The organism is Streptomyces sp. NBC_01471, from assembly GCF_041438865.1.
In the GTDB taxonomy this organism is placed as follows: domain Bacteria; phylum Actinomycetota; class Actinomycetes; order Streptomycetales; family Streptomycetaceae; genus Streptomyces.
In genome coordinates this window covers 226,353-457,038 of sequence record NZ_CP109450.1, presented here as the reverse complement: position 1 = coordinate 457,038, position 230,686 = coordinate 226,353, and the positions used below count along the sequence as shown (strand labels likewise).

The 230,686-nt window shown below is 70.0% G+C and carries 170 protein-coding genes, 3 pseudogenes and 1 riboswitch (2 of these 174 only partly in view); of the genes and pseudogenes, 103 read left to right on the top strand and 70 right to left on the bottom strand.

The features are described from left to right. Positions 1-666 carry the 3' portion of a Dyp-type peroxidase gene (locus OG285_RS01940; RefSeq protein ID WP_371789958.1) on the top strand. 318 nt of this gene lie to the left of the window's left edge, so only the last 666 of its 984 coding nucleotides appear in the window; its start codon lies off the left edge, out of view; it ends in the stop codon at positions 664-666. A 5-nt stretch (positions 667-671) separates the two neighbouring features. Beyond that, positions 672-1,487, top strand: a complete 816-nt coding sequence (locus OG285_RS01935; RefSeq protein ID WP_371789957.1) for a family 1 encapsulin nanocompartment shell protein — start codon at positions 672-674, stop codon at positions 1,485-1,487. 108 nt (positions 1,488-1,595) lie between these two features. Here OG285_RS01935 and OG285_RS01930 read toward each other — a convergent pair whose 3' ends face one another. From OG285_RS01930 to OG285_RS01920, 3 genes are all read right to left on the bottom strand, one after another. Then, entirely contained in the window at positions 1,596-1,757 is a 162-nt protein-coding gene (locus OG285_RS01930) for a hypothetical protein (protein ID WP_356835255.1), read from the bottom strand. A gap of 55 nt (positions 1,758-1,812) precedes the next feature. Then, on the bottom strand, positions 1,813-4,347 hold the full coding sequence (locus OG285_RS01925) for an ATP-dependent Clp protease ATP-binding subunit (RefSeq protein WP_371789956.1): 2,535 nt from the start codon (positions 4,345-4,347) through the stop codon (positions 1,813-1,815). Between the two features lie 203 nt (positions 4,348-4,550). Further along, the gene (locus OG285_RS01920; protein ID WP_371789955.1) at positions 4,551-6,749 is read right to left on the bottom strand and encodes a trehalase family glycosidase; all 2,199 of its coding nucleotides are present in this window, start codon (positions 6,747-6,749) and stop codon (positions 4,551-4,553) included. Between the two features lie 157 nt (positions 6,750-6,906). Here OG285_RS01920 and OG285_RS01915 point away from each other — a divergent pair, with 157 nt between their 5' ends. Next, on the top strand, positions 6,907-7,833 hold the full coding sequence (locus OG285_RS01915) for a phosphotransferase (protein WP_371789954.1): 927 nt from the start codon (positions 6,907-6,909) through the stop codon (positions 7,831-7,833). Positions 7,834-8,060: 227 nt separating this feature from the next. Continuing rightward, positions 8,061-9,437 (top strand): S53 family peptidase, encoded by a 1,377-nt coding sequence (locus tag OG285_RS01910; protein ID WP_356835263.1) that lies wholly within the window; start codon positions 8,061-8,063, stop codon positions 9,435-9,437. Between the two features lie 245 nt (positions 9,438-9,682). On the opposite strand, the gene OG285_RS01905 is transcribed toward OG285_RS01910, so the two are convergent. The 3 genes from OG285_RS01905 to OG285_RS01895 form a co-directional block, all read right to left on the bottom strand. Then, positions 9,683-9,913 carry a hypothetical protein gene (locus OG285_RS01905; RefSeq protein ID WP_356835265.1) on the bottom strand — a complete coding sequence of 77 codons (231 nt, stop codon included), beginning with the start codon at positions 9,911-9,913 and terminating at the stop codon, positions 9,683-9,685. 138 nt (positions 9,914-10,051) lie between these two features. After that, the gene (locus OG285_RS01900) at positions 10,052-10,942 is read right to left on the bottom strand and encodes a carbon-nitrogen hydrolase family protein (protein ID WP_371789953.1); all 891 of its coding nucleotides are present in this window, start codon (positions 10,940-10,942) and stop codon (positions 10,052-10,054) included. Between the two features lie 7 nt (positions 10,943-10,949). Next, on the bottom strand, positions 10,950-12,482 hold the full coding sequence (locus OG285_RS01895; RefSeq protein WP_371789952.1) for an APC family permease: 1,533 nt from the start codon (positions 12,480-12,482) through the stop codon (positions 10,950-10,952). A 130-nt stretch (positions 12,483-12,612) separates the two neighbouring features. Here OG285_RS01895 and OG285_RS01890 point away from each other — a divergent pair, with 130 nt between their 5' ends. Further along, positions 12,613-13,242: a TetR/AcrR family transcriptional regulator gene (locus OG285_RS01890; RefSeq protein WP_371789951.1), complete on the top strand. Its 630-nt coding sequence runs from the start codon at positions 12,613-12,615 to the stop codon at positions 13,240-13,242. Between the two features lie 152 nt (positions 13,243-13,394). Here the strand turns inward: OG285_RS01890 and OG285_RS01885 are convergent, their stop codons facing one another. Next, complete coding sequence (locus OG285_RS01885; RefSeq protein ID WP_371789950.1) at positions 13,395-14,384, bottom strand: MBL fold metallo-hydrolase; 990 nt, start codon at positions 14,382-14,384, stop codon at positions 13,395-13,397. Between the two features lie 217 nt (positions 14,385-14,601). Between OG285_RS01885 and OG285_RS01880 the strand changes: the two genes are divergently transcribed. The 4 genes from OG285_RS01880 (at position 14,602) to OG285_RS01865 (ending at position 17,856) form a co-directional block, all read left to right on the top strand. Next, positions 14,602-15,327: a pyridoxal 5'-phosphate synthase gene (locus OG285_RS01880; protein WP_371789949.1), complete on the top strand. Its 726-nt coding sequence runs from the start codon at positions 14,602-14,604 to the stop codon at positions 15,325-15,327. 239 nt (positions 15,328-15,566) lie between these two features. Continuing rightward, entirely contained in the window at positions 15,567-16,238 is a 672-nt protein-coding gene (locus tag OG285_RS01875) for an ABC transporter permease (RefSeq protein ID WP_371789948.1), read from the top strand. Beyond that, positions 16,235-16,909, top strand: coding sequence for an ABC transporter permease (locus OG285_RS01870; RefSeq protein WP_371789947.1), 675 nt, complete (start codon positions 16,235-16,237; stop codon positions 16,907-16,909). The genes OG285_RS01875 and OG285_RS01870 overlap by 4 nt, the downstream gene beginning before the upstream one ends. Next, positions 16,906-17,856, top strand: coding sequence for an ABC transporter substrate-binding protein (locus tag OG285_RS01865; protein WP_371793429.1), 951 nt, complete (start codon positions 16,906-16,908; stop codon positions 17,854-17,856). The genes OG285_RS01870 and OG285_RS01865 overlap by 4 nt, the downstream gene beginning before the upstream one ends. Positions 17,857-17,889: 33 nt before the next feature. Here the strand turns inward: OG285_RS01865 and OG285_RS01860 are convergent, their stop codons facing one another. Next, complete coding sequence (locus OG285_RS01860) at positions 17,890-19,047, bottom strand: betaine/proline/choline family ABC transporter ATP-binding protein (RefSeq protein ID WP_356835279.1); 1,158 nt, start codon at positions 19,045-19,047, stop codon at positions 17,890-17,892. Positions 19,048-19,371: 324 nt separating this feature from the next. On the opposite strand from OG285_RS01860, the gene OG285_RS01855 reads away from it, so the two are divergent. The 8 genes and pseudogenes from OG285_RS01855 to OG285_RS01820 all read left to right on the top strand — a co-directional run bounded on the left by OG285_RS01855 (position 19,372) and on the right by OG285_RS01820 (position 28,196). Continuing rightward, positions 19,372-20,910, top strand: a complete 1,539-nt coding sequence (locus OG285_RS01855) for a sugar ABC transporter ATP-binding protein (protein WP_371789946.1) — start codon at positions 19,372-19,374, stop codon at positions 20,908-20,910. Then, positions 20,907-21,932, top strand: coding sequence for an ABC transporter permease (locus OG285_RS01850; RefSeq protein ID WP_356835283.1), 1,026 nt, complete (start codon positions 20,907-20,909; stop codon positions 21,930-21,932). The genes OG285_RS01855 and OG285_RS01850 overlap by 4 nt, the downstream gene beginning before the upstream one ends. Continuing rightward, positions 21,929-22,942 (top strand): ABC transporter permease, encoded by a 1,014-nt coding sequence (locus OG285_RS01845; protein ID WP_371789945.1) that lies wholly within the window; start codon positions 21,929-21,931, stop codon positions 22,940-22,942. The genes OG285_RS01850 and OG285_RS01845 overlap by 4 nt, the downstream gene beginning before the upstream one ends. Beyond that, positions 22,939-24,063 (top strand): rhamnose ABC transporter substrate-binding protein, encoded by a 1,125-nt coding sequence (rhaS, locus tag OG285_RS01840; protein ID WP_371789944.1) that lies wholly within the window; start codon positions 22,939-22,941, stop codon positions 24,061-24,063. The genes OG285_RS01845 and rhaS overlap by 4 nt, the downstream gene beginning before the upstream one ends. A gap of 67 nt (positions 24,064-24,130) precedes the next feature. Further along, on the top strand, positions 24,131-25,555 hold the full coding sequence (locus OG285_RS01835; protein WP_371789943.1) for an arabinose isomerase: 1,425 nt from the start codon (positions 24,131-24,133) through the stop codon (positions 25,553-25,555). A 78-nt stretch (positions 25,556-25,633) separates the two neighbouring features. Then, positions 25,634-26,932 carry an alpha/beta fold hydrolase gene (locus OG285_RS01830; RefSeq protein ID WP_371789942.1) on the top strand — a complete coding sequence of 433 codons (1,299 nt, stop codon included), beginning with the start codon at positions 25,634-25,636 and terminating at the stop codon, positions 26,930-26,932. A gap of 136 nt (positions 26,933-27,068) precedes the next feature. Then, positions 27,069-27,279: pseudogene (locus tag OG285_RS01825) on the top strand (PIG-L family deacetylase); the annotation flags it as partial. Between the two features lie 83 nt (positions 27,280-27,362). Then, entirely contained in the window at positions 27,363-28,196 is an 834-nt protein-coding gene (locus OG285_RS01820) for an enoyl-CoA hydratase/isomerase family protein (RefSeq protein WP_371789941.1), read from the top strand. Positions 28,197-28,285: 89 nt separating this feature from the next. On the opposite strand, the gene OG285_RS01815 is transcribed toward OG285_RS01820, so the two are convergent. Beyond that, a complete protein-coding gene (locus OG285_RS01815) occupies positions 28,286-29,173 on the bottom strand; it encodes an SDR family oxidoreductase (protein WP_371789940.1) in 888 nt (295 codons plus the stop codon). A gap of 142 nt (positions 29,174-29,315) precedes the next feature. Here OG285_RS01815 and OG285_RS01810 point away from each other — a divergent pair, with 142 nt between their 5' ends. The 4 genes from OG285_RS01810 (at position 29,316) to OG285_RS01795 (ending at position 32,908) form a co-directional block, all read left to right on the top strand. After that, positions 29,316-30,284 (top strand): NADPH:quinone oxidoreductase family protein, encoded by a 969-nt coding sequence (locus OG285_RS01810; RefSeq protein ID WP_356835297.1) that lies wholly within the window; start codon positions 29,316-29,318, stop codon positions 30,282-30,284. Continuing rightward, positions 30,281-31,498 (top strand): acyl-CoA dehydrogenase family protein, encoded by a 1,218-nt coding sequence (locus OG285_RS01805; protein ID WP_371789939.1) that lies wholly within the window; start codon positions 30,281-30,283, stop codon positions 31,496-31,498. The genes OG285_RS01810 and OG285_RS01805 overlap by 4 nt, the downstream gene beginning before the upstream one ends. Further along, positions 31,495-32,586, top strand: a complete 1,092-nt coding sequence (locus OG285_RS01800; RefSeq protein ID WP_371789938.1) for an acyl-CoA dehydrogenase family protein — start codon at positions 31,495-31,497, stop codon at positions 32,584-32,586. Before OG285_RS01805 ends, OG285_RS01800 begins: the two co-directional genes overlap by 4 nt. 127 nt (positions 32,587-32,713) lie before the next feature. Further along, complete coding sequence (locus tag OG285_RS01795; RefSeq protein ID WP_356835303.1) at positions 32,714-32,908, top strand: hypothetical protein; 195 nt, start codon at positions 32,714-32,716, stop codon at positions 32,906-32,908. 137 nt (positions 32,909-33,045) lie between these two features. On the opposite strand, the gene OG285_RS01790 is transcribed toward OG285_RS01795, so the two are convergent. The 3 genes from OG285_RS01790 to OG285_RS01780 all read right to left on the bottom strand — a co-directional run bounded on the left by OG285_RS01790 (position 33,046) and on the right by OG285_RS01780 (position 36,103). Then, positions 33,046-33,396 (bottom strand): DUF779 domain-containing protein, encoded by a 351-nt coding sequence (locus OG285_RS01790; RefSeq protein ID WP_356835305.1) that lies wholly within the window; start codon positions 33,394-33,396, stop codon positions 33,046-33,048. A 205-nt stretch (positions 33,397-33,601) separates the two neighbouring features. Beyond that, positions 33,602-34,903 carry an MFS transporter gene (locus tag OG285_RS01785; protein ID WP_371789937.1) on the bottom strand — a complete coding sequence of 434 codons (1,302 nt, stop codon included), beginning with the start codon at positions 34,901-34,903 and terminating at the stop codon, positions 33,602-33,604. Positions 34,904-35,173: 270 nt separating this feature from the next. Then, entirely contained in the window at positions 35,174-36,103 is a 930-nt protein-coding gene (locus OG285_RS01780) for a LysR substrate-binding domain-containing protein (protein ID WP_356835309.1), read from the bottom strand. 171 nt (positions 36,104-36,274) lie between these two features. Between OG285_RS01780 and OG285_RS01775 the strand changes: the two genes are divergently transcribed. Then, the gene (locus OG285_RS01775) at positions 36,275-37,393 is read left to right on the top strand and encodes a YeiH family protein (RefSeq protein ID WP_371789936.1); all 1,119 of its coding nucleotides are present in this window, start codon (positions 36,275-36,277) and stop codon (positions 37,391-37,393) included. A gap of 90 nt (positions 37,394-37,483) precedes the next feature. Here OG285_RS01775 and OG285_RS01770 read toward each other — a convergent pair whose 3' ends face one another. Genes OG285_RS01770 through OG285_RS01755 form a run of 4 tightly spaced genes read right to left on the bottom strand, consistent with a single transcriptional unit; the run spans position 37,484 to position 41,641 of the window. Further along, entirely contained in the window at positions 37,484-38,959 is a 1,476-nt protein-coding gene (locus tag OG285_RS01770) for a sialate:H+ symport family MFS transporter (RefSeq protein WP_356835314.1), read from the bottom strand. Positions 38,960-39,018: 59 nt separating this feature from the next. Next, a complete protein-coding gene (locus OG285_RS01765; RefSeq protein WP_371789935.1) occupies positions 39,019-39,729 on the bottom strand; it encodes a putative N-acetylmannosamine-6-phosphate 2-epimerase in 711 nt (236 codons plus the stop codon). Beyond that, on the bottom strand, positions 39,726-40,685 hold the full coding sequence (locus OG285_RS01760) for an ROK family protein (RefSeq protein WP_371789934.1): 960 nt from the start codon (positions 40,683-40,685) through the stop codon (positions 39,726-39,728). Before OG285_RS01760 ends, OG285_RS01765 begins: the two co-directional genes overlap by 4 nt. Further along, the gene (locus OG285_RS01755) at positions 40,682-41,641 is read right to left on the bottom strand and encodes a dihydrodipicolinate synthase family protein (RefSeq protein WP_371789933.1); all 960 of its coding nucleotides are present in this window, start codon (positions 41,639-41,641) and stop codon (positions 40,682-40,684) included. The genes OG285_RS01760 and OG285_RS01755 overlap by 4 nt, the downstream gene beginning before the upstream one ends. A 168-nt stretch (positions 41,642-41,809) precedes the next feature. On the opposite strand from OG285_RS01755, the gene OG285_RS01750 reads away from it, so the two are divergent. Both OG285_RS01750 and OG285_RS01745 read left to right on the top strand, forming a co-directional pair. Beyond that, entirely contained in the window at positions 41,810-42,505 is a 696-nt protein-coding gene (locus tag OG285_RS01750) for a FadR/GntR family transcriptional regulator (protein WP_356835322.1), read from the top strand. Positions 42,506-42,655: 150 nt separating this feature from the next. Next, positions 42,656-43,192, top strand: a complete 537-nt coding sequence (locus OG285_RS01745) for a type 1 glutamine amidotransferase domain-containing protein (protein ID WP_356835324.1) — start codon at positions 42,656-42,658, stop codon at positions 43,190-43,192. Between the two features lie 102 nt (positions 43,193-43,294). On the opposite strand, the gene OG285_RS01740 is transcribed toward OG285_RS01745, so the two are convergent. Continuing rightward, positions 43,295-43,480 carry a hypothetical protein gene (locus OG285_RS01740; RefSeq protein ID WP_356835326.1) on the bottom strand — a complete coding sequence of 62 codons (186 nt, stop codon included), beginning with the start codon at positions 43,478-43,480 and terminating at the stop codon, positions 43,295-43,297. A gap of 256 nt (positions 43,481-43,736) precedes the next feature. Between OG285_RS01740 and OG285_RS01735 the strand changes: the two genes are divergently transcribed. From OG285_RS01735 to OG285_RS01720, 4 genes are all read left to right on the top strand, one after another. After that, positions 43,737-44,531, top strand: coding sequence for an SAM-dependent methyltransferase (locus tag OG285_RS01735; RefSeq protein WP_371789932.1), 795 nt, complete (start codon positions 43,737-43,739; stop codon positions 44,529-44,531). A gap of 101 nt (positions 44,532-44,632) precedes the next feature. Then, entirely contained in the window at positions 44,633-45,391 is a 759-nt protein-coding gene (locus OG285_RS01730) for a transcriptional regulator (protein ID WP_371789931.1), read from the top strand. After that, on the top strand, positions 45,388-46,356 hold the full coding sequence (locus OG285_RS01725; RefSeq protein WP_371789930.1) for a pyridoxal-phosphate dependent enzyme: 969 nt from the start codon (positions 45,388-45,390) through the stop codon (positions 46,354-46,356). Before OG285_RS01730 ends, OG285_RS01725 begins: the two co-directional genes overlap by 4 nt. 261 nt (positions 46,357-46,617) lie before the next feature. After that, on the top strand, positions 46,618-48,066 hold the full coding sequence (locus OG285_RS01720) for a sugar porter family MFS transporter (protein WP_356835334.1): 1,449 nt from the start codon (positions 46,618-46,620) through the stop codon (positions 48,064-48,066). A 92-nt stretch (positions 48,067-48,158) separates the two neighbouring features. Here OG285_RS01720 and OG285_RS01715 read toward each other — a convergent pair whose 3' ends face one another. Next, entirely contained in the window at positions 48,159-49,073 is a 915-nt protein-coding gene (locus OG285_RS01715; RefSeq protein WP_371789929.1) for a serine hydrolase, read from the bottom strand. Continuing rightward, complete coding sequence (locus OG285_RS01710; protein ID WP_371789928.1) at positions 49,070-49,945, bottom strand: LysR family transcriptional regulator; 876 nt, start codon at positions 49,943-49,945, stop codon at positions 49,070-49,072. Before OG285_RS01710 ends, OG285_RS01715 begins: the two co-directional genes overlap by 4 nt. 167 nt (positions 49,946-50,112) lie before the next feature. On the opposite strand from OG285_RS01710, the gene bla reads away from it, so the two are divergent. Beyond that, positions 50,113-51,069, top strand: coding sequence for a class A beta-lactamase (gene bla, locus OG285_RS01705; RefSeq protein WP_371789927.1), 957 nt, complete (start codon positions 50,113-50,115; stop codon positions 51,067-51,069). Between the two features lie 76 nt (positions 51,070-51,145). Here bla and OG285_RS01700 read toward each other — a convergent pair whose 3' ends face one another. Then, entirely contained in the window at positions 51,146-51,766 is a 621-nt protein-coding gene (locus tag OG285_RS01700) for an L-threonylcarbamoyladenylate synthase (protein WP_371789926.1), read from the bottom strand. A gap of 99 nt (positions 51,767-51,865) precedes the next feature. On the opposite strand from OG285_RS01700, the gene OG285_RS01695 reads away from it, so the two are divergent. Further along, complete coding sequence (locus OG285_RS01695; protein ID WP_356835344.1) at positions 51,866-52,219, top strand: PadR family transcriptional regulator; 354 nt, start codon at positions 51,866-51,868, stop codon at positions 52,217-52,219. Next, on the top strand, positions 52,216-53,229 hold the full coding sequence (locus OG285_RS01690; RefSeq protein WP_356835346.1) for a permease prefix domain 1-containing protein: 1,014 nt from the start codon (positions 52,216-52,218) through the stop codon (positions 53,227-53,229). Before OG285_RS01695 ends, OG285_RS01690 begins: the two co-directional genes overlap by 4 nt. A 17-nt stretch (positions 53,230-53,246) precedes the next feature. Here the strand turns inward: OG285_RS01690 and OG285_RS01685 are convergent, their stop codons facing one another. Further along, on the bottom strand, positions 53,247-54,272 hold the full coding sequence (locus OG285_RS01685; protein ID WP_371789925.1) for a hypothetical protein: 1,026 nt from the start codon (positions 54,270-54,272) through the stop codon (positions 53,247-53,249). Between the two features lie 719 nt (positions 54,273-54,991). On the opposite strand from OG285_RS01685, the gene OG285_RS01680 reads away from it, so the two are divergent. The 3 genes from OG285_RS01680 (at position 54,992) to OG285_RS01670 (ending at position 59,022) form a co-directional block, all read left to right on the top strand. Next, positions 54,992-55,432: a hypothetical protein gene (locus OG285_RS01680; RefSeq protein ID WP_371789924.1), complete on the top strand. Its 441-nt coding sequence runs from the start codon at positions 54,992-54,994 to the stop codon at positions 55,430-55,432. Between the two features lie 105 nt (positions 55,433-55,537). After that, positions 55,538-56,221, top strand: a complete 684-nt coding sequence (locus OG285_RS01675) for a class F sortase (RefSeq protein ID WP_371789923.1) — start codon at positions 55,538-55,540, stop codon at positions 56,219-56,221. Positions 56,222-56,337: 116 nt separating this feature from the next. Continuing rightward, complete coding sequence (locus OG285_RS01670; RefSeq protein ID WP_371789922.1) at positions 56,338-59,022, top strand: discoidin domain-containing protein; 2,685 nt, start codon at positions 56,338-56,340, stop codon at positions 59,020-59,022. Between the two features lie 26 nt (positions 59,023-59,048). Here OG285_RS01670 and OG285_RS01665 read toward each other — a convergent pair whose 3' ends face one another. The 3 genes from OG285_RS01665 to OG285_RS01655 form a co-directional block, all read right to left on the bottom strand. Next, complete coding sequence (locus OG285_RS01665) at positions 59,049-60,443, bottom strand: 8-oxoguanine deaminase (protein WP_371789921.1); 1,395 nt, start codon at positions 60,441-60,443, stop codon at positions 59,049-59,051. Positions 60,444-60,487: 44 nt separating this feature from the next. Continuing rightward, positions 60,488-61,813 (bottom strand): nucleobase:cation symporter-2 family protein, encoded by a 1,326-nt coding sequence (locus OG285_RS01660; protein WP_371789920.1) that lies wholly within the window; start codon positions 61,811-61,813, stop codon positions 60,488-60,490. A 169-nt stretch (positions 61,814-61,982) separates the two neighbouring features. Beyond that, entirely contained in the window at positions 61,983-63,128 is a 1,146-nt protein-coding gene (locus OG285_RS01655; RefSeq protein ID WP_371789919.1) for an isopenicillin N synthase family dioxygenase, read from the bottom strand. 176 nt (positions 63,129-63,304) lie between these two features. Between OG285_RS01655 and OG285_RS01650 the strand changes: the two genes are divergently transcribed. Continuing rightward, positions 63,305-63,712, top strand: coding sequence for a cytochrome c biogenesis protein CcdA (locus OG285_RS01650; RefSeq protein ID WP_371789918.1), 408 nt, complete (start codon positions 63,305-63,307; stop codon positions 63,710-63,712). Between the two features lie 14 nt (positions 63,713-63,726). On the opposite strand, the gene OG285_RS01645 is transcribed toward OG285_RS01650, so the two are convergent. Beyond that, positions 63,727-64,338: a TetR/AcrR family transcriptional regulator gene (locus OG285_RS01645; protein WP_371789917.1), complete on the bottom strand. Its 612-nt coding sequence runs from the start codon at positions 64,336-64,338 to the stop codon at positions 63,727-63,729. A 113-nt stretch (positions 64,339-64,451) separates the two neighbouring features. Between OG285_RS01645 and OG285_RS01640 the strand changes: the two genes are divergently transcribed. Further along, a complete protein-coding gene (locus OG285_RS01640) occupies positions 64,452-65,480 on the top strand; it encodes an aldo/keto reductase (protein ID WP_356835364.1) in 1,029 nt (342 codons plus the stop codon). Positions 65,481-65,568: 88 nt separating this feature from the next. On the opposite strand, the gene metE is transcribed toward OG285_RS01640, so the two are convergent. Beyond that, complete coding sequence (gene metE / locus OG285_RS01635) at positions 65,569-67,893, bottom strand: 5-methyltetrahydropteroyltriglutamate--homocysteine S-methyltransferase (RefSeq protein ID WP_371789916.1); 2,325 nt, start codon at positions 67,891-67,893, stop codon at positions 65,569-65,571. A 160-nt stretch (positions 67,894-68,053) separates the two neighbouring features. Continuing rightward, positions 68,054-68,278, bottom strand: a riboswitch (cobalamin riboswitch). A 344-nt stretch (positions 68,279-68,622) separates the two neighbouring features. Here metE and OG285_RS01630 point away from each other — a divergent pair. Next, positions 68,623-69,150: a hypothetical protein gene (locus OG285_RS01630; protein WP_356835368.1), complete on the top strand. Its 528-nt coding sequence runs from the start codon at positions 68,623-68,625 to the stop codon at positions 69,148-69,150. A 52-nt stretch (positions 69,151-69,202) separates the two neighbouring features. Here the strand turns inward: OG285_RS01630 and OG285_RS01625 are convergent, their stop codons facing one another. The 6 genes from OG285_RS01625 to OG285_RS01600 all read right to left on the bottom strand — a co-directional run bounded on the left by OG285_RS01625 (position 69,203) and on the right by OG285_RS01600 (position 94,281). Continuing rightward, positions 69,203-70,036 carry an SAM-dependent methyltransferase gene (locus OG285_RS01625; protein ID WP_356835370.1) on the bottom strand — a complete coding sequence of 278 codons (834 nt, stop codon included), beginning with the start codon at positions 70,034-70,036 and terminating at the stop codon, positions 69,203-69,205. A gap of 269 nt (positions 70,037-70,305) precedes the next feature. Then, positions 70,306-70,737 (bottom strand): TIGR03668 family PPOX class F420-dependent oxidoreductase, encoded by a 432-nt coding sequence (locus OG285_RS01620; RefSeq protein ID WP_371789915.1) that lies wholly within the window; start codon positions 70,735-70,737, stop codon positions 70,306-70,308. After that, positions 70,737-71,561: an LLM class F420-dependent oxidoreductase gene (locus OG285_RS01615; protein ID WP_356835374.1), complete on the bottom strand. Its 825-nt coding sequence runs from the start codon at positions 71,559-71,561 to the stop codon at positions 70,737-70,739. Before OG285_RS01615 ends, OG285_RS01620 begins: the two co-directional genes overlap by 1 nt. Before the next feature lie 271 nt (positions 71,562-71,832). After that, a complete protein-coding gene (locus tag OG285_RS01610) occupies positions 71,833-79,416 on the bottom strand; it encodes an amino acid adenylation domain-containing protein (protein WP_371789914.1) in 7,584 nt (2,527 codons plus the stop codon). Beyond that, complete coding sequence (locus OG285_RS01605) at positions 79,413-93,791, bottom strand: amino acid adenylation domain-containing protein (protein ID WP_371789913.1); 14,379 nt, start codon at positions 93,789-93,791, stop codon at positions 79,413-79,415. Before OG285_RS01605 ends, OG285_RS01610 begins: the two co-directional genes overlap by 4 nt. A 271-nt stretch (positions 93,792-94,062) precedes the next feature. After that, the gene (locus OG285_RS01600; RefSeq protein ID WP_356836585.1) at positions 94,063-94,281 is read right to left on the bottom strand and encodes an MbtH family protein; all 219 of its coding nucleotides are present in this window, start codon (positions 94,279-94,281) and stop codon (positions 94,063-94,065) included. 638 nt (positions 94,282-94,919) lie between these two features. Here OG285_RS01600 and OG285_RS01595 point away from each other — a divergent pair. Beyond that, complete coding sequence (locus tag OG285_RS01595) at positions 94,920-95,843, top strand: LLM class F420-dependent oxidoreductase (protein WP_371789912.1); 924 nt, start codon at positions 94,920-94,922, stop codon at positions 95,841-95,843. Between the two features lie 130 nt (positions 95,844-95,973). Here OG285_RS01595 and OG285_RS01590 read toward each other — a convergent pair whose 3' ends face one another. Together OG285_RS01590 and OG285_RS01585 are read right to left on the bottom strand one after the other, a co-directional pair. Beyond that, positions 95,974-96,174 (bottom strand): hypothetical protein, encoded by a 201-nt coding sequence (locus OG285_RS01590; RefSeq protein ID WP_356836581.1) that lies wholly within the window; start codon positions 96,172-96,174, stop codon positions 95,974-95,976. A gap of 275 nt (positions 96,175-96,449) precedes the next feature. Beyond that, positions 96,450-97,313 (bottom strand): isocitrate lyase/PEP mutase family protein, encoded by an 864-nt coding sequence (locus OG285_RS01585; protein WP_356836579.1) that lies wholly within the window; start codon positions 97,311-97,313, stop codon positions 96,450-96,452. A 710-nt stretch (positions 97,314-98,023) separates the two neighbouring features. Between OG285_RS01585 and OG285_RS01580 the strand changes: the two genes are divergently transcribed. Together OG285_RS01580 and OG285_RS01575 are read left to right on the top strand one after the other, a co-directional pair. Next, the gene (locus OG285_RS01580) at positions 98,024-99,490 is read left to right on the top strand and encodes a phenylacetate--CoA ligase family protein (RefSeq protein WP_371789911.1); all 1,467 of its coding nucleotides are present in this window, start codon (positions 98,024-98,026) and stop codon (positions 99,488-99,490) included. After that, positions 99,487-100,524, top strand: a complete 1,038-nt coding sequence (locus tag OG285_RS01575) for a hypothetical protein (RefSeq protein WP_371789910.1) — start codon at positions 99,487-99,489, stop codon at positions 100,522-100,524. Before OG285_RS01580 ends, OG285_RS01575 begins: the two co-directional genes overlap by 4 nt. Before the next feature lie 176 nt (positions 100,525-100,700). Here the strand turns inward: OG285_RS01575 and OG285_RS01570 are convergent, their stop codons facing one another. Next, positions 100,701-101,234, bottom strand: a complete 534-nt coding sequence (locus OG285_RS01570; RefSeq protein ID WP_371789909.1) for an EF-hand domain-containing protein — start codon at positions 101,232-101,234, stop codon at positions 100,701-100,703. Positions 101,235-101,662: 428 nt separating this feature from the next. Continuing rightward, a complete protein-coding gene (locus OG285_RS01565) occupies positions 101,663-102,091 on the bottom strand; it encodes a subtilase-type protease inhibitor (RefSeq protein ID WP_371789908.1) in 429 nt (142 codons plus the stop codon). Positions 102,092-102,683: 592 nt separating this feature from the next. On the opposite strand from OG285_RS01565, the gene OG285_RS01560 reads away from it, so the two are divergent. Further along, positions 102,684-104,177: a family 43 glycosylhydrolase gene (locus tag OG285_RS01560; RefSeq protein ID WP_371789907.1), complete on the top strand. Its 1,494-nt coding sequence runs from the start codon at positions 102,684-102,686 to the stop codon at positions 104,175-104,177. A 161-nt stretch (positions 104,178-104,338) separates the two neighbouring features. Here OG285_RS01560 and OG285_RS01555 read toward each other — a convergent pair whose 3' ends face one another. Beyond that, positions 104,339-105,850, bottom strand: a complete 1,512-nt coding sequence (locus OG285_RS01555; RefSeq protein ID WP_371789906.1) for an arabinofuranosidase catalytic domain-containing protein — start codon at positions 105,848-105,850, stop codon at positions 104,339-104,341. A gap of 405 nt (positions 105,851-106,255) precedes the next feature. On the opposite strand from OG285_RS01555, the gene OG285_RS01550 reads away from it, so the two are divergent. From OG285_RS01550 to OG285_RS01480, 15 genes are all read left to right on the top strand, one after another. Then, complete coding sequence (locus OG285_RS01550) at positions 106,256-106,609, top strand: hypothetical protein (RefSeq protein ID WP_356836565.1); 354 nt, start codon at positions 106,256-106,258, stop codon at positions 106,607-106,609. Positions 106,610-106,787: 178 nt separating this feature from the next. After that, entirely contained in the window at positions 106,788-107,210 is a 423-nt protein-coding gene (locus OG285_RS01545; RefSeq protein ID WP_356836563.1) for a DUF6003 family protein, read from the top strand. Between the two features lie 269 nt (positions 107,211-107,479). Then, positions 107,480-107,635, top strand: coding sequence for a DUF6131 family protein (locus tag OG285_RS01540; RefSeq protein ID WP_356836589.1), 156 nt, complete (start codon positions 107,480-107,482; stop codon positions 107,633-107,635). A gap of 267 nt (positions 107,636-107,902) precedes the next feature. Then, positions 107,903-108,898, top strand: a complete 996-nt coding sequence (locus tag OG285_RS01535; RefSeq protein ID WP_371789905.1) for an Lrp/AsnC family transcriptional regulator — start codon at positions 107,903-107,905, stop codon at positions 108,896-108,898. 112 nt (positions 108,899-109,010) lie between these two features. Then, positions 109,011-110,459, top strand: coding sequence for an amidase (locus OG285_RS01530; protein WP_371789904.1), 1,449 nt, complete (start codon positions 109,011-109,013; stop codon positions 110,457-110,459). 25 nt (positions 110,460-110,484) lie between these two features. Then, entirely contained in the window at positions 110,485-110,712 is a 228-nt protein-coding gene (locus OG285_RS01525) for a hypothetical protein (protein ID WP_356836557.1), read from the top strand. Beyond that, positions 110,709-112,157, top strand: a complete 1,449-nt coding sequence (locus OG285_RS01520; protein WP_371789903.1) for a sodium:solute symporter — start codon at positions 110,709-110,711, stop codon at positions 112,155-112,157. Before OG285_RS01525 ends, OG285_RS01520 begins: the two co-directional genes overlap by 4 nt. Positions 112,158-112,262: 105 nt before the next feature. Further along, positions 112,263-113,705 (top strand): acyl-CoA synthetase, encoded by a 1,443-nt coding sequence (locus OG285_RS01515; protein ID WP_371789902.1) that lies wholly within the window; start codon positions 112,263-112,265, stop codon positions 113,703-113,705. Then, on the top strand, positions 113,698-115,053 hold the full coding sequence (locus OG285_RS01510; RefSeq protein WP_371789901.1) for a carboxyl transferase domain-containing protein: 1,356 nt from the start codon (positions 113,698-113,700) through the stop codon (positions 115,051-115,053). The genes OG285_RS01515 and OG285_RS01510 overlap by 8 nt, the downstream gene beginning before the upstream one ends. 141 nt (positions 115,054-115,194) lie before the next feature. Then, entirely contained in the window at positions 115,195-116,415 is a 1,221-nt protein-coding gene (locus OG285_RS01505) for an MFS transporter (protein ID WP_371789900.1), read from the top strand. A 143-nt stretch (positions 116,416-116,558) separates the two neighbouring features. Next, positions 116,559-117,392, top strand: coding sequence for an aldo/keto reductase (locus OG285_RS01500; protein ID WP_371789899.1), 834 nt, complete (start codon positions 116,559-116,561; stop codon positions 117,390-117,392). 158 nt (positions 117,393-117,550) lie between these two features. After that, entirely contained in the window at positions 117,551-118,702 is a 1,152-nt protein-coding gene (locus tag OG285_RS01495) for a hypothetical protein (protein WP_356836545.1), read from the top strand. Between the two features lie 258 nt (positions 118,703-118,960). Next, complete coding sequence (gene asnB / locus OG285_RS01490) at positions 118,961-120,790, top strand: asparagine synthase (glutamine-hydrolyzing) (protein WP_356836543.1); 1,830 nt, start codon at positions 118,961-118,963, stop codon at positions 120,788-120,790. Positions 120,791-121,055: 265 nt separating this feature from the next. Beyond that, positions 121,056-121,988 (top strand): chitinase, encoded by a 933-nt coding sequence (locus OG285_RS01485; RefSeq protein WP_371789898.1) that lies wholly within the window; start codon positions 121,056-121,058, stop codon positions 121,986-121,988. A gap of 233 nt (positions 121,989-122,221) precedes the next feature. Next, positions 122,222-123,040, top strand: a complete 819-nt coding sequence (locus OG285_RS01480) for a DUF4389 domain-containing protein (RefSeq protein ID WP_371789897.1) — start codon at positions 122,222-122,224, stop codon at positions 123,038-123,040. 4 nt (positions 123,041-123,044) lie between these two features. Here OG285_RS01480 and OG285_RS01475 read toward each other — a convergent pair whose 3' ends face one another. Both OG285_RS01475 and OG285_RS01470 read right to left on the bottom strand, forming a co-directional pair. Next, positions 123,045-123,803 carry a hypothetical protein gene (locus tag OG285_RS01475; protein WP_356836537.1) on the bottom strand — a complete coding sequence of 253 codons (759 nt, stop codon included), beginning with the start codon at positions 123,801-123,803 and terminating at the stop codon, positions 123,045-123,047. Beyond that, positions 123,800-124,708, bottom strand: coding sequence for a hypothetical protein (locus OG285_RS01470; RefSeq protein WP_371789896.1), 909 nt, complete (start codon positions 124,706-124,708; stop codon positions 123,800-123,802). The genes OG285_RS01475 and OG285_RS01470 overlap by 4 nt, the downstream gene beginning before the upstream one ends. A gap of 179 nt (positions 124,709-124,887) precedes the next feature. Between OG285_RS01470 and OG285_RS01465 the strand changes: the two genes are divergently transcribed. Then, a complete protein-coding gene (locus tag OG285_RS01465) occupies positions 124,888-126,873 on the top strand; it encodes a glycoside hydrolase (protein ID WP_371789895.1) in 1,986 nt (661 codons plus the stop codon). Between the two features lie 114 nt (positions 126,874-126,987). On the opposite strand, the gene OG285_RS01460 is transcribed toward OG285_RS01465, so the two are convergent. After that, a complete protein-coding gene (locus OG285_RS01460; protein WP_356836531.1) occupies positions 126,988-127,584 on the bottom strand; it encodes a TetR family transcriptional regulator in 597 nt (198 codons plus the stop codon). Between the two features lie 189 nt (positions 127,585-127,773). Here OG285_RS01460 and OG285_RS01455 point away from each other — a divergent pair, with 189 nt between their 5' ends. Both OG285_RS01455 and OG285_RS01450 read left to right on the top strand, forming a co-directional pair. Next, positions 127,774-128,685 (top strand): diiron oxygenase, encoded by a 912-nt coding sequence (locus OG285_RS01455; RefSeq protein WP_371789894.1) that lies wholly within the window; start codon positions 127,774-127,776, stop codon positions 128,683-128,685. Between the two features lie 58 nt (positions 128,686-128,743). After that, entirely contained in the window at positions 128,744-130,411 is a 1,668-nt protein-coding gene (locus tag OG285_RS01450) for an FAD-dependent oxidoreductase (RefSeq protein ID WP_371789893.1), read from the top strand. A gap of 83 nt (positions 130,412-130,494) precedes the next feature. Here OG285_RS01450 and OG285_RS01445 read toward each other — a convergent pair whose 3' ends face one another. Continuing rightward, complete coding sequence (locus OG285_RS01445) at positions 130,495-130,875, bottom strand: zinc ribbon domain-containing protein (RefSeq protein WP_356836525.1); 381 nt, start codon at positions 130,873-130,875, stop codon at positions 130,495-130,497. A 122-nt stretch (positions 130,876-130,997) separates the two neighbouring features. Continuing rightward, positions 130,998-131,738: a TetR family transcriptional regulator gene (locus OG285_RS01440; RefSeq protein ID WP_356836523.1), complete on the bottom strand. Its 741-nt coding sequence runs from the start codon at positions 131,736-131,738 to the stop codon at positions 130,998-131,000. Between the two features lie 114 nt (positions 131,739-131,852). On the opposite strand from OG285_RS01440, the gene OG285_RS01435 reads away from it, so the two are divergent. After that, positions 131,853-132,638 carry an electron transfer flavoprotein subunit beta gene (locus tag OG285_RS01435; RefSeq protein WP_371789892.1) on the top strand — a complete coding sequence of 262 codons (786 nt, stop codon included), beginning with the start codon at positions 131,853-131,855 and terminating at the stop codon, positions 132,636-132,638. A 61-nt stretch (positions 132,639-132,699) separates the two neighbouring features. Then, positions 132,700-133,662, top strand: coding sequence for an electron transfer flavoprotein subunit alpha/FixB family protein (locus OG285_RS01430; protein WP_371789891.1), 963 nt, complete (start codon positions 132,700-132,702; stop codon positions 133,660-133,662). A gap of 161 nt (positions 133,663-133,823) precedes the next feature. On the opposite strand, the gene OG285_RS01425 is transcribed toward OG285_RS01430, so the two are convergent. Next, the gene (locus OG285_RS01425) at positions 133,824-135,335 is read right to left on the bottom strand and encodes a UbiD family decarboxylase (RefSeq protein ID WP_371789890.1); all 1,512 of its coding nucleotides are present in this window, start codon (positions 135,333-135,335) and stop codon (positions 133,824-133,826) included. Positions 135,336-135,418: 83 nt separating this feature from the next. Beyond that, positions 135,419-136,027, bottom strand: coding sequence for a non-oxidative hydroxyarylic acid decarboxylases subunit B (locus OG285_RS01420; RefSeq protein ID WP_356836459.1), 609 nt, complete (start codon positions 136,025-136,027; stop codon positions 135,419-135,421). 109 nt (positions 136,028-136,136) lie between these two features. Between OG285_RS01420 and OG285_RS01415 the strand changes: the two genes are divergently transcribed. The 6 genes from OG285_RS01415 to OG285_RS01390 all read left to right on the top strand — a co-directional run bounded on the left by OG285_RS01415 (position 136,137) and on the right by OG285_RS01390 (position 140,830). Next, positions 136,137-136,613, top strand: coding sequence for a MarR family winged helix-turn-helix transcriptional regulator (locus OG285_RS01415; protein WP_356836457.1), 477 nt, complete (start codon positions 136,137-136,139; stop codon positions 136,611-136,613). Positions 136,614-136,839: 226 nt separating this feature from the next. Beyond that, entirely contained in the window at positions 136,840-137,118 is a 279-nt protein-coding gene (locus tag OG285_RS01410; protein WP_371789889.1) for a hypothetical protein, read from the top strand. Between the two features lie 286 nt (positions 137,119-137,404). Continuing rightward, positions 137,405-137,845 (top strand): MarR family winged helix-turn-helix transcriptional regulator, encoded by a 441-nt coding sequence (locus OG285_RS01405; protein WP_356836453.1) that lies wholly within the window; start codon positions 137,405-137,407, stop codon positions 137,843-137,845. A 29-nt stretch (positions 137,846-137,874) separates the two neighbouring features. Continuing rightward, the gene (locus OG285_RS01400; RefSeq protein ID WP_371789888.1) at positions 137,875-139,635 is read left to right on the top strand and encodes an MFS transporter; all 1,761 of its coding nucleotides are present in this window, start codon (positions 137,875-137,877) and stop codon (positions 139,633-139,635) included. 59 nt (positions 139,636-139,694) lie between these two features. After that, positions 139,695-140,261, top strand: coding sequence for a cysteine hydrolase family protein (locus OG285_RS01395; protein WP_371789887.1), 567 nt, complete (start codon positions 139,695-139,697; stop codon positions 140,259-140,261). Further along, complete coding sequence (locus OG285_RS01390; RefSeq protein WP_371789886.1) at positions 140,258-140,830, top strand: YbhB/YbcL family Raf kinase inhibitor-like protein; 573 nt, start codon at positions 140,258-140,260, stop codon at positions 140,828-140,830. Before OG285_RS01395 ends, OG285_RS01390 begins: the two co-directional genes overlap by 4 nt. A gap of 150 nt (positions 140,831-140,980) precedes the next feature. Here the strand turns inward: OG285_RS01390 and OG285_RS01385 are convergent, their stop codons facing one another. Then, on the bottom strand, positions 140,981-143,377 hold the full coding sequence (locus OG285_RS01385; protein ID WP_371789885.1) for a SpoIIE family protein phosphatase: 2,397 nt from the start codon (positions 143,375-143,377) through the stop codon (positions 140,981-140,983). 185 nt (positions 143,378-143,562) lie between these two features. Next, complete coding sequence (locus tag OG285_RS01380; RefSeq protein ID WP_371789884.1) at positions 143,563-144,783, bottom strand: erythromycin esterase family protein; 1,221 nt, start codon at positions 144,781-144,783, stop codon at positions 143,563-143,565. 58 nt (positions 144,784-144,841) lie between these two features. On the opposite strand from OG285_RS01380, the gene OG285_RS01375 reads away from it, so the two are divergent. Beyond that, entirely contained in the window at positions 144,842-145,573 is a 732-nt protein-coding gene (locus tag OG285_RS01375) for a TioE family transcriptional regulator (RefSeq protein WP_371789883.1), read from the top strand. 145 nt (positions 145,574-145,718) lie between these two features. Here OG285_RS01375 and OG285_RS01370 read toward each other — a convergent pair whose 3' ends face one another. From OG285_RS01370 to OG285_RS01360, 3 genes and pseudogenes are all read right to left on the bottom strand, one after another. Further along, the gene (locus OG285_RS01370) at positions 145,719-146,129 is read right to left on the bottom strand and encodes an LGFP repeat-containing protein (RefSeq protein ID WP_371793428.1); all 411 of its coding nucleotides are present in this window, start codon (positions 146,127-146,129) and stop codon (positions 145,719-145,721) included. A 443-nt stretch (positions 146,130-146,572) separates the two neighbouring features. Then, positions 146,573-147,106, bottom strand: a pseudogene (locus tag OG285_RS01365) (alpha/beta fold hydrolase); the annotation flags it as partial. Between the two features lie 69 nt (positions 147,107-147,175). Next, positions 147,176-147,733, bottom strand: a complete 558-nt coding sequence (locus tag OG285_RS01360) for a GNAT family N-acetyltransferase (RefSeq protein WP_371789882.1) — start codon at positions 147,731-147,733, stop codon at positions 147,176-147,178. 387 nt (positions 147,734-148,120) lie between these two features. On the opposite strand from OG285_RS01360, the gene OG285_RS01355 reads away from it, so the two are divergent. Further along, complete coding sequence (locus OG285_RS01355; protein ID WP_356836434.1) at positions 148,121-148,477, top strand: DoxX family protein; 357 nt, start codon at positions 148,121-148,123, stop codon at positions 148,475-148,477. Between the two features lie 2 nt (positions 148,478-148,479). Further along, positions 148,480-148,792: pseudogene (locus tag OG285_RS01350) on the top strand (hypothetical protein); the annotation flags it as partial. A gap of 62 nt (positions 148,793-148,854) precedes the next feature. On the opposite strand, the gene OG285_RS01345 reads toward OG285_RS01350, so the two are convergent. Further along, a complete protein-coding gene (locus OG285_RS01345) occupies positions 148,855-149,553 on the bottom strand; it encodes a hypothetical protein (RefSeq protein WP_371789881.1) in 699 nt (232 codons plus the stop codon). A 117-nt stretch (positions 149,554-149,670) separates the two neighbouring features. Between OG285_RS01345 and OG285_RS01340 the strand changes: the two genes are divergently transcribed. Beyond that, a complete protein-coding gene (locus OG285_RS01340; RefSeq protein ID WP_356836430.1) occupies positions 149,671-150,318 on the top strand; it encodes a TetR/AcrR family transcriptional regulator in 648 nt (215 codons plus the stop codon). Between the two features lie 105 nt (positions 150,319-150,423). Here the strand turns inward: OG285_RS01340 and OG285_RS01335 are convergent, their stop codons facing one another. After that, positions 150,424-152,721, bottom strand: a complete 2,298-nt coding sequence (locus OG285_RS01335; protein WP_371789880.1) for a LuxR C-terminal-related transcriptional regulator — start codon at positions 152,719-152,721, stop codon at positions 150,424-150,426. Between the two features lie 855 nt (positions 152,722-153,576). Here OG285_RS01335 and OG285_RS01330 point away from each other — a divergent pair. From OG285_RS01330 to OG285_RS01265, 14 genes are all read left to right on the top strand, one after another. Continuing rightward, positions 153,577-153,783 carry an MbtH family protein gene (locus tag OG285_RS01330; RefSeq protein ID WP_371789879.1) on the top strand — a complete coding sequence of 69 codons (207 nt, stop codon included), beginning with the start codon at positions 153,577-153,579 and terminating at the stop codon, positions 153,781-153,783. 336 nt (positions 153,784-154,119) lie between these two features. Then, complete coding sequence (locus OG285_RS01325; RefSeq protein ID WP_371789878.1) at positions 154,120-156,552, top strand: LuxR C-terminal-related transcriptional regulator; 2,433 nt, start codon at positions 154,120-154,122, stop codon at positions 156,550-156,552. Between the two features lie 143 nt (positions 156,553-156,695). Continuing rightward, complete coding sequence (gene dpgA, locus OG285_RS01320; RefSeq protein WP_371789877.1) at positions 156,696-157,835, top strand: 3,5-dihydroxyphenylacetyl-CoA synthase DpgA; 1,140 nt, start codon at positions 156,696-156,698, stop codon at positions 157,833-157,835. Between the two features lie 52 nt (positions 157,836-157,887). Then, a complete protein-coding gene (gene dpgB / locus OG285_RS01315) occupies positions 157,888-158,574 on the top strand; it encodes an enoyl-CoA-hydratase DpgB (protein ID WP_371789876.1) in 687 nt (228 codons plus the stop codon). Beyond that, the gene (gene dpgC / locus OG285_RS01310) at positions 158,571-159,893 is read left to right on the top strand and encodes a (3,5-dihydroxyphenyl)acetyl-CoA 1,2-dioxygenase DpgC (protein ID WP_371789875.1); all 1,323 of its coding nucleotides are present in this window, start codon (positions 158,571-158,573) and stop codon (positions 159,891-159,893) included. Before dpgB ends, dpgC begins: the two co-directional genes overlap by 4 nt. A gap of 360 nt (positions 159,894-160,253) precedes the next feature. Next, on the top strand, positions 160,254-161,501 hold the full coding sequence (locus tag OG285_RS01305) for an enoyl-CoA hydratase/isomerase family protein (RefSeq protein ID WP_356836416.1): 1,248 nt from the start codon (positions 160,254-160,256) through the stop codon (positions 161,499-161,501). A gap of 229 nt (positions 161,502-161,730) precedes the next feature. After that, positions 161,731-162,903 (top strand): pyruvate dehydrogenase (acetyl-transferring) E1 component subunit alpha, encoded by a 1,173-nt coding sequence (gene pdhA, locus OG285_RS01300; RefSeq protein WP_371789874.1) that lies wholly within the window; start codon positions 161,731-161,733, stop codon positions 162,901-162,903. Positions 162,904-162,950: 47 nt separating this feature from the next. Continuing rightward, positions 162,951-163,925, top strand: coding sequence for an alpha-ketoacid dehydrogenase subunit beta (locus tag OG285_RS01295; protein ID WP_356836467.1), 975 nt, complete (start codon positions 162,951-162,953; stop codon positions 163,923-163,925). Further along, positions 163,925-165,367, top strand: a complete 1,443-nt coding sequence (locus OG285_RS01290; protein ID WP_371789873.1) for a dihydrolipoamide acetyltransferase family protein — start codon at positions 163,925-163,927, stop codon at positions 165,365-165,367. Before OG285_RS01295 ends, OG285_RS01290 begins: the two co-directional genes overlap by 1 nt. A 100-nt stretch (positions 165,368-165,467) precedes the next feature. Beyond that, complete coding sequence (locus OG285_RS01285) at positions 165,468-166,835, top strand: PLP-dependent aminotransferase family protein (RefSeq protein ID WP_371789872.1); 1,368 nt, start codon at positions 165,468-165,470, stop codon at positions 166,833-166,835. Positions 166,836-166,975: 140 nt separating this feature from the next. Next, positions 166,976-167,233 (top strand): hypothetical protein, encoded by a 258-nt coding sequence (locus OG285_RS01280; RefSeq protein ID WP_356836412.1) that lies wholly within the window; start codon positions 166,976-166,978, stop codon positions 167,231-167,233. Between the two features lie 80 nt (positions 167,234-167,313). Continuing rightward, entirely contained in the window at positions 167,314-168,690 is a 1,377-nt protein-coding gene (locus OG285_RS01275; RefSeq protein WP_371789871.1) for a class I adenylate-forming enzyme family protein, read from the top strand. An 81-nt stretch (positions 168,691-168,771) separates the two neighbouring features. Continuing rightward, entirely contained in the window at positions 168,772-169,011 is a 240-nt protein-coding gene (locus OG285_RS01270; RefSeq protein ID WP_356836408.1) for an acyl carrier protein, read from the top strand. Next, a complete protein-coding gene (locus tag OG285_RS01265) occupies positions 169,011-170,246 on the top strand; it encodes a beta-ketoacyl synthase (protein ID WP_371789870.1) in 1,236 nt (411 codons plus the stop codon). The genes OG285_RS01270 and OG285_RS01265 overlap by 1 nt, the downstream gene beginning before the upstream one ends. 102 nt (positions 170,247-170,348) lie before the next feature. On the opposite strand, the gene OG285_RS01260 is transcribed toward OG285_RS01265, so the two are convergent. Next, on the bottom strand, positions 170,349-171,566 hold the full coding sequence (locus tag OG285_RS01260) for an aminotransferase class V-fold PLP-dependent enzyme (protein WP_371789869.1): 1,218 nt from the start codon (positions 171,564-171,566) through the stop codon (positions 170,349-170,351). Between the two features lie 410 nt (positions 171,567-171,976). On the opposite strand from OG285_RS01260, the gene OG285_RS01255 reads away from it, so the two are divergent. Both OG285_RS01255 and OG285_RS01250 read left to right on the top strand, forming a co-directional pair. Further along, the gene (locus OG285_RS01255; RefSeq protein WP_371789868.1) at positions 171,977-182,791 is read left to right on the top strand and encodes an amino acid adenylation domain-containing protein; all 10,815 of its coding nucleotides are present in this window, start codon (positions 171,977-171,979) and stop codon (positions 182,789-182,791) included. A gap of 29 nt (positions 182,792-182,820) precedes the next feature. Next, positions 182,821-184,164, top strand: coding sequence for a cysteate synthase (locus OG285_RS01250; protein ID WP_371789867.1), 1,344 nt, complete (start codon positions 182,821-182,823; stop codon positions 184,162-184,164). 91 nt (positions 184,165-184,255) lie between these two features. On the opposite strand, the gene OG285_RS01245 is transcribed toward OG285_RS01250, so the two are convergent. Continuing rightward, a complete protein-coding gene (locus OG285_RS01245; RefSeq protein WP_356835393.1) occupies positions 184,256-184,597 on the bottom strand; it encodes a hypothetical protein in 342 nt (113 codons plus the stop codon). 503 nt (positions 184,598-185,100) lie between these two features. Between OG285_RS01245 and OG285_RS01240 the strand changes: the two genes are divergently transcribed. From OG285_RS01240 to OG285_RS01230, 3 genes are all read left to right on the top strand, one after another. Next, positions 185,101-185,901, top strand: coding sequence for a calcium-binding protein (locus OG285_RS01240; protein WP_371789866.1), 801 nt, complete (start codon positions 185,101-185,103; stop codon positions 185,899-185,901). Between the two features lie 291 nt (positions 185,902-186,192). Next, positions 186,193-186,822 carry a hypothetical protein gene (locus OG285_RS01235; protein ID WP_356835397.1) on the top strand — a complete coding sequence of 210 codons (630 nt, stop codon included), beginning with the start codon at positions 186,193-186,195 and terminating at the stop codon, positions 186,820-186,822. 61 nt (positions 186,823-186,883) lie between these two features. Further along, positions 186,884-187,519 carry a class F sortase gene (locus OG285_RS01230; protein WP_371789865.1) on the top strand — a complete coding sequence of 212 codons (636 nt, stop codon included), beginning with the start codon at positions 186,884-186,886 and terminating at the stop codon, positions 187,517-187,519. A gap of 704 nt (positions 187,520-188,223) precedes the next feature. Here the strand turns inward: OG285_RS01230 and OG285_RS01225 are convergent. Then, the gene (locus tag OG285_RS01225) at positions 188,224-190,413 is read right to left on the bottom strand and encodes an NEW3 domain-containing protein (protein WP_371789864.1); all 2,190 of its coding nucleotides are present in this window, start codon (positions 190,411-190,413) and stop codon (positions 188,224-188,226) included. 138 nt (positions 190,414-190,551) lie between these two features. Continuing rightward, positions 190,552-191,121, bottom strand: a complete 570-nt coding sequence (locus OG285_RS01220) for a hypothetical protein (RefSeq protein WP_371789863.1) — start codon at positions 191,119-191,121, stop codon at positions 190,552-190,554. Between the two features lie 536 nt (positions 191,122-191,657). Between OG285_RS01220 and OG285_RS01215 the strand changes: the two genes are divergently transcribed. Beyond that, positions 191,658-191,861 (top strand): hypothetical protein, encoded by a 204-nt coding sequence (locus OG285_RS01215; RefSeq protein ID WP_371789862.1) that lies wholly within the window; start codon positions 191,658-191,660, stop codon positions 191,859-191,861. 198 nt (positions 191,862-192,059) lie between these two features. Here the strand turns inward: OG285_RS01215 and OG285_RS01210 are convergent, their stop codons facing one another. Then, entirely contained in the window at positions 192,060-192,680 is a 621-nt protein-coding gene (locus OG285_RS01210; RefSeq protein WP_371789861.1) for a helix-turn-helix transcriptional regulator, read from the bottom strand. 892 nt (positions 192,681-193,572) lie between these two features. Then, positions 193,573-194,406, bottom strand: a complete 834-nt coding sequence (locus OG285_RS01205; RefSeq protein WP_371789860.1) for a DeoR/GlpR family DNA-binding transcription regulator — start codon at positions 194,404-194,406, stop codon at positions 193,573-193,575. Between the two features lie 792 nt (positions 194,407-195,198). Between OG285_RS01205 and OG285_RS01200 the strand changes: the two genes are divergently transcribed. Continuing rightward, positions 195,199-196,191 carry an aldo/keto reductase gene (locus OG285_RS01200; protein WP_371789859.1) on the top strand — a complete coding sequence of 331 codons (993 nt, stop codon included), beginning with the start codon at positions 195,199-195,201 and terminating at the stop codon, positions 196,189-196,191. A gap of 141 nt (positions 196,192-196,332) precedes the next feature. Here the strand turns inward: OG285_RS01200 and OG285_RS01195 are convergent, their stop codons facing one another. Next, the gene (locus tag OG285_RS01195) at positions 196,333-197,220 is read right to left on the bottom strand and encodes a spherulation-specific family 4 protein (RefSeq protein WP_371789858.1); all 888 of its coding nucleotides are present in this window, start codon (positions 197,218-197,220) and stop codon (positions 196,333-196,335) included. 364 nt (positions 197,221-197,584) lie between these two features. On the opposite strand from OG285_RS01195, the gene OG285_RS01190 reads away from it, so the two are divergent. After that, positions 197,585-198,337, top strand: coding sequence for a hypothetical protein (locus OG285_RS01190; RefSeq protein ID WP_356835414.1), 753 nt, complete (start codon positions 197,585-197,587; stop codon positions 198,335-198,337). Positions 198,338-198,429: 92 nt separating this feature from the next. Here the strand turns inward: OG285_RS01190 and OG285_RS01185 are convergent, their stop codons facing one another. The 5 genes from OG285_RS01185 to OG285_RS01165 form a co-directional block, all read right to left on the bottom strand. After that, complete coding sequence (locus tag OG285_RS01185; protein ID WP_371789857.1) at positions 198,430-199,269, bottom strand: carbohydrate ABC transporter permease; 840 nt, start codon at positions 199,267-199,269, stop codon at positions 198,430-198,432. Further along, positions 199,266-200,609, bottom strand: a complete 1,344-nt coding sequence (locus OG285_RS01180; protein WP_371793427.1) for an ABC transporter permease subunit — start codon at positions 200,607-200,609, stop codon at positions 199,266-199,268. Before OG285_RS01180 ends, OG285_RS01185 begins: the two co-directional genes overlap by 4 nt. A gap of 20 nt (positions 200,610-200,629) precedes the next feature. Continuing rightward, positions 200,630-201,946, bottom strand: a complete 1,317-nt coding sequence (locus tag OG285_RS01175) for an ABC transporter substrate-binding protein (RefSeq protein WP_371793426.1) — start codon at positions 201,944-201,946, stop codon at positions 200,630-200,632. Between the two features lie 87 nt (positions 201,947-202,033). Then, positions 202,034-203,671, bottom strand: a complete 1,638-nt coding sequence (locus OG285_RS01170; protein WP_371789856.1) for a glycoside hydrolase family 13 protein — start codon at positions 203,669-203,671, stop codon at positions 202,034-202,036. Between the two features lie 181 nt (positions 203,672-203,852). Beyond that, entirely contained in the window at positions 203,853-205,124 is a 1,272-nt protein-coding gene (locus tag OG285_RS01165; RefSeq protein WP_371789855.1) for an ABC transporter substrate-binding protein, read from the bottom strand. A 213-nt stretch (positions 205,125-205,337) separates the two neighbouring features. Here OG285_RS01165 and OG285_RS01160 point away from each other — a divergent pair, with 213 nt between their 5' ends. The 4 genes from OG285_RS01160 (at position 205,338) to OG285_RS01145 (ending at position 210,621) form a co-directional block, all read left to right on the top strand. Continuing rightward, positions 205,338-205,853 (top strand): PadR family transcriptional regulator, encoded by a 516-nt coding sequence (locus tag OG285_RS01160; protein WP_356835424.1) that lies wholly within the window; start codon positions 205,338-205,340, stop codon positions 205,851-205,853. Next, positions 205,850-206,599, top strand: coding sequence for an ABC transporter ATP-binding protein (locus OG285_RS01155; protein ID WP_371789854.1), 750 nt, complete (start codon positions 205,850-205,852; stop codon positions 206,597-206,599). Before OG285_RS01160 ends, OG285_RS01155 begins: the two co-directional genes overlap by 4 nt. A 71-nt stretch (positions 206,600-206,670) precedes the next feature. Next, positions 206,671-208,962 (top strand): ABC transporter permease, encoded by a 2,292-nt coding sequence (locus OG285_RS01150; protein ID WP_371789853.1) that lies wholly within the window; start codon positions 206,671-206,673, stop codon positions 208,960-208,962. 288 nt (positions 208,963-209,250) lie between these two features. Continuing rightward, the gene (locus OG285_RS01145; protein WP_371789852.1) at positions 209,251-210,621 is read left to right on the top strand and encodes a ricin-type beta-trefoil lectin domain protein; all 1,371 of its coding nucleotides are present in this window, start codon (positions 209,251-209,253) and stop codon (positions 210,619-210,621) included. A gap of 61 nt (positions 210,622-210,682) precedes the next feature. Here the strand turns inward: OG285_RS01145 and OG285_RS01140 are convergent, their stop codons facing one another. Then, on the bottom strand, positions 210,683-213,523 hold the full coding sequence (locus OG285_RS01140; protein ID WP_371789851.1) for an AAA family ATPase: 2,841 nt from the start codon (positions 213,521-213,523) through the stop codon (positions 210,683-210,685). 783 nt (positions 213,524-214,306) lie between these two features. Between OG285_RS01140 and OG285_RS01135 the strand changes: the two genes are divergently transcribed. The 3 genes from OG285_RS01135 to OG285_RS01125 all read left to right on the top strand — a co-directional run bounded on the left by OG285_RS01135 (position 214,307) and on the right by OG285_RS01125 (position 218,705). Beyond that, positions 214,307-214,936 (top strand): response regulator transcription factor, encoded by a 630-nt coding sequence (locus tag OG285_RS01135; RefSeq protein WP_371789850.1) that lies wholly within the window; start codon positions 214,307-214,309, stop codon positions 214,934-214,936. A gap of 196 nt (positions 214,937-215,132) precedes the next feature. Next, positions 215,133-217,871 carry an AAA family ATPase gene (locus OG285_RS01130; protein ID WP_371789849.1) on the top strand — a complete coding sequence of 913 codons (2,739 nt, stop codon included), beginning with the start codon at positions 215,133-215,135 and terminating at the stop codon, positions 217,869-217,871. 252 nt (positions 217,872-218,123) lie between these two features. Next, positions 218,124-218,705 (top strand): ATP-binding protein, encoded by a 582-nt coding sequence (locus OG285_RS01125; protein ID WP_371789848.1) that lies wholly within the window; start codon positions 218,124-218,126, stop codon positions 218,703-218,705. Here the strand turns inward: OG285_RS01125 and OG285_RS01120 are convergent. Both OG285_RS01120 and OG285_RS01115 read right to left on the bottom strand, forming a co-directional pair. After that, positions 218,611-219,033 carry an MHYT domain-containing protein gene (locus tag OG285_RS01120; RefSeq protein ID WP_371789847.1) on the bottom strand — a complete coding sequence of 141 codons (423 nt, stop codon included), beginning with the start codon at positions 219,031-219,033 and terminating at the stop codon, positions 218,611-218,613. The genes OG285_RS01125 and OG285_RS01120 overlap by 95 nt on opposite strands. A 22-nt stretch (positions 219,034-219,055) precedes the next feature. After that, positions 219,056-219,892, bottom strand: coding sequence for a hypothetical protein (locus OG285_RS01115; RefSeq protein WP_356835438.1), 837 nt, complete (start codon positions 219,890-219,892; stop codon positions 219,056-219,058). A 976-nt stretch (positions 219,893-220,868) separates the two neighbouring features. On the opposite strand from OG285_RS01115, the gene OG285_RS01110 reads away from it, so the two are divergent. After that, positions 220,869-221,717 (top strand): endo alpha-1,4 polygalactosaminidase, encoded by an 849-nt coding sequence (locus OG285_RS01110; protein ID WP_371789846.1) that lies wholly within the window; start codon positions 220,869-220,871, stop codon positions 221,715-221,717. A gap of 604 nt (positions 221,718-222,321) precedes the next feature. Here the strand turns inward: OG285_RS01110 and OG285_RS01105 are convergent. The 4 genes from OG285_RS01105 to OG285_RS01090 all read right to left on the bottom strand — a co-directional run bounded on the left by OG285_RS01105 (position 222,322) and on the right by OG285_RS01090 (position 228,403). Then, positions 222,322-223,335: an SDR family oxidoreductase gene (locus OG285_RS01105; RefSeq protein ID WP_371789845.1), complete on the bottom strand. Its 1,014-nt coding sequence runs from the start codon at positions 223,333-223,335 to the stop codon at positions 222,322-222,324. Between the two features lie 66 nt (positions 223,336-223,401). Next, on the bottom strand, positions 223,402-224,472 hold the full coding sequence (locus tag OG285_RS01100; RefSeq protein WP_371789844.1) for a Gfo/Idh/MocA family protein: 1,071 nt from the start codon (positions 224,470-224,472) through the stop codon (positions 223,402-223,404). Between the two features lie 482 nt (positions 224,473-224,954). Then, entirely contained in the window at positions 224,955-226,838 is a 1,884-nt protein-coding gene (locus tag OG285_RS01095; protein WP_371789843.1) for a LamG-like jellyroll fold domain-containing protein, read from the bottom strand. A gap of 479 nt (positions 226,839-227,317) precedes the next feature. Then, positions 227,318-228,403, bottom strand: coding sequence for an S-(hydroxymethyl)mycothiol dehydrogenase (locus OG285_RS01090; protein WP_356835448.1), 1,086 nt, complete (start codon positions 228,401-228,403; stop codon positions 227,318-227,320). An 892-nt stretch (positions 228,404-229,295) separates the two neighbouring features. On the opposite strand from OG285_RS01090, the gene solA reads away from it, so the two are divergent. After that, on the top strand, positions 229,296-230,477 hold the full coding sequence (gene solA / locus OG285_RS01085; RefSeq protein WP_371789842.1) for an N-methyl-L-tryptophan oxidase: 1,182 nt from the start codon (positions 229,296-229,298) through the stop codon (positions 230,475-230,477). Between the two features lie 121 nt (positions 230,478-230,598). Further along, positions 230,599-230,686: the beginning of a hypothetical protein gene (locus OG285_RS01080; protein WP_356835452.1), read on the top strand. 137 nt of this gene lie beyond the right edge of the window; 88 of the gene's 225 nt are visible here — the first part of the coding sequence; its start codon is at positions 230,599-230,601; its stop codon lies beyond the right edge, outside the window.

Genomic DNA, 230,686 nt, shown 5'->3' with positions numbered 1-230,686 from the left:
CTCTGCTTTGAGCTGGCCCGCCTGATCGGGGAACGCCTCCGGGGAGCGGTCACCGTGGTGGACGAGGTGCATGGCTTCAAGTCCTTCGACGAGCGTGACCTCCTCGGCTTCGTGGACGGCAGCGAGAATCCGGAAGGCAGGCTCGCCGCCGATTCGGTGTTCACCGGCGACGAGGACCCCGAATTCACGGGCGGCAGTTATGTCATCGTGCAGAAGTACGTGCACGATCTCGCGGCATGGGACGCGCTGCCCACGCACGAGCAGGAATTGGTCATCGGCCGCACGAAGCTGAACAACGTCGAACTGCCCGACGACGTCAAGCCTGCGGATTCCCACGTCGCCCTCAACACGGTCACCGACGCGGACGGAAACGAGCAGAAGATCGTGCGGGACAACATGCCGTTCGGTCGTATCGGGCAAAGGGAGTTCGGTACCTATTTCATCGGCTATGCCCGCACTCCCGAGGTTACGGAGCAGATGCTGCGCAATATGTTCCTCGGAGACCGGCCCAGCGTTCATGACCGGATCCTCGACTTCTCCACCGCGGTCACCGGCTGTCTCTTCCATGTGCCCACCGCCGACTTCCTCGACGATCCGCCGGACCCACCCGCGGGCGCCACGACGACCGAAGGTTCTCTCGGTATCGGCAGCCTCAAAGGAGTCTGATCCTCATGTCCGTGCCCACCGGTATGAACAACCTCCACCGCGAACTCGCCCCGATCACCTCCCAGGCATGGGCGCAGATCGAGGACGAGGCCCGCCGCACGTTTCAGCGCAACGTCGGGGGCCGCCGCGTCGTGGACGTGACCGGCCCCGACGATCCGGCGCTGGCCGGTGTCGGCACCGGCCATCTCACCGCCATCGAGGCCCCGGCCACGGGTGTCACCGCGCGACTGCGTCAGGTGCAGCCCCTGGTCGAGCTCCGCGTCCCCTTCAAGGTCACCCGCGAAGCGGTGGACGACGTCGAGCGCGGCGCGCAGGACTCCGACTGGCAGCCCGTCAAGGACGGGGCACGCGCCATGGCGTTCGCCGAGGACCGGGCCGTCTTCGAGGGATACGCGGCAGCGGGCATCAGCGGGCTCCGTGAGCGCACCTCCAACCCGGTGCACAGCCTGCCGGCCGAGGTGAGGGAGTACCCGGACACCGTCAGCCGGGCTCTGACGACGCTGCGCCTCGCCGGCGTCGCGGGCCCGTATTCACTGCTTCTGGGAGCCGACGCGTACACGGAGGTCAGCGAGACGTCCGATCACGGGTACCCCGTCGCCGCGCACCTCGGCCGGCTCCTGGACGCTCCGCCCATCTGGGCACCCGCGCTCAACGGCGCCTTTCTTGTCTCCACCCGGGGCGGCGACTTCGAGCTGCGTCTCAGCGAGGATCTCTCGATCGGCTACACCGCGCACGACACGAACGAGATCGAGCTGTACTTCCGCCAGACGCTGACCTTCCTGGTCTACACCGATGAAGCCGTGGTGGCGCTCACCTCCTGATCGAACCGGTCTGCACCCTCCCTCGGGTGTGACCGCCGACCGAGGCCCGGCACGACGGAACGCGCCGCGTACGCAAGCTCGTACGCGGCGCGTTCCTTCGTCGTTCTGCTACTCGTCTGCGGCGTCCGGGGCCGGGGGCAGACCCACGTCGTCGCGGTCCTCCTCGACGCGCTGTTCGAGTTCCTTCTCGTCCGGGCGCCGTGGCAGGCCGCGTCCGTGCCCGGTCTCCGGGTCGCCTTCGACTTCGTGGTTCGACTTGTGGTGTGCCATCACTCTCTCCTTGCATGGAGGTGCGGTGCGGGCTGGTCGAACGCGCCGCCCCCTGTCAGGGTGCGTCGGCTGCCACCGCCGACGGGCGGCCGGGGGCAGTGTCCTGGTCGGCTTCGCCGCTGATGGTGCAGTGAAGCGAGTCGTCCTTCACGTCGGCGGTGATCGTGTCGCCGGGCTCGGCCTCGCCGCTCAGCAGCAGGGTGGCTATGCGGTTGTCGAGTTCGGTCTGGATCGTGCGGCGCAGCGGACGGGCGCCGAACTCCGGCTGGTGACCGTGAGCGACCAGCAGTTTCTTGGCCGCTTCGGTGACCTCCAGGGTCATGCCCTGGGCGTGGACGCGGTGCTTGCTGCGGTCGAGGAGGTGATCGACGATCTCCGACAGGTCCTTCTCGGTGAGGCTGTGGAAGATGATGATGTCGTCGATGCGGTTGAGGAACTCGGGCAGGAAGCGTGCCCGCAGTTCGTCCATCAGCTCATCCTTGAGCTCGGACATCTCGCCCTTGTGGGCGAGGATGCGATGGGCGCCGATGTTGGACGTCATGATGACCACGCAGTTGCTGAAGTTCACCGTGCGGCCCTGGGCGTCGGTGAGGCGTCCGTCGTCGAGGATCTGCAGCAGGGCGTTGAAGACGTCCGGATGGGCCTTCTCCACCTCGTCGAACAGCAGCACGCTGTACGGATGGCGGCGGACCTTCTCGGTGAGCTGACCGGCCTCCTCGTAGCCGACGTAACCGGGAGGAGCACCGACGAGCCGGGCGACGGTGTGCTTCTCCTGGAACTCGCTCATGTCGAACCGGATCATGCGGTCCTCCTCGCCGAACAGCAACTCGGCGAGTGTCTTGGCGAGTTCGGTCTTGCCCACTCCGGTGGGCCCGAGGAAGAGGAACGAGCCGACGGGGCGGTTCGGGTCCCCCATGCCCGCGCGGTTGCGGCGTACGGCTTCGGAGACCGCGGTGACCGCCTCGTTCTGGCCGACGATCCTGGCGTGCATCTCCTCCTCCAGCCTCAGGAGCTTCTCCCTCTCGCTGGAGGTGAGCTGGGAGACCGGGATCCCGGTACGGCGGGAGACGACGTCCGCGATGTCTGCCGCGGTGACGGAGACGACGCCCTCGCGCCGTTCCTCGATGCCCGCGAGCTCACCCTCCACCTCGGCGATCTGGCCCTTCAGCTCCGATGCCCTGTCGAACTGCTCGGCGTCGACGGCCTGGTCCTTCTCACGGCGCAGCTTCGCGAGACGGTCCTCGCGGCTGACGACCTCGGTGGAACGGCCGGAACTGCGCAGCCGTACCCGGGCACCGGCCTGGTCCATCAGGTCGATGGCCTTGTCGGGCAGGAACCGGTCGCTGATGTAGCGGTCGGACAGTTCCGCGGCCGCGGTGAGGGCGCCGTCGGCGAAACGCACCTGGTGGTGGGCCTCGTAGGAGTCGCGCAGTCCCTCCAGGATCTGGACCGTCTCCTCGACGGACGGCTCTGGGATCAGCACGGGCTGGAAGCGGCGCTCCAGGGCGGCGTCCTTCTCGATGTGCTTGCGGTACTCGTCGATCGTGGTCGCCCCCACCACGTGCAGCTCGCCGCGTGCGAGGGCGGGCTTGAGCATGTTGCCCGCGTCCATGGAACCCTCGCCCGTTCCGCCCGCGCCGACGACCGTGTGCAGTTCGTCGATGAACAGGATGATGTCGCCGCTCGCCTGCTGGACGTCCTCGATGACCTTCTTCAGTCGCTCCTCGAACTGCCCCCGGTACTGCGCCCCGGCCACCATCCCGGACAGGTCCAGCGAGACGACCCGCTTGTCCTTGAGGGTGTCGGGCACCTCGCCCCCGACGATGCGCTGCGCCAGCCCCTCCACGATGGCGGTCTTGCCGACACCGGGCTCGCCGATGAGTACCGGGTTGTTCTTGGAACGCCGCGAGAGGATCTCGACGGTCTGCTCGATCTCCTCGGCCCGGCCCACCACGGGGTCGAGCTTGCCCGCCTTCGCTTCCTCGGTCAGGTCCCTGCCGTACTCGTCCAGGGTCGTGGACGGCCCCTTCGGGGTGGGTGGCGCACCGTCCGCGCGCGCCGCCCGGTCCGTGAGGCCGCGCAGCCTCTCGGCGTCGGGGCCGTCCGCCTGCAGGAACCGCCCGGCACCGGAGTCGGAGTCGCCGAGGAGCGCGCCGAGGATGTGCTCGGGGCCGATGTACGACACACCGGCCGCCTGCGAATCGGCGTACGCGGCGGCGAGGGTGCGCTTGGCCGCCGGGGTGAGTCCGGGCTCCGAGGAAGGCTCGCCCGCCTCCCGGGGAAGCACCTCGGCGATCCGGGAGGCGAGCGCGCCGGGGTCCACACCGGCCTGGGAGAGCAGTCCACGTGAGGAGTCGACCTGTGTGGCCGCCCACAGCAGATGCTCGGTATCGAGGTCGGACGTTCCGTCCTCCGCCGCCTTGCGCGCGGCCAGGTCGAGAAGTTCGTGCGACGACTCGGTCAGGAGCCGTCCGATCGGCACCCGCTGCACTGCCGGGGGTGACGACGCCGGCGACATACCGAAGAACCGGTTCAGCAGATCGCTGAACGGATCAGATGGACCGAGGGGTGAACCGAACGCCATCGACATCACAGCTCCAGATGGGTGGGGAACACTCCCCACTCAAACCCTGTGCCAGTCGCCCCGCAAGCGGGGGAGGAGGTACGCGGGGACAGGGCGCCTGGGGCCCCGGCAGTCACCTCCCCCCGTCGCGACCGCCGGCCCGTGACGGGGCCCGGCGGTGCGCCACCGGGCAGCCGGGACCTCTCCGACCGGCCCCGGCCCCGGCTCCCTCACCCGTCGCGGAGCATCTCCAGAACGACCGCCGCGGACCAGGAGAAGTTCGCGGAATTCTCACCCTCACCGGTCAGCGGCTGGTAGTTCTCGTGGATGGGTCCGTCACCGAGCAGGCCCTCCGCGTGCTGGAGCAGCTTCTCGCCGATGGCCCGGGCATCCCGGTCGTAGCCGTAGTCGGACAGGCCGCGGAGGGCGAAATACGCCTGGTCCAGCCAGACGAGACCGCGCCAGTAGCCGGTCGGGTCGAACTTGGAACTGTTGCGTGCGAGCGTGGGGAGGGGCATCGGGGTGGCGAACTGCGCGGGGTCGGTGAGCGCGGCACGGACCCCGGCGGCCTGCCGTGCGGATGCGACGCCGGCCCACAGCGGGACGGCTCCTTCGATGCCCTTGCCGGCCGCCGTGCGCGGGCCGCTGCCGTCCGGTCCGCAGTCGTAGAAGAATCCGGTGGCCGGGTCGTAGGTACGGGTCCTGATCCGGTCCCGCAGGACGTCTGCCCCGTGGTTCAGGTCCTTCGCCTCCTTCTGCCAGCCGAGCTCGGTGGCCATCCGGGCGAGGAAGCGTTTCTCCGCGTACAGGAAGCAATTGAGATCGACCGACTGCTGGGCGAGTGAGTAGCCGACGGTGCGCCCCGTCCGGTCGGTGTTGGTCCGCACCTGCGTGTCGTCGAACCTGGGAGCGTTGTCCATCCCGCTCTCCCAGGCGGCGGCCAGCCTCCGCTGCTCGGTGCTGTTGTTGGCCGGGTCCACCGTGGCGCCGTACTCGGCCAGGCCGTCCCGATCGTGGTCCCTGTCGCGGTACCACCACGCGTGGTACGCCCTGAGCTTCGGATACATCCGGCGCAGGAACGCCCGGCCTCCGCCGCGCTCATACACCTGCCACACCGCCCACGCGGCCAGTGGCGGCTTGGAGTTGCGTTCGTTCCAGTTCAGGCCCCCGTGACGCACGTCGTTGTAGAACAGCGCGTCCGGCACCATCCCCGCGTCCTGCGGGCGGTCCGGGGAGTCCGGCCGGATCTGGTAGTCGAACATCGACTCAATGGTCGAGACGGCCAGTTGAGGATCGAAGACCGCCGTCGCGACGGCTTCCTTCCACGAGTCCCAGGCCCAGAAGCCCCCGGCGAACGACGTGTTGGTGACGGAGGGGGTGATCCCGTCCTTACGCAGCGCACCGGCCGGGCTGCGCCAGTTGGTCACCAGTGTCTGTACCGCCTTCGCCGCGGTCCGGCGGCGCCCGGGGGCCACTCCGTCGAGTGCGCGGGTCAGGTAGAGCTGCCAGCGCCGGTCCGCACGGTCCGCGACGCGATCCGGGTGCGCCAGGGCCTCGCGCACGGCCGGGCGGTTGGTGCGGCGTTCCGTGTCGGTGAACGTGTACGACTCGGTCCAGGCGAACGCGGCGGTCGCACCCGGCGCCAGCCGCGTCGGACGGTGCGCGGTGGTGCGGTACTCATCGCCGTGCACGGTCGTGCGTACGGATCCGGCGTGCGCCACTTCGAACCGGGTCTGCGCGGTGGTCAGGAAGTCCTTGAACGAGCGGACCTCGGCGAACCGGACCGCGACGCCGTCATCGGTCGCGTGCAGCCGCGGTGCGCTGCGCACCGGCTCGCTGGTGTGGCGCAGCAGAGCTCCCGTCCAGTGGGGACGCAGCTCGCGGTCCCTGGTTCCCCGGTTCTGGACCGTCGCCCGGATCAGGGCGGTGCGGTGGCCGGCGTACCGCAGTTCCATGGTCACCCGCAGCTCGTCCATGGCGTACGACTGCGTCAGGACGCCCGGCCGGGCCTCCAGGCGGGGCGACCGGTCCGCCGACAGGTCGACCGCCCGCCCCGACCGCTCGTCGACGAGTCCGAACCGGCTGAACGCCCGGCTCAGGTACCAGGGGTACTCCTCGGCTATGTACAGGGGCCCGCTGAAACCTCCGAAGTACGCGTGGTCCGCCGCTGAGGGCAGCCCGTAGGCGTGCCAGGCCCCGAGATCGGCGAAGACGTTGAGCGGATTGTCTCCCGGGGGCTGGGCCGCTCCGGGAAGGCCGTGCAGGTCGAGCACGTCGGAGAGTCCGGTCCGGAACGAGTCCCCGGGGACGTGGTGTGGTGGCGCCTGTGGCGCGGCCTCCTGGGCATGAGCGGGAGCCGCCGGGAGCAGGGCGGCCCCCACCGGTACGAGCGACGAAGCGGCGAACTGCCTCCGCGAAAGATGATTCATCGAGAGCCTCGGAACATGAGGGGTGTCGGAATCCGGCCACGCTAACAGTTTGTTGACAGCACGATCAGGGGGCTGGCCTGCTCGGATTCCGTGAGCCCTTCCCGTCTCGGCCGACCCCGCAGTAAGATCATCATCACCGTCCATGCCAGGAGTGCCGATGCCCGAGCTGCGGCATGCCCACGATGCCGCCCGCGCGATCGTCGTGGCGGCCCTGGGGCGCGACCCCGGCCCCATGAACGCCGTCGAGAGCAGCTCTCACCACGTGTTCGTCGGCCCGGACATCGTCGTGAAGATCATCGATGCCGTCGGCCACACACGACTGAACCGGGAGATCGCACTCGCGCCGCACCTGCCCACCGGCCTCGCCGCACCGCTGCTCGACAGTGGACTCCACCGGCTGGGGACGGGTGACGTTCGCTATGCCTGCTACGCCCGCGTACCAGGGGCCACCCCCGGTGTGGGCATGCCCGGTGTGGACGGTGAGACCGCACGCCTGCTGGCCGAGAACGCGGTCCAGCGGCTCGACGGACTGCACGGCTGGGTGCCCACCGGTGAGGCCGAACAGACGCTTCGAGAACCGCTCGACCACGGCGGGTTCGTCAGCCGCGCCGCTTTCCGTGCCGGGGTCGAGGACCTCGCCGCCCTGGACCGGCACCGGGCCGTCCCCCGGCGTCTGCTCGACGGGCTGACGGCGATCGCGGAGCGCGCGCCGCTGCGGGCGCGGACCGTCGTCCCGGTGCACGCGGACTGCCACTGGGACAACTGGCTCGCCCGCGACCGGGGCGTGACGGCCCTGCTGGACTTCGAATGGGCCCGCTTCGGCGAACCGGCCGACGACTGGTTCTTCCTGGCCCGGTTCAGCGGCCCCCACATGGAGACCGTTCTCGACGTCATCGCACGTGCCACGGGGACCTCGCCGGAAACGCTCCGTGCGGAGTGCGAGATTCGCGAAGCCGCCCACCTCACGTCCGATCTCCGGCTGGCCTTCGAACACCCCGACGCCCATGGCTGGATGGCCGCCGACAGGCTCCGTGACCTGGAGGAGCTCGTCGTCGGGCGCTACTGGTGGCGTGGTGCCCGGTGATGCCTGTTGCGGCAGGCGGTGCGGTCCGCCCGCGCCCGTGACTGATCCGGCAGGAACCCGGTCTCCGGTTCGGGAGGTTGACCATGAATCCGCCATGGATGCGCCAAGGATTCACCCTTAGGCAAAGCGTTCGATATTAATGAATCAATGCTCTTGTTCTGAGCATGCCTCGCGGATGTGATCACGGAAGCCGCTTCGTACGGCTCCGCTCCGTACAAGGAGAATCCATGCGCACAGCCCGTACCCGGCTCCGTACCGGGGCCGCAGCGGCGGGGGTCACCACCCTCGTTGCCGCCGCGGTGATAGCCGCCCCCCTGAGCGGCAGCGCCACCGCCGCATCCGCCCACGCCGCACCGCAGACCAAGGCGGTTCCCGCCGTCGCAGGTCATCAGCTGGTCAGCGGCGTGAGCAGCCCCCTGCCCACCGAGCAGTGCCAGGCGAAGTGGAAGATCGCCTGCTACACGCCGATCCAGTACCGCCAGGCGTACCACCTCAACCCGCTGTACAAGTCCGGCGTCACCGGCAAGGGCCGCACCATCGTCATCGTGGACTCGTTCGGCTCGCCGACGGTCCAGCACGATCTGGACGTCTATAGCAAGCAGTTCGGGATGAAGAGCGCCCAGGTGCAGGTCAAGAAGTGGGGCCACGTCCCCGAGTTCGACCCGAAGAACTCCGACATGACCGGCTGGGCCGGCGAGACGACGCTCGACGTGGAGATGGCTCACGCCGTCGCCCCCGACGCCAGGATCGTGCTGGTCGAGACGGCGGTCGCCGAGACCGAGGGCGTCACCGGGCTGCCGGAGATGATGTCCGCCGAGAAGTCCCTCATCGACCACGGGGTGGGTGATGTCATCACGCAGAGCTTCGGCGCCACGGAGAACACGTTCCCCGGCTTCGACAAGGGTGACTTCTCCAGCATCGGCAAGCTGCGCTACGCGTTCAAGGACGCCGCCGAGCACGGGGTGACCGTCCTCGCCTCGTCGGGTGACGGGGGAGCCACCGACAGCACCGCGGACGGCAAGGGCTACTACAAGAAGCGGGTCAACTCCTGGCCCTCGTCGGACCCGTTGGTGACCTCGATCGGCGGCACCCAGCTGCACCTGGACGCCAAGGGTGACCGCACCGCGCCGGAGAGCGTGTACAACGACAACGGCGCAGGGGGCGGGGGCCAGTCGCACGTGTTCGGCCGCCCCGCGTTCCAGAACGGCGAGAAGGCCGCCGTCGGCACTCGTCGCGGGACCCCGGACGTCTCCATGGCTGCCGCGGTCAACGGCGGTGCCTGGGTGTACTCCAGCTACGACCCGACCGCCGTCGGCTGGGACGTCTCCGGTGGTACGAGCGAGGCCAGCCCCCTGTTCTCCGGCGTCGTCGCCCTGGCCGACCAGGCCGCCGGGCACCGGGTCGGGAACATCAACGACGCGCTGTACACCCTGTCCCACCACACGTCGTCCGGCATCGTCGATGTCAACGACGGCACGAACAACAGCTACCAGGGGGTGACCGGGTACACCGCCGCCGACGGCTATGACATGGCCACCGGCGTCGGCACCGTGGACGCGTCCCGGTTCGTGCCGGCCCTCGCCCGTGCGAGCCACCGCGGCTGACCGCCGCTGACCGCCGTACCGGGCCGACGGTCAGCGGCGGATCCCTCCCGGACGCCGGACCGGCTCGGCGGCCACGGCCACGCACTCGGTGCGGCGCCTGCGCGACGAGGCAGGCGGCCGGGCCTGGGATCCGTCGGAATTCGACGGATCCCAGGCCCGGCCGGGCTATCGCCGCAGGAGGGGGCGGCCGCGAGTCGTGAGGGCCGTGCCGAACAGGGCGGCGCATCCCGCACGGCGGGGGGACCTCACTCCACCGCGGACGCCAGGGCCAGGACCGGCGCCGCCTGGTCCGTGAGCTGGTGGAGCTGGTTCAGCTCGTTCAGGTGGTTCAGGCCGGCCAGCTGGTCCTTCACCTTGGGAAGCCGGGCGGCGTACTCCGCAGGAATTCCGGTCGTGGCGATGGCATCGAGCTCGCCGACAGGATTCACCTTCGGGGCGACCCGGCCGGCGGCGTCTGCGGCGTGTGCCGAGGACATGGCAAGGCACGGGAGTGCGGCAGCCAGGGCGAGACATGTGGCAATGCGTCGTGTTGGGTTCATACCTGTGCAAACGCGCCGAAGTGTCGACGGACACGGAAAATCCCCGCTCCGGCGCAGTGGACCGGCAGCCGCCGGTCAGTCGCCGGTGCCGTCCACTCCGTTCTTCAGCCATTCCGGGCTGCGGAAGGCGCCGCCGTACGCGGGGAGTTCCACGGTGTGTCCGTAGCCGGCGAGCTGGCTCCAGGGCCGGTTGATCCCGGAGGAGCCGTAGCGGCGGACCCGGGTGACGGTGTCCAGGTCCAGGACGTCGACGAGGATCTCCTCGCCTGTTCCTGCCTGCTGGCGGACGATGCCCTCCGGGTCGACGATGGCGCTGGTGCCGACTCCGGCCGGGTCGGAGGCGTTGACGTTGACGACGTAGAGCTGGTTGGTCCACGCGTTGGCACGGGCACAGACCAGTTCCATCTCGCGGTCCCGGGTGGTGGTCAGGGTGGGCTGGATGACGACCTCCGCGCCCAGCCAGGCGAGCTGACGCATGGTCTCCGGGAAGGAACCGTCGTAGCAGATGGCCAGCCCCACCCGGCCGGCGCCGGGGATGTCGAAGACCGTGAACTCCGTTCCGGGGGCTGTCTTCTCGTAGGGCTGCCAGGGGAACACCTTGCGGTAGCGGGCGGTGATCTCGCCTTCGGGGGAGACGGCCAGGGCGGTGTTGTGGATACGGCCGTCGGTGGCGCGTTCGAAGACGGTCCCCGGGACCAGCCACAGACCCGTCTCGATCGCGAGGGCACAGATCCGGTCGGTGAGCGGGCCGGGCACGGTGACGGCGGCCCGGTCCATCCAGTCCGCGGGGGCGGGGCTCAGCAGCGGGCCTTCGGCGGCGAGGAACAGTTCGGGGACCGTGACGAGCTGCACGTGCGGGAACAGCTCGCGGGTGGTGCGGACCTGCGCGGCGAACCGCTGCCAGCTGGCTTCGAGGTCGTGCGGTACGGGGGCGGTCTGCAGGGCGGCGACGGTGAGTGTGCGCATGGGCGTATCAGTCCTCGGTGACAGTGATGCGGGTGACGGCCGTGCGGCCTTCGCGGAAGAAACGGGGGAAGCGGGCGCGGGCGATCAGTACGGCTGCGACGCCCAGCGCCAGGGAGCCGAAGCCGAGCAGGAACACCCCGCCGACGCCGTGGAAGGAAGTACTGCCGTAGGCCGGGGCGTACATGTCGTATGCGCTGCGGGCGAAGGCCGCCAGCATCAGCACGGCGCCCAGCAGGGGCAGGACGCCCTTCATCAGCAGGTCGCGGGGGGAGTCGCGCAGCTGCGAGCGGAAGTGCCAGACGCAGGCCAGCGCGGTGGTGCCGTAGTAGCAGGCGATGAGCAGTCCGATGGACAGGATGGCGTCGCCCAGGAACCGCGGTGACAGGAGCTGGAGCAGGACGAGCAGCGCTGCGGTGGCGACTCCGAAGAAGACGGTTCCGAACGCCGGCGTGCGGTGGTGGGGGTGGATCCGCCGGAACGCCGCGGGCAGCGCGCCGTGGGCCGCCATGGACAAGGTGGTACGGGAGCTGCTGATGAGAGTGGTGAGCAGCGCGGAGACGGCCGAGACGCAGACAGCCAGTTGGACGGCCTTCGCCAGGACGCTGCCCAGGACGGGCGGAGCCAGGGTGGCCAGCACATCGGTGGCCGTGGCGGCGTTGCCCAGTCCGATCCCGGTGCTGCCGGTGCCGGCGAAACTGATCGCGGCGAAGGCCGTGAACAGATAGGTGCCCAGCAGGGTGAAGGTGGAGATGAGTACGGCTCGTCCCGGGACACGGTCGCTGTCCGTCTCCTCGTTCACGGTGATCAGCGAGTCCCACCCCCAGTAGATGAACAGGCACAGCAGCACTGCCTGGGCGCAGGACCCGGGGTCGCCGAAGGCGAACGGGTTGAGCCAGGACAGCGACGGGCGGACCGAGTGCCGCTGGACCAGGGCGGCGGCTCCGAAGCCGAACAGCGCGGTCAGCTGCAGCCCCAGCAGTACGTACTGGACCGAGGCCGCGATCCTCAGACCCCGGCGGGCGACGGCGGTGAGGGCCGCCAGCAGCAGAACGGCCGTCACGGTCACGGCGAGCGGGCGCTGCTCCCACGTGTGCAGGCCGAGTACTTGGAGCAGGTAGACGGCCCCGACCTGGGAGAGCGCCGTCATCGCGATCAGGGTGGCGATCTGCACCACCCAGCCGCCGACGAGCCACCCGGCCAGCGGGCCGAACGCGCGAGTGGTCCACACGAAGGTGGTTCCGCAGTCCGGCAGTTGCCGGTTGAACTCGCGGAAGGCGAAGGCGGTGAGCAGGATCGGCACGAAGCCGAGCAGCAGCGCGGCCGGAGCGAGATGGCCGGCCACGAGCGTGACCAGTCCGAGAGTGACGGCGATGCTGTAAGCGGGGGCCACTGAGGACAGCCCCAGTGCGACGGCCCCGAGCAGGCTGACCGAGCCGCGGTGCAGCCCCTTGGCGGTGGCGGCCGGGCTGGGGACGCCGGTGCGGGGCGGGGCCGGGGGAGTACCGGCCATGGCGCCGGCATCGGTCGGTTGCTTCGTCACGGCGTGGACTCCTGAGATGGACGGCTCCTGTTAAATTTGAATTTAAGAGAGGGCTGGTCCGAGCCGTCAAGAGGCGCACCTCGGTTTGTTAAACTCAGATATAACAAAACCGAGTGGAAGAGGCTGTGCGGTGGCGGCGAAGAAGGGCGGCGGGAAGGAAGCGCGCCGGGCGGAGCTGGGCGCGGCCGTGCAGCGTGCGCTCCTGGCGCGCGGTCTGGAGGGCCTGAGGTTGCGTGACATCGCGGACGAGGCGGGTGTCACGCCTGCCGCCGTGCTCTACTACGGCGATCTGGACTCCCTGGTCCACGAGGCCTATCAGCGGGCCATCGAGCGCTACAGCCAGGAGCGGGAGGAGGCCGCGGACCGGTTCGCCGACGCCCGCGACAAGCTCCGCTCGTGCATCGACCACGGTGTGGCCACCGGGCCCGACGACGCGCTGACCCGGCTGATGTTCGAGTACTGGCCACGTTGCCTCAGGGACGCCAGGGCCGCCGCTCTCGACAGCGCGCTGACTGAACGTCAGATCGCGGTCTACGCCAGCGTATTGGTGCTGGGTCAGGCCCAGGGTCACTTCACCCTGGAGGATCCGCCGCGTCTCCTCGCCGCCAACTTCGTCGCCATGGAGGACGGCTACCAGATGGAGGTGCTCGCCGGCCGCCGGACCCGCACCGAAGTCATCGGGGCGCTACGGGGATACGCCCGCGCCGTCACCGGCCATCGGCCGGCCGACCACCCCGACCTGCCCGGTACGCAGGGGTGAGGCGGGGCGCCGCCCACTGACGGCCCGCGCCGTCGGCGGGCGGCGCCCCGCCCCCGTGCTCCCATCGGTGCCGGCTCTTCGTGTCATGGCGCCGCGGCTCACGCGTTGCTCCGGGGCCCTCGGCAGGTCGAAGAGGCGTCTGCCGTGCTGATTCAGGGGGCAGTTGCCGCTGTTGCCTCGGCTGTCGTCGGAGCGGTGCCGGAGCGGCTCCAGGCGATCCGCGCCGCGGATCCCACCAGGCCCACGAGGTCGGGATCGGAGGTGTCGCCGTTGAGGTGGCGCCACTCGCCGGCGAGGGTGATGGCCATCCGTTCGGCGAGGCCCAGCCCCGGATAGCGGTCCTCGTCGATCAGGATCTCCGCCGCCTCGACGGGGGTCCTGCCCTGGCCGTGCATCAAGAGGGCCTGTCCGGCGAGGTCTTCGAGGTACTCGATGTAGGCGATGAGTCCGCCGGGGTTCAGGACGGGGCCGTGGCCGGGGACGATCCACTCGGGTTTCAGATCCAGGATCCTTCGGCAGGCGGCTGCCGTGTTCTCCAGTGGTCCGGCCCAGTGGCACGGGTGGTCGCCGGCGAAGACGACATCGCCGGCGAAGACGACTCTCTGCTGGGGAAGGTGGACCACCAGGTCGCCCACGGTGTGGGCGGGGCCCACCTCGTGCAGTTCGACGGGCGTGTCACCGACGCGCAGGTCCAGCCGGCCGTCGAACGTCCTGGTCGGAGCCTGGACTGTGATGCCGCTGAAGTCGAACCGTCCGAAGTGCTGCCGGAAGTACCAGCCCAGGGGGTGGTCGGGGTCGGTGTTCTCGATCAGGGCCCGCAACTGCTCGGGGGTGGGCTCGAAGCATTGGTGTTCGAGGGTGCGGCGGGTGGCGATGAACTCGGCGCCGACGACCCGCTGGTTGCCCCAGGTGTGGTCACCGTTGCCATGGGTCGAGACAACCGTGCGGATCCGGGCTCCGCTGCCGGCGGCGCTGCGGGCCGCCGAGAGGAACTCGTCGGTCAGGTCCAGGGAGTACGGGGTGTCGACCAGCAGGGCGTCCCCGCCCGACGAGATCAGGCCACAGTTGGCCAGGCCCCAGGTCCGGTGGCCTTCCGGTGCCCACAGGTGAACGCCGGGAGCCAACTGGCTAAGAGAAGTCATGGTCGTACATTCTGGCCCACCGGGCGGTACGAGCGGAAACCGGCCTCCCCACAGCCGTGGGGATCCGGTGGGGCGCTGCGGCTTCCGCCCGGGCACCACCGGACTCGAACGGGACGAAGGGCCGCCGACGGGGACGTGTGGAGCCTCTCCACGGAGGTATGTTCAATGACGGAACTAACCGCACCGGACACCCGGCACACCGACGGATGGAGTGACAGTGGGTCAGCACCTCGCGGATACGGCGGCGGACGGCGGCGGCACGGTCGTACCCGGTGCGGGAGGGCTGCCCGCGGGCGGTCTGCGCGAGCTGCTCCGGGGCCTCGACGTCCTCTCGGGCGAGCTGCCCGTGTTCGACCCGGGCGCCGCCCCGCCGGACCCCGCCGCGCTCTTCACCGAATGGCTTCTGGGGGCTGTGGCGGCGGGGGTGCCCGAACCGCACGCGATGACGCTCTCCACCGTGGACCGTCAGGGCAATCCCTCCGCACGCGTGCTGATCCTCAAGGGCCTGGACGCGAACGGCTGGAAGTTCGCTGTGCACGACGAGAGCCCGAAGGGCCGGGAGCTGGCCGCCCGCCGGAGCGCCGCGCTCACCTTCTACTGGCCCCTCCAGGCGCGGCAGGTGCGGGTACGGGGGCCGGTGGCCGGTGAGTCCGCCGAGCAGAGCGCTGCGGACTTCCTGGCCCGCTCACCGGCGGCCCGCGCCGAAGCGCTGCTCGGCAGGCAGAGCAGCCCGCTCCAGGACCTGGCGGAACGGGACGAGGCGACCCGGAAGTCCCTGGAACAGGTCGATCGTGAACCGGGCCTCGTTCCGCCGGAGTGGACGCTCTACGCGCTGCGTCCCGAGAGCGTCGAGTTCTGGCAGGGGGACGGCGACCGCCGGCACACCCGGCTCAGCTACCACCGTGACGGCGAAGGATGGGACAGGCGCCTGCTGTGGCCATGACCGTCGCCGGGAGCGGCCTTCGCCGTACTGCCGGTCCTGCGTGCCGGGAGCCGCGCGGACCCCGGGTTCCCTGACCCGGTCTTCACCGGCGAGTTCGCCCCGGTGGCCGCGCCCGAACGGCCCAGGACTCCGGACTGCCCGCGGCCGCCCTGCCCCGGAGCCCCGGCCGGCCCTCGCCCGCACACCCGAACGGGCCATCACGACGGGCACCACCCCCGGCGGCCGACTGCAATGGACGGATGACCGCGCCTCCGCACGACTGCCTCGCGCGCAACGAGTGGATCTGCGGTGCCTATCTGTCGACCCGCAGATCCATCCTCTGGGACGCGGTCCTCCAGCACCTCCAGCTGACGGCGGTCTCCGTGCTGGTCGGGCTGGTGCTCGCCGTTCCCCTCGCGGTGGCGGCCCGCCGCTGGCGGTGGGCCGCCGGTCCGGTGCTCGGGGTCACCACCGTGCTCTACACGATCCCGTCCCTCGCGATGTTCTCGCTGCTCCTGCCGGTGTACGGCCTCTCCGCCTCGCTCGTGATCGCCGGTCTCGTCCTCTACTCGCTCACCCTGCTGGTGCGGAACATCCTCGCCGGGCTGCGCGCCGTTCCCGAGGAGACCCGGCAGGCCGCCCGGGGGATGGGATACGGGCCGATCCGGCTGCTCCTCGCCGTCGAGCTCCCCCTCTCGCTCCCGGCCGCGATGGCGGGACTGCGTATCGCGACCGTCTCGGCGGTCTCGCTCGTCACGGTGGGCGCCATCGTCGGATACGGCGGCCTCGGCAACCTCATCTACAGCGGAATGAACAGCTTCTTCAAGGCCCAGGTACTGACCGCCTCCGTGCTCTGTGTACTCATCGCCGTCGCCGCCGATCTCGTACTCCTCGGTGTGCAGAGGCTGCTCACGCCGTGGACCCGCGTATGAACACCCTCTCCTCCGCCTGGTCCTGGCTCACCAGCTCCGCCAACTGGTCCGGCGACGGCGGAATCACCCACCGGCTCACCCAGCACCTCTACCTCACCGTCGTCTGTCTCGCGCTGAGCTGCCTGATCGCCCTGCCGGTCGCCGTGGTGCTCGGTCACATCGGCAAAGGCGGCGCGCTCGCCGTCAACATCTCCAACGTCGGGCGTGCCGTCCCCACCTTCGCCGTGCTCGTCCTGCTCCTGCTCACCCCGCTCGGCAGGCACGGCGACTGGCCGACCGTCATCGCGCTGGTGCTCTTCGCCGTACCGCCGCTGCTCACCAACGCCTATGTCGGGATGCGCGAAGTCGACCAGGACGTCGTCAGGGCGGCCCGGGGGATGGGGATGACAGGACGACAACTGCTGTTCCACGTGGAACTGCCGCTTGCGTCGCCCCTGATCCTCACCGGGATGCGGATCGCCGCCGTGCAGCTCGTCGCCACGGCCACCCTCGCGGCGCTCGCCGGCGGCGGCGGTCTCGGACGGATCATCACCGCCGGCTTCAATCTGGCCTCCACGCCGCAGGTCGTCGCGGGTGCGCTGCTGGTGGCAGTGTTCGCGCTGCTGGTGGAGACCCTGTTCGTGATCGGCCAGCGGCTGGCGCCCGCGTGGGCGAGAGGCAGTACGGAGTGAGGGCGCGCAAGGCCGTGCCCCGGCTGGTGCCCGGCGTGCTCCTGCTGACCGTCGCGGCCTGTAGCACCGGACCCACCCTGGAGAACCGCGGAACGGTCACGGCGCCGCCCGGCGACAGCAAGCAGTTGACCATCGGCACCGCGGGCTTCACCGAGAGCGATCTGCTCGCCCAGATGTACGCGCTGCTGCTCCACCGGGCCGGATACCGCACGGACATCCTGTCCGTGACCAACAGGGAACTCTACGAACCGGCCCTGGAGAGCGGGCAGATCGACGTCGTACCGGAGTACGCCGCCACCTTCGCCGACTGGCTGAACACCAAGGTGAAGGGCTCGGGAGCGCCGCCCGCCGGATCGCCCGATCTCAGGGCCACCATGAAGGCCCTGCGCGCCCTGGCGGCCCCGCGCGGCCTCACGGTCCTGGATCCGGGCCGGGCGGTCGACCAGAACGCCTACGCGGTCACCGCGCCCTACGCCGCCCGCCACCGTCTGAGGACCCTCAGCGATCTGGGGGAGTCCAAGCTCCCGGTGAGGCTCGCCGCCGGTGACGAATGCGTCCAGCGTCCCTACTGCGAGCCCGGGCTCAAGAAGACCTACGGGATCCGCATCACCGGGATCGACCCCAAGGGCGTCGGTACCACCCCGGCCAAACAGGCCGTGCAGAACGGTCAGGACCAGATGGTGCTGACCACGACCACGGACGCCACCCTCGGTGCCTTCGGACTCGTCATCCTCCGGGACGACAAGCACCTGCAGAACGCCGACTACATCGTGCCCGTCGTCAACCGGTCCCGCGCCGGGAGCCGCGGGGTCGCCGGCGCGCTCGACCGGCTCAACTCCGTGCTGACCACCAAGGACCTGGCATCGCTCAACCAGCAGGTGGACAGCTGGCGGCGGCTGCCCCAGGACGTCGCCAAGAACTACCTGCGGGCGAAACACCTGCTCTGAACGGCCTTTCCCCGCAGGGAGGTTCCCGCCCGCTCACGCGTCCGAGACGGACTTGAACTCCACCTCGTCCCGCGTGACGCCGTGCGCGTCCGCGTCCACCGAGCGCCGCAGCGCCTCGTGCAGTTTGGCCGGAGTCAGCACGCCGAGGAAGCGGTCGCCGTCCAGCACCGCCACCCACCCCGCGTCGTGCTGCAGCATCTCGCTGAACGCCTGCTTCAGTGGCGCCCCCACCGGTACCCAGGCCTCCATCCGGCGGGCCAGCGGGCCCACGGCGCCACCCGCCCCCGGGAGGGAGTCGGCGGCCACCCAGCCGTGCAGTCCGCCGTCCTGCCGAAGGACCACGGCCCACCGTGCCCCTTCGGTGCGCAGGCGCCCGGCGACCGTCCCGGCCGTTTCGTCGATGCGGGCCACGGGCGGCTGTTCCAGGTCGTCCGTCTCGATCCGGGTGACGGAGAGCCGCTTCAGCCCGCGGTCGGCACCCACGAACTCGGCCACGTAGGGAGTCGCCGGAGTACCGAGCACCGCTCCCGGGGTGTCGAACTGCTCGATGCGCCCCTCCCCGTACACGGCGATCCGGTCGCTCATCCGCACGGCCTCCTCGATGTCGTGGGTCACCATCAGCACCGTTTTGCGCACCGTCGCCTGGAGCTTGAGGAACTCGTTCTGCAGCCGCTCGCGCACCACGGGATCGACCGCGCCGAAGGGTTCGTCCATCAGCAGGACGGGCGGATCGGCGGCGAGGGCCCTGGCCACCCCGACCCGCTGCCGCTGGCCCCCGGACAGCTGCGACGGGTAGCGGGACCCGTAGGTACCGGGGTCCAGTCCGACCAGGTCGAGGAGTTCGGCGGCGCGCTCCCTGGCCCTGGCCTTCTTCCAGCCGACCAGGGCGGGCACGGTGGCGGTGTTGTCGAGGACCGTCCGGTGCGGGAAGAGGCCGACCTGCTGGATGACGTAGCCGATGCCGCGCCGCAGCCGGACCGGATCGATGCCGGAGATGTCCTCGCCGTTCACCAGGATCCGGCCGGAGGTCGGTTCGATGAGCCGGTTGACCATCATCATCGTGGTCGTCTTGCCGCACCCCGACGGGCCGACGAGGGTCACCAGTTCGCCCTCCGCGACCTCGAACGACAGATCGTTCACGGCCGCCGTGCCGTCCGGGTAGACCTTGCCGACCCGCTCGAACTCGATCATGGATCAACGCTAACCGCCGCGGCCGTACCGCGCTCACCAGCGGCACCTGCGGGGGACCGGGCCGCGGTGCGCGGTGCCCGCCACCGGACCGGGCCTGTCCGGTTGATGGTCCTGTCGGCCGACCGTATGAATCGTTTCAGTATCCCGAGGGGATGGCTGTTTGTCCAGAGCGGATTCCATGGGCACCCCGACGTGCCGGACGCGGCGAAATTTTCTGTTGCACGCCCATTGACGTGGGGCGAACGGCGCCCCTAGCTTCCGTGCAATCGAGTTGAAACCTTTCATGTGTTCGAGACGCATGCCCTCAGCAACCGAGGAGCTTCCATGACCCAGTCCGACCCGGGCGCGGGCCCTGCTCCCGTGCTCGCGCTGGAGGACGTCTCCAAGTCCTTCGGCGCGGTTCGGGCCCTCCAGGACGTCTCCCTGCATCTGTTCGCCGGTGAGGCCCACGCCCTCGCGGGTGAGAACGGGGCGGGCAAATCAACCCTCATCAAGATCCTCGCCGGTGTGTACAGAACCGGCTCCGGCCGGATCCTGCTGGACGGCGAACCCGTCGAGTTCCACGGACCGGCCGACGCCCGCGACGCCGGTGTCGCCGTCATCTACCAGGAGCCGACGCTCTTCCCCGATCTGTCCATCGCCGAGAACATCTTCATGGGCCGTCAGCCGCGCCGGGCGCTGCGCCGTATCGACCGCAGGGCCGTGCACGAGGCGACCGCCGCACTGATGCGCAGGCTCGGTGTGGCACTCGACCCCGCGCGGCCCGCGCGCGGGCTGTCCATCGCGGACCAGCAGATCGTCGAGATCGCCAAGGCGCTCTCCTTCGACGCCCGCGTCCTGATCATGGACGAGCCGACCGCCGCCCTCACCGGGAGCGAGGCCGCCCGGCTCTTCGCGGTGGTGGAGACACTGCGCGGTGAAGGCGCCGCCGTCCTCTTCATCTCGCACCGGCTTGAGGAGATGTTCCGGCTCTGCCGGCGCGTCACCACGCTGCGCGACGGACGGCTGGTCGCCACCGAGCTCCTCGAAGGACTGACCGAGGACGACCTCGTACGCCGGATGGTGGGCCGCGACCTCGGCGAGCTCTACCCCAAGCAGCCGGCCGCGCTCGGCGAGACCGCCCTGTCCGTCAGCAGACTGACCCGCGAAGGCGTCTTCCGTGACATCAGCTTCGACGTGCGCCGCGGCGAGATCGTCGCGCTCGCCGGGCTCGTCGGCGCCGGGCGCAGCGAGGTCGTCCAGGCGGTCTTCGGGGTCGACCGGGCGGACGCGGGCGAGGTGACCGTGAACGGACGGAAGCTGCAACCCGGTTCACCCACCGCCGCGATGGACGCCGGGATCGCCCTGGTCCCCGAGGACCGGCGCCAGCGCGGTCTCGTCATGGAGATGTCGATCGAGCGCAACATCGGCCTCACCGGACTCGGCAGCCTCGGCCGCGCGGGGCTGGTCCGCCGGACGCTGGAGACCGCGCGGGCCGCGGACTGGGCGGTGCGGCTCCAGCTCAAGTACTGCAGGCTCGGCGACAGCGTCGGAGTGCTCTCCGGGGGCAACCAGCAGAAGGTCGTGCTCGCCAAGTGGCTGGCCACCGAGCCCAAGGTGCTCATCATCGACGAACCCACCCGCGGTATCGACGTGGGCACGAAGGCCGAGGTTCACCGGCTGCTCTCCGGGCTCGCCGCCGAAGGGCTCGCCGTCCTGATGGTCTCATCCGATCTGCCGGAGGTCCTGGGCATGGCGGACCGGGTGCTGGTCATGCGCGAAGGGCGGCTGGTGGCCGAAATACCCCGCACGGCCGCCACCGAGGAGTCGGTGATGGCCGCTGCGGCGGGACGCGGCGGCACCGAGGAGGACGCGGCGGCATGACCACCACCCTCGACAAGCCCCTGCCCGCACCGGACTCCGCGCGCTCGCTGCTCGACACCGTCTTCCGGGCCCGCGAACTGAGCATCGGCGGCGCGCTGGTGCTCCTCATCCTCTGCACCTGGCTCGCCAACCCCGGCTTCCTCGACGACCAGGGCATCAAGGACCTGCTGCTCAACTCCTCGATCCTGGTCCTCCTCGCCGTCGGCCAGTCCGTCGTCGTCATCACCCGCAACATCGACCTCTCGGTCGGCTCGGTCACCGGTCTGACGGCCTTCGCCTGCGGCCACTTCGCCTCCGGCACCGACCACAGCGCCATCACCGTGGTCCTGCTGGGACTCGGGCTCGGTGTCGTCTGCGGCCTCGTCAGCGGAGCGCTCGTCAGCTTCGGACGGGTGCCCGCGCTGGTCGTCACGCTCGGCATGCTGTACGTCGTCCAGGGCGTCGACCACGCCTGGGCGCACGGTGAGCAGATCAACGCCGTCAACGTCCCCGACGGCGTGCTCTCGCTCGGTACCGGCAGCGTGCTCGGCATCCCCTATCTGCCCCTGATCTCCGCCGCGGTCCTCGCCGGGACCGCGTACTACCTGCGGACCTACCGCAGCGGGCGCGAGCTGTACGCCATCGGCTCCAGCCCCGAGGCCGCCCGCCTCGCGGGCATCCCGGTCCGCCGCAGGATCCTCGGCGCGTACGCCTTCTCCGGCGCGGTCGCCGGATTCGCCGGAGCTCTCTGGCTCGCCCGTTTCGGCACCGTCGTCGCGGACGCGGCCAACGGCTGGGAGCTCACCGTGGTCAGCGCCGTCGTCGTCGGCGGGGTCGCGATCACCGGCGGCACCGGCGCCGTATGGGGAGCGGCGCTCGGCGCGCTGCTGCTCACCACCATCGGCAGCGCCCTGGTCGTGCTGAAGGTGGACTCCTTCTGGCAGCAGGCCATCACCGGCGTGCTGCTGCTGGCGGCCATCACCACCGACCGCATCGTGCAGGTGCGCACCACGAGCGCCCTGCGGAAGAGGAGCAGGCGATGACGACCCTCACCAAATACGTGCGCTGGGACACCGTCGTCACCGTCCTCCTGGTCGCCGTCTTCCTGGCGGGCGCGGGCACCACCGACGGCTTCGCCGACACCTCCAACCTCTCCGCCGCGCTCGACGACACCGCGGAGATCGCGCTCATCGCCCTGCCGATGACGCTGCTGGTCGTCGCCGGGCAGGTCGACCTCTCGGTGGCGTCGATGCTCGGGCTCTCCAGCGCACTGGCCGGGGCCCTGTGGGACGCGGGCTGGACCTTCGAACTGATCGTGCCCGTCTGCCTGCTGGTCGGTGCGGCGGGCGGCGTGCTGAACGGCTGGCTGGTCACCCGCATCGGACTTCCCTCGCTGGCGGTGACCATCGGAACGCTCACCCTCTACCGGGGCCTCGCGTCGGTGGTCCTGGGGGACAAGGCCGTCGCCGACTTCCCGGACGCGTACGCGAAGTGGGCGGCGTACACCAGGACGGTGCCCGGCACGTTCGTGCCGTACCCCGTCGCCCTGTTCATCGTGCTGGCCGTGATCACCGCCGTGGTGCTGCACTGCACCGGGTTCGGGCGCTCGCTCTTCGCCATCGGCGCCCAGGAGGACGCGGCGTACTTCGCGGGCATCCGGGTCAGGCGCATCAAGATCGCACTGTTCGCGGTGTCCGGGCTCGTCGCCTCCTTCGCCGGGATCGTCTACACGCTGCGCTACGGCAGCGCCCGTGCCGACAACGGCATCGGCCTCGAACTCACCGTCATCGCCTCGGTCCTGCTCGGCGGAGTCGACTTCGACGGCGGAAAGGGAACGCTCGGCGGCGCGGTCGCCGGGGTCCTGCTGATCGGACTGCTCGGCAATCTGCTCACCCTCAACGATGTGTCCAACGAGGTCCAGGTGATCGTCACCGGCCTGCTGCTCATCGCGTCCGTCCTCACTCCGCGCGTCATCACCGCGGTCTCCGAACGGCGCAGCATCCCCGACCAACTCCCCGACCAGACACCATTCGAGAGGCCCTCCACATCATGAACCTCCGCAACCGGAACCTCCGTGCCACGCGTCCGCGCACCCGCGCGCTCGCCGTCACAGCCGTGGTCTGCTCCCTCGCTCTCGCGGGCTGCTCGGGAACCACCAAGGACTCGGTGAAGAACGACGACAAGCCGGCCGAGAGCGGCCAGAAGGCCAACCCGGACGCCCCGCTCAAGAAGGGGCTCAAGCTGGCCTTCCTCCCGAAGCAGATCAACAACCCGTACGAGCAGATCGTCGACAACGCGGGAATCGCCGCCGCCAAGGAGTTCGCCGCCGGCGGCAAGGAGGTCGGTCCGTCCGACGCCAAGGCGTCCTCCCAGGTCTCGTACATCAACACCCTCACCCAGCAGCGGCAGAACGCCATCCTCATCGCGGCCAACGACCCCAACGCGGTGTGCGGCCCGCTCAAGCAGGCGATGAAGCAGAACATCAAGGTCGTCGCGTACGACTCGGACACCGCCAAGGACTGCCGGCAGATCTTCATCAACCAGGCGAGCTCCGAACAGATCGGCCGTACCCAGATCCAGCACATCGCCGAGCAGCTGCACCACAAGGGCCAGATCGCGATCCTCTCGGCCACCCAGAACGCGACGAACCAGAACACCTGGATCTCGTACATGAAGGACGAGCTGAAGAAACCGGCGTACAAGAACATGAAGCTGGTGAAGGTCGCCTACGGGGACGACGACGACCAGAAGTCCTTCCAGGAGACGCAGGGACTGCTCAAGGCCTACCCGAAGCTGAAGGGCATCATCTCGCCCACGACGGTCGGCATCGCCGCGGCCGCCCGGTACATCAGCGCCTCCTCGTACAAGGGCAAGGTCGTCGTGAACGGTCTGGGCACCCCCAACCAGATGCGCAAGTACGTCAAGGACGAGACCGTCGCGCAGTTCGCGCTCTGGGACCCCAAGAAGCTCGGCAAGCTCGCGTCGTACGCGGCGGCGGCGCTCGCCTCCGGGCAGATCACCGGGGCCGAGGGCGAGAAGTTCAAGGCCGGAGACCTGGGCGACTACACCGTCGGCAAGGACGGCGAGGTCATCCTCGGACCGCCCACCGTCTTCGACAAGGCCAACATCGACCGGTTCAACTTCCGATCCCGCCGGGCCTGCCGGGCCTTCTGAACCCTGAGGCACAGCACCCCGCACCCAGCGATCACACCGCACGGACCGGACGGGAGCACTGGACCGCATGACCGCACGGACACCCGCCGTCGCCCGCAGGCCCAAGGTCGGACTCGTAGCGGGCGGGCTCGGCGCGTACTGGCCGCAGTTCCCGGAACTGCTCCCGCAGTTGCGCCGCTCCGCCGCCAGGGTGGCGGAGCGGTTGCGCGGACTCGGCGCGGAGGTGGTGGATGCCGGATTCGTCTCCGACGCGCAGGAGGGCGCCGAAGCGGCGGAGCGGCTGCGCGCCGCGGGATGCGACCTCATCGTCTGCTTCCTCGCGACGTATCTGACCGCCACCATGCTGGTCCCGGTGGCCCAGCGCAGCGGCGCTCCCGTCCTGCTCGTCAACCTCCAGCCCACCGAGGCGATGGACCACGGCTCCTTCGGCACCGGGGACTGGCTGGCGTACTGCGGCGCCTGTCCGCTGCCGGAGATGGCCGGCACCTTCGAGCGGGTGGGGGTGGAGTTCCGCTCGGTCTCCGGACACCTGGAGGACGAGCGGGCCTGGGAGCGGATCGGCCGCTGGGTCCGCGCGGCCGGTGTGCGGGCCGTGCTGCGGCAGGGCCGGCACGGACTGCTGGGGCACCTCTATCCGGGGATGTACGACGTGTCCACCGACCTCACCATGGTCCCGGGCACTCTCGGCGGACATGTCGAGGTGCTGGAGATCGACGACCTGCGGGTCCGGGTCGAGCAGGCGGACGACGACGCGACCGGGTCGAGGCTCGCGGAGACCCGGCGGCTCTTCGAGATCGACGGCTCCGTCGCACCCGGCGATCTGGCCTGGGCGGCCAGGGTGTCCGCCGGTCTCGACCGGCTCGTCGCCGACTTCGACCTCGACTCGCTCGCGTACTACCACCGCGGACTCGACGGCGACATCCACGAACGGCTGGGCGCCGGGCTCACCCTGGGCGCCTCACTGCTGACCGCACGCGGGATCCCGGTCTGCGGCGAGTACGAACTGCGCACCTCGCTGGCCATGCTGATCGCCGGCCGGCTCGGCGCCGGCGGCTCCTTCACCGAACTCCAGGCGCTCGATTTCCGCGCGGGGATCGTCGAGATGGGCCACGACGGCCCCGGTCATCTCGCCATCAGCGACGGACGCCCGCTGCTGCGCGGTCTCGGGGTGTTTCACGGCAAGCGCGGCTGGGGGGTCTCCGTCGAGTTCGACGTGCGGCACGGCCCGGTCACCCTGGTCGGGCTCGGGCAGACCCGCGACGGCCGCTACCGGATCGTCGCCGCCGAGGGCGAGGTCGTCGGCGGCCCGCGGCTGAAGATCGGCAACACCACGTCCCGGGTCGACTTCGGGGTGGACCCGGGGGAGTGGACCGACGCCTGGAGCGCGAGCGGTGTCGGACACCACTGGGCGCTCGCCACTGGGCGGCTGCTGCCCGACCTGCGGGCGCTGGCCGGTCTGGGCGGTCCGGAACTGGTGGAGGTCACCGTCTGATCCGGTCCGCCGGGCATGGCGTATCGCGGACCGGGATGGTGGATCATGAGGGTGCCGCACGTCCGACCAGGAGTACCGATGACCCGTTACCACCAGCCCGGCCTCGTCCTCACCGACCACCGGTTCCAGGTTCCCCTCGACCATGCGCAGCCGGACGGGGAACAGATCGAGCTGTACGCCCGCGAGGTCGTCGCATCCGACAAGGCGGACGCCGGCCTCCCGTGGTTGCTGTACCTCCAGGGCGGCCCCGGATTCGGTGCGAACCGGTTCCACGGGAAGCAGGCCTGGCTCGGCCGCGCCGTACAGGAGTTCCGGGTGCTACTGCTCGACCAGCGCGGCACCGGATCCTCCACGCCCGTCAACCGCCAGACCCTCCCCCTGCGCGGCGGCCCCGCCGAGCAGGCCCGCTATCTCGGGCACTTCCGCTCCGACTCGATCGTCCGGGACTGCGAGCGCATCCGCCCGCGGCTCACCGGCGGTGCGCCGTGGACCGTACTCGGCCAGAGCTTCGGCGGGTTCTGCGCCGTCCGCTACCTCTCAGCGGCGCCCGAGGGTCTCGCCGCCGCACTGATCACCGGCGGTCTTCCCACACTCGACGGGCACGCGGACGACGTCTACCGGGCCGCCTACCCCCGCATCGCCCGCAAGACGGCCGCGCACTACGCCCGCTACCCGCAGGATGTCGCGGGTGCCCGCCGCATCGCCGCCCATCTGCGCGCCAACCGCCCGGTGCTGAACAGCGGTTACACCCTTACCGTCGAAGCCTTCCAGTCCCTGGGCATCGCACTGGGCGGCGGGGAGGGCAGCCACGCCCTGCACTACCTCATCGAGGACGCCTTCGTCGAGACCGCGCAGGGCCCGCAGCTCTCCGACGCCTTCCAGGAGAGGGTGCACGCCGCGCTCTCCTTCGCCGCGCACCCGCTGTACGCGCTGGTGCACGAGTCGGCCTACGGGCAGGACAGCGGCCCCACCGCCTGGTCGGCCGAGCGGGTGCGCACCGAATTCCCGGCCTTCGACGCGGACGTGGCCCTCGCGGGCGACGTCCCGCTGCCCTTCACCGGCGAGTCCGTGCACCCCTGGCACTTCGAGGTGGATCCGGCCCTGCGCCCGCTGCGCGAGACCGCCGACCTGCTCGCCGCTCGTGCGGACTGGCCCCGGCTCTACGACCGGGACCGGCTCGCGGCGAACGAGGTGCCGGTCGCCGCCGCCGTCTACCACGACGACATGTACGTCGACACGGAACAGGCGCTGCGCACCGCCCGGTCCATCCGGGGGCTGCGCACCTGGGTCACCGACGAGTTCGAGCACGACGGGCTCAGGGCCGGCGGGCCGCGGGTGCTCGACCGGCTGCTCGCCCTCGTCCGGGGCGAGATCTGAGCGTTGCCACCGGCGACCGGTGGGCGATCATACGGTGAGGACTGAGCAGTTGGAACCCGTGCCAACGCCGGTGCCGCCGCCGTCGCGGGGTGGACGGTCGAGGGGCGGGACATCCTTCCGTCTCATCGCCACGCGCGGCGAGGCGGGAAACCGCTGGATCTTCCCCGAGCGGGCCACGCGGGGGCTCCAGCCGTGGAACGGCGTGCGCCGGGTGGCGGTCGCCGGACCGGTCTCACTCACGCACGCGGTGGACGTACGGTCGTACCTTCCTGACCGCAAACACCAAGGCGGCGAGCGCGCGGTTCGGCGGCAGGCCGGCGGTCCCCTTCGAGGTCTTCCGGCGCTGAACTGCACCCCCTAGTCTGATGGGCCGTCAGTTATGGCGTCCCGGGCCGGGCGGGGGACCGGGGCAGCGGCCCAGGGGGTGCGGATGATTGACACGCTGAGCACGGACGTCCCGGACGGCGAGGAGCGCATCACTCTGCGGGTCGAGGACGGGGTGGCGGTCCTCACGCTCTGCTGCCCCGAGCGGCTCAACGGCTGGAGCTGGGAGTCGAGCCGCCAGCTGGGTCTGCTGGCCGACCGTATCCGCTTCGACCCGGCGGTCCGGGTCGTGCTGCTGCGTGCGGACGGGCGCGCGTTCTGCGCGGGCATCGACGTCACGGCCCCCGGTGGCGCGATCACCGGACGGTCCCCGGCCGAGCGCACCCAGCGCTACTACGAGGGCATCCGCTGGGTGCACGAGCGTTTCGCGGTCTTCGCGGGACTCCCGCAGCCGGTGGTGGCCGCCGTGCAGGGCTACTGCCTCGGGTTCGGCTTCGAGCTGGCCCTGTTGGCGGACATCCGGGTCGCGGCCGACGACGCGGTGTTCGCGCTCCCCGAAGCGCAGCTCGGCGTCGCCGTCGACGCGGGCGGAGACCTGCGGATCGCCAGGGAGGCCGGGGCGGGCTGGGCCAAGTTCCTGGCGCTGACCGGGCGCCGTATCGACGTCCGCACCGCGGAACGCCTCGGGCTCGTCCAGCTGGTCGTGGAACGCGCGCGGCTGGACACCGCCGCACGGGAGGTCGCGGCCGGGATCGCGGCCAACGCACCGCTCGCGGTCCGCGCCGTGAAGCGCGACATCGACGCCTTCGCAGACGCGGGTCTGGCCGCCGCTCTGGACCGTACGGCCATGGCTGCCGCCCTCACGCTGACATCCGAGGACGTCCGGGAGGGGTACGCGGCCGGAGCGGCCCGCCGGGAGCCGGGGTTCGAGGGCCGTTAGGGCCCAGGCCCGGTGCCGCCATCAGGCCCGGACCGCAGGGCTCGCCCGAATCGGGGGACCGGGCCGTCAGGGCGTACCCGCCCGGTGCTTCACGGCGTGAACGGTCCCCGCCCGAGTTGTTCGCGCACAGTCACCACCGGAGCGCCGACCAGCCCGCGCCGCTGCCAGTTCGCGCCGTCCACCACCAGGGTGTGCCCGGAGATGAAGCGTGCGTACGGTGAGGCCAGGAAGGTCGCGGCCCAGCCCAGCTCGTGCGGCTCGCCGACCCGCAGGGCCGGCTGCCGTACGCCCTTGTCGTCGGCGCCGTCCAGATGGCCGCGGATCGCTCCGGGCAGATCCGCGTGCGGGAAGAGCCCCGGCACCAGGCCGTTGACCTGGATGCCGTACGGCCCCCACTCCACCGCCAGGGTCTCGACCAGGTTCTTCACCCCCGCCTTGGCGGCGGCGGAGTGCGCGAATCCGGGTCCGCCGGTCCAGGCGTAGGAAGCACCCACATTGATCACCGATCCGCCGGTTCGCGCCGCCAGGTGCCTGCGGCCGAACTCGCGCGTCATGAACCAGGTGCCGGTGAGCGTGGTGTCGAGCACCGCGCGCCAGGCGTTCGGCGACATGTCCTCGGCGGGGACGGGGAAGTTGGCCGCTGCGCTGTTCACCAGCACTGTGGGCAGTCCGACAGCCGATTCGGCCGCGTCGAACGCCCCGGCCACCCGCTCCGGCTCCCGGATGTCGCACACGGCGCTCACCACGCGCCCGCCCAGCGCTCCCAGTTCCTCGCGCGCCCGTTCCAGCCGCTCCGCGTCGCGTCCGACGACGACCAGCGCGGCGCCGAGCCGCGCGAACTCGGCGGCCATCGCCTTCCCGAGCCCCGAGCCGCCGCCCGTCACCATCACTACGCTCCCCTCGTAGGTGCCCGGTGGCAGTGCGCTTACGCCGGGCGGGGGAGGGGCGGGCAGTCCCGGGCAGCCGTAGTCCGTCATGGGGCATCGATACCGCCTGCGCCCTGAAACCTCCAGAGCCCCGGCGGTGCGGAACCGGTCGGCGGGGACGGTTCACAGCGGAGCAAGCGACCGCTTAGTATGCGCTGAGCGCAGTACAGCCTACGGTGTGTGGAGGCCTCTGATGCAGGCATGGCAAGTGCACGAGAACGGCGAGCCCGGCGCGGTCATGCGCCTCGACGAGGTGGCGGAGCCGCAGGCCGGCCCGGGTCAGCTCAAGCTGAAGGTCCTGGCCGCCAACATCAACTTCCCCGACGCGCTGCTCTGCCGGGGCCAGTACCAGGTGCGCCCGCCGCTGCCGTTCACGCCGGGCGTGGAGGTCTGCGGCGAGACCGCCGACGGCCGCAGGGTGATCGCCAACCCGGCGCTGCCGCACGGCGGTTTCGCCGAGTACGTCGTCGTCGACGAGGCCGCTGTGCTCCCGGCACCTCCCGCGCTGGACGACGCGGAGGCCGCCGCGCTGCACATCGGCTATCAGACGGGCTGGTTCGGCCTGCACCGCCGCGCACACCTCCGGAGCGGCGAGACGCTCCTGGTGCACGCGGCGGCGGGCGGTGTCGGCAGCGCCGCAGTCCAGCTGGGCAAGGCCGCCGGTGCCAGGGTCATCGGTGTGGCCGGCGGCCCGGAGAAGGCCCGCATCGCCGCGGAGCTGGGGTGCGACCTGGTCATCGACCGGCGCACCGACGACATCATCGCCCAGGTCAAGGAGTTCACCGGGGGCCGCGGCGCTGACGTGGTCTACGACCCGGTCGGCGGCGACGCGTACGCCAAGTCGGTCAAGTGCGTGGCTTTCGAGGGCCGGATCGTGGTCGTCGGGTTCGCCAGCGGCGTCATCCCGACCGCCGCGCTCAACCACGCGCTGGTGAAGAACTACACGATCATGGGCCTGCACTGGGGCCTGTACGCGCAGAAGGACCCCGCGTCCATCGGCCGCTGCCACGCCGAGCTGACCGCGCTCGCCGCCGAGGGGACCGTCAAGCCGCTGGTCTCCGAGCGGGTCGCGCTCAAGGACGCGGCAGCAGCGGTCCAGCGGGTCGCCGACGGCATCACCACAGGACGTGTCGTGATCGTCCCGGAAGGGGCGGCCCGATGACGGAGAACAGCCCGCTGCCCGACACCGCCGCACAGCCGGACGCCGACGCACTGCGGCTGCGTACCCGCGAACTGCTCGCGGCGCACCCTCCGGCGTCCACCGGCCGCACCGACTTCCTGCGCGCCCGGTTCGACGCCGGGCTCGCCTGGGTGCACTACCCGCAGGGGCTGGGCGGTCTCGGCGTGCCGCGCGCGCTCCAGTCCGTCGTGGACGCCGAGCTGGAGGCCGCGGAGGCACCCGACAACGACCCGCGCCGGATCGGCATCGGCCTCGGCATGGCCGCGCCGACGATCCTGCGCTACGGCACGGACGAGCAGAAGCGCCGCTTCCTGCGCCCCCTCTGGGTCGGCGACGAGGTGTGGTGCCAGCTCTTCAGCGAGCCGGGCGCCGGGTCCGACCTCGCGGCCCTGGCGACCCGCGCCGTGCGCGACGGTGACCACTGGACCGTCACCGGACAGAAGGTCTGGACCTCCAGCGCCCATCTCGCGCGCTGGGCCATCCTCATCGCCCGCACCGACCCCGACGTGCCCAAGCACCGGGGAATCACGTACTTCATCTGCGACATGACCGACCCGGGCGTCGAGGTGCGGCCGCTGCGCCAGATCACCGGCGAGGCCGAGTTCAACGAGGTGTTCCTGACGGAGGTACGGATCCCCGACGCCCACCGGCTCGGTCCGGTGGGCGACGGCTGGAAGGTCGCCCAGACCACCCTGATGAACGAGCGGGTCTCCATCGGCGGCTCCCGTGTCCCGCGCGAGGGCGGCATGATCGGCCCCGTCGTCACGACCTGGCGCGAGCGGCCCGAACTGCGCACGCACGATCTCCACCAACGTCTCCTCGGACTCTGGGTGGAGGCCGAGGTCGCCCGCCTCACCGGTGAACGGCTGCGCCAGCAGCTCGTCGCGGGCCAGCCCGGCCCCGAGGGCTCCGGCATGAAGCTCACCTTCGCCCGTCTCAACCAGGAGATCAGCGGCCTCGAAGTCGAACTCCTCGGCGGGGAAGGGCTGCTGTACGGCGACTGGACCATGCGCCGCCCCGAAATGGTCGACTTCACCGGACGCGACGCCGGCTACCGCTATCTGCGCTCCAAGGGCAATTCCATCGAGGGCGGCACCAGCGAGGTGCTGCTCAACATCGTCGCCGAGCGCGTGCTCGGGCTGCCTTCCGAGCCGCGCAACGACAAGGACGCCGCCTGGAAGGACCTGGCCCGATGACCGACCTCCTGTACTCCGAGACCGAGGACGACCTGCGCTCCGCCGTCCGCTCGCTGCTCGCCGACCACTGCGGCGCACCGGAGCTGCTGGCCGCCGTGGAGTCCGGCGCCCCCGGCGAACTGCGGCTGTGGACCGGCCTGGCCGCGGAGATGGGGCTGGCCGGACTGCTCGTACCGGAGAAGCTCGGCGGTCAGGGCGCCACGCACCGGGAGGCCGCGGTGGTCCTTGAGGAGCTGGGGCGCAGCGTCGCGCCGGTGCCTTATCTGACCAGTTCGGTCGTGGCGACCGAGGTGCTCACCGCGCTCGGGGCCCGCAACGCCGCGGCCACCGAACTGCTGGCCACGCTCGCCTCCGGGGAGTGCGTCGCGGTGCTCGCCGTGCCGCTGAGCACCGCGCCCGGCTCCGTGGTCCCGTTGCCCGGCCTGACCGGCTCGGTGAGCGGGGTCGCCGACGCGGCAGCGGCGCAGGTGCTGCTCGTCCCGACGGCCGACGGTCTGTACGCGGTCGGGGCGCGTGACCCGGGCGTCACCGTCACGCCACTGGTCCCGCTCGACCTCACCCGCCCGCTCGCCACCGTCACTCTCGACGGGGCGCAGGGCAACCTCCTGGCGGGCGCGGAGGATTCACGGGCCGCGCTGGACCGGGGGCTGGTCGCCGGGGCCGGACTGCTCGCGTCGGAGCAGCTGGGGCTCGCCGAGTGGTGTCTGGAGGAAACCGTCCGGTACACGCGCGAGCGCCACCAGTTCAACCGGCCCGTCGGTGGGTTCCAAGCGCTCAAGCACCGGATGGCGCAGCTCTGGCTGGAGATCGTCTCGGCTCGCGCCGCCTCCCGTAACGCGGCTGACGCGCTCGCCACCGGCAGCCCTGAGAAGGCTCTCGCGGTCTCGGTCGCGCAGGCGTACTGCAGCCGCGTCGCGGTGCACGCCGCCGAGGAGTGCGTCCAACTGCACGGCGGTATCGGCATGACGTGGGAGCATCCCGCGCATCTCTACCTCAAGCGCGCCAAGTCCGATGCGGTGGCGCTCGGTTCGGCGGGGGCGCACCGCGAGGCGCTGGCGGAGCTGGTCGACCTGCCGGGGCCGCGGTAGCCGGAGCCCGACCATTACAGCGAGTCAACACCCGTACGGCGTACAGGTCTTACGCCCGAAACAGGGGTCCCCTCCGCCACACTTACGGCCGAATGCCGCATACCCGGTGTGGCGGAGGAGGACGACCATGGCCATCTCGATCTCACTTGTGCTGCTGCTCGTGGTCCTCGCGGGGATCTTCCTCCGTGGCGGCGGACTCAAGCTCTCCCATGCGATCGTCTGCGCTCTTCTCGGCTTCACGCTGGCCAGCACCAGCCTCGCCCCGACCATCCAGCAAGGGGTCACGGGCACCGCGGACATGGTCGCCAACATCAAGCCCTGAGGCTCCCGGACGCCTGGGTCCGGACAGGGCCAAGCCGGCGAGTGCGGTGACCGCGGCGGCCCGGCGGACGCCGGCAGCCGGACGGCACACTTCCCGGGAGCTGAGCCGGTCGCGGGCGCGCGTGCGGCCCCCGCCGGTCAGATCAGCCGGGACCGGATGAGGAACCTGACCCCTTCCGGGGCTTCCAGCGAGAAGCCGCTGCCCCGGCCCTCCACGACGTCGAGGATGAGCCGGGTGTGGGCCCACACCTCCTGCTGACTCGCCGAGATCCAGAACGGGACGGGCTCGGCCACGCCGTCCACCACGAGCGACTCCAGGAGGATGTCCGAGCCTCCGGTACGGAACTCCCCGGCCGGATAGCACATGGGGGCGCTGCCGTCGCAGCAGCCGCCCGACTGATGGAACATCAGCGGGCCGTGGATACCGCGCAGTCTGCGCATCAGATCGGCGGCGGCGGAGGTGAACTCCACCCGCGGGGCGTCGGACATCGCACTCTCCCGGTTGTCGCTCGACCGGCAATGGGCCGCCCGGCCCGCGCCCGAGTGGGCCGGGCTCCGCCCAGTCAACCTCCGGCAACGTTGCGAGGAGGTTGCACGAGGACGATCGGGAGCCGAATCGGTGTGTTCCCCGTACCGCTGAACCGCTCCCGGATCGGCTCCGCGGTCACGCGGGTACGCGGGTACGCGCGAGCGGTCAGCGCCCTGGGCGGGCCGGCGGCGAGGCAGCCGGCGGGCCGGTGCGGTGCGGTACGGGGAGAGCCGGCGCCGCGGGCGGGTACCGTCCGCTCGTCGCGGTCGCCGCCGCTACGAGGGCTGCCGTCGCCGTCGCCGCGCAGCTGACGACGGACGGCGCACCCGGACCGTAGGCGTCCGCCAGGCGGCCAGCGACCATCACGCCCACGGACTGCGCCACCAGAACACTGCTCACCAGCAGGGCCATGGCCTCGCCGATCCGTTCGCGGGCGACGATCCGCTCGGTGAGACCGAACACGGTGATGATGTGCGGGGCGATGGCCGCGCCCACCAGCGGCACCGCGAGGGCGAGGGAGCCGATGGAGTCCGCCGGCAGCAGCGGCAGCGAGGTCGCGAGCATGGCCGCGGTCGCCAGGCGAAGGCGCAGGGGCAGCCCGATCCGGGCGGGCAGGGCGGCGGTCGCGACCCCCGCCAGGGCGCTGACCCCACCCAACAGGGCGTAGAGCAGCCCCGCCGCACCCGGGCTGCCGAGGTGAGTGGCCGTTGCCGACACTCCGGCCTGCACCGAGCCGAAGAGCAGGCCCTGCATGGACATGCTGCACATCAGGAGGGCCAGCGCGGGCGACATCAGCGGGGCGTGCCCCCGGCCGCCGGCGGGCGGGCCACTGCCCGCCGGAGCCGAGGGGTGGACGGCGAAGAGGGTGCCGCAGACCCCGACGAGCACCGCGGCCAGCACCAGGGCGGGCGCCGGTGCCACAAGGGCGGCCAGGACGCCCGTCACCGCGGGTCCGAGAGTGAAGGAGACCTCGTCGGCGGTGCCGTCGAAGGACAGCGCCGAACCGATGAGCCGCTCCTCTCCGGGCTTCCCCCTCACCATCGACAGCCAGCGGCCGCGTGCCAGCGGCCCGACCTGTGGGACGGTCAGCCCCACCACCGCGGCGAAGGCGATCTGAAGCACCACCGGCCGGCCGGTGACAGCCGCCGTCACGAGGGCCAGGATGGCCGTCGCGTTGACCAGCGATGCGGCCAGGATGACGGTCCGCTGGCCCCGGCGGTCGGCGAGCCGCCCGACGACCGGCCCGCCGGCTGCCTCACCCAGTGCCAGCGCCCCGCTCACCAGCGAGGCGTCCCCGATGCTGCCGGTCTCCGTGCCGACCAGCAGGAGAGTGCCGATCGGGCACATCGCGGCGGGCATTCTGCCGAGGAACGCCACGGCCGGCAGCCAGGGGCCGATCACCGACAGCAGCTCGCGGAACCGGGCGACGACCGGCACCGCCGCCGTCTCTCCTCCTGGCCCGCTCACGATAGGTTCGCAGCCGAACAGGGGTCTGCCCGCCACCACTTCGCTGACCGGCCCATCGTCCCGTTCGTCGGCGGCACTCCGATGTTCCCCTTCCGGACAGCTGTGCCGTGGACGCTACGGACCGTGGAGGCACCTCCGCTACCGGCGGCAGCGACAACGGGATCACCTCGACGAGGGCTGCTTCATGGAGAATCCTCCAAGGGCGCCCTGGCGGTGAGGGGAAGACCGCCCCGACCGCCACTTCAGCTGAGCCGCAGCCCACCGCCCGCGCTACCGGTGCTTGGCCACCCGGAGCAGGTGGAGCGCCGGCTCAGGCAGTTCGCGGCCCTTGGGCCAGACCGCGTGCAGGACCCGGTGCAGCCGGACGGACGGATCGACCTCGACCTCGACCAGCCGCCCCGACGCCACGTCCTCGCGCACGGCCAGGGCGGAGAGTGCCGCCGGGGCCAGCCCGCGGGCTGCCGCACTGCGCAGCGGGGCGGTGGAGCCGAGTTCCAGGACCGGGACGGCGATTCCGTCGTACGGGCGCAGCGCCCGCTCCAGCGTCTCCCGGGTGCCGGAGCCCGCCTCCCGCAGCAGCAGCGGGGTGTCGGCCAGTTCGCGCCCGGTGAGGGCGCTGCGCCGGTGCGTCCAGGGGTGACCGGGCGCCACCACGACGGCGAGCCGGTCGCGTCCCACCGCTGAGCGGTGCAGATCGTCGGGGACCCGGGGCCCCTCGACGAAACCCAGGTCGCAGCTCCCGCGGCGCAGTGCCTCGACCACTCCCCAGCTGTTGGTCACCGTCAGCCCCACGTGGGCGTCCGGTGCGCTGTCCCGCAGGGTGACGAGCCAGCCCGGCATCAGCTCCTCCGCGATGGTGAGGCTGGCCGCGACATGCAGCCGGCTGTCCTGTCGCGACCGCAGCGCCGCGGCCCCCTCGACCAGCGCCGAGGCCTGTTCGAGCACCGCGCGGGCCCAGTCGGTCACCACCGCCCCGGCCGGGGTGAGCCGGGACCCCGCGGTGGAGCGGTCGAGGAGATGGAGCCCGAGGTGGCGCTCCAGTGTGCGCATCCGCGCACTGGCCGACGGCTGGCTGATGAGCATCCGGGCCGCGGCCCTGCCCAGGCTTCCGGTCTCCGCCACGGTGACCAGCAGTTGCAGCGACTGCAGATCGGGCAGGGGCCGCTGCCCGCTGTCCCGGGTCTCGCCGCGTTCACTCACCGGTGCTCCCTCATACGGCGCTCGTCCGTACGGAACATGTGATCCGGCGCGCTCGTTCCGCGCCCCTCGTCCGGGTCGGACGTCATAGGAAAACCTTCATAGGGGAACCCTATGGCCTGGTGCCGGATTCGCGTCTACCGGGCCGCGGGGATCCGTCACACGCTGGTGATCATGACACTGAGTACGGAGCGCACCCACTCACCGCCCCCCGGTCGGCAGTCGGCGAAGCCGTCACCGGGCGCCGGCGCGTCCGTACCGGGACCGGTGCGCCGCAACGCCCCCGGCCTCGCGCTCGCCGTCGTCGGACTCGGCCTCGCCGAGGGCGTGCACGCCCTGCTGCCCGCCGTGCCGATGCTGACGGCCGCCGTCGTGCTCGGAGTCGTGGCGGCACACGTACCCGGGGTGCATCCGTTCGTACGGGGCCGGGGCCGTGCCGGGCTCTCGACGGCCGGCAAGCGGCTGATGCGGGGCGGCATCGTGCTGCTCGGGCTCAAGCTCAGCATCGGCGACGTCCTCGGCCTCGGCTGGGCGACGGTGACGATGGTGCTCGGTGTGGTGCTCGCGACCTTCGCCGGAACCTGGTGGCTCGGCCGGAAGCTGGGCCTGCCCGGCGACCAGCCGCTGCTGATCGCCACCGGGTACTCCATCTGCGGTGCCTCGGCGATCGGCGCCGTCAGCGGAGCGCTCGGCAAGGACGAGGACGACGAGAAGCTGGCGGCCGACGTGGCGACCTCGGTCGCCCTGGTCACCCTGTGCGGGACCCTCGCCATCGCGGTCCTTCCGCTGCTGCACCATCCGCTCGGCCTGGACGACGTCCAGTTCGGCCGCTGGGTGGGCGCCGGCGTCCACGATGTCGGCCAGGTCGTGGCCACCGCGCAGACCTCGGGCCCGACCGCGCTCGGCGAGGCCGTGATGGTCAAGCTGATCCGGGTGGCGATGCTCGCACCGCTGGTCGCCGGGGTCGCGGTGGCCCACCGGCGGCGCCGCGCCCACGAGGCGGCCGGCGGCGAGCAGGCGGTGGGCACCCGCCGCCCGGCGGTGGTGCCGCTCTTCGTGATCGGTTTCCTGGCGATGACGGCCCTGCGCAGCACGGGCCTGCTGCCCACCGGACTGCTCGACGCCGCCGACACCGCGCAGCAGCTCCTGCTGGCCATGGCGCTCTTCGGCCTCGGCAGCGCCGTCCATCTGCCGTCGCTCGCCCGCTCCGGAGCCAGGACGGCACTGCTCGGCCTCGCCTCCTGGGGGGTGGTCGCGTCGGTGAGCTACGCGGGCGTCCTGCTCACCACCTGAGTCCGCGCACCCGGGCCGCCGCCCCGGAACAGCACTCCGGCGGGCAGCCATCGATGGCCGCCCGCCGGAGTGCTGTTCCGGGTACGGAGGTCAGGTCCGGGCCCGCTCCTGCTCGGGCAGCGGGGAGGACGGCGCACCGGGCAGCTCCGCGGCCAGGTGGTCGTGGATGCCGTCCGGGTCGGTCAGCCGGTTGAGCCGGGCCGGCACATCGAAGCCGACCAGCAGGACGACCAGGACCGTGCCCGCGAAGGTCAGCACGGCGAGGGCCCGGCCCAGCGACATGCCTGACGCCAGATGCGCGCCCAGGACCGGGGCCACCGCGCCGCCCAGCGCTCCGACGTTGTAGGTGAAACCGAGCGCGGCGGCACGGCTCTCGGTCGGGAAGTGGCCGCCGATGTAGCGCGGCAGCAGCCCGGAGATGCCGAAACTGAGGGCCTGCAGCACGAACAGCAGACCACCGAGCAGCAGCATGTTGTCGCGAACGGCGAACACCGGGAACACGAAGACCATCGACGCCAGCAGGGTGAACGCGTAGGCCTTCCTCGTACCGATCCAGTCGCCGACGAATCCGGCCAGCCAGCAGCCGGCCATCGTGCCGAACCCGGCGAAGAAAAGGGCGTCACTGACCTGGTCCGGCGAGTAGCCCAGTTCGGTCTTGAGGTACGTCGGCAGCAGCGCCTGGATGGGCCAGGTGTACAGGAAGGCGAAGAAGACGGTCACGATCATCGACACGTACAGCAGCCAGCTGCGCCGCCCGCCCAGCTGTACCGCGAGGACGAGGAGGCTGATGCCCGCCAGGACCGAGAGGACGGGGACGAGTCCCGCACCGGTCGGGGTGAAGACGGCGAACAGGGCGACGGTCGCGACGACCACCAGCCCCGTATTGACCGCGGCCCGGGCCGGAGTGGAGAAGAGCGGACGGAACGGATTCGGTCTGGCGGTCTTCGCCTTGACCGACTCGCTCCACTCGGGGGCCTCGGGCAGGGCTCGCCGCAGCCACAGGGCGACCACGATCGGCACCAGGCCGATGTAGAACATCCAGCGCCAGCCGAGGGCCGGGACGATCCACTTGTACGCCTGGGCCGCCAGCACCGAACCCACGGAGAAGCCGGAGATCAGGAAGCCGCTCGCCCGGTTGCGCAGCCGCGCGGGCCAGCTCTCCATGGCGTACGTGGCGCTCGCGCTGTACTCGCCGGCCATGCCCATGCCGATCGCCAGGCGCGCGACGAACAGGCTGGTGTAGTCCCACGACAGACCGCAGGCGAAGGTGCCGAGCGAGTAGAGCAGGATGCTCACGATCATCGACAGTTTGCGCCCGTACCGGTCGCCCAGGGCGCCGAGTACGGCCCCGCCGAGCCAGCGGGTGATGAACGCGGCGGACACCAGGCTGGCGGCCTGCACCGTGCTCAGGTGGAAGTCGTCACTGATCTCGGTGAGGACCAGGGTGATCACGACGAAGTCGAAGCCGTCCAGGACATAGCCGATCCAGGCGGCGAAGAACGACTTCCACTGGGTGCGGGATACCTCGCGGTACCAGGGGAGCGGAACTTGAGTGGTGTGGTGCACGGTGCCTCCAGAATGCCGGACGGACTCGGCGTTGGGGCCGTCCGGCAGGCGCTGATGCGCTATCGCTGGGCCAGTTCCGAGACGAACGTGGCGGTCAGGGCGGTGGGAGCGGTGATGGCGGTGCCGACGACGACGCTGTGGGCGCCGTGCGCGAGGGCGGCCGCGGCCTCGTGCGGATTGCGGATACGGCCTTCGGCGACGACCGGGACGTCCACCGCGCCGGCGAGGGCGGCGACCAGGGCGAGGTCGGGCCCCTCCTGCCGCGGTGAGCCGGGAACATACCCGGAGAGGGTGGTCGACACCAGGTCCGCGCCCTCGGCCGCCGCGGCGACGCCCTCGTCGAGGGTCGAGACATCGGCCATCACCAGGGCGCCCGCCGCGTGGACGGCCCCGGCGAGAGCGGCGAAGGTGCTGCCGTCGGGGCGGGGCCGTGCGGTCGCGTCGGCGGCGACCACATCGGCTCCCGCCTCCACGAGCGCCAGGGCGTGCCGGACGGTCGGCGTGATGTACACACCGGTGTCGCCGTCCTTCCACAGACCGATCAGGGGGAGGTCCACGGATTCCCGGATCGCCGCCACCACTGCGGGCTCGTTGGCACGTACGGCTGCCGCGCCGCCCGCCGCGGCGGCCCGGGCCAGCCGGACCAGGGTGCCGGTCTCCCGCATCGGGTCGCCGGGAGGGGCCTGACAGGACACGATGAGCCGGCCCCGGAGTGCCCCGGCCAGTGCTGCGGCCGGTGTGCTGGACGGCGTACGGGACGGTGTGCTCATGGTTGGGCTCCCGGTCTGTGCAGGGGGACGGTGGTGGTGAGGGCGGCGGCGCCGAGTACGGCGGCGTCGGCGCCGTGCAGTGGCGCCGCCGGGCGCAGCCGGCGCAGCGGCGGCATCAGCTCGCCCGTGAAGGCGTCGGTCAGGGCGTCCCAGTAGAGGGGGCCGATTCCCGGTACGCCGCCGCCGACGACGACCCGGTCGGGGCCCAGCGCGTTGGCGAGGCCGCCGAGCGCACGGCCCATCGCCCGCGCTCCGGTGGTGATGGCCCGTACCGCACCGCCGTCACCCGCCGCGGCGCGCTCGGCGACGGTCTGGAGCCGGTCGGCGGCCCGTCCGGTGAGTCGCTCGTACAGGGCGGTGATGCCGGGCCCGGACGCCACCGCTTCGAGGTGCCCGGTGCCGCCGCAGGTGCAGTCGAGCCCGTCCGCATCGGGGCTCGGCAGATGCCCGAGATGACCCGCGATGCCCGCGGCTCCGTGCAGCATCCGCCCGTCGCAGGCGAGTGCGCCGCCGACCCCGGTGCCGACGGCCGCGAACAGCAGGGAGGCATGCTCGCCGCCGGTCGCGGCGAGCTCGGGTCCCGCGGTGGCGCGTACGTCGTTGTCGCAGGCGACCGGGAGGCCCGTGCGGTCCGCGAGGCCGGTTCCCAGCGCGGTGCCCGCCCAGCCTCGGATCGAGTCCGTCGCGCTGGTGACGGTGCCCGAAAGGGGGTCCACCACACCGGCCGCGGCGACACCGACCGCCACCGCGCCGCGGTCGACGGCGCGTGCTGCGGTGCACAGCGCGTCGAGCACGGCGCCGGCTCCCTCGGTCGCCGGAGTCGCCAGGGTGTGCCGGGCGAGCACCGCCCCGTCCGGCCCGACCAGGGCGGCAGCGATCTTCGTGCCGCCCAGGTCGAGGCCGATGACGGGACCCGTCGCCGGAGGGGGGCCCGGGTGCGTGGTCCGTGTCGTCATCGGGGAGGGGTCAGTCCGGCCGCGCGCAGCGGCTCGGCGATGAGCGCGAGGGATGCGGCGCCGAGCTGGATCTGCGGGAACGCGGTGTCGCCGCACGCGATGACACCGAGGAGCCGCAGAGCTCCCTTGAAGGAGCCGAGCGCCGACGAGCTGCGCCCCATGTCGCCTTCGGGGCCCACGTCCACGATGTCGAAGAGCGAGACGAGCCGCTCCTGCTCCTTGGCGGCCAGCGTCCAGTCACCGGCGCGGGCCGCCTCGTACAGCCGCACATAGGCCGCGGGGTCGACATTGCCGATGCCGGGTACGACGCCGTCGGCACCGGCCAGCAGGGCGGCGTCGACGGTGAGTTCCGAGCCGGTGAGGATGCTGAAGCGGGGGACGGGGCCCTGGCTCCGGCCGTCCCGGCCGCCGAGTTCGACGAGCAGGCGGCGCAGCCCGCCCTCGTCGCCGCTGCTGTCCTTGAGTCCGGCCAGGGTGCCGTCCTCGGCGAGTTCGCGGACGAGGGGTGCGGAGAGCTTGCTGTGCACCGAGACCGGAAGGTCGTACGCGAACAGCGGGAGGTCGACGCCCGCCCGGATCCGCCGGAAGTGCCCGGCGATCTCCTTGGGGTGCGTGCGTGTGTAGAAGGGCGCCGTGGCGACGAGCGCGTCCGCGCCGAGCCGGGCCGCGACCCGCGCGTGGTCGATCACGCGGGCGGTGGTGGTGTCGATGACACCGGCGAGCACCGGGACACGGCCGGCGGTCGCCCGGACCACGGTCTCCAGGACCGTCGCGCGCTGCGCGTCGGTGAGATAGGCGACCTCGCTGGTCGATCCCAGCGCGAACAGACCGTGCACACCTCCGCCGATGAGGTGCTCGACCAGGCGCGAGAGCGAATCGGTGTCGATCTCCCCGGTGGCGTCGAGCGGGGTGCAGACGGGCGGTACGACCCCGCGGAGGGGGGCGGTCAGAGCCATGGGGCTACTCCTGGTGCAAGTGGGGGGCTGGAGATTCTCTCCATGACATGAGACATCAGATGTCCTATGTCTTGAGGTTAGAATAGTCCCCACCTGGTGTGAATCGTCAAAGTGACCCCGGTCACGTTCCAGGCCTCCCGGTAGCAGGTCCCAGGAAGGAAACCCCCAGTGGTCCGCAGCACGGCGTCGGAGGACGTCCAAGCCCGTATCCGCCGGCTGATCCTGGATCGCGGACTGTCGCCCGGCAGCCCGCTGCCCACCGAGACCGAGCTGACCGGACTCTTCGGGGTCGGCCGGGTCACGGTCCGGGAAGCGCTCAAGGCGCTCCAGGCCCTGCGGGTCGTGGAGATCCGGCGCGGTGCCGGCACCTTCGTGGGCTCGCTCTCGCTGGCTCCGCTGGTCGAGGGCCTGGCGTTCCGTGCGGCGGTGCGCCACCGCAACGGCGAGGCGAGTCTGTTCGAACTCATGCGGGTGCGTGAGGCGCTGGAGGCAGGGCTGATCGACAGCGTCGCGGTGTCGGTGCCCGACGAGGACCTCGCGGTGCTGCGGGGGATCGTGACGGAAATGGAGGGCGAGGCCGCGCGGGGACGGATCGCCCGGAGCACGGACCGGGCCTTCCACCTGGTCCTGTACCGGTCCCTCGGGAACCATCTGCTCAGCGAAGTGCTCGACGCCTTCTGGGCCGCTCTCGACCAGGTGCGCGGCGACACCGGCGACGGGCATCAGGACCCGGCTGTCACGGTCGCCCAGCACCGGGAGATCGTCGAGGCCGTCGCGGCGGGCGATGGTCCGCGGGCCTGCGCCGCGATGCGTACCCACTTCGACGGCATCAGGGCGCGACTCGCGCCGGCCGTGGAGGGCTGAGGGCGGGCGGGGCCTCCCGGATGCGTGGCGGCCTGCCGGGTGCGCTCATGGTGGGGATGATTCGCCGGTCACGCGGGTAGGCGGACGGTCTTCCCGCGGTCGGCAGCGAACAGGCCGCGGGCACACGAGACCAGAAAGGTGACGACCATCATGAAGGTTGCGTTTCTCGTCGCGCCGGAGGGCGTGGAGCAGGTCGAACTGACCGATCCCTGGGCCGCGGTGGCCGCGGCCGGGGGCACACCCCACCTGGTGTCGACGCGGTCCGGGAAGATCCAGGCCTTCAACCACCTGGACAGGGCGGAGGAATTCCCCGTCGATGTGGATCTGGACACCGCCCGCACCGGGGACTACGGAGCTCTGGTGCTCCCCGGCGGGCTGGCCAATCCCGACGCGCTGCGGACGGACGAGCGGGCGGTGGCCTTCGTGAGGAGCTTCTTCGACGCGGGGAAGCCGGTCGCCGCGATCTGCCACGCTCCCTGGAGCCTCATCGAGGCCGACGTCGTGCGCGGCCGCACACTCACATCGTGGCCGAGCCTTCGTACCGACATCCGCAACGCCGGGGGAAGTTGGGTGGACGAGGAGGTCAAGGTGTGCACGGGCGGCCCGAACACCTTGGTCACCAGCCGTAACCCGGATGACCTTCCGGCCTTCTGCCGGGCCGTTGTCCGGGAGTTCGGCGTCAGCTGAACGCATCCGTGAACGAGGGGCACGGGTGTCCCGTGCGCTCGGACGGTGGGCCGTCCACGGCGCGGCTCTCAGGCAGCCGTGTCCGGCCGGTCCTGGCCGGTTCTACGGGAAGAGCGCCACGCCGACGATGATCAATACGATGATGCCGACGACGAGGGCGGCGCCGACCCAGGGTCCCCGGTGCTTCATCGGCGCCCTCGGGCCGCCGCCACGCGGCCGGTCCTCCGGCAGCATCGGATGTTCGGGCCTGTCCTGCGCGTAGAACTCCTTGTCCTGCAACTCAGTCATGGGAGGTCCTTCCGTCGTGACCTTCTTCCCATTGTAGGTTCGGTGGCCCCGTCGCCGCAGAAGCCCGGCTCCTGCCGGTCCGGTCCGTGACACCGGGCGGCGGGGGAGGGGGCCCAACTCGGTTCGTCCGCACGGGCGATGGGCTCCGGGGAGATCATCCGGCGGATTCCGGCGTCTATGCTCGCCGCAGGCCGGACGGGTGTTCACGGGCGCGGCACACCGGGCGCGACACCGAGAAGCGAAAAGGGCGGTAGGGATGAGCGAGCGGAACGACCGAGTGGCCGTACGGGGCAACCGGGCGAATTCGGCGCGGGTGTACGACTACATCCTGGGCGGTAAGGACCACTACGAAGTGGACCGGGTGGCTGCCGAGGCGTCGCTGCGTGCCTGGCCGGGGCTGCGGACGAGCATGCTGGCGAACCGGGCGACCATGCGGCGGATGGCCCACTGGCTGGCAGCGGAGGCCGGGATACGCCAGTTCCTGGACATCGGTACGGGCATTCCGACGGAGCCCAATCTGCACCAGGTCGTCCAGCGGCAGACTCCGGAAGCGCGGATCGTCTACGTGGACAACGACCCGATCGTCCTCGCCCACGCGGACGCGCTGATGCGCAGCACCCCCGAGGGGCGGACCGCCTACATCCAGGCGGACATGACCGAGCCGGGCACGCTCCTCACCGATCCCGCCCTCCGCGGGACGCTCGATATGGACGAGCCGGTGGGCCTGACGGTGATCGCCATGCTGCAGTTCGTGCAGGACGCGCAAGGTCTCATCGAGACGCTGATGGGATCGCTGGTACCGGGCAGTTATCTGGCGCTCACCCTCGCCACCGGCGACCTCGCACCCGAGTCCGGGGCGCTGGCACGTGAATACACCGAGCGCGGCATCCCCATGTACCTGCGCACCCGGACCGAGGTGGAGGCTCTGTTCACCGGGCTCGAACTGGTCGGACCCGGCGTGGTGCCGATGACGTCGTGGCGGCCCGCCGACGGCGTGGTACCGCCGGAGACCGAGACGAACATGTACGCGGGAGTGGCCCGCAAAGCCTGACCTCCGCACCCGAGGTCTGGACGATCCGTCCATCTACTAGACTGTTCGTCCAGACTCTCGGCGGGGCCTCCGCCGGGGATCCGATTCCTGGTGGAGGACGGATGGCGGAGCCGAGGCGGACCACCGGCACGGGCAGTGAACGGGCGGGGGAGCAGGACGCGATCATCGCCGCGCTCCTCCCCGTCGTCGACGGCATCGCCGCGACACTGGGCTCCTGCTGTGAAGCGGTGGTCCACGACTTCCGGCATCCGGAGGAGTCCGTCGTGGCCATCGCGGGCTCGGTCACCGGGCGCGCGGTCGGCGGCGCCATGAGCGAGATCGGCATGGGCCTCCTCGGCCGCGGCGATGCGGCGGAGAACCAGCTCAACTACCTCACCCGCACCCGGGACGGGAAGCTGGTCAAGTCCTCCACGATGGTCCTGCGCGACTCGGCGGGCACCGTGTTCGGGGCCCTGTGCGTGAACCTCGACATCACCGCCGTCAGTCAGGCGCACGCCCTGCTCGGCGACATCGCGGGCGTCGGCAGCCCCGCCGGGGTGCCGACCACGACCTTCGGCAACGACATCGACTCCGTCGTGGACGCACTCGTCGACGACCACCAGCTGCGGCAGAACAAGAGCTGGGCCGAGCTGGACCGGGCCCAGCGCGTCCAGCTGTTCCGCGGTCTGGACGGGCGTGGAGTCTTCGCCGTGCGGCGCGCGGTCGAGCAGGTCGCCTCGCGGCTCGGCATCTCCCGCGCCTCCGCCTACCACTACCTCTCCGAGGCCAGAGCCCCCGCGCCCACGCCCATGTCAACGTCCAACGGGTCCCGGCCGGACGGCCCGCCCGATACCGCGAGCCCAGACGGAGCCCCCGCATGACGAACCCACCGCCGGTCACCCTCGACGACGTCCGCGACGCCGCCGCGCGGATCAAGGGCGTGGCCCACCGCACCCCCGTGCTGCGCTCACGCACCCTGGACCGGCTCGTCGGCGCCGAGGTACTCCTCAAGTGCGAGAACTTCCAGCGAATCGGGGCCTTCAAGTTCCGCGGCGCCTACAACGCGGCCTCCCGCCTCTCCCCGGAGCAACTGGGCAAGGGCATCGCCGCGTACTCCTCGGGCAACCACGCGCAGGCCGTCGCCCTGGCCGCGAGGGAGCTGGGCACCACCGCGGTGATCCTGATGCCGGAGGACACTCCGCAGTCGAAGCTGGACGCCACCGCCGGTTACGGTGCGGAGATCGTCACGTACGACCGCTACACCGGCGACCGCGTCGCCATCGGTGAGGCCCTGGCCGCCGACCGCGGTCTCGCGCTCATCCCGCCGTACGAGCACCGGCACGTCATCGCCGGGCAGGGCACCGCCGCACTCGAACTCATCGAGGAGGCGGGGGAGCTCGACGCGCTGGTGGTGCCGGTCGGCGGTGGCGGACTGATGGCCGGCAGCGCGACCGTGGCCAAGGGGCTGCGGGACCGTATCCGGGTGACCGGCGTGGAACCGGAGGCCGGGGACGATACGAAGCGGTCCCTGGAGGCGGGCAGGCGGGTGTCCATCCCGGTGCCGCGCACCATCGCCGACGGCCAGGCGGCCGACATCCCCGGGGAACTGACCTTCTCCGTCAACCAGCGGCTGGTCGACGGCATCGACCTGGTGACCGACGACCAGATCCGCGACGCCATGCGGTTCGCCTTCGAACGCCTGAAGATCGTCATCGAGCCCAGCGGTGCCACCGGGCTGGCTGCCCTGCTGGCAGGCCGCGTCGACCGGCTCCCGCGGCGCGTCGGCGTGATCATTTCGGGCGGCAACATCGGCGCCCGCCGGTTCGCCGAGCTCTGCGGCAGCTGATTGCCCACGGGGTGGGGGCCACCGGGCTGAAGTGACCCGCGTGGCTCCACTGCCTGAAGACCTCTCGTCACCGATCTCACAGCCGCGTCATGGTCCCCTTCCCGCCCGGCCTTGAGGGAAATCACAGGTTTCAGGGAGACTGCCGCGATTTTGCGTGGGTACGCGAGCGCCGTGAAGGTGTTCCGTACACCGAAGCAAAGGGCGCTTTCACGAAGAGTGGAAGCGATAGCAGACAACGATGTCAGTCAGGTGATTGTGTTCATGGCGGAGACGGCTCCCCTCGCAGACGCACCCCAACGTGGCGGTAAGGCTGTAGGCATCTCCATTGCCGCCGCGGTCGGCGGTTTTCTTTTCGGCTTCGACTCGTCCGTCATCAACGGCGCGGTCGACGCGCTGGGCTCACATTTCCATCTCGGCTCCTTCCTCTCCGGATTCGTCGTCTCCATCGCTCTGCTGGGCTGTGCGGTCGGCGCCTGGTACGCGGGACGGCTGGCGGACAGCTGGGGACGCCGGCGCGTGATGGTGCTGGGCGCGGTGATGTTCATCATCAGCTCCGTGGGGTCGGCGACCGCGTTCTCCGTTCCCGACCTCATGGTGTGGCGGGTGGTCGGCGGTCTGGCCATCGGCGTCGCCTCCGTGATCGCACCGGCGTACATCTCCGAAGTGGCGCCCGCGAAGGGGCGCGGCGCCCTGGGGTCCCTGCAGCAGCTGGCGATCACCGTCGGTCAGCTGGTGGTGCTCAGCTCCAACAAGGGGTTGGCCGGCGCCGCGGGCGGCGCCTCGCAGGACCTCTGGTTCGGCATGCCGGCCTGGCGCTGGATGTTCCTGGTCGGTGTCATCCCGGCCCTGGTGTACGGCCTGCTGGCCATGCTGATCCCGGAATCCCCGCGCTACCTGGTGCTGAAGGGCGAGTACCGCAAGGCGGCCGGTGTGCTGGAGCGGGTGACCGGCGAGAGCGACCCCGAGGGCAAGGTCGAGCAGATCCGGGAGACCCTGGGCAACGAGCACCGCAGTACGTTCGCCGACATCCGCGGCAAGAGGTTCGGCCTGCACCCGCTGGTCTGGGTCGGCATCATCATGGCCGCGTTCCAGCAGCTGGTCGGCATCAACGCGATCTTCTACTACTCCACCACCCTCTGGAAGTCGGTCGGATTCAGCGAGTCCAGCTCGTTCACCACCTCGGTGATCACCGCCGGGATCAATGTGGTGATGACCGTGGTCGCCATGTTCTTCGTGGACCGGGTAGGCCGCCGCCGGCTGCTCACCATCGGCTCCATCGGAATGTTCCTGTCACTGCTGCTCACCGCCGTGGCCTTCTCCCAGCAGCACGGCAGCGGAGACAACGTGTCGCTGCCCAGCCCCTACGGGCCGCTGGCCCTGGTCGGTGCGAACGCCTTCGTCGTCTTCTTCGCGCTCTCGTGGGGCCCGATTCTGTGGATCATGCTGGCCGAGATGTTCCCGAACCGGATGCGCGCGATGGCGCTGGCCATCGGCACGGCCTCGAACTGGATCTTCAACTTCATCGTCACCTTCGCGTTCGAGCCGATGACCCGCCAGGTCGGCCTCTCGTGGCTGTACGGCACGTTCGCCTTCTTCGCCCTCGCCTCGTTCTTCTTCGTACGGGGCAAGGTCCCGGAGACGAAGCAGCTGGAGCTGGAGTCGATGACGGGCGAGACGTACCAGCGTTCGGTGGCAGGCCGGACGCCCTAGATCTCCCGTTCGCCGAGCGGCGGCTGCGGTATCGGCGTCCGGACGCGTCCGGACGCCGGTACTGTCCGGCCGGGCCGTGCGTACCGGCGCCGTCACACCCCCGCGTTGCCGCGCAGTTCCTCCACCGCGATACGGGCGGCCGCGCCGATCACGGCGTCGGCGCGCGGCAGTGTGCTGTCGGCTCGGGCCGCCTGGGTGAACACCACAGCGGTGTACGTGCTGCCGTCGGCCAGTTCGATCACTCCGGCTTCGTGCCGCATCGATCCGAACGTGCCGGTCTTGCCCGACACGGTCACGTCGTCGTAGGGGAATCCGGACGCGAGCCGGTGCTTCCACAGCTGTTTGCCCATGACGTCACGCATGAACGCGCAACTCTCGGCGGAGGCCGCCCGGCCGGTCCAGATCGCCCTCAGCAGCAGGGCCATGTCCGCAGGTGTGGCCGATGCCTTGGACAGGGGGTCGTAGACGACCGGCGGCACCGTCGTGTCGTTGTCCGCGATGCGCTCCAGCGCCTCGCTCAGCGAATCGGCCCCGGTCTCCGTCACCAACTGCGCGAACGTGGTGGCCACCCCGCCGTGCACGGTGGTGTCCCGCATGCCGAGGTCCCGGCACAACTCGTCGACGGCCGCGGTTCCGATCCGGTGCAGCACCGCGTCGGCCGCGGTGTTGTCGGAGATGGTCATCATCAGCGCGACCAGGTCCCGCAGGGACATGGACACCGGGTCCCGCAGGACGGAGATGCCGGTCGGGCCGGGCATCCGGTCCGACGCTTCGAGCGTGACCCGGTGGCGCGGGTCGACCGCTCCCGCGTCCACCAGCCGGCAGAACGCGACCATCAGCGGCAGCTTGTAGACGGAGCCGACAGGGACCGCCTCGCCGGGATCGAGCGCGATGTGCGCATCCGGACGCCACAGTTCGGCCACGTGCAGCCAGCCGCGGACCCCCGCGTCGGCGAACATGCCGCGGATCGTGCGCTGCACACCGCTCTCGCTCCGGGACCCGGTCATTTCGCCGCCTGCAGGGACAGAGCCTCGACCACCAACTGCGCGGTCCGTGCGGTCCATTCGCAGTCGGGACGCCGCGCGTCCCACACCACGCGCAGCCGCAGGGGCAGCGCCGGGTCGGTCGCCCTGACCCGCTCGACGCCGTCGGCCGTCAGGGTGTCGTCGGCCGTGACCAGCACCGCCTGCCCCGCCGCGACCAGCGCCAGTCCCGCGCGCTCGTCGGTCACCACCAGGGTCTCCACCCGGCGCCCGCGGCTGGCCAGGGTGTCGACGAACAGGTCGTGCGCCGCGGGCGCTTCGTGCCGCGGGCGTACGGCGACGGGCAGGCGCCGGGCCGCTCCCGAGACGCCCGCAGGCCGGTCGGCGGGCGAGAGGAGCCAGGTCGGGAAGAGCACCACCCGGTCCGCCGCCAGACCGTGCAGGACGGCCGGGTGCCGGACCACCGCGAGGTCGAGCCGCCCCGCAGCGGTCTCGGACAGCAGAGTGACGGTCGGCGCCGTCGTCACGGCGATCCGGCTCCGCTCGCCGGCGCGGACGGGCGCGGCCGCCACGGCGGCCGCGACCCGGGCCGGCACCTCGGGCGCCAGCCCCAGTCTCAGCCGACGGCCGTCGGCCTGCTCGCGGGACCCGGCCTCCCGCAGCTCCGTGAGCGCCGTCAGCGCCCGGCGGGCGTGCGGCAGGAGCAGCGCCCCCTCATCGGTGAGCGTGACACCCCGGTCGCGGTCGAAGAGCCGGACGCCCAGCAGGGCCTCCAGCCGCCGCAGCCCCTGGGACAGTGGCGGCTGGGTGATCCCCACGCGCAGCGCGGCGGAGCCGAAGTGCTCCTCCTCCGCGAGCGCGACAAAGATCTCCAGATGCCGTTCGGTCAGCAACATGCCCTCCGACGTGCGCAGATATCCATATCGAATCGCCCTGAGGTCGAGAGTGTATTCGACATGGATCCGCGCCGCCGACTTGACTGTGCGCCGTGCGGATCCGGCCCGCCCGGTACCTCCGGCGCGGCCCGGACCTTCCTGACCACGCGACAAGGAACGAGGCCACCGTGCACACCACCGAATCAACCACCGAATCTGTTCCGTCCCGCCGGACCGTACTGGCCCTCGGCGCCGGTACCGCCCTGGCCGCCCTGACGCCCGCCGCCGGCCGGGCCTACGCCTCATCGCCCGGCGCCGGTGTCTCCCGGCGGCCGGCCGACATCTCCCCGCAGCTGAGGGCGCTCGAAAAGGAGCATGCGGCCCGGCTGGGAGTGTTCGCCCGCGACACGGCCACGGGCGCGACGGTGCTGTACCGCGCCCACGAACGCTTCCCGATGTGCTCGGTGTCCAAGGCCGTGGCCGTCGGGGCCGTGCTGCGTGACCTCGACCACGACGGCCGGTTCCTGGCCAAGCGCATCCGGTACACCGAAGCACTCGTCAAGAAGTCGGGCTACGCCCCGGTCACCGGAAAGCCGGAGAACATCGCCAACGGCCTGACCGTCGCCGAGCTGTGCGCTGCCGCTCTCGGTGAGAGCGACAACGCCGCGGCGAACCTCCTGCTCACCCAGCTCGGCGGACCGGCAGCGGTCACCCGCTTCAGCCGTTCGATCGGGGACAGGACGACCCGGCTCGACCGGTGGGAGCCGGAACTGAACTCGGCGGAGCCCTGGCGGGTCACCGACACCAGCAGCCCCGGTGCCATCGGGACCACGGTCGGCCGCCTCGTCGTGGGCCGTGTACTGACCCCCGGTCACCGCGAGAAACTGACCGGCTGGCTGACGGCGAACACCACGGACAGCGAACGCTTCGGAAAGGGCCTGCCCGCCGACTGGATCCTGGCGGACAAAACGGGGACCGGGGATTACGGCGTCGCCAACGACGTGGGGGTCGTATGGCCCCCACGTCGGTCGCCGCTGCTGCTGTCGGTGCTCTCCACCAAGCGCGACGCGCAGGCGCCCGCGGACGACGCGCTCGTGGCGAGGGCCGCCGCACTCGTGGCCGGGGCGCTCACGGCCACCGCGTGACGGCGGCAACCTGGTGAACACGTCCACCGTGTGCAGGCGCCAACTGCGTTGGTGCGGTGGCCGCTTGCACGCCTGACTACTCGAATCGTGCGGTGTCGCCCGCCCCTCGGCGTACGATCTCGGGCTCACCGTCGGAGAAGTCGATGACCGTGGTCGGCGCGGTCCCGCAGTCGCCCGAGTCGACCACGGCGTCCACCACATGGTCGAGCCGTTCCTTGATCTCCCAGCCCTGTGTCATCGGCTCGTCCTCGTCGGGGAGCAGCAGAGTGCTGGAGAGGAGCGGCTCGCCCAGCTCGGCGACCAGCGCCTGAGCGACCACATGATCGGGGATCCGGACACCGACCGTCTTCTTCTTCGGGTGCAGCAGCTGACGCGGTACCTCCTTCGTCGCCGGGAGGATGAACGTGTAGCTGCCAGGGGTCGCCGCCTTGATCGCGCGGAACACGTCGTTGTCGATGTGGACGAACTGCCCCAGCTGGGCGAAGTCCTGGCACACGAGGGTGAAGTGGTGACGATCGTCGAGGTTCCGGATCGACCGGATGCGGCTGATGCCTTCGCGGTTGCCCAGCTGGCAGCCCAGCGCGTAACAGGAGTCCGTCGGATACGCGACGAGCGCACCGGAGCGGAGACTCTCGGCCACCGTGCTGATGGTGCGCCGCTGCGGATTGTCCGGGTGCACGTCAAAATACTTCGCCATCCACCGAGCCTACGCGGTCGGCGGCCCGGTGGCAGCTGCTGTTGGTCGCCCGTCATCGGCTCTGGACGATAGTGTGTGTCACACAGTATCGTGTCGGTCGTGACTGAATCTGAGTTGCTCGACGCGCACCGGCAGGAGCTGCGTCGCGGCTCCGTCGTGCTGGCGAGCCTCCTCGCACTACGAGAGCCCGAGTACGGCTACCGGCTGCTCGATGTGCTGGAACGCGCGGGAGTGCCGGTCGCGGCCAACACGCTGTATCCGCTGCTGCGCCGGCTGGAGGGCCAGGGGCTGCTGCTGAGTGAGTGGGACACCAGCCAGGCCAGGCCGCGCAAGATCTACCGGACCACCGGCGACGGCGTCCTCCTGGCGGAGGCGCTCCAGCACGAGTGGCAGGCGATCGGCACGGCTCTGGCATGTCTCGACCCGGAAACCACGAAAGGGGAAAAGCCGTGACCGCCACTCTGACCGACCGCTACGTCAGCACCGTCGTGCGACGCGTGCCGGACAAGGAGCGGAGCGACATCGAGCGGGAGCTGCGCGCCGCGATCGGCGATGACGCCGACGCCCGTGTCGCCCGCGGACAGACTCCGGACGAGGCCGAGTACGCGGCGCTGAGCGACCTGGGCAACCCGGCGCGACTCGCCGCGCGTTACGCCCGCCGGGCCGTCGCGCTGATCGGCCCCGACCTGTACCCGGACTACAAGCAGGCGCTGCGCGGGGTGTCACTGGCGGTCCTGCCCCCGGTGTATGCGGTGCTCGCGATCGTCCACCACGCCCGCGGGGAGAACATCTGGGTGACGCTCTTCCGGCCGATCGGGAACACGGTGACGGTGGCGCTCTACCTCGCTGTCGGGGTGACCGTGCTGTTCGCAGCCGTGGACCGGGCCGTGAGTGCCGCGTCCGGCACTGCGGCGGGCACCGGGTGGACACCCGACCGGCTGGCGCCCGTGCAGGTGCGCCGGGAGGCCAGCCGGCGGGACCTGATCGGTCTGGTCGGCAAGGCCGCACTCGTCATCGCGCTGCTCCTCGTGCAGAGGTGGGTCTCGCCGGTGACCGGGGGTTCGGGTGCGGCCGTACCCGTCATCGACCCCGCGTTGTGGGGCGGGTGGATCCCGTATTTCATGACCCTGATCGCGCTCGCCGTCGTCCTGCGGGCGGTCGAGGTGCGGCTGCGCCGCTGGAGCCCGGTGACCTCCGTCATCGACACGGCCCTCACGCTCGCCGGAGCCCTGCCCCTCGCCTGGCTGTTCTGGGAGGCGCGTGTACTGAACCACGCCATCCCCGGCAGCGGCGGAGCGGTCAGCGGCGGGGCGCTCACCACCCACGGCAGCTGGATCTCCTGGGCGGGTGTCCTCTTCGCCGCTGTGGTCGTGGTCGCGCGGCTCACCGACATCTGGCGCGGCCGCCGGCCCGCCGATGGCCGGCCGATGAGAGCCAGGAAGCCGGCTGCGCCCGCCCTGTGACGGTCCGCCGGACCGGCTCAGCTGCTGAAGCCGGCGTGGACGTGGTCGTGGTGGGTGGCGTCCGAGAAGAACTGGTTGGCCGTGGCGCCGCCCCCGAGCTGGACCGGTCCGCCGACGTTGTACGAACCGGCCGCCGCCGCGGCGCGCATGAAGGACTCGATCAGGGAGCGGGGCGTCGACGCGGCGACCACGGGCCGGCCGTTGATGCGCCATACGTCGAAGGCGCGGCCGAGCGGGTGATCGCTGGGCCGGTCGGTGCCGAAGACGTCCAGCGGATGTCCGGACCGCACGACGCTCACATCGATGCGGTAGCGGTCCGCCAGCCGTAGCAGTGCCGTGAGCGCGCTGGGGTGGACCGCACCGCTGCGGATGTCGGCCGCCGAGGCCGGCGGCAGGCTGATGCGGCGGTCGGCGAGAACCTTGCGGGCCGTGTCGGACAGCGTGGTCGAGGCCGGCCCCGGAGCGGCCGGGTGGAGCGCCTTCACCGACCAGCGCGGCCGCGCCCGGCTCAGCCGTACGTCCACCGTCGTACCGCCGCCTGCCACCGGGCCGCCGCCGGAACGAGTCCACTGCCTGCACACGACCAGGACGCTGGCGGAGTCGGTCAGGATGCCGCCGTACTGCGCGTCGATGACCTGCAGAACGGACTCGTCCGCGCCGGACAGCAACGGCCCCGCCTGATCCGCGAGCGCACCGGGCAGGCCGAGCGCGGTCACTCTGGCCCGGGCCTTCGACGTACCGCCGCCGCCCGGCCGCCAGGTGCCCAGTGCCTCGACGAGCTGTACGGCGCGCAGCTTCACGGCCGGTTCCACGTCCGCCGCGTTCGGCCGCCAGGCCGTCGTGTGCGGCAGTGCGGCCGACGACGGTGTGGCACCTGCCGAGGCCGACGACACGGAGGCGGTCGGGGCGGAGAGCCGCGGGCCGCGGGTGCCGTCGGACCTGCCCGAGCATCCGGAGGCGGTGAGCGCGAGCGCCGCCGCGCTCAGCAGGACCGAGCGGCGGCCGGGGTCTGCCGGGCCGTGCGCGGTGGAGGGGATCGTCATCTTCGGCTCCTGCTTCCGTACGGTGTTGATCGTCCTGGCGGGCCCGGCCCGGCCGCTGTGTCCCCGCGTTCAGCTCATCGCCGGCGCCCCGGCGGGCCGAGTGTCTGCCACCCCCCCCCCGGCGCGGGTCCGGGGGAGGCTGAGACTGCCACCCCCGCTCGCGCCGCAGTACGCGGAAGGGCGAGGACGCATGACCTATGTGACGTTCCGTCAGTGGACAGCGACCGGGCGGGGAGCGGCCGGGCTGCCCCGGCCCGACTGCTGTCCGTAGGCGGCGACCCTAGGAACCGGCGCTCCACCCCCGGGTGCGCCACGCCACCGGGCCACCCGCAATGCACCCCAACGGCAGGCGGCGGCATCCGCCGGGCGGCGTGGTACCGCAGCCCGCTCTCGTAGCCCGTACGGCGCGGTACCGTCGGCCCGCCCTCGTACCGGCGGAGCGATCACGTGCCCGTCACCCCCTCGTCGTCTCTGCGCCGCCGACTCCGCGGTCACCCGTTCGGCCGGGCTGTCGCCGGTGCCCTCGATGGGCCTCCGCGTACCCCTCTGAACTGCGGCGATCGATCTGACTGTGCATGAGCCGGACCAGCAGAGCCTTGCGCCTGAGGGATGGTCAGGGGGCTACGGGGGAGTGGCTGCGCTGTGATCGGTTCTGTGGGTACGGACCCGATCGTCTGCGGCGCACAGGTGCTGCATCCGTACGCGCGGAAGGTTGGATCATGCGTTCTATACACGCGCTTCTGGGTACGGCCGCTCTCGGTGCGGCCGTCGTCCTGACCGCCCCGGCGGCCCAGGCCGCGGTGGTGCGGGCTCCGCAGACCAGCGCGGCCTGTTCGAAGGCCACCTCGGACGCCCAGAAGGCCGAGGCGGACTACCGGGCCGCGCTCAAGGACTACAAGGACCAGGTCGCCCAGGGCGGCCACCCGGGCAAGGCCGAGCAGGACAACCTCGACAAGCTCCAGTCCAACGCCAACGCGCTGGCCTCGGACGCCGCCCGCATCTGCCCCGACGCCAAGATGCCGTCGGGCACCATGCGCACCGGAAGCGGCAGCACCAGCCAGGGGGTCAACAGCACGGACATCGCGCTGGGCGCCGGCCTGCTCGCCGCCGTCGCGGCCGGGTCACTGCTCCTGCGCCGCCGCGGTGACAGCCAGGCCTGACCGGGGTCCGTCCGCGGACACCGCCGCGCCTCGTGTGCCCCGGGCGCTGTCCTGGGGCACACGAGGCTCCGGCCCGCCCCGGCCCGTATGTCAGGCAGGCACACCGTGGACCGAAACGTTCCCGCCGGCGTCCGTCCCCCACCTGCGGAGACCACCGGCACTGTGCGCCGCGGCGCCGTCGCGATGGTGGTCACCATGGTGGTCTGTCTGGCGGTCGCGCTCATCAGCAACGGCCTGACGGTACAGAAACCGCCGCCCCAGCCCGGAGCCGCCCAGGGATTCGCCGCCCCCGGCCGCTCGCCCGGCCCGGACGGGTCGGCCGCGCCGCTGCCGTCCTCGGTGCCCGAGCGGGTGCGCATCCCCGCGCTGCGGGTCGACGCGCCGCTGATGCCACTGGGCCTGGAGAAGAACGGCAGCCTCGCGGCCCCACCGGACGACGCCCGCAATCTCGCCGGCTGGTACAAGGACGGCACCCGCCCCGGCTCCACCGGCACCGCCGTCATCGCCGGTCACGTGGACAACCAGCACGGTCCGGCCGTCTTCTACGGTCTCGGGTCGCTGAATAAGGGCAACACCGTTCAGGTCGTACGGACCGACGGCGCGACCGCCGTCTTCACCATCGACGCCGTCGAGGTCTACACGGCAGAGGCATTCCCCGACAAGAAGGTCTACGGCGCGGCTTCGCGGCCGGAGCTGCGTCTCATCACGTGCGGCGGCGGATTCGACACGAAACACCAGCACTACCTCGGCAACGTCGTCGTCTACGCCCACCTCACCGGCACCGGCTGACGGAGGCGGCCACCGGGGACGGCTGCCGGGCCCGGTGACGGCGGCATGCGGGAGTCCAAGTCGCCCGACGTATCGTCCATGGACTCGTGGGATCCACGGCCGGGAGAGTGGCCCCCATGACTGGATTCCGTAGCCTTCGGCGGGTTCGTGTCCTCAGCACAGTGGTGGGAACGGCCCTCGCCCTGGGTCTGCTGTCCCACCCCAGCCTGGCCACGGAGCCAACCAGGCCAACCAGGCCCACCGGGACCCCCGGGTCCTCCGCGGACAGCGCCTGGCGCCTTTCCACCAGCACGTACCGGGCCGCCGACTATCAGAGCCAGCCGTACGTGGGGAACGGGTATCTGGGTCAGCGGCTGCCTGCCACCGGTACCGGATATCAGGGAGATCTGGGCGGCACGGGATGGCCGATCTACGGTGAGCGCTATGCCGGGGCCTTCGTCGCCGGCCTCTACCACCGCGCCGACAACCTCGAATACATCGCCGCGATCCCGACCTGGTCCACGCTCACGCTCGGCACCGGCCGGGCGTCGCTCGACCCCGGCACCCCGGCCGCGCAGATCTCCGACTACCACCAGGTCGTGGACCTGCACCGGGCTGTTGTCACCACATCCATGACCTGGACGCCGTCCGCGGGCCGGGCCACACAGGTCGCGTTCGACGTCCTCAGCCACCGCTCCCGGGAACATCTCGCGCTCGTACGGGCGAAGATCACCCCGTCCTGGTCGGGGACGCTCGACCTCACCGGGCTCCTCGACGGTGCCGGCGCCCGGCGGACCAAGGCCGTCTCGCGGGGAGTCGATGTCTCCGCGGACACGAGCCGGGTGACCGTCGCAGCTCAGGGTTCGGGCACCGCACTCACGGAGTCGGCCACCCTCGTGGCCGGCCGGGGGACCCGTTTCACCGGCCGGAAGGCGCTGGTTCCGAAGGGCGACGCGCAGACCGCGGGTGAGCGCGTCACGGTGCCGGTCAGGGCAGGGCACACATACGAGGTCGTGAAGTACGTCGGCGTATCGGGGGACGCCGACGAGGCCGCCGCGACCGCTGCCGGTGCCCAGCACACCGGCTGGCAGCGGCTGATGAGCGAACACGAGAAGGCCTGGAACGCACTGTGGCTGCCGTCCATCACGACGCCGGGCAGGACCGCGCTCCAGTCGACGGTCAACTCCTCGCTCTATGCGCTGTATTCGAGTGTCCGCGCCGGTCAGGCCTGGAGCCTGGGACCGTCGGGGCTGAGCAGTGAGACGTACGCGGGTCAGGTCTACTGGGACGCCGACACCTGGATGTACCCCACACTGCTCGCACTCCACCCCGAACTCGCGCGCACCGTGGTCGACTACCGCTACCGCACCCTGGACCAGGCCCGGCGCAATGCCGCCGGCAACGGCCGCAAGGGCGCCGTCTGGCCCTGGACCGCGGGCCCCAGCGGTCTCTGCAGCGACGTCGGCCCCTGCAAGGGCTACCAGGACCACCTGCAGAACGAAATCGCGCTCGCCCAGTGGCAGTACTACGCGGCCACCGGGGACAAGCAGTGGCTCTCCACCCGGGGCTACCCGGTCCTGTCGGCCGTCGCGGACTTCTGGGCGGACCGCGCCACGAAGGGCGCGGACGGCAAGTACCACGTGAACGGCGTCTCCGGCGCGGACGAGTACGCGAGCGGTGTCGACGATCACGCCCTCACCAACGGCGGGGCCGTCGTCTCCCTGCGACACGCGATCCAAGCGGCGAAGCTCCTCGGCAGGAAGGCCCCCGCCGGCTGGCAGGACGTGGCGGACCACCTGGACCTGCCGACGGACGCGGACGGCTCGCATCCCGAATACCGGGGCTACGCCGGGCAGAAGATCAAACAGGCGGACACCGTGCTGCTCACCTACCCGTACGGTCTGGTCACCGACCGCGCCGGCGCGCAGGCGGACCTGGACCGGTACGCACCGGTCACCGACCCTGACGGTCCCGCGATGACCGATTCCGTGCACGCCGTCATCGCGGCGCAAGTGGGAGCCCCCGGCTGCCAGACGGACACCTATCTCGACCGGGCCTGGCGGCCCTTCGCCAAAGCGCCCTTCCAGCAGTTCTCCGAGGCCCGCGGCGACAAGGCAGGGGACAACGCGGGAGAGCCCGCCTTCAGCTTCCTCACCGGGGCCGGCGGATTCCTCCAGACCTTCGCCTACGGACTGGCCGGGCTGCGCTGGGACCCCGGCACGCTCCGGCTCGACCCCATGCTCACGCCTCAACTGCACCTCGGCGTCCAGCTGACCGGCCTGGCCTGGCACGGCAGGACCGTGTCGGTCGGCATCGAACCCGCCCGGACGAAGATCAGTCTGCACACGGGCAAGGCGCTGACGGTCCACCTGCCCGACGGCGACCACCGGCTGCGTCCGGGGACGACGCTGACCACCGCGACGCGACAGCCCCACCTGGACCCGACGGACGACCTCGTCCGCTGCCGTCCGGCCACCGCGGACTCCGAGACGGCCGGCGGTTACGCCGAGGCCGCTGTCGACGGGAGCACCGCCACCGCCTGGACGGCAACGGTCGCGGACCCCGCACTCACCGTCGCTCTGCGGCACCCGGCCGAGGTCGGCACGGCGCACATCGCCTTCGGCGCGGGGCGTCCCGGCACCGTGCGGCTGGAGGGCCGGGTACGCGGACGGGGCTGGACCACGCTCACCACGGCCACTGTCCCGAAGACGGGTGACCTGGCTCTTCACCTGCGTCCCTCCGGTCAGGTGTCGGGCGTCCGCCTGCGTCTCACCGGTCCCACGGGGAAGCCGACGGACATCACCGAACTGGAGGTGTCCTGAGCTCCTCCCGCCCCTGTGGGCCACACCTAGGTGTTCTGTGCCGGCGTGCCGAGTCCGGCGAGCGCGGCCAGACGCCGTGCCTGCGTGCGGGTGTCGCGGGCGATGGCGTCCTCGTCGGCGGTGACGAGATGGCCGTCCTCCACGACCGGTTCACCGTTGACCAGGAGCAGCGTCAGCGGGGCGGGAGCACCGAGTACGAGGGCCGCGACCGGGTCGGCGATGGAGGAGTGGAGCAGGCCGTCCAGCTTCCACAGCGCGAGGTCCGCCAGCTTGCCGGGTTCGAGCGAGCCGATCTCGTCCTCCCGGCCCAGCACGCGCGCACCGCCCATGGTGCCCATCCGGAGCGCCTGGCGGGCCGTGAGAGCCTTCTCCCGGTGGGCGCCGAGTCGGTTGATCAGCAGTGCGTTGCGCAGTTCCGCGCCGAGCCGGCCGCACTCGTTGGACGCGGAGCCGTCGACACCCAGCCCGACCGGGACACCGGCGGCGAGCAGGTCGGGGACGCGGGCGAGACCGGCGGCGACACGTGCGTTGGACGACGGACAGTGCGCGACGCCCGTACCGGTGTCGGCGAATCGGGCGATGTCGGAGTCGGACATGTGGATGCAGTGGGCCATCCACACGTCCGGGCCGAGCCACCCGGTGGACTCCAGCAGCTCGGTCGGCGACATGCCGTACCGCAGCATGCAGTACTCCTCCTCCTCGCGGGTCTCGCTGCCATGGGTGTGCAGCCGGACTCCCTTGGCGCGGGCGAGCGTCGCGGCCGATCGCAGCAGTCCGGACGAGACCGAGAAGGGCGAGCAGGGTGCGACGCCGACGCGGAGCATGGAAGCGGGGGACGGGTCGTGCCAGCGGTCGATCGCCGCTTCGGTGGCGAGCAGCGCCTCTTCGGTGCTCTCCACCGCGAAGTCCGGCGGCAGGCCTCCGTCCGACGCACCCCGGTCCATGGAGCCGCGGGTGGGCGAGAACCGTACGCCCATGTCCGCGGCGGCCCGGATCTCGGCACCGAGCAGGTCACCGGCGCCGCGGGGGAAGACGTAGTGGTGGTCCGCGGCAGTGGTGACCCCGGACAGCGCCAGGGCGGCCAACGAGCCCTGCGCCGCGGCGTGCACCATCGGTTCGTCGATCCTGGCCCAGACGGGATAGAGGCTGACCAGCCAGTCGAAGAGGTTGCAGTCCTGGGCGAGACCGCGGGTGAGCCACTGGTAGAAGTGATGGTGCGTGTTGACCAGCCCCGGGGTCACCAGATGACCGTCGCCGTCGATCCGCCGGACGACGTCCGCCAGGTCCCCGGGCGCGGGACCGGGGCCCGCCGACTCGATACGGTGGCCCGCGACCACGACGTGGCCGGTGGCGTACTCGGTGCCGCTCGCGTCCATGGTGGCGAGAGCGCAGTTCTCGATGACAAGTCGGCTGTCCGGCACGGTCGTTCCCCTCTTCGGTGCTTCGGTGTGTTCGGCCTGGGGCGTCAGGGCGTGGTGCGGCGCCGGGGGGCGTGGTTGAACAGCAGATTGAGTGCGAAGGCACAGACCGCCGTACAGGTGATGGCGCTGCCGAAGATGATGCGCGCCCCGGCGGGCAGCCGGTCGTAGATGTGCGGGGCGGTCACCGGAACCATCCCGGCGACCAGGGAGACGGCGACGATGAGCAGGTTCGACGTGCCGTCGAAGTCGACGTGGCGCAGGATGCGGATCCCGACCCCGGCCACCATGGCGAACATGACCAGCGCCGCCGCGCCCACCACCGGATCGGGCAGCGAGGCCACGAGGGAGCCCAGCCGCGGGACGCAGCCGAGCACGACCAGCAGGGCTCCGGCGGCGGCGGTGACCCAGCGGCTGCGGACCCGGGTCATCTCGACCAGCCCGAGGTTCTCCGCGAAGACGGTGTCAGGAAAGGAGTTCATCACCCCGCCGAGCACCCCGGAGAGCCCGTCGGCGGCCAGCCCGCGGGCGAGGTCACCGGTGCTCAGGGGCCGTTCGGTCATCTCCGCCACCGCGAGCATGCTCGCGGTCGACTCCGTGAAGATCACCAGCATGACCACGCACATCGAGACCACCGCGGCCACCGGGAAGTGCGGCGCGCCGAAGTGGAAGGGCTCCGGCAGCCCGACCCAGGAGGCCCCGGGAGCCTCCGAGAAGTCGGTCTGCCCGAGCAGGACGGCGGCGAGGGTTCCGGCCACCATGCCGACCAGGACGGCGACTTGGCCGACAAAGCCGCGCGAGAGCCGCATTACGACGACGATCAGGACGAGAACCCCGCCGGCCAGCAGCAGCCGTACGGGAGCCGCGTAGCCGGGGGCCGACGGGTTGTCGCCGGCCACCATCTGCGTGCCCACGCCGAGCAGGGAAAGCCCGATGACAGTGATCACGGTGCCGCCGACCAACGGCGGGAAGTAGCGTACGAGTCGGGCGAACGGTGCCGCGACGAGCAGGCCGAACACTCCGCCGGCCAGCATCGCCCCGTAGACCGCTGCCATGCCGTACTGCTGCGCGATGAGGATCATCGGTGAGACGGCGCTGAAGCCCGCCCCGGCCACGATCGGCAGCCGCACGCCGAGGACCCGGCCCACCCCCACGCTCTGCAGCAGTGTCGCCACCCCGGCTACCAGCAGATCGGCGTCGATGAGGAGGGTCACCGTGGCGTGCGACAGATGGGTCGCGGCGCCGAACAGCAGCGGCACCGCGATGGATCCCGTGTACATGACCAGCACGTGCTGGGCACCCAGCAGCAGGAGCGCACCCCACGCGGGACGTTCGTCGACGGGATGGCGCGGGGGTGGACCGGAGTCTTCCACGGGACGGGACCTCTCCTTGGGCAGCCCGGCGGGCGCCCTTCGCCGGGCCGCTCCGGGCGGGCGAAGGGGCACGCGGTGCCGGTGGCAGACCGGGGGCCGGACCTCTGGCCGGATGACAGCCCGGATCTGTGGGGCGCGGGCGGCCGGGGGAGCTCCGACCACGGGTGGGTCAGCGATCGCCGGAGTGGGGCCGGGATCCGGAGGTGGATTCGGTGGCGGATTCGTTGCCGGGGTCGGGGGTGGTCGCGGTGGCCGGTTCGGTGGCGGCGAGCAGCCGTGCGCTCTCCCGCGCGGCGTCGTCGTGCGGTCGCAGTGCGCGCGAGCCCGCCAGCTTGGCCGTGATGTGGTCGCCGATGGTGACCGGAGGGTAGAGGGGGTCGGCGCCCGTGGGAACGCAGCCGGGCAGCGGGCTGATCACGGCGTCGTGGTTGCCGTCGTGGAAGTAGGCGGCGGACCTGCGGCGCACCAGCCGCCCGTCGGCGTCCGTCGGCGGCAGCACACGGTGCAGCGTGGAGCGCCACTGGTCGTTGGTCCAACGGGCCAGTGCGTCACCGAGGTTGACCAGCAGAGCGCCCTCGGCAGGCCGTACGTCGTGCCACTGCCCGGCGTCGCCGAGGATCTGCAGCCCGGGTACCTGGTCGGCCCAGAGCACGGTGACGATTCCGTAGTCGGTGTGCGCGCCCATGCCCATCCGGCCCCGGTCGACCCGCGTCTCCCCGGCGGGCAGCGCGTAGTTGTTCATGCGCAGGACGTCGACGGAGTGGTCGGTGTACGGGCGGAAGAAGCTCTCGTCGAGCCCCAGGGCGTGGGCGAACACTCCGGTCAGCGTCCGTGCCAGGGCTCCGGCGTGCCGGAACCAGGTGTCGACGGCCTCCCGGAAACCGGGGACGCGTCGCGGGTCGGGCCAGCGGTTCGCGGGGAAGTGCGTCGCCGGCAGAGCCACGCCGGTGTGCCCGGTGCCGTCCACGCCGACGTTGAACGCCTCGAACAGGTCCTCCGGCGAGGTGACGCCCAGGCTGAGGCTGAGCTTCTCCGCTCTGGGCGGGGTGTAGCCCCGGTTGATCTCGGGCGGTGCCACCAGTGTCCGCTTCTCCTCCTGGGGGAGGGCGAAGAAGGCGTCCATGGCGTCGGCCAGATCCCGCCCGGCAGCGGCGGGGATGCCGTGACCGGTGATCTGCATGAAGCCGACGGTGCGGGCCGCCGCGTCCACGGCTGCGGCGAGTGCGGCGCGTTCCGCCGCGCCGCCCCCGGCCCAGCGCGAGACATCGATGGCGGGAACTTCGAAGTCGCCGTGGGGTGCAGGTCCTTCGGCCATCGCGGCACTTCCATCCGTGCGGGTGGGGGACAGCGAATCTCTTCACTGACGGTGTGTCACACGGTGGCGGAAGCGCTGCGAGCATGTAAATGCCCGGTTCCGGATTCTGGCCGACCGCCCAAAGCGGCCCTGCCTCATTTCCGCAGACCTTGGTTGAACCTCCAAGACGCCGGCCGTTGTTCGTCCCGTGTGCGGGGCCGGTGCTCGCGGCGATCACCGTGGCCGGTGCACGCGGGGAGATCAATGCCGACATCGTCGCGCTGACGGTGTCCCTCGCCGTCGGGACCGCGGTTCCGCTGCTGATCTTCGCACTGGCCGGCCGGAGGGTCGCCGAGCGGGTGAGCGCGTTCCGTACCCGGGCCCGCAGACTGCGTATCGCAGCCGGAGCGCCGATGATCGTCCTGGCGCTCGCTCTTGCCTTCAACGTCACCGACGCCATCCAGCGTGCCCTGCCGGACTACACATCCGCCGCCCGGAAGAAGGTCGAGGACAGCGACGCCGCGCGCCACAAGACGGCCCGCCGGGCGACGGTGGAGGTCCGGCCGGCTGCCGGCATCCAGGACTGCTCGTTCACGTTCGGGTAGAGGCTCCGAAGCCGTCAGCTCTTCGGGGTGCCGTAGCGGAGTCCGTCGACCAGCAGGGCGATCATGCGCTGCGTGTGGCCTTCGTTGTCCTCACCGGCGGGCAGCGTGAGGTTGCCGACGGCGCGCAGCAGGTCCCAGGGCTCGGCGTCGGAGCGGATTTCGCCGGCCTGCGCCGCGCCGTTCAGGAGTGCTCCGAGGGCAGGCTCGAAGCGTCGCCGGAAGTAGGACGGCAGGCTGTCGTAGGCCGCGTCGCCCGAGTGCAGGGCGGCGCTCAGCCCGCGCTTCGTGGCGATGAAGCCCGCGAAGCGCTGCAGCCACCGGGCCAGCGCCTCGGCCGGTTCGTGCTCGACGGCGAGGGCGGGGGCGGCGGCCGCGCAGGCGTCGACCTCGTTGCGGAAGACGGCGGCGATGAGGTCCGAGCGCTGTGGGAAGTGCCGGTAGAGAGTGCCTGCGCCGACTCCCGCCCTGGCGGTGATCTGCCGGACGGGGGCGTCCACGCCGGAGGTGGAGAACACCTCCGCTGCGGCGGTGAGCAGGGCGTCGATGCTGCGCTGTGCATCGGCGCGCACCGGCTGGCGCGACTGCTGTCCGGCCGTCGGTGCTCCAGTCGTCGTGCCGTCGTTCATGGGTGCCCCTCTTTGCCAACCGGAACAACGTTCCGTATCGTGATGATGGAACATCGTTCCGCTTATGTGAGCGTAGCGCGCTGCGGCGGAAACCACACCCAGAAGGAGTACACATGAAGTACCGCACACTGGGGCGAACCGGGATCAAGGTCAGTCCCTACTGCCTCGGCGCGATGATGTTCGGGGCCCTGGGCAACCCCGACCACGACGACTCCGTCCGCATCATCCACAAGGCGCTGGACGCGGGCATCAACTTCGTCGACACCGCCGATGCCTACGCACGCGGCGAGTCCGAGGAGATCGTCGGCAAGGCCCTCAAGGGCCGCCGTGACAACGTCGTCCTGGCCACCAAGGCCCACCTCCCCATGGGGGACGACCCCAACCAGCGGGGCAACTCGCGGCGCTGGCTGGTGCGCGCACTCGACGACTCGCTGCGCCGGCTGCGGACCGATCACGTCGACCTGTTCCAGGTCCACCGGCCCGCGCCGGACACCGACGTGGAAGAGACCCTCTCCGCCCTCACCGACCTGGTGCGCGCGGGCAAGGTCCGCACCATCGGCGCCTCCACCTTCCCCGCGTCGGACATCGTCGAGGCGCAGTGGGTCGCCGAGCGGCGCGGCCTGGAGCGGTTCCGCACCGAGCAACCGCCGTACTCGATCCTCAACCGGGGCATCGAGCGCGAGGTGCTGCCGGTCTGCGAGCGTTACGGGATGGGCGCCCTGGTATGGAGCCCTCTCGCGGGCGGCATGCTCACCGGCCGCTACCGCAAGGGGAAGCAGGCCGACACCCACCGGTCCGGCTTCGGCTTCAAGCACCTGCTCGACGAGCGGCGGCTCGACGTCGTCGAGCAGCTCATCCCGGTCGCCGAGGAGGCCGGGATGCCGCTGACGCATCTGGCGACGGCCTTCGCGATCGCCCACCCCGGCGTCACCTCCGCGATCATCGGCCCGCGCACCATGAACCACCTGGACGACCTGCTCGCGGGCGCGGAGACGATCCTGAGCGACGACGTCCTCGACCGGATCGACGCCATCGTGCCGCCGGGCACCGACGTCGGAACGCTGGACATGATCTACAACCCGCCCGCCGTCGAGCAGCCCGCCCTGCGCCGCCGCCCGGCCGTCGAGCGTTCCGCCGCCTGAGCGGGGACGGCTCCGGGGAGCAGCACACGTGTCGGTTCTGCGGGGCCGGGCCGGACCGCAAGGTGTCCGGCCCGGCCCCGTCCACCGGTCAGGCGTCCCCGGCGGCCAGTTCGGAGCGGACCTCGCGGGCGGCGGCGACGAGGTTCTCCAGGGAGGCGCGGGTCTCGGGCCAGCCGCGGGTCTTCAGGCCGCAGTCGGGGTTGACCCACAGCCGTTCGGCCGGGATGGCCTCAAGTCCCTTGCGGAGGAGTGCTGCCGCTTCCTCCGTACCCGGCACGCGCGGGGAGTGGATGTCGTACACGCCGGGTCCGGCTTCGCGCGGGTAGCCGTGCTCGGCGAGTTCGCGGGCGACCTGCATGTGGGAGCGGGCCGCTTCGAGGCTGATGACGTCGGCGTCGAGGTCGTCGATGGCCTGGACGATGTCGCCGAATTCCGCGTAGCACATGTGGGTGTGGATCTGGGTGTCGGACCGGACGCCGCTCGTGGTGAGCCGGAAGGACTCGGTGGCCCAGTCCAGGTACGCGGCGCGGTCGGCGACGCGCAGCGGCAGTGTCTCGCGCAGGGCGGGTTCGTCGACCTGGATGACCGAGGTCCCTGCCGACTCCAGGTCGTTGACCTCGTCGCGCAGGGCGAGTGCGACCTGGCGTGCGGTGTCGCCGAGCGGCTGGTCGTCACGGACGAAGGACCAGGCGAGCATGGTGACGGGCCCGGTGAGCATGCCCTTGACCGGGCGGTCGGTCAGGGAGTTGGCGTACGTGGTCCAGCGCACCGTCATCGGCTCCGGCCGGGAGATGTCGCCCGCGAGGATCGGCGGGCGGACGTAGCGGGTCCCGTACGACTGGACCCAGCCCTGCTGGGTGGCCAGATAGCCGGTGAGCTGCTCGGCGAAGTACTGCACCATGTCGTTGCGCTCGGGCTCACCGTGCACCAGGACGTCGAGCCCCGCCTTCTCCTGGAAGGCGATCACTTGCTGGATCTCGGCCCTGACGCGCTCCTCGTACCCGGCGGCATCGATACGCCGGGCCCGCAGGTCCGCGCGGGCCGTGCGCAGCTCTGTGGTCTGCGGGAACGAGCCGATGGTGGTGGTCGGCAGGAGCGGCAGCCCGAGATGGGCGCGCTGCGCCGCGGCCCGCACGGAGTAGGGCTGGGAGCGGCGCGCGTCGGCGTCCGTCACTGCGGCGGCCCTGGCCCGTACGGCGGGGTCGCGGGTGATCGCCGAGCCTGCCCGGGAGGCCAGGTCGGCGCGGTTGGCGGCCAGTTCGGCCGCGATGGCACCGGTCCCCTGGGTGAGCCCCTTGGCGAGGGTCGCGATCTCCGCGGTCTTCTGCCGGGCGAAGGCGAGCCAGCGCAGGATCTGCGGGTCGACGTCCCGTTCGGCGGATGCGTCGAGCGGCACGTGGAGGAGCGAGCAGGAGGCGGATACGTCCACCCGGTCGGCCAGCCCCAGCAGGGTTCCCAGCGTGGCGAGCGACTTCTCCAGGTCGTTGGCCCAGATATTGCGCCCGTTGACCACACCGGCGACAAGGCGCTTGCCGGGGAGTCCGCCGATCGCGGCCAGCGCGCCGAGATTGGCCGCCGCAGCTTCGGTGAAATCGAGCGCCAGGCCTTCCACCGGGGCCTTGGCCAGGACGGGAAGCGCGTCGCCGAGCCGGTCGAAGTAGGACGCGACCAGCAGCTTGGGACGGTCGGTCAGCGAGCCCAGTTCACGGTAGGCGCGTGCGGCGGCGTTCAGATCGGCGGGGGTGCGGTCCTGGACGAGAGCCGGCTCGTCCAGCTGGACCCACTCCGCGCCTGCCGCACGCAGATCGGCGAGGACCTCGGCGTAGACGGGCAGCAGCCGGTCCAGCAGGGTCAGCGGTTCGAAGTCCGCCGCGACGCCCGGCGCCGGCTTGGCCAGCAGCAGATAGGTGACCGGGCCTACGAGTACGGGACGGGCGGTGAGGCCGAGTGCGGTCGCCTCCCTGAGCTCCCCGGTCTGCTTGGTGGAGTCGGTGGTGAACACCGTGTCCGGGCCCAGTTCGGGCACCAGGTAGTGATAGTTGGTGTCGAACCACTTGGTCATTTCGAGGGGCGCCACGTCCTGGGTGCCGCGTGCCATCGCGAAGTAACCGTCGAGCGCGTCGGTTTCGACGGCCCCGCGGTGCCGCTCCGGGACCGCGCCGACCATGACACTGGTGTCCAGCACGTGGTCGTAGTACGAGAAGTCACCGGTGGGCACCTCGTGGATGCCGGACTCCGCCAGGCGCTGCCAGTTCGACCGGCGCAGACCTGCGGCGGTCTCGCGCAGTTCGTCGGCGCTGGTGCGGCCCTTCCAGTAGCCCTCGATGGCTTTCTTCAGTTCCCGGTTCGGGCCCTGGCGGGGGTAGCCGTACACGGTGGCCCGTGCTGCCGCGGCTGCGGACTTCGCTGTCACGGAAATCTCCTTCGCGAGATGACTCCTTGAGATCCCGGTGACGGGACGCGAACGCGAAGGGGTGACGAACCGGACGGTCCACGCGTGCCACGAGGCACGGTCGTCCGCCGGTATACGCGCCGACCCGCCCACGAGGTCACCGGGATGTCCGTACGCGATCGGTCGCGCACGGGCAACGGGCAGGTCTTCGGACTTGCGGGCGCGGTCACCCTCGGAAAGGGTTTCCCTCTACTGGCCGTCGCTTCCCAGGCCCGGCCGGGCCCAGTGCGTATGACGGCGGTCGTTCCCACTTACCGCTGCGGGGCAGTCCCGGATTTCCACCGGGTTCCCTCTTACGACGCATCCCGTCTGGCGGACGGGGCGAACCAGTTGCACCAGCCAGCCTAGAGGGAGACGTCCTTCCGCGGAGGCGTCCGCCCACATTGCGGACGGTGACGTGAGACACGGAGGACGACCGCGTACATCCTGGTCCGCCGCAGCGGAGCGGGGCTCGTGCCGGGCCGGATCGCCGGCTTCCGTCAACCGTTCGGTCCACGCCATCGGCCGTGCCATGGCGGCTGGATGGCTCACATGCGCCTATCCCGTGATCATTCGGGATGATACTGGGCAGGTGCTATCCGCCGTGCGCCCTGCCCCGGACTGCCTTCCGGCCCGGGCCGCCGGCGACCCAGGGCGACCCGGCCGTGCAGACAGTACGGTCCACGCCCCGAGACGGACGGAGCTCTCACGATGAAACGCCTCACCAGGACCGCGACCGCGGTGTCAGCCGGACTGCTGCTGCTCGGAACGCTCGGCACCGCCACGGCCACGGCCGCGACGGGCGTTCCCAGGGATCCCGGTGGTGTCCTCGGTCCGAACGGTTACAAGGGCATTCAGCTCGGACAGTCCGAACGCGATGCGGAGAAGACCGGTCTGCTGGTGAACAAGCAGACATCCCCCGGGTGCGACTTCTACCGCCTCGCTCCCAGCGAGGGCAAGCCGAACCTCGGCGGCGGCGTCTTCGTCGAGCCCCGCAAGGGCGTGGTGGTGATCACCGGGACGAACCTGATCCGCACACCCGAGGGAATCACCATGGGCACCGGCCTGGCCAGGGTCAAGGCCGCCTACCCCCGGCTGACGAAGGTCGGCGACTACATCTTCGAGACGCCCGTCCCCGGCGGTACCCCGGCCGAGCGCTACCGCTTCGCCGTGGACGAGCAGAACCTCGTGTCCGACTTCGCCCTTGAGGCCGCGGACCGGGGGACCTGCGACAGCTGAGGCCGCCCCGCCCGCGGGCGAGCGGGTCACCCGTCCGACGGGGCGACCGGCACTACCTCTTCACTCCGACGCCTGCCCAGATCGGGGTTGAGGCGGCGCCGGGCCCGGCGTCCGGGCTGCCGATGTCCGGCGTGTCCGTCCTGGGCCGCCACTGATGGGGCGCGACCAGCCCTGGATCGATCAGGTCGGTGCCGTCGAAGAACCGGAGCGTCTCGTCCCTGGTGAGGGGCCGCAGGGCCGTGCCCTCGGCTGCGAAATCGTCCTGCAGAGTGGCGGAACCTCCTGCGAGTTCCCTCGCGAACACGGATATCACCAGACAGCTGCCTGCGGGCAGCACGTCCATCAGACGCCGGACGACGGCATGCGGCTCGTCCTTCGGGTCGATCCAGTGCAGCAGCAGACCCATCGTCAGGGCGACCGGCTGCCCGAGGTCGAGAGTGTCGCGCAGTTCCGCTGACCCGAGAATGGTGTCCGGATCGGTGAAGTCGGCCTGGATGTAAGCGGTGCGGCCGGCGGGACTGCTCACGTGCAAGGCACGTGAGTGCGCGAGGACGATCGGATCGTTGTCCGCGTACACGACGCGGGATTCCGGTGCTGCCTCCTGCGCGACCTCGTGCAGGTTGGGCGAGGTCGGTATACCGGTGCCTATGTCGAGAAACTGCCGGATCCCCGCCTCGCCGACGAGGTATCGCACGGCACGCAGGACGAACTCCCGGTTGGTCCGCGCGGCCAGCTGCACGGACGGCATCTTCTCCGCCACCGTCGCGGCCATGGCCCGGTCGGCGGGATAGTTCGTCTTGCCGCCCAGAAATACATCGTAGATACGTGCTGGATGCGCCCTGTCGGTACGCAAGTCGATCGGCGCACGTGCGTCCGCACGGTTCATCCACTCGTCCGGTGACGACAACGAAATCTCTCCCTCAGGTCACAACGCTTGTGGACGATAGTGAACTTGATCGATCAGCATGTCCAACGCCGGCAGCCGAGGCGCACGGCACCCGGCCCCGCTCGGGCGACATAGGGGAACCGGGCCCGCATGTCCCCACGGTTGCTGGCGGGGGGAAGCGCGGAAGTCCTTCGAGGGTGACGTGGGGTTTCACTCACGAGCCCGGTAGTGGTGCTCTTCCCGCTCGTCGTCGTGGGACCGGCCCGGTGTTACGTGGCCCGCCACCCCGTCCAGCCGGTGACCGCGACCTCCACCACCTCACCGGCCGGCGGGCGTCCCGCGTACTGCTGTGGGTACTTCTCGGCGAGCAGCGCCGCGTAGTGCGCCGCGTCGGCGGACTGCGCGGCGGGTGGGAGCACCCGGGCCTGCCCGTCCGCGCGGGCCCACCACAACTGGTCCCAGTCCTCCCGGTAGGAGTCGGTGAGCAGGCAGACCTCGGGATTGGCGCGGATGTTGGCCAGCCGTTTGAGGTGGGGGGACCGCTTGGGCTTGTGGTCGACGGCCATGACCAGCGTCTCGCCGGCCACCGTGAAGACCACCGGCACCAGGTGCGGGCGCCCCGCCGCGTCGGCGGTCGCCAGGCGGGCGACCCGGGACGCCGCGAACCGCTCACGCGCCTCCGACCTGGTCAGGCGGGGCATCAGCGGAAGCGCTCCGCGGCCTCGGCGAGCCGGTCGAGCTGTGCCAGGGCGCCGGGCTCGGGATCGGACGGCAGGGAGAACAGCACCCGCTCCACGCCGAGTTCCGCGTACTCCTCGATTGATCCGGGGGTGTCGGGCACCGCGTAGACCGTCACCGGGACCTCGCGGCCCGCTGCGGCGCGCACCTCCTCGATCTGCGGTCGCAGTGCCTCGGGCGGGACACTGTTGGCGAGCCAGGCGTCACCGAGTTCGGCGACCCTGGGGAAGGCACCCCGGCCGCCACCCACGTAGATCGGCGGATACGGCCGCTGCACGGGCTTGGGCCAGGAGTAGACCGGGTCAAAATCGACGAACTCGCCGTGGAATTCGGCCTTCTCCATGGTCCACAGCGCGATGATCGCGCGCAGCCGCTCGTCGACGAGCCGGCCCCGGGTGGCGGCGTCGGTGCCGTGGTTGGCCATCTCCTCACGGTTCCAGCCGACGCCCACACCGAAGACGGCCCGGCCTTCGGAGACCAGGTCGAGTGAGGCGATGCCCTTGGCGGTGTGGATCGGGTCGCGCTGCGAGACCAGGGCGATACCGGTGCCCACCAGGAGGCGTTCGGTGACGGTGGCGACGGCGGTCAGTGCCACGAAGGGGTCGAGCGTGCGGTAGTAGATGTCCGGCAGGTCGCCGCCGCCGGGGTAGGGCGAACGGCGGTCCACCGGGATGTGGCTGTGCTCGGCGATGAACAGCGAGTCGAATCCGCGCTCCTCGACGGCCCGCCCGAGGGGAGCCGGCCGGATGCTCCGGTCGGTGATGAAGGTGGAGATCCCGAACTTCATACGGCTCCTTCGTCGCTGGTCTTCCGGCGGGCTCCGGCCCGCCGGCCCGGTCGCCCGAGGCCGGGTCACTGCCGGTGGTCCGGCCGCCGTCCATTGTCCGCGCCGGTGCAGGCCGGCAGGCATGTGGCGCGCCGGACCCGGGGCACGGTCGACGCGCTTGGCGGCAGCCCGACCCAGGAGCGTCCCGTACAGCATCTCGTGGGACTCCGTACGCCGGTCCGCTGCGCGGACACGAGGTGCCCTCGCAGCGGACCGGTCCACCGGATGTGCTTCAGCGGCCGACGCGTGCTCCGGGAGCCGGAAGGAATCCGGTCCTGATGAAGTACGTCAGATACGTCCGCAGCGTCTCCTCCGTCAGTTCGGGCCGCCGCACCCCCGCCTCGGCCGCAGCGCGGTCCGTGGCCGGTGAATCGAAGATGTCCGCAGCGTGCCGTACACCGCTGTCCGGCCCGCCGGGCCGGCGTCGGTCACCGCCGAGGAAGAGCTGCGCCGCGTTGTCCGGCTGACCGGCCACCCGGCTCGTCCAGTCGTCGGCCGGCAGCGGCTGCAACTGGTAGCCCAGGGCATCGGCCGCCCGGAACACCTGCGAGAGAGCCGGCGCCAGTGGGTTGGTGAGGTGGAAGACGTGGCCGTCCCGGGCGGCCGTGGCCCGATCCGCACGGCGGCGGGCGATCGCCACGACCGCCGCGCTCACGTAGTCCACCGGTACCCAGCCCGTCGACTCCTCGGGACCTTCGGGAACCGCGCCCGCCTGCAGACAACCCTTGATGAACTGCCACAGCAGATCACGGTCCTGGCAGGCCCCGGTGAGGGAGTCACCCGAAATCCGTGCCGGGCGGTACACCGTCACCGGAATCCCCCGGTGCCGTGCGATCTCCACGATCTTCTCGGCCACCCATTTGCTCTGCGCGTAGCCGTCCGGCAGGTCCAGTACGGGACCCAGCGGCGTCGTCTCCGTGATGCCGCGCCCTCCACCGGACCCCGGCGTCGGTGTGTACACGCCCGTGGTCGAGACGTAGTGCATCCCGCTCGACTCCGAGTCGGCCACGAGCCGCAGCAGTTCCTGGGTGCCCCGCACGTTCGCGTCGCGCAGTTCGGCGTAGGGTGCGGCGAAGTTGACGCGCGCGCCGTTGTGATAAACCGCCCCCACCCTGCGCGCCAGCGCCGTACGGTCGCTGTCCGACAGGCCGAGGCCCGGCGCCGACAGGTCGCCCGGCAGCGGGCGGATCAGGGGTGTGTAGTGGTCCTGCCACAGCCCGTACCGCTCCAGATTGGCACGCAGCCGGCGGGCGCCGTCCGGTGCGTCGGCGCTCCGCACGAGGCAGTCCACCGGGCCGTTCGTGGACTCCAGCAGATCGCGCAGCAGGAACGCTCCGAGGAACCCCGATCCACCGGTGAGCAGCGGCCGTTGTCCGCCCGCCGGTGACCTGGGGCCGGGCACGGTCCGGCGCGCGATGCCGGATGCCAGCCGCACATCATCCTGCGGATCCGGCTGACCGGCGCTGAGCCGGCTGCCGGCTCCGCCGGGTGTGTCCAGCAGACGCTGTACGCCGTCGACCGTCGGGGCGGCGAACACGTCCCGCATCGACAACCGCACGCCCAGCCTCTCCTCGATGCGCTGGGCCAGTTTCACCGCGAGCAGGGAGTGCCCGCCGAGGCCGAAGAAGTCGGAGTCGATATGGACGTCCGGAATGCCGAGGGTGTCCGCGAACACCTCGCACAGAATCTTCTCGCGCTCAGTGCGGGGCGGCCGTCCCGCCGCCCGCGCGGCGGACAGATCGGGCGCGGGCAGCGCCCGCCGGTCGACCTTCCCGTTCGAGGTGAGCGGCAGCGCTTCGAGCGCCACGCACACGGACGGCACCATGTGCTCGGGCAGCACGGTGGCGAGCTCGGCCCGCACATCGGCCGACGTCGCTGACAGATGGTCCTTCCCGGCGACCGTGTAGGCGACCAGTCGCCTGTCGCCCGGCTTGTCCTCGCGGACGACGGCGCAGGCCGCCCGGATGCCGGGGAGGTCGGTGAGTGCGGCTTCGATTTCGCCGAGTTCGATGCGGAAGCCGCGGAGTTTGACCTGATCGTCGGTGCGGGAGAGGTATTCGAGTTCGCCGTCGTGGTTCCAGCGGACGAGGTCGCCGGTGCGGTACATGCGCTCGCCCGTGGTGCTGAACGGGTCGGCGACGAAGCGTGTCGCCGTCAGCCCGGGGCGATTCAGATAGCCCCGGGCGAGCCCGTCGCCCGCCACGTACAGTTCGCCGGTCACCCCGGGCGGCACCAACTGGAGCCCGCCATCAAGGACATACACCCGGGCGTTGTCCACCGGCACACCGATCGGCACGGTCTGTACTGGTGCCTGCGGGCCGTCGGCCTGCTGAAACGCGCTGACGGTCGCGCAGACGGTCGTCTCGGTCGGGCCGTACGCATTGACCACACGCCGGTCCGCGGCCCACTGCCGGACCAGGGCAGGCGCGCACGCCTCCCCGGCAAGGACCAGCGTGACATTCCGCGGTACGGCGTCCGCCGGCATCACGGCGAGGGCGGCAGGAGGCAGCGTGAGATGGGTGACGCCGCGCTCCGCGAGCAGGCGGGCCAGGGGCGGCCCCGGTACCAGCTCCGAAGGATCCGCGATCTCCAGGCAGGCACCGGTCAGCAGCCCCATGCAGATCTCCCAGAACGCGGCGTCGAAACTGACCGACGCCATCTGCAGCACCCTGCTGCCGGGACCCACCTGCAGCCGCTCCACCTGCGTCCGCACCATCGCCTCGACCCCGCTGTGGGTGACGACGACGCCCTTGGGTTGTCCGGTGGAGCCGGAGGTGTGGATGACGTAGGCGGGTTGGTGTGGGTGGGTGGTGGGGTTGGGGTTGGTGGTGGGGTGGTGGGTCCAGGTTGGGGTGTCGAGGGTGGTGGTGGGTGTGGTGTGGGGTGGGAGTTGGGGTTGGGTTGTGGTGGTGGTGATGAGGTGGGTGGGTTGGGTGGTGTTGAGGATGTGGGTGATGCGGGTGGTGGGGTAGGTGGGGTCGATGGGGAGGTAGGTGGCTCCGGTTTTGAGGATGGCGAGGGTGGTGGTGGTGAGGTCGTTGGTGCGGGGGAGTGCGAGGGCGATGAGGTGTTCGGGGCGGATGCCTTGGTGGATGAGGTGGTGGGCGAGGGTGTTGGCGCGGGCGTTGAGCTGCCCGTACGTCAGGACGCCCGAACTGTCGCGTACGGCGGGTGCGTCGGGCGTCCGCCGCGCCCAGTCCTCGAACATCTCAGGCACCGTCGCGTGCGACAGCTCCCGGACCGGGCCCTGTCCCCACGCGGTGAGCTGCGACCGCTCCTGGTCGGTGACCAGGTCGTAGGCGTGGACACACTGGTCGGGAGCGGTCACCACCGCCGTGAGCAGGTGTGAGAACCGCTCGACGAGCCGCTGAACCGTCGCGGCCTCGAAGAGTTCCGTAGAGAAATCCACGCTCGCTTCCATGCCCAGCGCCCGGCCGGCCTCGTCATGCTTCTCGACGAAGGTGAACGACAGATCGAACTTGCTGACTCCGGTGTGGACCGGCACGACGGAAGCGGTGATTCCTGGCAGTTCGATGGGCGCGGTGGCCTGGTTCTGCAGGACCAGCATCGTCTGGAACAGCGGGTGATGGTTCTGCGAACGGGCCGGATTGAGTACTTCCACCAGTCGTTCGAAGGGGAGGTCTTGGTGGGTGTAGGCGGTGAGGTTGGTGTCGCGGACGCGGTGGAGGAGTTGGCGGAAGGTGGGGTTGCCGTTGAGGTTGGTGCGGAGGACGAGGGTGTTGATGAAGAAGCCGATGAGGTGGTCGAGGGCTTCGTCGGTTCGGCCGGCGACGGCGGTGCCGAGGGGGATGTCGTTTCCGGCTCCGTGGTGGGAGAGGAGGACGGAGAGGGCGGCTTGGAGGAGCATGAACATGCTGGTGTCGGTGGTTTTGGTGAGGTGGGTGAGTTGGGTGTGGATGTGGGGGGTGAGGTGGAAGGTGAGGGTGTCGCCGTGGTGGTGGGTGGTGGCGGGTCGTGGGTGGTCGGTGGGGAGTTGGAGGAGTTCGGGTAGGTCGGTGAGTTGTTGTTTCCAGTAGGTGAGTTGTTGGGTGATGGGGCTGTTGGGGTCGGTTTCCTGGCCGAGGGTGTGTTGTTGCCAGAGGGTGTAGTCGGCGTATTGGACGGGGAGTGGTGGCCAGTTGGGTGATTCGCCTTGTGTGCGGGTTTGGTAGGCGTGGCTGAGGTCGTGGGCGAGGGGTGCGAGGGACCAGCCGTCGGCGGCGATGTGGTGCACGACGAGGACCAGGACGTGTGCCTGGGCACCCAACCGCAACAGACTCGCGCGGACCGGCGCATGGTTCTCCACGTCGATCGGCTCGGTCGCCGCGTGCGTGACAAGGCCGTCCAGCTCTGACTCCGTGACATCGGTGATACGGAAGTCGAGAGGACTGAGAGCAGTGGTGAGGACGACCTGCTCGGGTGCTCCATCCCTCTCGGGGAAGACGGTACGCAGCGTTTCGTGGCGTTCTACGAGGTCGGTGAGGGCTGTGCGCAGTGCGTCGGTGTTCAGCGCTCCGTCGAGGCGCAGGACGAGTGGGATGTTGTACGTGGCGCTGGGTCCTTCAAGCCTGTTGAGGAACCAGAGGCGTTGTTGTGCGAAGGAGAGTGGCATCTGTGCGGGCCGCTTCTCGGGCATCAGGGGTGCTCTGGCCTGGTCGGCGGTGTCGAGTGCGGTGGCCAGTGTGGCGACGGTCGGGTGCTCGAAGAGGGTGCGGATCTCGATTTCCACGTCCAGGGTGGAGCGGATGCGGCTGATCAGGCGGGTGGCGAGGAGCGAGTGGCCGCCGAGCGTGAAGAAGTTGTCGTCGACGGTCACGTGGTCGCGGTTGAGGATGTCGGCGAAGAGCCCGCACAGGTCCTGCTCACGCGCGGTCTCCGGGGGCCGGCCATCGGATGTGGTGGCACTCTCCGGTGCGGGCAGGGCTGTGTCGTCGATTTTGCCGTTGGTGGTGAGGGGAAGTGCTTCGAGGGTGATGAAGGCGGAGGGGACCATGTAGGGCGGCAGCGTGCGGCCGATCATTGCGGCGAGTTCCGCGGGGTCGGGCTCTGCGCCGGTGGTGGGGGTGAGGTAGGCGACGAGCCGTCGGTCTCCAGGGGTGTCTTCGCGCACGATGACGTGTGCTGTGCCGATCCCGGGGTGTGCGGTGAGCGCTGTTTCGATTTCGGTGGGTTCGATGCGGTGGCCGCGGAGTTTGATTTGGTTGTCGGCTCGGGTGAGGTATTCGAGTTGGCCGTTGTGGTTCCAGTGGACGAGGTCGCCGGTGCGGTACATGCGGTGGCCGGTGGTGGTGAAGGGGTCGGCGGTGAAGCGGGTGGCGGTGAGTGCGGGGCGTCCGATGTATCCGCGTGCGACGCCGGGTCCGGCCAGGTAGAGCTCGCCGGTGACGCCGGGTGGTACGGGGTGGAGGGCTGTGTCGAGTACGTAGGCGCGCATGCCGTCGAGGGGTTGCCCGATGGGCGGTGCGGCCGTGGGGGAGCCTTCGGTGGGCATGGCGGGGAGGGTGAAGCGTGTGGCGAAGGTGGTGGTTTCGGTGGGGCCGTAGACGTGGTGGAAGGTGGTGTTCGGGTGGGTGGCTGCGAGTTGTTGGAGTACTCCGGCTGCGGCTGTTTCGCCGCCGGTGGCTACCAGGTGTACTGCGCCGAGGAGTTGGGGGTGTGTGTCGGCGATGACGTTGAAGAGTGCGGTGGTGAGGAAGAGTGCGGTGATGTGGTGGGTGGTGATGAGGTGGTGGAGGGTGTGTGGTTCGAGGGGTTTGGGGGGTGCGGTGGTGATGTGTCCGCCGGTGAGGAGTGGCATCCAGATTTCGAAGGTGGAGGCGTCGAAGACGTAGGCGGAGTGCATGAGGACGTTGTGGGGTGTGTCGCCGTTTTTCCATGCGTGGTCGGTGGTGAGGGCGGTGATGTCGGTGTGGGAGATGCCGACGCCTTTGGGTACGCCGGTGGATCCGGAGGTGAACATCATGTAGGCCAGCTGCGCGCCGCCGAAGACCTTGGGCAGCGGGGCGGGTGTGGCGGGTGTGCCGTCGGTGGGGTGTCCCATGGTGTCGACGATCAGGACCGGCAGCTTGGCCCGCATTTCCGCCACCCAGGGATGAGTGGATGTCGCTTCGTCGACGATGAGGGCGCGGAGTCCGGCGACGTCTGCGGTCTGGTGGAGTCGTTGGGTGGGCCATTGCTGGTCGAGGGGGACGTACATGGCTGAGGCCCGGACGGCGGCGAGTGAGGCGGTGACGATGCTGGGTGCGCGGGTGAGCAGGACGCCCACTCCGTCCTCGGTGCGTACACCGTGGCCGGCGAGGCAGGCTGCGAGTTCACCGGAGACCTGGTCGAGTTCGCCGTAGGTGAGAGAACCCGTCGCGCCGGACACGGCGACCGCGTCGGGGTGTGCTTCGACGCGGGCTGCGAACAGTTCCGGCAGCGACGCCCCTGACACATCCACCCCAAGATCCCCACCCAGCCCCTGCCCGAGCAGGCGCTCCCGCTCGCCGTCGAGCAGCACCGGAAGGTCGCTGACGCGCCGCTCCAGGTCCGTCGCGAACGCTTCGAGCAGCAGGCGCAGCCGTTCGGCCATCACCTCGACGGCCTGGCGTCCGAACGCGGTCGTCCGGTGGCCGAAGGTGATCCGCAGGTCATCGCCCGGCGCGATGGTGAGCGTCAGCGGGTAGTGGGCCGCATCAGTCCCGTGAAAACCGGTGATCCGCAGGCCCGGCAGACCTTCCTGGGCCTGGCGCAGCGCTGCTGCGTCCATCGGGTAGTTCTCGAAGACGGCCAGCGTGTCGAAGAGCTCGTCCAGGCCGGTGAGCGAGCGGATCTCCGTGAGTCCGACATGTTGGCAGCCCAACAGGCGGGTCTGTTCCTCCTGCGCCCGGTTCAGCAGTGCGGCCAGGGTGTCGTCGCGGCGAATGCCGATCCGGACCGGAATGGTGTTGATGAACAGGCCGACCATCGACTCGATGCCGACGATCTCCGGTGGGCGGCCGGAGACAGTGGTCCCGAACAGCACATCGTTCTGACCGGTCAGGTGATGCAGCAGGACACCCCAGGCCCCCTGCACCAGGGTGTTCAGCGTGAGCCGGTGCTGACGGGCGGTGTCGCGCAGGCGGGCGGTGGTGGCCTCGCCGAGACTCATCACCACCTGTTCGGGCAGTTCACCCGAGGCCGCGGAGGCCGGCCCGGCCCCGGACAGCAGCGTCGGCTCCGCCACCCCTGCCAGCGCACTCCGCCAGGAGTCGGCGGCCGCCGTGCGGTCCTGCGACGCCAGCCAGGCCAGATAGTTCCGGTAGGGGGCGACGCGCGGCATGGCGCTGTCGTCGCCGCCGCGTGCGTACAGCTCGAAGAGTTCCCGTACGAGCAGAGGCATCGACCACCCGTCGAGCAGGATGTGATGGTTGGTCATCACCAGGCGGTACTGGTGGTGGCCCATCCGGATCAGGGTGAACCGCAGCAGTGGTGGCTGCGACAGGTCGAAGCGCCGGGTACGGTCGGCGGCCAGGAACGCGGCGAGCTGCCGGGCGCGCGGGCCCTCCTCTCCGGCGCTGAGGTCAAGTTCCTCGAAGTCGGGTGCGACGTCGGCGGCGACGGCCTGGACCGGTTCGTCCAGCCCCTCGTGAAGGAAGCCGACCCGCAGGTTGGCGTGCCTGCGCAGCAGCCCCCGCACGGCCGCGTGCAGTACGGCCGCGTTCACCGGGCCTTCGATGTCGAAGACGAACTGCGCGGTGTAGACGTCCACCGCCGTCGAGTCGTACAGGGCATGGAACAGCATGCCTTGCTGCAAGGGCGTCAGCGGTAGGACGTCCTGAAGCTGGAACCCGGTCACTTGCGTCCACCCCACGTGTTCTGCAGTAGGTCGATCTGAGCCTGGTTCAGTGAGACCAGGGGAAGGTCGGAAGGCGTGTAACCACCGGCGTCGGGCGCCTGGGCGTGTTCCGCGATGGCGCGCAGCGCCCGCAGCCACTCCTCGGCGAGTCTCCCGACGTCGCCTTCTTCGAGCAGGTCGGTCGGCCAGGTCCAGTTGACGATCAGCCGGGGCCCCTCGGGCAGGTCCTGGGTGTAGGCGTTGATGTCGATGACGTGATGGACCGGAGTGTCGGGGTCCTGAGCGACCGGGCCGCCGCCGTCGAAGAGCAACTGCCAGTCGTCACCTGCCGAAGCGGCGTCACCGTCCAGCGAACCGGTGTACCGGCCGAGGTAGTTGAAGCCGATCTGAGGGGTGACCGCGTCCCGCAGCTGACCACGGGTGGTCGGATTCAGGTGGCGCAGGAGGCCGTAACCGATGCCGTGGTCGGGGATGGCCCGCAGCTGTTCCTTGACGCGTTTGAGCGCGCCGTCGACGAACGCACTGCTGTACGTCCGCTCCCCGGCCCGGCCGACGGGCCCCGGATCGACCCGCACCGGATACATGCTGGTGAACCATCCCACCGTCCGGGACAGGTCGGTGTGCTCACCGATCTGCTCCCGGCCGTGTCCTTCGAGGTCGAGCAGCACGGCCGAACTCCCCGGGGTCCCGCGGTCGGTCCGCCATCCGGCGACAGCGGCGGACAGCCCGGTGAGCAGGACGTCGTTGATCCCCGCGTGGAAGGCGGTCGGTGCGGTGGTGAGCAGGGGAAGCGTCCACTCGGCGGGGAGGCTGACCGTCAGGGTCCGGGTACGGGCGGCGGTGTCCCTGGCCGGGTCGAGCGGCCGACTGCCCAGCTGCGGATCCTGGGTCAGCAGGATGTCCCGCCAGAGCAGCAACTCCGCTGCCCGCGTCGGGCTGTGCGCCTCGGCCACCAGCAGTTCGGCCCAGCGGCGGTACGAAGTGGGTACGGGAGGCAGTTCCTGTCCGGGTGGTACCGCACTTCCCTGGGACCCGCCGGGCCGGCCCGCTGTGACCGCCTTCCAGGCGGTCACCAGGTCGGTGGTGAGAGTCCGCCAGGACACCGCGTCCACCGCCAGGTGGTGGACGACGAGCAGGAGTCGGCCGGGCCGGTCGGGACCCGCATCGAACCAGACGGCCGCCAGCACGGCGCCGGCGTCGGGGCGCAGCCGTCGGCGAGCTGCCTCCGCCGCCTCCGCGACCACCGCCATGGTGGTCTCCTCGTCCAGTCCGGTGATGTCGACGCGGGTCAGCCGTTCCCGGGCGGGCACCGCTCCCTGCGGGAGGACGTCCAGTCCCGGCTGCCCATCGGCCGTCCCCGCGACCACGCGCAGGCGCAGGGTGGCGTGATGGTCCAGCAGTAGTTGGAGCGTCGCGACGATGTCCTCCTCAGCGGCCCCGGCAGGGGACCGCAGCACGCTGGACTGGTTGTAGCCGTCCGAAGGCCCGGGGCGGTCGAGGAACCAGGCCGTGATGGGGGTCGGAGGCACCTCGCCCACGCCCGGATCCGCCGGGGTTTCCGGCGCCTCGCCGAGCGGAACGGCGACCGAGGCGATCACCTCGGGGGTGCGGTGTTCGAAAACATGGCGCGGGGTGATGACCATCCCCGCCTTGCGGGCCCTGCTGACGACCTGGATGGAGAGGATGCTGTCCCCGCCGAGCGCGAAGAAGTCGTCGTCGATGTGGACGTCCGGGACGCCGAGCGTCTCCGTGAACACCTCGCAGAGAACCCTTTCCCGCTCGGTGCCCGGGGCCCGCCCGGCCGCCCGTACGACGGACAGGTCGGGTGCCGGCAGTGTCCGGCGGTCGGCCTTGCCGTTCGGCAGCAGCGGCAGTGCGTCCAGCGCGACGAACGCCGACGGGATCATGTACTCCGGCAGTACGGCTGCGAGCCCGGCCCGCAAATCGGCTGCTGTCGCCTCCGGGTGGTCACTCGAAGCAACGGTGTAGGCGACGAGCCGTCTGTCGCCCGGCTGGTCCTCGCGGACGACGGCGCACGCCGCGTTGATGCCGGGGAGGTCGGTGAGTGCGGCTTCGATTTCGCCGAGTTCGATGCGGAAGCCGCGGAGCTTGACCTGATCGTCGGCCCGCGACACGTACTCCAGCTGTCCGTCGTGGTTCCGGCGGACGAGGTCACCGGTGCGGTACATGCGTTCCCCGGACGGGCCGAAGGGGTCGGCGACGAAACGGGCTGCCGTCAGTCCGGGGCGTCCCAGGTAGCCGCGGGCGAGCGCGGCGCCCGCCACGTACAGTTCGCCGGTCACTCCGGGCGGCACCATCCGCAGCCCGGCGTTGAGCACGTACGCGCGAACGTTCCAGACGGGCGCACCGATCGGGACGACATCCGCATTGGCCTTCTCGGGCGACTGGATCGCGGCGTGGGCGGTGGAGTCGATGGTTGCCTCGGTCGGCCCGTAGAGGTTGTGCACCTCGACCGACCAGGCATCGGCGACCTGTGCCGCCAGCGCCACCGGAAGCGGTTCCCCGCCCGACAGCACCGCCCGGAGGCTGCGTGGCGGTGCCACTGACGCGTTGTTCAGGACGAGCGACAGATGCGACGGCACGAACTGGGCCACCGTGACCTGGAACTCCTGCATGCGGCTGAGCAGCAGGGCGGGGTCCCGGTTCAGCTCCGGCGGGACGACACAGGTGGACGCGCCGTGCAGGAGTGGCAGCCAGGTCTCCCATACGGAGGCGTCGAAGCTGGGTGAGGTGCGGGCGAGTACCCGGTCATCGGCGGTGAGGGTGAGGTGGTCGGCCATCCAGGCCATGTGGTTGGTCAGGGAGGCGTGGGTGACGACGACACCCTTGGGCTGCCCGGTGGAGCCGGACGTATAGATGACGTACGCCGGATGAGCGGGGAGCACTGTGGTGCCGGGACTCTCGGTGCGGCCGGTCGACCAGGCCGCGGTGTCGTCGAGCGTGACGGACGGCACCGTGCTGGCCGGCAGCTGTCCGAGCGTCTCGCGGGTCACGACGAGCAGCGTCGGCCGGGCGTCCTCCAGCATGTACGTGATCCGGGAGGCGGGATACTCCGGGTCGACCGGCAGGAAGGCGGCCCCGGCCTTGAGTACCGCCAGCATGGTGACGACCGTGTGGACCGTGCCCGGGACGGCGAGGGCGACCAGATCCTCCGGCCCCACACCGCGGTCGGCCAGGTGGTGGCTGAGGTCATTGGCCTCCGCGTCGAGCTGGGCGTAGGTCAGCACCCGCCGGCCGTCACGGACCGCTACGGCGTCGGGGGTACGTGCGGCCTGCGCCTGGAACGCCTCCGGAACCGTCAGCCGCGGCACCTGTCTGGCCGGGCCCTCAGCTGCCGCGACGAGCTGCGACTTCTCCTCCTCGCCGATGAACTCGACATCCTGTACGCGCTGGTCGGGGTCGGCCACCACGGATGCCAGGACCAGCGTGAGGCGGTCGGCCAGCGACCGTGCGGTGGCGGGTTCGAACAGCTCCGTGGAGAACTCCAGGTTCCCCTCGATCCCGTCGGGCCGGCCGGCCTCGTCGTGCTTCTCGACGAAGGTGAACGTCAGATCGAACTTGCTGATGCCGGTGTGGACGGGCAGGGCGGAGGCGGTGATTCCTGGCAGTTCGATGGGCGCTGTGGCCTGGTTCTGCAGGACCAGCATCGTCTGGAACAGCGGGTGGCGGTTCTGCGCCCTGGTCGAGCACAACGCGTCCACCAGTCGTTCGAAGGGGAGGTCTTGGTGGGTGTAGGCGGTGAGGTTGGTGTCGCGGACGCGGTGGAGGAGTTGGCGGAAGGTGGGGTTGCCGTTGAGGTTGGTGCGGAGGACGAGGGTGTTGATGAAGAAGCCGATGAGGTGGTCGAGGGCTTCGTCGGTTCGGCCGGCGACGGCGGTGCCGAGGGGGATGTCGTTTCCGGCTCCGTGGTGGGAGAGGAGGACGGAGAGGGCGGCTTGGAGGAGCATGAACATGCTGGTGTCGGTGGTTTTGGTGAGGTGGGTGAGTTGGGTGTGGGTGTGGGGGGTGAGGTGGAAGGTGAGGGTGTCGCCGTGGTGGTGGGTGGTGGCGGGTCGTGGGTGGTCGGTGGGGAGTTGGAGGAGTTCGGGTAGGTCGGTGAGTTGTTGTTTCCAGTAGGTGAGTTGTTGGGTGATGGGGCTGTTGGGGTCGGTTTCCTGGCCGAGGGTGTGTTGTTGCCAGAGGGTGTAGTCGGCGTATTGGACGGGGAGTGGTGGCCAGTTGGGTGATTCGCCTTGTGTGCGGGTTTGGTAGGCGTGGCTGAGGTCGTGGGCGAGGGGTGCGAGGGACCAGCCGTCGGCGGCGATGTGGTGCACGACGAGGACCAGGACGTGTGCCTGGGCACCCAACCGCAACAGACTCGCGCGGACCGGGACATCTGATGCCACGTCGAATGAGTGCGAGACGGCCGCGCTGAGCACGGTGTCCAGTTCCGCGGGATCGACCTCCTGCAGCCTGGGGGCGACGTCGATCGCCGAGGTGTCGAGGATCAGCTGCCGGGCCACCCCGTTGGTCTCGGGGTAGACGGTGCGCAGCGTTTCGTGCCGTTCGACCAGGTCGGCAATCGCGGATCCCAGTGCCTCCGTGTCCAGCACCCCGTCCAGGCGCAGGACCAGCGGCACGTTGTACGTCGAACTCGGCCCCTCGAACCGGTTGAGGAACCACAGACGCTGCTGGGCGTAGGAGAGCGGTAGCTCCTCCGGACGCGGTTCGGGCAACAGAGCGGGCCGTGCCTGGTCGGCGGTGTCCAACGCGGTGGCCAGTGTGGCGACGGTCGGGTGCTCGAAGAGGGTGCGGACTTCGGTCTCGGCGCCGAGTACGGTGCGGATGCGGCTGACGAGGCGGGTGGCGAGGAGCGAGTGGCCACCGAGTGCGAAGAAGTTGTCGTGGACGGCGACCTGGTGGACGCCGAGGATGCCGGCGAAGAGGCCGCACAGGATCTCTTCACGTGCGGTCTTCGGCCGCCGGCTCTCGGAGGCCGTCGCGACTTCCGGCGCGGGCAGGGCTGCGAGGTCGATCTTTCCGTTGGTGGTGAGAGGGAGCGCTTCGAGGGCGACGAAGGCGGAGGGGACCATGTAGGGCGGTAGTGATCGTCCTAGCTCGGTTGCGAGGGTGTCGTGGTGGAGGGGGGTGTTGTTGGCTGGTACGACGTAGGCGACGAGTTGGTTGTCGCCGGGGCGGTCTTCGCGCAGGAGGACGAGTGCGGTGGTGACCGATGGCATGGAGCGCAGTGCGGTTTCGATTTCGGTGGGTTCGATGCGGTGGCCGCGGAGTTTGATTTGGTTGTCGGCTCGGGTGAGGTATTCGAGTTGGCCGTTGTGGTTCCAGTGGACGAGGTCGCCGGTGCGGTACATGCGGTGGCCGGTGGTGGTGAAGGGGTCGGCGGTGAAGCGGGTGGCGGTGAGTGCGGGGCGTCCGATGTATCCGCGTGCGACGCCGGGTCCGGCCAGGTAGAGCTCGCCGGTGACGCCGGGTGGTACGGGGTGGAGGGCTGTGTCGAGTACGTAGGCGCGCATGCCGTCGAGGGGTTGCCCGATGGGCGGTGCGCCTGTGGGGGTGTGGGAGGTGATGGGGTGACGGGTGGCGAAGGTGGTGGTTTCGGTGGGGCCGTAGACGTGATGGATCCGGGTGTGGGGGAGGAGCTGGGAGAGGTGTTGCATGGCGGTGGGTGAGGCGAGTTCGCCGCCCGTGCAGAGCAGGGTGAGGCCGGTGAAGGCGTGCGGGTGTGTGTCGGCGATGACGTTGAAGAGTGCGGTGGTGAGGAAGAGTGCGGTGATGTGGTGGGTGGTGATGAGGTGGTGGAGGGTGTGTGGTTCGAGGGGTTTTGGGGGTGCGGTGGTGATGTGTCCGCCGGTGAGGAGTGGCATCCAGATTTCGAAGGTGGAGGCGTCGAAGACGTAGGCGGAGTGCATGAGGACGTTGTGGGGTGTGTCGCCGTTTTTCCATGCGTGGTCGGTGGTGAGGGCGGTGATGTCGGTGTGGGAGATGCCGACGCCTTTGGGTACGCCGGTGGATCCGGAGGTGAACATCATGTAGGCCAGCTGCGCGCCGCCGAAGACCTTGGGCAGCGGGGCGGGTGTGGCAGGTGTGCCGTCGGTGGGGTGTCCCATGGTGTCGACGATCAGGACTGGCAGCTTGGCCCGCATTTCCGCCACCCAGGGGTGGTTGGACGTTTCCTCGTCGACGATGAGGGCGCGGAGTCCGGCGACGTCTGCGGTCTGGTGGAGTCGTTGGGTGGGCCATTGCTGGTCGAGGGGGACGTACATGGCTGAGGCCCGGACGGCGGCGAGTGAGGCGGTGACGATGCTGGGTGCGCGGGTGAGCAGGATGCCCACTCCGTCCTCGGTGCGTACACCGTGGCCGGCGAGGCAGGCTGCGAGTTCACCGGAGATCTGGTCGAGTTCGCCGTAGGTGAGTGAACCCGTCGCGCCGGATACGGCGACCGCGTCGGGGTGTGCTTCGACGCGGGCTGCGAACAGTTCCGGCAGCGACGCCCCCGACACATCCACCCCAAGATCCCCACCCCGACTCCACCGGGCCACTGCGCCCCGCTCGGTGTCGGACAGCAGGTCATAGCTGTGCAGGGGACGGTCGGGGTCGGCAACCACAGCCGTGAGCAGCCGGGTGAGCCGATGCGTCAGGGTTTCGACGGTGGAGCGGTCGAAGAGGGCTGCCGCGTACTCGACTCCCGCCGTGATGCCGCCATGTTCGTGGTCCTCGGTGAAGGCGAAGGTCAGATCGAACTTGCTGACTCCGTTGTGCACCAGCCGGCTGTTCACCGACAGCCCGGGCAGCTCGATATCGCCGGTGTCCTGGTTCTGCAGCACCAGCATCGTCTGGAACAGGGGGGCATGGTTGCGCGCGCGGACCGGGTTGAGGCTCTCGACCAGCCTCTCGAACGGAACGTCCTGATGAGCGTATGCGGCAAGGTCGAACTCGCGCACCCGGGAAAGGAGTTCGCGGAAGGTGGGGTCGCCGGACACGTCCGTGCGCAGCACGAGGGTGTTGACGAAGAACCCGATCAGCTCTTCCAGAGCATCATCGGTGCGACCGGCCACCGGTGAGCCGAGCGGAATGTCGTCCCCCGCCCCGTGCCGGGAGAGGGTGGTGGCCACGGCTGCTTGCAACACCATGAACAGGCTGCTGCCGGAGCTCTTCGCCAGGTCGAGCAGCCGTCTGTGCAGGTCGGCGTCCAGCGTGTACGTGACCGCTCCGCCCGCGTGGTCCGCGACGGCGGGGCGGGGCCGGTCGAAGGGCAAGTCGAGAATGCCCGGCAGGCTCCTTAACGCATCGCTCCAGAAGGCGAGTTGACGCGAGGTGACGCTGTCGGGGTCGGTTGCGTCGCCGAGCATGGCGCGCTGCCACAGCGTGTAGTCGATGTACTGCACGGCCGGTTCCGGGCGGACCGGGGCCGTGCCCCCGGTGCGGGCCCGGTAGGCCTCGCCCAGGTCGCGGGCGAGCGGCGCGAGGGACCAGCCGTCCGCAGCGATGTGGTGCAGGACCACGACCAGCACACTGCGGGTGGGCTCGGTCTCGGTCCGGAGGAGCCACGCTCGTAGCGGGAGATCTGCGGCCACGTCGAACGGCGTGGTCACCGCGGTGAACACAGCCGTCTCAAGCCCCTCGACGGCGACTTCCTGAACAGTCAGGTCCACGTCCACCGCAGCGCCCTCCAGCACGCGTTGGTACGGGACACCGTCCTTCTCCGGGAAGACGGTGCGCAGCGTCTCGTGCCGAGCGACCACATCACGGAGCGCAGCGCGCAGCGCATCGGTGTCCAGCAGGCCGTCGAGCTCCAGTACCAGCGGGATGTTGTACGTGGAGCTCGGGCCTTCGAGCCGGTTGAGGAACCAGAGCCGCTGCTGCGCGAAGGACAGCGGGATCGATTCGGAACGTACGGCTCTGACCACTCCGGCCCTGGCCCGGTCCGCGCCGCCGAGCGCGGCGGCGAGACCGGCGACCGTCGGATGCTCGAACAGGGTGCGGACCTGGATTTCCGCTCCCAGGAGTGAACGCACACCGCTGACCAGCCGTGTCGCCAGGAGGGAGTGGCCGCCGAGAGCGAAGAAGCTGTCGTCGACCCCGACCTCCGGAAGCCCCAGCAGATCGGCGAACAGACCGCAGAGGATCTCTTCCGGGACCGAACGCCTACTGCGGTCGCGGCCGGTGCTTGCGGCTGCTTCGGGCGCGGGCAGCCTGTCCCCGTCCACCTTCCCGTTCGGCAGCAACGGCAGTGCTTCCAAGGTGACGAAAGCGGCGGGCACCATGTACTCGGGCAGTGTCCTGGCCAGCTCGCCCCGTAGCGTGCTGGGATGCGTAGCGGCCTCCGCGCCTACGGTGTAGGCGACCAGGCGACTGTCCCCAGGCTGGTCCTCGCGGACAGTGACACGCGCGGCGCTGATGCCGGGGAGGTCGGTGAGTGCGGCTTCGATTTCGCCGAGTTCGATGCGGAAGCCGCGGAGTTTGATCTGGTCGTCGGTGCGGGAGAGGTATTCGAGTTCGCCGTTGTGGTTCCAGCGGACGAGGTCGCCGGTGCGGTACATGCGCTCGCCCGTGGTGCTGAACGGGTCGGCGACGAAGCGTGCTGCGGTGAGAGCGGGCTGTCCGAGATAGCCACGGGCCAGGCAGTCCCCGGACAGATACAGTTCGCCGGTCACTCCGGGCGGCACCAACTGCATTCCTGAGTCGAGAACGTAGGAGCGCACGTTCCAGACCGGGACGCCCATGGGGACATTCCCTGACACGGCACTCCGGGGAAGCGGCTGCACCACACGGGCGGTCGCGTCGATGGTTGCCTCGGTCGGCCCGTAGAGGTTGTGCACCTCGACCGACCAGGCATCGGCGACACGCTTCGCGAGCGAGACCGGAAGCGCCTCCCCACCCGACATCACTGCCCGGAGCCCGGCGGGCGCGGGCACCGTGGCGGTGTCCAGGATCGCGGAGAGATGCGAGGGAACGAACTGCGCCACGGTGATGCCGAACTCCTCCATCCACCGCATCAGGAGGTCGGGGTCCTGATTGGCCGTGGCCGGCATCACGCACACCGACGCTCCGTGCAGGAGTGGCAGCCAGGTCTCCCATACGGAGGCGTCGAAGCTGGGTGAGGTGCGGGCGAGTACCCGGTCATCGGCGGTGAGGGTGAGGTGGTCGGCCATCCAGGCCATGTGGTTGGTCAGGGAGGCGTGGGTGACGACGACGCCCTTGGGTTGTCCGGTGGAGCCGGAGGTGTGGATGACGTAGGCGGGTTGGTGTGGGTGGGTGGTGGGGTTGGGGTTGGTGGTGGGGTGGTGGGTCCAGGTTGGGGTGTCGAGGGTGGTGGTGGGTGTGGTGTGGGGTGGGAGTTGGGGTTGGGTTGTGGTGGTGGTGATGAGGTGGGTGGGTTGGGTGGTGTTGAGGATGTGGGTGATGCGGGTGGTGGGGTAGGTGGGGTCGATGGGGAGGTAGGTGGCTCCGGTTTTGAGGATGGCGAGGGTGGTGGTGGTGAGGTCGTTGGTGCGGGGGAGTGCGAGGGCGATGAGGTGTTCGGGGCGGATGCCTTGGTGGATGAGGTGGTGGGCGAGGGTGTTGGCGCGGGCGTTGAGCTGCCCGTACGTCAAGAAACCGTCCGCATCGCGCACCGCTACGGCGTCGGGAGTGCGGGCCGCCTGCGCCTGGAACGCCTCCGGAACAGTGAGCCGTGGTACCTGTCTGACCGGCCCGCGCCCTGCGGCGAGAAGCTGTGACTTCTCATGCCCGGTGAGCAGGTCCATACGGTGCACACGCTGCTCGGGATCGTCGGCGAAAGCGGCCAACAGGCCTGACAACCGCTCGGACAGTGACTGGGCGGTGCCCGCTTCGAACAGCTCCGTGGAGAACTCCAGATACCCGGTGATCCCGGCGGGCCTGCCGTCGTCGTGCGTCTCGGTGAGGGAGAACGTCAGGTCGAACTTGCTGACGTTGGTGTGGGCGGACTGGTCCGTGACCGCGATCCCGGGCATGTCGACCCTGGCTGTGGCCTGGTTCTGGAGGACCAGCATGGTCTGGAACAGCGGGTGGTGGCTCTGCGAGCGTTCCGGGTTCAGCGCCTCCACCAGTCGCTCGAACGGGACGTCCTCGTGCGCGTAGGCGGCGAGGTCGAATTCACGTACCCGGTCGAGGAGTTCGCGGAAACTGGGGTCGCCGGAGAGGTCCGTACGCAGCACCAGGGTGTTGACGAAGAACCCGACGAGATCTTCCAGGGCTTCGTCGGACCGGCCGGCCACCGCGGTGCCGAGGGGGATGTCATCACCTGCGCCGTGGCGGGCGAGGAGCACGGCAAGGGCAGCCTGTAGAACCATGAACATGCTGCATCCCGACGACCGGGCCAGTCGCGCCAGTCCCTGGTGCTCGTCCGGGCCGAGCAGGAAGGGCACGGCACCACCCATGTGCTGCGCCACTACCGGGCGCGGGTGATCGAGGGGCAGTTCGAGGAGTTCGGGCAGACCGGCGAGCCTCTTCCGCCAGAAGTCGAGGTGGCGGCTGATGGGGCTGTCGGGGTCCGCTTCCTCACCCAAGGTGCGGCGCTGCCAGAGGGTGTAGTCGGCGTACTGGACGGGGAGCGTTGCCCAGTTGGGCGATTCGCCCTGTGCGCGGGCGCGGTAGGCCTGGCCCAGGTCGCGGGCGAGGGGCGCGAGGGACCAGCCGTCGGCGGCGATGTGGTGCACCACGATGACCAGCACATGCGCCTCGGAGCCCAACCGCAGCAATCTCACCCGCACTGCGGGGTCGCGCGACAGGTCGAAGGCTTCGGCCGCCGCTGCGACAACGGCGTCCTCCGCCCAGCGTGTGGCCTCGTCCTCGGCCGCGCCGACCGGCGCACTTTCCATGATCAGCGGTACCAGGTGACGGGCTTCCGCTGCGGAGTGCACATCCTGTCGGGGGGCTCCGCCCTCCTCCGCCAGTACGGTGCGCAGCGTTTCGTGGCGTTCTACGAGGTCGGTGAGGGCTGTGCGCAGTGCGTCGGTGTTCAGCGCTCCGTCGAGGCGCAGGACGAGTGGGATGTTGTATGTGGCGCTGGGTCCTTCGAGCCGGTTGAGGAACCAGAGGCGTTGTTGTGCGAAGGAGAGTGGCATCTGTGCGGGCCGCTTCTCGGGCATCAGGGGTGCTCTGGCCTGGTCGGCGGTGTCGAGTGCGGTGGCCAGTGTGGCGACGGTCGGGTGCTCGAAGAGGGTGCGGATCTCGATTTCCACGTCCAGGGTGGAGCGGATGCGGCTGATCAGGCGGGTGGCGAGGAGCGAGTGGCCGCCGAGCGTGAAGAAGTTGTCGTCGACGGTCACGTGGTCGCGGTTGAGGATGTCGGCGAAGAGCCCGCACAGGATCTCTTCGCGTGCCGACTTGGGACCGCGACTCTCGGAGGCAGTGGCACTTTCCGGCGCGGGCAGGGCCTTGCGGTCGACCTTGCCGTTCGCGGTCAGCGGTAGCGACTCCAGCAGTACGAAGGCGGAGGGGACCATGTAGGGCGGTAGTGATCGTCCTAGCTCGGTTGCGAGGGTGTCGTGGTGGAGGGGGGTGTTGTTGGCTGGTACGACGTAGGCGACGAGTTGGTTGTCGCCGGGGCGGTCTTCGCGCAGGAGGACGAGTGCGGTGGTGACCGATGGCATGGAGCGCAGTGCGGTTTCGATTTCGGTGGGTTCGATGCGGTGGCCGCGGAGTTTGATTTGGTTGTCGGCTCGGGTGAGGTATTCGAGTTGGCCGTTGTGGTTCCAGTGGACGAGGTCGCCGGTGCGGTACATGCGGTGGCCGGTGGTGGTGAAGGGGTCGGCGGTGAAGCGGGTGGCGGTGAGTGCGGGGCGTCCGATGTATCCGCGTGCGACGCCGGGTCCGGCCAGGTAGAGCTCGCCGGTGACGCCGGGTGGTACGGGGTGGAGGGCTGTGTCGAGTACGTATGCGCGCATGCCGTCGAGGGGTTGCCCGATGGGCGGTGCGCCCGTGGGGGAGCCTTCTGTGGGCATGGCGGGGAGGGTGAAGCGTGTGGCGAAGGTGGTGGTTTCGGTGGGGCCGTAGACGTGGTGGAAGGTGGTGTTCGGGTGGGTGGCTGCGAGTTGTTGGAGTACTCCGGCTGCGGCTGTTTCGCCGCCGGTGGCTACCAGGTGTACTGCGCCGAGGAGTTGGGGGTGTGTGTCGGCGATGACGTTGAAGAGTGCGGTGGTGAGGAAGAGTGCGGTGATGTGGTGGGTGGTGATGAGGTGGTGGAGGGTGTGTGGTTCGAGGGGTTTGGGGGGTGCGGTGGTGATGTGTCCGCCGGTGAGGAGTGGCATCCAGATTTCGAAGGTGGAGGCGTCGAAGACGTAGGCGGAGTGCATGAGGACGTTGTGGGGTGTGCCGCCGTTTTCCCATGCGTGGTCGGTGGTGAGGGCGGTGATGTCGGTGTGGGAGATGCCGACGCCTTTGGGTACGCCGGTGGATCCGGAGGTGAACATCATGTAGGCCAGCTGCGCGCCGCCGAAGACCTTGGGCAGCGGGGCGGGTGTGGCGGGTGTGCCGTCGGTGGGGTGTCCCATGGTGTCGACGATCAGGACCGGCAGCTTGGCCCGCATTTCCGCCACCCAGGGATGAGTGGATGTCGCTTCGTCGACGATGAGGGCGCGGAGTCCGGCGACGTCTGCGGTCTGGTGGAGTCGTTGGGTGGGCCATTGCTGGTCGAGGGGGACGTACATGGCTGAGGCCCGGACGGCGGCGAGTGAGGCGGTGACGATGCTGGGTGCGCGGGTGAGCAGGACGCCCACTCCGTCCTCGGTGCGTACACCGTGGCCGGCGAGGCAGGCTGCGAGTTCACCGGAGACCTGGTCGAGTTCGCCGTAGGTGAGAGAACCCGTCGCGCCGGATACGGCGACCGCGTCGGGGTGTGCTTCGACGCGGGCTGCGAACAGCTCCGGCAGCGACGCCCCCGACACATCCACCCCAAGATCCCCACCCCGACCCGTCTCCAGCATGCTGTCGGTGGCCGAGTCGTCCAGCATCCGGAGGCGCGACACCGGAGAGGCCAGGTCCGCCTGCGACAATTCCGCGATCAGATGGGTGATGCCCTGCTGATGGGGGAGGACATCCTCGGGCCGGTAGAGATCCCGGTTCACATCGAAGCCGATCAGCGGCCCCTTGCCCTCGGAGCGTTCGGAGAGGAAGAGGGAGACGTCATCGACGGGGCCAGTGGACAGCAGTCGTGAGACTCCCGCGCTTCCCGCGAAGTCGAGGTCGTAGTCATAGGGCATGACGTTCACGACGATGTCGGAGAGCTGTGCCGTGGCGCCGGTGCTCATGAGGTCACGGGCCAGCTGTTCTCTGGAGTAGCGCCGGTGGCGGAGCGCCGGCCGCATCTCGGCCGCGACGGTGCGGACCAGGCTCTCCACGCTCATCCCCGGCGTGAGGTGAATCTGCAGCGGCAGGATGTTGGCCGTCATACCGGCGATGCGCCGCATGCTGTTGCGGCGGCCGTTCGACGCCAGTCCGATGCCGACATCGGGGGAGCCGGTCACCCGGCTGACGTACGCCGCCACGGCGCTCACGAAGACGGCGGCCCACGTGGTCCTGGTCTCCGAAGCCACCCTCCGCAGACCCTCCATGACCTGCGGAGGCAGCGAGTCACCCCGGTGCAGGTGGGCGCCGGGAGCTGTGGGCGTCGCTTGGTCGGAGCGAGCGGAGTGCGTTGCGGGGCGTCGCGGAATGAAAGCGCCGTCGTGAGCCGACTGAAGCGTGGCGCTCGTTTCGCTGCCGTCCGGTGACGGGTGCGGGGGAGCGGCGAACTTCTGCGTCCAGTAGACGCGGTCGGCCTCGAACTTCGATGACCGGTGGTAGTCCGCCTCGTCCTCCACCAACTCGCTCAGCGATTCCCGCAGTTCGGCGACCGGCTCGCCCCGCACTGCGGCGGTGTACAGCTCTGCCACCCGGCGGGCAACGGCGGAGCCACTCAGTCCGTCCAGGGCGATGTGGTGGTAGCGGGTGTACCAGAAATGCAGGTCGGGACCGACCTGGAGCAGGGCGAAGGTGTGGCACGGGGCGGTCAGACTGTCGACCCTCTCCATGTCTTCGGCCATGTACTGCTCGGCTGCGGCGATGGGGTCCGGTGCGCCGGTCAGGTCCACCGTGCGGCACCGTTCGGCCGGCTTCCGCACGACTCGCTGGTAAACCGTGTCGTTCTCCGTCACGAATTCTGTGTTGAGGCTTTCGTATTCGTCACTCGCTCGCCGCAGCATGGCCTGAAATAATCTGCCGTTGAGCGGTCCGCGGATTTCAATGCATTCACCTATGTTGTACTTGGGGCTCTTGGGGTCCAACAGCTGCCCGTACCACACGCCTTGCTGTGCTGCCGTCAGAGGAAGAAGCCGAGCAGGGTTTTCTGGCATGGTGATGCCGCCCTTTCGAAGGGTGTTGAGTCAATCCATGAGGGCATGACAAGCCATCCCCTGTGCTCAGTGCGTCGGAGACGGTAAAGCAAGCCGCGCCGGGCCCTTCGGCCCACGTGGGTTCGGACGGGGTCGCGCCGAACTCAGTGGCCGACTAATGGGCCTGCGAAAGCTGATGTGCGGGTGGCTCCCGGCGTCGAGAGGTGGCGTCGGTGGGCCATCGTCGGACGGCCCACCTCTGCCCTGTGTTCACTGATCGCGCGCCGGCGTTCTACTGGTCCACGGCTTCCATGGCCGCGACGAGACTGGCGGGCCGCATGTCGGACCAGTTGGTCTCGATGAAGTCCAGACACTCCTGACGCGAGCCCTCGGCCCGCGCGGCGGTCCATCCACCCGGTACCTCGGAAGCGGCAGGCCAGAGCGAGTACTGACGCTCCTCATTGACCAGTACCACGAACCGAGCCGAACCGTCATCGAAAGGATTGAGCACTACTTCCCCCTACCCATTTGTTTCTGGCATGTGGACTGACGGGCAAGCGAGACCATGTGTACCCCCGGTCGCGCATTTACCTGTAATCGAACGTCGTTTCCCCAACTATCCGTTCGACTTCAGTCGAGCGTCAGTACGTTACACCCGTCAGACCTTCACATAAAACCAACTTCGGCTGACATCTTCCCGGTGAATGTCACTCCATGCGCCCACTACGGACGGTCAACCCTTGCGGTGGAGTCGGGGCGCCCCTCGACTACCTGGCATAACAGGTGGATGAGGTGCGGAAATATGCTGTTGGCGCTTGCTGCGTGAGTGATTTTCAGCCCCGCCGGAGAAAGTCCGTGTTCACTGTCGGGGGCGCAATGAGGTGATCGCGTGCCTCAACGCCCCACAGTGTGCGCCGGTACGCCTGCCATGCGCCCCTGATACGAGCTCGTCGCCGAGGCGTCGCGTTCGCCACTTCGGCGTGCAGCTTCTTCTCGGCGACGACGGTCGCCGGACCTGCCGTGGCCATGCCGCGGCCCGGTGCGAGACCAGGCTGGGCCTGGCGGGATGCGGCGGCGTACACGCGGCCGACAAGAAGCTGTCACACAAGAAACGGAATGCGCGGCTGTCCGCCGGTCGTTTGCAGCGTCATGACTGTGGGAGTAGCACTCAACGCGCCTGACGCCGTCAACCAGATCGATGCCACGGTGCAACTCGCCCGGGAAGCCGCGGGCGCAGGGCTGAGATCCGCCTGGTTCGGGCAGACTTTCGGCGCCGACTCGCCTCAACTCGCCGCGATCGTCGGGCGTGAGGTATCCGGTCTGAATGTGGGCACGTCCGCCATCCCTGTCTTCGGACGCCACCCTCTCGTCGTCTCCAGCCAGGCACAGACAGCGCAGGCCGCCACGCACGGCCGCTACCACCTCGGACTCGCGCTCGGCACCAAGCTCCTGACCGAGGGCGGCTTCGGTATCCCGTATACACGGCCCATCGCCCGGCTGCGCGAATTCCTGGTGGCGCTGCGCCAGTTGACCGAGACCGGCGCCGCTGATTTTCACGGTGAACTGCTCACGGCGACCACGCCGGTCTCCGCGCGGGTGCCCGGGGCTGAAGGGGGCGTGCCCCTGCTCGTGGCCGCGATGGGGCCGCAGGCGCTGCGCGCCAGTGGTGAGCTGGCGGACGGGATCCTGCCCTATCTCGCCGGTCCCCGGGCCCTGGCCGAGCACATCGTGCCGGCCGTCACGGCTGCGGCGGAGGCAGCGGGCCGTCCCGCGCCCCGGATCGTGGCGATCGTGCCCGGCGTGGTGACCGACGACGCCGACTCCGTACGACAGAAAGCCGGTGAACAGTTGGCGTTCTATGAACAGATCCCGTCGTACGCGCGCGTCATTGAGCTGTCCGGCGGCACGCGCGCTGTCGACGTGGCCGTGATCGGCAACGAAAAGACGGTCGCCGCCGAGGTGCGTCGCTACCGGGATGCCGGGGCGACCGAGGTGGTGTTCGCGGCAACGGAGATCGCAGGAGACGCCGCCCGGCGCCGGACCTGGGAAATTCTGGGAGAGCTGGCCAATTGAATGCACCGAACTGTGCGATGCATTTCGCCGTCAGCGAGTGGATTTACCGGATCGGCAGCGGCGCGACCTGCTTTACGCATCAGGAACTGAGGAATTCACGAAGAGGTGGTCCCTTTCTCCTTTCCCGGTCTCAGTCGCCCCCCTCGTGATCACTGCCCGCGTCGCCGGCTCCGGTCTGGGCGTTGGCCGTGCGGTCGATCTCCAGCCATGAGTCCGCGTGCGAGTTGTCCACTTCGATCGCCGCGATGTGGGTGGGCAGGGTGAGAGTCGACACGAGCAGCGGGCGCTCCGTGGCCGCGACCGAGACCCCCTGGCCGCAGGCGGCGCTCATGGCCAGGCCCGCGGCAACCGTGAGGACACTCCGGAGTCGCGAGGAACGCGAGGAACATGAGGAAAAGGGCCCCTGGAACACCCGTGACACGTCCGGGCGATCCGTGTCGCGCGGTGACCTGGTACACGCGGGAACGACGTGGGGTTCGAGAGGGTGGTTCATGGTGTGGCGCTCCTCTCGGCCACCGCGACGACGCGGTGGCCGTCGGCAGTCAGGGCTTGCGGGCGGCCGGACGGGTCAAGGGCGTACCCGCGGCTGGAAGCCGCGGGTACCCGTCAGACACCCAGGCGCGAGGAGGAATCGTGGTGGCGGCTGATGTTGCGCTCCAGCAGCTGTGTCGACTCCGGCACGCCGATGCTTCGCGGGCCGCTCACCTCGGGAAGACGTCCGTTCGCTGCCTTGAGACTCCGCATCGCGGCGTCGATGGCCTCGTGAGCGGCGAAGAGGCACGGAGTGGAGTAGATCGCGACGTCCACGTCCAGCGCGTCCAGCTCCGGGAGCGACAGGCGCGGTGACTTGCCGCCGGCGATCTGGTTGAAGAGCAGCGGCTTGTCCCCGATGACGTCCCGGATGCGGCGGATCCACTCCACACTGCGTACGCCGTCGACGAGGACCACATCGGCGTCGGTCTTGGCCAGCGCCGCGGCCCGGTAGAGGATGTCGTCCTCCTCGACCGCGTCCGTGCGGGCCACCACGACCATCTCGCCCCGGCATTCCAGCACCATGTTGAGTTTGTCCAGGTACTCCTCGAACGGCAGGACCTGCTTGCCGTCGGCGTGCCCGCAGCGGCGGGGACGCTTCTGGTCCTCCAGGATCACGCCGGACGCGCCCGCCCGGTCCAGGCGCTGCACGACGTGGCACGCGACCTCCGGGTCCACGTATCCGTCGTCGATGTCGACGAGGAGGTGCCGGCCCGGGAAGGCCAGACGCAGCCGCTCCACGAACGCGACCATGTCCGGCCAGGCGATGTAGCCGATGTCGGGAAGGCCGTAGTGCGAAGCCGCGAAACCGAATCCGGAGACGAAGAACCCGTCGTAGTGTTCGGCGGCGACAGAAGCCGAATACATGTCGTAGATACCGATGAGCGGTGTGGTGCCGGGCGCAGAGATGTCCTCGCGCAGCGCTGGTCCGTAACGCATCGAACCTCCAGGGTTCCGATGTCGAAAGGGTGGGGATCACCCTTCGCTTGACCGTAAATTTACAGACATTTGAATCTCCGATCGGTGATCTCATGACCCGCTCGTCCGACGGAAAGAGGTAACGGAGTCCCTTTGTGTGTCTGTGCAGAATCGTTTCGACGTGAGAGCCGTTCGGATGACGTGGAAACATTTTCGCCCCGGGGGTGTCTGGGCGTGTTGGGCACTGGTTGTCAACCACGTACCGCGGGGCCGCATCCGGCCCTGAAGGCCTGGAGCTGGGGCGAGGCTCAGCCGTCGAGATCCGTGGACCGGCGGCGTCAGACCGTTGCCCGCAGCTCCCGTGCTTCTCGTGTGACCGCGTACTCCACGGCGGCGAAGCAGCCCCTCAGGCAGGGCGGGAAGGTCGTCGGCGGGCCGGTGAGTGCCGGCCGGCGGCGCAGGGGCCAGGTTCAGTCCGGCGATACCGTTGAGGCATTAACTCCCTTGCTCTAATGTCTCGTTCATCGAACGGCCGCCCTCGGCCGGGAGTGCACCACGAGGAGCCCAGCCGCCCCTTGGGCGGCCCGGACAAGGGAGATCCAGAATGGTCAAGCACTACATCAAGTACGCCTTCAGCACGCTCACCGCGGCGATGTTCGCCAGCATGGTCTGACGATCGGCCCCGGCCTGGACCGGGAAGTCATCCCCGGTCCAGGCACCAGGAGGCCCCCTTGTTCGGCACCGCCCTCAGTCAACTCCGTTACGGCCTGGCGATCCTGCGCAATCGTCGGATCCGGCCACAGGACCTCGAACGTATCGCCCGCGACCTGGTCGCGACTCTGGCGGAGTTCGGAGAGCCCGGAGCGGACTCGGCTCTGCTGCCCGGTCAGGCCGGTGCCGTCGACCCCGCCGTACGGCGGACCGTCACCGAACGAAGTCTCCGGGCCACGGCCCGGGCCGCCGCCCAGCACACGGCCTACTACCGGCGGACCTTCGACGGCCTGGGGCTCGATCCCCTCACCCTCACGCCGGACACCTGGGACCGGATCCCCGTCACGCCCAAGGCGGCTCTGCGCGGCCTGCCCGCTGCCTTCGTGTCCGCTGCTTCCACTCCCGCGCTGATGGCACTCACCACGGGGACCAGCGGTACGCCCACCACCGTCTGGTACTCCCGGGCCGAGGTGGAGATCGCGGTCGCCATGAGCACCGTCTCGGCCGTGCTCGGCATGGGGCTGCGGCCCCGCCACACCATGGCGTACGCGGGCTGTTCCCGGGCGACCCTGCCGCTGATCAACGTGGAGGAGTCGGTGACCCGGATCGGCGCCTCGTTCGTCCAGATCGGCACCGTCGACCCGGTGGTGGCGCTGGACCGGCTCGCCACCCCGCTCGGGCTGCGGGGCAAGGCCCCGCAGATCACCCACCTGACGATCTCCGCGTCCTACCTGTCCGCCCTGGTGGAGGAGGCGGAGCGCAGCGGCTGGCGGGCTTCGGACTTCGGCCTGGAGTCCATCGGCGTCGGCGGAGAAGTGCTGTCCGAGCCGCTGAAGGAGCGGGCAGCCGCCGCCCTGGGCGCCCGGATCTCCACGGCGTACATGATGACCGAGACCCTGCCGTCGGGCGGGACGCCGTGCACCGAGGGGCATCTGCACCACACCACCGAGTTCGGGCACCTGGAGATACTCGATCCCGTGACCCATGAGCCGACGCCGCCCGGCGCGATCGGCACCATCGTCCAGACCCCGTATGTGCCCTATCGGGACTGCACCCTGCTGCTGCGTTACGCGACCGGTGATCTGGTCGCGCGTCCGGAGGCCGCGCCCAGGTGCGAACTCGCCCACCTGCCGGCGACCTCGCCCGTACTCGGCCGCTGGTCGGGTCCGCTGAGCCGCGCCGTCCCCACCCGGTCGGTGCTGAACCTGCTGGAGGCGGAGCCGGACATTCCGCTGCCTGCGCGCCATGCCCTGGTCGAGCACCCCCCGGGGCCGCGGCTCCACGTCCTGGTCCGCCGGCTGCCCGCTGCCGCCCTGCTCGGCAGGCTGGAGGACCGGGCCACCGCTGCGGGCCTCGCACTGGACGCGATCGTCCTCCATGACGACCCGGCCGCGCTGCCGCCGACCGGCCCGGTCCGGGCCGATCTGCGGGAGCACACCTTCGAGTCGGCCCGCCCGGCCGCGGTACGCGTCGCGAGCCCGGCATGAGTGCCGCCGCCCTGGTGGGTCTCAACTGCTGCGTCGCCGCCGTCACCGCGGGAGGCGCCGCCTACTTCGCCCGGGTCCGGATGCCCCGTCCCCCTGTCGGCAGATACGAGTTGCCCGATGTCGCCGTGATGTGCGCCGTGGTGGTGGCGGCTCCCCTGGTGTATCTCGCCCTGCCCCGGGACGCGGTGGCAGTGGCCTTCGGCCTGGTCCTCTGCGCGGCGCTCCAGTTCGCCCTCGCGCCGCTGTGCGGCGCAGGGCGAGCCTGGGTGATCGCGTGCGCCGCCGTCGCGGCCACCGCCGGATTCGCCTGGGCGGAGCGGCCGCTCACCGTGATGGTGCTCACCGATGTGCTGCTCGCCGTCGCGGTGGTGGGGGTGGCCAACATGTGGGTGCAGAGCGGTATGCGGTCGGCCCATGCGGCGTGGTTCGCGGGCACACTCGCCTGCTACGACCTCGTGGCGACCGTACTCACCTCGGTCACGGACCGGTTCGCCGCCCAGGTCAGGGGGCTGCCGTTCGCCCCTTTGCTGGCCATCACACGGGACAGTCCGCCGGTGGCGCTCGGCCTGGGGGACCTGCTGCTCCTGGTGCTCTTCCCGCTGGCGATGGTCAAGGCGTTCGGGCGGGCCGCGGGGCTTCTCGCTGCCGGGGTCGGGCTGGTGGTCTCCGGCTCCGTCAGCCTGCTGTTCGCGCTCGGGATGCTGACCGGGGCGTTTCCGCTCCTGACCGCACTGGGGCCGCTGATCGTGCTGCAGCACGTGCTGTGGGTACGCGCCAGAGGAGGTGAGCGGACCATCGCCGAGTGGCGCGCGGGCGCACCGCCCGAGGCCGCCACACCGACGGGACCCGACCCGGCGCTGCTGCGGGCCCTCGAACCGGCCGGCGTGGAGGGGCTGTCGGCAGCGCCGTCCGAGGGCGACTGGCTGGCGGTTCTCGACGGCCGGGTGGTGGGCAGCGGGGGGTCGCCAGGACAGGCACGCAGGGATGCCGGGCTCCGTGGCTGCGAATCGGTTCCTGTCGTGCGGCAGATGTGAACCCGGCCCAGCGTATGGCAGTTGGGGGTTCGGCGACGTGCGCCGGCTGACCGGCTGGGGCCCCGGCCCGGACTGGCCCGCCCGGCCCCGGCCCCGCGCCTGTGCCGAATCGGGTGCGGGGGCGGGGCAGTCCGGCGGCTCGTCCGGTACGGAGCGAGTCGCCGGACGGGGCCGAATCAGGCCGCCGGAAGGGCCGCCAGCAGGTCGGCAGGGATACCGCCCTTGTCCGGGGCGTAGAAGTTCTTGATCTCGGCTTCCCAGACGTCCACCCTGACCCGGTCGGCGTCGTCGGGCTCGAAGGCGTCGAAGAGGGCATGGATGTTCGGCAGGTCGAAGCCGACTCCTCTCATCATGCCGGTGAACACCTGGCGGGTGACGGTACCGCTGCCATCCACGTCGCCGAAGCGCGCGAAGCCGGCCGCGAACTCGTCGATCGCACCGCTGAAGCGCTCCGGCGACAGGACGCACGCCTGGTACTCGTCGTAGGTGATCCGGCCGTCGTGGTTGGTGTCGAGTTCACCGGCCAACGTGGTCCAGTAGCGCGTGAAGGCGGCCCGCATCGCCTGCTTCCGTGCCGTGTCGGCTCCGGGCACGGCCGTGGCGACCCGGCTGCTCATCAGGTTGAAGTCGTCGGATTCCAGGACCCCGTTGCCGTCGGCGTCGAACAGGGTGAACACGAGTTTGACCCGGTTGACCGCTTCGATCCGCATGGGCTCTCACCTTTCGTCAGGCCAGGAGACGGGACGGCCGTGTGTGGCGGCCGTCCCGTACGGTGCGCGACGGCCCTGCGGCACGCTGGTCAGCGGCCGGGAGGTGTGGTGAACACCCGTGTGGGGTGGGCCCGGTGTTCCCGGCGGCCGGTCGCGTGCCGGAGCCGTCGCGCTGTCACTATGCGGGCTGTGGAATCCGGCGCACCGGGAAAAATTGGGTGTTCATCAGAAGGAATGAAAAAGGCGTCACTCCGGCATGAAACACCCAAGTCGCCGAGCGGTCAGGCGCGGTACTCGCAGGCCCAACGCCACGACCCCAACGCCACGACCTGACAAGGGACATCGTCGCGCCGATCGCAGTCGCTGCCGGGTCTGTGCAACCCCGCTTTCGGGGTTGCACAGGTGCGCGGCAGATCGGAGACGGCAGGTCAGAAGTTGAAGACCGAGCTCTCGGAGAGAGCCGCTTCCATCTGGCAGGCGTTGCCGTAGGTGGCCCGCCAGGCGACGCGTCGGCCCTGCCAGACGCCGTCGGCGGTCACCGTCACGGGAGCCCACAGGAACGAACACCGCTGGTCCGTGGGGACGGCGGAGAGCAGGCCCAAGTCACCGCCCACGGCCTTCAGTTCGGCACAGGCGGCCTGGCTCGCAGGGTGGGTCCCCCGCGGCTGAGGGGCGCAGCTCAGGGTGACGGCACGGACGACCGTCGACGCCGTCTCGTCTCCGCGGCCGACGGTGAGCACCAGGGCGGAGGGGGCGTAGATGCTCGTCGACTGGGCGTGCGCCGTTCCGGCGAGGGTGGTCACGCAGGCCGCCGCCGCGAGTGCCGCAGCGCCGAGCGTCTTGAGGCTGTGCCGCATTTCGAAACTCCTGTCGAAGGGGGTGATTGGTTGCGGACAGGAGTCTGGCCGGTGCGGAGAGTTGCCGCACGTTGCCGATCGATTTTCGGACGTGAGTGTCCGCTGACCGTGACGGAAGCGGAGGTCTGAGCAGCTCACGGGGGCGGGAGAGGCGATGAAAGAGTGTCCAACATGTGGACGAAATGAATTGGTCTCATCGTAAACTGCCTTCTGGCCTGCATGGATGAGATTTTGGTTTCTTTTTCAAGTGCAGGCTTTCGGCGCGAAACAGGTGCGATTTCCGTGGTGCGGCCCGAGTCCGGAGCGTGGCTGTGGCCCCGGCGCGCTCCGTGTTCCCGAAGTCCCCGCGGCAAGTGCCGGGCAAGCCAACTACCTTGACGCTGAGTCAGCTCCACTCTACGGTGACGCACCATCGGGATTACATCGATGCAAAGAGGCGCCCCGGCGCACTGCGGCAGGGTGCGCGCCGATGCCTGCACGCAGTCCCGCGCACCTCACGACCGGCCTCATCCGGTCGCCCGGCAACTCCACCCGCCCCGCAATTCCACCCGCCCCCACTGTGCGAAAGCGGTCCGCAGAGAAGGAGTCCCTCATGGGCACGCAACTCCACAGACCCGTAAGTCCACTGCGCCTCGTGCGCCTGCTCGGCGTCCTGACCGCGCTCGGGCTGATCCTCGCCGTGACGTGCACCGCGCGGCCCGCCACTGCGGCGACTGCCCCGACTGCCCCTGCGGCTGTCCCGCAGACCGCCGCCGCGGGCTCGTTCCGGAACCCGCTCAACACCGGCCCCGACCCGTTCATGACGTACTGGAACGGGAACTACTACCTGACCACCACTCAGGGCAGCAGCGTCCGCATGTGGCGCTCGCCGTCCCTCAGCACTCTGCTCACCGCCGATCCCATCACCATCTGGACCGACAGCGACAGCTCCCGTAACAGGGACATCTTCGCCCCCGAGTTCTACCGCTTCGGAGACCGCTGGTACCTCTACTACACCGCTGACGACGGTGTCGACGACCACCACCGGATCTACGTCGCGGAGTCCGACGGCGACGACCCGGCAGGCTCGTACCACTTCAAGGCGGAGCTGGCGCCGCCCAACCACGCCGCCGACTTCGCCATCGACCCCGGCATCCTCCAGCACAACGGCCGGCTCTACCTCGCGTACAGCGGCATCAACCAGTACCAGCACAACGGGCTGAATCTCGCGCCTCTGTCGAATCCTTACACCGTCTCGGGCGATGCGGTCGCCATCGACGCGGCCGGGGGCTGCCCCGAAGTCCGGGAGGGGCCGGAGTTTCTGTACCGGAACGGGCGTACCTGGCTGACCTATTCCACGTGCGACACCGGAAAACCGGATTACCAGATCTGGATGATGTCGCTCCCGTCCGACGCCGACCCGCTGGTACCCGGCAACTGGACTCAGCACCAGGGGCCGGTCTTCTCCCGCGCCGACGACCACGGCGTCTTCGGCCCGGGCCACCACGCCTTCTTCCGTTCGCCCGACGGTACCGAGGACTGGATGGTCTACCACGCCAAGACCACCTCGGCCGTCACCTACAGCGACCGCACCAGCCGTGCTCAGCGCATCGGCTGGAACGCCGACGGAAGCCCCGCCCTCGGCCGCCCGCTCGCGACGGGGGCCACCCAGGATCTCCCGTCCGGGGACCCGGGCCCGGGCGCCTACTGGATCAATGACGACGGCCGCTCCAGCGGCGACGGGACCGTCACCTACACCGGCGACTGGAACTCGGGCACAGGCTGCGCGGCCCAGTGCTTCTGGGGCGACGACCACTGGATCGACCGCGCGGGGAACACCGCCACGTTCACCTTCACCGGTACCCGGATCGCCCTGCTGTCCGTCCGCGACACCGGAAACGGCTATGCGGGCCTCAGTATCGACGGCGGCCCCGAGCAGCGGCTGGACTACTACGGGGCGATCCGTACGGGCGAGACGCTCCAGTTCCTCAGCCCGCACCTGCCCTACGGAAAGCACACGCTCCAGGTACGGGTGACGGGCGAACACGACGGGCAGTCCCAGGCGTCGTACGTGAGCGTGGACCGGGCGGAGGTCTATGTGAACTGACCACCCGCAGGCGTCCGCTGCCACATACCGGACAGGGGGTACGGGAACCACCGGTTCCCGTACCCCCACGGTGCGAGCGGCTCTTCTCGTGCTCGGCGAGCGCCCCTTACGTACCAGCTCTCCTGCTGTGCGGGCGGATCAGTTCCCCGCCTCACCGGATCTCAGTGCAGCGTGAATTTCTGCGCGGCCGCGCCGTTGCAGTCCCAGATCCGCAGGTGGGTGCCGTTGGCGGTCGCGCCGTCGGGGGAGTCCAGGCAGCGGCCCGACTGGGGATTGAACAGCGAGCCGTCGGAGCGCTGCTGCCAGACCTGCCCGCCGACACCGTTGCAGTCCCACAGTTCGACCTGAGTGCCGTTGGCCGTGCCGTTTCCGTCGATGTCCAGGCATCTGCCGATCGTGCTCAGGGAGCCATTGGCATGGTGCTGCCAGTACTGGTCCTCGGCGTAGGACTGGCAGTTCCACAGCTGGACAGCCGTGCCGTTGGTGCCGGTGTCGTCGGCGGCGACGTCGACGCACTGACCGCCCGGCCCCGTGATGGTGCCCTGCGGGCCGTTGGGGACGTCGGTTTCGCCCGAGTAGCCGACGGAGACGACGTTGTCCTGCACCGCGTTCTCGGCGGTGTCGGTCGGGTAGCCGGCGACCATCACGCCTTCGAAGAAGGTGCCCATGTTCCAGTTGCTGTTGTCCCCGCCCGTCCCGAGGACGATGCCGCCCTCCTGGTGCATCGGCAGGTAGCCGCCGCGGGTCGGCAGCGAGCCGTTCCACCAGGTGGACAGGGGCCCCGACTGGGCGTTGGCACCCTTGAGTGCGTACGTCGTCTGCCCGTTGTTCTTGAGCATGGCCGTCACGAACGGACTCCTGTTCCCGGCGTTCGCGGTGTTCGAACCGTTGTCGCCCTGGAACATGCCGTTCTCCATGTCCGCCTCGACCCAGGGGCCCGAGCCGGTGCAGGGCTCGAAGTAACACGTGGTCGCGATGCTCACCGCGTCCATGTGCCCGTTGCCGGTGTCGGCCGGGGTGCTCTCCGCGTTGCCGTAGTCGAAGCAGCAGGCGGAGCCGACATGAGTGCCGCTGGCCACCATGTAGGCGCCCTCGGCCTGACCGTTCACGGCGACACCCGGGGCCGCCCCGGTGGAGCGGTAACCCACCCCGGGCGAGACCCAGATGCCGTACACCTTGTGGCCGCCGGCCGTGACGGCGATCTCGCCGGCGTCGGCCCCGCGGTCGGCGCCCATACCGGACGTGCCGGCCGGTCCGGGAGTGAGGTCGTTGTGGCGAGAGGTCTGGTCGTAGATCTTGGTGACCCGGCAGGTGGTGTCCTGGCAGAACGCGTCCTGCTGGGCGGCGTCGGCATAGCCACCCTGGGCCAGCAGGCCGATGTCGGCCCGGGCGCCGTCCGAGGCACGGGTGACCTGATACAACGGGCCGTCGTAGGAGGACAGCAGGGCGCGTGTCGTGCTGTGCGCCGCGACACAGGGGGTGCCCGCGGCGCTGTAGAGGTCGCAGGGCAGCGAGCCGGCGGCCTGCGATATCGCGGGCAGGCCGATCAGGGCGCCGAGGACGAGGCCGAGGGCCGCCACGGCCGACAGCAGCCGTCTCCGGAGACGGTGGGCCGGCGGCCCGTCGGGGAGACGCGGAACGGCTCGTACGGCTGGGGATCTCTCTTCACGCATGGTGTGCTCCCGGTGACGTGGTGGGGGAGTGGAGCTCAACCTGCCGTCGCGGCAATGGAGTTCACGCCGCTCGGCGCCTTCGCCGGGAAGCTACGCGCACGGGTTGGTCGCGTCAATATTTGTTGCTTCAGTTTTCCTTCCCTCTGTGGAACTGGTCGGAATATGTTGACTTTCGTGCGGAGGTGGACGGTGGCCGGACGCCCCGTCCGGGCCGGCGGACGAGACGGCCGGACGCTCAGGGCGGTGGCCTGACAAAGACTCTCAAGCCGTTGTCGAACGACTCGCCGAAGAATTGGCACAGGGGTCATGATTTCCACTGATTTCCGGACGCTGGCCGCCCGCGAGAGCTACTTTCGAATGCAAGGTGCTCCATACGGGAGCGCCGAGAAACAGGGGGAAGAAAGTATGCGCAAGATCGCAATGACCGCCGCAGGGCTGTCCCTGGCCGCAGGCGTGCTCGGTGCCGGACTCGCCGTAGCTCCCAGCGCCGATGCGGCGACGGCCTGTCCCTCCGGAGCGTTCTGCATCCGCGAGACGAACGGCACCATCCTGAGCAAGAACATCTTCTACAGCTACGGCAGCCACAACCTGTCCAACGTCACCGGCAAGCGTGTCCTGATCAACAACCAGACCGGCGGTGCGGGCTTCCAGCTCTGCTTCGGGTCCAACGGCACCCGCTGCTCCGCGGTGGACCGTGCCAAGGGCACCTTCTCGCCGTACGACATGACGCCCATCAACTCGGTGGTCCTCGTGAAGTAACCGTCACCGAGGACATCAGTGCGATCCCGGCCGGCGCCCGCACGGTGCGCCGGCCGGACCCGGTTGCGGCGCTTCGGCCATGACCCGTGCAACGGGCGACAGGCCGGTGGGAATTGACCTCGCTCAGGGGCGATAACCTGAGGCCGCCGATGTCCGATCGAGAAGGCGAATTCACGCGATGGCTGACGAGGCCTACCTGTTTCTGCTCCCTGACCGGGGACCCCGGCTGGGTGCAGCCCTTGCCGCCGTCGGCGCGCTGGAGTGTGTGCAGACACCTGCTGTACACGGCTGGCTGCAGGCTCACGGAGTCTCGGGCTCCTCGGAGCAGGTCAGAATCATTCCCGCCGACGCTGAGGCATTCATTCCGCAGGACGCGGAGCGCCTGTCCGTTCCGTTGAGCGAGGAGGAAGCGCTGCGGCTGCACCAGGAGTGTGCGCCCCAGTCCGTCACGGACATGGAGAGCGAGCTTCTGGAGTTCCGTGACACGGTCCACGACTGGGAGGCTCTCGTGCACCGTGCGCTGACCGCTGGAATCTCCGCGCCGCGCATCGCCCAGCTGACCGGTCTCGACCCTCAGGAAGTCGGCCGCCTGATGGTGTGAGGCCCCGATGGCGCCGCCCGCGACGAGCAGAACGGGGCAGGCGGCCGGGGCGGCATCGCGTCTCTTCGCAGAGTCGATGAATCACGCGTGCATGGGTGGCCGAGAGCCGGGCACACGGAGTGAGCACGACAAAGATCCAGCAGCAACCGATCGCGTGACCGGCCGGGATGTGATCCGGTCCCGGTTACGCAGCGGGCTGGAAGAGGCGCTGTGGGGCTCGCCAGGCGAGAACCTGCACGCACCACAGAGACGTGAAGATCGGAACTGAAATGATTATTCTCGGTGCAATTCTGCTCGTCATCGGCCTGCTGGTCGGTGTCCCGCTGCTCACGACAGTCGGCGGGGTGCTCGTCGTGGTCGGCGCGCTCCTGTGGATCCTCGGCGCGACCGGACGCGCGGTCGGTGGTCGGAAGCACTACTTCTGACGTCGCTGCTTCCGGTCTCGCTCCTTCTGACCTCAACTCCGCGCGGTCACCCCACTGCGCGAAGACGCTGGTCAGGAAGGGCCCGGGCGGATCCGGCCGGGCAAGTTGCCCCGGCCGACCGGCAGCCCTCCCAACGTGCGGTCCGGGGCCCGGCGGAGAAGTGCCTTCCGCCGGGCCCCGACGGCATGTCGTAGCCGGTACGGGTGTTGCCGGTCCACCCCGTCGACGAGACGGCGCCCCCCTGCGTGGACCGCATAGGGTCGCGTGGTGACGCCTCCGACGACTGTGACCTCGCCCGTCGAGCAACTCGACTCCCTCGACCGCCGTATCGCCGCCGCGCTCCAGGTCGACGGGCGGGCGCCCTGGCGACGTATCGCCTCCGCGCTCGGCGAGCCGGAGCGGAAGGTGGCGCGGCGCGGCCTGCGGCTCCTGGAGAGCGGGCGGGTGTCCGTCACGGGGCTCGTGGTGCGCGGCGAGACCGTGATCCTGCGGATGAACTGCCGCCCGGGCGCGGTACGGGACGCGGCGGCGGCGGCGGCCGCGCGCGACGACGCGATCTTCAGTTACGTGCTGGCGGGGGCTGTCGACTGTGTGGCCGAACTGCAGTGTTCACAGGGCCAGTTGGCGCACCTGATGCTCGACGAGGTGCCCGCGCTGCCGGGACTGCTCTCCCAGAACGTCTCGCCGGTCCTGCGGTACTTCCGCACGGTGCACGAGTGGCAGCCGGACATCCTGGACGAGGACGAGATCACGGCGCTCGGTGGCCGGTCTCCCGTCTCGGACGGCGTCGGTGTGCCGGACTCCGAGGTGGGCCCCGAGGAACAGGCGATCCTGCGGGCGCTGGCCGAGGACGGGCGGTGCACGCACGAGGAGTTGGCCGCGGTGGCGGGAGTCTCGCTGGCGACCGCGCGGCGGCGGGTGGAGTCGCTGACCCGCGACGGACTCGTCAGCATCAGAGCCTGTGTGGAACCCGCGCTGCTCGGACTTCCGGTCGAGGCGCTGCTGTGGATCAAGACGCGCCCCGATGAGGTGGAGGCGGTCGGCCGGTTGCTGGTCGAGTCGCCGCTCGTGCGGTACGCGGCAGTGGTCATGGGGGAGTACCAGTTGCTCGTCGATGTGACGCAGCCTTCGAAGGCCGCCCTGCATGAGTTCCTGACCGCGGCGCCGTGGGTGCGGCGGGTGAAGGCGGTCCAGTCCCATCTGGTGGTCGAGGCGCTGAAGCGGAGTGGGACGGCTACATCGCTCCTGCGTCAGCGCACCTGACGGGCCTCTCCTTGCTTGACCATAATGTGCATCCAAATAATCATCACGTCTGAAACGCTCACCACTGCAAGGGTGTTGACTTATATGGTCAACCGCCCTCAGTCTGTGCGTCATGATCGATGACACGGCCGATGAGGCGACCGATGGCCTCTGCATACTCGACGCCACCGAACTCGCGGAGCGTCTGCGCAGCCGCGACCTCTCTGCCCGTGAGGTCGTCCGGGCCCACCTCGACCGGATCGCGCTGATCAATCCCGCTGTCAACGCCATCGTCACGCTGGACGAGGAAGGCGCCCTCCTCGCGGCAGCCGCAGCCGACGCACGCATGGCACGGGGCGAGGCGACCGGCCCCCTGCACGGGTTGCCGATCGCGTTCAAGGACACCCATCTGACACGCGGAATGCGCACCACCCACGGGTCGCCGCTCTTCGCCGACCACGTGCCGGACGAGGACGAGCTCCTGGTCCAGCGCATCGAAGCGGCGGGTGCCATCCGGATCGGGAAGACCAATGTGCCCGAGTTCGCGGCGGGTTCGCACACCTTCAACCCCGTCTTCGGCGCGACCCGCAATCCGTACGACACCGGGCGCTCGGCCGGCGGCAGCAGCGGCGGCGCCGCTGCCGCGCTCGCCGCCGGGCTGCAGCCGCTGGCCGACGGCAGCGACATGGGCGGCTCGCTGCGCAATCCTGCCTCCTTCTGCAACGTCGTGGGGCTGCGGCCCACCCCCGGCCGGGTGCCGTCCCATCCGTCCGGCGACGTGTGGGACACCCTCGCGGTCGCGGGCCCCATGGGCCGTACGGTCGCGGACACCGCCCTGCTCCTGTCCGTGATGGCGGGCCCCGACCCCCGCTGCCCCGTCTCACTGGAGTCGCCCGGTCACACCTTCCGCTCGCCTCCGGTACGCGCCGATCTGACGGGGCTTCGGGTCGCCTGGGCACCCGACCTCGGCGGGCGGGTTCCCGTCGACGGGGACGTGTCCGGCGTACTGGACCGGCAGGTGGCGGTCTTCGAGGAGCTGGGGTGCCGCGTCGAAGAGGACTGCCCGGACCTCGATGGTGCCGAATACGTCTTCCGGACCCTGCGTGCCCAGGCGTTCAGTCTCGGATTCGGTACGTTCCTCGATGAGCGGCGCGACGCGCTCAAGCCCAGCCTCGTCCGGAACATCGAAGAGGGGCGGCGTCTCACCGGCGCGGACCTCGCCCGCGCCACCGCCGAGCACACCCGTATCCATCTCGCCGCGACCGGCTTCTTCGAGCGGTACGACGTGCTGCTGGCCCCCGTCAGCCAGGTCTCTCCCTTCCCCGTCGAGGAGGAGTACCCGACCGAGATCGACGGTCGGCCGCTGCACAGCTACCTCGACTGGATGCGCTCCGCCTACTTCCTCTCCGTGCTGGGCGCACCCGCCCTCTCGGTGCCCGCCGGCTTCACCGACGCCGGGCTCCCCGTCGGCCTGCAGATCGTGGGCCCGCCGCGCGCCGATGCGGCCGTGCTCGAAGTCGGTGCCGCCTACGAGGCCGTGACCCGGCACGGGCGTCGGCGACCGGTCCTCTCCCCTGCCTGAAGCTGTCGCACCCCCGGGAGCTCTCATGAGAAAACTGCATGTGATCTGGGCTGTCATGCCCGTCATGGCATTCCTCAGCACACCGTTCCTGCCCTTCGTGAACGGTCCGTACCTATGGCTCGGCGTCCCCTCGGTGCTGGCCTGGTGCCTGCTGTGGACGGCCGGGACGACAGCCGGGCTCGCGCTGACCGACCGCTTCGCGCCGCCCGCAGAGGCGCGCGAGGACTGCCCCGAGACGGAGACCGCGGCATGAACAGCACCAGCGTCATCGCCACGATCGGCATGCTGGCCATCGCTGTGGTCGGTATCGGCAGACACCGCCCGGCCAAGGGCCCACTCGGTGAATGGACCGTGGGGGAAAGGAAGTTCTCGACCTTCACCACCTGGTTCCTGCAGGCGGGCGAGTCCTTCACCACCTTCAGCTTCCTGGGCCTGGCGGGCCTGGCCTTCGGCGGCGGGGTCGCGGCCTCGTACGCCCTGTGCTACCTCGCCATCAACTTCGTCCTCCAGTACTTCACCGCTCCGAGAATGCGTCAACTCGGCGCCGAACACGGCTATCTGACCCAGGCGGATTTCTTCGCCGAGCGCTACCGCAGCCCGCTCCTGGGCAAGGCCGTCGCCATCGTCGGGGCCGTGTTCCTGCTGCCCTACCTCCAGTTGCAGATCACCGGCCTCGGCCTGATCGTCCAGCTGGCGACGGGCAGCCGCACCGGCGGCAACCTCAGCATGATCCTGGCGACCGTCCTCACCGTCGGTTTCGTCCTGTGGTCCGGTATCCGCGGGGTCGCCCGCGTCGCCTACCTCAAGGACGCGCTGATGGTCGCCGGGCTCCTCGTCCTCTTCGCCGGGGTCGCGATCTCGGTGAAGGGCGGTATCGGCGGCCTCTTCGAGACCGTGCGGGACACACGCCCAGATCTATTGACACTCCATCAAAAGAACTATGACGCAACGTACTTCGTCAGTGCTGTCATCATCTCCGGCATCGGGGGCGGCCTGGGAACCATGGCCCATCTATGGCCCCCGGTCCTCGCGGCCCGAAGCGGGCGGGCGCTGCGCTCCAACGCCGTCTGGCTGCCCCTCTACCAGATAGCCCTGGGCATTCCGGTCATCGTCGGCTTCGCCGGCATCCTCATGCTGTCGCCCGACTCGCCGGGGAACGCGGTGGCCCTGACCCTCGCGGGGCAGACCCTGCCCGGCTGGCTGGTCGGTGTGGTCGCAGTGGCCGCGGCATCGGCGGCGATGGTGCCGTCCGCCGCCATCCTCGTGGGGATCTCCAGCCTGCTGTCGCGCAACGTCCTGAGCGTCCGCAGCGAGCGCACCCAACTGCGTACGAACCATGTGTGCGCGGTCGCTGCCGCAGCCCTCGCGCTCTGTCTCGGGCTGTCCCGCCCCGACCTCCTCGCCAATCTCCTGCTGCTCACCTTCGGCGGACTCAGCCAGCTGGCCCCGGCCATCACCATGGGTCTGGCCAGGAAAGTGCGCCTGGACGCGACCCCGGTACTGCTCGGCATCCTCACCGGAGTGGCGGTCCTCACCTGGCTGACCTTCGGCGGCGTGGATCTCGGGACAATGGACCCGGGCCTCGTGGCGCTGCTGCCCAACCTCGCCGTCACCGGCGTGGCGCAACTGGTGGTGCGGTCCCGCCCGTCCCGCGATGAGCCCGGTGGCGTACCGGGTGAGAGGGTCGGGGTGGCCTGAGAGGAGAGAACCTGGAACCGCCCCCCGGAGCAGCCTGTCGCGCACCCCCTGCCGGCTGCCAGGGCCGCTCACCCGCTGTCCCCATGAACTGAGGAGTTTCGACGTATGCCCCCTCTCTTCCCGGCCCTCGCCGCGGGCTCGGACCGTCCTGCGCTGAGCTTCGGTGACCGGTCACTCAGCCATGCCGAACTGGCCGCTGCGGCGGGAGCGTCGGCGGCTCTGCTCGGCGGGGCCGGACGGGTCGCCGTCTGGGCCACGCCCACCCTGGAGACCGCCGTGGGCGTGGTCGCCGCGCTGCTCGCAGGGGTGCCCGCCGTACCGCTCAACCCCCGGACCGGTGAGCGCGAACTGGCGCACATCCTGTCCGACAGCACACCGTCGCTTGTTCTCGCGGCACCCGGTGACGAACTGCCCCCGGTGCTCGCCGGGGTGGACCGTGTGAACATCGACGTACGGGCGGCGTCCGGGCCCGCGCCGCTGCCCGACGAGCCGGCCGCCGAGGCGCCCGCGCTGATCGTCTACACCTCCGGCACCACCGGGCCGCCCAAGGGAGTCGTCCTGCCGCGCCGGGCGATCACCTCGACGCTGGACGCGCTGGCCGAGGCCTGGGAGTGGACCGGCGACGACGTCCTGGTCCACGCCCTTCCGCTCTTCCATGTCCACGGGTTGATCCTCGGTATCCTCGGCCCGCTGCGCCGGGGCGGCGCCGTGCACCATCTCGGCCGCTTCGAGACGGCTGCGGTCGCCCGGGAACTGGCCGCTCACGGCACGATGTTCTTCGGCGTTCCCACCATGTACCACCGCATCGCCGAGGCGCTCTCCGACGACCCGGCGCTGGCCACGGCCCTGTCCGGTGCCCGTCTCCTGGTGTCGGGGTCGGCCGCGCTCCCCGTGTACGACCACCAGCGCATCGCTTCCGCGACGGGACGGCGCGTCATCGAGCGGTACGGCATGACCGAGACCCTGATGAACACGAGCGTCCGCGCCGACGGCGAACCCCGGCCGGGCACGGTGGGCGTGCCGCTGGACGGCGTGCGGGTGCGGCTGGTCGAGGAGACGGGGGAGGAGATCACGGCGTACGACAGTGAGACGGTCGGCGAGATCCAGGTGAGCGGCCCGAATCTGTTCACCGAGTATCTGAACCGTCCCGACGCGACCGCTGCGGCATTCGACGGCCCGTGGTTCCGTACGGGTGACATGGCAACCCGCGACCCCGACGGGGCCGTGCGCATCGTCGGCCGGAAGGCCACCGACCTCATCAAGAGCGGCGGCTACAAGATCGGTGCGGGGGAGATCGAGAACGCCCTCCTGGACCACCCTGCGGTACGAGAGGCGGCCGTAACGGGGGAGCCCGACCCGGACCTGGGCGAGCGCATCGTCGCCTGGATCGTCCCGACGGACACGCAGCACCCGCCCACAGTCGAGGAGTTGGCCCGTCACGTGGCGCAGCAGCTGGCCCCGCACAAGCGGCCCCGCGAGGTGCGGCTGCTGGACGAACTGCCCCGCAACGACATGGGCAAGATCATGAAGCGTGCGCTGCATGGCTGACACCTGGACGGCCCGCGAGGCGACCGGCGCGGTGGCGGATCCGGGTTCCTTCACCGAGCTGGTGCACTCGCCCCGCGCCAGGGAATCCGACGGTCCGCTCGGCTGGCCCGGGTACGACGAGTCGATCGCGCGGGCCGCGAAGAGGACGGGGGAGCGCGAATCCGTCGTCTGCGGGACCGCATCGGTCGGCGGCAGACAGGCCGTTCTCATCTCCTTCGAGTTCGGCTTCCTCGGCGGATCACTCGGGGAGCCCACCGGTGACCTCCTGGAAGCCGCCTTCACCACGGCCCGGGAACGGCGCACGCCGCTGGTCTCGCTGATCGCCACCGGCGGCAGCCGGATGCAGGAAGGCATGCGGGCGCTGACCCAGCTGCAGCGCGTGACACGCCAGTCCGCTCTGCTGCGAGCTGCCGGAGTCCCACAGATCGCGGTCGCACGCGACCCCACGACAGGCGGCGGCTGGGCCACTCTCGGCGCGGCGGCGGATGTCGTCCTCGCGCTGCCCGGCGCGCAGGTCGGCTTCGCCGGATCGCGGGTGCGGCCACCGGGCGCCGACCCGGCCGCGTACACCGCCGAGGCACAGCTCGCCACCGGGCAGATCGACGCGTTGGTGCACCCCGGGGAACTGCGCGCCGCCCTCGCCGACTGGCTGTTGCTGCTCTCCGGGCCACGGGGCGCCGGAACTCCCGAACCTCCCGGCGCGCCCGTCGGGGGGTCACCCCTCGCGACTTCCGGGCAGGAGGCGGTCGCGCTGGCCCGCTCCGCTGAGCGCCCACGCGCCGCCGCCTACCTCGACGCCTACTTCGGCGGCCGTGTCCGGGAGATCAGCGGGGACCGCTGTGGTGGCACCGACCCGGGCATGCGCTGCGGCTTCGGCATGCACCAGGGCCGCACCGTCGCATACGCCGCACAGTGCGGCACGGCGACCCGCCCCGCCGGTTACCGCACCGCCACCCGGCTGGTCTCGCTCGCCGATGCCCTCGGGATCCCGGTACTCACCCTCATCGACACGCCCGGCGCCGCCAACGACGCCGAAGCGGAGCGTTCCGGCGCGGGCCCGGCCATCGCAGGTCTCTTCCTGGCCATGGCCACCGCCCGCGTACCGCTCACGACGCTCCTCATCGGTGAGGGCGGCTCCGGCGGCGCGCTCGCGCTGGCCGCGCCGGGCAACACCTGGGCCACGCCGGACAGTTACTTCTCCGTCATCGCACCGGAGGCCGCCGCCGCCATCCTCAAGCGCGATCCGGACCGGATCGGGGAGACGGCCGACCAGTTGCGCCTGCGTCCCCACGATCTGGTGGAGCTGGGCGTCGCACGCGGGGTGGTGAGTCTCGTGCCCCCTCCGTGAGGACGGGGACGCTCGGGCGGGTTCGGGTGGCCGCGGCCGGGGCTGTGACGATGTGGGGCAGCCCCGGGGGCGATGAGGCCTACGCGTCCCACCCCACGGTCCGGCCCGCGCCGTTCCGCCCCGGTCGTTACGGTGGTCGCTATGTACAGAGGATCGAAGAGCTCGGTGCCGGGGCGTCCCTGGCAGTACAAGGCGGCCGCCTTCACCTTCGCGATCGGCATGGCGGGTACGACTCTGCCCGCACCGCTGTACGGGCTGTACCAGGAGCAGATCGGTTTCTCGTCGCTGATGGTGACGGTCATCTTCGCGACGTACGCGGCCGGAGTCATCGCGGTACTCACCCTGGCGAGCAACTTCTCCGATCTGCTCGGCCGCCGCCCGGTACTCCTGGCGGCACTCGGCTTCTCGGTGGCGAGCGCGCTGTGCTTCGTCTTCGAGGGGGGCCTGCCGCTGCTCTTCGCCGGCCGGGTGCTGTCCGGGCTGTCCGCGGGGCTGTTCACCGGCACCGCGACGGTCGCCGTGATGGAACTGGCCCCGGAGGACAAGCGAGGCCGGGCCGGGTTCGCGGCGACCGCGGCCAACATGGGCGGCCTGGGATGCGGTCCGCTGCTGGCCGGGATCCTCGCGGCCTACGCGCCCTGGCCGCTGCGGCTGCCGTACCTCGTCCACCTGGGACTGCTGGTGGTCGCGATCGCCCTGACGCTCCCGCTGCCCGAGACCGTCCCCCGCCGGGACCCGCGCCCCGTGCTGCGGCCCCGGCTGCCGCACGTACCCCAGGAGGTACGCGGGGTGTTCGTGCCCGCCGCCCTGGCGGCGTTCGCCGGTTTCTCCATGTTCGGCCTCTTCACGTCGGTCGCGCCGAGCTTCATGGCCAAGACGCTCGGCGTGCACGATCTGGCGGTCTCCGGAGCGGTGGTCTTCTCGGCGTTCGCGGCCTCCACCGTCGGCCAGTTGGCGATGAACCGGGTCGGTGTCGGCCGGGCGCTGCCCGCGGGCTGCTTCGTACTCGTGGTCGGCATGGTCTTGATCGGTTGTTCGCTGCTGTTCACCTCGCTGGCGCTGCTGGCGGTGGGCGCGGTGGTGTCGGGCCTCGGCCAGGGGCTGTCGTTCCGGGCCGGGATGGCCGCGGTGACCGGCCGGACACCGAAGGACCGGCGTGGCGAGACCACTTCGGCGTACTTCGTGGTGGCCTATCTGGGTATCTCGCTGCCGGTGATCGGGGTCGGCGCGCTCGCCCTGGGGATCGGCCTCCGCGATGCCGGCCTGGTCTTCTCCGCCTGTGTGGTGGTGTTCGCCGCGGTGGTCGGCGGCTGGCTGCTGCACCACTCGGCCGTGGAGCCCACCGGGCGGGCGGATCAGTAGCGCACCACCCGCGGATCAGTGATCAGGGCGGGCGAGCCTGCCGTACGGTGGCCTGCGATCCTGGATCAAGCCTCCTCGGCCGCTCCGTACGTCCTGGTACGGGGCCGGGCCGTGACGCGCGCACCAAGGGAGAGAGATACACGATGACAGCGATTCGCACAGTGACACTCCCCTCCGGCGCCGCGGTGCCCGCACTGGGACAGGGCACCTGGCACATGGGGGACAACCGTGCACGGCGCTCCGAGGAACTCGCCGCCCTGCGGCGAGGCATCGATCTGGGGATGACGCTGATCGACACGGCGGAGATGTACGGAAGCGGCGCCGCCGAAGAGCTCGTCGGCGAGGCGATCCGGGGCAGACGTGACGAGGTCTTCCTGGTGAGCAAGGTACTGCCGTCGAACGCCGACGCCCGCGGCACGTTCGACGCCTGCCGTACGAGCCTGCGCCGCCTCGGTACCGACCGGATCGACCTCTATCTGCTGCACTGGCGCGGCGGCGTGCCGCTCGCCGAGACGGTCGAGGCTTTCGAGGCGCTCGTGGCGGACGGAAGCATCGGCTCCTGGGGGGTCAGCAACCTCGACGCCGACGACCTGGCCGACCTGCCCGACGGGGCGCGGCCCGAGACGGACCAGGTGCTCTACAACCTCACCCGGCGCGGCCCCGAGTACGCTCTCCTGCCCCGGTGCAGGGAGTTGTCGGTCCCGGTCATGGCGTACTCACCGGTCGAGCAGGGCCGGCTGCTGGGCCACGAGGCACTGCGCGCGGTGGCCTCGGCCCACGGGAGGACCCCGGCTCAGGTGGCGCTCGCCTGGGTGCTGCGCCACGGCGACGTCATCGCCATCCCCAAGGCGTCCTCCATCGCCCATGTGGAGGAAAACCGGGCGGCGCTCGATCTGCGCCTCACCGACGACGACCTCCGGGCCCTCGACGCCGCTTTCCCTCCTCCCACGCGGAAGGAGCCGCTGGAGATGCTCTGAGACGGGCAGCGCGGTGGCGGGCCGGCCGGTAGTGGATCACCCGGGCGACGCGTTCTTCATACCGCTCGTCGAGCGTGGTGAGGCGCGGACGGGGTACCTTCCATCGACAGGCCCACGGACCATACTGGTCGGGCCCCGACCCCCTACAGAACGATTCCATGGCCAAGAAGAGCACCTCCCCGACCCCCGTCCCGGACACCGTATGGCTGGGGCGGGGGCGTCACCTCGGGCCCGAACCCGAGCAGGACGTCCGGCGTAACCTGATCGCCCTCAAGGCGGCCGGGGTGCTCGGCGACTTCCTGGACCTCGACCCCGTCGAGGCGGCGCGTTCCACCGCGCTGCACCCGATGGACGAGTCCGCCGACCCCGGTCCGTCGGCCCGCCGCCTCTTCGAGGCCCGCTGGCCCGTGGCCGACGACGTCACGGTGCGCGCGCAGCTGACCACGTACGACCCCGAGGGCCGCCGCAAGGAAGGCGAGGGCGTCACCTGGGTGCTCGCCGCCGAGGCCGAGCGGCCGTGGGAGGCACACTGGCCCTCGCCCGCCACCATGTTCTGGCCGGACAGCGACCAGGTTGCCTGGGACCACGAAACCGTGCCGGGCGTGCGTCTGCGGACGGCTAACCACCTGCCGAAGGACGACGACGAGCTGCGCCACCTGCTGCGGGAGTGCACCCGGCAGAGCTGGTTCATCCATGTCGTGGTGCACGAGGCGATGACACCGGACGCGCGCGGGCAGCAGCCGGTCTCGGCGTTTCTGCCGCCGAGCCTGCGGCACCGGGTGGTCGAGCACCGGGCCACGCCGGAGCAGGCACGGATCGCCGACGTCGCGATGAAGCGGGAGCTGAGTGTGCGGATGCCGCGCGGGGGCGCCGTCGTCCTGCCCGCCGCGTCGCAGGGACCGGAGTACGACGCGGAGCGCTTCACCGTCCGCAGTGTCTTCCTGGACGGCTCGGTTCCGACCGAACTCCTGGAAAAGATCACGGAGTTCGCCGCGTTGCCGCAACCGCTGACGGCCGACGCCGAGCGTGCCCTGGCGCAACTGCGCCAGGGCTGGCACCTGCTCACCGCGGACGAGGAACTGGTCCACGCTCAAGGCATGGTCACCAAGTACGCCGAGGCGCTCGAAGCCATGACGAACTCCCGTGACCTGTACCGGGAAGCGGCCGAGACCGCGCACGCCGCGCTGGCCGAGGCGACCGGCGGGGACAGCGTGCCCCTGTCGTCCGCGCCGGGTGCGGTCAGGCCGGACGGCTCGCCGCTGGGCGCCCTGACGAAGGTCTTCGGCCGCTTCCGGGACCCGAACAAGTAGAACGGGCCGGCGCCACTGCCCGGGTCGCCGTGAGGGAACTCCGGCGTCACCGCTCGGGCCCCGGTGAGGAAACGTCCGGAACGGACGCCCCCCACGCGTGCTTCGCCGGAACCTCGCCGACGCCACGTTCGAAACCCAAACTTAACAAGAGTTTACCGGTGAGAAACCGCACTCTGCCGGGTGGTTGCTCTGGGTGGTGTGATCGGCACCACAAGAGAGATGGTTATTACACCTAACCCCCACGGAGAGGTGTCCCCTGTGTGTGGCATAACTGGATGGGTCTCCTATCGACGCGATCTGACGGCCCATCGGGAGACCGTCGAGGCCATGACCGAAACGATGTCCTGCCGTGGGCCTGACGCCCGGGGAGCCTGGCTGACGCCGAGGGCCGCTCTCGGGCACCGCCGGCTCGCCGTCATCGACCTCCCCGGAGGCGCCCAGCCGATGGAGGCGCGGACCGAGAACGGCACCGTCGCGATGGTGTACTCCGGCGAGGCATACAACTACACCGAGCTGCGCGCAGAACTGCGCCGCCTCGGACACCGCTTCGAGACCGATTCCGACACCGAAGTCGTGCTGCGCGGATACCTCGAGTGGGGCGAGGAGGTGGCCGGCAAGCTCAACGGCATGTACGCGTTCGCGATCTGGGACCCGCGGACGGAGAAGCTGGTCATGATCCGCGACCGGATGGGCATCAAGCCCTTCTACTTCTACGAGACCGACGACGGCGTGCTGTTCGGCTCGGAGCCCAAGGCCATCCTGGCCAACCCGCTGGCCCCGGCCGTCGTGGGGCCGGACGGGTTGCGGGAGATCTTCTCGTTCGCCAAGACCCCGGGGTTCGCGATATGGGAGGGAATGCGGGAGCTGAAACCCGGCCATGTGGCGGTTCTGGACCGCAACGGTCTGCGCGAGCACGCCTACTGGCAGCTGGAGGCCACCGAGCACACCGACAGTCAGCAGGACACCGTCACGCATGTGCGGGAACTGCTGGAGGACATCATCGCCCGCCAGCTCGTGGCGGACGTGCCCCGCTGCTCCTTGCTCTCCGGCGGACTCGACTCGTCCGCGATGACCGCCCTGGCCGCCAAGCAACTCGGTGAACAGGGCGAGACCGTACGCAGTTTCGCCGTCGACTTCCCGGACCAGGCGAAGAACTTCCGGGCGATGGACATCAGTCCGACACAGGACACTCCCTTCGTGCACGCGGTCAAGGAACACATCGACTGCCATCACAGCGACATCATGCTGGACGGTGCGGCTCTGTCGGACCCGGCCGTACGGCGGGCGGCCGTCGGTGCGCGAGATCTGCCGATCGGGCTCGGGGACCGTGACAACTCCCTCTACCTGCTGTTCGCGGCGGTCCGCGAACAGTCCACCGTCGCCTTGTCGGGAGAGTCCGCTGACGAGGTCTTCGGCGGCTATCCGTGGTTCCATGACGAGCGGCGCCAGGCGCAGACCTTCCCCTGGCTGGCCGGGGACTCCCCGATCGACTTGACGGGCGCCCTGTCCGACGACCTCGCCGGCACTCTGGAACTCGACTCCTATCTTCATGACAGCTACTCCTCCGCTCTGGCGCAAGCCCCGGTCAAGGAGGGGGAGAGCGGTCTGGAGAAGCGCATGCGGGAGGTGTGCTACCTGCACTTGAGCCGTATGGTGCAGTCCCTTCTGGACCGCAAGGACAGGATGAGCATGGCTGTGGGGCTCGAAGTCCGGGTGCCGTTCTGTGACCACCGGCTGGTGCAGTACGTCTTCAATACGCCGTGGTCGATGAAGACGTTCGACGGGCGGGAGAAGAGCATCCTGCGAGAGGCCACCCGCGACCTGCTGCCGGATTCGGTGGTGCAGCGCAAGAAGAGCGGCTACCCCGGCAGCTTCGACCCGAACTACGTGACGGCCATCCAGTCGCAGACCTCCGACCTGCTCACCTCGGGCCACCCCGCACTGGACCTGTGCCACCACGGGCGGCTCCAGGAGGCCGTCGGGGCCGACGGGGCGACGATCACGACGCGCCAGCGCTCCCACCTCGAGCGGGCACTCGACCTGGCCACCTGGTTCGACCTGCACAAGCCGGTCATCAGGCTGAGCTGAACGGTGCCGGCGAGCGGCGTCCGCCCCGTGTGGACGCCGCACGGGGCGAGCCGCCCCGGTCCGGGAGCCGGGGGCTCCTCCACCAGGCGACGGCCGTGGTGGAGGGGTCCCCGGCCCGGTGGCGGCAGAAAAATCGGTGTGCGGACGGACTCGGTGAGAGAGCGCTTCACTTCCAACTCGGCTGTGTCGCAATGCGGTTGGCGGCCTTGTGGGCCGGAGTGAAAGGCGCTTTCATGGCACCTCCCCCCACATGAGGAGACGTGCAATGCGCTTGAGCAAGCTGTTGACAACGTTGTCTTGCGCGGTGGTCGTCGGTTTGGCGGCGCCCATGGTGACGGCCGCGCCGGCCGAGGCGGCGGCGGACCACCACGTCGTCGTCTACTACCAGACCCAGTTCGCGGGCGGTTCGTACGTTTCCCCCAAGGGGCTGACCGACCATGACACGGGTGTCACGGACGTGATCGTCGGCGCGATCCACCTCAACGACGGCGGTGGCGTCACGCTCAACGACACATCGCCCGACGACGCCAAGTTCGACCCGATGTGGAACGACCTGGCGGCGATGCAGGCCAAGGGTGTCCACGTGCTGGGCATGGTCGGCGGCGCCGCGGCGGGCAGCTTCCAGCGGCTGGACAGCGACTTCGGCACGTACTACCCGAAGCTGAAGAACGTCGTCTCCACGCACCATCTGGACGGTCTGGACCTCGATGTGGAGGAGGGGATGTCGCTGGCCGGCGTGGAACGCGTGATCGACCAGCTGCACAGCGACTTCGGTGACGGTTTCCTCGTCACTCTGGCACCCGTCGCCACTGCCCTGAACGGCGGAGGAAACCTCTCCGGGTTCGGCTACGACGCCCTCTACCGCGACCGGGGCTCGTCGATCAGCTGGTTCAACGCCCAGTTCTACTGCGGCTGGGGATCGCTGGACGACACCAGCGGATACGAGGGCATCGTGAACCACGGAGTGGTCCCGGCGGGGAAGGTGGTGGCGGGCACCATCACCAACCCCGCCAACTGCGGCAGTGGATACGTGCCCATGGACACCCTCAAGGCGACCGTCTCCCAACTGTCGGGCAAGTACAGCGACTTCGGCGGAGTGGCGGGATGGGAGTACTTCAATTCGGATCCGGGCGGAACGGCCGCCCCCTGGGAGTGGGCCGCGAACATGTCCGCGGCGATGCACGCCGCGACCGCCTGAGCCATGCATGAGGGCGCGCGCCCTGCTGCCTGCCCAGCGGGCGCGGTGTCCTCCCTCTGCCCCTGCCGCAGGCCCCACAGAGGCGGGGTCGGCTGTCAGCCCCGCGAACGGATCCGGACCCTGCTCAGGGAACGGAGGGCGCGGCCTTGAACATGCGCTTGAACATGCGAAAGCCGTGCACTGTCGCGAGGCTGGAGACGGCGGGGGCGGAGCGAGGACTGGAGCAACCGGAAATGACGCAGCCGACGTGGGCCAGCAAACTGCCGGACGAGGCCGACGAGTGGCTGCCGGTACTCGACATTCCCGAACCACAGGCCCAGCGCCGTCTCACGGTGCTGGTGCGCTGGATTCTGCTGATCCCCCAGTTCATCGTGCTGGTCATTCTGGGGATCGTGGCGTTCTTCGCCACCGTGATCGGCTGGTTCGCCGCACTGTTCACGGCCCGGTTGCCCGACCCCATCGCCCGCTATCTGAGCGGATTCCTCGCCTACGAAACCCGCGTGCACGCGAGCGCCCTGCTCCTTGTCGACGTGTACCCGCCGTTCGTGTTCCGGCCGGTGTCCGCCTATCCCGTCCGGATCGAGGTGCGCCCCGGACGGCTCAACCGGCTCGCCGTACTTTTCCGGATCATTCTGCTGATCCCCGCGGCCATCGTGCAGAGCCTCTTCGCCTCCGGCTGGTACGCCGTGTGCGTCGTGAGCTGGCTGGTCGTACTCATTCTGGGCCGTATGCCCCGGCCACTGTTCGAGGCGACCGCCGCCATGCTCCGGTACACCATGCGCTACAACGCGTATGTGGCCATGCTGACGTCGGCCTACCCGAAGCGCCTGTTCGGCGACCGGGACTTCCCGGGAACGCCGGACTCGGCCGCGCCGGTGTCGGCCACCAGGCCGCTGCGGCTCAGCACCGCGGGCACGGTGCTGGTGACGCTCTTCCTGGTGATCGGGCTGATCGTCAACATCTTCGGCGGTACCACCGCACCGCCTGACAAGACGCATGACTCCGCGGTGTGCGGGGCGGCCCCGGGGTGCCGTACCGACGCACCGTTCTGAGTGGCTACGACAGAAGCCCGGCAAGCCGGTCGTGGACGCTGTCCTTGCCCGCCGCAGGGTCTGCCACCAGCTTCTCCCGGTCGTGGGGGTCCCGGGTCAGCATGTGCAGCCGTCCGCCACTGCGGGCGAGGACCAGGTCGCTGCTGGTGCCGGCGACCTCGGCAGACCCCTGAGCGGTGTAGTCGGTCACGGTGATCAGCGCGGAACGCTCCGAACCGGTGAGCACGGCCTCGGTGTCCAGTCCCGGATCGTGGTCCGCCGATGAGCCTCGCGGCAGCCACTCGATGAGCGTACGGAGTGCTTCGTCGAGCTTGTACAGGCCGAGCTGGTGGACGCCGAGGGCGTCGATGCGGACCATCAGGCAGATCTGCTCGGGCTGGGGGAGTACCAGGATCCGCCACGGCTCACCCGGACCCGAGCCGGTCGTGCGGGCATCGAGCACCTTGCGGGCTCTCTGCTGGAACGCCACGGCGATCCCCAGGTCACCCTGCACCTGGACCTGCTCACCCGTCGAGCCCGCCAGGAGCAGTTGGCGTGCCGCCAGCGAGCGGACGGCCTCGGCGAGTACCTCGTCCGACGGGCGGGCCTCAAGGAAGTCCACGATCGCGTCCACGGCGGTGAGTTCGGCGATGGTGTAGGCGCCGAGCAGCACCGGCCCGGTGTGCACCAGACTCACCACGGCCGATACCAGCCCGTCGGGGACGGACGCCGCGCCCGGGTCCGACGGCGTCGCGTCAGGAACGTCGTGCCGCTCGTTGCTCATGTCGGCCTTTCCGCCTGCCACCAGCCCACCGCCGGCGCCTCATGGCTCGTACGGAGAACTGCGGCAGCGCTGCGTGAAGGCGTCTCGGTGACCCACACCTCGGAGCTGCCGAACAGCCCCCGCCCCGCTCTGCCGGACAGCGACTGGCCCAGCTCCGTGCCCGGGTCCGCCCGGTCCGGGGGCGGGAACCTGGCCGCCAGATCCCGGGAAACGGCGGTGACATCGTCAGCCGCCTCGATCCGGTGGAGCGTCCGGGTCAGCAACCGTGCGACCGGAGGTGTCAGGGACGTGGGTACGGCCAGGACCGGCGACAGGTACAGGGGGCGCCGCTCGGTCATCCGGGAGAGCCCCCAGGGGCCGACATTGCTGCGGGTGAACCGGTACACCACATAGTCCATGAGATGCCGGAGGTCGCTCAGGCTGGGGAGTTTGCTCCCGCCGAAGGCCGCCGGGGTCTTCTCCAGCTGCACCCAGGTCCCCTGTGCCGTGCGCCCGTGCAACTTCTCCCGCACCACGTGACCGCGCATCCCGATGTCGGGATAGATGCTCTTGTCGATGTCCCGATGGTGGCTGGACAGGCGTGGATGACTGACCTTGTCGAACCGCCACTGCTCGTACAGCTCCGGATCGTCCACCAGTACGTGGCCACCGCACAGCACGTCGTGCAACTGCGGCACCTGCAGTCCGTGATCCTCCAGGTCGGAGAGGATGGTTGCCTCTTCCGGACTGAGGCGCTCGGCCGCGGCGACCAGCCCTTTGCGGTACGCCCCGGCCCGCGCGGTGATCTCGATGATCAGCCGTACCCGGTTGCGTACCTGGTCAGCCCGCTCGGCACGTGCTCCCGAAGCCGTCTCGCCGGGCCGCCCGGGGCGCGTGACCAATGGCCGTGTGTGCTTACGCTCCACCTGACCAGTACAGCACAGCGGGCCCGCCCGGGCATGGGCTGGCCGGCGGCCGGAGACCCGCACGGACGGCGGCATCGGCCTCTGACTGCGTCGCGTCGGGCCTGTGGGAGGCGCTCGCAGGACCGGCCCCCGGGCCCGATTCTTAGAAGGTTCTTACGGCTGCCCCGTATCCACCTCTCATGGCAAAAACCAACTCATCCTCCCGGCACGCCCGTAAAGGGCGCCCCGTACTTGCCGCATGTGTCGCCCTGGGCAGTCTGGGGGCGCTCGTCGGAGTGTCCACGGCCGATGCCACACCGCGATCCGGCGGGCACCGGCACATCCAGCTGCGGGTGCGGGGCGGCACTGTCACCGTGGACACCGCTTCACTGGGTGTGACAGCACGGACCGCGGACGGGCACGCCATGGAACTGTCCGCGCCCGCCGCGAGCGATCTCGGCGAGCCCGGCCCGCTCCGGCGGATCGCGGGCGGGGCACGCTGGACATATCCCGCAAAGAAACTCACGGTCACCGCCGTGGCCCAGCAGGGCCGTCTGCAGGTCAGGATCCGGTCGCAGCGGGACGGGTCGCTCGCCTGGCCCGTCACCGGGGGCGACCCGGCCTCGGAGAGCCTCCAACTGCCGCGTGGCTCCGGGCTGGACATCCCGGTCCGCGATTCGTGGTGGAACTCGGCGGCGGCGCACCTCGCGAACACCGAGGTGGACATGGGGGAGGGCCTGACTCTTCCGCTGTGGGGTTACAGCTCGGGCAAGCGGGGGGTCAGTTATCTGACCCCCACCGACATCAACACCTCGCTCGGCTTCGCGTCGGAGCACGGCAGGCTGCGCTCCACAGCCACCCACGACTTCGACGAGGGGGACGGCACGCGTGCGTACGACATCAGCTTCGCGCTCACCGACGGCGGTGCGACCGCTCCCGCCGTCGACTACCGCAAGTCGTTGTCCGAGCGCGGTGAACTCGGCAGCCTGCGCCAGAAGATCAGGGCCAATCCCGCCAACGCGAAACTGCTGGGCGCCTTCCACGCCTACGGGTGGGGCGAGGCGCGCACGGCTGCGGGAGTGGCGAAGCTGCGCAAGCTCGGCATCGACCGTATGTGGCTCGGGTACGACGCGGATGCCTCCCCGATGAGCTCCGCCGCTGTCAGCGCCGCCGAGCAGGCGGGCTACCTCGTCGGTCCCTACGACAGCTTCGCCAACGGGCAGGACCCCGCGAGCGCCGACAGCCCGGCGGGGGTCTGGCCCGACCGTGTGTACCCCGACTTCTGTGTCCAGCAGGCGGACGGCACACCGCAGGGCGGCTTCGGGGACCGCGGCTGCTACCTCAGTTCGCAGGCCTTCGAACAGGCCGAGCCGCAGCACCACTACCTCGCCGACCGCACCCGGCGGGCGGTCGCCAACGGCGCCGACAGCTACTTCCTCGACGTCGATGCGACCGGGACGCTCTTCCGCGACTACAGCGCGGACCATCCGATGACGAAGGCCCAGGACCGTGCCAACCGGCTCGCCCGTATGAAGCGCCTCAGCGGGAGCCTGGTTCTCGGATCGGAGTCCGCGCAGCCCTGGGCCAATCAGGCGCTCGCGTTCGACCACGGTTCGGCCACTCCGGTCGACGACCGCATGTGGACGCTGGAGCACGACAAGAAGACCTGGGGCGCCTACTACCCGCAGACGGCCCCCGCCTTCTTCTTCAAGCCGGTCGCGCTGCCGGCCGATATCGCGAAGGCGATGTACGACCCCAGGTACCGGGTGCCGCTGTACGAGACGGCGCTGCACGGTTCGGTGATCAACGCGGAGCGCTGGGAGCTCTCCTTCGACAAGCTCCCGGCGCAGAAGACCGACCGTGCTCTGCTGGCAATGCTCTATAACAGCCCGCTCAACTACGTTCTGGACGGACCGTCGATCGACCAGTACGGCAGCGAAATGGCCGCCCTCCAGAAGTACTTCGCCCCGCTGCACCGCGCGGCGGGTACCGAGCAGCTCACCTCGTTCCGGTGGCTGACCGGCGACCGCGGCGTCCAGCGCACGGTCTTCGGTCACGGTGTCCTGACGGTCACCGCGAACTTCGGGAAGACGGCGAGGGACGGCCTGCCGGGCGGTTGCGTGGACGCGAAACTCCGCGGCGACCGGGAACCGCGTCGGCTGTGCCCGGCCCAGGTGATCCGCTGACCGACCCGTTCCCGGTACTCCGGTCGGCGGGTGCCCCTCCCGTCGGCCGGAGCCCGGCCGCGGCGGCCACTCGGCGACCTGGGTTCCGGTGGCCGGCGTCCGTGGGCGGGCGGCTCAGCGTCCCGCGCCGGGGTAGGCGATCCTCGTCGTGATCCGCGCGATGCGCCGGGCGGACTCCTGGGGGGATGTCGCGGGCTGGACGATATGGCTGACGGTGAGCCGCACGATCGTTTCGACGGCCAGGCTGCGGGACTCGGCGTCGACATCGGGCCATGCCTCGGTCGCGTAGGCGTCGAGCATGGCCATGGCTGTGTCGAATACGGGCTCGGCCCGGGTGGTCAGGTAGGCCAGGAGGTCGTCCTCGCCGCCGCGGGCGGCCACGAGCACCGCTTTGATCAGCGAGTTGTCGACGGCCTGCCGGAGCGTGAAGCCGACCCCCGCTGTCGCCGCGGCCTCCAGGTCGCCGGGGTGGGCGTCCAGTTCCTGCTGGATGCCGAGCAGGAAACCCTCCAGCTCGCGCTGGATGAGCGCTTCGCCGACGGCTTCCTTCGACCCGAACTCGTTGTACAGGGTCTGCCGGCTCACGCCGGCGACTCGCGCGACGGCGGCGAGGCGCAGCTTTCCCCAGCCGTCCGCGGCAACGAGTTGGTAGGCGGCGTTCAGGACCTGCTCGCGGAGCAGCGACCGAACACTTTCTCGAAAACGTGTCATCGTGCCACCACTTTAGCTATCCATGGCTGCCCAAAGTATTGACGGTTCGTCGATGAAGTGTCTAACTACTGGACGGTAAGTGGTGAGAGTGTCCGAGGGGTCGCGATGGCGGGGAAGCCTGCGGACCCGACACGGCCCCTGGCATTCCCCCCACCCCCTGACCGCGCGGATGCACCGGAGGTACTGATCATGACGGACACGGGAACTCGGGCTCAGCAGCGCACCGCGGCCGACGAGGACGTGGCGAAGCGTCTGCTGGAGTCGGCCGCCACCTTGTCGTACGACCCGGCGGTGGAGGTCGACTGGGACGCGCCGCTCCCCGAGGACCTGTACGGGCTCAACCCCGAGTGGAGCACGCTCTACGGCACGCCGCTGTGGGACGAGATGACGTCCGGGCAGAAGGTCGCACTCACCCGGCACGAGGTCGGCTCGATCATGAGCACCGGCATCTGGTTCGAGATGATCCTCCAGCAGATGGTGCTCCGGGACCAGTACGTCAAGAACCCTGTGGACCCGCAGTTCCGGTTCGCCCTGACCGAGATAGCAGACGAGTGCCGGCACTCCATCATGTTCGCGCGAGCGTGCGAGAAGATGGGGGTTCCCGCCTATCTCCCCGCCCGCAGCGCCATCGAACTCGCCCGCGGCTTCAAGACACTGGCCACAGCCGAGGTCGCCTATGGCGGGATCCTGGTCGCCGAGGAGATCCTCGACGTGATGCAGCGGGACTGGATGCGGGGCGAGGATGTGCTGCCCATCGTGCGGACCACGTCGCGGATACACGTCGTCGAGGAGTCCCGCCACATGAAGTTCGCCCGCCAGCAGATGCGCGAGCGGCTGCGGGGTTCGGGACCGGCCCGCCGGCAGGCGAGCAGCGTGGTCGTCGCGACGGTCGCGGCGGTCATCATCACGAGCATGGTGAACAAGGACGTGTACGCGGCGGTGGGCCTGGACACCCGGCGCGCGGTGGCCGAGGTCAGCGACAACGAACACCGCAAGTCGATGATGCGCTCCAGCTCGGCCCATCTCATGGGTTTCCTGTCCGAGGCCGGTCTCCTGACACGCCCCGCCATGTCCATCTACAAGCGCGTCCACATGCTCTGACCGGCTGCCGTCACCGCACGGAACTGCTTCCGCCACCGTAAGGAGTGCGACCCGGGCCATGGCCTACGCAATCACCCAGACCTGCTGCAACGACGCCTCCTGCGTGTCGGTCTGCCCGGTCAACTGCATTCACCCGACACCGGACGAGCCGGACTTCGGAACCACCGAGATGCTGTACGTCGACCCGCAGACCTGCATCGACTGCGGCGCCTGCGCGGACGCGTGCCCGGTGGACGCGATCTTCCCCGTGGACCGGCTGACCGGACCCGACCGTGCCTACACCGAGCTCAACCAGCAGTACTACGAGGCCCGTCCGGCCGACAACGCGTGGGCGGAGCCGCACTTCCCCCGCTCCGTGCCGCACGATGCCGGGGCGCTGCGGATCGCCGTCGTCGGCACCGGCCCCGCTGCCGGCTACACGGCGCAGTCGCTCCTGCGTGCCGTCGGAGCCGAGGTCACCCTGATCGACCGGCTGCCGGTCCCCGGCGGCCTGATCCGGCACGGCGTCGCGCCCGACCACCAGCCGACGAAGAGAATCGCCGACACCTTCACGGGTCTCTACCGTCACCCCCGGTTGCGTATGCACCTCAATGTCGAGGTCGGCAGGGACGTGACCCACGCGGAGATAGCCGCCCACCATCACGCGGTCATCTACGCGGTGGGCGCCATGTCCGACCGCACCCTGGACATTCCCGGCGAAGACACCGCCGGCAGCATCGCCGCATCGGAATTCGTCGGCTGGTACAACGCGGACCCCACGGTCCCGGCCTCCGCCGTCGATCTGTCGGCGGAACGTGTCGTGGTGGTGGGCAACGGCAATGTGGCTCTGGATGTGGCCCGCATCCTCGTGTCGGACCCGGAGGAGCTGGCCAGGACCGACATCGCGGACCACGCCCTGGAGGCACTGCGTGCGAGCAAGGTCCGTGAGGTCGTACTGCTCGGGCGCAGAGGGCCCGGGCAAGCGGCCTACACACGGCCGGAGTTCCTGGCTCTGCAGCATCTTCAAGGCGTGACGGTGGTCGTCGACGACCACCCCGGAGTGCGCGATGCCATCGCTGACGCGGATTCCTCCTCCAAGGCGGCCCTCCTGAGCGGGCTCGCCATCGAAACGACGGACTTGGCGGCGCCACCGTCCGGGGAGAGGCGGATCGTCCTGCGCTTCTTCTGCTCGGTAACGGAGTTGACCGGCGACGGACGGGTCGAGTCGGTCCGCGTCGTGCGCAACACGGTCAGCGTCCGCGACGGAATTCCGCACGCGGAACGCTCCGTGGAGGAGGGCACGATCTCCGCGACGCTCGTGGTCAGGTCGATCGGCTCCCGGGGCGCCCCCGTCGTCGGCCTGCCGTTCGACGCCGTGACGGCCACGGTGCCCAACCGCGCCGGGCGGGTCACTGACGTCGGATCCGACAGCCCGTGGCCGGCGACGTACGTGGTGGGATGGGCCAAACGCGGACCGTCGGGCGGGATCGGCGCCAACCGCACCTGTGCCGCGGAGACCGTCGGGGCACTGATGGATGACGCAGCCGGCGGGCTGCTGCCCGTGCCGACCGGAACGCGAAGGGACTTCGCGCGCCTGGTGAGACGGAGGCAGCCGCAAGCCGTCGGGCTCCGGGAGGTGCTGGCGGTCGACCGGGCCGAGCGGGCGAACGGGCTGGCCTCGGGCCGTCCGCGCGTCAAGTTCGCGACGTTCTCGGAACTCCGTCGTGCCGGGAGGCGATTCCGCTGAACCTGAGGGGCCACCGCGCCTCCGGGTCGGGGCCGCTGCCGTGCAGCGGCTGCCCGGGGGCGGTGGAAACCGAGGCCGGCTGACTACCAGCCGACTGGCCGGTCCTCCTCGCACAGCTCGAACACCACTTCGCCCGCGTCGGGGCCCGTATCGGACACCGGGCGGACCTGGGCCCCGACATGGACCAGGTGCGGTGCGGCGCCCACGACTCGGCAGCGGAACACGAAGCCTTCGGGAAACCGTACGAGGGATTCATTGCGCGCCGCGCCCGTGTAGCGGTTCACCACGCCTGACCGCACGACGACGCCGTACCCGTCACTGCGTTCGGACTCAAGATCGCTCGATGCGCAGACGGGGCACAACAGCCGCCTGAAGGAGGCCGTCTGGCACCAACGACAGCGCTGGAATACCAGGCCGGTCTCTTCGCGCTTCGCCGGCGCAGTGCCGAATCCTGTGCTGGACATTCCGCAGCCCCTTGCGCTCGACGTGGGTGCGCCGCCCCTTCAGGTCAGCGCATCCGCACCATATGGCACCCAGTGCCTGACGGTAAAGGTACTGAGTGCTGTACGGGCTGGTCTCGACGCGCTCACCCCTCTCCGAAGGCCGTCTCGATGCTCTGCACCACGCGCCACATCGGGGCACCCTTCGGGGCGACCATGACGATCACTTCGCTCTCGGCAGCCGGTGCGGTCGGTGCGGTCGGTGCGGTCGGTGACGCCGGTGCGGCCGGGTGCCCGACGGTGCTTCCCCACGTCTCCCGCACGAGCCCGAGCGCATGGTCCACCGCAGCCTCGGCGTCACCGTCGCCGCCCGAACGAAGCCAGGATCGCAAGCTGTTGTTGTGCGCTGCGACCACGGACGCGGCGATCACCTCGGCGCGCAGCGCCCCGTCCCGGGTCCCGTCACAACGCCGCTCCAAGTACCCGGCGAGGGTCCGTTCGTAACGGCGTACCACGGACAGCTCGTAGGTGCGCAGCCCGGGAACTTCCCGCGTGAGGCGGTAGCGCTGCACGGAGAACTCGGGGTTCGCTGCGTACATGCGCAGGACGATCCTGGCCGCGTCGCACACCGCGCCCACCGGTTCGGCATCGTCTGCGGTCTCCAGGAATGCGGTCATATCGGCCAGGCAGCGCTCGTGGTCGGGGAAGACCGCGTCCTCCTTGGACGGGAAGTAGCGGAAGAACGACCGGCGTCCGACCCCGGCCCGGGCGACGATGTCATCCACCGTGGTCTGCTCGAAGCCCCGCTCGAGGAAGAGCTCGAACGCCGCCTCGGCGAGCACGTCTCGCATGGCGGCCTTCTTGGCTGGTCTGCGCGGCTCAGTCATGCGGGGAACGTAGCACCGGAGGCGGCCTGCTGGCACTACGTACCTTTACAGGGGGTACTGAGTGCCATAATCTCGTCTCCACGACCGCCATCAGGTACAGGTAGGAGAGCCGGCGTGAGCTTGAGGATCGTTGTCTGTGTGAAGTATGTGCCCGATGCCACTGGTGACCGGCATTTCGCCGATGACCTGACGCTGGACCGTGATGATGTCGACGGGCTGCTGTCGGAGCTCGACGAGTACGCGGTGGAGCAGGCGCTCCAGATCGCGGGCGAGGCTGACGACGCGGAGATCACTGTCCTGACGGTCGGTCCGGAGGATGCGAAGGACGCGTTGCGCAAGGCGCTGTCGATGGGTGCGGACAAGGCGGTCCATGTCGAGGACGACGATCTGCACGGTACTGATGTGATGGGTACGTCGCTGGTGCTGGCGAAGGCCGTCGAGAAGACCGGTTACGACCTGGTCGTCTGCGGTATGGCTTCGACCGACGGCACGATGGGCGTGCTCCCGGCGCTCCTCGCGGAGCGGCTCGGGGTCCCGCAGGTGACGCTTTTGTCCGAGGTGTCGGTCGAGGGCACCACGGTGCGGGGCCGGCGTGACGGCGACACCGCCAGTGAGCAGCTGGAGGCCTCGCTGCCGGCCGTCGTGTCCGTGACGGACCAGTCGGGCGAGGCCCGCTATCCGTCGTTCAAGGGCATCATGGCCGCGAAGAAGAAGCCGGTGGAGTCCCTGGACCTGGAGGACCTGGGCCTGGAGGCCGGTGAGGTCGGTCTGGAGGGTGCCTGGACGAAGGTCGACTCCGCGGCGCAGCGTCCGGCCCGTACCGCCGGCACGATCGTCAAGGACGAGGGTGAGGGCGGCAAGCAGCTCGCGGAGTTCCTCGCGGGCCAGAAGTTCATCTGAGGCTCCCCGAGCCTCTCAACCGCCCTCAGATTCTTCGTATTCGCAGCAGGAGAGCAATCCCATGGCTGAAGTTCTCGTTTATGTCGATCACCTCGATGGTGCCGTCCGCAAGCCCACCCTGGAGCTGTTGACGCTGGCCCGGCGGATCGGTGACCCGGTCGCTGTCGCGCTGGGCGCGGGCGCCGCCGACACCGCTGCCGCTCTCGCGGAGCACGGTGCGGTGAAGGTTCTCACCTCTGATGCTCCCGAGTTCGCCGACTACCTCGTCGTCCCGAAGGTCGATGCTTTGCAGGCCGCCTGTGACGCGGTGTCCCCGGCCGCGGTGCTGGTGCCGTCGTCCGCGGAGGGCAAGGAGATCGCCGCGCGTCTCGCGGTGCGTATCGGCTCGGGCATCATCACCGACGCCACCGACCTGGAGGCGGGTGCGGATGGTCCGGTCGCCACGCAGTCGGCGTTCGCGGCGTCGTTCACCACCAAGTCCCGCGTCTCCCGCGGTACCCCGGTCATCACGGTCAAGCCGAACTCGGCGCCGGTCGAGGCGGCCCCGGCCGCGGGCACGGTCGAGGCGCTGACGGTGTCCTTCGGTGAGAACTCGACGGGCACCAGGGTCGTCTCGCGCACAGCGCGTGAGTCGACGGGCCGCCCGGACCTGACCGAGGCCGCGATCGTGGTGTCGGGTGGGCGTGGGGTCAACGGTGCGGAGAACTTCCACATCATCGAGGCGCTCGCGGACTCGCTCGGCGCCGCTGTCGGTGCCTCGCGTGCGGCTGTGGACGCGGGCTGGTATCCGCACTCCAACCAGGTGGGCCAGACCGGTAAGTCCGTCTCGCCGCAGCTCTACATCGCCAACGGTATCTCCGGGGCGATCCAGCACCGGGCCGGCATGCAGACGTCGAAGACCATCGTCGCGGTCAACAAGGACGCCGAGGCGCCGATCTTCGACCTCGTCGACTACGGCATTGTCGGCGACCTCTTCCAGGTCGTCCCGCAGCTCACCGAAGAAGTCACCGCCCGCAAGGGCTGAGCCCTCGCAGCCCGTACTGGCCCATTGCCGGGGGATGCTGACGCGCCATGGGGCGGCGGCACAGTCCCGTTCCGCGCACCGCACCAGCCTCCGCCCCGCTTCGACTTCCGAGCCCCCGGACCGGCTGGGGGGAGGGCTGCCCGGGACGCTCTGGCGGCCCGTCAGGCCGCAGTGGACCTGTCCGGGGGGAAGCCGTATCCGACCCAGTTTCCCACGACCCGTTCTTGCAGGTCACTGGGGAACGAGTGCCGGAAGGACGCGGTGGTGCCCCGGGTGGTGCCTTCGAACTGCTCCGGCAGCAGACAGCACATGACGGACTTGCCGCCCCGGCCGGTGCGCACCTCGTCCGGAGTCAGGTAGGGAACCATGGGGATGCCCGGCGCATCGGGGTAGACGTACTCACCGGTGCCCGGGTGGTACCGGGTGGCAAGGGCCCACACCACCTGGTTGATGTCGGTGATGTCGATGTCGTTCGCCACCAGGATGACCTTGGGCACCAGCCATCCGGTGTGTGAGCCGAAGAGGACGCGGGCCACCGCATCGGCCAGTTCCCGTTCGCTGAGTCCCATCTGCGCCAGCCGCTGGACATCTATGGATACGGCGATCCAGCACGTCGCGGCCTCGTAGGAACACCAGGCCATCTCCACGGGAAGACCGCTGGAGCGCAGCAGGTCCAGACTGGCGGCGGAGATCATGGTGCCCCAGATGGTGTGGTTCTCCTCCGGGGGGAGGCCCGCCACGCAGACCGGCAGGATGGGGTCGTTGCGGTGGGTCACCGCCTCGACGTGGAAGACGGGTTGCTGCTTGCTCCCGGCGAAGGAGTATCCGTGGTACTCACCCATCGGCCCTTCCGGGGCGGTCTCGTCGGGGCTGATGTATCCCTCCAGCACGATCTCCGCGTTGGCCGGGACGTACAGGTCGTGCAGCTCGGTCCGGACCACCTCGACGGCACTGCCGGTCAGGGCCCCGACGTAGCCGTCCTCGTTCACCTCGGCGGGCAGCGGCATACCCGCCGCGGCCAGTGCCGCCGGCGGGGCCCCGAGCACCATGGCCCAGGGAGTCGGCAGCCCCTGCTCGCGCCACATGGCGTGGATCATGCCGAGGTGCTGCTGCGCCATGGCCGGGCCGACGAGTGTGTTGCGACCGCCGAGCATGGTGCGGCTGACCGACCAGCTGGTCCACCGCCCGTCGGGGGAGCGCACCACATGGAAGCCGTAGGTCCCGAAGTAACGGCCGCCGTCCTCCTGGTGCAGCAACGGCACCGGGAAGTGCTCCAGGTCGACGTCGTCACCGGTCAGTACGTTCTCCTTGCACGGTCCTGTTTCCACCACCTGTGGGGCGACGGGGGCTGCGTGCATCGCGGAGATGAGTCGTTCCAGCAGCTGCCGTGGCGTGGTCTCGCGCGCCAGTCCGAAGTGTGCGGCGAGCCGGCCGTACGTTCCCTCGCCGATGCCGCTCAGGCCGGCGGGGGCTCCGAGAATCCGGCATCCTGCCTTTCCCTCGGTCAGGTTGCTGAACAGCGGGGCGGGGCTCCTCGTCTCGTAGACGCGCCTGGTGATGGCTCCGACTTCCAGGGTGGGGCTGACCGGTTCGCGGATGTCGACCGCGTCGCCGAGGGTGAGCGAATCCTCCACGAAGTCACGGAAGTTGAGTGCGTTGCCGCGTTGTGTCATGACAGAACCTTTCTTGGCCGGCAAGCTTGGATACCGCTCATGCGGCATCGCGGGGATGGCTGACGCTGTGGAGTGAGGGGCCGTCAGAGAGCGTCGGTGGCCCACAGGGGTGGCCCTGTGCGGCGGGCGGCCCCCTTCATGCCCTGCCATCGCTGTGCGGTGGGCATGTCCAGGTCGAACTGGTCCAGTACGCGCGCGACGATGTGTTCGACGACATCGGCGATCGTCGAGGGGCGGTTGTAGAACGCGGGGACCGGCGGCATGACGACGGCGCCCATCCGCGTCAGTGCCAGCATGTTCTCCAGGTGCACGGCCGACAGCGGTGTCTCCCGGGCGACCAGGACCAGTTTGCGCCGTTCCTTGAGCACCACATCTGCGGCACGGCCGATCAGGCCCTCGCCATAGCCGGTACGGATGGAGGCCAGAGTCTTCATGCTGCACGGCACGACCACCATGCCGTCCACCCGGAACGAGCCGCTGGATATCGACGCCCCCTGATCATCCGGGCTGTGGCACACCGAGGCGAGTGCCTGCACATCGCGCAGCGCGCACCCCGTCTCCTGCGCGAGCGTGGCCCGCGCCCAGCGGCTGACGATCAGGTGCGTTTCGACCTCCAGCTCTCTGAGGGCTTCCAGCAGGCGTACCCCCAGAGGGGCGCCGGTCGCCCCGGTCATCGCGACGATGAGTTTCATGTCGCCACCTCTCGTTCGTGTCGCACACAGTTATGACGTGTGCGTCCTAGTTCCATCGACGATATAGTACGTGTACGTCCTAATCAATTCGACAGAACGGCGGCGGGATATGTCATCGCAGGACCGGGACCAGAACCGGAACCAGGGCCAGGGCTCCGGTGACCTGCTCGCCGCGATCGGCGGAATCGGCCCCCTGGCGCGCCAGCTGAACCAGGTGCACGCCCGACTCTGGTACGAGCAGGTCCACCAGGACCTGACCGGGCCTCAGTTCACTGTTCTGAGCCTGCTGCACGCCCGCGGTGCCATGGACCAGGGCATGCTCGGTGCGCTGGCCAACCTCGACAAGTCGACTGTGGCGCCACTTCTGGACCGCCTGCGGCGGCGGGGTCTGGTGGACATCACCAAGGACGACAGCGACAGACGGAGGAAGCTGGTGAGCGTCACCGAAAGCGGCCAGGAGCTGGCCACCTCTCTCGCCCCCGCCGTCGTCGCGGTGGGCGACCAGATGCTGGCGCACTTCTCGCCGCAGGAGCGCGACCAGTTCCTCGCACTGCTGCGGCGCGCGGTCCAGGGGCCACAGCGGTAGGGCGCTTGGCCTGATGTGCAGAGGCCGCGGGGCTGGGGGCCTGCGGCCGGCTCCTGGCTTCACGTGAAGAACTGCGACCGTGCGGCTCGTGGTCGTACGGCTGTGGGTGTGATGTCCGGCGGCGAGCACCGGGTCATTCAGGGATGGGGTTCGGTCTCCCAGGCCTGGAACGGCGGGAGCCGACCCGGAGAGCAGTGGCGACTCCATTCCCGGCGGTGGCACCGCCTTGTCGCACGCCGTGTACTGCGGCATGCCTGCTGTCGTCGACGTCCTCATCCGGGCCGGCGCCGTCCCGCAGGGCCTCGTCGACTGTGCCGGCGTGGGCCTGGTCACCGACGGCGTACTCCGGGCCGGCGCGCACGGCGATCTGGTACGCGACGCCGACCACGATATGACCGCATCGCAGTGGTACCTCTTCCGGCGCGGACAGCTCGCCGACATCGGCAACCCGGACTGCTGGAAGAACGCGGCCCGAATCGAGCAACTCCTCGCCGGGGCTGAATGATGAACCCCCGACGGGGCGCCCCTGGCCCCCGGAGGGCTCGGACGTTGCCCGCCCGTACGGTGGCAGTTCCCCGTAGCTGAGCGGCGAGTTGAGAGCGCGCCGGGGCGCCGGTGTCCGGGACGCGTAGGGCCCCCGCTCGCCCGCCCGTAGGAGATGGCGCACACGTCGCAGAGGTTCCGGGGGAGCGCCCTGCGGCGGCATCCACCCCGGTCTGGGCTGCTCCGGACACGACCAGTGGACCGCGCCGGCGATTCACTAAGGCAGGTTTATAAGGTAGCCTTAGTATATGAACGATGACCTGGACCCCGGTGGAGTCGCCTCGGTGCTGCTGGCGAGTCTCAGCGTGCTGGTGCGACGGGTGCGCCAAGTCCCCATCGACGGCGGGCTCACGATGACCGAGCGGACCGCTCTGTCGCACCTGGACCGCTCGGGTCCCACCACCTCCTCGGCGCTGGCCCGCGAAGTGCAGATCACCGCACAGGCCATGGGGGCGACGCTCAGTGCGTTGCGAGCCCGGGGCCTGGTCGAACGCCGCCCGGATCCGGACGACGGCAGGCGCGCGGTGCTGACGGTGACCGATGACGGTCTGCAGGCCCTGAAGAACAAGCGCAACGCGCGGACCGAACTCATCGCCCGGGCCCTGACCAGCGGCACGTTCACCCCGGCGGAGCTGGAGCAGCTCGCGGCGGCCGCGCCGCTGCTGGAGCGGCTGGCCCAGAACATCTGACGTCGACGGAACCATGGGGAAGCAGGCTGATGACGGATCCTCCCGGGACGCGCGCCCCGCGCCGCCCGACCGGTGACCGGTACAAGTGGACAGCGCTGACGAACACGACCGCCGCGGTCTTCATGTCCGCCCTGGACGGCTCCATCGTGCTGATCGCCCTGCCGGCGATCTTCCGCGGCGTGCACCTGGACCCCCTGGCACCGGGCAACATCGCCTATCTGCTGTGGATGATCATGGGGTACCGGCTGGTCCAGGCCGTCCTGGTCGTCACCGTGGGCCGCCTGGGAGACATGTACGGCCGGGTCCGAATCTACAACTCCGGGTTCGCGGTCTTCACCTTCGCCTCGATCCTGCTGTCATTCGACCCCTTCGACGGCGGCCACGGAGCGATGTGGCTGATCGCCTGGCGGTTGGTGCAGGCCGTCGGCGGATCGATGCTGACCGCGAACTCGGCCGCGATCCTGACCGACGCCTTTCCCGCGGAGCAGCGCGGTTTCGCCCTGGGCATCAACCAAGTCGCCGGCCTGGGCGGGATGTTCATCGGCCTGGTCGCCGGGGGACTGCTGTCGGCCTGGGACTGGCGGGCGGTGTTCTGGGTGAACGTGCCTGTGGGCGTGTTCTTCACGCTGTGGGCCTACCGCACCCTGCGTGAGACCGGCAAGCGCGGCGGCGGCCGGATCGACTGGTGGGGCAACATCACCTTCGCGGTGGGGCTGAGCGCGGTCCTGATCGCGGTCACCTTCGGCCTGCAGCCGTACGGCGGGCACACCATGGGCTGGACCAACCCGCTCGTCGACGGGCTGATAGCCGGCGGACTGGTTCTCCTGGCAGCGTTCGTCGCCATCGAGAACCGCATCTCCGCGCCGATGATCCAACTGACTCTCTTCCGCCTGCGGGCCTTCACCTTCGGCAACCTGGCGGGCCTGGCCATCTCGATCGGCCGCGGCGGGATGCAGTTCGTGCTGATCATCTGGTTGCAGGGCATCTGGCTTCCGTTGCACGGCTACGACTACAGCGACACGCCGCTGTGGGCCGGCATCTTCATGCTGCCGCTGACCGCGGGGTTCCTCGCCGCAGGCCCCGTCTCCGGGTACCTGTCCGACCGCCTCGGCTCCCGGGGGCTTGCCACCGGCGGTGCTCTGCTGTTCGGCGCCAGCTTCCTGGGGCTGATGCTCCTTCCGATCGACTTCGGTTACTGGATCTTCGCGGTGCTGATCGCGCTCAACGGGATCGCCAGCGGCATGTTCGCCTCCCCCAACTCCTCCTCGATCATGGGCAGCGTGCCGGCGCAGCTGCGCGGCGTCGCCTCCGGCATGCGCGCCACCTTCCAGAACTCCGGCACCGCCATATCCATCGGCGTGTTCTTCTCCCTCATGATCGCCGGACTGGCCGGCAGCCTCCCGCACACCCTCACGAGCGGACTGCAACACCAGGGCGTGCCTGCCCACGTCGCCGCCCAGGTCGGCAGCCTGCCACCGGTCTCGTCCCTGTTCGCCGCCCAACTGGGCGTCAATCCGATCCAGCATCTTCTTCAGCCCAGCGGCGCCCTGACCCATCTGACGGCAGCGCAGCAACAGACCCTGACCGGAAGCGAGTTCTTCCCGACGCTGATCTCCGGACCCTTCCACTCCGGCCTGGTCATCGTGTTCGCCTTCGGTGCGGCCCTCGCCTTCCTCGCCGCGATCGCCTCCCTCCTGCGCGGCACCGGCCGCGCCGCCAAGGCCCCAGGACCGCAGGAGGCCGCCACCGGCGACTCCCTCGTCCGGCGGGACAGGCACACCAGCGGCTGACACCACCTCACCGTCCCGGCCCCGTCAACAAGCCGACATCCACAGGAGAGACAAGCGACATGGCACTGACAACGATCGATCCCACGGCCGCGCTGGTCGTGGTCGACCTGCAGAAGGGCATCGTCTCGGCCCACACGGACAGTCAGGTCACCGCCGTCGTCAAGCAGGCGGCCCACCTGGCCGGCGAATTCCGGCGGCACGGCCTGCCCGTGGTCCTGGTCAACGTCACCGGACGCGCGCCGGGGCGCACCGAGGCCGGGTGGTCCGGAAGCAGCGCCGCACTGCCGGCCGGCTGGGCCGACCTCATCGACGAACTCGATGTCCGGCCGACCGACCACCTGATCACCAAGCGGCGGCGCAGCGCGTTCCACGACACCGGCCTCGACACCCTCCTGCGGGATCTGGGAGTCACCCAGACCGTGCTCGCCGGCATCTCGACCAGTGCAGGCGTCGAGTCGACCGCACGTTCGGCCTCCGACTACGGCTACCACGTCGTCCTGGCCACCGACGCCATGACCGACCCCGATGCCGACGCCCACCGCCACAGCATCGAGCGCGTCTTCCCCAAGCTCGGCGAAACCGCCACCACGGCCGAGGTCGTCGACAGGATCGAGGCAACCCGATGACTCTGCTCGGCCGACTCCTGAAGAACCGCAGAGCAGGCGGGACCCACACCGCGTGGAACCTGCCCAACCTGCAGGGCCCCGAGCTGCTGACCCTCACCAGCCGGCAGTTCAGCGACGGCGGCTCCATGCCGCTGGAGCACTGCGCGAAGCACGTCGGCGGTGACGACCGGTCGCCTCACCTGGCCTGGAGTTCACCTCCGTCCGGCACCGCACAGCTCCTCCTGGTCGTCGAGGACATCGACGTCCCCACAAGCAGACCCGCCGTGCACTGCCTCGCCCTGATCGACCCGGCAGCCGGACAGCTGGAGCCCGGCGCCCTGGCCGCGAAACAGCCCGGCCCCGGCGTGCGGGTGCTGCGGTCCACCATCGGGCGCGGGTACCACGGTCCCGCGCCCATCAAGGGCCACGGGCCACACCGCTACGTCTTCCAGCTGTTCGCCCTCTCGGCCCCCGTGGACAGCGGCCCCGGCACAACGCCGGTGGACCGGGCACGGCCCCGCGCCCTCCTGCCCGCCATCACGGCAGCCGTCCTCGATCGCGGCCGGCTGACCGGTGTCTTCGAACGCTGACTCCCAGGCCCAGGCCCAGGCCCAGGCCCAGGCCCAGGCCCAGGCCCAGGTTCCGGCACAGGCAATGTGCGCGGGGCTGTCCGCTCGCCGGCGCGGCCATTGAGCGGACAGCCCCGGCAGCCGGCGGTGCATCTCCAGCCGTCGGTGGTCTCATCCCGTCTCAGGGAAGGCCTGTTCGGTCCAGATGGTTTTTCCGGAGCGGGTGTAGCGCGTTCCCCATCTCTGGACGAGTTGCGCGACGATGAACAGGCCGCGCCCGCCTTCGTCCTCCTCGCTGCTGTGGCGCAGGTGCGGCGAGGTGTGGCCGGTATCCGCGACCTCGCACAGGAGAGTGCGGTCGCGGATGAGGCGTACGTGGAGCGGTCCTTCGGCGTACCTGACCGCGTTGGTCACCAGCTCGCTGACGATGAGCTCGGTCGCGAAGCACAACTCATCGAGTCCCCAGTGGCGCAGCTGTTCGGTGGCCAGGTCCCGGGCACGGCCCACGGCGACCGGTTCTGCGGGCAGCTCCCATTCGGCGACCCGGGAAGCGTCGAGTTCGCGGGTGCGGACGAGCAGCAGGGCGGTGTCGTCCGCCGTTGTCCCGTCCGGCAGGAGTTCTGCCACCGCCCGGTCGCACAGTTCCTCAAGTGATGCGTGGCGGTCGCCGAGTACACGTCCCAGAGTGTCGAGTCCCTGATCGATGTCGCGGTCGCGGGCCTCGACCAGGCCGTCGGTGAAGAGAGCGAGCAGGCTGCCCACCGGCAGCTCGATCTCCATGGACTCGAACGGCAGCCCGCCGAGGCCCAGGGGCGGGCCGGCCGGCAGGTCCGGGAAGGACACCCGGCCGTCCGGGTCGACGACCGCCGGCGGCACATGTCCGGCCCTGGCCATGACGCAGTGTCGCGAGACCGGGTCGTAGACCGCGTAGAGACACGTCGCTCCGGTGGTCACATCGGTGTAGATGCCGTCGGGTGGGCCCAGCTCGCCCCCCTGCTCCTCCGCCGACTGTCCCACCAGATCGTCGAGCCGTGACAGCAGCTCGACGGGATCCATGTCCAACTGGGCGAAGGCACGTACGGTCGTACGCAGCCGTCCCATGGTGGCGGCCGCCTGCAGGCCATGGCCGACCACGTCCCCGACCACGAGTCCGACCCTGGTTCCGGACAGGGGGATGACGTCGAACCAGTCACCGCCGACCCCTGTCACGTCGTCGGTGGGCAGGTAGCGATAGGCCAGGTCGACCGCCGACTGCTGCGGCACGTGCTGCGGCAGCAACTGGCGCTGGAGGGCCAGGGCGGCGGTGCGTTCACGGGTGAAGCGGCGGGCGTTGTCGATGGACACCGCCGTACGGGCGGCCAACTCGTCTGCCAGTGCCACCTCGCCGCTGTCGAAGGTGGCCGACGTGGCGTCGCGGATGAAGGTGACGAGTCCCAGCATGCTGTTTCCGGTCCGCAACGGCACGACCAGGGCCGCGCCGTCGAGCACGAGCCCGCCGGACGAGAGGCTGCGGTACTGCGGCGAGCCGGACGGGTACTCCGCGGGCGGGTGGTTCACCAGGGGAGGGGGCTGCCGTCCAGGCTTCTCCTGGCCGGCTTCCCCGGCCGAGCGGCGGGCGACCCGCACCAGGGACATCACCGCCGAGTCGCTGCTGGCCGGCACCTCGCCCTCCAGCACCGCCCTCGAAATGTCGACCGTGACCGTGGCGGCGAACTCCGGTACCGCCACCTCGGTGATCTTCTCCGCAGTGACCACCACATCGAGGGCGGTGCCGATGCCGCGGCCTGCCTCGACGAGCAGGGCCAGCCGCCGCTGGGCTCTGTAACGATCGGAGATGTCGAATGCGTCCTCGCACACTCCGAATACGTGTCCGTCAGCGTCCTGCAGCCGGTAGTAGGCGCAGGACCAGAGGTGGTCCGTTTCCGGGTCGCTGGGTGGCCGGCCCAGGAAGTGCAGGTCCAGACATGGTTCTCCGGTGTCCAGTACGTGACGCATGACCGCGTCGAGAGTGGGCGGGTGCCCCATGGTCACGAATCTTCCCTCGGAGTACATGTCGTCGGGCCGAGAGCCGCGGAACTCGGCGAACGGTCGTCCGATCTCCTGTTCGTACGCCGCGTTGCACCAGGTCAGGTGGAGGTCGGTGTCGTAGATGGCCAGGCCGACGGGTGACTGGGTGGCCAAGCCGTGCAACAGGGCCAGCTGGGACTCCCACAGCCGGAGATCCTTCAGCTCCGTCGCCACGAGGACGCGCTCCGCCGATCCCGCGCCCGGGAGGGGACATGCCGTGGTGGCGACGATCAGCTCGTGCCCGTCACGGTGCCGGGCGACGCGGATCTCGTTTCCACGGAGCAGGGGAGGGAGCGGAGGCGCAGAGGGCGCCGGGTCGGGTGACAGGAAGGCGGCCAGGGGCCGGCCGACGATCTCGTGCGGTTGGTAACCGAAGAGCCGCTCCGCCGCGGAGCTCCATCCGATGACCGAGTCCTGGGCGTCGACGACCGCCGTGGCCGCCCTGGTGACGTCGAGGGGACCACGAAAGTCGCCACCTTGCTCCGTGTTCCATGCAGTCATGGCGCCACATCAGCCCCGTTCATCCCCTCCAGAATCCGCTGTCCCCGGAGCAGGCACAACCGCGGGGTGACCACTTGGGGTGGGACGGTGCTGCTTGACCGAAGGTCGGTGGTGGCTACACCTACGGGCGTGCGAACGGTGGCCCGGCGCCGCTGGCCAGTCCGATCCGCTCCCCCCGGCCTGATCTACTGTCCCCGCGCCACGTCCTTGACGAACACGACGCCGTCGCTGTCCGCCAGGTGGGCCGGGTCGAGCGGGGCGTAACCGAACCAGGGGGATACGCGGGGTGCGGGCCGTGTGTCACCGAGGGCGGTGGCCAGCCGAGGGGTATCGATGACGCATCGGTCTTCCGGGAAGGCATACAGGAGCCCTTCGAGGGTGTCCGGCGGCGGCGTGTCCACCCCCTGGTGCTGGATCGTGCCGAGGGCCGTGGCCATGAACGCGTACTCCTCGCCGAGCCGGGCACTCACCAGCGCACCCGCGCTCCACCACTCCACCGGCCCCTGCCACGTCTGCATCGTGCTCTTCTCCCTCTGCAGATGGGAGTTGTGGGCGTGGACGAGTGCCGGGCCCCGGACAGCGACGGCGAGGAGGTTGTGGGCCATCATCTGGTCCCGCAGTGCGCACAGCCGCGTCATGCGGGCCGGTGAGGTGTCGGCCATCCAGTGGTGGTACCGCAGCAGGCCGGTCGCGGTACGCCCGTACAGGTGCGCCCGGTCCCAGTCGTCCCGCGAGGCCGTCGCGAGCAGATGCGGCGTCTGCTGGTCGAGCAGTGCGACCAGATCATCGGCGAGCAGCCGCAGTTGGCCGGCCTCGGCCGACTGCCCCGTGGACCGGGACGGGTCCGTCATCGCGGCGGGATCGGTCCACCGGCCGTCGGCGCCGAGCAGCCGGTCGAGCGTGTCCGCGGTGCAGGGGAGCAGGTCCGTGTCCACCCCGGCCGCGAGGTAACCGTGGAGTGCCGTGAGGGCCTGCCGGGGGCTCGCGGCGTGGGTGATCTCCAGCGGGCCGTCGAAACCTGCGAAGCGGAGCCGCTCGGAGACGGGCCGGCCGTCGCTGTCGGCGCGGACGTTGCAGGCGCGCATCCAGCGCACGAGCTCGCGGTTGGCCGCGGAGGTGCCCCAGCCGTGGCTGATTCCCCGCTCCATGACGTCGTCGAGAGTGCCCGTGCCAGCGGTGACGTAGTCGTCGACGACCAGGCCCATCATGCAGTCGCTCTCGACCGCGATCGTCCGGTAGCCCTCCTGCTCGACAAGCTGCCGGAAGAGCTCGTTGCGCAGGTCGAGCAGAGTGTCCTCGCCGTGGGTGGGCTCGCCCAGGGCGAGCAGCCGAGGCCGGCCCGGCAGCAGCCTCATGACGGCGGAAGCCTCTACGGCATGGGCCGTTCCCTTGATGTCAGTAGCCATGCCTTCAACGGTATCGTTGAACCTTCGGTTGAAGCTTTCCCGCGATATCGTGGGCCTCATGGGGAGAAACCTTCAAAGAGGTGACCGGCTCAGGCCGGTTGATCTGGCGCGCGGGCACGGTCTGTCCACGCAGGCGATCAGGAACTACGAGGAGGCAGGCATCCTTCCGGCTGCCAGTCGCACACCCCACGGCTACCGCACCTATACCTCGCTGCATGCGGGGGCCCTGCGCGCGTTTCTCGCCCTGGTGCCCGGCCATGGCCACCGGACATCGGCGTCGGTCATGCGGGCCGTGAACCAGGGCTCGGCCGATGAGGCGTTCCGGCTCATCGACGAGAGCCACGCCCAGCTCCTCGACGACCGGCGGACCCTCCAGGCCGTGGAGAGCGCCCTCCGCGACCTGGAGCGCACCACGGAGCCCGGGCCCGCTGTGGTGTCCGGGTCCGGCGGTACGTTCATCGGGCCGCTGGCGGACAGGCTCGGAATCCGGCCCGCGACGCTGCGTACATGGGAGCGCGCCGGTCTGGTGAGCCCGCGTCGTGACCCGCGGACCGGGTACCGGGTCTTCGACGAGGGCGACGTACGAGACGCCCGGCTGGCCCACCAACTACGGCGGGGAGGCTACCTGTTGGAGAAGATCGCCCCGCTGATCGCCCAGGTGCGTGCGGCCGGCGGGCTGGCGCCGCTGGAGGCCGCGCTGTGCGACTGGCACGGCCGGCTGGCCACCCGTGGGCGCGCGATGCTGACCGGGGCCGCGGAGCTGGAGGCGTACTTCCGCGAGCGCGGTTGAGACTTCGGCCACCGGCCGAGGAAGCGAGAGTTCCCCACTCCTGCGCAGACGAGATTTCGGCGCCCGGCCGAGCGAGGCGTGGGTGATCGCGGGCCCGACAGGGGCCACCCGCCGTGCTCGGCGGCCCGTGCCCGGAACCCTGCTGTCAGGCGCAGGTGTTGCCCTCCGACCAGGTCCTCGTGGATCCTCCGCCAAGGTCCTGAAAATGAATCACCGTGCACTGGAAGTTCTGACGGATCTCGTTGCCCACGGTGTACTCGGCGCCCGTGGGGTAGCCGGTCCATCCCGCCTCGCAGCCCTGGCTGCACCAGTAGTCGCCTATGGCTCCCCACACCGGCCAGGCACCAGTGCGCGCGGACCAGTAGATCGTTCCGTGGTCGAACTGAGTTCGTCGTCCGAACCCGTCAGGGTTGACCAACTCGTCCGTGAGGGGGCACCCGAGTGACCCGCCGGGGCCGCCCATCTGGATGTATCGCTGCTCGATGTCCCCTACGACGTCGTACTTCCCGCAGTAGGTGGTAGCTCGCGCGGGTGCCGCAGCCGACACGACCAGCACGCTGGCCAACAGGGCCAGCAGACCAAGTACTACGGCGATTCGGCCTTGAATCCCTGGCCGGACGACTGCATCGGGATACCTCACACGACCACCTTCTTCGCCCGGGGGACTGAACAGCTGGTGGACTGAGTCCCCCCTTGCAGAACACGACAGGGGTACTGTCGCGAAGCTGATTGATCCTGACAAGAGCACGTCCAGTTCCATGGGCGATCACCAGCCAGTCAAGGGGAGTTGTGCCGGAGGCAGAGATGGTGAATGCCCCTTCCTCGCCGCGAGCGGCAGGACGCGCGAGCTTAAGGGCAGTCGGAGGACGGGTTCCAGAAGCTCGTCGACGACGGCCGGAAAGCACTTCCGGGCGTCGGCTCCGCCGTACGCTGCCGGCCGGGGCCGTCGAGAGGCCATCTGTTGGAGAAGGGTTGCTCTCGGCAGTCGAGGAGCGGGTGTCACACCGCCCATGGAGCCGTGCGGTCGAGGAATGCCCTTACTGTCGCGCCCAGTTCTGCCTGGTGAGTGAGGTAGCAGTCGTGGTGGCCGTCGATCGTCACGACCTCTGTGCCAGGTCGAAGACGGACCATCTCCTCTGCGTGCCCGGGCGGGACGACAGCGCTGCGTCCGCCCCGCACGGCCATCAGCGGCTGTCCGGCGGCGGTGAAGTCGTCCCACCAGTCGCCTCGGACGGCGACCTTGGCAGCGTGGATCTCGTCCGCCTGCCACAGGAACCGCCAGCCCTCCGGTTCCTCCACCGCGCTCTCGGTGAAGGGCAGGGGCTCGTCCACGAACGCGAGCGCGTCCAGCATCGCGCGCATGCTCGGGAAATGTGTCGGCAGTGTGGGCAGCGGATCGTCGCCGATCGGAGCCCGGTATTCCGCCGGAAAGTCCACCACGACCACGACCACGGCCGAGACCAGTTCCGTTCGTCTTGCCGCCAGTTGGTAAGCCGTGATGCCGCCCAGTGAGTGTCCGACGATCGCGACAGGGCCGAGTCCGAGGCCGCCGGACGCGCCGGACGAACGGCGCCCTCGTGGATCCGCGCCGTCGTCACGAGTTCAACCGGGCGGCGTCTGCGAGGTCCACACGCCGAACCACTGCTCGGCGCCCCACTCCTCGAACCTTTGCACCTCGGTGAACCCCAGTTTCGCGGCGAGACGCATCGAGCGGGCGTTGGCGGTCTGGGTGCAGAGCACCACCGGCTCGCCGGGAAGCGCGTCGCCGAACCAGCCGAGCGCCGCCGCGCACGCCTCGGCTGCGTACCCGCGTCCCCATGCCTGTGGCAGGAACAGGTAGCCGAGTTCGGCCTCTCCGGCATCAGGACGGACTTGACTCCGGTGCTCCGCGTCGCGCCGGTTGAGCTCGATGGTGCCGATCATCGCTCCGTCGAGCTCGACCGCGAAGAGGCCGGGGCGTCGCCGGGGCGTCTCGGGCAACGCGCGCTCGAATTCGTCGCGCGGTCGAGGGCCGCCGATGTAGGTGCCCACCTCCGGCGAGGTGAACAGCTCGATGATCGCCCCACGGTCCCGTGCCTCGGGCTCACGGAGCACGAGCCGCGCGGTGCTGATCGGGGCAGGTGGCCAGGTGACGGGGTGGACCGTGATCTCATCCGACATCGAAGCGGCTCCTGATCGTCTCGGCCGCACGGTTCGACCTCGTACGGCCATGGCAGGCAACGACCTCTGACGTCGCCGCACATCGAGACGCGCTCCGACGAGGTGCCGGTTGCGTGCGCTCGGAAAGGTTAGCCGGACATGCCTCAACGCTCCGATCTCGCAGGTTCGCCAGGCTGGTGGGCCATCGGTGTCCACATGGTGCGCCCGCCGGGTGCAGCAGTGCTGGGGCGCGTACCGAGTCGTGAACAGTCGGCGGGATCGCCCTTGCGTCGGTGTCTGATCCTGCCGGTCGATGTCACACATCGAGGCGCCCGCTCGTCATCCAGGAGAACAGCAGCCCACGACGGAGTGCCCAGCAATGCCATTCCCCACAGAAACGGAGAAATCGTGTTCGCCGCCTACGTCACGGTCACCATCCTCGGTGCGGTCTTCAACGGTGCCGCCGCCGTCACCTACCTGATCGGCCACGAATACCCCAAGACCCAGGCGGACATGAAGGGCCTGCCCCGGAAGTGGGTACCGGTCCTTGGCATGTTGCTGGCAGCGGGCACCGTGGGGCTGCTGGCCGGGCTCGCCGTGCCGCTCCTGGGGACCCTGGCCGCCTCCGGCCTCGTGCTGTACTTCATCGGCGCGATCATCGCCCACCTGCGAGTGGGTTCCCGCAACATCGTGGGCGGGATCGTGTTCCTCGCCACCGCGGCGGCCGCCCTGGCTCTGGGCCTGGTCCACCACGGCCCCTGGTGACGGTAAGCGGGCTCCTGCGGGCGGCCGAGTGCGCCTTTCCCTTGACGCCTGTCCATCTCGTTCCGCCCGCCCGTGAGTATCCAGACCGGACCACGGGTGCGTTCGGCCCTGTCGAGGTGCTGCCCGCCGTGGCCTGCGTCGGTGCCTTCCACTCAACCGTGGTCGACCCCGGCCACGACCCGGTGCTTGTACCGCTCCGCCCTCACCGTCGTCTGGTTCCAGCACCTCCCGGACGTCTGCAAGTCCGAGCCGGGCGGCCGGCCTGGCCGGAACCACACCTGGTGCAGTGAGTTCCGCACGGTGCAGCACCACTGAGAACGTGTCCTGCCGCAATGCCGCAATGCCGCAATGCCGCAATGCCGCAGTGCCGCAGTTCCTCAGGGGCGGGCGGCCGCTGCGGCGATGATCCAGTTCCTGAACTCGACGGCGTAGTGCCGGAGGTGATGGTCCAGGACGTCGTCCGGACACGTGACGGGGAAGTAGACCGTCAGGTTCGCCGTGAAGCCGTCGGCGGTGTCACCGAACTGGATCAACGCCCGTCCGACGACGGTGCCGTCGGTCAGGAAGAGGTTCGAGGACATCTTGCGCGGAAACTCGGACTCCGGGAGGAGTTCGGCCGCGTCCTCGGCCCAGGCCATCGCGTCCGTTCCCCAGCCGCCCATGTAGAAGGAGCAGACGTGGGGGCCGATGTTCTCCACCACGCGCGCTCCGACACTGTCGGCGCCCATCGCGTAGTGCTCGGGGTGCGCCGCGAGGAGTACGCGCTCGTCGTCGCCCGCGAAGGCCCCGTCCATCCAGGTCAGGAACTCGCCCGAGGTGAGGCCCTGCGTCGCGAGCACGGTCGTGCCCGCCTTGAATGTGCCGTCCGAGGTGCGAGCACTCTCGCGCAGGAAGGCATTGCCCTCCTCGATGTCCGCCGCCAGCAGGTCGAGCAGCCCCTGGCGTCCCAGCCGAGTCCGGAAGCGGTCCAGGACGCGGCGCGCGTAGAACAGCTCGAAGTCGTCGATGCTCCCGGCCCCCGTGGGCCCCGACTCGAGCGTCACGGACACGGGCGGGGACGTCTGGTTGTCGGTCATGGGCGAACCTCCAGTATGATGCGAATGTGAATTCACATTCGCTTCATGAGGGTAACCAGAGGAGTGCACCGCTTGTCAAAGGGGCCTGCTGAAACCGTCGCCGATACCATGCGGGACATGACCGAGGAGCCCAACCGCCCAGCGCACTACCGGGAGCCCCGGCAGGCGCGAAGTGCCGCGACATTGGCTCGCGTATTGCGGGCGGCCGAGGAGATCGCCTCTGCGGCCGGCCTGGAGGAGATGACGATCACTGGCGTCGCGGAACGCGCCGGGGTCTCGGTCGGCACGATCTACCGCCGCTTCGAGGACAAAGAACAGCTGATCACCGCCCTGGCCGAGCGGATGCTGGAACGCCGCGAGGAGTACATGGCCGAGCAACTGCGCACGGCGAAGCCCTCGCTCTCCGGCGTCATGGACGCCTATGCGCACGCGTTGCTGCAGTCCTTCGCGGACAGCAACAGTCTCTTCCCCGAGCTGTTGCGCGCGCGGGGAACGAAGTCCCTGGACCGGGGGGCCCGCACCATCACCGAAATCCACCGTCTGCTGCTTGAGGCGGCAGCTCCTCACGCCGACCAGATCCGGCGGTCCCGACCGGAGGCAGCGCTGGACACCGTGGCCCGCGCCATCCTGGGCGCCTGCTTCCATAATTCGGTGCGTCCCGACTCCCTGACCGGCGAAGCGGCCAGGTGTCAGTACGCGGACGAACTCAGCGACATGGCGATCGCCTATCTCCTCACTCCCGACCGCCGCCCTGCCCGCAGCTGAGCGAAGCCCGCCATCATCCAAGCCTCTGAATGGGGCCAAACGCCCTGCGGATACGTGTGGCGACCTCAGTGCGCGAGCCCGCTCGGCCGTGCTGGCGGTCAACCACTATTCCTGCTGGGTCTGGGCGGCCCAGGCGGCGATGTGGGAACGCGAGCGCAGGCCGAGCGTGCCGCGAATGTTGCGGACGTGCGTTTCCACCGTGCGCACCGACACGTGGATCCTCGAAGCGATCTGACGATTCGTCAGGCCCTTTATCAGCAAGGCGGCAACGGCCCACTGGCGTGGGCTCAACGGGCCGTGACGGGCCTCGTCCCGCGTCGGCGCCGATGGCTGTCCGTCGCCCAGCGCGTACGCCACCACATCGTCCGAGCGGAGCGAACGGCCCCAGGCCAGCTCGCGGTCCGCCCGGGTGGCCAGGCCGTTCATCCCGGCGGTCCTGGCCGCCTCGACCCGGTGACGCCACCAAGGATGGGACCGCAGCCCGCAGGTGACCGACTCGCCCATTTGCTCGGCAGCCGAGATCAGGTGGAGTCCGCGGTCGAACTGGAGGCGCCGGACGGCCACGACGGCCAGCCCTTCGATCAGCCCGGCCGCCTGGCCGGGGCCCTCCCTCACCGACCGCAGGGGTTCGGCGAAGTATCTCTCCGCCGCCGAGAGGTCGTCACGCTCGACGGCGAGGGCCCCCGCCACATTTATGACGTCGCACTGCCATTCCGGCGGGACGGTGTGCACAGCGGGAAGCGCCCTGTCGATCAGCTGGGCTGCCGAAGCGAGATCCCCGCAGGTCAGCTCGTGCCGTGCGAGATGACCCACGCATACCGCGAAGGTCAGCCCGTCGTCCAGGTGTTCGCTGACACGGGCGCTCGCCGTGAGGTCTTCGAGGGCTCCGGAACGGTCGCCGTAATGTTCCTTCAAGAGGCTGAGCCGGAGCAGAAGACGACCCAGCAGGGGGCTCGGTGCGGTCGCGCGTTCCCGGTCGACCGCCTCCTGGAGGACGCGTAGCGCCTCGATGTGCGCACCACGCCGCACGGCCAGCATCGCCGCTCCCTCCAGAGCGATGGCCCTGTAGCGCGACTCGGGGTTCGCGGCGCGCAAGGCACTGTGGACGAGGCGCGCCGCGTCCGTACCGGCCTCTGGGCTCGTGTCCAGGGTGACCAGCCCGCCCACCAGCAGCAGTCGGCGTTCGTCATCGTCGGCGGCCGGCCTTTCGAGGGCGTGTCGCAGGTTGGTGAGTTCGGCCCCTGCTGTGCGCCACGTGTCAAGGGGGGCGATCCCTGTCCGCCACAGCGGACTCACCAGAGCCGTCAGCCACCGTGTGAGCCCCTCGTACGCCTGCTCCTCCTCATGCAGATCGAGGAGTTTCTGGTGGGCGTAACCGCGGACCGGCTCCAGCATGCGGAACCTGCCGGCCCTCGCCTCCTCTCGGCCCCGGCTGGTGGGGAACTGGATGACGGACTTGGATTCGAGCGCCGTCAACAGCTCGGGCACCAGCGACGCCGGGACCTCGTCCGTGAGCACGGCGGCCGCGGCATCCACTCCGAAGCCGCCCGGGAAGACGGAGAGCCGCCGGAACAGCAGCTGCTCCATGGGCTTGAGCAGGTCGTAGCTCCAGGTGAGCGCCGCCCGCCAGCTCCGGTGACGGGCGGACGCCGTCCGCCACCCACCGACCAGCAGGGATAGCGGGTCATCCAGACGTTTCCGCAGCTCGGCCACCGAGAACGTCCGGATCAGCTGTGCGGCGAGTTCGATGGGGAGAGGGAGGCCGCCCAGCCGCTCGCAGACGGCCCCGGTGTCCGCGGCGTTCTCCTGCGTGAGCTCGAAGTCCGGCACTACGGCGCGCGCCCGGTCGGCGAACAGCCGGACCGCGTCCGATCGCAGGTATTCGGTGGCCGAGGACCTGCCGTCCGGGCCGGGCAGCGGCAGCCCGTTCACCGGATACACGGTCTCGCCCGGTATCCGCAGTGCCTCGCGGCTGGTGGCGAGGATCTGAAGCCCGGGGTACCGGGCGAGCAGCCGGCCCACGAGGAGTCCACACTCGCCGATCACGTGCTCACAGTTGTCGATCACCAGAAGCCAGCCGGCCAGCTTGGCACCCGCCCCCCTCGCCTCCGCCAACAGGACGCCGGTGTCGATATGGCTGTCCAGCGCCGCGGAGACGCGACTTGCCACGGACTCCTGTTCGCCACACGTCCCGAGTTCGACCACCATGATCGTCTGGCGCCCGCCCCGTTGTTCCTTCCTGGCCACTTCCAGGGCCAGCCTCGTCTTCCCCGCGCCCGCGGTCCCCGTCAGCGTGAGCAGGCGGGTGCCCCGAAGCAGTCTGCTCGCCTCCACCATCTCGTCCACACGGCCGACGAAGCTGCTCAGCGGGGTCAGTAGATCGCCGGAAGTCTCCGTGGCCAAAATCTCGCTTTTTATGCGTCGTCGATAGGCGCGCTGCCGACATGCATTCGAGCAGTATCGGGCAGATGAGGCTTCAGTTTTCAATCCTTTTTCCAGGGGAGAGCCGCATGAATTACAGGAATGCGACGTGGAATTCGGATGGGCCATGAAAAAAACTCCACGACACTAAAGGGGGAAGTCTCACGCGGTGAGCCTGGGGGATCTCAGGAGCGGTGAGAAGCGGTCAGCTGTTTTGATCTTAGGGACCGTCGCCTGGGGTTTCAAGGGCTTCGTTTTTCGTAATATTATGACAACACTCCCGGTCGTCCTGAGGTTGGGCAGGTGCCGCGCCCCAGGGATTCTGTCCGCGCCCGGGGTCGACTGCGCAGCCGTGGGGCTGGTTTCGGTCACTCAGAAAGATAGTGGCTGATAAAGTCCGGCGCGAGTCGGCGCGGATTTGACAAATTCGAGTGACTTGAACTGTCCTTCTGTCGATGGGAGCCAGGAAATGGTATGGAGAAATTGACCCCTTCCTGTGGCCGGTGGATTTCGTGGGGCATTGTGTGCGCGGCGGATGGACGGACAGGACAAGGGGCACGGGAGAGTGATTCCTGGGTGGTGAGTACGTTCGGTGGGTGGGCTCCGTTGGGTGGCGGTCTCCGTTGAGGAGGCGCCGGATCCGTGCGGGGGTGTCTGATCCTGTGGCGTTCCCTGCGACGCCGGAGGCATGGCCTTCCGGGGCGGGTACACCGCCGGCGAAGGCGATCCCTGACGCGTACGTCAGGGGCCGGGCGCACGGGCCCCGGCAGGGCGAACCGGCGTAACTGCGGTCATCGCCGATACCCGAAGCGTTCGGTGTCTGGAACCTTCGGGGGCATGAACCCCTTTGATGATCCAGACGGTGAGTTCCTGGTACTGGTCAACGACGAGGGACAGCATTCCCTCTGGCCTGCTTCCTTCGACGAGCCCGACGGCTGGCGCGTGGGCCACCCCCGGGGCAGCCGTTCCGGTGCCCTCGCGTACATCGAGGAGAACTGGACGGACACGCGGCCCAAGAGCCTGGTCGAGGCGATGGACGGCTGAGCTCCGGCACCGGTCACGCGATCGCCCCCTCGGCCGGGCGTCGGTCTCGGGAGCTGTCCCGGTCGAGGACCGTCGCGCCGTGCGGCACCCGATGGCACGCGTGCTCTGGTGAGACCGCGGGCAACGCTGCCGGTCCGCCGGACACCTGCCGGACCTCGTTTCCGCCACGCCTCCTTCTCGTATGCCTCCTGGACCCCTCTTTCCGTACGTCTCCGACGGCCCGTTCCACTTCGGACGCTGGGGACCTTCCGGCTCCCGAACCGGCCGAGCCCCAACAGCCCCCGAACAGAGGGAGATTCCGCCACACCTCCCGAACGCAGAGCAGGAGACCACCCCGTGCCGTCCGACCCGCTGTGCGAGACATGCGGAAACCGGCTCGCCGGACCGGCGGCGCGGACCGTGTCGTCGCGTCCGTCCCGCTACTGCTCCAACGCCTGCCGACAGCAGGCGTACCGGCGGCGCAGAAAAACGCGAGCCCTGCCGGCGCAGCCCCTGGTCGGCCTGTGCGCGCATGTGAGCAGCTTTCACGGCCGCGAGGACGATCTGCTCACCGCGGCCCGGCTCATTTCGTCCAGCAGGTTGCTGACGATCGTGGGGGAGCCGGGCGTCGGCAAGACCAGGCTGGTGGTCGAACTCCTGAAGCGGCTGTCCCGGCGGAAGGACACCGCCCCGGCGTTCCACGTCGACATCGGGGCGCTGGATGCGGACGCGGCGGTTGCGGCGGGGATCGCCACCGCCGCGGGTCTGGCCGACGCCTCCTCGCCACCGGTCGACTCGGTGATCAGAGCCTTCGGCACCGAGCAAGATGTGCTGTTGGCGCTGGACAACTGTGAGCACCGGCTGGAGGAGTGCGGAAAGCTGCTCGCCGTGCTGCTCCCGCAGTGCCCCCGGCTACGGGTGCTCGCCACCAGCCGGGAAGTGCTGCGCCTGCCCGGGGAGGTCGTGCACTCGTTGCGCGGCCTGCCGGTCCTGGCCGGTCTCGACGGTGCGGCACTGCGCCTATTCCTCGACCGGGCCCGCGCGGCCGGGCCCGGGGCCGAGTACACCGGCCCGGATCTGGACACCGTCGATGAAATCTGCGCACGCCTGGACGGCAACGCGCTGGCGATCGAGCTGGCGGCGGCGCTTGTCCGCGTGCTGTCACCATCCGAGATCCTCGACAGGCTGGCCGAACGCTTCTCCCTGCTCGACTCCGGCTGGCGCACCGCCGACCCGCGCCATCGGAGCCTCGGTGCCGCCATCGACTGGAGCTACCAGCGGCTCACTCCCGGGGAACGCGCAGTGCTGGGCCGGATCTCCGTGTTACCGGGAGGCTTCGGACTCGGCACCGCCGCCGCGGTCTGCGCGGGCCTGACACCCGTCCACGGAACGTCGCCGGGGGCGGCCTTCGCCGTACTGCCGGTCCTGCGTGCCCTGGAAGCCCAGTCCCTGCTGGTCGCGGAACGGGGCGCGGCGAGCACCGCCCGGTTTCGGCTCACGGAGTCCGTGCGACTTTTCGCCCGCGCGCGGCCGGCCGGCGAGCGGGCGCGCCGGGCGGCCGAGGGGGGCCTGGTCGCCGCCCTGGCCGAACTGGCGGACCCGCTCGGGAACGCCATCGTCGTGGCGGGTCCTGACGTGGCCCGGCTGGTCGAGGAACGCGACAGTCTGCTGAGGGCTCTGCACCTGCTGGACGGTACCGCCGACGAGCGGAGGCTGGTGCTCGCCCTCGCGGTGCTCACCGTGGAGGACGCCGACGGCGCGGAACTGGGTGGGCGCCGCGCGCTCGCCGATGCCCTGCGGGACACCCCCGCAGGTTCCCGGCACCGGGGCGCCGCCCTGGCCACGGCCGCGCACCTCGCGAGCGAGCAGGGGGACGCCTGCGGGGCCGCCCGCCTCGCCCGCGCGACCGCACTGACCGCATGGCGGGACGGCGACGAGCGAGGTCTCGCCCGGTACCTGCGCGTGCGCGGCACGGTCGGCGCGTACGCGGGCGACCTGCCTGCGGCTGTCGCCGACGCCGCGTGCGCGTTGCGCATCAGCGCGCGTCTGGAGGACGAGGCGGCACGGCTGTGCTGTACATCGGAGCTCGGCTGGTACCTCCTGGGTCAGGGCGACGTCGAGGCCGCCGCAGACGCGGTCAGGATCGCCGGTACCGGAACGGCGCGCGGCATGCTCGGGCAGGCTCCCCACGTTCCCGCGCTGTTCTACACCGCGGGCGCCGTGGAGCTGCGGCGAGGCAACGTGAACACCGCCGGGCGCCACTTCACCGAGGGCCTCGCGCTGGGCGGTGCCGGCCGGGCGGGCGTGCCCTGGGGGCTCGAAGGGGCGGCGGCGGTCGCGGTCGGGGTCCATCGCCCCGAGCGCACCCTGCGGCTGCTCGGGGCGGCCGACGGGCTGCGGGAGCGTACGGGCAGCCTGGCGCCCCCCTGGTGGCGGCGTGCGGTCGCCGAAACCCGTACCGAGGGCGAGAGGTACCTGTCTGGGTCGCGGGCGGACTCCGCGCTCCGGGCCGGCCGGTCGATGTCGGGCCGACAAGCCGTCGACTACGCCCTGGGCGAGAGCCCTTCAGCCCCGAACGAGCCGCGGAAAGAGATGAGTTCGAGGGAACGGCAGGTGGTCGGTCTTGTCGCGCGGGGGATGACGAACCGGGAGATCGCCGAACGGCTGAGTCTGTCCGTCCGGACGGTCGAGACGCACACCCGGCACATTCGCGAGCGGTTCGGACTGCGCTCGCGGGCGCACCTCGCCGCCTGGTCCGCAGGGGCCGGGCAGGGAAAGCGGGTTACGTAACTGTGCGGACTCCGCCGATGACGCCCGCGGATCACCCGGCGCACGCTGACGGAGTGCGCCGAGTCCCGGAGACCGGTTGGACGCCCCGTGGTTCCACGTCCGCGCGGCTCTTGCGCCGGCCCCGACTGGAGGTTGATCAGCCCATGAACACGCTGCTTGCCGCGACCGCCGAAACGGGGGCCGACCGTGCACCCCGACCGGGCGGCACCCCGCCTCCCCGCCGTGCCCGGCCGGCCCTTCTCGGAGTGGGAACCGCGGTCCCCGCCCGTTCCTACACGCAGGAGGAAGTCCTCGACTTCTTCGGGATCACCGATGAACGCGTCCGCTCGGTGTTCGCCAACAGCGCGATCGACCGCCGCTGCCTCACTCTCCCGTCCCGTGACCAGCTGGGGCGCCCCCACATCGAGACCCAGGGCGAACTGCTGCGCAAACACGCCGCCCAGGGGATCGCCATGGGCGCCGACGCGCTGCGCTGCTGCCTGACGGCCGCGGGGCTGTCGCTGGACGACGTCGGCTATCTGTGCTGCGTGTCGAGCACGGGCCTGCTGACGCCGGGACTCAGCGCCCTGCTGATGAAGGATCTTGGGCTCGCCGTCGACACCAGCAGGCTCGACGTCGTGGGCATGGGGTGCAACGCCGGCCTCAACGCCTTGAACGCGGTGGCTGGTTGGAGCACCGCGAACCCCGGCCGGGCGGCCGTCATGGTGTGCGTCGAGGTCTGCTCCGCCGCCTATGTCTTCGACGGCACGATGCGTACGTCCGTCGTCAACAGCCTCTTCGGCGACGGCGCGGCGGCCGTCGCGCTCACCACGGGCCCGGCGGACGACACGGGCCCCCGGCAGGGCCCCGACCTCCTCAAGTTCACCAGCCACCTCATTCCCGAGGCGTGTCCGGCCATGCGTTACGACTGGGACGACACGGCGGGGAAGTTCAGCTTCTTCCTCGACCGTGACGTGCCCTACGTCGTCGGGGCGAACGCCGAGACCGCGATCGACCGGCTTCTCACCGGCACCGGTCTGCGGCGCAGCGACCTCGCGCACTGGGTGGTGCACTCAGGAGGCAAGAAGGTCATCGACTCCGTGCGGGTCAACCTCGGCCTGTCCCGTCACGACCTGCGCCACACGGCCGGTGTCCTGCGGGATTTCGGCAACGTGTCCAGCGGGTCCTTCCTCTTCTCGTACGACCGCCTGGTGCGCGAGGGCGTGACCCGGCCCGGCGATCACGGCGTGCTCATGACGATGGGCCCCGGTTCGACCATCGAGACCGCACTCGTCCGCTTCTGAACCGGCGCCCGCGACAGCGCCCGGTACCTACCCCGCAGGAGGAGTTCGCAGTATGCACGCCACCATTTCGCAGACGGTCGTGGAAGCCGACATCGACGTGTCCCGCCCGCTGACGCCCGGCCTCGTGGCAGAGATCACCGACGCCTGCGACCGGGTGGAGGACACCGGGGGCGGCCGTGTCCTCGTGGTGCGGCTGACCGGGTCGAAGGCCGCGCCCGCCGCATGGCCCGGCCCGGCGCAGGTACACCTGGTCGGCAAGTGGGAGAACGCGCTGAGGAGACTGGAGCGGCTCGACGCACTGACCGTCGGGATCGGCGTGGGCCGGTGCAACCAGGCCTGCCTGGAAGTCCTGTTGACCACCGATCACCGCATCGCGGGACCCGGTATGGCGCTGGACGCGGGTACGCGGACCGACGGCATGTGGCCGGGGACCGCCCTGTACCGCCTCGTGCAGCAGGTGGGCCTCGCGACGGCCCGCCGGCTCGTACTGTTTCCGGGCGAGACCGACGTACCGGCCCTGCGCGTCGCCGGAGTGCTCGACGAGGTGACCCAGGACGCCGGCGCCGCGCTGGCCGCCGTCCTGAAGCGGGCCGCCGACTCCGCCGGGTCCGAGGCGGCCCTGCGCCGCCGACTCCTGCTCGACGCCGGAACGGTCTCCTTCGAGGAGGCGCTGGGAACCCATCTGGCAGCCTGCGACCGGGCCCTGCGCCGCACCGACCTGACGGGAGACGGCAAGTGACCTCGTCAACAACCGCCGAGGGCGGACAGCCCCCGGCCACTCCACCGCCCCTCACCGGTCTGTTCGACACCGACCGTGAGCTCGTCACCGCCCGTCTGCGGAGCGCGGCCGAACAGCTGGCCGCGATGCCCTCGCCTAGGCGAAGGAGCCCGGCGGACAACACCCGGGCGCAGCGCACCCACGACGCGGCACGTCAGGTGCGGACCGACTTCCTGGACCTGCACGCCGAGCGGGTGTACGACACGCTGACCGCCGGCCGGACGGCACACCTCCGCCTGGCGGAACTGGCCCGTACGGCCGGCCGGGAATTTCCCGGCCTCGCACCGTCCGCGCGGCAGATGGCCGACGAGGCAGGACGTATCCAGTCCGAGAAGGAGGGGTGGGAGATCGACCAGGGAATCCTCTTCCGCGCCCTGCTGCGCGCTCCCGGCCCGGGCGCCCACCTCATGGAGTCGATGCTGCGCCCGACCCCGCGTGCGCTGGAGCTGCTGCCCGGTTTCCGGGAGACCGGCGAGGTGATCCTCAAGGCGGCGCGGCTCGAACGCCGCCGCAGCGCGGGCTTCGTGACCATCACCAACGACCACTGCCTCAACGCGGAGGACAACCAGCACGTCGTCGACCTGGAGACCCTGGTCGACCTCGTCCTGCTCGATCCGCAGGTGCGCGTCGGCGTCCTCAGGGGCGGCTTCATGACCCATCCCCGGTACGCGGGCCGACGCGTCTTCAGCGCAGGCATCAACCTCAAGGAGCTCCGCGCGGGCAACATCTCCTTCGTGGATTTCCTGCTCGGTCGCGAGCTGGGCTACATCAGCAAGCTGATGCGCGGACTCGTGCGGACGGACGCGCCCTGGCCGGGCACGGCGGTGCAGAAGCCCTGGCTCGGCGTGGTGGACGGGTTCGCCATCGGGGGCGGGGCCCAGATCCTGCTCGCCTGCGACCGGGTGCTGGCGGCGAGCGACGCCTACTTCAGCCTCCCCGCCGCTCAGGAGGGCATCGTGCCGGGCGTGGCCAACCTGCGGCTGACCCGGTTCCTCGGCGCCCGTCAGGCACGCCGGGTCGTCCTGTGGGGCCGCAGGATCGACGCGGGCGAGCCGGGGGCGAGCCTGGTCTTCGACGAGGTCGCAGCCCCGGACGCACTCGACGCCGCGGTCGCCGAGTCGGTGGCGGTGCTGGCCGGCCCGGCCGTGGTGGCCAACCGGGCCATGCTGAATCTGGCGGACGAACCAGCCGGGGAATTCCGTGCCTACCTGGCCGAATTCGCCCTGCAACAGGCGCTAAGGGCCTACAGCCCCGACGTCCTCGCCACACTGCACCGGTGACCGGTTCGCCGCGCCCGGGGACACCGCGTCCCCGAGCCGTGCCCGGCCTCGCCTCTCCAGGAATCCCACGCGCGCGTAACGGCGGTGATCGCGGATGGTCCGGGGTGTACGACCGGACGGAGAGTGGGACGTATGGAACTTTCGGATTCGGACGCCACGTCTGTGCGGGTGTCACAGGCGGTCAAGCCGTCCACATCCTGGCTCTCGGCCGGAGGGGACACCCCAGCCCCGCGCGGGGCGGAGCGTTCCGCCCAGGCGGACGGCAGCGTCGCCGACGGCCATGAACTCCCCACACTGAGTGGTGTGTTCGGAGCGGATCGGCAGCGAGTGTCCCGTTGTCTCACGGAGCTTGTGAGGGCGGTGGACGCGCTGCCGCCGAAGGCGAAGCGGTCGCAGGGCCCGGGACGGCGCGCCGAGGCCCTGCACGAGCGGGCCCGTCTGCTGCGCCGGAGATTCCTGGGCCGCCATGCCGAGCGGCTCTACGAGGATCTGACCGAGGGATTCACCCGGTCGTTGCGCGTGGAGGAGATCGCCGTTCTCGCCGCCGAGCGCTGTCCGGGGCTCGTGCCGGGCCCCGAGCGCCTGGCGGCGGAGGCACGGTTGCCGCAGTGGGAGAAGGAGGGGTGGGAGATCGACCAGGGTCTCCTCTTCCACGCCCTGTTCGGCTCGGCTGTCGCTGGGCCGCACCTGTTGCGTTCGATGCTGCGGCCGACACGGCGGTCACTGGCGGCGCTGCCCGCGTTCCGTGCCACCGGCCGTGCGGACCTGGGGGCCGTCTCGGTGACCCGGAGGGAGGGGATCGCCCAGGTGGAGGTGCGCAATGACGCGTACCTGAACGCGGAGGACGACGCCCTCGTCGAAGCTCTGGAGACGGCGACGGACCTGGTGCTGCTGGACGAGGGCAGCCGGGTGGGCGTCCTGCGGGGAGGGGTGATGTCGCACCCCGCCTACCGGGGCCGGCGGGTGTTCAGCGCGGGCATCAACCTGACCCACCTGTTCCAGGGAAAGATCTCCCTCGTGGGCTTCATGCTGCGGCGCGAAGTCGGCTACCTGGCGAAGTTCGTCCACGGGCTGCACCGCGGGGAGGACGGACCGGAAGGGCTGCCTTCGCGGGTGGTCAAGCCGTGGGTGGGGGCGGTGGATTCGTTCGCGATCGGCGGCGGCACGCAGATTCTGCTGGCGCTCGACCGGGTGGTGACCGCCGAGGACGCGTGGTTCAGCCTGCCCGCGATGGACGAGGGGCTGGTGCCCGGGGCCGCCAATCTGCGGCTGGTCCATGCGATGGGCAGCCGGCCGAGCAGGCAGATGATCTTCTGGGGCCGACGGCTGCGGGCCGGGGATCCGGAGACGTCTGCGCTGTGCGACCAGGTGGTGCCGGCGCGGGAGCTGGACGCGGCGGTGGAGCGGGCGGCGGCGCACCTGGACAACCCGGCGGTCGCGGCGAACAAACGGATGCTGGCGATCGGTGAGGAGCCGGTGGACGTCTTCCGCCAGTACATGGCCGCGTACGCGATCGAGCAGGCCGTCCGCATGTACAGCCCCGACCTCATCGCCAATCTGGAACGAACCTGGATCAACCGGTCGCGCCGAGACCCGGCCGGAGCCTGAGGTACGCCGGGGTGGGGATCGACGCCGACGCTGCCAACCGCCGCACTTCCTGCGGTGTGCGTACCGCCCGCACCGCAGGCTGCGGTCAGCTGCGGTGTGTCGCGCCCGGGCCGGCCTGACACCGTCGCCGGCCGACGGCCCGCGGTCGCGGGCACCGGCGCATCCGGTCCCACTGGTTCCTCTCTCGCATCGTGCTCCGTTAACCAGTCAGCGCAGAGGAGGCGCACGCGTGAAGAACAGCAGGGCCCCGTCGCGCATCGGTCCCGCCCCGGCCGGCCGGCCCGTACCGCCCTACCGGCGGGGAAGTCCCGCCGCAGCGACGCTGCTCCCTGAGGAGCGGCCGTTTCGCGTGTTCGGTACTCCGGCCGAGGCCGCCGCCGATCCCGTGTTGTTGCTGCGGCTCTACGGCGGGCTGGTACGGGGCCGCAGATTCAACACGCAGGCCACGGCGCTTGCGCGGCAGGGCCGGCTGGCGGTGTATCCGTCGAGCACCGGTCAGGAGGCGTGCGAGGTGGCGGCTGCGGCCGTCCTGGCCGAGCGGGACTGGCTGTTCCCCAGCTACCGCGATTCGCTGGCCGTGGTCGCCCGTGGTGTGGACCCGGTGGAGGCCCTGACCTTGCTGCGCGGTGACCGGCACACGGGTTACGACCCGTACCGGCACCGTGTCGCGCCGTTGTCCACGCCGCTCGCGACGCAGTTGCCACATGCTGTGGGTCTCGCGCACGCTGCCCGCCTCAAGGGCGACGACGTGGTGGCGCTCGCCCTCGTCGGTGACGGCGGCACGAGCGAGGGCGATTTCCACGAGGCCATGAACTTCGCGGCCGTGTGGCGGGCGCCCGTGGTCTTCCTCGTCCAGAACAACGGTTTCGCGATCTCCGTGCCGCTGGCGAAGCAGAGCGTGGCTCCGACGCTGGCGCACAAGGCCGTCGGGTACGGCATGCCGGGCCGGCTGGTCGACGGCAATGACGTGGCGGCTGTCCACACGGTCCTCGCCGGGGCGGTGGAGCGGGCGCGGAGCGGCGGGGGACCGACGCTCGTCGAGGCCGTCACGTACCGCGTGGAGGCGCATACGAACGCGGATGACGCGACGCGGTACCGCGAGGACGACGAGGTGGCCGCATGGCGCGCGTACGACCCGGTGAACCTGCTGGAGGGCGCGCTGCGGGACCGGGGCCTGCTGGACGACGAGGCGGCGGCTCGTGTCGCGGGAGAGGCGGAGGAGATGGCGGCGCGCCTGCGGGAGCGGATGAGCGCGGATCCGGTGCCGGACCCGATGGAGCTCTTCGGGCACGTGTACGCGGAACGTACGGGCCAGTTGGAGGAGCAGGCACGGGGCCTGCGGGCGGAACTGGACGCGTCGGCGGACGCGGCCGCGGCGCCGGGACGGGGTGACGCCCGGTGACCACGGTCGCGGCGCTGCCGGCCGCGCGGGCGGAGAAGCCGGCCACGATGGCACAGGCGTTGCAGCGCGCCCTGCGCGACGCGATGGCCGAGGACCCCTCGGTCCATGTGCTGGGGGAGGACGTCGGCACGCTCGGCGGCGTCTTCCGCATCACGGACGGCCTGGCGAAGGAGTTCGGCGACGACCGGTGCACGGACACCCCGCTCGCGGAGGCCGGCATCCTCGGCGCAGCGGTCGGCATGGCCATGTACGGCCTGCGGCCGGTGGTCGAGATGCAGTTCGACGCCTTTGCGTACCCGTCGTTCGAGCAGCTGGTGAGCCACGTGGCCAAGATGCGCAACCGTACGGGCGGTGCGATGCGGATGCCGCTGACCGTACGCATCCCCTACGGCGGCGGGATCGGCGGCGTCGAGCACCACAGCGACTCGTCGGAGGCCTACTACATGGCCACGCCGGGACTGCACGTCGTCACCCCGGCGACCGTGGAGGATGCCTACGGGCTGCTGCGGGCTGCGATCGCCTCGGACGACCCGGTGGTGTTCCTGGAACCGAAGCGGCTCTACTGGTCGAAGGCGCGGTGGTCGCCGGAGACACCGGCGGTCGTGGGGCCGATCGGCAGGGCGCTGGTGCGGCGTTCTGGTTCCAGCGCCACGCTGATCACGTACGGGCCGAGCGTGCCGGTGTGTCTGGAGGCGGCGGAGGCGGCGCGCGACGAGGGCTGGGACCTGGAGGTGGTGGACCTCAGGTCGCTGGTGCCCTTCGACGACGAGACGGTGGTGCGGTCGGTGAAGCGCACGGGGCGTGCGGTGGTGGTGCACGAGGCGGCGGGTTTCGGTGGGCCTGGAGGGGAGATCGCGGCGCGGGTGAGCGAGCGGTGCTTCCACCACCTGGAGGCGCCGGTGCTGCGGGTGGCGGGGTTCGATATTCCGTATCCACCGCCGATGCTGGAGCGGCACCATCTTCCCGGGGTGGACCGGGTACTGGACGCGGTCGCGCGGCTTCAGTGGGAGGCGGAGAGCTGATGGCCCAGGTGCTCGAGTTCAGGCTGCCCGATCTTGGCGAGGGGCTGACCGGGGCGGAGATCGTGGGCTGGCTGGTGGCGGTCGGAGATGTCGTCGTGGTGGATCAGCCGGTGGTGGAGGTGGAGACGGCGAAGGCGCGGGTGGAGGTGCCCTGTCCGTATGGCGGGGTGGTGACGGCGCGCTTCGGTGAGGAGGGCAGTGAACTGCCGGTCGGGGCGCCGCTGATGACGGTCGCGGTCGGTGGCGACGGCACGGCGCCGGTGTCCGGCACGATGCCGCCGGAGGAAACGGCGTTCGGCTCGTCAGGCCCGTCCGGTCCGTCCGGTCCTTCAACCGGGGCGGGTGGGAGTGATACCTCGGGCAATGTGCTGGTCGGTTACGGCACGGGGGCGCCCGCCGCACGCCGCCGCCGGGTGGCCCCCGACGGCTTGCAGGCCCACGGCGCCCCACTGGACGGCGCTCTCGGAGACGGCGCTTCCGGGGACGGTGTTCTCGTTGAGGGCGCTCTCGTTGAGGGCGTGGGCGCACGGAGCTTGGCCGATGCGACCGCGCCGGTGCCAGTGGTGTCGCCGTTGGTGCGGCGGCTGGCGAGGCGGCACGGTCTCGATCTGCGGCAGCTGGCCGGGTCGGGACGCCGGGGGCTGATCCTGCGGACGGACGTGGAGCGGGCGATCGGGCAGGTGACGCAGAAGGCCCCGGACACGCAGCCCGCCGCGCGGGTGCCGGATGCCCCCACCGCGGCGGCTGCGGAGGAGGGGGAGCGGGTGCCGCTCAAGGGTATGCGGGGTGCGGTCGCGGAGAAGATGGCCCGCAGCCGCCGGGAGATTCCCGAGGCGACCTGCTGGGTGGACGCGGACGCGACGGAGCTGATGGCGGCCCGCGCCGTGATGAACGCGGCGGGTGGCTCGAAGATCTCCGTACTCGCGCTGCTCGCCCGCCTCTGCACGGCGGCGCTCGGCCGGTTCCCCGAGCTGAACGCCACGGTGGACGCCGGAGCCCGGGAGATCGTGCGGCTGCCCGCCGTGCACCTCGGCTTCGCCGCACAGACCGGCCGGGGCCTGGTCGTGCCGGTCGTGCGCGACGCGCACACCCGCTCCGCCGAATCGCTGACGCAGGAGTTCGCGCGCCTCACCGACCGGGCCGGGCAGGGGGCGCTGACGCCCGCCGAGGTGACCGGCGGCACGTTCACACTCAACAACTACGGCGTCTTCGGCATCGACGGTTCCACCCCGATCATCAACCACCCCGAGGCCGCCATGCTCGGCGTCGGCCGGATCGTGCCCAAACCATGGGTGCACCACGGCGAACTGGCGGTACGCCAGGTCGTCCAGCTGTCCCTGACGTTCGACCACCGGGTCTGCGACGGCGGCGTCGCCGGCGGCTTCCTGCGCTACGTGGCCGACTGCGTCGAGCAGCCGGCGATACTGCTGCGCACCCTCTGATACGCACTGTCGGTGTGCGCCGGGTCCCGCCCCACCTGCTCCCCACCAGTCCGGGAGGCCTGCCCGGACCCCGCCGCTCCTGCCGGCAGGTGACGTAACGGTGGAGATCACCGATAGCCGCGCCCCGCAGGCCGGCCGCAGAGTGGGCGGCATGGAGTTGTCGGATCTGAACGCGGCGGTGGGTGACCCGTTGATGGACTCGGTCACCTTCCTGAACGAGGTGGCCGACCGCTACCCGGACGCGGTGTCCTTCGCCGCGGGCCGCCCTTCGGAAGAGTTCTTCCGCATCGGTGATCTCGACCGCTATCTGCGGCGGTACTGCGCGTTCCTGGCATCGGAACGGGACTGCGACGACAAGCAGATCGTCCGCACCCTGTTCCAGTACGGGCGTACCAAGGGCATCGTGCACGACCTGGTCGCACGCCACCTGGCGGTCGACGAGGGCATCGCGGTCGACCCGGAGTCCATCGTCGTCACCGTCGGTGCCCAGGAGGCGATGCTGCTGGTCCTGCGCGCGCTGCGCCGGGACGGGCGGGACGTGGCGCTCGCCGTGTCACCGACCTACGCGGGTTTTACCGGCGCCGCGAGGCTGGTCGGCATGCCGGTGGTGCCGGTGGCCTCGGGAGACCGTGGGATCGACATCGACGACCTGCAGGAGCGACTGCGCGCGACGCGCCGCGAAGGGCTGCGGCCCCGCTGCCTGTACCTGGTACCGGATTTCTCCAATCCCACCGGGATCTGTCTCGACATCACGACCCGGCGCCGGCTCATCGAGGTGGCGGCGCGGGAGGACCTGCTGCTCCTGGAGGACAACCCCTACGGCCACTTCACGGGGCGCGGCGACCGGCTGCCCACGCTCAAGGCGCTCGACGAGGGGGCTCGCGTCGTCTACCTCGGATCGTTCGCGAAGACGGCGTCGCCCGGCGTGCGGGTCGGCTTCGCCGTGGCCGACCAGCGGGTGACCGTGCGGGGGCGGACCACCGGGTACCTGGCCGACGAACTGGCGAAGATCAAAAGTATGGTGACCGTCAACACCTCGCCGATCAGCCAGGCACTCGTCGCGGGGCAGCTCCTGGAGCACGACTTCAGCCTCTTCGAGGCCAACGCGGAGGTCAGAGCGTCCTACCGGCGCAACGTGGACCTCGTGTGTGACGGCTTGCGGAACCGCTTCCCGGCCGGCCAGGGCGCAGAAGTCCGCTGGAACGTGCCGACCGGCGGATTCTTCGTCGTGCTCTCCGTGCCGTTCCGCGCCGACGACGAGATGCTCGAACGCTCCGCGCGCGTACACCGGGTGCTGTGGACCCCGATGGCGCACTTCTACGCGGAGAGCGGCGCGGGCGACCACCAACTGCGCCTTTCGTGCAGCCTGCTGACACCCGCGGAGATCGGGACCGGACTCGACAGGCTGGCGGACCTGGTCGCGGAGCAGACGCGGCGCGAGGTCATCCGGGCCGGACCGAGGGCCTGAGCCCAGGGCCGCCACCGGGCCGTGACAGGCAACCGGAGCCGCGCGGCGGCCGGTGCGTACAACAGCGAGCAGTACCCACGACCGACGTCCCATGACCCCCACAGGCACGCCTCCGTGCTGTGGCGAGAGGAATCCCTACCGTGATCAGGAAGAGCGACCTTCAGAGGATCGTGACGGAAGCCCTGTCCATGCAGGCCTCCGGAGAGGTGGGCTACGAAACCCCCCTGGCCCTGGACTCCTTCTCGCTCGTCCTCCTCCAGCACCTCCTGGAGGAACGCCACGGCATCGAACTCGACCCGGAGCAGGCCGTTCTTGAGGGATTCGCCTCGGTCAGGGACATTCACCTCTATCTGGCCGAGAACTTCCCGGCCGACATGGAGGCGCCCACGGCCGCGTGAACGAGGAAGCGCTCGTCGTGCACGCCGGAAACGGTCCGGCACGAACCGGTCGGCAATCCGAAGTCGAGGAGGAGTGAGCGATGGCCACCCGAGCATGGTGGGGCGAGGAACTTCTGGACCGGGAGCCCGCGGACGCCCCGCTGGCCAGACTCCGTGGGCGTCTCACCCGCGACGGACTACGTTCCGGGGCAGGGGAGTTGGCGGACCTCTTCCGCAGCGAGGGCATCGGTTTGGGGGCATCCGTCGCCGTGTACGTGCCGCCCGGGTTCACCCTGATGCAGACCCTGGTCGGCCTGTGGTCCGTCGGCGCGCAGACGATCCTGATCGACGCGCGCACCCCACCTGCCGAGCGGGAGCGTCTCGTCGCGCTGTGCGAGCCACAGTTCCTGGTCGCCGCGGTGGCCCCGGAGAGCGGCGGTACGGGGCTCGTGGAGGAGAGCCCTCTCGTGGTCTCCACCCGGCCCGGTGGCCGTCCCGCGGACAAGGACATCTGCCTGGTGCAGTTCAGTTCCGGGTCCACGGGTGTGCCCAAGGTCATCGGGCGCACCGGCAGGTCACTGCGGGACGAACTCGTGCGCTACGCGTCCCTGGACGGCATGCCCGGCCGGGGGGAACGCATCCTCCTGCTGAACTCGCTCGTGCACACGGTAGGGCTCATCGGAGGGTTCCTGTACGCGCTCAGCTCCGGCGCGGAACTGGTGCTGCCGGCCAGCACCCGCATCGGCGCGGTTCTGGAGACCGGCCGGGAGGCTGATGTGCACGCCGTCTTCGGAATCCCGTTCCACTTCGACCTGTTGTCGCGTGCCTCGGGCCGGCCCCTGCCGTCGCTGCGGGTCACCATGTCGGCCGGTGAACCGCTCCCCGAGGCCGCCTACGACCGCTTCCTGAAGAGATACGGAGTGCCCGTCGGGCAGATCTACGGGATGACGGAGACGGGCATGGTGACCGGTGACCTGACCGGGTCCAAGAGCCGTGCACCGTGGGTCGGTTACCCGGCCGGCGACACGGTGGAACTCAAATCCGTGGAGTCGGAACTCTACATCCGGGTCGACCGCTCGCCGTACCTGCACGGCGACGCCGACCGCTACACGGACGGCTGGCTGCGGACCTACGACCGGTGCGCGCTGGACGAGTCGACGGGAGCGCTCGCGATCCTCGGGCGCCTCGACTCCGTCGCCACGGTGGGGGGTATGAAGGTCGATCTGGCCGAGATCGAAGGGGTGTTGCGGGGGCATCCGGCGATTCAGGAGGCGGTCGTCGTCCACAGCGGTGCGATCGAGGCGTACGTCGGCGGCGAAGGGCTTCCGCCGTCCGGCGAACTGATCCGCTGGTGTCAGCGGAACCTGAGCCCTTTCAAGGTTCCGAAGGTCATCTTCAGGACGGCGGCTCTGCCCCGCAACAGGAGCGGGAAGATCCTCCGGAACAGGGACCTGCTCAGGTCCCACCCGTGGGAATGATCCGCAATCGGTACGGGACAGGTACGGGGCACGGTCGGAGCGGGCCCCGGGCAACGCGCCTCACACGTCAGGAGCGACGGCATGAATGCCACTGAAGAGCGGATGGCCGCGGTGCTGTCCACCAGGTTCAAGGTCGAGCGGGGAGCGATCCGCCCGGAATCGGCTTTCGGGGCGCTCAGATTCGACTCCCTGACCCTCATCGAGCTGGGACTCGCCCTGGAGGACGAGTTCGGGGTCGCCATCGAGGACGGCGAGTTGACCGTCTCGATGACCCTGCACGACGCCGCCGAGCTCGTCGAGACACGGGAGGCCACACTCTGATGGCCGGGCAGAAGACGTCTTTCGGGGCGGCGATCACCGGGCTCGGCCTGGTGACCCCGGCCGGCATCGGGATCAAGGAGAACTGGGACCGCGTCACATCGGGCCTCTCGTGTGCGACGGCGGACGAGACGCTGCGAGAGCTCCCGATCCGTGTCACCTGCCGTGTACCGGGTTTTGACGCCGAAGCCCTCCTCGGGGGCTTCTCCGCGTGGGGATTCGACCGGTTCGCGCAGTTGGCGATCGTCGCCTCGCGCCAGGCCCTGGCGGACGCGGGCTGGGACCCGGCGCGGTGGGACGGCACCCGTGTGGGGGTCGTGCTCGGCAACTCACTCGGCGGGATGGAGTCCCTGGAACGCCAGCACACCACGCTGCTCGAGCGGGGCCCCCGCAAGGTCTCCCCGCTCACGATCCCTATGTTCATGGTGAACATGGTCGCCGGGCACGTCGCGATCGACATCGGGGCGAAGGGGCCCAGCGAGGTCAGTGCCGCCGCGTGCGCCGCGGGCGGCACGGCGCTGGGTACCGCACGCGAGCTCCTCCGGTCGGGCGCCTGCGACGTGGTCGTCGCCGGCGGCACCGAGTCCGCGCTGACACCCCTTGTCGTCGCTGCGCTCAGCAAGATGGGCGCGCTGTCCGGGCGTACGGACGAACCCGGCCGGGCCTCCAGGCCCTTCGACGCGGGCCGGGACGGATTCGTGGCCGCCGAGGGCGCGGGCGTGCTGGTCCTCGAGCGGACCGCGGACGCCAGGGCCCGCGGCGCCAGGGTCCACGCCGTGCTGCGCGGATACGGCAGCGCATCGGACGCCCACCACCCCACCGCGCCGGATCCGGGCGGCCACGGCATCGAGCGGGCGCTGCGAGTCGCTCTGGCGGACGCCGGACTCGGGCCGTCGGACGTCGACCACGTCAACGCCCATGGAACGGCCACGGTGCTCAACGACGTAGCCGAGGGCCGGATGTTGCGCCGCGTGCTGGGCGACCGGCCCCTCGTGACATCCACCAAGGGAGTCATCGGTCATACGCTGGGTGCGTGCGGCGCGATCGAAGCCGCCTACACCGCGCTCGCCGTCGAACACCACAGCGTGCCGCCCACCGCCAACCTCACGCGGCTCGACCCGGAAGTCGAGATCGACGTGGTGAGCGGCGCGCCGCGCAGCGCCCCGATCGACGTCGCCGTCAGTACTTCGATGGGGTTCGGCGGCCACAACGCGGCGCTCGTCCTGACAGCTTCCTGACCCTGCCCGCCCCGGTGGGTGCGTCGCCCGGTGCGTGCCCCGCGGGGGCGCCGTGTGATCACGGCGCGGACATCGCACGCCCGCGCCCCTGTTCTTCTGTCGTCAGGAGCGTGTGAAGTGACCCACCACGTCGAGGAGCAGGCCGACGTCGGCCGGCGAGTTGAACCAGTGGCAGGAGACCCTGATGCCGCCGACCCCGGCCGTGTACCGCACGCTCACCGCGACACCGGCCCCGCCGAGGTAGTTCATCAGGGCGGTGTCCGCCGTGCTCGTGCCCAGGGTGAATGTGACGATGCCGGAGCGGTGCCGCCGACGGCGCGGTGTGACGACGACGAGCCCCAGGCGGTCCAGCCCGGCGAGCAGGTGGTCGGTGAGCGCGAAGATGTGGTCGGCCATCACGGGAGGCCCGACTTCGATCACCAGGTCGAGGGCGGAGGCCAGCGCGATGCCTCCGGGGTAGTTCGAGGTGCCGCCGATCTCCCAGGCCCGCGCGTCGCCGGTGTACGTGAAGTCCTGGAAAGGACTGATGTCGGGACGCAGGAAGGCCATGCCCCAGGTGTCGGCGGGCGGCTCGGCCGCGAAGAAGCCGGACATCGGGCGGTGCAGTCGCTCACGGATCTCGGGTGCCAGATAGAGGAACCCCGTACCGAAGGGGGAGTTGAGCCACTTGTGTCCGCTGCACACCAGGATGTCCACGGGTGTCGCAGACACGTCGAACGGGAGGGCACCGATGTGCTGGGCGGCATCGACCACGAGCCAGATTCCACGGCTGCGGCACAGCTCGGACACGGCGGCGAGGTCCGCGCGGAATCCGTTCGTCCACTGCACGGAACTCAGCGCGAGAACCGCCACGTCATCGTCGAGACAGGCCCGCAGGACGTCGACCGAGACCTCTCCCGCGGTGTGCGGGACCCTGCGGATGCCGATGCCGCTCCGCGCCAACTGCGACCAGGTGACGCCCATCTGGATGTATTCGAGGTCGGCGAGGGCGACGGTGTCCCCGGGCTTGAGCGGTAACGCCTGGGCGGCGATCGACAGACCGTGGGTGGCGCTCTCGACGAGTGCGATGTCCTGCGGCTGTGCGCCGATGAGGCGTGCCGCGCGGGGACGGGCCGCGTCCCGCGCCGTATTCAGCTCGCCGTGGTGGGCCGTGCCCGAATCCGCCGGAATCCACTGTGTCCGCTCGGTGAAATGGGTGACGGCATCCACGGTGCGTTGCGAAGCCACACCGATGCAAGCGGCATCCAGATAGGTGCGTTCCCTCGTCAACGGGAACTCCGTTGAGGCCATCTTCGACAGTTCATCCTGGATGGCCGTCATGTGCTGGTGCCTTTCTGTGAACCGTCCTGGTCCGCGGAGTCCGGCGTTCTCCTTACGTCAGCGCCGTGACGTACGCGGGTCGGCCGGCGATCGGCGCGCCACCTGGACCAAGAATCCAGAAAACCGCCGGTCGGAGCATCCGTGGTGTCCACAGTTACGACCCCGCCGAGCCGGAATTCCACATCCACCGGCCGGCGCACCGCGCGGATCGGCCTCACGTGACCGGCACGCCGCCTTGCCCCGGGGACGCAGCGTCATAGGTCCGCAGCCCCAGGATTTCCGGGCGGCGGACCGGACGGCCCCCGGCGGTCACCGCATCACGGCCGTAACGGCGGCGAACGCTGATATCGCCCGAGCGGCGCGGCACCGGATGGTTGGGGTAACACCGTCGAGCGGTTGGGATGGATGGCGTGGATCGATCTCGTGAGGGGCTCCTCGGGCTGACCGCTGCCCAGGAGGGCATGTGGTTCGTCCAGCACCTGGCTCCGGGAAATCCGGCCTATCGATGCGCGGAGATCCTGGAGATCCGCGGTCCGATCGATGCCGACCTGTTCCAGCGGGCCGCGGAGCAGCTCCTCGAGGAGAACGAGTCGGGCCGGTTCCGGGTAACCGAGACGCCGGACGGCCTGCGCCAGTTCCCGGGCTCCGGCGAGCGGCCGCGGGTGGTGGACCTCAGCGACGAGAACGACCCCTGGGCCGCTGTACAGGCCTGGGCGCACACGGAGTTGGCCCGCCGGGTCGATCTGGAGCGCGACCCGCACAGCACGACGGTCCTGTTCCGCGCCGCCCCCGGCCATTTCTACTGGACACAGGTGTTCCACCACGCTCTCCAGGACGGCCACGGCAACACACTGACCGCGCGCCGCATGGCGGAGATCTACACCGCGATGGCCGAGGGGAGCTCCGCCACGGGCCCGGCCCTGCCCCCGCTCCGGCAGCTGATTGAGGCGGACGAGGCCTACCGCTGCTCCGAGCAGTACGCCCAGGACCGCGAGTTCTGGCGGGAGCAGCTGGCCGACCGGCCCGCACCCGTCACCCTCGCCGGCCGGTCCGCGCCCGCGTCCCACGCAAACCTGCGGCACACCGTGGACCTTCCCCTCGACCAGGCGGCCCGTCTGCGCGGAGTGACCCGGCGTCTCGGTGTGCACTGGCCCGCGCTGGTGATCGCGGCCACCGCGGCCTATCTCCATCTCGCGACAGGGGCCAGGACCGTGGTCCTGGGAATGCCGGTCACCGCCCGCGTGGAGGAGGAGACCCGGTCGGTTCCCGGCATGATGGCGAACATCCTGCCGCTGCGATTGACGGTGGAGCCGGAGAGCAGCCTGCGCGAGTTCGTCCTGGAGACGAGGACGGCCATCAGTGCGGCGCTGCGTCATCAGCGCTACCGGCTGGAGCAGATGAGGCGGGACTGCGGCCTCACCAACTCGGACGAGCCCCTGTACGGCCCTCATGTGAACATCCAGCCGGCCCCGTTCGACATCACGTTCGCCGGTCACCGGACCACCGCGCACAACGTCGCCAACGTTCCCGTCGAGGATCTGTCGTTCGTCGTGCACGACCGCAAGTCGGACGGAATGCACCTCTACGTGGACGCGAATCCGGCGCTGTACCGCGCCGATGACGTCGCTCTGCACGCCGAGAGGTTCGCACGCTTCCTGGACGATCTCGCCACGCTGGACCCGGACAGCCCGCTCGGCGCGGTCGAGCTGCTGGGGGCGGCCGAGCGGCATCGCGTACTGGTGGAGTGGAACGACACCGCGCGCGAAGTGCCGGCCACCACGGTGCCGGACGTCTTCGCCGCCCAGGTGGCCCGCACCCCCGACGCGGTGGCCGTGGCGTCCGGAGCGGAGCGGCTGTCGTACAGGGAGCTGGACGAGCGGTCCAACCGGCTCGCGCGTCTGCTGGCGGATCATGAGGTGGGGCCGGAGTCACCGGTGGCCCTGTTGATGGAGCGCTCGCCGGAGCTTGTCGTCGCGTTGCTGGCGGTGCTGAAGGCGGGTGGCGTGTACGTGCCGCTGGACGCGCGGGCCCCGGCGGAGCGCATGCGACGGCTGCTCGCGGAGACCGGGGCCGGTGTGCTGCTGGTCGACGTCGGTGCGGGCGCGGGCGGTTTCGCGCGGGACGCGGCCAGTGCGGGCGTGCGCGTGGTCGAGGCCGGAGCCGCCACTACCGGTGACGGATCGGCGCTGTCGGCCAGGTGTGTGCCGGATCAGTTGGCGTACATCATGTACACGTCTGGTTCGACCGGGGTGCCGAAGGGGATCGCGGTCACTCATCAGAACGTGGTGGATCTGGCGGGTGACGCGTGCTGGCGTCACGAGGAGCCACTGCGGGTGCTGTTCCGGTCGCCCCATTCCTTCGACGCCTCCACGTATGAGTTGTGGGCGCCGTTGCTGGGTGGTGGGCAGGTGGTGCTGGCACCGGAGGGGCAGTTCGATGCGGCGTTGTTGCGGTCGTTGATCGCGCGGTATGCGCTGACGCATGTTCATGTGACGGCGGGGTTGTTCCGGGTCGTGGCGGAGGAGGATCCGGCCGCGTTCACGGGTGTCGTCGAGGTCAGCACGGGTGGGGACGTCGTACCCGCCGCTGCCGCGCGCCGCGTACTGGAGGCCGCACCGGGGATCACCGTACGGAACACCTATGGTCCGACGGAGATGACGTTGTGTTCTGTGCAGGTTGCGTTTGATTGTCCTGGTGGGGTGGGTCGGGTGTTGCCGATCGGGCGTCCTATGGATAACACGCGGGCTTTTGTGTTGGACGGTGGTTTGGGTTTGGTTCCCGTTGGGGTGGCGGGTGAGTTGTATTTGGCGGGGGTGGGGATGGCGCGTGGGTATGTGGGGCGTGCGGGTTTGACGGCGGAGCGGTTTGTGGCGAGTCCGTTCGGGTGTGGGGAGCGGTTGTATCGCACGGGTGATGTGGTGCGGTGGGGTGTGGGTGGGGTGCTGGAGTTTGTGGGGCGTGTGGATGATCAGGTGAAGATTCGGGGTTTTCGGGTTGAGCCTGCTGAGGTGGAGGCGGTTGTTGTTCTGTGTGAGGGGGTGGCTGAGGCTGCGGTGGTGGTGCGGGAGGGTGTGTCTGGGGATAAGCGGTTGGTTGCTTATGTGGTTGCGGATTCGGTGGGTGTGGGTGGGGGTTTTGCTGGGGTGGTGAGGGAGTTTGTGGGGCGGTTGTTGCCGGATTATATGGTGCCGGCTGCGGTTGTGGTGTTGGATTCGTTGCCGGTGACGGTGAATGGGAAGTTGGATCGTGGGGCTTTGCCGGTTCCGGATTTCGGGTCGGTGTCGGGTGGTGGTCGTGGTCCGGTGTCGGTGCGGGAGGAGATTCTTTCCTCGGCTTTCGCTCAGGTGCTGGGTCTCCAGCGGGTCGGAGTGGAGGACAACTTCTTCGACCTCGGAGGACACTCACTCCTGGCGATCCGCCTGATCAGCAGGATCAGGGCGGCTCTGAACGTCGAGGTCCCGATCAGGCAGGTGTTCGACACGCCGACGGTGGCCGGCCTCGCCCGGCGACTGCGAGGCGCATGTCCTGTCCGCACCCCCCTGGTGGCGGGGCCCAGGCCCGACCGTCCTCCGCTCTCCTTCGCCCAGCAACGGCTCTGGTTCCTTTCGCAGTTGGAAGGCCCGAACACCACCTACAACATTCCGATCGCCGTGCGGCTGACCGGTGCGCTGAACGTGCGGGCACTGTCGGACGCGCTCGCGGACGTGGTGGCCAGGCACGAGGTCCTGCGCACGGTCTACCCGTCGTCGGCCGAGGGGGATCCGTGGCAGCGGATCCTGCCTCCTGAGACGGTGCGCCTGAACCTGCCTGTGGCCGAGGCCTCGCGGGAGGACCTCGACGCACGGGTGACCGAGGCCGCCTCGCACACCTTCGACCTCACGGCGGAACTTCCCGTCCGGGCGGCACTGCTGTCGATCGCGCCGGACCACGACCCGCTCGGTGGCGAGGCGGACCGGCCCCAGGAGCACGTACTCGTTCTGGTCGTGCACCACATCGCGGGAGACGCCTGGTCGATGGGGCCGCTGTGGCGGGACCTGTCGAGGGCCTACGCGGCGCGCCGAACCGGGCGGGCTCCCGCATGGGAGCCGTTGCCGGCGCAGTACGCGGACTTCGCCCTCTGGCAGCGGGCGGTTGCCGACGGCGACGGTGCCTCCGCGCTCGCCTCGCATCTCGCCCACTGGCGGCAGAAGCTGACGGGGGCGCCGGAGGAGATCGTCCTGCCCGCCGACCGACCGCGTCCCGCGGTGGCGAGCCACCGCGGCGGGCGCACCGACGTGCTGGTCCCGGCCGAACTGCACGCTCGCCTGCATGCGTTGGCACAGAGCCGGGGCGCGACGATGTTCATGCTGCTGCAGGCGTCGCTGGCGGCACTGCTGTCGCGGCTGGGCGCCGGCCACGACATCTCGATCGGCAGCCCGGTGGCGGGCCGTACCGACGAAGCCACCGACGACCTGGTCGGGTTCTTCGTCAACACGCTCGTCGTGCGGACCGACGTGTCGGGAGACCCGGCGTTCACCGAGCTCCTCGACCGGGTGCGGGAGACGGTCCTGGACGCCTTCGAGCACCAGGACATCCCCTTCGAGCGGCTGGTCGAGGAGATCGCGCCGCAGCGGTCGATGGCGCGGCACCCGCTGTTCCAGGTGATGCTCGCGGTCCAGAACACCGACACCGCGGCGCTGGAACTGACGGGGCTGCGGACCGAGGAGCGCCCCGCCGGACGGCCCGCGGCCAAGTTCGATCTGGACATCCAGTTCACCGAGCGGTTCGAGCCCGACGGCTCACCGGCCGGTCTTCTCGGTGACATCGTCTATGCCACCGACCTGTTCGACCCGTCCACCGCGGAGGGAATCGCCCACCGGCTCCTGAGGGTGCTGGAGGCCGTCACCACCGACCCCGCGCAGTCCGTCGGCCGGATCGGGATCCTGGGCGACGAGGAGCGGCACCGCCTGCTGACGGAATGGAACGACACGGCGTGCGACGCACCCGTGGGTACGGTGCCGGAGCTGTTCGCGGCCCAGGTGGCACGTACCCCGACGACACCGGCGTTGACGGCCGGGGACCGTGAACTGTCGTATGCGGAGGTGGAGGCCCATTCCAATGTCCTGGCACGGCGGCTCGTGGACCGGGGTGTGGAGCCCGAGGCACGGGTGGCCCTGTTGATGGAGCGCTCGCCGGAGCTTGTTGTCGCGTTGCTGGCGGTGTTGAAGGCGGGTGGTGTGTACGTGCCGCTGGACCTGCGGGCCCCGGCGGAGCGTATGCGGGTGCTGATGGAGGAAGCGACGGCGGAGGTGCTGCTGGTCGACGCCGCGATGAGCGGGCACCGGGCGGTCCACGCGTTCCGTGCGCGGGGCGGTGTGGTCGTGGAGGTCGGGGCGGACGCGTCCGGTGACGGATCAGCACTGCCGCCCCGGGCCGTCCCCGGCCAGTTGGCATACATCATGTACACGTCTGGTTCGACCGGGGTGCCGAAGGGGATCGCGATCACTCATCAGAACGTGGTGGATCTGGCGAGCGACGCGTGCTGGCGTCACGAGGAGCCACTGCGGGTGCTGCTGCGCTCCCCGCATTCCTTCGACTCGTCGACGTATGAGTTGTGGGCGCCGTTGCTGGGTGGTGGGCAGGTGGTGCTCGCGCCGGAGGGGCAGTTCGATGCGGCGTTGTTGCGGTCGTTGATCGCGCGGTATGCGCTGACGCATGTTCATGTGACGGCGGGGTTGTTCCGGGTCGTGGCGGAGGAGGATCCGGCCGCGTTCACGGGTGTCGCCGAGGTCAACACCGGGGGCGACGTCGTACCCGCCATCGCGGCGCGGCGGGTGCTGGAGGCCGTTCCCGGCCTGGTCGTGCGCAATCTCTATGGTCCGACGGAGATGACGTTGTGTTCTGTGCAGGTTGCGTTTGATTGTCCTGGTGGGGTGGGTCGGGTGTTGCCGATCGGGCGTCCTATGGATAACACGCGGGCTTTTGTGTTGGACGGTGGTTTGGGTTTGGTTCCCGTTGGGGTGGCGGGTGAGTTGTATTTGGCGGGTGTGGGGATGGCGCGTGGGTATGTGGGGCCTGCGGGTTTGACGGCGGAGCGGTTTGTGGCGAGTCCGTTCGGGTGTGGGGAGCGGTTGTATCGCACGGGTGATGTGGTGCGGTGGGGTGTGGGTGGGGTGCTGGAGTTTGTGGGGCGTGTGGATGATCAGGTGAAGATTCGGGGTTTTCGGGTTGAGCCTGCTGAGGTGGAGGCGGTTGTTGTTCTGTGTGAGGGGGTGGCTGAGGCTGCGGTGGTGGTGCGGGAGGGTGTGTCTGGGGATAAGCGGTTGGTTGCTTATGTGGTTGCGGATTCGGTGGGTGTGGGTGGGGGTTTTGCTGGGGTGGTGAGGGAGTTTGTGGGGCGGTTGTTGCCGGATTATATGGTGCCGGCTGCGGTTGTGGTGTTGGATTCGTTGCCGGTGACGGTGAATGGGAAGTTGGATCGTGGGGCTTTGCCGGTTCCGGATTTCGGGTCGGTGTCGGGTGGTGGTCGTGGTCCGGTGTCGGTGCGGGAGGAGATTCTTTCCTCGGTTTTCGCTCAGGTGCTGGGTCTCCAGCGGGTCGGAGTGGAGGACAACTTCTTCGATCTCGGAGGACACTCACTGCTCGCCGTGGCGCTCGTGGAGCGGCTGCGGGCCCGGGGCATCCCGGTCGACGTACGCACCCTCTTCGCGGCGCCCACCGTGGCCCGGCTGGCCGCCGCCGAGGTCCGCGACGAGGTCGAGGTGCCACCGTGCCTGATCCCGGAACAGGCGTCGGCGATCACACCCGGGATGGTGCCGTTCTCCGGGCTGTCCGCCCGCGAGCTGGCTGACGCGGTGGCTGGTGTGCCCGGCGGCGCCGCGAACGTGGCAGACGTCTACCCACTGGCTCCCCTGCAGGAGGGGCTCTTCTTCCACCACCAGTTGGAGGCCCGGGACGGCCACGACCCCTACCTTCTCCAGCAGGTCCTGCGGTTCGACTCCCGGGCGCGCCTCGACGCCTTCCTGGCCGCCTGGCAGCACGTCGTCGACCGGCACGACGTGCTGCGTACCGCCCTGGCCTGGCAGGGGCTGCCCCACCCGGTACAAGTGGTGTACCGGCACGCCGGGATTCCGGTGACCGAGGTCGATCCCGGCCGGGCGGCCGGCGACGGCACGACGCGCCTGCTGACCGAGGCCGCCGGGACCGCTCTGGACCTGAACCGTGCCCCGCTGATGGACGCGCACATCGCGGCGGAGCCGGGCAGCGGCCGGTGGATCATGTTGCTGCGGATGCACCACATCATCCAGGACCACACCGCGCTGGAGGTGATGCTCGACGAGGTACGGGAGTTCCTCGCGGGAAGGCAGGACGCGTTGCCCGCACCGTTGCCCTACCGCGCCTTCGTCGCGCAGGCCCTGCTCGGCATCCCGCAGCAGGAGCACGAGGCGCACTTCGCGGGACTCCTCGGCGACGTCACCGAACCGACCGCGCCGTTCGGTGTGGAGCGGGCACGAGGAGACGTCGGCGTTGTCAGCGAGGCCCGGGGCACGGTGGACGACGGACTCGCGGCCCGGGTGCGCGAGCAGGCGCGCCGGTACGGGGTCAGTCCCGCGACGCTCTTCCACGTGATCTGGGCCCGGACACTGGCCGCCGTCTCGGGACGCGACGACGTCGTGTTCGGCACCGTGCTGTTCGGCCGGATGCGGGCCGGAGCCGGGGCGGACCGGGTCCCCGGCCTGTTCATCAACACGCTGCCCGTACGGGCCCGCACCGGAGGCGTGACGGTGGCGGAAGCGGTCGGCGCCATGCGGGCCCAGCTGGCCGACCTGCTCGTACACGAGCACGCGCCCCTCGCGCTGGCCCAGCGGGCCAGTGGTGTCGCCGCCCCGGCTCCGCTCTTCACCGCCCTCTTCAACTACCGGCACAGTGACGCCCGTCAGGTCCGCGCGTTCGACGGTGTCGAGGTGCTCTCGGCGAAGGGGCGGACCAACTATCCCCTCACGGTGTCCGTGGACGACCTCGGGTCGGGGTTCGTGGTCGTCGCGCAGGCAGCGGAGCCGATCGATCCCCGGTCGGTGCGCGCCCTGTTCCTGGCCGCGGCCGAGGGAGTGGTGTCCGCCCTGGAGTCCGAGCCCGGCACCCCGCTGTGCCGGGTCTCCGTCCTGGGCGAGGCCGAGCGGCACCGCGTCCTGGTGGAATGGAACGACACGGCCCGTGAGGTGCCCGCCGTGACGGTGCCGGAACTGATCGCCGAACAGGCCGCTCGTACCCCGGATGCCGTCGCGGTGGTGTCGAGCGACGCCCGACTGACGTACACCGAACTCCAGGAGCGGTCGAACGAACTGGCCCGGTTGCTCATCGCCCGGGGAGTGCGGCCCGAGTCGCGCGTAGCGGTGGTCATGCAGCGATCCGCCGCACTGGTCGTCGCCTACCTGGCGGTGCTCAAGGCCGGCGGCGCGTACGTGCCCATCGACCCGGCGTACCCGGCGGAGCGGATCGCGGGCACGACGGCCGACGCCGGGGTGGTCGCCGTACTCACCCACACATCGGTGGCGGACCGGCTGGACGCCGCCGTTCCCGAGGGGCCCGGGGCGCCGTTCCGTATCGTCCTCGGCACGCCCGGAGTCTCCGCCGAGCTGGCCGCCGCGGGCAAGCAGGCGCTCGCCGACACGGAGTGCCGGGCCCGGCTGCGGCCGGAGCATCCCGCGTACGTGATCTACACCTCCGGCTCGACCGGCCGTCCCAAGGGCGTCGTGATCGAACACCGGTCGGTCGTCGCCTACCTGGCCCGGGAGCGTGAGGTGCACGGTGATGTGGCGGGGGGCGCCTCCCTGCTCCACGCCTCGATCTCGTTCGACGCGACGGTGACCGCCCTGTACGTCCCACTGGTCTCCGGCGGGGCCGTACGGCTGGCGGACCTGGACGAGGAGGTGGTCTTCGGACCGCGGCCGTCGTACATGAAGGTGACCCCGTCGCACCTCCCCCTGCTGGCGGCGCTCCCGCCCGGGGCATCCCCGTCCGGCACGCTGATCGTGGGTGGGGAGGCGCTGTCCGGAGAGGTGCTCGACCCGTGGCGGCGCCGCCACCCGGACGCCGTCGTGGTGAACGCCTACGGCCCCACCGAGGTGACGGTGAACTGCCTCGACCACCGGATGGAGCCCGGTACACCGACACCGCGGGGGCCTGTGCCGGTCGGACGCCCCTACTGGAACACCCGGGTGTACGTGCTCGATGCCGGGCTGTGCCCCGTACCACCGGGCGTACCCGGCGAACTGTACGTGGCGGGGGCCCATGTGGCGCGCGGCTATCTGGGCCGGGCCGCGCTGACGGCGGAGCGTTTCGTCGCCGACCCCTACGGTTCCGGGGAACGGATGTACCGCACCGGTGACGTGGTGAAGTGGAGCCCCGAGGGGCTGGTGGAATTCGTCGGCCGCGCCGACCACCAGGTCAAGATCCGCGGCTTCCGGATCGAGTTGGCCGAGATCGAGGCGGCGCTCGTCGCCGACGCGCGGGTCTCCCGAGCCGTGGTGGTGGTGCGGGAGGACACGCCAGGAGACAAACGCCTGACCGCTTACGCCGTCCCGGCCGCCCCCGGCGGGGACGTCAGCGCCGCGGTACTGCGGGCGGCCGTCGCCGACCGGCTGCCGGCCCATATGGTGCCTGCCGCCGTGGTCGTCCTGGACGCGCTGCCGCTCACGGTGAACGGGAAGCTGGACCGGCGGGCCCTGCCCGTGCCCGAGTATCCGGCCGAGGTGGCGGGCCGGGAGCCGCGGTCGCGGCGCGAGGCGGAACTGTGCGAACTGTTCGCCGAGGTACTCGGCGTCGAGCGGATCGGCATCGACGACAGTTTCTTCCTCCTCGGGGGCCACTCGCTGCTCGCCACCCGGCTGGTCGGGATCGTCAACGCACGTCTGGCCGCGGCCCTGCCACTCAAGGCGGTCTTCGAACACGACACCGTCGCGGCGCTCGCGCCCCTGCTGGACGCGGCCCCGGCCTCCGGGGCGGTGAGCCTGCCCGCCGCCGCGGACCAGCTCGTCGCCGACGTCCACCTCGACCCGGCCATCACGGCCGAGGCACACACACCCCGGGTCCCGGACGGGCAGGCCCCGACGAGCGTGCTCCTCACCGGCGCCACGGGTTTCCTCGGCTCGTTCATCCTTCGCGAGGTGCTGGACCGGACGGCCGCGGAGGTCTTCTGCCTGGTGCGTGCGGCCGATCCGGACGAGGCCCTGAAGCGGATCCATCGCACCATGGACGGATACGGACTCTGGGAGGAGCGGTTCGCGGGGCGGATCGTCCCCGTCCCGGGGGATCTGGAGCAGCCCCTCCTGGGACTGGCGCAGGAGCGCTTCGACCACCTCGCGCGACAGGTCGACGCCATCTTCCACAACGGCGCCCGGGTCAACCTCACCGAACCGTACGCACGACTCAGGAACGCCAACGTGTCGGCCGTACGCGAGATCTGCCGGCTGGCCGCCCTGCACCGGGTCAAGCCGGTGCACTACGTCTCCACGATCAGCACGGCCATCGCGGGCCCCGACGACCCCGAGGTCCTGCCCGAGGGATGGCGCAGCGATCCTGCCCTGCTGGAGTTCAGCGGTTACGCCGCGAGCAAGTGGGTCGCGGAGGGGATCATCCGCCTCGCGAACGAACGGGGCATCCCGACGGCCGTCTACCGCCCTGCGCACGTCAGCGGGGACTCCCGGACCAGCGTGGTGAGCGGCGACGACGCGCTCTGGCACTTCCTCAGGGCCTGCGTCGAGCTGGGCGCACGACCGGCCACGCGGGTCGACTTCCAGGCGAACCTGGTACCCGTGGACTTCGTGGCCAAGGCGTTCGCCCACCTCGCGCTCAGCGGACGGGCGGACGGAACGGTCTACAACATCGCCGCCCCGGCCGCGACCGAGACCGTCACCATGCTGGACCAGGTGTCCGCCCTCGGCTATCCGCTGAAGCCCGTCCCGTACGAGGAGTGGCAGAAGCGGCTCGGGGACGCGGCGCTGAAGACGCCGGTGTCCGATCGGACGTCGCTCCACGCCGCCCTGCTGCTGGACAGCGCGCCGCGGCCCACCACCGGGGCGTACCGGCTCCGGACCGACCTCAACAACCTCCTGCGCGGGCTGGCCGGCACTCAGGTCATCGGAACCCCCGTCGGGTCCGAACTGCTGCACCAGTACCTCAGGTACTTCATCGAGACGGGTTTCCTGCCGAGGCCGCCGGAGGATGTTCACGAGAGCGGTGCGTGATGCCGACCGGCCGAGCAGAGGGAACACCCGTGAGCGCGCAGGCCTTTGTCCAGAACAGCACGGTACCGACGCCCCCCGAACGTCACTACGACCTCGTCTGCCCGGCCTGTGGCCACACCATGGCCGACGACGGACTCACACTGAGATGTCCCGAGGACCACGCACCGGCACTCCTGCGCACCCGCTACCGCGACCAGGAACCCGCCGTGAGTCCCGAATCCGACGGCCTGTACCGATACCGGCGCTGGCTGCCGGTCGTACGCACCCTTCCCGGAGCCGGCGGGACGGTCGTCTACCGTAGCGAGGGCCTGGGGCGCGCTCTCGGCCTCGGTGACCTGTGGATCGCGTTCAACGGCTACTGGCCGGAACGCGGCGCCGATCTGCGGACCGGCACGTTCAAGGAGCTCGAGGCCTACGCCGTCTTCGGCCGGCTGCCCGAGCGGCCCCCCGTCCTGGTCGTACCGTCCGTCGGCAACACCGCCGCCGCGTTCGCGTCCGTGTTCTCCAGGACCGATGTGGAGTGCCTGCTCGTCGTACCGGGCAGTGGACTGCACCGGTTCGCCACGGTCCCCGGCATCGCGCCCACCGTCCGGCTGGTGTCGATCACGGGTGGCGACTACGACGACGCCATCGAACTGGCCGAACGGGTCTCGGCGTTGCCGGGATTCCGGGCCGTCGGCGGGGCATGGAACGTCGCCCGGCGCGACGGTCTCGCCACGGTCCTGCTGTCCGCGGTCGAGGCGATGGGAGCGCTGCCCGAGGTCTATGTCCAGGCCGTCGGGAGCGCGGTCGGGGCGATCGCGGTCCACGAGGCGGCCACCCGGCTGATCGCCTCCGGCCGCTACGGCCCGGCGACCCCGCGGCTGCTGATGTGCCAGAACGAGGGAGTCGCACCGGTTCACCGCCTGTGGCACGGATGCCCCGAAGCGCGCCGTCCGGTTGGCAAGGAGGAGCGCCGTGCCGCGACCGGCCGCGTGTACGCGGACGAACTCGTCAACCAGCACCCTCCGTACTCCCTCACCGGAGGCATCGAGGAGGCGTTGCGGACGAGCGGCGGAGACGTCCTTCCCTGCCCCGGCGAGGATGCCCGTGCAGCCACCGAACTCTTCGCGCGGACCGAGGGGATCGACATCGAACCCGCGGCGGCGGTTGCCGTCGCCTGCCTCGGCCGCTCAGTGCGGGAGGGCCGCGTATCCAGCGGCACCCGCGTCCTTCTGAACATCACCGGCGGTGGCCGTGCGCGCTTGTCCGCCGGGATGCGGGACGACCGCGCAGCCCGGCCGGTCCTGCGCCTCGACCCCTCCACGCTGGAATCCCCCGGCACTCTCCAGCGGATCCGGGAACTGTTCCCCGCGGCGGATGTGTCCGCCTGAGTACCGCATGGGGAGAGCCGGGGGCCGGGTGTGCCGTGCGGTGTGGCGAAGGAGCGGTCACGCGAGAGAGCGGAGCGCCGGGTTCCGGTAATCAGGGCGAGGCATGGCCACCGATCGTCAGCTCGACGTCGTCTCCCGCACGGATGAACTCCCGGATCAGCCAGGAGCGGCCGTCGATGGAGGTACCGGCGCCGGTGGTGTAGGCCGGGACGGCGAGTACGGGGCCCATCGGGTCCGCGGTGCGCAACTCGGCGTCGGTTTCCACGTCATCGGACAGACGCAGTTCGAGCTCGACCGACCACGGGTCTTCTGCGAAGGCACGGGGGTCGGACAGTCCCTGGATGCGGCAGCGGGCTCCCGGAAAAAGGTGTGTGTGACCGCATACGGCGAGGAAGGTGTCCGCTTCGGTCGGTCCGGTGGAGGGCTGGGTCATGACGGGGCTCCGGAATCCGAGGTGACAGGCCCTGGACAGTCTGGTGGCCCGGGTGAACGAGCAGCGCCGACGCACAGTGCCCCTGTGCCCCTGTCACCCGGTCGGGTCTGCGGAATGCCCGAAACGACGTGACACGGCTGTGTTCACGGACAACTGCCCGGCCGAACCGGCCGGGATCAGCGCCTCGCCCTCATGAATTCAATCGGGATCACGTATTACGGGAAATTGTCGAATCGATGATGCGTGGCCCAACACCGCTGGCCGGCACGGTTCCTGATACGTGCGCCAGGAATCCGTGATGAATTCCCAAGCGACCCGGGCCACAACCAACTGAAAACCTCGGCGGTCACACGTGGTTGTAAGGAACACATACGTCTCACGGAGGTTATGCAATGCTCTCTCGCCTCGTCGGCCGCCGGGTTTACCGCACTGCGTCGGCAGTGACACTGGCTCTAGGTGCGCAGCTGGCCGCTCCGTTCTTTCTGGCGGGCCCCGCCGGCGCAGTGACATCGTCTGCGACCGCCGCGCTCAGCCCGACCGATCACGCGATCCTCTACACCGCCGCCCCCGGTCAGACCAACAAGGTGACCGTCACCGCGTCGATGCCCCACGGCTCCGAAGAGGTCACCTACGTGATCGATGACAGTGTTGCTGTCAGCGTGGGAGACGGTTGCTCCTACGTCGATACCACGGACCGCACCAAGGTGTCCTGCACCGTCTTCGCCCTGGACACCCAGGACCCTTACGCCACGCTGAAGTTGTCCCTCGGCGACGGTGACGACACCCTCGCCTACGTCAACGCCAGCGACCAGACGTACTACTTCGCCTCGGCAGACCTGGGCGGCGGCGCGGACACCGCGACCCAGAGCGGAGGCGTCGACGGCAACAGCATCAACGGAGGGGCGGGCTCCGACAACCTCTCGGTGGGCGCTGCCGGGGTGGTCAGTGGCGGTGACGGCAACGACACGATCCACGCCGGCCGCGGCAGCGTCGCGCAGGGCGGCGACGGCAACGACACGATCTACTCCGACGGGGAGGACAGCGCGGTCGACGGCGGCAGGGGCGACGACGTGATCCACGGAGGAGCGGAGAGGCAGAGCCTGTCCGGCAGCGACGGCAACGACACGATCTACGGCGGTGCCGGCGACGACTACCAGTACGGCGGCAAGGGCAACGACATCCTGTACGGCAACAGCGGTAACGACACGCTGTACGGAAACAGCGGCGACGACACGCTGTACGGCGGCTCCGGCGCGGACACCCTCTCCGGCGGCCCCGGCAAGAACGTCGTCCATCAGGACTGACGCTTCACAGCCCGGGGCACCGCACGCTCAGCCATGCGGTGCCCCGGGCGCAACCGGCGGGCCGTGCACGGCTACGAGTGACCGGTCGTGGCGGCCACGGTGCCCTTCAGCGCGGTGGCGCATCTGTCCGGTGCTGGGGAGGTCGGGCTTCGAGACAGATCCCACCCTGCGCCAAACGGGTGCTGTTTACGGCTTATTTACGTGTTCTCCTTCATTTTCAGCCTTGGTAATGACATGTAGTCATATGCCAGTCATTCGTATGACAATCATCCCGGCTTGAAGGAGCCCCGCGTGATCACCACTAGCCCCTCCTCCCACTCCGCTGTCGTCCGTACGGGCATGGCAGCTCTTGCCGCCCTCGCTCTCACGGGTGTCTCCCTGGCGGCAGCCTCGTCCGCCGCTGCGGCTCCCGGCGACAGCGGAGATGTGCGTATCCACAAGCCGGGCACCAGCGGGAGCGATACCCGGGACGCGACCACGGTCTGCAGGTTCAACCTGGCGGCGGCCAACTTCGGGCCCGACCTGGCGACCATCCCCTGGACGATCAAGCCGGCCCCTCCGAACCCGAACCTCCCGTCCTTGGTGAGCAGTCTGCCGGTGCTGAACGGCTCCGGAACCACCACGAACCTCGCGCTACCCAACGGCCAGTATCAGCTCACCTGGACTGCACCGGGGGCCAAGTCCAAGAGCTTCAGAGTTGACTGCCCCCAGCAGGGCCACCCCGGCAGCAGCAGCCACGCGGTGCACCACACGTTCCCCTCCGGCGCGGTACACGCGGGAGGTGGTGGAGTTCCCGGCGTCCAGAACACCGCAGCCGACCCCAGCTCGCCCGTCGGGCCCCTGCTCGTGACGGGGGCACTGGGAGCAGCAGGACTGATCTTCGTCCGCCGCGCTCGCCGTCGCGCCCATGGTGCGGCGTAATCCGCCCTACCGCCGCCGACGAGGGCCAAGTCGCGCCTGCCGCCTTTCCATCACGGCAAGTGTGACGTTCTCGCTGGTGACCGGCATCGTCTGGGCGTGCAGCGACTCACCCGACGAGCCGCCGGTCACCAGCGCAGCGAGCGCACCGCACCCCGGGCCGCCCGCTGCGCCGGTCACCAGGGCAGGGAGCACGCCGCATTCCGGGGCGCGGGCTGCCTCGCCGCATGGGCCGCTGCCGGCCGCGACGCCGCTGAAGCTGGCCATTCCGTCAATGGTGATCGAAGCTCCGGTCATCGGCCTGAAACTTGACCGGCACGGCCGCCTGAACACACCTCCGATGAGCAAACCTCACGAGGTCGGCTGGTACAGGGGTGGAACGGCACCCGGAGCAGCGGGTACAGCAGTCATCGTCGGACACCGGGACACCCGCACCGGGCCCGCCATCTTCCTGAACCTCAACGCCCTACGCCCCGGCGATGTCGTCAACATCACGCGAGCCGACCACCGGACTGCGGTCTTCAGCGTCGACTCCGTGAAGACGTTCAAGACGAAGAAGTTCCCCGACGCCAAGGTGTACGGAGCCACCGGACGGCCCGAACTGCGGCTGCTGACGTGCGGCGGCACCTTCAACAAGAAGAGCGGGTACGGCGCCAACGTGGTCGTGTTCGCACATCTCAAGGCCGTCAGGAAGGCGTGATGGCGGCTCTGCGCCGTCCGGATCCTTGCCCGCGGTTCAGTGATTCCTGGACGTCAACGGGATGGAACCTGCGTGTGGTTGGGTGCCTGAGCAGGTGAAACACCTGCTCAGGCACCCTCTTCCTGTGTCTGGAAGAAGCCCGGCTTCTTCGGTGAGTACGACACCAGGAGGTTCTCCGTCTGCTGGTGGTACGGACGCTGCGCTCTTCTGACCAGCAAGGATGCTGGTCCGGTGCGTTGAACACGGGAAGTAGGGCTGGTTGATCCGCTCAGCATGATTCACCGTCTCAGCCGAGAAAGGGCAGGGTCATCACACTTGCTGCGCCAGACGTGAGCGGCTCGGCTTCATCTGGAGCCTCGGGGGTCGACCTCCATCGCCTCGTGGGCTTCAAGTGCGACGGCATCCAGAGCCAACGCGCCCGAGTCTGGTCCGAGCCGGTGGTGAAGACGACGGTTGCCAGGGGCGCCTCAGCGCCCCTGGCAACGTGCGTGAGCGGCAGCGGCACGCGTGGCCGTCGAACTCAACAGCCGCCCACGCGAAACGCTCGGCTGGGAAACCCAGCCGCGCGCCTCGCTGAGCTACTGGACCTAGCCAGCCGGCCAGCGGTGTTGCAACGGCCCCTCGGATCCGCCACGCCCTGGGGTTTCGTCCTTTCGCTGATGATCACTGATGACCTGATCCAGTACCGGAGCAGGTCCGGACCTCTACTGTGCCGTGATCGCGAAGATGTGCAGGGCGTCCTCGTCCGGGAGAGTCACCGTGCGGATTGTCTTGCCTGCGTCGAGCGGTACGGAGTTTCCGAACAGCTTGTAACCGCCGCCGAAGTTGGCGGGGCCCTGCGGTGTGTTGCGGTGATCGGTCGTGGCGACCGTCGTGGCGCCGTACTCGGTGCCCGCCGTGCAGCACCAGTTGGGCAGCCCGAGATCGCCGCTGCTGGTGGTGCCGTCGGTGTACGTGACGGTCACCTTGCCCTCTGCGGCACCTGCCTCGGCGCCCAGGAACCACAGCTTCGCCCCGCTGCCTGCCATGGTGATCACCTGACCCGCTGTGGCCACGTTGTCCGGTGTGCCGGGTGCGGTCTTCGGGAACGCCCAGCTGACACCGTCCTTGGTGACCGTGCTTCCCGGTGTCACACCCGCGGTGGCCAGTGCCTGGGCGGAGTAACTGTCACCGCCGCCGTCGAAATTGCCCAGCGTGTAGTTGCCGTCCGCCGGTGGGGCGTCCTCGCTGGTGACACCGACATTGTTGAAAGCGTCCGCCAGAGCCGGATAGGGCACGACCGACACGACGGAACCCTGTCCGCTCGTGCGGGACTCGCCGGCGGATCCTGCTCGGTACCGGGCAGTTGCGCTCAGCGTGACGGTCGTCGTTCCCGGCTTCGCCTCCGGGCCCTTCACCGTGAAGTTCGCTCCGGCGGAGCCACCGGGGGCGATGCGGCCGAGCCGTGCCTTCGCCGGGCTGACCGACCATCCCTGCGGCACGTTGACCTCAAGCGCGGCCGCGGACAGCCCCCCGGGGCCGTGGTCGGCCAGAGTGACCTGCCAGGTCGAGGACGTCCCCTCGCCGCCCGTCCGCTTCCAGGTGATCGCGGTGGCCGGCGGCACCTTGTGTGCCTGCCCGGCGTGTATCCGGTACAGGACGGTGCCATGAGCGGGGACATTCGCCGCGATGGCACCCGTGGACTGTGTGGTCCGCTTCGACCAGAGGTCCTTCAGCAGATAGGAGGATCCTTTCGGGAGCCCGGCTTTGGCCGCCGTGGTCGTGATGGTCTTTGCCTGGTCCGAGGAGTTGAAGAGTGCCACGGCCCTGTCCCCGCCGCGAAGCTTCTTCGACAGCACGTCATAGCCGTCGCCCTGCTGGACGATGCGGCCCTGTAGACCTGTCGGATCCTGGTCGACCGCGATGACATCACGGTTACCGAGAACGGACAGGGCATCAGGAGACGCCTTGGCCAGATCGGTACTGGAGATCAGCGGCGCGGCCATCACCGACCACAGTGACATCTGGCTTCGGATTTCGTCACCGGTCAGCCGGGACTGGCCGGCGAGCAGGAAGTCCGGGTCGTTCCAGCGGCCGGGGCTCTGCAGGTCGGCGAGCGGCACGTTGTAGCCGTAGTTGTACTTGATCGAGGACCACTTGGAACTCGCCGAGGCTGATTCCATCGCGACGTCGGCGCCCTCTCGCCACAGATTGCCCACCTGGGCCGACCAGCCGATGACGTCGTGCCAGTCCTTCTCGCCCTCGAAGTACGCGGGGGCAGAGACGGAGAAGGTGATGGGTCTGCCGGTGCGCAGGAGAGCCTTGCTCATGTCGCCGTAAACCGAGTGGTAGACCTCGTTGGGTGTCTGGCTGTCGCTCTCGGGCACGTTGCAGCCGTCGAGCTTCAGATAGTCGACGCGCCAATGGGCGAAGAGGTCGGCGTCCTGCTGGATGTGGCCGTATGAGCCGGGATATCCACCGCAGGTGGAGGTGCCCGCATCCTCATAGATGCCGAACTTCAGTCCCATCGCGTGCAGTTGCCGACCGATGTAGGCCATTCCGTGCGGGAAGCGGTCGGGGTCGGGGACCAGGTCGCCGGCGGCGTTTCTGCTGTGTGACATCCAGCAGTCGTCGGTGGTGACCGTGTTGTAGCCCTTCGCGGCGAGACCGGAAGAGACCAGGGCCCGGGCGTTGGACAGGACGGTGGCCTCGTCGATGTCGCAGCCGTAGTAGGACCAGTTGTTCCAGCCCATGGGCGGGGTCGGGGCGAGATTCGGGTAGGAGCTCACCGAAGCATTGGCACTTCCCGCACCCTGCGCGGGAAGCGGGGTGCCCGCCGCCGCAGCGGACGGGCCGGCGAGCCCGCCCAGGGCGAGTGCGGTGGCCGTCGCCAGGGCGTACAGGCTCCGTCGCAATGATGCAGGGATCGGGGTCGTTCTCGCGGACAAGGCGTCTCCCGTCATCGTGCGCGCCTCAGTGACGGCGCGATGGCCAACACCGTGCCTCCGTAAGTTCATTTGTGCAAGATGCCATCGAGTTTCTTGCATAAAAAGTCATCTTGGCGGCGCCCAGGATCGGAGTGGGGATCCGGCCCGCACCAGGGCGGCGGGCACGTCCTGCTCAGCCTCGGACGGTTTCGAAGGCCAGGGCTGCGGTGTCGCCGGCGAGCCGGTTGCACTGAAGATCCGCTCGTACTCCACCGCGTCGATGGTGCCGTCGCCCTCGTGGTCGAGTACCTCCGTGAGCGAGTCCAGGGCGCGCAGGGCGGACTCCTTGAAGGGGGCCCCAGGGACGAGCTGGCCGTCACCGTCCAGGTCGGCGCACAGGGAGAAGGCCTTGACTTCCGCGATGCCGGCCAGGGCGAATTCCAGGAGCACCGCATCGAGCCGGGCCTCGTCGATCTTCAGGTCGTAGGCGATCTCGTCCTTGCGTGCGCGGGCGAACAGGCGTGTCGCGTAGGCACGGTTGCCGTTGGAGTGGAAGGCCCGGGCCGCGTGCTCCAGGAAGACGCCGAGTGCTCCGGGAAGACGGGGAGGAAGTGGGGCAACGAGGCTGCCAGCCGATCGGCCGGAGCGACGACAGCGTCGAAGGCGGCTTGAGGCTTGCTTCGGATCCTGCGGCATGCGCGGTCGAGTTCCGGCATGAGAGCCAGGGCACGGTGGCCGTCCTGAGGGTGGTGTATCAGGACCCACTCCAGGAAGCCGACGGCCCGGCGCCGGGTGATGCCGACCGTGGCCGGTTCTCCGTCGGGGAGTAGTCCCTGAAAGACAGCGATGCGGTCATCCGCCTCACTCAGGTCCGCACCAGTCAGGCGCACCACGACGCGGTCGTCCTGGAGTGCCGGGTGCCGGTAGGCGCGGGTCGTGAGGTCCACGGCCCGCGGACCGACGTTCGGTGTGCCGACAGGAGGAGTTCGTTCTCGGGGGTCGGGTCCGTCCCGGTCACTGATGTGAGGGTGGTGTTGTTCACGCGTTCTCGTCCTCCTCGGTGGTGCCGCCTTCGTACAGTGCAACGGCCATCCGTATCCCCTCGGACCAGGCGACCGGGTCCACTTCGGGAAGCGGGAGGGTACGTCCATCCCGGCGAGCCAGGCCAACGCACCGGTGAACGTCTCGTCCGGACAGTGGGGTTCGCCGATCCGGACGGATGCCTCCACAGGGTGGCCATTCTCAACTGGGACTACGTCCAGCAGCACCAGGTGCTGTGGCTGGTGTGGACCGCGCTGGCCCTGACCGGCGTAGCCTGCGCGGGCGCGGTCCGCACTCTGGCGTGCGCCGGGAGGCTCACTGCGCCGCCGGTGCAGCCCGCGTTCGCCTTGACGGGCCCCCGGCCAACCAGCCGGGCGGGGCTGCCTGAGCGCTGAACCCGCCCACCGGTCAGTACAGGTTCCCCGAATCCAGGAAATCCCGTACTGACCGGGTGGGTGCTGCGGTCCGCGCACCAGTCTCCCGCTACTCCGGAAATCACGGTCAGCCGACAAACCCAGCGCTCGGCGAAATCCCGGTACTGAATACGAGTTTGTTCCGTCGAGGCGCACGGCTCACGGCGCACGGCCCACGGCTCAAAGGCGAAGTCCGCGGAACGGAGGAAGGCGAGGGGCCGGCCCTGGGCGGATGCCCGCGGGCGGGCCATCGAGGCGCTGCTTCCTGCGGTAGGTCTGCGGAGACATCCCCATGGTGAGCTTGAACTGCCGGCTGAACAGGAACGGGTCAAGGTAACCAAGTGCATGCGCGATCTCTGTAATGGACTGGTCAGAAATGTCCAGAGCCCAGGCGCCGTGCCGTATGCGGCGGCGCATCAGCCATTCACGCGGAGGCATGCCGAAGGTCCGGCGGAACACCCGGGTGAAGTAGTCAGGGCTGAGATCGACCGCATCGGCAAGGTCGACGGCGCGGAGACGCTCGTGGATACGTCGGTCGGCGAGTTCAGTGATCAGTTGCTGAGCGGACCGGCTCAGGAGCCCCGGTGCCTCGCTCCGGCCGGCCGCACGGAACACCGATGTGAACAGGACGGTGAGCAGACCTCGTACCCGCTCGTCGCGCAGTTCCACAGGTGACCCGTCCGACAGTTCACCGGACAACTGCGACAGCAGGCTGTGTGCTTCCCAGAGCCGGTCGGCAAGGAGGAACGGTCCGTTGAAATCATCCACGAACGGGTCGTGGGTGAGGCGCAGCCGGAGCACCGTGCAGGGTCCCGGCCTCTGGGCCCGCAAACGCAAGGGCGTGCCCGGTGGCGCCCAGAGCACTCCGCCCGGGGCCAGCACCACGCTTTCCCCGCAGACCGATCCGTAGCTCGTCCCGGAAACGGCGAAACACACCACGTGATGCGGGTTGCTGGGCCAGTGGTCCGCGCACCAGGGCTCGTCCCGCTCGGAGGACACCCGGACGACATCGGGCTCGCCGAACACCCGGTTCATGCTGAGGGAGGAAAGCCACCGCTCGATGTCGTCCGAGCCCGGTCTCCGCGGGGCGCCTGTGAACGGACTGGGCGGTTCAGCTGGAGGGACTCGCACGGTGTACCCCTGCGGTGCGGGTGCCGAATGGACGTGCATACTCGCGTTCTCCTCCCTCTGTCCACTCACCGTCGAGCACCCGACCGGGCAGGTGCGTGCCGAGATGTGCGGATTCCTGGTCCGCCACCGTCCGGCGTCCGTCCGGCCACGGATATCCGTAAGGGGCATAGGACCCAGATGTCCTGCGGCCCGTTGGTCCCGGACTGATGACGTCTCTCGTCGGCGGACTGCAGGTATGAAGCCGGCGGTGCTCCGTTCCGCTTCCGCAGGCCGGTGCTTCTGTTGCATGGGCCCAGCTTTCCATTCCGTTTCTACGGAGCAACGGCTTCATGAACGCGACTTGAGATGTGAGTGTCGCGCATGCTAATGGTCGACGGTCCTCTCATGTGACCCCGGCCTGGAACCGACGACGGCGGCTGCACCAGGCACTCCGTCAGCCCCTCACCCGGCATACGTCTCGATGAAGGCAGGTGCCGGCGCATCCTCATGCCGGCGGGTTGCCGCTGGAGGCTGACCGTGTGGTGCACGGCCGAGGTGTTCAATGTGCCGAAGGCCCGCCCATTCAGCGTGGCTTGGGGGACACCCCGGGCTTCGCACGTTGAGTAAATCCCGCGTCCGGAGGTATGACGACCAGGATCGTGTTCAGACCGGACTTCCTGAGGAACGCCACCATGTCCGCGTTCGCGTGCGAGTCCGTGACCATGGTGTGGAGTGAGGCAATGTCGGCGAACTTCGTCTTGTGTACCTTTCCCAGCTTCGAACTGTCGGCCACGATAATTCCGCATTCGGCCTGTTCGAGCATGATGCGGTCGATTTCCGCCCCGCTGGGACTGTGTTGGGTGAAGCCTGCCTTCGGGCTGACACCGTCCGTCCCGACGACCGCGAAGTCGAACTGATACGAACGGAGCGTCTGCTCTGCGGCTTTGCCGACGAGGTCGTTGGAGAGCGGCCTCGCGGTGCCGCCGGTGACCACGACGTTGACCGTCTGCCGCGCTGTCAGACATGTCGCCGTGTCGAGGCCGTTGGTGACGACTGTCAGATCTCGCCGGGCGGCCAGGTTTCTGGCGACGAAGCCGACCGTGCTGCCCCCGCCCAGTGCCACCGTGAGTGTGCGGGGCGGTATGAGTGAGGAGGCCAGCGCCCCGATGCGGCGCTTGGCTTCGATGTTCTGTGACAACCGCAGGCTGACGGGCAGTTCCGTGCTGCGGCGGGTCGCCGTGATTCTTCCGTACGACCGGCGGATGAGTCCTTTCTCCTCCATCACCGCGAGGTCCCGGCGCACCGTGGCTCCCGAGACTCCGAGAAGGGGGGCGAGGAGTCGGACCTGAAGCTCTCCGCGCCGCGTCAGCCAGCTGAGGATCATCGAAATACGTGTGTCGCGTGCTCTGTCACTCACCGGTTGCCCCACCACGTTCGCTGGACGGATTCCGGCGGCGGCTGCGCCAGTTGTTTCCGCGGCTCATCGGCTTTCGCCCTTCTCTATCGGGGTGTTGAGGACCGGCCGGCTGCCGGCCGCCCGGTCTCCCCTCGTGTTTCCGGTGTTCGGTGCGGTGCCGTCTCAGGGGTGGGGACGATCGCGGATGGCGGGCATGGCATGTCGCCCGGCTGGGTGCATGCGGCGCCGGCGTCGGGACCGCGGACCGGATGACCACCAGCTTTGCCGATCTGTCCGTCCGGCGGACCAGGGAAAATCCCTAAGGGTGTTCCGCCGTGCGGCTGCTTGGGTGCGACGGGACGAGGGGCAGGGGAGGGGGGCACCCCGCAGCCTTCGTGCTCGGGGTTTCACCCCGCAGCACTCGTGCTCGACGAGCATGCCTTTGAGGCCGTCGTGACCGACACCTGTCGCCCAGAGGCTGGGGGCGACCCGAACGTGAGGGTGCTCCGTTCTTCCAGCGGGGCCGGTGGTCGCAAACCAGGACATGCGTGCCGGTGGGGCGGGGCAGGCCGGGGCCCACGTGAGTGCGTGCGCTGGTTCGCGGCCCATCAGGAGTGAGTACGGGGGCTGCTCCGGCACCCGGGACCGGCCCGGGGAGAGGGGGCGAGGTACCGGTCAAACGCTCATGCCCGCTGATCAGTGTGCGGGCCCGGGGCGGTCGCGGACCGCCCCAGCTGATTTCTGCTGGACCGCTGCACACCATCCGGGGAAGAGTGGAACGGGAGACCCTGTGCCAACCCTTATGGAGTCGCGTTGTACACCGCACACCCCGACCGTTACACCGACATGCCCTACCGGCGCACCGGAAGCAGTGGTCTGAAGCTCCCCGCGCTGTCGCTCGGCCTGTGGCACAACTTCGGCCCCGAGCGGCCGGCCGAAACCCAGCGCGCCATCCTGCGGCGTGCCTTCGATCTGGGTGTCACCCACTTCGACCTGGCCAACAACTACGGTCCGCCGCCCGGTGCCGCCGAGTCCGCGCTCGGTGACGCACTGCGGGCGGACTTCGCGCCGTACCGGGACGAACTGGTGATCTCCACCAAGGCCGGACACCTCATGTGGCCCGGACCGTACGGGGAATGGGGCTCGCGCAAGTACATGCTGTCCTCGCTCGACCAGAGCCTGAAGCGGCTGGGCCTGGACTACGTCGACATCTTCTACTCGCACCGCCCGTACCCGGAGACCCCACTGGAGGAGACGATGGGAGCCCTGCACACTGCGGTCCAGCAGGGCAAGGCGCTCTACGTCGGCGTATCCAACTACTCCGCACAGGAGACCCGTGAGGCAGCCCGCATCCTCGGCGACCTCGGCACGCCTCTGCTGATCCATCAGCCGCGCTACTCGATGCTCGACCGGCGCCCCGAGAGCGAAGGCGTACTGGACACCCTGGACGAGCTGCAGGCGGGCTCCATCGTCTACTCGCCGCTGGAGCAGGGCGTGCTGACCGGCCGCTACCTCGACGGCATCCCGGCGGACTCGCGGGCGGCGAGCGACAGCCCGTTCCTGAGCTCGGACGCGCTCTCCGAGGACCTGGTGGGCCGCCTGCGTGCGCTCAACGACCTCGCCGGGTCCCGCGGGCAGTCCCTGGCCCAGCTGGCCCTGGCCTGGGTGCTGCGCGGCGGCCGGGTCACCTCGGCCCTGGTCGGCGCGAGTAGCCCCCGGCAGCTGGAGGACAGCGTGGGCGCGATCCGTAATCTGGAGTTCGACGCGGCAGAACTGGCCCGGATCGACGCGATCCTGAAGGGCTGAGCCAGGACGTCAGTACGTCCGTTGCGGCGGCACCGCCGAGGGAACTCCGGCCCCGGACGCCGACGGCCCGAAGGCCCGGTCACCCGCCCGTTCTGCGGCGAGTGACCGGGCCTTCGCGCGAGCGCCCCGGCCGGCGGCGGGTCAGTCCTTGCTGACCGCGGCGACCTCCTGTGACCAGTAGGAGGCCACCGTGTCCCAGGGGTTCCCCCACTGCTGGCCGTCGACGGGTGTGTCATCGTCGTCGGTCACGTAGACGTAGCCGGCGTTGCGCTCCTTCGACAGCGCGATCGCGCTGGGCATCTGGGACGCGCTCGTCTCGTAGACCAGATGCCAGATCTTCGACGGAGCGACGGACTTCTCCCAGGACTGGGGGGCGAACTTCTGGTACGTGGCATAGCTGCCCTCGAAGGTCACCAGCGTGTCAGCTGCGTCCGCGTAGCACTGGTCGGTGCCCCCGCCCGGGTTGATGATCACTTGGGCTGAGCTGTCCTTGGACTTCACATAGCCCTCGATCTTCTTGTAGAGATCGACGTACTCGGTGCTCCCCGAGCTGGGACCGCAGTCGTGCAGGGCGTCGTCGAAGAAGATGCCGCTGAGCCCCGCGCTGCCGTACTGGTCGTACCAGGTGTCGACGTTCTTCTCGATCGTCGTGAGCCACGCGTCCGTGGAGGTACCGCCGCCGCCCGGTGCGGTCCAGCCGCTGGTCCCGAAGTAGCCCGTGTCCACGTAACCGACGACCTTCTTGCCCTCCTGGTGGGCCTTCTCTATCGCGGTGGTGTAGGCGGCGTCCGTGCTGCCCCCGGGGCCGCTCTCCGGATTGGCCACGATCAGCCCCGCTCCCGGAGCGGGGCTGTCGAAGGCGTCCCAGGCTCCGGACCCCGGGTTGATGTAGGCCGGAATCCCGATGGCCTGGCTTGCCGTCGCGCCGTTCGCGGTACTGAGGAGGGCCGGGACGGCGGCCATCGCACAGCAGCCGACTGCGATCGCGATACCCAGTCGCTTCCTGTTCAACTTCTTCTTCCTGCTCACGATGAGGGAGGTTCCTTTCGTATTGGATGAGGCCCGGGCCGTATTCGGCGGATGAGGCCCGGACCGCACCCGGATGGGGCGGGAGCCGAAGCCCCGTGTCCTCTCGTGCGCCAGAGTTATAGCAGGTCCCAACGCCTCTTTACCGCCCTGGCGTTGAACGAACAGCACCCATGCGCGTTGTCGTCTCTGCCGTGGTGACGTGAGCAGTGTCACCCGTAACTTGGTACCTGTGTTCGTCCGTGCATCCGAACGGCGACGCATCCCCTCCTTCCCCCCCGGCACCAGTCCACGTGGGAACTGCGGCCCCGGCCTGTCCGGCTGCCGCTGCGCCCGGACGTGGTCCCCTCCCCGATTGGATATGTCCATGAGACGTCCTGCCGTGCGAACTCTGGCTGTGGCGGCTGCCACCGTTGCCCTCTCCGCGCTGGGTACGACCCTTGCGTTCGCCGAAACACCCCAGCACTGCGACAAACTCGTGTGCCTGAAGGACGGCACGCAATTCGGTGCGCCGGTCAGTGCCTACCCCGCGGAGTCCCAGCCCGGCGCGGTCAGCGCTACGCAGCTGGTCCAGGACTGCGCTGCGGCCCAGTTGGGCCAGCTGGACAACATCAGCTGCGGCTTCTACCCCTACAGCGACCCGCAGGCTGTCGGCTACGGCGACTGGGCGCCGCTGAGCTCGGACTTCATGAACTGCTACGGAGGCAACGACGCGAACAACCTCAACTGGAGTTCGTCCAGCACGTACACGACGACGAGTACGGTGACGGTGACCGCCAGCCTGGAGGTGGGGCTGGACGAAATGTTCAAGACCAGCTTCTCGACCAGCTACGCCCACAGCTGGGGCACGGCCACCGGCTCGACACAGTCGTTCTTCGCCTATGTCCCACAGGGCTACAAAGCACACCTGCAGCACCGGTACCAGGAGCAGCAGGCGACCGGTGTGATGTGGATCAACTACGGCCATACCGGCAACAAGCCGGGCGAGGGTTACGGGCACCACTACTACGGCATCACCGACTACACTGCCACGTCTCCGGTGAAGGACGACAGCGGCATGGTGGACGACCAGGTGTCGATGTCCCCTCCGCAGGCCCTGCAGTCGGGTGAATGCTCCTGAACGGGGTGAGCCCGCTGGACGGAGTGTGAGTGAGCAGCGAGTTGCCGCGCCCGAGGGCGCGGCAACTCGTATTTCTGCGGGACCGTGGGCGGCTATTTCACCGAGCCCGCCATCACCCCTTGTACGAAATGCCGCTGGAAGGCGAAGAACACGGCCACCGGCACGATCAGGGACAGGAACGCACCTGGCGCCAGCACATCCACATTGCTGCCGAACTGCCGTACCTGCGACTGGAGTTCCACCGTCAGAGGCTGTGAGGAGCTGTCGGCGAAGAGCAGTGAGACGAGCATGTCGTTCCACACCCAGAGGAACTGGAAGATCGCCAGGCTGGCGATCGCGGGCCGACCGACGGGCAGCACGAGGCGGGTGAAGATGCGCCACTCGTTGCCGCCGTCCATGCGCGCCGCCTCCAGCATCTCCCGCGGCATCTCGCCGAAGTAGTTGCGCAGCAGAAAGATGGCGAACGGCAGTCCGTAGGCCACGTGGAACAGGATGACGCCGGGGATGGTCCCGAACAGGCCCAGTTGACCGAAGAGTTTGGCGACCGGGAGCAGCCCGATCTGGACCGGTACCACCAGCAGAGCCACCACGGGGAGGAAGATCGCGTCCCGGCCGGGGAACTCCAGCCAGGCGAAGGCGTAGGCGGCGAGCGCCGCGATCACCACGACCAGGAAGGTGGCCGGGACAGAGATCAGTACCGTGTTCCAGAAGGCCCGTGTCATGCCCGCGTTGCCGAGGAGCGCGGAGTAGTTGTCGAAGGACAGCTTTCCGGGGCTGGCCAGGCTGGTCCACCAGCCACTGCCCGCGTTGTCCTGGGACGAGCGGAGCGAGGAGAAGAACAGTCCGGCGAGCGGGGTGAGCCAGAGCAGGCCGACGATCACCAGGAATGCCTGGACCAGGCCGCTGGAGAGGCCTCGCCTGAGCGCGTTCATCGCTGGCTCCTTCGGAAGCGGCGGACGTTGAAGATCATGGCGGGCGTCACCAGGGCCAGGAGCAGTACGCCGAGGGCGCTGCCCAGCCCCTGGTTGTTGCCGCCGCCGAAGGACACCAGCCACATCTGGGTGGCGAGCACGGTGGCGTTCTCCTGCACCGGTCCGGGGGCGATGATGTAGACGAGGTCGAAGACCTTCATCACGTTGATCACGAGGGTGACGAAGACGACCGTGAGGACCGGGGCCAGCAGGGGTACGGTGATCCTGCGGAAGATCTGCCACTCGCCGGCGCCGTCCATCCGGGCCGCCTCCAGTGCGTCACGGGGGAGTGCGGCGAGCCCGGCACTGATGAGGACCATGGAGAAACCGGTCCAGATCCAGAGATAGGCCCCGATGATCGCGGGTGTGACGAGCGCGGGCCCGAGCCAGGACACGCCCTGGTAGGGCGGGGCGAAGTTCGATGCGGGCAGTTTCAGTGTGTACGAGCCGCCGTGGAGCCCGGAGAAGTCGAAGGACCCGTCGGCTGCCGTCTGCGTGTGCGCGACGGTCCTTCCGTGCTGGACGGCCTCGACCTTCACCCCCGGCAGTCCGCTCTCCCGGCGGTCGACCCGGCCTGGTGTGCCTGCTCCGCCGGGTGTGAAGTCCAGGTAGACGACACCGCGCAGTTCGTCCGGCATGGCTTTCCGTCCGGCAGCTCCCGCGGCGGGCGCAGCGCCCTTCGGTAGGTCCTTGGGGAGTACACCGACCAGTGGGAGGGAGACCGTGTGGCCGGGGGTGGAGCCGGCCCTCGTGCGGTACGAGCCGTCGGAAGATCTGGTGAGGCCCTGTCCGTCGCGGATCCGGGCCGTCGGATAGGGCGATGTGCCCTTGAAGGCGTCGTGGACGCTGACCACGGTGGCGTTCAGTACGCCCTTGCTGGGGTCCTGGTCGTAGGCGAGCCGGAAGATGATGCCGGCGGCCAGGAACGAGACGGCCATCGGCATGAACAGCAGCAGTTTGAACGCGGTGGCCCAGCGGATCTTCTCGACGAGCACCGCGAGCAGGAGACCGAGTCCGGTCAGGAGAGTGGGGGCAGCGATCACCCAGATCGTGGTGTTGCGGATCGCTTTGAGTGTGGTGGGGTCCCGGAACATCTCGCTGTAGTTGCCCGTACCGACGAACCGGTCACCGGAGGCGTCGAAGAAGCTGCGGCCCACTGAGAACAGCACGGGGTAGACGACGAGCGCACCCAGCAGGAGCAGGGCGGGGAGGGCGAAGGCGAGGGCGATGACGCGTCCGCGGCGCCTTGCCCGGCGCTTGTGCACGGCGATGAGTGCGGGTGGGGGAGGCGCGTGATTCATGAGAGTGGTGGTCACGGCGATCAGTCCTGGTACGCCTTGGCCGCCGCCTTCTCCAGCGTGGCGGCGGTGCCCTTCGGGTCGGAGGGGTCGCGCAGGAAGTCCTGGAGGATCTTCCACTCGCCGACGCCCTTGGTGCCGCCGAAGGCGGCGGGGGCCTGGTCGGACATGTCGAAGCGGATCGAGTTGCCCGCGGCGATCAGGGATTTGGCGGTCCTGCGGGCGACGTCGTCACCGTAGGCGGAGAGGGCCAGCTTCTTGTTGGGCGACAGATAGCCGCCCAACTTGGCCCAGACCGCGGCTGCCTCCGGGGTGGCCAGGTACTCCAGGAACCGCATGGCGGCCTTCTGGTTCCTGCCGTCCTTGAGGACGACGGCAGCGTCGCCGCCACTGACCACGGGCGCCTTGCCGCCGTCGACGGCCGGGAAGGGGAAGAAGTCGGCGTCCTGGCCGATCTTCTTGCCGAACTGGTCCTTGGCGACTTCGGCGACGAAGTCACCCTCGTAGACCATGGCCGCCTCCTGCTTCGGGCCGAAGACCTTTTCGACGGAGGTCGGGAAGTCGGTGTTGAGGGAGCCTTTCTGACCGCCGGCTATCAGCTGCTTGTCCTTGAAGAGCTTGCCGAGCGTGGTGAGGGCCCTGACCACTGTCGGGTCGGTCCAGCTGAGCGTGTGGGCAGCGAGCTCGTTGTAGTTCTGGGGTCCTGCCTGGGAGAGGTAGATGTTCTCGAACCAGTCGGTGAGGGTCCAGCCGTCCTCCCCGCCCACGGAGAAAGCCGGGAGGCCCGAGTCGGAGACGGTGTGACCGGCCTTCAGCATCGCGTCGTACGTGGTGGGGGGCTTGACACCCGCCTGGGCGAGGGCGTCGGGGCTGTACCAGACCGTCGACTTGTGGGTCGCCTTGAAATAGAGGCCGTAGAGAGTCTTGCCGACGCTGCCGTACTTCTTCCACGTTCCTGCGTAGTCGGCGTCGACGGACTCCTGGGTCCTCTTGGACAGTGGCTTGAGCCAGCCCTTCTTCGCGAACTGCTGGAGGACGCCGACCTGCGGGACCATCACCACGTCGGGGGCGTTGCCGCCCTCGATCTTGCTGCCGACGACGGTGGAGACGTCATCGCCCGTGGAGACGAACTGCAGCTTGGCGCCGGTCTTCTCGGTGAAGGCGTCCATGACCTTCTGGAAGTTCTTCTGCTCACTGCCGGACCAGGAGCCGGCGATCGTGATGCTCTGGCCGCTGAGTGACTTTTCCCCGCCGCCGGCGCCGACCTGGCCGCCACAGGCGGTGGCGCCGAGGGCCAGGGCCGTGCAGCCGGCCAGCAGTGTCATACCTCGTCGTTTCATCATTGAAGTTCCATTCGCGCAGGGAGGAAGCAGGGAAGGGGTGGGGAAAGTGAAAGCGGGGAGCGGATGGCGGGGAGGCCGAACCACTCAGGGGTGGGTGCGGTCGCTGATCCACCAGGCGGCCGTCGACCCCGGAAGGACGTCTGCAGTACAGGGGCCACTGGAGAGGATGGGGGCGCCGGAGACCGGCGAGGGTGTGGGCGCGGTGGTGAAGTTGACGGCGCAGACCAGGCCGTCGCCACGGACGAAGGCGAGGACGCCCGGCGGGGTCTCCAGCCAGCGCAGGGTGCCTTCGCCGAGCTGGGGGAGCCCCTGGCGCAGCTGGAGGCCGTTGCGGTAGAGGTGCCAGAAGGACTGGGTGTCGGCGAGGGCACGTTCGGTGGCGTACTCGGCGAAGTAGGCGGGTTGCGGCAGCCACGGTTTGGCGCTCTCGGCGCCCGGAGTGAAACCGAACGGTGAGGCATGCCCGGACCAGGGCAGCGGGACCCGGCAGCCGTCGCGAATGCGGGCACGGCTGCCGGTGCGGCGGAATATGGGGTCGGTGAGCACATCGTCGGGCAGGTCGACGACTTCCGGCAGCCCGAGCTCTTCGCCCTGGTAGATGTAGGCGGCTCCGGGCAGGGACAGCATCAGCAGCGCGGCGGCGCGGGCGCGGGCAGTACCGAGTCCGCCGCCTTCGGTGCCGCAGTCGCCATACCGGGTGACGGTGCGGACCTGGTCGTGGTTGTTGAGAACCCAGGTCACGGTCGAGCCCGTCCCCGCTATGTCCTGCATTGCCTCGGAGATGACCTTGCGGAAGGCGTCGGCGTTCCATGGGGCGCTGAGCAGGTCGAAGAAGAACGCCTGGTGCAGCTCGTCGGGGCGTACGTACTTGGCGTGTTCGCGCGCCGTGGGTACGGAGACCTCGCCGACGAGGAGCCGATCGCGTCCGTCGTGTGAGGTGTACTCCTCGCACAGGGTCCGCCAATGGCGCCACACCTGGTGCACCTCGGGCTGATTCCAGGCGAGGGGGTTCACGGAGTCGCGGGTGCGGGCGTCGGCCTCGGGGTCGGGTGAGTCGGGCAGGCCGGGGTGTTTGAAAAGTCCGGCGGCCACGTCGATGCGGAAGCCGTCGACACCCCGGTCGAGCCAGAACCGCAGCACTTGGTCGAAGTAGGCCGCGACCTCGGTGCTCCGCCAGTTCAGGTCGGGTTGTTCGGGTGTGAACATGTGGAGGTACCACTGGCCGGAACTCCCGTCCGCCTCGGTGACACGGGACCAGGCCGGACCGCCGAACATGGCATGCCAGTTGTTGGGCGGTTCGCTTCCGTCCGGTCCTCTGCCGTCGGCGAAGTGGAAGCGGGACCTGGCGGCGCCGCCGGGTGGCGCCGAGAGTGCTTCGCGGAACCAGGGGTGTTCGTGTGAGCAGTGGTTGGGGACGATGTCCAGGAGTACCTTGACGCCGAGGCGACGGGCGTCCGTCATCAGCAGATCGAACCCGGCGAGGTCGCCGAAGAGCGGGTCCACGCCGCAGTAGTCGGCGACGTCGTAGCCGTGGTCGTGCTGGGGTGAGGGGTAGAAAGGGCTCAGCCAGATGCCGTCGACGCCGAGCTTCTTGAGGTACGGCAGGCCCGCGCGGACTCCGGCGAGATCGCCGATGCCGTCCCCAGTGCTGTCCAGGAAGCTGCGGACGTACACCTGATAGATCACTGCGTCGCGCCACCAGCGGTGCGTGTTGAGGCTCACCTGTCGACCTGTCTCTTCTGTGCCTGCCGTCAGTTATGCATGCATGTTAGGTAGGCCTGTCGCGCAGGTGTCAACGAGTGGAAGAGCAATAGCCACGTAACGTGAGCATTTCAGAAGGCTTTTCGGGCGTGGAGGAGGCGGCTTGGTTCGATTCGCCTCTTCGTTGCTACCTAACGGGTAACTATTGACGGGAGATGGCAGCCAGCTCGCGTGCCAGTCGGCGGACGGCCGCGGAGGGCGTCGTTCGCCCGGTCATCGCATCGTGTACGACTGCCTGCACCACCAGGCTCACCTGGCCGTAATGCGGGCTCTTCGGGCGGGGGAGGGCTGCGAGGACGCTCGCGCGGAGCGTCGGCAGGTACGGGAACCTCCGGATCAGCGCGGGATCCTGGTAGAGGTCGGCCCGCACGGGGGGCAGGGCGCCCCGGGTGAGCACCAGGCGCTGGGCATGTTCACCGGTGAGGTAGGCGATCAGGCGGGCAGCCGAATCGGGGTGTCGGGCACGTGTGTTGACGGCGAGGTTGGAGCCGCCCAGCACGCTCGCGCCCCGTCCGGCCGGGCCGGGCAGCGGCACGGCCCCGACCTTCCCGGCGACGGCGGAACCCTTGGCCGACGCCTCGACGTAGGAGTAGGGCCAGTTGCGCAGAAAGAGCAGGTGGCCGTCCTGGAAGGCCTGCTTCGACTCCTGCTCCGTGTAGCTCAGAGCGGCCTTGGGGATCCAGCCCTCACGTACCCCGCGGGCGAGGAAACCGATGCCCTCGCGGGCGGCCCGCGAGTTCACAGTGACCCGCTCGCCCTCGTTGCCGAGGATGGTTCCCCCCGCCGAGTAGACCGCCTCCGCCGCGTTCACGGTCAGCCCCTCGTACGGCAGGAACTGTCCGGCGTAGCCGTCCAGACCGTACTTCGGCGCGATGGTCTTCGCGTCGTGTTCCAGCTCGGCCCAGGAACGCGGGGGCGGCAGGCCCTCCTTGGCGAGGATGTCCTTGCGGTACAGCAGCAGCCCCGCGTTGGTCACGTAGGGGACCGCATAGAGCTTGTTGTCGTAGGTCGCCGTGCCGACGACGGGGGGCAGGAAACTGCTCAGCGGGAAGCGGCTGCGGTCCAGCGGGGCGAGCCAGCCCGCCGCAGCGAACTCCGATGTCCAGGCGACATCGATGTTGAGCACGTCGAAACGGCCGCGGTCGCCGTCGCGCAGGTCGGTCACCATCTGTGCGTGCGTCTCGTCCGGGGAGTCAGGAAGCTCCACCAGGGTGACCTTCTCACCGGGGTGCGTACGGTTCCAGCCCTGCAGCAACGGCCTCAGATACCCGGTGAGATCACCCGCCGTCGCCAGCGTGACCGGCCCTCGGCCAGTGCCGTGTGTCCCGTCGGCGGACGCGCCGGATGCCATGTACCCGCTCAGGACCACTGTCAGGACGAGAAGACACCTGCCGGCGGCATGTATCCACCGCATGGATTCCTCCCTGTGCATCGGCGTAGGGGAACATCGGCCCGGGGTGCATCGGCGTGGGGTGTCCGCCCGGGGGCTGTGGCGCGGGGGCATCTTCACCTGGAGTCGAACGCCATGTTTACCTGTCAGGCATGGGCGATACTAGGGCCTGCGACCTATCGGCTTCCGGCACCCCGGCCCGCAGCGGACGACAAGGATGGGAAGAGGAGAGCACGAGTGCGGCTGCCCCTCCTGGCTCTGCTGGCCCGAGGACCCGCCCACGGGTATGAGCTCAAGCAGGACCTTGAGCAACTGCTGGGTGCCGCGTACCCTCAGCCGAACGTCGGCCAGATCTACGTGACGCTCGGCCGCCTGGAGAAGTCAGGACTGGTCGAGAGCGAGGAAGTCGAGCAGTCGGGCCGGCCCAACAAGAAGATCTACCACCTCACCGATGCCGGGCGTGAGGCGCTGCACGCCTGGTATGAGGAGACGGCGGAGGAGCCGAGGGTACGCGACGAGTTCTTCATGAAGCTCGCGCTGGCCACGACGACCGGTATCGCCGACCGGATCACCCTGATCAACAAGCAGCGGCGCCAGTACCTGAACACCATGCGCGGTCTGTCGAAACTGGCCGCGGCCGAGAACCGGGACCATCGCATCTCCCACCTGCTGATCGAGGGCGCCATGTTGCATCTCCAGGCCGATCTTGACTGGCTGGAGCGCTGCCAGGAGGAACTGGAGGAGCAGGAGTGAGCCAGACCGCTCCCTTGCTGCGAGCCGAAGGGCTGGTCAAGTCCCACCACGGCGAAGGCGCCCCGGCGCTCGCCGTACGCGGGGTGGACCTCTCCGTGCGCCGGGGTGAGTTCGTAGCCGTCACCGGCCCGTCCGGCGCCGGGAAGTCGACACTGCTGCACCTGCTCGGCGGGCTCCAGCGGCCCGACCGGGGAAGCCTCACACTGGAAGGCGAGTGCACCGATTCCTGGAGCGAGGCACGTTGGGCCGTGCAGCGCCGACGCCGGATCGGGATCGTCTTCCAGTTCTTCAACCTGGTGTCGAACCTGTCGGTCGCCGACAACGTCGAGCTGCCCGCCCTGCTCGCCGGGGCCGCCCCCAGGGCTGCACGTGCCGAACGTGAACGTCTCCTGTCGGAGCTGGGCCTGGCGGACAAGGACCGCAGCATGCCCGGTGAGCTCTCCGGGGGGCAGCAGCAGCGCGTCGCCCTGGCGCGGGCCCTGGTCAACCACCCCACGCTGCTGCTGGCCGACGAACCCGCGGGCAGCCTGGACAGCAAGGGCACCCGCGAGGTGATGCGGCTGCTCTCCCGCTTCCACGCACGGGGTCAGACCATCCTGCTGGTCACCCATGACGCGCGGGTCGCGAGCGCGGCCGACCGCGTGATCAGCTTCTTCGACGGCCGCATCGTCGACGACGCGGAGCTCGACGGTGCCCCGACGCCGAGGGGCGTGGGGATATCCGACGTACTGGAACTGAAGGACTGATCCGTGTGACCGCTCCAAAGAGTGGCCCGGGCGTCGAAGAGCCCGCCGTACACGGGCCGAGAGGCTGAGGCATGCGGGCGACCCTGCGCTGGGCGCACGCCGACTTGCGCTCACACCGCGGCGAAGCGCTCTTCATCGTGCTGGCTACCGCGGGCATCGTCTCCTCGCTGGTGCTGGCCATGGCGCTGTTCGGATACGCCACCAACCCCTGGCAACGGATCTTCAACCAGTCGCACGGCGCGCACGTCTGGATTCACACCGGCCGGTCCGCCGACGCCGGGCAGTTGGCGAAGCTGGGCGGGGTCGAGTCCGTGGCCGGCCCGTACCGCACCGCTTCTGCCACTGTCGAGTCACGCGGCGCGCGCGCCGCGGTGGAGCTGCGCGGGGTGGTGGCCCAGCCCCGCGTGGCACGGCCGCTGCTGTCCTCCGGTCGCTGGCTCGACCCCGCCAGGCCCGACGGGGTGGTCCTGGAGGCTGACCTGGCCCGTGCCCTGTGGGCGGGGCCCGGCGACACCCTGGTCGTGCCCGGCACCCCACATACCTTCACGGTGCTGGGTGTCGCGGACAGCGCGGAACCCCATTTCAGCGCGGGTGAACGGCCCGGCCTCATATGGGCCCTGCCGTCCGCGCTGCAGCATGTCGGCGGCCCCTCGGGTCAGGTCATCGGCCTGCGGCTGACTCACCCGGGCGACACGGACTACACGGCCCAGCGCGCCGTCACGACACTGGGCACCGGCGCGGTCACCCAGGTCTCGAACTGGCAGCAGGCACGCGGCGAGGCCCAGGGGGACAACCGGCTGCTGGGGCAGGTGCTGGGGCTGTTCGGCCTCGGCGCGCTCGGCGCCGCGGCGCTCGCCGTCCACGGCGCGATCGGCACCCGCATCCGCGGTCATCTGCGCGACATCGCCGTGCTCAAGGCGATCGGCTTCACGCCCGGCCAGGTGGTGCGCATCTTCCTGGTTCAGCACGTGGCGTTCGCCTCGCTCGGCGCGCTGCTCGCCACAACATTTGTACAAACCCTGGGCAGACGGATCCCGGGGCCACCCGGCGAGGCCGTCAGGGTCTGGCAGGGGCTGCCGGGGCACACCGCCGCGCTGGTGGCGGTACCGGTGGCTGTGGTGCTCTTCATCGGTGCGACGACCGGCGTCGCGGCATGGCGGGCCGGGCGGGTCCCACCCGTACCCGTACTGCGGGCGGCGGCGCCCGCGGGCGAGCGGCTGTCGAGGCCGGCCCGCATGGCGCTGGGACTGCGGCTCCCGCCGGCGCTGGTGCTGGGCTGGCACCGGGCCTTCCCGCGCCGGCCGCGATCGGTCGCCACGGTCGTCCGGCTCGCCCTGCCGCTGACTCTGATCGTGGTCGCGCTGAGTGCGTGGACCACCATCGAGCGCTTTCACAGCAGGCCTGAACAGGTCGGTCTCGCGACCACGCTCACCGCACGCGCCGACCGGAGCCTGAACAGTACGGGGGCGGCGGCCCTCCTGGCCCGCGATCCGCAGGTCACCGCGGTCTATCCGGGGACCGAGGTGGCGGCCCTGGTCCCGGGGCAGACGGCGACGATCGCACTGCGCGGACTCGGGACGCGCCATGCCCCCTACCCGTTCGCGCTGGCCGAGGGCCGGGCCGCGCGGGGCCCCGACGAGGCGGTGGCCGGTCAGGGACTGCTCGACCTTCTGGATGTCCGGGTCGGGGACTGGGTGCGGATGACCGTCGGAGGGCGCCCGCAGATCCTGCACATCGTCGGCCGCAGCATCGAACTGGAGAACGCGGGGCGGGTCATATCCACCTCGCTCGACACGCTGCGCGAGAACGACCCCACGGTCCGGCCGACTCTGTACGCGCTCCGGCTCCGGCACGGCGCCGACCCGGACCGGGTGAGGGAACAACTCGCCGCGGACGGGCGCGGGCACCTCGACGTCCGTACGGCAAGTAATCCGGCCGATAGTTTCTCCCCACTGCGCGGAGCTGTGATCGGACTGATCGTGGTGCTCGCTCTCATCGGGCTGATCGACGTACTGACCGTGATCGGCGGCACGCTCCGCGAGGGGCAGCGCGACCTTCTCGCGCTCAGGGCCGTAGGGCTGTCACCGCGTCAGATCACGGCGATGACCGTCACGGCCACCGCTTGCACGGTGCTGGCCGCGGTCCTTGTCGGCCTGGCGCTGGGCATGCCGCTGGCAAGGTGGCTGATCGACTGCCAGGGGAGATCGAGCGGTATCGGTGCCGGTATCGCCCGCGGGCCGTCCCTCACCGTGCTCGCGCTGTTCGTGACGGCAGCAGTCCTCGGCGCCGCCGCGCTCGCCGTCGTACCCGCGTCCCGGTCGGCTCGCCGGCGGCTCGCGGACACGCTGAGCGGGACGGCCTGAGCTACCTCAGGAACCTCCCCTTGACGCGTGTACCGCAGCCGGCGCGATAATGCTTCGAAGCCGTCAGGGCAGGTCAGGCGGCCTACGCACACGTTCATCGACGCCCCGCAGCCTTCACCGACGGAAACCGGGTGGAGATCTGGGCTGCGGCGCGGCAAGGGAACCCGAAGTGCGTTTTCCCGTAATTAACGCCCCGGGTGGTAAGTACCCCATAATCCTGACCCGCCCCGGTCCGTAATCGCCCTCCCGGTGTTCCCTTCGCGGATACCCGCCCTTCGGAGCCGCTCCATGAAAGTCGCCCTCGTTCCGCCCCGCAGGGCCTGGCGCGTCGCGGCAGTCGCCCTGCTTCTGAGCGCACCGACCCTGTGGTCGGCGCCGCAGTCCGCATCGGCCGATTCCCGCTCGTACCCCCTGCTGTACGACGCCGGCCCGGCGAACAACTGCTACTCCATGCTGGTCGAATACCCGCCGGACGGGAACACCGCCCCTGCCCCGCAGGGCCAGGACCTGTCCGGGTGCACCGCCGACTCGAAGGACTACACCTTCAACACCGATACACCGCATGCCGCCTGGGACCAGGGCATCTGGGGCTGGAACACGTCCAGTTGGGGCAGCACGCCGGGCTACTCGTTCCAGCAGACGCCCACAGGCAGCGGCAGTCCGAAGACGGTCACCATGGCGAACCACGCCACCGGCGACTGCGGCCTCCACGAGACCAACGTCAGCTACACCTACTCGGGTACCCAGCTACGGCCGGGACCTGACAATGAGCCCCTCACCATGGACAAGGGGGCAGTGAACGTCTCGTACGACGCGAACGTCCAGCAGAGCGGCGGATTCCAGTGCCCCGAGCACCGGGCGATCGTCACCACGGACTTCATCCTTGAGGACCCCTGGAACACCAGCGCCTCCCCGGACGTCATCTCCGTCGTCCATTTCGATCCCGGCACGTTCCAGCCGGTCAAGGACGACGGAGTCCAGTGGAGCACCATGAATCCCGCGACGAAGACGTGCGAGGGCGGCTGCCGGGTCATGGTGCACAGTTCCCTCCAGATGCCCGACTCCTCCACGAGCACGACCCGGATCAGTGACGACTTCAGCTCGCTCTTCCAGCAGTACCAGGCCTACATCAATCCATCGGGCCTGCCGGCGTCCGACTTCAAGCTGCGGGGCGTGCAGGTCGTCAGCAGTAACGTGGGAACCGACACCACGACCTCACTGAGCAATGTCGACGCGCACCTCGTACCGGGGCCGGCGCTCCATGGGCCCCTGACGTACGGCCTTCAGGGGAGCGGCGGCTCGGCCATGTGCCTGGACGACTACAACAACGCTCAGCAGTCTCCTGCCACCGTCGACATATGGGACTGCAACGGAGGCGACTCGCAGGACTGGACGCTGGGGTGGGACGGCACCGTCCAGGTGCACGGTCTGTGCCTCGACGCAGCCGGCGCCGGTACCGCCAACGGCACCCCCGTCGGCCTCTACACCTGCAACGGCGGACAGAACCAGCAGTGGGTCCTGGGCCGGAACGATCAGCTCTACAACCCGGATTCGGGGCGGTGCCTGGAGATCAACGGGACCGCAACCGCCAACGGCAGCAAACCGGAACTCTACGACTGCTGGGGCGGCCAGAACGAGAAGTGGCGGACCACCGCATAAGGTCGAGCCGTCCGCCCGCTCGCGTACCCGGTGGCTCCTCGTGGCCGCCGGGCTCCGCCCGTCAGACGCCGCCCGCCTGGACGTGACGACGCAGCTCCTTGCGGTTGTGCACCCCCAGCTTCCCGAAGACGCTCCGCAGGTGGTACTCGATCGTCTTCGCGCTGAGCATCAGCTCATCGGCGATCTCCTTGTTGGTATGACCGAGCCCCACCAGCCGTGTCACCTCGCGTTCGCGCCCGGTCAGCCGTTCCTGCCCCGGACCATGGACCGGGGCAGGTGCCGAGGCCTGCCGCTGGGCCCGGTTCTCGGCCAGGAAGGCCCGCGCGCCGAGCCTGGTGAAGATCTCCTCGGCTGAGGCGAAGTGTCCGGCTGCGATGTCCGCTCGGCCCAGCGCGGCAGACGCCCGTCCGCACCCGGACTGCAGCAGGCCGCGCAGCAGCGGGATGTCCCGGCCGGGCCGGAGGGCATCTATCGCCTCCGTGTACCGGAGGACGGCGGTTTCGCCGTCGCCGGCGGCCTCCGCGAGGCGGCCGTGCAGCCATCCGTCGGCGACGGTCAGGAGCAGGTTCGACTCGACGTGCGCGGCTCGCAGGTCACTCATGGCGGCGCGTGCGAAGTCGGCGAGGCCGCACACGATGAGCGACTCGGCCAGAAAGGGAAGCCAGCAGGCGGCGACCACGCGCACCCGTTCGGAGTGGTCGGCGTGTGCGGCCAGGACCTGGAGAGCGGCCACCACACCGCGGTGGTCACCCCGTGCCCGCGCGTTCATGGAACGTGCCATGGCCGTGTGGTACTGAGGGCCTGCGAAATCCAGCTGCTGCGCCAGCTCGTGAGCCCGGGCCAGACAGGTCTCGGCAGCTGTCTCGTCGCCCCGGAACGCCTCGATGACGGAACGCAGGGACCACAGCGCTGCCGTGTCGCAGCTGCGAGCCTGTTCGTCGTCGAGCGCTGACTCGATTCCCCGTGTCGCCCGCTCCCAGTCGCCGTTCAGCAGATGGCACATGGCCAGGTGCAGTGAGGCGCTGACACCGAGGAGCCGGGGCCCGCCGGGCCGGCTGCGCACCACCGCCATCGTGAGATCGGTCGTCGCGGTCGGAAGGTTGCCGTCCGCGAGCCGCAGGAAACCCCGGACGGTGAGCCCCGGCAGATCCTCCTCGCTGATCTCGTCTGCGTCCTCGGGGAGTGCGGCCAGCAGAGCGAGTCCGGCTGCGGGGCCGCGCCACAGCGCCGCCCCGAACGCGGACAGGGCGCGCGCAGCCCGGTCCGTGCCCGGCGGTACGACGATGTCCGGCGCCCTGCCGTGCGCGTGGGCGCAGTCGTCGTCCCGGGCTGCGGCAGCCGGGGCGCACGAGGTCGTCGTCCCGTCCGGGGCGCAGGAGCCCAGGGCCTGTTCGGCGTGTCGGTGGGCCGCCTCACCTTGCCCCAACAGCGCCTGCACCATGGCCAGTTCGGTGAGTACCACCGCGTGCTGGGCGGCATGGCGGGTGCGCAGGGACTGTTGCGCCCGGTCCAGGAGCCGTCGGGCCGAGGTGAGCCGGCCCGCGGCGAACTCGGCAAGCCCCAGGGCCTCGTCACGCCATGGGCACGGGCGCCGGGTGGCCACGGCGTTCGCGTACTGACTGATCTCCGTGTCGGCGCCGGCCCAGAACAGGGCGCGGACCGCTCCGTAGAGGAGGTGGTCGGAGAGGTGGTCGTCCGTGCCCGAGAGTCGAGCCGCCGACAACAGCATCCGGGCGGCGTACAGCACGCGTCCTTCGCGGAGTTCGTGGGCGACGAGTTCCAGGAGGTCGGTCACCAGCTGGGCGTCCACCGTCTCGGCCGCCGCCATCTTGTGGGCCAGGCCGTGCCGCCAGTCGACGGCCGCCGCGGCCGCCAGGTGCAGGCTGCGGCGGCGTGCGGAGGGGATGGCGTCGTACAGGGCATCGCGGAACGCGGCGTGCCTGATCGTCACCGTGGGAACAGGGGTGAAGGTCCGGGCGATGAACTCCTCGTGTGCCAGCGGGTCCAGGGCGGCGGCGCAGTCTGGGGCGCCGAGCACGGCGCCGAGCGTCGGTACGGACGCCGATCCGCCCAGTACGGCCAGTGCTTCCAGCGCCTCGGTGCTGGCCGCGGGGACACCTCTGAGTTGACGCTGCACCACGGTCGCGGGCAGGCGCGCAGGCCAGGAGCCCTCAGCGGGTCGCGCCGTGTCATGGCCGGCGAGCAGCCCCCTGAGGTACAGCGGGTGACGGCCCGACCGCAGCAGGAGGCGCCGGGTGAGGGCGTGGTCGGCCGCCTCGCCGAGGACGCTGCCCACGAGGGAGGCCGCATCGCCCTCGCTCAGTTCGCCCAGGCTGACCGGGTGTACGGACTGCAGAGCCTGCTGGGTCTCCGCGTCCCAGGTCCGTGAGCGTCGCGCCGCCAGCACGACGCATAGCCGCCCGCCCTCGCGTACGGCCTCGGCCAGGGACCGCAGGGTGGGGCCGTCGGCCCAGTGGGCGTCGTCCACGAACAGGAAGAGGGGGTCCGCCGACGGTGAGTCCAGGAGCCGCCACAGCGAGCGGGGCCCGAAGGCGGAGGGGTCCCCGCCCGCAGGGCCGTACCGTGGCCCGGGCCCGGGGAGGCCCTGTGCCGGGACCGTGACCGGGCGGAGCAGCCGGGAGAGGCAGTCGAACGCGGCGGGGCGCGCGGAGGGTGTCGCCGCGGTAGTGAGAACCATGAACTCACCCAACTCCGCCAGGAAGTGGTGAACCAGGGTGGTCTTTCCCGTGCCGGGCGCGCCCTGGACCAGAACGATGGAAGCCGCTCCCGTACGGGCGCGTTCGACCGCCGCCCGGAGCTCGCGCAGTTCGTTCTGGCGGCCTGTGAACGCTGCCCCGAAGTCGAGGCCGCCGTGGGCAGGTTGATTCCTTGGTGCTGTCATGGGTGTGTCCCGTGCTGCCCTTTCGCCCGTGAACAGGCGTATCGTCCTCGATTTCGAGTCCGCGTCGCGTCTGATGATCGGTTCGTCAGTCGGTTGCGCGCCGGCTTCCGCCCAGCCGGGCACATCGCACACCGCCGCGGTTCTGAGCGCAAGTGCCTCTCAGGACACTGGAAGAAGGGGAGGCGGGGCCGCCCGCAGGGTTGGCCGACCGGCTGAAGTGCCAGCCTATGCCACCACACGTGATGAGGAACCCCGGCCGCGGACTGCGGCCTCTCGTGTGGATCCCGCCGGGTTCCGGGGGTCTCGTGCGCACTCCTCCAAGGCTTCAGGGCCAGGTCACAGGGGTCCTCCTCCGGCTTTGTCGTCCATCGCCCGGCTCCTTCCCGAAGGTGTCGGCCGCGCTCGACCAGGGGGAGACCCGTCGCCTCATTCCTTCTCCATACGGCTGGGCCCGGTGTCCGGAAGATCAAGCAGCGCTGCCCGGGAACGGTGCCCTTGCGGGCAGCCCGGTCCGTTGCCCGGACGCGGTCGGCAGATCCTCCTTCGACGTGCGGGCCCGGTCCGGCAGATCGCGTCGCTGCGACGTGTCCGGTGGATCGCGTCCCCGCGACTTGCCCGGTGGACAACTTGCCGAACCGCATCGGATCACCGGTTCAGTGCAACTCATGCACGTCTGAAGCCATGGCCCGTACTTGCCCGATCCGAAAGGCTGATCGGGCAAGTACGGGCCTGCCCGTGAGGGAAGGGGCGGCCGGCAGATGGACCGAAAGGATGCCCGGAGACGTGGCTTCAGACCGGATTTTCCTTTACGTGCAGGCGATGGACCCCATTTCCGCCGCGGGCATTTCCGCCGCCCTCAGCAACCGGGCCGAAGTCCGGGTCGTCGGCGTGCACCAGATCACGCCGCGGACCGTCGGCCTCATCGTCGTCGACACGATGGACGAGGAAGCGACGGGGCTGGTGCGCAGCATGCGCAGCAAGGGCTTGCGGCACGTCGTGGCCGTCGTGTCGGAGATGGACGACCCGGGACTGATGGCGGCCATCGAGTCAGGTGTGAGCGGTGTGGTGCGGCGACGGGAGGCCACGCCCGACCAGCTCGTACAGGTGGTCACATCCGTCCACCGCGGCGCCGGTGTCGTCCCACCGGACCTCCTCGGCCGCCTGCTGAAGAGGGTCTCGCAAGTGGAGGAGCGCAAGCCGACGTCACGCGCGCCGGGGGCAACCGGACTGACCGAGCGGGAGGAAGAGGTCCTCAAGCTGGTGGCTGAGGGTCTCGATACACGCGAGATAGCCACGCGCCTTGCCTACTCGGAAAGAACAGTGAAGAACGTCCTGCATGACATCACGCACCGCTTTCACCTGCGCAACCGCTCCCACGCCGTGGCCTACACCATCCGGGAGGGGCTCATCTGACGGGCCCGGCCGGGGCCGGGCGGCGCATGGGCCCGCGTGGTGATACGTGTGTGGCCCGGCCCGGCCCGGTGCGCGTGCGCCGGGGCGGATGGCGGTGGGACCCTGGTGGGGCGGGGGTGGCCGGCGTCCCACCGCGGACGGCCGACAAGCCCGGCTGCCGGGGCGGCGCTGCCCCAGGCGGCGGAGAGGCACGATCATGGCCGCAGTGCATGCTCCGACAGGGCGCGCCGAACAGTTGCGCCGGATGTCCGACCTCGCTGAAATGGCCGCCCGTGGGACGCGACAGGTCGTTTTCCTCAGTGGGCCCGCCGGCATCGGCAAGACCACCCTCGTCGAGGCGCTGACATCAGGACTGTCCGGATACCGGCAGGTGGCTGTCGAGGGGGCGCCCGGGGAGCGGCTGATCGAGTTCGCCGCCGCCAACCGGCTGCTCCAGACCCTGCGCGCCGGGGCCGGGGGAGGGCGTACGCAGCAGAAGATCCCGGGCGACAGTACCGTGCTGACCGCCGGTGGTGCCCTGATCGAGGCAGTCGACGACTTCAAGGCCGATCAGCCGCTGGTTCTCCTCGTCGAGGACGCCCACCATGTGGACACCGGCTCGCTCCGGGCGTTCGGCTTCATGCTCCTGCGGATGCCCGAAGAGCGCGTACTCACGGTGGTGAACACCGAACACGTCCACCAGAGCCGCAAGGACATGGGCTTCGTGCGAGACCGCCCCGGCACCACACATATCGAGCTGACCGGCCTGACCAGGGCGGAGACCCGAGACGTCCTGGCAGCCATGAGCCCCGTCCCCGTCTCCGCCTCGCGGCTGGCGGTGGTGCACCGGTGGAGTGCCGGAAACCCGCTGTATCTGCGGGCTCTGGTGCATGCCGCCACTACGGGCGGGTTGCTGCCCGAGAACCCCGCGCACGGGCCGGTGCCCCCGTCCTTGACGCAGATCGTGCAGGACTGGTCCACGTCCTTCCCCTCGGACAGCACCTGCGCACTCCAGGCGCTGGCTGTCCTCGGGGCCCCGGCCGACCTGCCCGTACTGCAACGGCTGACCGGGTCGTCGACCGTCACCGACGCCGTCGAGCCCCTGATCAGGGAGGGCGCGGCCCGATGGCTGGCCGTCGGCAGCGGCCACGAGAGGATCGCGCTGATCCATGCGGGACAAGGGGACGCCCTGTACGCCGGTATCCCAGCCGCGCAGCGCAAGCGGCTCCACCGGCGCGCCGCCGACGTTCTCGCCCCGCCTGAACACTGGCGGCACCGGATCGCAGCCGCCGAGTCCTACGACGCCGAGCTTGCCCAGCAGCTCCGTGCAGAGGTGGGCACCGAGCTGAGTCAGGGAGACTCGTCACTCGCCGCCCAGTACCTTCTGGGCATCGCGGAGGTCGACCCGGACGGGGCGGCGCGCAGCACGGCGCTTCTGCGGGCGGTGCGACTGCTGGTGGTCAGCGGGCACTACCAGCTCGCCCTGACCCATGCCCCGCGGGTGCTGGCCACCGCGGCCGGCCCCGAGCGCAGCGAGGTGCTCGGCTTCCTCGAAGTGGCCCGCGGACACGACGCGGGAGCCGCCGAGTACCTGCGCATGGCCCGGCGCGGCTACGGCAGCGACGAAGAGAGCGCGGGCCGGACCTCGGCGGAACTGGCCTCCGTCCAGGGCTCCCTCGGAATCGGCCGGCAGGCAGTGCAGGCTGCCCAGTACGCCATTGCCCACAGCTCGGACCCGTCCGTGGTCGGGCAGGCGCAATCGGTGATCGCCTTCGCGAGCGCTCTGCTCAGCGGACCGGCCGAAGCCCTGCGCACGCTTTCCCACCTGCGGGAGAACCCGACCGAGGTCTCCGTGCACGACCTGGGTTCTCTGGCGTGCCGGGGCATCCTCCGCGGTCTGTCGGGTCAACTGCACGGTGCGCTGGGCGATCTCACCGTGGTCTCCCGGCGGAAGACGCCCGGCGTGGCCCGGCGCAACGACTTCGGCGCCGTCATCCACGCCGTCGCCGCTCGCATGCTGCTGGGGGAGCTGACAGAGGCCCACCGCATGCTGTCGCTGGCCCTCGACGAGGCACAAACGATGGGCAGGGAGACCGACTTCGCCGTGCTGCACAGCATCAGCGCCTCGCTCGCCGCGCTGCAAGGACGGTGGAGCACGGCGCAGGAGGATCTGGCCGAAGTCCGGTCCATTGAGGCGGCGTCGGACTTCAGCGGCCCGTACTTCCATCTGGTCCAGTCGGCCTCGACGGTGGCGTTCGCCCGCCAGGAATGGCATGCCGTGGTCGATCCGCTGGCCCGTGTGCTCCACGAGCCGGCCCACCGGGGACGCGCCCGGATCTACGCGGTCTGGGCCCTCCCACAGCTGGGAGTGGCCTCTGCCCGGCTGGGGGAGGCCGACGCCGCCGAGGACGTCGCGGCCAGGCTGGACCAGCTGGAGTCCCACAGCGCGCTCACGGCGGTCTGCACCGCCTGGGTGCGCGGGAACGCCAGTGCAGCGCGCCATGACCACCGTGCCGCGCTGCGCCATCTCCGCGACGGACTGGCCGTGAGCTCCGATGGCGGAGAACCCGCACTGCACCGGGCCATGCTCCGCTGCGACTACGGTCGCCTCCTGATCGAGAGCGGCGACGCCAACGAGGCGGTACGACAGCTGACACAGGCATCGGCCAAGCTGCGTGAGATGGGCGCCGCCCCGCTGGAGGCACAGTGCGGTGAACTGCTGCGCCGGACGGACAGCACGGCCGGCATATCCGGGGCGCAGCGCCTCTGGGTGAGCCTGACCGATCGGGAACAGGACGTCGCCAAACTCGTCGGCCAGGGCTGGACGAACAAGGAGATCGCCCGCGAGCTGTACGTGACGACGAAGACCGTCGAGTACCACCTGCGGCACATCTACGGGAAGGCAGGCATGGAAAACCGTCGACAGGTGCGGGACATGGTGCAGATGCTGCGCTGACCGCGAGCCCGGCCTGATCCAAACGAAGGACCCTAGGGGAAATGCCTGGGGTAGGGACGGGGGCCGGGCGGTTTATTGGGAGATAAGTGGTTGTTCCCGCCGCTCGTTGCGATGTCACCTGAGAGGCGCGTCTTCCACGCCTGTTCCCTGACGCGGACCCCATGCCCCGGTGCTGTCGCGGTTGGACGCGGCGGCTGTCGTGGCGGGCATGCCGTCCCGTCCCGGCTCATCGCCGAACCGAAGGATCTGAGCATGCCCCACCCACGCCGCACATCCCATTTCGCCCTTCCGGTCAGCCATGCGTCCGCACGGGAAGCACGGTGTCTGGCTCGTGAGGCGCTGAGCAAGTGGGGCTTCGACGCCAGTGAACCGGTCGTGGACACCACCCTTGTGATCCTCACCGAACTGGTCACCAACAGCGTCCTGCACGCAGCCCAGGTCTCCGCGCGCGTGGGGGTCTCGCTGGCTCTGTCGCGGGGCCGCCTCACGGTGGCGGTGCACGACGACCATCCGCACTGCCCCCGGCCGAAGACGGAGACCGCGGACGAACACGGCCGGGGTCTGCGCATCGTCCATGAGCTGGCCGCGGAGATGGGAGGACACGTGCACCTGCGTCCCGATCGGGGACGGCAGGGCAAGACCGTGGTCGTGGTGCTGGGCCCCGGCAGCGCACGGCCCGGACCCCGGCGAGGGGACACCCCGGGCCCGGCGGCGGGACCCGGGACGGTGCGGCGTCTGGTCAGGTATCTGCGCCGGGCCCTGGCGGCGGCCCTTGCGGATAGGCGTCGTAGACGCCGGAAATGGCTGTCCTCGCTGGTGGCACAGCCATTTTGAACGCCTCATCGCCCGGTGGAACGGCCTTCCTGCCCGAGATGGCCACGGCCATCATCAGACCGGCGACGAGCGACGCGAGGAACCCCCGGACCGAGACGGCCGACCACAGGCCGGCGATCGCCGCACCGGTGGCGAGGGCGACCGAGAGGACAACGACGGAAGACCGGTAGTGGACGGTTCCGTTGACGGGCATCGCGGCCATGCCCAGGAAGTGCGTGGCGGCCACTCCGAGCCCGGTGATGGTGCCCGCGATGCCCAGTGCGACGGGACGGGCTCCCCAATAAGCGACGATGAACATGCCCACGCCGGCGGCCAGGACCGCCACCACCGGGCTGAGGGCAACGTCGCGCTCAGGACGGATCGAGTGTCACGTCCGCGTGAGACACACGTGTCTCCAGATCCGCGCCTCTGGTGCTGTTGACCACTTGGACGGCCTGGATCTGTGACGACTTGGGCACCGCACCGCCGAGGTAGGAGGCGTACTTCGTGGCCAGCGCGGTGAAGTCGTCGGAGATGTGTGTGGTCTTGCCCGCCTCGATCGGCGGGCCGGCGACCGTGACCCGGCAGCCGTCCGAGCAGCCGTTGGACCACAGCACGCCGTCCTTGCCCGCGCCCGCGAAGCCGCCCGGGTCGTAGTGGACGACGGAGATCAGGTTCGTCTTGCCGTTCACGGTGTATATGAGGTCGGTGGTCAGGATCGCGCGCTTCTCGTCGCAGGTGAAGCCGCCGGTCTGCTTGGCGTACGCGTCGTAGGACGCCGTGAGGCGGCCGTCGGAGAAGTTGTACGGCTCATGGGTGCTGGGGTCGCGCCGCAACGAGCTGCCCACGTACTCGTACGAGAATGCCACCTCGTGCAGATCGCAGTTGCCCACGTTCTTCGCGTTGTTCTGCATCGTCAGCGTCAGCGGCGAACCCTCGGCGCCGGCCACTTGGTGGTCGTACCCCGGGTACTGCCGGAGTCTGTCCTCGTCCCAGTTGATGGTGATGAACCGCCAGGACGGACAGGCGTGCCCGTAGCGCCCTTCGTAGGGGAACCAGGTGCACGAGGTGTCGACGCGTTCCGCATCGTCCAGGGCCGCACACCCGGAGGTGTCGGCATCGCTGGTGGCGCCGGTCGACTCATGCGACACGCTGTCGCAGTGGTGGGCAGGACCGGGGTCGTAGACGATCGACCGGGACTGTGTCACCGGCGCTGCGGAACTGCCCGACGGGAGCAGGAAGGGTACCGCCGCGACAAGGGCGGCGGTCGGAACCAGAAAGGGTAGGAAACGCTTGAGGCGGCTCCTACGGTGTAATCCGGCTGAAGACGGTGACTGGTCGCTGAGCTGGGTTCCGTACACGGATTGCCGAATGCTCGGCGGCTTGTCGGACATCAATGTTCCCGGGATTCTCTGGAAGTGGGGGGAGAGAGATTCGACCCTACGTACCCGGCGGGAGCTCCGACAAGCCGTCCCGTGCCGGAACTGCCCAATGAGGCAGTCCTCAGCGCTCATTGTTTCCGGAGGCAGGACGAGGAGGGCTGCCGGACACCCGGCGGGCGGCCGGTGGCTGCGTCCCGTGGTGGGTACCGTAAGCCTGTTCGCGCGGTGTGCGTATCACGGATGGGGCGACGAGCGGGCAGCTCAGAGTGGTTTCCCGGGGTGCGCGGAGTCAACGGCGCACGTGGCCGCAGACGTCGTGGCGCCGGTGCCGGGGCAACTCGCGCGGCTCGCAGGGGCGTTTCCCCCGGACTGCCCGAGTGGGCGGCCCCGGACTCGCAGGCGACTTCGCGCCACCCTTTCCGATAGTGTCCGATGCCAAGACAGGGGCACGACAAGTCCGTCCCTCCGCTCTGCCGGATGCGGGTGTCCGCCTGTGAACGACAGCGAGCCCTTCCCCCGGCATGGTTGTGCGAATTCGGCCTGGTAATGCAGTAAATCCCCTGTATCCATGGGCAAGGCGTATGAAGGACCGCTGTGAAGCCATTCCTGTGCACTGTCCGGACAGGTCCCGAGCCTCCGGAGAACACGCAATGGCATCTTCCGTACGGAGCATTCATTCGGCTTGCCCGCCGGAATCGGGCGCCCGGCGGGCAACGACCCCGTTCCCCTGTGTCCCCCCGCTCGGCAGCGCGACCGGATCAGTTCGCCCCCGCGCTCGCTGATGCATGCAAAGGAGTCCTGAGTGTCCTCCCGAAGGAAAAACCGCTCGCGCGTGATGCGCGTGGGCATCCCCGCCATAGCCGCTGCGGCTGTGGGAGCCAGTGTCTGGGGCTTCACGGCGGCCAACGCCACGTCGGCGTCCGTCGAACTGCCTCCGGTCAACGCCGGGTTCGACTACCAGATCGGCGAGGCATACACACCTCCGTCCGGTGTGAAGGTGGTGAGCCGCGACAACGCGGACGCCCCGGCCAAGGGCCTGTACAACATCTGTTACATCAACGCGTTCCAGAGCCAGCCCGACCACGAGGGTGACTGGAAGGGCCTGCTGCTCGAGGGCAAGGACGGCAGCCCGGCCGAGGACCCGGACTGGCCGGGTGAGTACGCTCTCGACATCACCACCCCGGCCAAGCGCACGGCGATCGCCGACAAGGTCGACGCGGTCATCGACACCTGCGCCTCCAAGGGCTTCAACGCGATCGAGCCCGACAACTACGACTCCTACACCCGCTTCGACGGCCTGACCGCGGACGAGGCCAAGGCATACATGACGCTCCTCGTGCAGCACGCGCATGAGAAGAACCTCGCCATCGCGCAGAAGAACACCGCAGAGCTGGCCCCGGACGCCAAGTCGCTCGGCATCGACTTCGCCGTCACCGAGGAGTGCGGTATGTCCTGGGGTGACGAGGGCGGTCCGGAGTGCTCCCAGTACGAGAAGGCCTTCGGCGACCACGTCCTGGACGTGGAGTACAGCGACGAGGGTTTCAAAGCCGCGTGCGACGGCTGGTCGGGCAAGTTCAGCGTCGTCAAGCGTGACGAGGACGTCTCGGCCCCGGGCTCGGACGCCTACGTACGCGAGACCTGCAGCAACTGACCCGTTCCCGGCCCGCATACCGTGCCGGGTCCACGGTGCGGGGCCGTCCCGGACGAGAGCCTGTCCGGGACGGCCCCGCGTCTGTTCCTCGACGCACCTGCGCATGGACACCACCGCTCGTGCACCGCATGGTGGCGCAGCGGCCCGAGCACGGCGCGCGGCCTTCCGGCGGGCCGGAGGAGTGTGCGCGTCCCCGGGCTCTGCGGTCTTCCTCCGCGTCGGTCACCGGCTCTGGTCGCCCACCTGCACGCATGCCTCCCCACCGCCTGAGCGGTGGGGAGGCGCCGGGGCCCGCTGGTGGGGGGCAGGGGCCCCGGCGGCGCCGGACGCGGCCGGGGCTCGCCGGACGAAGCGTGCCCGGTGGGGGGCGCCGTCAGAAGCGGGTCCGGACGGCGAATCGAAGGCAGCTCCGGCCCCGGCCGACCGTGTCCTCCATGACTGTGCCCGATGTCGGCGCCGCTCGGGCGCCGTTGCCCGCTCGACTGCCCGGTCGTACCGAAGTCCCGCATCATCGCGGTGGTTTGAGTGCCGCAGGAGGAAGCCGAGCGTCCTGCCGTTCTTTACCTGGATGCGCCGTGCGCGGGAATCTCGGCGGCCGCGGTGCTCATACGGGCCCGGGGGCAGGGGACAGAGGGCGGGGGCGGTGAACCTCGATCAGAGCGTCCATGAGTGTGCCGAGGCGCTCGTCCACACGGTGCTGGTCCGGATGGGAGTCGTACCACCGGACGATCTCCTGTGCGCCGCGGGAGAAGGGGATCGGGGACGCGGAACCGGGCGAGATCCTGCGGACCTTCGCGTTGTCGAAGACCAGGGAATGGGACTTGTCGCCGAGGAGCTCCTCTCCCCATCGCGGGTCCGCCGCCGCGATCGCAGCCGACGGCACATGTACCAGCCGTGCCTCGGCCCCTGCCGCTTCGGCCATGGTCCGGTAGATCTCATTCCAGGTCAGCACCTCGTCACCCGTCAGGTGATACGTCTCCCCGACGGTTTGCGGGTCGCCCAGGATTCCCAGGAACCCGTGCGCGAAGTCCTCCGTGTGCGTCATGGTCCACAGCGACGTGCCGTCCCCGTGGACCAGCACCTCCTTGCCGCGACGCATCCGGTCCAGTACCGTCCAGCCTCCGTCGAACGGGATCGCGGTGGCGTCATACGTGTGCGAGGGGCGCACCACCGTCACGGGAAAGCCCCTCTCGGCGTGGGCCCGGGCCAGGACCAGCTCGCAGTGGATCTTGTTGCGTCCATAGGCGGAGTACGGGTTGCCCAGGGGTGCTGACTCGACGAGAGGCAGCGGGGAGGGCCGCTCGTAGACGGCGGCCGAACTGATGAAGACGTACTGGCCGGTGCGCCCGTGAAAGAGATCGAGGGCGGCCTCCACGTGCTCCGCGGTGAACGAGAGGAAGTCCACCACCACGTCGAACTGTTCGTCACCGATGGCCCTCCGTACCGCGTCGGTGTCCCGGACGTCGGCGTTGACGACCCGCGCGCCGTCCGGGAGGGGCCGCAGCGTGCTGCGGCCGCGGTTGAGTACATGCAGGTCGAGACCGGACGCTGCGGCCAGCTGTGCGCAGCCCGCGCTGATGATGCCGGTGCCGCCGATGAAAAGTACCTTCAGGGGCATGCTGTTGCTGTGTCCTCACGGGAGATGGTGGGCGCCCGGGTCCGCCGGCGCCGGGGCGGCAGGGGGTTACTCTCCGGGGTACCGGACCCCCAGCTGTTCTCGCAGGTCGTCAGTGGTCCGCATCAGCCGCAGGGATTCAGATACCGGCATCAGGTCCGATTCCAGGCGCCCTTCGGCGACGCAGCGGGCGGCCTCCGCCGCCTCGTAGGCGTAACCGTGCTCGCGCGATTCCGGCTCGTAGCAGTCGATGAGTTGCCCGGCTCGGTCGAGGAGGCGGACGCTGGTCGGCGCGTAGAAGGCGCCCTCCAGCTCCAGCCCGGCCAGGGAGCCTGAGACGGACGCCGTGGTCGGGGTCCGCGCCAGCAGCGTGGTGTGCAGCAGGCCATGGGCGCCACGGGCGTTGGTGACCACTACGGAGGACTGGGCGTCGACCCCGGTGAAGGTGCGCGACCCGATCGCGGACGCGGTCGCGAAGGGCCCCAGGACCATGGACGCGAAGGACAGCGGATAGACGCCGAGGTCGAGCAGCGCGCCGCCGGCGAGCTCCGGCGCGTAGAGCCTGCTGTGCGGGTCCGGCGTCATGTACTGACCGTGGTCGGCCATGACGGTGTGAACCTCGCCGAGCAACTCGCGCTCCAGGCACTGGCGCACCACGTCCATGTGCGGCAGACACCGGGGCCACATCGCCTCCATGAGGAAGCGCCCCTGGGCCCGCGCCGCCCCGATGAGCTGTTCCGCCTCCCGTGCGTTGCGCGTGAACGCCTTCTCCACGAGTACGTGCTTGCCCGCCCCGATCGCCTGCATCGCCTGGGTGAAGTGTTCGGAGTGCGGAGTGGCGACGTACACGATGTCGACCCGCTCGTCGGCAAGCAGTTCGGCGTAGCCGCCGTACGCAGTCGGTATCCCGAAGCGGCGCGCGAACGCCTCGGCCCGCTCCGCGCTGCGCGAGCCGACCGCCACGACTTCCTGGGCCGTGGATGCCTGCAGGGCGCGGACGAAGGTGTCGGCGATCCCGCCGGGGCCGAGCACCCCCCACCGCAGCACGGGTGCCGATCGAGGCGGCAGCGTCCGGGGCGCGGGCAGCGCGGTGCCGGCCGCGCTGCCCGCGGGTATGGGGGAGTCCTCTGTCGTGTTCAAGATTCGTCTCGCACCTTTCGTACCGTGCGGGGTGGGGGTGTGGCTACTGGCAGGTTGCCTGCGGCGACGTCTCTGCTCACCGTGGGGTGTCTTCTTCTGCCGCCTGCATGCCGGTGCCCGGACGCGTGTGAGCGGTCACCACGCATCGTGCCACGGCTCCGGACGGCGGCCCGCAGGTGGAGAACCCGGGTTGACCGCCGCCGGGCCGCCGTTGAGGGCCAGCAAGCGCTTCCGTGCGCCTGCCCGGGGGAGCGCCAACTGCCCGAAGGGCTGCCCGTACGGGAGGAAGCCAGCCGCGGAATCCGCCCCACCGGGCAGGACGGCGGCCGGGAGCCGAGCCGCGCACGACGGCACCGGCCCGCGAGTTGCGTCAAGGCGGGGAAGTTCCGAGACCGCCGCGCTGTGCCCGGTCCGGTGGAATGGCCCCTGAAAGGCTGCCGGGGCGCTGTTCCCCCGGCCGGACAGCCGGCCGACAAGTCTCCTCAGGCGTTCGGCCGGGCCTTCGCGAGGGTCTCGACCTCCGGCGTACCGAGAGCCCTGCCGTAGACGCGTACGTCATCGATGCCGCCGTGGAAGAGATCCGACGCGGCGCCTTCCCACTGCCCCCGGCCGACGGTGAAGGGGCCGTCCGCCGCCCAAGTGTTCCAGTGCCTGTCGTGCCCCTGGAGCACTCCGCCGACGTAGAGGCGGATTTCGTGGTTGCCCGCGTCGAACACAGCCGTCAGGTGCTGCCACTGACCGAGCCGGGGCGAGGCGAGCGACAGCACGTCGGACTCGTCGCCGTCAGCCGAGTCGGAGTCTCCCATGGCAAGGCGCCACCGGTCGGCCTCGTCGGAGTACTGGAGGAAGAACCCGCTGACATGGCCGCCGTCCTGCCCGGCCACCGTCTGGAACCCGGACTTCGACGTCGGGCGCACCCAGGCGGACACGGTGAAGCTGCGCTCCGTGTCGACCACGGGTCCGCCGGACTGGATGTAGCCGGTCCCGTCGAACGTCGCCGAGCCCCCGCGGTCCGCGTCGGTACGCGCGCCTCCGACGAAGCTGCCGGGGGAGGAGCCCATCGCCTTCGGCCGGGCAGTACTGAAGTCCCAGCGCAACCCGGCACCCGGGAGCGCCAGTGCGGAGGCCGGGGGCGGGGGCGTGTGCGAGGGGGATGGTGACGTCGAGGGCTTGGCCCGAGGGCTCTTGCTGACCTGCTTCGCAGGACGGTGCCTCTTTCGGGGTGAAGGCGGGGGCGACGTGGCAGCACTGCTCGTCGGTCCGGCGAGGACGTCGTCAGGGGCCGACGGCTGGGGGAGGGTCCGGTGTCCGGTCTCCTCGAACTGGGGCCCTCCCACGAAAGCAACGACTGCGGCGATTACGGTGGCACAGGCGGCGAGCGGGATGAGGACGGTCCGCTGGCTCCGCACACTCTGCAAACGGCGGGCGATTCCCGGCAGTTCGCGTCCGGGCGTGGTGCCTTCCCCTACGCGGTGCGGCCCGGGAACCGGCCGCCCGGCCCCGCCGGGGGCTGCTCTGTTCGGGAAACAGTCCGCACCACCCCAGGGGAGCAACACCCCGGCCAGTGCCGCTCCGCGGCCCGGACTGCGCAGGTGAGTCAGATCCTGGAGCGCCTGACGGCAGGTGACGCACACCGCCAGGTGTTCTTCGAGCCCGCTGGTGGCATAGACGGCGTCCGCACGGTGGCGGTCGGACTCGGATGCCGTGATCAGGAGGCGGGTGAAGGGCCGGCAGGCCGGTGTCGCGTGCTCTTCGAGTATCTCGACGTATGCGCTTCGGAGCCTGTTCCCGACGGTAGGTGCCCAAGCTCGCACCGCGTTCGCTTCCGTGCCGAGGAGGCGGGCGACCGTCTCGACACCGTCCTGCTCGACGGTGAGGTGCCACAGCCCGACCTGGAGGCGGACGGGCAGCCGATGGAAGGCCGCGGCCAGCGGGGGCTCCGCGTCCGAGGCCTGTCCGGAGGAGGCTTCGGGTGCCGACAGCCATGCCAGAAGTCCGGCGCTGAGCCGTTCCCGCCGTTCGTCATGGGACCACTCGGCGGCGGTCCGCAGGACGAGGGCGAGCAGATGAGGACGCCAGGCAGTGTCCGTGTCATTGGCCGGCAGCTCCTGCACGGCGGCCTCGCTCGCAGTCACGGCGAGAAGCGCGGCGTCCTGTGGAGTGGCCGTGCACCGCGCCGCGTACGCCACTGCCGGATCGAAGTGACGCCTCATCAGCTCCGCCCCGGCCGCCGCGCCATCGTCTCCGCCCCCGGCGGCCTTTCGGGCCAGGGTGAGATCGTCGGCGTCCGGCGTGCTTCCGGTGGCCGGGGACGATGGCGCCGCATCCTCCGCGGCGGGCCGCTCGCGCTCTCCTGACGAAGGCATTTCGGATCTCCTCACCGGATTTTTCGCAGGAACTGCCTTGCCGCACAAGCGTGATCTGTCGTCCTGATCATCCTGGCACCGTAGAAGCCGGCCTTCCAGGTCCACGCCCCTGCGCTGCCTCTCCGGGCAGACCGACTTCAGCGTGCTGCCTCTCCGGGCAGACCGTCGGCGGCCCTACGGGGTGGGCCTCGGCATCAAGTGCCGGCCGAACCGGGCGAGTACGCCGGGCAGGGCGCAGCCACCTCACCCTGCTTTCCCCCCGTTGTCAGTGGTTCCGGTGATGTTCGCGAACACCTTCACCCGGCGAGGTGAGGAGGACATCGGATCACGGCTGTGGCCGGCTGCCCCGCAGCACCTGTACCAAGACACCCGCACCAAGACACCCGCACCAAGACACCTGCAAAAAGCGAGGACGGTTTGAGGCATGCGGCGTCAGGAGCCCGACGAGGACGTCTTCCTGTTCCCCGCGCGCACCCCGGTCACAGCAGCACCACCGAGCGGAGCACGTCGCCCTCGTGCATCCGGGCGAAAGCCTCCTCGACGCCGTCCAGCTCGATGGTCTCGGTGACGAAAGCGTCCAGGTCCAGTCGCCCCTGCTGGTAGAGGTCGATCAGCATCGGGAAGTCGCGGGACGGCAGGCAGTCGCCGTACCAGGACGACTTCAGGGCCCCGCCGCGCCCGAACACGTCCAGGAGCGGCAGATCGATGCGCATCGCGGGGGTCGGGACCCCGACAAGGACCACGGTGCCGGCCAGGTCGCGGGCGTAGAAAGCCTGCTCGTACGTCTCCGGGCGGCCGACGGCCTCGATGACGACGTCGGCGCCGTGTCCACCGGTGAGGGCACGGATCGCCTCCACCGCGTCCTGTGAGCGGGAGTTGACCGTGTGGGTGGCACCGAGCCCGCGCGCGGCCTCCAGCTTGCGGTCGTCGATGTCGACGGCGATGACACGCCCCCCGCCGGCCAGCACCGAGCCGACGACGGCCGCCATGCCGACACCGCCGCAGCCGATCACGGCGACCGAGTCGCCGCGGCCGACGTCGCCGGTGTTGATGGCGGCGCCGATGCCGGCCATCACGCCGCAGCCGAGCAGACCGGCCGCGGCTGCGGACGCGGAGGGGGCGACCTTGGTGCACTGACCGGCTGCTACCAGGGTCTTCTCGGCGAAGGCGCCGATGCCGAGGGCCGGAGACACCACGGTGCCGTCCGTGAGGGTCATGGGCTGTTTCGCATTGCGGGTGTCGAAGCAGTACCAGGGGCGGCCGCGGAGACAGGCGCGGCACATGCCGCAAACGGCCCGCCAGTTGAGCACCACGAAGTCCCCGGGGGCGACCTCCGTCACGCCCTCGCCCACGGACTCGACCGTGCCGGCCGCCTCGTGCCCGAGGAGGAAGGGGAACTCGTCGTTGATACCGCCCTCGCGGTAATGCAGGTCGGTGTGGCAGACCCCGCAGGACCGGATCTTCACCACGGCCTCGCCGGGGCCCGGGTCCGGTACCACGATCGTCTCCAGCCGGACGGGCTCGCCCTTCGCCCGGGCGATCACGCCTCGTACCTCTTGTGCCATGTGCGCGGCCTTTCTCGTTGGTCGGTTCGAGTCCTCGTGCCGGGAGCGCGCGGCGAGTGGGCCCGTCCTCACACCCGTACCGGACGGACCCCGCGGCGTACGCCGGAAGGGTGGGGCGGGATCGAGGGCAGGCGTGGGGCCGTGGGTCGGCCGGCGCCCGGCTGGGTGCGGATTCGACGCCGTACCCGGCGGTAGGTGCGGCCTGGCTGTGGAGACCGTTTGTGGCCGGCTCGTTTACTGACAGCCGTGGAGTCGCCGTCGCCGGTAGCCTGCGGCGGCCGGCGGGGCTTTGTCAATGCTTCCGGAGCGACTTTACTGACTGGCACGTCAGTCAGTGGAATCGGTGCAGGCGCGTTGGGTCTACGCCGGAACGAGGCAGCCGGACGGTCGGCCCGCCTGCTCTCGGGCGTGAGCCGAAGCCGCAGGGGCGTCGGCCCGCGGCGTTAGGAGATTCTCCGCGCCCCTGCGGACCGGGTCGAAGGTGTGACCATCGCCCTTGACCGGTAGGTAACGACCAGGGGGGCAGGGGCTGGACGCTGCGGATCGCGGGATGGGCCGCTGCGCCGGCCGCGCTGGAGCGCGGCCGGCCGGCCGGACGTCACGGACGCCGAGACCGGGCAGGTCGCCCCGTACGGACGGTGCCCGTACGAGCATGTCCGTGCCCGCGACAATCCGGCACCCGCACTGGAAGCGCCGGCTCCGGCTCTTGACAGGTAGGAATCCACTACTGCATCGTCATTCAGTATTGCCCCCCCCTCGCCGGCCGTTCCGCCGGCCCGCCGGGTGTCGATCCGACCACCTGAGAGTGGTCCCCGAGCTCTTCCGTCGCCGCTGCCTCCCCGGCCGCACGCAGGGGATGCGCGACGCGAGTTCCGTCGCGAGAGGCCCATCCATGAATGTGAGCACAGGGACCGAATCGTTCGACGTCATCGTCGTCGGTCTGGGAGGACTCGGCTCCGCCACCGCCTGGCAGCTCGCCGCTGCCGGGCACCGAGTGCTCGGACTGGAGCAGTTCGAGTTCGGCCATGACCGCGGGGCGTCCCACGACACCTCCCGCATCCTGCGGCACAGTTACCACCGCCCCGACTACGTACGGCTGACCAGGGACGCGTACGAGGACTGGGCCCGCCTGGAAGAGGCATCCGGCCGGCAGTTGGTCACGCGGACCGGCGGAGTCGACCTCTGCCCCGAGAACTCGCGGATCCCGCTCGACGACTACTGGCGCAGCCTCTCAGCCGAGGGGATCCCCTACGAGCTCCTGGACGCGGACGAGGTGCGCAGCCGCTGGCCCCAGATCTCTGTTCCCGACGGTACGACGGCGATGTACCAGGAACGCACCTCCATCGTCCCGGCCGCGCGCTCCACGGCGGCCATGCAGCAGCTGGCCGTGGCGGCCGGTGCCCAGCTGCGCGACAACGCCCCGGTCACCGGCATCCGGCACCGCGCGCATGGAGTGGAGGTCGTCACGGAGCAGGCGCGCTACTCCGCCGGAAAGGTCGTCCTGTGCACGGATGCATGGGCCAACAGCCTGCTGCGGCCGCTGGGTTGGGACATCCCTCTCACGACGCTCGAGGAGCAGGTCACCTACTTCGAGCCGGCGGACCCCTCCCGCTTCGCACCGGAGGTCTTCCCCGTCTGGATCTGGCTTGATGACCCCTGCTTCTACGGCTTTCCGGCCTACGGCGAGGCCACCGTCAAGGCCGGACAGGACTGCGGGGGCCCCGAGGTCCGTCCGGACCGGCGCTCGGGGGCTACTGACCCCGAGATGCTCGACCGGCTGTCCCGTTTCATGGGCCGACGGTTTCCCCGGAGCGGTCGGGCGATCCGGTCCAAGCGCTGTCTGTACACCCTGACACCCGACCGCGACTTCGTCCTCGGGCTGGTGCCGGGTGCGGAACGGGTACTGGTCGGCCTCGGTGCGGCGCACGCCTTCAAGTTCGCGCCGACCCTCGGCCGGTTGCTGTCCGCGCTGGTGCGGGACGCGTCGCTCGTGAAGACCGAGCCCTACACCACGTTCCGGCTCGACCGTCCCGCGCTGACCGACCGGGAACACCCGGTCAACTGGATGACCTGAACCCTTTCCGGCCGGCCGGATCCTGCGCGCGGCTCCCGTACCGGTCGCAGGAAGACGACACCGGCCGCGCAGCCCCTGAAAGCACACCGTCTGCGACGTGTGCCCGAACTGGACGGAAGCCATGACAGCGAGCCCCCCGAGTGACTCCGCCTCCACCTCCCGTGACGCCATGGGACGGCTGACCGCCGACATGCTCACCGACGCCGAGA

What these genes read in the sequence shown, in the direction of transcription:
- OG285_RS01935 (WP_371789957.1), top strand. Translation starts at nt 672, where the DNA reads ATGTCCGTGCCCACCGGTATGAACAACCTCCACCGCGAACTCGCCCCG.
- OG285_RS01275 (WP_371789871.1), top strand. Translation starts at nt 167,314, where the DNA reads ATGGCCACCCGAGCATGGTGGGGCGAGGAACTTCTGGACCGGGAGCCC.
- OG285_RS01415 (WP_356836457.1), top strand. Translation starts at nt 136,137, where the DNA reads ATGTCATCGCAGGACCGGGACCAGAACCGGAACCAGGGCCAGGGCTCC.
- OG285_RS01915 (WP_371789954.1), top strand. Translation starts at nt 6,907, where the DNA reads ATGCCCGAGCTGCGGCATGCCCACGATGCCGCCCGCGCGATCGTCGTG.
- OG285_RS01620 (WP_371789915.1), bottom strand. Translation starts at nt 70,737, where the DNA reads ATGCCCCGCCTGACCAGGTCGGAGGCGCGTGAGCGGTTCGCGGCGTCC.
- OG285_RS01405 (WP_356836453.1), top strand. Translation starts at nt 137,405, where the DNA reads ATGAACGATGACCTGGACCCCGGTGGAGTCGCCTCGGTGCTGCTGGCG.
- OG285_RS01480 (WP_371789897.1), top strand. Translation starts at nt 122,222, where the DNA reads ATGACGCAGCCGACGTGGGCCAGCAAACTGCCGGACGAGGCCGACGAG.
- OG285_RS01790 (WP_356835305.1), bottom strand. Translation starts at nt 33,396, where the DNA reads ATGTCCGACGCCCCGCGGGTGGAGTTCACCTCCGCCGCCGCCGATCTG.
- OG285_RS01505 (WP_371789900.1), top strand. Translation starts at nt 115,195, where the DNA reads ATGTACAGAGGATCGAAGAGCTCGGTGCCGGGGCGTCCCTGGCAGTAC.
- OG285_RS01595 (WP_371789912.1), top strand. Translation starts at nt 94,920, where the DNA reads ATGACTGTGGGAGTAGCACTCAACGCGCCTGACGCCGTCAACCAGATC.
- OG285_RS01500 (WP_371789899.1), top strand. Translation starts at nt 116,559, where the DNA reads ATGACAGCGATTCGCACAGTGACACTCCCCTCCGGCGCCGCGGTGCCC.
- OG285_RS01330 (WP_371789879.1), top strand. Translation starts at nt 153,577, where the DNA reads ATGAACCCCTTTGATGATCCAGACGGTGAGTTCCTGGTACTGGTCAAC.
- OG285_RS01385 (WP_371789885.1), bottom strand. Translation starts at nt 143,377, where the DNA reads ATGACTGCATGGAACACGGAGCAAGGTGGCGACTTTCGTGGTCCCCTC.
- OG285_RS01460 (WP_356836531.1), bottom strand. Translation starts at nt 127,584, where the DNA reads ATGACACGTTTTCGAGAAAGTGTTCGGTCGCTGCTCCGCGAGCAGGTC.
- OG285_RS01345 (WP_371789881.1), bottom strand. Translation starts at nt 149,553, where the DNA reads ATGACCGACAACCAGACGTCCCCGCCCGTGTCCGTGACGCTCGAGTCG.
- OG285_RS01150 (WP_371789853.1), top strand. Translation starts at nt 206,671, where the DNA reads ATGCGGGCGACCCTGCGCTGGGCGCACGCCGACTTGCGCTCACACCGC.
- OG285_RS01125 (WP_371789848.1), top strand. Translation starts at nt 218,124, where the DNA reads ATGCCCCACCCACGCCGCACATCCCATTTCGCCCTTCCGGTCAGCCAT.
- dpgA (WP_371789877.1), top strand. Translation starts at nt 156,696, where the DNA reads ATGAACACGCTGCTTGCCGCGACCGCCGAAACGGGGGCCGACCGTGCA.
- OG285_RS01390 (WP_371789886.1), top strand. Translation starts at nt 140,258, where the DNA reads ATGACTCTGCTCGGCCGACTCCTGAAGAACCGCAGAGCAGGCGGGACC.
- OG285_RS01450 (WP_371789893.1), top strand. Translation starts at nt 128,744, where the DNA reads ATGGCCTACGCAATCACCCAGACCTGCTGCAACGACGCCTCCTGCGTG.
- OG285_RS01925 (WP_371789956.1), bottom strand. Translation starts at nt 4,347, where the DNA reads ATGTCGATGGCGTTCGGTTCACCCCTCGGTCCATCTGATCCGTTCAGC.
- OG285_RS01395 (WP_371789887.1), top strand. Translation starts at nt 139,695, where the DNA reads ATGGCACTGACAACGATCGATCCCACGGCCGCGCTGGTCGTGGTCGAC.
- OG285_RS01130 (WP_371789849.1), top strand. Translation starts at nt 215,133, where the DNA reads ATGGCCGCAGTGCATGCTCCGACAGGGCGCGCCGAACAGTTGCGCCGG.
- OG285_RS01605 (WP_371789913.1), bottom strand. Translation starts at nt 93,791, where the DNA reads ATGCCAGAAAACCCTGCTCGGCTTCTTCCTCTGACGGCAGCACAGCAA.
- OG285_RS01430 (WP_371789891.1), top strand. Translation starts at nt 132,700, where the DNA reads ATGGCTGAAGTTCTCGTTTATGTCGATCACCTCGATGGTGCCGTCCGC.
- OG285_RS01810 (WP_356835297.1), top strand. Translation starts at nt 29,316, where the DNA reads ATGCAGGCATGGCAAGTGCACGAGAACGGCGAGCCCGGCGCGGTCATG.
- OG285_RS01745 (WP_356835324.1), top strand. Translation starts at nt 42,656, where the DNA reads ATGAAGGTTGCGTTTCTCGTCGCGCCGGAGGGCGTGGAGCAGGTCGAA.
- OG285_RS01185 (WP_371789857.1), bottom strand. Translation starts at nt 199,269, where the DNA reads ATGAACGCGCTCAGGCGAGGCCTCTCCAGCGGCCTGGTCCAGGCATTC.
- OG285_RS01175 (WP_371793426.1), bottom strand. Translation starts at nt 201,946, where the DNA reads ATGAAACGACGAGGTATGACACTGCTGGCCGGCTGCACGGCCCTGGCC.
- OG285_RS01795 (WP_356835303.1), top strand. Translation starts at nt 32,714, where the DNA reads ATGGCCATCTCGATCTCACTTGTGCTGCTGCTCGTGGTCCTCGCGGGG.
- OG285_RS01525 (WP_356836557.1), top strand. Translation starts at nt 110,485, where the DNA reads ATGAGAAAACTGCATGTGATCTGGGCTGTCATGCCCGTCATGGCATTC.
- OG285_RS01140 (WP_371789851.1), bottom strand. Translation starts at nt 213,523, where the DNA reads ATGACAGCACCAAGGAATCAACCTGCCCACGGCGGCCTCGACTTCGGG.
- OG285_RS01910 (WP_356835263.1), top strand. Translation starts at nt 8,061, where the DNA reads ATGCGCACAGCCCGTACCCGGCTCCGTACCGGGGCCGCAGCGGCGGGG.
- OG285_RS01625 (WP_356835370.1), bottom strand. Translation starts at nt 70,036, where the DNA reads ATGAACCGTGCGGACGCACGTGCGCCGATCGACTTGCGTACCGACAGG.
- OG285_RS01540 (WP_356836589.1), top strand. Translation starts at nt 107,480, where the DNA reads ATGATTATTCTCGGTGCAATTCTGCTCGTCATCGGCCTGCTGGTCGGT.
- OG285_RS01340 (WP_356836430.1), top strand. Translation starts at nt 149,671, where the DNA reads ATGACCGAGGAGCCCAACCGCCCAGCGCACTACCGGGAGCCCCGGCAG.
- OG285_RS01375 (WP_371789883.1), top strand. Translation starts at nt 144,842, where the DNA reads ATGGGGAGAAACCTTCAAAGAGGTGACCGGCTCAGGCCGGTTGATCTG.
- OG285_RS01800 (WP_371789938.1), top strand. Translation starts at nt 31,495, where the DNA reads ATGACCGACCTCCTGTACTCCGAGACCGAGGACGACCTGCGCTCCGCC.
- OG285_RS01775 (WP_371789936.1), top strand. Translation starts at nt 36,275, where the DNA reads ATGACACTGAGTACGGAGCGCACCCACTCACCGCCCCCCGGTCGGCAG.
- OG285_RS01575 (WP_371789910.1), top strand. Translation starts at nt 99,487, where the DNA reads ATGAGTGCCGCCGCCCTGGTGGGTCTCAACTGCTGCGTCGCCGCCGTC.
- OG285_RS01885 (WP_371789950.1), bottom strand. Translation starts at nt 14,384, where the DNA reads ATGACTTCTCTTAGCCAGTTGGCTCCCGGCGTTCACCTGTGGGCACCG.
- OG285_RS01245 (WP_356835393.1), bottom strand. Translation starts at nt 184,597, where the DNA reads ATGACCCAGCCCTCCACCGGACCGACCGAAGCGGACACCTTCCTCGCC.
- OG285_RS01640 (WP_356835364.1), top strand. Translation starts at nt 64,452, where the DNA reads ATGAAGTACCGCACACTGGGGCGAACCGGGATCAAGGTCAGTCCCTAC.
- OG285_RS01630 (WP_356835368.1), top strand. Translation starts at nt 68,623, where the DNA reads ATGAAACGCCTCACCAGGACCGCGACCGCGGTGTCAGCCGGACTGCTG.
- OG285_RS01425 (WP_371789890.1), bottom strand. Translation starts at nt 135,335, where the DNA reads ATGACACAACGCGGCAACGCACTCAACTTCCGTGACTTCGTGGAGGAT.
- OG285_RS01760 (WP_371789934.1), bottom strand. Translation starts at nt 40,685, where the DNA reads ATGACGACACGGACCACGCACCCGGGCCCCCCTCCGGCGACGGGTCCC.
- OG285_RS01805 (WP_371789939.1), top strand. Translation starts at nt 30,281, where the DNA reads ATGACGGAGAACAGCCCGCTGCCCGACACCGCCGCACAGCCGGACGCC.
- OG285_RS01265 (WP_371789870.1), top strand. Translation starts at nt 169,011, where the DNA reads ATGGCCGGGCAGAAGACGTCTTTCGGGGCGGCGATCACCGGGCTCGGC.
- OG285_RS01475 (WP_356836537.1), bottom strand. Translation starts at nt 123,803, where the DNA reads ATGAGCAACGAGCGGCACGACGTTCCTGACGCGACGCCGTCGGACCCG.
- solA (WP_371789842.1), top strand. Translation starts at nt 229,296, where the DNA reads ATGAATGTGAGCACAGGGACCGAATCGTTCGACGTCATCGTCGTCGGT.
- OG285_RS01870 (WP_371789947.1), top strand. Translation starts at nt 16,235, where the DNA reads ATGAACACCCTCTCCTCCGCCTGGTCCTGGCTCACCAGCTCCGCCAAC.
- OG285_RS01290 (WP_371789873.1), top strand. Translation starts at nt 163,925, where the DNA reads ATGGCCCAGGTGCTCGAGTTCAGGCTGCCCGATCTTGGCGAGGGGCTG.
- OG285_RS01530 (WP_371789904.1), top strand. Translation starts at nt 109,011, where the DNA reads ATGATCGATGACACGGCCGATGAGGCGACCGATGGCCTCTGCATACTC.
- OG285_RS01400 (WP_371789888.1), top strand. Translation starts at nt 137,875, where the DNA reads ATGACGGATCCTCCCGGGACGCGCGCCCCGCGCCGCCCGACCGGTGAC.
- OG285_RS01815 (WP_371789940.1), bottom strand. Translation starts at nt 29,173, where the DNA reads ATGACGGACTACGGCTGCCCGGGACTGCCCGCCCCTCCCCCGCCCGGC.
- OG285_RS01680 (WP_371789924.1), top strand. Translation starts at nt 54,992, where the DNA reads ATGCGTTCTATACACGCGCTTCTGGGTACGGCCGCTCTCGGTGCGGCC.
- OG285_RS01615 (WP_356835374.1), bottom strand. Translation starts at nt 71,561, where the DNA reads ATGAAGTTCGGGATCTCCACCTTCATCACCGACCGGAGCATCCGGCCG.
- OG285_RS01455 (WP_371789894.1), top strand. Translation starts at nt 127,774, where the DNA reads ATGACGGACACGGGAACTCGGGCTCAGCAGCGCACCGCGGCCGACGAG.
- OG285_RS01755 (WP_371789933.1), bottom strand. Translation starts at nt 41,641, where the DNA reads ATGGCTCTGACCGCCCCCCTCCGCGGGGTCGTACCGCCCGTCTGCACC.
- OG285_RS01735 (WP_371789932.1), top strand. Translation starts at nt 43,737, where the DNA reads ATGAGCGAGCGGAACGACCGAGTGGCCGTACGGGGCAACCGGGCGAAT.
- OG285_RS01920 (WP_371789955.1), bottom strand. Translation starts at nt 6,749, where the DNA reads ATGAATCATCTTTCGCGGAGGCAGTTCGCCGCTTCGTCGCTCGTACCG.
- OG285_RS01380 (WP_371789884.1), bottom strand. Translation starts at nt 144,783, where the DNA reads ATGGCTACTGACATCAAGGGAACGGCCCATGCCGTAGAGGCTTCCGCC.
- OG285_RS01715 (WP_371789929.1), bottom strand. Translation starts at nt 49,073, where the DNA reads ATGACCGGGTCCCGGAGCGAGAGCGGTGTGCAGCGCACGATCCGCGGC.
- OG285_RS01420 (WP_356836459.1), bottom strand. Translation starts at nt 136,027, where the DNA reads ATGAAACTCATCGTCGCGATGACCGGGGCGACCGGCGCCCCTCTGGGG.
- OG285_RS01545 (WP_356836563.1), top strand. Translation starts at nt 106,788, where the DNA reads ATGGCTGACGAGGCCTACCTGTTTCTGCTCCCTGACCGGGGACCCCGG.
- OG285_RS01685 (WP_371789925.1), bottom strand. Translation starts at nt 54,272, where the DNA reads ATGACGATCCCCTCCACCGCGCACGGCCCGGCAGACCCCGGCCGCCGC.
- OG285_RS01845 (WP_371789945.1), top strand. Translation starts at nt 21,929, where the DNA reads ATGACGACCCTCACCAAATACGTGCGCTGGGACACCGTCGTCACCGTC.
- OG285_RS01145 (WP_371789852.1), top strand. Translation starts at nt 209,251, where the DNA reads ATGAAAGTCGCCCTCGTTCCGCCCCGCAGGGCCTGGCGCGTCGCGGCA.
- OG285_RS01655 (WP_371789919.1), bottom strand. Translation starts at nt 63,128, where the DNA reads ATGGCCGAAGGACCTGCACCCCACGGCGACTTCGAAGTTCCCGCCATC.
- OG285_RS01295 (WP_356836467.1), top strand. Translation starts at nt 162,951, where the DNA reads ATGGCACAGGCGTTGCAGCGCGCCCTGCGCGACGCGATGGCCGAGGAC.
- OG285_RS01850 (WP_356835283.1), top strand. Translation starts at nt 20,907, where the DNA reads ATGACCACCACCCTCGACAAGCCCCTGCCCGCACCGGACTCCGCGCGC.
- OG285_RS01165 (WP_371789855.1), bottom strand. Translation starts at nt 205,124, where the DNA reads ATGCGGTGGATACATGCCGCCGGCAGGTGTCTTCTCGTCCTGACAGTG.
- OG285_RS01465 (WP_371789895.1), top strand. Translation starts at nt 124,888, where the DNA reads ATGGCAAAAACCAACTCATCCTCCCGGCACGCCCGTAAAGGGCGCCCC.
- OG285_RS01260 (WP_371789869.1), bottom strand. Translation starts at nt 171,566, where the DNA reads ATGACGGCCATCCAGGATGAACTGTCGAAGATGGCCTCAACGGAGTTC.
- OG285_RS01585 (WP_356836579.1), bottom strand. Translation starts at nt 97,313, where the DNA reads ATGCGTTACGGACCAGCGCTGCGCGAGGACATCTCTGCGCCCGGCACC.
- OG285_RS01725 (WP_371789930.1), top strand. Translation starts at nt 45,388, where the DNA reads ATGACGAACCCACCGCCGGTCACCCTCGACGACGTCCGCGACGCCGCC.
- OG285_RS01670 (WP_371789922.1), top strand. Translation starts at nt 56,338, where the DNA reads ATGACTGGATTCCGTAGCCTTCGGCGGGTTCGTGTCCTCAGCACAGTG.
- OG285_RS01830 (WP_371789942.1), top strand. Translation starts at nt 25,634, where the DNA reads ATGACCCGTTACCACCAGCCCGGCCTCGTCCTCACCGACCACCGGTTC.
- OG285_RS01485 (WP_371789898.1), top strand. Translation starts at nt 121,056, where the DNA reads ATGCGCTTGAGCAAGCTGTTGACAACGTTGTCTTGCGCGGTGGTCGTC.
- OG285_RS01270 (WP_356836408.1), top strand. Translation starts at nt 168,772, where the DNA reads ATGAATGCCACTGAAGAGCGGATGGCCGCGGTGCTGTCCACCAGGTTC.
- OG285_RS01360 (WP_371789882.1), bottom strand. Translation starts at nt 147,733, where the DNA reads ATGTCGGATGAGATCACGGTCCACCCCGTCACCTGGCCACCTGCCCCG.
- OG285_RS01835 (WP_371789943.1), top strand. Translation starts at nt 24,131, where the DNA reads ATGACCGCACGGACACCCGCCGTCGCCCGCAGGCCCAAGGTCGGACTC.
- OG285_RS01180 (WP_371793427.1), bottom strand. Translation starts at nt 200,609, where the DNA reads ATGAATCACGCGCCTCCCCCACCCGCACTCATCGCCGTGCACAAGCGC.
- OG285_RS01765 (WP_371789935.1), bottom strand. Translation starts at nt 39,729, where the DNA reads ATGAGCACACCGTCCCGTACGCCGTCCAGCACACCGGCCGCAGCACTG.
- OG285_RS01930 (WP_356835255.1), bottom strand. Translation starts at nt 1,757, where the DNA reads ATGGCACACCACAAGTCGAACCACGAAGTCGAAGGCGACCCGGAGACC.
- dpgB (WP_371789876.1), top strand. Translation starts at nt 157,888, where the DNA reads ATGCACGCCACCATTTCGCAGACGGTCGTGGAAGCCGACATCGACGTG.
- OG285_RS01855 (WP_371789946.1), top strand. Translation starts at nt 19,372, where the DNA reads ATGACCCAGTCCGACCCGGGCGCGGGCCCTGCTCCCGTGCTCGCGCTG.
- OG285_RS01700 (WP_371789926.1), bottom strand. Translation starts at nt 51,766, where the DNA reads ATGGCGAAGTATTTTGACGTGCACCCGGACAATCCGCAGCGGCGCACC.
- OG285_RS01905 (WP_356835265.1), bottom strand. Translation starts at nt 9,913, where the DNA reads ATGTCCTCGGCACACGCCGCAGACGCCGCCGGCCGGGTCGCCCCGAAG.
- OG285_RS01555 (WP_371789906.1), bottom strand. Translation starts at nt 105,850, where the DNA reads ATGCGTGAAGAGAGATCCCCAGCCGTACGAGCCGTTCCGCGTCTCCCC.
- OG285_RS01445 (WP_356836525.1), bottom strand. Translation starts at nt 130,875, where the DNA reads ATGTCCAGCACAGGATTCGGCACTGCGCCGGCGAAGCGCGAAGAGACC.
- rhaS (WP_371789944.1), top strand. Translation starts at nt 22,939, where the DNA reads ATGAACCTCCGCAACCGGAACCTCCGTGCCACGCGTCCGCGCACCCGC.
- OG285_RS01560 (WP_371789907.1), top strand. Translation starts at nt 102,684, where the DNA reads ATGGGCACGCAACTCCACAGACCCGTAAGTCCACTGCGCCTCGTGCGC.
- OG285_RS01495 (WP_356836545.1), top strand. Translation starts at nt 117,551, where the DNA reads ATGGCCAAGAAGAGCACCTCCCCGACCCCCGTCCCGGACACCGTATGG.
- OG285_RS01730 (WP_371789931.1), top strand. Translation starts at nt 44,633, where the DNA reads ATGGCGGAGCCGAGGCGGACCACCGGCACGGGCAGTGAACGGGCGGGG.
- OG285_RS01550 (WP_356836565.1), top strand. Translation starts at nt 106,256, where the DNA reads ATGCGCAAGATCGCAATGACCGCCGCAGGGCTGTCCCTGGCCGCAGGC.
- OG285_RS01820 (WP_371789941.1), top strand. Translation starts at nt 27,363, where the DNA reads ATGATTGACACGCTGAGCACGGACGTCCCGGACGGCGAGGAGCGCATC.
- OG285_RS01565 (WP_371789908.1), bottom strand. Translation starts at nt 102,091, where the DNA reads ATGCGGCACAGCCTCAAGACGCTCGGCGCTGCGGCACTCGCGGCGGCG.
- OG285_RS01860 (WP_356835279.1), bottom strand. Translation starts at nt 19,047, where the DNA reads ATGATCGAGTTCGAGCGGGTCGGCAAGGTCTACCCGGACGGCACGGCG.
- OG285_RS01710 (WP_371789928.1), bottom strand. Translation starts at nt 49,945, where the DNA reads ATGTTGCTGACCGAACGGCATCTGGAGATCTTTGTCGCGCTCGCGGAG.
- OG285_RS01220 (WP_371789863.1), bottom strand. Translation starts at nt 191,121, where the DNA reads ATGCCGCAGGATCCGAAGCAAGCCTCAAGCCGCCTTCGACGCTGTCGT.
- OG285_RS01590 (WP_356836581.1), bottom strand. Translation starts at nt 96,174, where the DNA reads ATGAGCGCCGCCTGCGGCCAGGGGGTCTCGGTCGCGGCCACGGAGCGC.
- OG285_RS01900 (WP_371789953.1), bottom strand. Translation starts at nt 10,942, where the DNA reads ATGCGCACACTCACCGTCGCCGCCCTGCAGACCGCCCCCGTACCGCAC.
- OG285_RS01645 (WP_371789917.1), bottom strand. Translation starts at nt 64,338, where the DNA reads ATGAACGACGGCACGACGACTGGAGCACCGACGGCCGGACAGCAGTCG.
- OG285_RS01440 (WP_356836523.1), bottom strand. Translation starts at nt 131,738, where the DNA reads ATGACTGAGCCGCGCAGACCAGCCAAGAAGGCCGCCATGCGAGACGTG.
- OG285_RS01515 (WP_371789902.1), top strand. Translation starts at nt 112,263, where the DNA reads ATGCCCCCTCTCTTCCCGGCCCTCGCCGCGGGCTCGGACCGTCCTGCG.
- OG285_RS01190 (WP_356835414.1), top strand. Translation starts at nt 197,585, where the DNA reads ATGAGACGTCCTGCCGTGCGAACTCTGGCTGTGGCGGCTGCCACCGTT.
- OG285_RS01875 (WP_371789948.1), top strand. Translation starts at nt 15,567, where the DNA reads ATGACCGCGCCTCCGCACGACTGCCTCGCGCGCAACGAGTGGATCTGC.
- OG285_RS01090 (WP_356835448.1), bottom strand. Translation starts at nt 228,403, where the DNA reads ATGGCACAAGAGGTACGAGGCGTGATCGCCCGGGCGAAGGGCGAGCCC.
- OG285_RS01720 (WP_356835334.1), top strand. Translation starts at nt 46,618, where the DNA reads ATGGCGGAGACGGCTCCCCTCGCAGACGCACCCCAACGTGGCGGTAAG.
- OG285_RS01740 (WP_356835326.1), bottom strand. Translation starts at nt 43,480, where the DNA reads ATGACTGAGTTGCAGGACAAGGAGTTCTACGCGCAGGACAGGCCCGAA.
- OG285_RS01105 (WP_371789845.1), bottom strand. Translation starts at nt 223,335, where the DNA reads ATGCCCCTGAAGGTACTTTTCATCGGCGGCACCGGCATCATCAGCGCG.
- OG285_RS01520 (WP_371789903.1), top strand. Translation starts at nt 110,709, where the DNA reads ATGAACAGCACCAGCGTCATCGCCACGATCGGCATGCTGGCCATCGCT.
- OG285_RS01510 (WP_371789901.1), top strand. Translation starts at nt 113,698, where the DNA reads ATGGCTGACACCTGGACGGCCCGCGAGGCGACCGGCGCGGTGGCGGAT.
- OG285_RS01095 (WP_371789843.1), bottom strand. Translation starts at nt 226,838, where the DNA reads ATGCCTTCGTCAGGAGAGCGCGAGCGGCCCGCCGCGGAGGATGCGGCG.
- OG285_RS01570 (WP_371789909.1), bottom strand. Translation starts at nt 101,234, where the DNA reads ATGCGGATCGAAGCGGTCAACCGGGTCAAACTCGTGTTCACCCTGTTC.